General features: G+C 72.0%; 225 protein-coding genes, 1 tRNA gene, 1 pseudogene and 2 riboswitches (1 of these 229 running past the window's edge). Of the genes and pseudogenes, 121 read left to right on the top strand and 106 right to left on the bottom strand.

Annotated elements, in window-relative coordinates; all coding sequences use genetic code 11:
- Positions 1–1037 precede the first annotated feature (1037 nt).
- From fdh to ACGF3C_RS26895, 10 genes are all read left to right on the top strand, one after another.
- On the top strand, positions 1038–4310 hold the full coding sequence (gene fdh, locus ACGF3C_RS26850) for a formate dehydrogenase (RefSeq protein ID WP_393226350.1): 3273 nt from the start codon (positions 1038–1040) through the stop codon (positions 4308–4310).
- Positions 4300–5268, top strand: coding sequence for a 4Fe-4S dicluster domain-containing protein (locus ACGF3C_RS26855; protein WP_357230081.1), 969 nt, complete (start codon positions 4300–4302; stop codon positions 5266–5268). The genes fdh and ACGF3C_RS26855 overlap by 11 nt, the downstream gene beginning before the upstream one ends.
- Positions 5269–5612: 344 nt before the next feature.
- On the top strand, positions 5613–6584 hold the full coding sequence (nrfD, locus tag ACGF3C_RS26860; protein ID WP_393226353.1) for an NrfD/PsrC family molybdoenzyme membrane anchor subunit: 972 nt from the start codon (positions 5613–5615) through the stop codon (positions 6582–6584).
- A gap of 13 nt (positions 6585–6597) precedes the next feature.
- Positions 6598–6693: transfer RNA gene (locus tag ACGF3C_RS26865), tRNA-Sec, on the top strand.
- A 23-nt stretch (positions 6694–6716) separates the two neighbouring features.
- Positions 6717–8021 (top strand): L-seryl-tRNA(Sec) selenium transferase, encoded by a 1305-nt coding sequence (selA, locus tag ACGF3C_RS26870; RefSeq protein WP_393226356.1) that lies wholly within the window; start codon positions 6717–6719, stop codon positions 8019–8021.
- Between the two features lie 2 nt (positions 8022–8023).
- The gene (gene selB / locus ACGF3C_RS26875; RefSeq protein ID WP_393226359.1) at positions 8024–9808 is read left to right on the top strand and encodes a selenocysteine-specific translation elongation factor; all 1785 of its coding nucleotides are present in this window, start codon (positions 8024–8026) and stop codon (positions 9806–9808) included.
- A gap of 53 nt (positions 9809–9861) precedes the next feature.
- Entirely contained in the window at positions 9862–10602 is a 741-nt protein-coding gene (locus ACGF3C_RS26880; protein ID WP_393226362.1) for a hypothetical protein, read from the top strand.
- Between the two features lie 58 nt (positions 10603–10660).
- Complete coding sequence (locus ACGF3C_RS26885; protein ID WP_238669770.1) at positions 10661–10858, top strand: hypothetical protein; 198 nt, start codon at positions 10661–10663, stop codon at positions 10856–10858.
- A gap of 80 nt (positions 10859–10938) precedes the next feature.
- On the top strand, positions 10939–12216 hold the full coding sequence (locus tag ACGF3C_RS26890) for a hemolysin family protein (protein ID WP_393226365.1): 1278 nt from the start codon (positions 10939–10941) through the stop codon (positions 12214–12216).
- 73 nt (positions 12217–12289) lie between these two features.
- Positions 12290–12475, top strand: coding sequence for a hypothetical protein (locus tag ACGF3C_RS26895; protein WP_036410487.1), 186 nt, complete (start codon positions 12290–12292; stop codon positions 12473–12475).
- 5 nt (positions 12476–12480) lie between these two features.
- On the opposite strand, the gene ACGF3C_RS26900 is transcribed toward ACGF3C_RS26895, so the two are convergent.
- On the bottom strand, positions 12481–13131 hold the full coding sequence (locus ACGF3C_RS26900) for a hypothetical protein (protein ID WP_357229782.1): 651 nt from the start codon (positions 13129–13131) through the stop codon (positions 12481–12483).
- A 133-nt stretch (positions 13132–13264) separates the two neighbouring features.
- On the opposite strand from ACGF3C_RS26900, the gene ACGF3C_RS26905 reads away from it, so the two are divergent.
- Complete coding sequence (locus ACGF3C_RS26905; protein ID WP_355007565.1) at positions 13265–13468, top strand: hypothetical protein; 204 nt, start codon at positions 13265–13267, stop codon at positions 13466–13468.
- A 5-nt stretch (positions 13469–13473) separates the two neighbouring features.
- On the opposite strand, the gene ACGF3C_RS26910 is transcribed toward ACGF3C_RS26905, so the two are convergent.
- The 3 genes from ACGF3C_RS26910 to ACGF3C_RS26920 form a co-directional block, all read right to left on the bottom strand.
- Positions 13474–13950: a hypothetical protein gene (locus tag ACGF3C_RS26910; protein ID WP_357258648.1), complete on the bottom strand. Its 477-nt coding sequence runs from the start codon at positions 13948–13950 to the stop codon at positions 13474–13476.
- Positions 13947–14159 (bottom strand): phosphatidylethanolamine-binding protein, encoded by a 213-nt coding sequence (locus ACGF3C_RS26915; protein ID WP_088989541.1) that lies wholly within the window; start codon positions 14157–14159, stop codon positions 13947–13949. The genes ACGF3C_RS26910 and ACGF3C_RS26915 overlap by 4 nt, the downstream gene beginning before the upstream one ends.
- A 99-nt stretch (positions 14160–14258) precedes the next feature.
- Entirely contained in the window at positions 14259–15140 is an 882-nt protein-coding gene (locus tag ACGF3C_RS26920) for a universal stress protein (RefSeq protein ID WP_393226369.1), read from the bottom strand.
- 113 nt (positions 15141–15253) lie between these two features.
- Here ACGF3C_RS26920 and ACGF3C_RS26925 point away from each other — a divergent pair, with 113 nt between their 5' ends.
- The 16 genes from ACGF3C_RS26925 (at position 15254) to ACGF3C_RS27000 (ending at position 27849) form a co-directional block, all read left to right on the top strand.
- On the top strand, positions 15254–16000 hold the full coding sequence (locus ACGF3C_RS26925) for an SAM-dependent methyltransferase (protein ID WP_393226371.1): 747 nt from the start codon (positions 15254–15256) through the stop codon (positions 15998–16000).
- Positions 16001–16071: 71 nt separating this feature from the next.
- Positions 16072–17244 carry a PP2C family protein-serine/threonine phosphatase gene (locus tag ACGF3C_RS26930; RefSeq protein ID WP_393226374.1) on the top strand — a complete coding sequence of 391 codons (1173 nt, stop codon included), beginning with the start codon at positions 16072–16074 and terminating at the stop codon, positions 17242–17244.
- Positions 17245–17300: 56 nt separating this feature from the next.
- Entirely contained in the window at positions 17301–17762 is a 462-nt protein-coding gene (locus tag ACGF3C_RS26935; RefSeq protein WP_357227682.1) for a MarR family transcriptional regulator, read from the top strand.
- 294 nt (positions 17763–18056) lie between these two features.
- Positions 18057–18689 carry a CDP-alcohol phosphatidyltransferase family protein gene (locus ACGF3C_RS26940; RefSeq protein WP_355007559.1) on the top strand — a complete coding sequence of 211 codons (633 nt, stop codon included), beginning with the start codon at positions 18057–18059 and terminating at the stop codon, positions 18687–18689.
- Entirely contained in the window at positions 18686–19630 is a 945-nt protein-coding gene (locus ACGF3C_RS26945; protein ID WP_357227668.1) for a DUF881 domain-containing protein, read from the top strand. Before ACGF3C_RS26940 ends, ACGF3C_RS26945 begins: the two co-directional genes overlap by 4 nt.
- The gene (locus ACGF3C_RS26950) at positions 19627–19959 is read left to right on the top strand and encodes a small basic family protein (RefSeq protein WP_030327710.1); all 333 of its coding nucleotides are present in this window, start codon (positions 19627–19629) and stop codon (positions 19957–19959) included. Before ACGF3C_RS26945 ends, ACGF3C_RS26950 begins: the two co-directional genes overlap by 4 nt.
- 11 nt (positions 19960–19970) lie before the next feature.
- A complete protein-coding gene (locus tag ACGF3C_RS26955; protein ID WP_393226377.1) occupies positions 19971–20975 on the top strand; it encodes a DUF881 domain-containing protein in 1005 nt (334 codons plus the stop codon).
- A 60-nt stretch (positions 20976–21035) separates the two neighbouring features.
- On the top strand, positions 21036–21416 hold the full coding sequence (gene gcvH / locus ACGF3C_RS26960; protein WP_091397961.1) for a glycine cleavage system protein GcvH: 381 nt from the start codon (positions 21036–21038) through the stop codon (positions 21414–21416).
- A 214-nt stretch (positions 21417–21630) separates the two neighbouring features.
- The gene (locus ACGF3C_RS26965; RefSeq protein WP_007071101.1) at positions 21631–22083 is read left to right on the top strand and encodes an FHA domain-containing protein; all 453 of its coding nucleotides are present in this window, start codon (positions 21631–21633) and stop codon (positions 22081–22083) included.
- Positions 22084–22133: 50 nt separating this feature from the next.
- Complete coding sequence (locus ACGF3C_RS26970; RefSeq protein ID WP_357227673.1) at positions 22134–22835, top strand: MerR family transcriptional regulator; 702 nt, start codon at positions 22134–22136, stop codon at positions 22833–22835.
- Between the two features lie 185 nt (positions 22836–23020).
- Entirely contained in the window at positions 23021–23485 is a 465-nt protein-coding gene (locus ACGF3C_RS26975; protein WP_030327706.1) for a bifunctional nuclease family protein, read from the top strand.
- A 159-nt stretch (positions 23486–23644) separates the two neighbouring features.
- Positions 23645–24241, top strand: a complete 597-nt coding sequence (locus tag ACGF3C_RS26980) for a MerR family transcriptional regulator (protein WP_355007555.1) — start codon at positions 23645–23647, stop codon at positions 24239–24241.
- A gap of 259 nt (positions 24242–24500) precedes the next feature.
- Positions 24501–24899 carry a group 1 truncated hemoglobin gene (locus ACGF3C_RS26985; RefSeq protein WP_393226381.1) on the top strand — a complete coding sequence of 133 codons (399 nt, stop codon included), beginning with the start codon at positions 24501–24503 and terminating at the stop codon, positions 24897–24899.
- A 2-nt stretch (positions 24900–24901) separates the two neighbouring features.
- Positions 24902–26083: a globin domain-containing protein gene (locus tag ACGF3C_RS26990; protein ID WP_393226384.1), complete on the top strand. Its 1182-nt coding sequence runs from the start codon at positions 24902–24904 to the stop codon at positions 26081–26083.
- On the top strand, positions 26080–26775 hold the full coding sequence (locus ACGF3C_RS26995; protein ID WP_393226387.1) for a DivIVA domain-containing protein: 696 nt from the start codon (positions 26080–26082) through the stop codon (positions 26773–26775). The genes ACGF3C_RS26990 and ACGF3C_RS26995 overlap by 4 nt, the downstream gene beginning before the upstream one ends.
- Before the next feature lie 114 nt (positions 26776–26889).
- Positions 26890–27849: an SAM-dependent methyltransferase gene (locus ACGF3C_RS27000; RefSeq protein WP_393226390.1), complete on the top strand. Its 960-nt coding sequence runs from the start codon at positions 26890–26892 to the stop codon at positions 27847–27849.
- 49 nt (positions 27850–27898) lie between these two features.
- Here the strand turns inward: ACGF3C_RS27000 and ACGF3C_RS27005 are convergent, their stop codons facing one another.
- A complete protein-coding gene (locus tag ACGF3C_RS27005) occupies positions 27899–28555 on the bottom strand; it encodes an SDR family oxidoreductase (protein ID WP_393226393.1) in 657 nt (218 codons plus the stop codon).
- A 118-nt stretch (positions 28556–28673) separates the two neighbouring features.
- Here ACGF3C_RS27005 and ACGF3C_RS27010 point away from each other — a divergent pair, with 118 nt between their 5' ends.
- From ACGF3C_RS27010 to gcvP, 3 genes are all read left to right on the top strand, one after another.
- Positions 28674–29741 carry a MerR family transcriptional regulator gene (locus ACGF3C_RS27010; protein ID WP_357233225.1) on the top strand — a complete coding sequence of 356 codons (1068 nt, stop codon included), beginning with the start codon at positions 28674–28676 and terminating at the stop codon, positions 29739–29741.
- Between the two features lie 127 nt (positions 29742–29868).
- A complete protein-coding gene (locus ACGF3C_RS27015; RefSeq protein ID WP_393226396.1) occupies positions 29869–30711 on the top strand; it encodes an NAD-dependent protein deacetylase in 843 nt (280 codons plus the stop codon).
- 106 nt (positions 30712–30817) lie between these two features.
- A riboswitch (glycine riboswitch) is annotated at positions 30818–30916 on the top strand.
- A gap of 73 nt (positions 30917–30989) precedes the next feature.
- Positions 30990–33812, top strand: coding sequence for an aminomethyl-transferring glycine dehydrogenase (gene gcvP / locus ACGF3C_RS27020; protein ID WP_393226399.1), 2823 nt, complete (start codon positions 30990–30992; stop codon positions 33810–33812).
- Between the two features lie 149 nt (positions 33813–33961).
- On the opposite strand, the gene ACGF3C_RS27025 is transcribed toward gcvP, so the two are convergent.
- A complete protein-coding gene (locus tag ACGF3C_RS27025) occupies positions 33962–34162 on the bottom strand; it encodes a DUF5999 family protein (protein ID WP_007460326.1) in 201 nt (66 codons plus the stop codon).
- Between the two features lie 123 nt (positions 34163–34285).
- Here ACGF3C_RS27025 and ACGF3C_RS27030 point away from each other — a divergent pair, with 123 nt between their 5' ends.
- Both ACGF3C_RS27030 and def read left to right on the top strand, forming a co-directional pair.
- Positions 34286–35533: a chorismate-binding protein gene (locus tag ACGF3C_RS27030; protein ID WP_393226402.1), complete on the top strand. Its 1248-nt coding sequence runs from the start codon at positions 34286–34288 to the stop codon at positions 35531–35533.
- 31 nt (positions 35534–35564) lie between these two features.
- Positions 35565–36074: a peptide deformylase gene (gene def / locus ACGF3C_RS27035; protein WP_387349180.1), complete on the top strand. Its 510-nt coding sequence runs from the start codon at positions 35565–35567 to the stop codon at positions 36072–36074.
- Here def and ACGF3C_RS27040 read toward each other — a convergent pair.
- Positions 36071–36841, bottom strand: coding sequence for a TSUP family transporter (locus tag ACGF3C_RS27040; protein WP_357233722.1), 771 nt, complete (start codon positions 36839–36841; stop codon positions 36071–36073). The genes def and ACGF3C_RS27040 overlap by 4 nt on opposite strands.
- 183 nt (positions 36842–37024) lie before the next feature.
- On the opposite strand from ACGF3C_RS27040, the gene ACGF3C_RS27045 reads away from it, so the two are divergent.
- The 3 genes from ACGF3C_RS27045 to ACGF3C_RS27055 all read left to right on the top strand — a co-directional run bounded on the left by ACGF3C_RS27045 (position 37025) and on the right by ACGF3C_RS27055 (position 40923).
- Entirely contained in the window at positions 37025–37804 is a 780-nt protein-coding gene (locus ACGF3C_RS27045; protein ID WP_357233724.1) for an endonuclease/exonuclease/phosphatase family protein, read from the top strand.
- 245 nt (positions 37805–38049) lie between these two features.
- Positions 38050–40155: a M14 family zinc carboxypeptidase gene (locus ACGF3C_RS27050; protein WP_393226406.1), complete on the top strand. Its 2106-nt coding sequence runs from the start codon at positions 38050–38052 to the stop codon at positions 40153–40155.
- Between the two features lie 93 nt (positions 40156–40248).
- Positions 40249–40923, top strand: a complete 675-nt coding sequence (locus tag ACGF3C_RS27055; protein WP_393226408.1) for a fasciclin domain-containing protein — start codon at positions 40249–40251, stop codon at positions 40921–40923.
- 6 nt (positions 40924–40929) lie between these two features.
- Here ACGF3C_RS27055 and ACGF3C_RS27060 read toward each other — a convergent pair whose 3' ends face one another.
- Positions 40930–41925: a tyrosine-type recombinase/integrase gene (locus ACGF3C_RS27060; protein ID WP_393226410.1), complete on the bottom strand. Its 996-nt coding sequence runs from the start codon at positions 41923–41925 to the stop codon at positions 40930–40932.
- A gap of 314 nt (positions 41926–42239) precedes the next feature.
- Between ACGF3C_RS27060 and ACGF3C_RS27065 the strand changes: the two genes are divergently transcribed.
- A complete protein-coding gene (locus ACGF3C_RS27065; RefSeq protein WP_393226412.1) occupies positions 42240–42803 on the top strand; it encodes a hypothetical protein in 564 nt (187 codons plus the stop codon).
- 518 nt (positions 42804–43321) lie between these two features.
- On the opposite strand, the gene ACGF3C_RS27070 is transcribed toward ACGF3C_RS27065, so the two are convergent.
- Together ACGF3C_RS27070 and ACGF3C_RS27075 are read right to left on the bottom strand one after the other, a co-directional pair.
- Complete coding sequence (locus ACGF3C_RS27070; protein ID WP_357230810.1) at positions 43322–44101, bottom strand: HNH endonuclease signature motif containing protein; 780 nt, start codon at positions 44099–44101, stop codon at positions 43322–43324.
- A gap of 65 nt (positions 44102–44166) precedes the next feature.
- The gene (locus ACGF3C_RS27075) at positions 44167–44316 is read right to left on the bottom strand and encodes a hypothetical protein (RefSeq protein WP_393226414.1); all 150 of its coding nucleotides are present in this window, start codon (positions 44314–44316) and stop codon (positions 44167–44169) included.
- Between the two features lie 157 nt (positions 44317–44473).
- Here ACGF3C_RS27075 and ACGF3C_RS27080 point away from each other — a divergent pair, with 157 nt between their 5' ends.
- The 3 genes from ACGF3C_RS27080 (at position 44474) to ACGF3C_RS27090 (ending at position 48124) form a co-directional block, all read left to right on the top strand.
- Positions 44474–44737 (top strand): hypothetical protein, encoded by a 264-nt coding sequence (locus ACGF3C_RS27080; protein ID WP_357230804.1) that lies wholly within the window; start codon positions 44474–44476, stop codon positions 44735–44737.
- Positions 44738–45067: 330 nt separating this feature from the next.
- Positions 45068–45874: an LLM class flavin-dependent oxidoreductase gene (locus tag ACGF3C_RS27085; protein WP_393226416.1), complete on the top strand. Its 807-nt coding sequence runs from the start codon at positions 45068–45070 to the stop codon at positions 45872–45874.
- A gap of 597 nt (positions 45875–46471) precedes the next feature.
- Complete coding sequence (locus tag ACGF3C_RS27090; protein ID WP_393226418.1) at positions 46472–48124, top strand: DUF885 domain-containing protein; 1653 nt, start codon at positions 46472–46474, stop codon at positions 48122–48124.
- Between the two features lie 32 nt (positions 48125–48156).
- Here ACGF3C_RS27090 and ACGF3C_RS27095 read toward each other — a convergent pair whose 3' ends face one another.
- Complete coding sequence (locus tag ACGF3C_RS27095) at positions 48157–48939, bottom strand: alpha/beta fold hydrolase (RefSeq protein ID WP_393226419.1); 783 nt, start codon at positions 48937–48939, stop codon at positions 48157–48159.
- Between the two features lie 291 nt (positions 48940–49230).
- Between ACGF3C_RS27095 and ACGF3C_RS27100 the strand changes: the two genes are divergently transcribed.
- Positions 49231–49581, top strand: a complete 351-nt coding sequence (locus tag ACGF3C_RS27100; RefSeq protein ID WP_357230793.1) for a hypothetical protein — start codon at positions 49231–49233, stop codon at positions 49579–49581.
- A gap of 61 nt (positions 49582–49642) precedes the next feature.
- Here the strand turns inward: ACGF3C_RS27100 and ACGF3C_RS27105 are convergent, their stop codons facing one another.
- Positions 49643–51241 (bottom strand): beta-N-acetylhexosaminidase, encoded by a 1599-nt coding sequence (locus tag ACGF3C_RS27105; protein ID WP_393226421.1) that lies wholly within the window; start codon positions 51239–51241, stop codon positions 49643–49645.
- A 212-nt stretch (positions 51242–51453) separates the two neighbouring features.
- Between ACGF3C_RS27105 and zwf the strand changes: the two genes are divergently transcribed.
- The 3 genes from zwf to ACGF3C_RS27120 all read left to right on the top strand — a co-directional run bounded on the left by zwf (position 51454) and on the right by ACGF3C_RS27120 (position 54605).
- Positions 51454–52833 carry a glucose-6-phosphate dehydrogenase gene (gene zwf, locus ACGF3C_RS27110; protein ID WP_357233600.1) on the top strand — a complete coding sequence of 460 codons (1380 nt, stop codon included), beginning with the start codon at positions 51454–51456 and terminating at the stop codon, positions 52831–52833.
- Positions 52834–53058: 225 nt separating this feature from the next.
- Positions 53059–54483, top strand: coding sequence for an OFA family MFS transporter (locus ACGF3C_RS27115; RefSeq protein WP_357233602.1), 1425 nt, complete (start codon positions 53059–53061; stop codon positions 54481–54483).
- Positions 54480–54605, top strand: a complete 126-nt coding sequence (locus tag ACGF3C_RS27120; protein ID WP_357207405.1) for a hypothetical protein — start codon at positions 54480–54482, stop codon at positions 54603–54605. Before ACGF3C_RS27115 ends, ACGF3C_RS27120 begins: the two co-directional genes overlap by 4 nt.
- Positions 54606–54647: 42 nt before the next feature.
- Here the strand turns inward: ACGF3C_RS27120 and ACGF3C_RS27125 are convergent, their stop codons facing one another.
- Entirely contained in the window at positions 54648–55376 is a 729-nt protein-coding gene (locus ACGF3C_RS27125; protein WP_393226423.1) for an SDR family oxidoreductase, read from the bottom strand.
- A gap of 220 nt (positions 55377–55596) precedes the next feature.
- Here ACGF3C_RS27125 and ACGF3C_RS27130 point away from each other — a divergent pair, with 220 nt between their 5' ends.
- Entirely contained in the window at positions 55597–56058 is a 462-nt protein-coding gene (locus ACGF3C_RS27130) for a peroxiredoxin (RefSeq protein WP_355007530.1), read from the top strand.
- A gap of 83 nt (positions 56059–56141) precedes the next feature.
- Positions 56142–56825, top strand: a complete 684-nt coding sequence (locus tag ACGF3C_RS27135; protein WP_355007529.1) for a hypothetical protein — start codon at positions 56142–56144, stop codon at positions 56823–56825.
- Positions 56826–57057: 232 nt separating this feature from the next.
- On the opposite strand, the gene ACGF3C_RS27140 is transcribed toward ACGF3C_RS27135, so the two are convergent.
- The 5 genes from ACGF3C_RS27140 to ACGF3C_RS27160 form a co-directional block, all read right to left on the bottom strand.
- Positions 57058–57990: a CU044_5270 family protein gene (locus ACGF3C_RS27140; protein WP_393226425.1), complete on the bottom strand. Its 933-nt coding sequence runs from the start codon at positions 57988–57990 to the stop codon at positions 57058–57060.
- Positions 57987–58571, bottom strand: coding sequence for an RNA polymerase sigma factor (locus ACGF3C_RS27145; protein ID WP_393226427.1), 585 nt, complete (start codon positions 58569–58571; stop codon positions 57987–57989). Before ACGF3C_RS27145 ends, ACGF3C_RS27140 begins: the two co-directional genes overlap by 4 nt.
- A gap of 65 nt (positions 58572–58636) precedes the next feature.
- On the bottom strand, positions 58637–59824 hold the full coding sequence (gene eis / locus ACGF3C_RS27150; RefSeq protein ID WP_357232256.1) for a GNAT family N-acetyltransferase: 1188 nt from the start codon (positions 59822–59824) through the stop codon (positions 58637–58639).
- A 175-nt stretch (positions 59825–59999) separates the two neighbouring features.
- Positions 60000–60998: a cytochrome d ubiquinol oxidase subunit II gene (gene cydB / locus ACGF3C_RS27155; RefSeq protein ID WP_393226429.1), complete on the bottom strand. Its 999-nt coding sequence runs from the start codon at positions 60996–60998 to the stop codon at positions 60000–60002.
- A 14-nt stretch (positions 60999–61012) separates the two neighbouring features.
- Positions 61013–62428, bottom strand: a complete 1416-nt coding sequence (locus ACGF3C_RS27160; protein WP_393226431.1) for a cytochrome ubiquinol oxidase subunit I — start codon at positions 62426–62428, stop codon at positions 61013–61015.
- Positions 62429–62590: 162 nt separating this feature from the next.
- On the opposite strand from ACGF3C_RS27160, the gene ACGF3C_RS27165 reads away from it, so the two are divergent.
- From ACGF3C_RS27165 to ACGF3C_RS27180, 4 genes are all read left to right on the top strand, one after another.
- On the top strand, positions 62591–63364 hold the full coding sequence (locus ACGF3C_RS27165) for a lysophospholipid acyltransferase family protein (protein ID WP_357231618.1): 774 nt from the start codon (positions 62591–62593) through the stop codon (positions 63362–63364).
- 457 nt (positions 63365–63821) lie between these two features.
- Positions 63822–64589, top strand: a complete 768-nt coding sequence (locus tag ACGF3C_RS27170; RefSeq protein ID WP_357231621.1) for a glycerophosphodiester phosphodiesterase — start codon at positions 63822–63824, stop codon at positions 64587–64589.
- 18 nt (positions 64590–64607) lie between these two features.
- The gene (locus ACGF3C_RS27175; RefSeq protein ID WP_355007520.1) at positions 64608–65999 is read left to right on the top strand and encodes an MFS transporter; all 1392 of its coding nucleotides are present in this window, start codon (positions 64608–64610) and stop codon (positions 65997–65999) included.
- 56 nt (positions 66000–66055) lie between these two features.
- Positions 66056–66772 carry a thymidine kinase gene (locus ACGF3C_RS27180; RefSeq protein WP_393226433.1) on the top strand — a complete coding sequence of 239 codons (717 nt, stop codon included), beginning with the start codon at positions 66056–66058 and terminating at the stop codon, positions 66770–66772.
- A gap of 40 nt (positions 66773–66812) precedes the next feature.
- Here the strand turns inward: ACGF3C_RS27180 and ACGF3C_RS27185 are convergent, their stop codons facing one another.
- Both ACGF3C_RS27185 and ACGF3C_RS27190 read right to left on the bottom strand, forming a co-directional pair.
- Positions 66813–68018, bottom strand: coding sequence for a low temperature requirement protein A (locus tag ACGF3C_RS27185; RefSeq protein ID WP_357231625.1), 1206 nt, complete (start codon positions 68016–68018; stop codon positions 66813–66815).
- Positions 68005–68463: a hypothetical protein gene (locus ACGF3C_RS27190; RefSeq protein ID WP_393226435.1), complete on the bottom strand. Its 459-nt coding sequence runs from the start codon at positions 68461–68463 to the stop codon at positions 68005–68007. Before ACGF3C_RS27190 ends, ACGF3C_RS27185 begins: the two co-directional genes overlap by 14 nt.
- 146 nt (positions 68464–68609) lie before the next feature.
- Between ACGF3C_RS27190 and ACGF3C_RS27195 the strand changes: the two genes are divergently transcribed.
- Entirely contained in the window at positions 68610–70313 is a 1704-nt protein-coding gene (locus ACGF3C_RS27195; protein WP_393226437.1) for an acyl-CoA dehydrogenase family protein, read from the top strand.
- Between the two features lie 30 nt (positions 70314–70343).
- Positions 70344–71519, top strand: a complete 1176-nt coding sequence (locus ACGF3C_RS27200) for a PQQ-binding-like beta-propeller repeat protein (protein ID WP_393226439.1) — start codon at positions 70344–70346, stop codon at positions 71517–71519.
- Positions 71520–71526: 7 nt separating this feature from the next.
- Here ACGF3C_RS27200 and ACGF3C_RS27205 read toward each other — a convergent pair whose 3' ends face one another.
- The 8 genes from ACGF3C_RS27205 to ACGF3C_RS27240 all read right to left on the bottom strand — a co-directional run bounded on the left by ACGF3C_RS27205 (position 71527) and on the right by ACGF3C_RS27240 (position 78239).
- Complete coding sequence (locus ACGF3C_RS27205) at positions 71527–72372, bottom strand: LLM class flavin-dependent oxidoreductase (protein ID WP_393226441.1); 846 nt, start codon at positions 72370–72372, stop codon at positions 71527–71529.
- Positions 72373–72522: 150 nt separating this feature from the next.
- Entirely contained in the window at positions 72523–73521 is a 999-nt protein-coding gene (locus ACGF3C_RS27210; RefSeq protein ID WP_393226443.1) for a tyrosine-type recombinase/integrase, read from the bottom strand.
- A 71-nt stretch (positions 73522–73592) separates the two neighbouring features.
- Positions 73593–74018 (bottom strand): Hsp20/alpha crystallin family protein, encoded by a 426-nt coding sequence (locus tag ACGF3C_RS27215; RefSeq protein WP_355007589.1) that lies wholly within the window; start codon positions 74016–74018, stop codon positions 73593–73595.
- Positions 74019–74086: 68 nt separating this feature from the next.
- A complete protein-coding gene (locus ACGF3C_RS27220) occupies positions 74087–74602 on the bottom strand; it encodes a GNAT family N-acetyltransferase (RefSeq protein ID WP_393226444.1) in 516 nt (171 codons plus the stop codon).
- Positions 74603–74632: 30 nt separating this feature from the next.
- A complete protein-coding gene (locus tag ACGF3C_RS27225) occupies positions 74633–76312 on the bottom strand; it encodes an ATP-binding cassette domain-containing protein (protein WP_393226446.1) in 1680 nt (559 codons plus the stop codon).
- 247 nt (positions 76313–76559) lie between these two features.
- A complete protein-coding gene (locus ACGF3C_RS27230; protein ID WP_393226448.1) occupies positions 76560–76973 on the bottom strand; it encodes a DUF6069 family protein in 414 nt (137 codons plus the stop codon).
- Between the two features lie 76 nt (positions 76974–77049).
- The gene (locus ACGF3C_RS27235) at positions 77050–77526 is read right to left on the bottom strand and encodes a MarR family winged helix-turn-helix transcriptional regulator (RefSeq protein WP_393226450.1); all 477 of its coding nucleotides are present in this window, start codon (positions 77524–77526) and stop codon (positions 77050–77052) included.
- Positions 77527–77723: 197 nt separating this feature from the next.
- Positions 77724–78239 (bottom strand): MarR family transcriptional regulator, encoded by a 516-nt coding sequence (locus tag ACGF3C_RS27240; RefSeq protein WP_357223970.1) that lies wholly within the window; start codon positions 78237–78239, stop codon positions 77724–77726.
- 68 nt (positions 78240–78307) lie between these two features.
- Here ACGF3C_RS27240 and ACGF3C_RS27245 point away from each other — a divergent pair, with 68 nt between their 5' ends.
- On the top strand, positions 78308–79540 hold the full coding sequence (locus tag ACGF3C_RS27245; RefSeq protein ID WP_393226452.1) for an MFS transporter: 1233 nt from the start codon (positions 78308–78310) through the stop codon (positions 79538–79540).
- A gap of 98 nt (positions 79541–79638) precedes the next feature.
- Here the strand turns inward: ACGF3C_RS27245 and ACGF3C_RS27250 are convergent, their stop codons facing one another.
- Together ACGF3C_RS27250 and ACGF3C_RS27255 are read right to left on the bottom strand one after the other, a co-directional pair.
- Positions 79639–79797, bottom strand: a complete 159-nt coding sequence (locus tag ACGF3C_RS27250; protein WP_357223964.1) for a DUF397 domain-containing protein — start codon at positions 79795–79797, stop codon at positions 79639–79641.
- A gap of 49 nt (positions 79798–79846) precedes the next feature.
- Positions 79847–80248 (bottom strand): winged helix-turn-helix transcriptional regulator, encoded by a 402-nt coding sequence (locus tag ACGF3C_RS27255; protein WP_393226454.1) that lies wholly within the window; start codon positions 80246–80248, stop codon positions 79847–79849.
- Positions 80249–80373: 125 nt separating this feature from the next.
- On the opposite strand from ACGF3C_RS27255, the gene ACGF3C_RS27260 reads away from it, so the two are divergent.
- Complete coding sequence (locus ACGF3C_RS27260) at positions 80374–81231, top strand: SDR family oxidoreductase (protein ID WP_393226456.1); 858 nt, start codon at positions 80374–80376, stop codon at positions 81229–81231.
- 8 nt (positions 81232–81239) lie between these two features.
- Here ACGF3C_RS27260 and ACGF3C_RS27265 read toward each other — a convergent pair whose 3' ends face one another.
- Positions 81240–81551 carry a hypothetical protein gene (locus ACGF3C_RS27265; protein WP_393226705.1) on the bottom strand — a complete coding sequence of 104 codons (312 nt, stop codon included), beginning with the start codon at positions 81549–81551 and terminating at the stop codon, positions 81240–81242.
- A 38-nt stretch (positions 81552–81589) separates the two neighbouring features.
- Positions 81590–81759, bottom strand: a pseudogene (locus tag ACGF3C_RS27270) (DUF4158 domain-containing protein); the annotation flags it as partial.
- A 166-nt stretch (positions 81760–81925) separates the two neighbouring features.
- On the opposite strand from ACGF3C_RS27270, the gene ACGF3C_RS27275 reads away from it, so the two are divergent.
- Positions 81926–82447 carry a SigE family RNA polymerase sigma factor gene (locus ACGF3C_RS27275; protein WP_393226458.1) on the top strand — a complete coding sequence of 174 codons (522 nt, stop codon included), beginning with the start codon at positions 81926–81928 and terminating at the stop codon, positions 82445–82447.
- Positions 82444–83712 (top strand): hypothetical protein, encoded by a 1269-nt coding sequence (locus tag ACGF3C_RS27280; protein WP_393226459.1) that lies wholly within the window; start codon positions 82444–82446, stop codon positions 83710–83712. The genes ACGF3C_RS27275 and ACGF3C_RS27280 overlap by 4 nt, the downstream gene beginning before the upstream one ends.
- Before the next feature lie 374 nt (positions 83713–84086).
- Here ACGF3C_RS27280 and ACGF3C_RS27285 read toward each other — a convergent pair whose 3' ends face one another.
- Genes ACGF3C_RS27285 through ACGF3C_RS27295 form a run of 3 tightly spaced genes read right to left on the bottom strand, consistent with a single transcriptional unit; the run spans position 84087 to position 85861 of the window.
- A complete protein-coding gene (locus ACGF3C_RS27285) occupies positions 84087–84674 on the bottom strand; it encodes a GNAT family N-acetyltransferase (protein WP_355007501.1) in 588 nt (195 codons plus the stop codon).
- 24 nt (positions 84675–84698) lie between these two features.
- Positions 84699–84833, bottom strand: a complete 135-nt coding sequence (locus tag ACGF3C_RS27290; RefSeq protein ID WP_357223946.1) for a hypothetical protein — start codon at positions 84831–84833, stop codon at positions 84699–84701.
- Entirely contained in the window at positions 84830–85861 is a 1032-nt protein-coding gene (locus ACGF3C_RS27295; protein WP_393226460.1) for an aldo/keto reductase, read from the bottom strand. The genes ACGF3C_RS27290 and ACGF3C_RS27295 overlap by 4 nt, the downstream gene beginning before the upstream one ends.
- Before the next feature lie 123 nt (positions 85862–85984).
- Between ACGF3C_RS27295 and ACGF3C_RS27300 the strand changes: the two genes are divergently transcribed.
- The gene (locus ACGF3C_RS27300; protein WP_357223940.1) at positions 85985–87538 is read left to right on the top strand and encodes a glycosyltransferase family 39 protein; all 1554 of its coding nucleotides are present in this window, start codon (positions 85985–85987) and stop codon (positions 87536–87538) included.
- A gap of 29 nt (positions 87539–87567) precedes the next feature.
- Here the strand turns inward: ACGF3C_RS27300 and ACGF3C_RS27305 are convergent, their stop codons facing one another.
- Complete coding sequence (locus ACGF3C_RS27305) at positions 87568–88047, bottom strand: Rrf2 family transcriptional regulator (protein WP_210785612.1); 480 nt, start codon at positions 88045–88047, stop codon at positions 87568–87570.
- Positions 88048–88172: 125 nt separating this feature from the next.
- On the opposite strand from ACGF3C_RS27305, the gene ACGF3C_RS27310 reads away from it, so the two are divergent.
- Positions 88173–88913, top strand: coding sequence for an NAD(P)H-binding protein (locus ACGF3C_RS27310; RefSeq protein WP_357223934.1), 741 nt, complete (start codon positions 88173–88175; stop codon positions 88911–88913).
- A gap of 36 nt (positions 88914–88949) precedes the next feature.
- Here ACGF3C_RS27310 and ACGF3C_RS27315 read toward each other — a convergent pair whose 3' ends face one another.
- Entirely contained in the window at positions 88950–89522 is a 573-nt protein-coding gene (locus tag ACGF3C_RS27315) for a GNAT family N-acetyltransferase (RefSeq protein ID WP_357223931.1), read from the bottom strand.
- Positions 89522–90775 (bottom strand): MFS transporter, encoded by a 1254-nt coding sequence (locus ACGF3C_RS27320; RefSeq protein ID WP_357223928.1) that lies wholly within the window; start codon positions 90773–90775, stop codon positions 89522–89524. The genes ACGF3C_RS27315 and ACGF3C_RS27320 overlap by 1 nt, the downstream gene beginning before the upstream one ends.
- 128 nt (positions 90776–90903) lie before the next feature.
- Between ACGF3C_RS27320 and ACGF3C_RS27325 the strand changes: the two genes are divergently transcribed.
- From ACGF3C_RS27325 to ACGF3C_RS27355, 7 genes are all read left to right on the top strand, one after another.
- Positions 90904–91836, top strand: a complete 933-nt coding sequence (locus ACGF3C_RS27325) for a LysR family transcriptional regulator (protein ID WP_357223925.1) — start codon at positions 90904–90906, stop codon at positions 91834–91836.
- Positions 91837–91942: 106 nt separating this feature from the next.
- Positions 91943–92281 (top strand): winged helix-turn-helix domain-containing protein, encoded by a 339-nt coding sequence (locus ACGF3C_RS27330; RefSeq protein ID WP_357223922.1) that lies wholly within the window; start codon positions 91943–91945, stop codon positions 92279–92281.
- A gap of 3 nt (positions 92282–92284) precedes the next feature.
- Positions 92285–92560, top strand: a complete 276-nt coding sequence (locus ACGF3C_RS27335) for a hypothetical protein (protein WP_357223919.1) — start codon at positions 92285–92287, stop codon at positions 92558–92560.
- Between the two features lie 28 nt (positions 92561–92588).
- Complete coding sequence (locus ACGF3C_RS27340; RefSeq protein ID WP_393226463.1) at positions 92589–94220, top strand: serine hydrolase domain-containing protein; 1632 nt, start codon at positions 92589–92591, stop codon at positions 94218–94220.
- A gap of 54 nt (positions 94221–94274) precedes the next feature.
- Positions 94275–94685 (top strand): ArsR/SmtB family transcription factor, encoded by a 411-nt coding sequence (locus ACGF3C_RS27345; RefSeq protein WP_393226465.1) that lies wholly within the window; start codon positions 94275–94277, stop codon positions 94683–94685.
- Entirely contained in the window at positions 94685–95167 is a 483-nt protein-coding gene (locus tag ACGF3C_RS27350) for an SRPBCC domain-containing protein (protein ID WP_393226467.1), read from the top strand. The genes ACGF3C_RS27345 and ACGF3C_RS27350 overlap by 1 nt, the downstream gene beginning before the upstream one ends.
- A gap of 4 nt (positions 95168–95171) precedes the next feature.
- Positions 95172–95732 (top strand): dihydrofolate reductase family protein, encoded by a 561-nt coding sequence (locus ACGF3C_RS27355; RefSeq protein WP_393226469.1) that lies wholly within the window; start codon positions 95172–95174, stop codon positions 95730–95732.
- Between the two features lie 98 nt (positions 95733–95830).
- Here ACGF3C_RS27355 and ACGF3C_RS27360 read toward each other — a convergent pair whose 3' ends face one another.
- Positions 95831–96517, bottom strand: coding sequence for a Type 1 glutamine amidotransferase-like domain-containing protein (locus ACGF3C_RS27360; RefSeq protein ID WP_393226471.1), 687 nt, complete (start codon positions 96515–96517; stop codon positions 95831–95833).
- A gap of 96 nt (positions 96518–96613) precedes the next feature.
- Positions 96614–97315, bottom strand: coding sequence for a uridine kinase (locus ACGF3C_RS27365; RefSeq protein ID WP_393226473.1), 702 nt, complete (start codon positions 97313–97315; stop codon positions 96614–96616).
- A gap of 440 nt (positions 97316–97755) precedes the next feature.
- Here ACGF3C_RS27365 and ACGF3C_RS27370 point away from each other — a divergent pair, with 440 nt between their 5' ends.
- The 4 genes from ACGF3C_RS27370 (at position 97756) to ACGF3C_RS27385 (ending at position 100520) form a co-directional block, all read left to right on the top strand.
- Positions 97756–98217, top strand: a complete 462-nt coding sequence (locus ACGF3C_RS27370; RefSeq protein WP_357228161.1) for an HNH endonuclease — start codon at positions 97756–97758, stop codon at positions 98215–98217.
- Between the two features lie 216 nt (positions 98218–98433).
- Positions 98434–98676 carry an endonuclease VII domain-containing protein gene (locus ACGF3C_RS27375; RefSeq protein ID WP_393226687.1) on the top strand — a complete coding sequence of 81 codons (243 nt, stop codon included), beginning with the start codon at positions 98434–98436 and terminating at the stop codon, positions 98674–98676.
- A 236-nt stretch (positions 98677–98912) separates the two neighbouring features.
- Positions 98913–99683, top strand: coding sequence for a phosphotransferase enzyme family protein (locus ACGF3C_RS27380; protein WP_393226475.1), 771 nt, complete (start codon positions 98913–98915; stop codon positions 99681–99683).
- A 123-nt stretch (positions 99684–99806) separates the two neighbouring features.
- On the top strand, positions 99807–100520 hold the full coding sequence (locus tag ACGF3C_RS27385; protein ID WP_357228155.1) for a VOC family protein: 714 nt from the start codon (positions 99807–99809) through the stop codon (positions 100518–100520).
- Between the two features lie 51 nt (positions 100521–100571).
- On the opposite strand, the gene ACGF3C_RS27390 is transcribed toward ACGF3C_RS27385, so the two are convergent.
- Complete coding sequence (locus ACGF3C_RS27390) at positions 100572–102473, bottom strand: S9 family peptidase (protein WP_393226477.1); 1902 nt, start codon at positions 102471–102473, stop codon at positions 100572–100574.
- A 168-nt stretch (positions 102474–102641) separates the two neighbouring features.
- Here ACGF3C_RS27390 and ACGF3C_RS27395 point away from each other — a divergent pair, with 168 nt between their 5' ends.
- On the top strand, positions 102642–103439 hold the full coding sequence (locus ACGF3C_RS27395) for a hypothetical protein (RefSeq protein ID WP_393226478.1): 798 nt from the start codon (positions 102642–102644) through the stop codon (positions 103437–103439).
- Between the two features lie 25 nt (positions 103440–103464).
- On the opposite strand, the gene ACGF3C_RS27400 is transcribed toward ACGF3C_RS27395, so the two are convergent.
- Complete coding sequence (locus ACGF3C_RS27400) at positions 103465–103926, bottom strand: helix-turn-helix domain-containing protein (RefSeq protein WP_357228147.1); 462 nt, start codon at positions 103924–103926, stop codon at positions 103465–103467.
- A 129-nt stretch (positions 103927–104055) separates the two neighbouring features.
- On the opposite strand from ACGF3C_RS27400, the gene ACGF3C_RS27405 reads away from it, so the two are divergent.
- Together ACGF3C_RS27405 and ACGF3C_RS27410 are read left to right on the top strand one after the other, a co-directional pair.
- Positions 104056–104724 carry a DUF899 domain-containing protein gene (locus ACGF3C_RS27405; protein ID WP_393226480.1) on the top strand — a complete coding sequence of 223 codons (669 nt, stop codon included), beginning with the start codon at positions 104056–104058 and terminating at the stop codon, positions 104722–104724.
- The gene (locus tag ACGF3C_RS27410) at positions 104721–105248 is read left to right on the top strand and encodes a pyridoxamine 5'-phosphate oxidase family protein (protein ID WP_393226482.1); all 528 of its coding nucleotides are present in this window, start codon (positions 104721–104723) and stop codon (positions 105246–105248) included. The genes ACGF3C_RS27405 and ACGF3C_RS27410 overlap by 4 nt, the downstream gene beginning before the upstream one ends.
- A 100-nt stretch (positions 105249–105348) precedes the next feature.
- Here ACGF3C_RS27410 and ACGF3C_RS27415 read toward each other — a convergent pair whose 3' ends face one another.
- Positions 105349–106731 carry an FAD-dependent monooxygenase gene (locus ACGF3C_RS27415; RefSeq protein WP_393226689.1) on the bottom strand — a complete coding sequence of 461 codons (1383 nt, stop codon included), beginning with the start codon at positions 106729–106731 and terminating at the stop codon, positions 105349–105351.
- Between the two features lie 275 nt (positions 106732–107006).
- A complete protein-coding gene (locus ACGF3C_RS27420; RefSeq protein WP_393226483.1) occupies positions 107007–107720 on the bottom strand; it encodes a TetR/AcrR family transcriptional regulator in 714 nt (237 codons plus the stop codon).
- An 86-nt stretch (positions 107721–107806) separates the two neighbouring features.
- Here ACGF3C_RS27420 and ACGF3C_RS27425 point away from each other — a divergent pair, with 86 nt between their 5' ends.
- Positions 107807–108670, top strand: a complete 864-nt coding sequence (locus ACGF3C_RS27425; protein ID WP_393226485.1) for an NAD(P)H-binding protein — start codon at positions 107807–107809, stop codon at positions 108668–108670.
- 16 nt (positions 108671–108686) lie between these two features.
- Here the strand turns inward: ACGF3C_RS27425 and ACGF3C_RS27430 are convergent, their stop codons facing one another.
- From ACGF3C_RS27430 to ACGF3C_RS27440, 3 genes are read right to left on the bottom strand one after another with little or no spacing between them, the layout of a single operon-like run.
- Positions 108687–109469: an ABC transporter permease gene (locus ACGF3C_RS27430; protein WP_393226487.1), complete on the bottom strand. Its 783-nt coding sequence runs from the start codon at positions 109467–109469 to the stop codon at positions 108687–108689.
- Between the two features lie 31 nt (positions 109470–109500).
- Complete coding sequence (locus tag ACGF3C_RS27435) at positions 109501–110259, bottom strand: ABC transporter permease (protein WP_393226489.1); 759 nt, start codon at positions 110257–110259, stop codon at positions 109501–109503.
- A 15-nt stretch (positions 110260–110274) separates the two neighbouring features.
- A complete protein-coding gene (locus ACGF3C_RS27440; protein ID WP_393226491.1) occupies positions 110275–111249 on the bottom strand; it encodes an ABC transporter ATP-binding protein in 975 nt (324 codons plus the stop codon).
- Positions 111250–111364: 115 nt separating this feature from the next.
- On the opposite strand from ACGF3C_RS27440, the gene ACGF3C_RS27445 reads away from it, so the two are divergent.
- The gene (locus tag ACGF3C_RS27445) at positions 111365–111841 is read left to right on the top strand and encodes a hypothetical protein (protein WP_357235033.1); all 477 of its coding nucleotides are present in this window, start codon (positions 111365–111367) and stop codon (positions 111839–111841) included.
- A 12-nt stretch (positions 111842–111853) separates the two neighbouring features.
- On the opposite strand, the gene ACGF3C_RS27450 is transcribed toward ACGF3C_RS27445, so the two are convergent.
- Complete coding sequence (locus tag ACGF3C_RS27450; RefSeq protein ID WP_357233192.1) at positions 111854–112834, bottom strand: helix-turn-helix domain-containing protein; 981 nt, start codon at positions 112832–112834, stop codon at positions 111854–111856.
- Between the two features lie 115 nt (positions 112835–112949).
- Here ACGF3C_RS27450 and ACGF3C_RS27455 point away from each other — a divergent pair, with 115 nt between their 5' ends.
- The gene (locus tag ACGF3C_RS27455; RefSeq protein ID WP_393226691.1) at positions 112950–113516 is read left to right on the top strand and encodes a maleylpyruvate isomerase N-terminal domain-containing protein; all 567 of its coding nucleotides are present in this window, start codon (positions 112950–112952) and stop codon (positions 113514–113516) included.
- Positions 113517–113687: 171 nt separating this feature from the next.
- Here the strand turns inward: ACGF3C_RS27455 and ACGF3C_RS27460 are convergent, their stop codons facing one another.
- Positions 113688–114230 (bottom strand): GNAT family N-acetyltransferase, encoded by a 543-nt coding sequence (locus tag ACGF3C_RS27460; RefSeq protein WP_357233194.1) that lies wholly within the window; start codon positions 114228–114230, stop codon positions 113688–113690.
- Positions 114231–114262: 32 nt separating this feature from the next.
- Positions 114263–114751, bottom strand: a complete 489-nt coding sequence (locus tag ACGF3C_RS27465; RefSeq protein WP_355007473.1) for a DUF1992 domain-containing protein — start codon at positions 114749–114751, stop codon at positions 114263–114265.
- A gap of 229 nt (positions 114752–114980) precedes the next feature.
- Here ACGF3C_RS27465 and ACGF3C_RS27470 point away from each other — a divergent pair, with 229 nt between their 5' ends.
- Positions 114981–115631 (top strand): LysE family translocator, encoded by a 651-nt coding sequence (locus tag ACGF3C_RS27470; protein ID WP_357233197.1) that lies wholly within the window; start codon positions 114981–114983, stop codon positions 115629–115631.
- A 10-nt stretch (positions 115632–115641) separates the two neighbouring features.
- Here the strand turns inward: ACGF3C_RS27470 and ACGF3C_RS27475 are convergent, their stop codons facing one another.
- Genes ACGF3C_RS27475 through ACGF3C_RS27485 form a run of 3 tightly spaced genes read right to left on the bottom strand, consistent with a single transcriptional unit; the run spans position 115642 to position 118495 of the window.
- On the bottom strand, positions 115642–116463 hold the full coding sequence (locus ACGF3C_RS27475) for an SDR family NAD(P)-dependent oxidoreductase (protein WP_357233199.1): 822 nt from the start codon (positions 116461–116463) through the stop codon (positions 115642–115644).
- Positions 116460–117791, bottom strand: coding sequence for a flavin-containing monooxygenase (locus tag ACGF3C_RS27480; RefSeq protein ID WP_393226494.1), 1332 nt, complete (start codon positions 117789–117791; stop codon positions 116460–116462). The genes ACGF3C_RS27475 and ACGF3C_RS27480 overlap by 4 nt, the downstream gene beginning before the upstream one ends.
- Positions 117792–117847: 56 nt before the next feature.
- Entirely contained in the window at positions 117848–118495 is a 648-nt protein-coding gene (locus ACGF3C_RS27485) for a TetR/AcrR family transcriptional regulator (protein ID WP_393226496.1), read from the bottom strand.
- Positions 118496–118551: 56 nt separating this feature from the next.
- On the opposite strand from ACGF3C_RS27485, the gene ACGF3C_RS27490 reads away from it, so the two are divergent.
- From ACGF3C_RS27490 to ACGF3C_RS27500, 3 genes are all read left to right on the top strand, one after another.
- Entirely contained in the window at positions 118552–119901 is a 1350-nt protein-coding gene (locus ACGF3C_RS27490) for an MFS transporter (protein ID WP_393226498.1), read from the top strand.
- A gap of 26 nt (positions 119902–119927) precedes the next feature.
- Entirely contained in the window at positions 119928–121082 is a 1155-nt protein-coding gene (locus tag ACGF3C_RS27495; protein ID WP_393226500.1) for a hypothetical protein, read from the top strand.
- A 231-nt stretch (positions 121083–121313) separates the two neighbouring features.
- A complete protein-coding gene (locus ACGF3C_RS27500) occupies positions 121314–121655 on the top strand; it encodes an RNA polymerase-binding protein RbpA (RefSeq protein WP_091398247.1) in 342 nt (113 codons plus the stop codon).
- Positions 121656–121729: 74 nt separating this feature from the next.
- Here the strand turns inward: ACGF3C_RS27500 and ACGF3C_RS27505 are convergent, their stop codons facing one another.
- The 9 genes from ACGF3C_RS27505 to ACGF3C_RS27545 all read right to left on the bottom strand — a co-directional run bounded on the left by ACGF3C_RS27505 (position 121730) and on the right by ACGF3C_RS27545 (position 132131).
- On the bottom strand, positions 121730–122248 hold the full coding sequence (locus tag ACGF3C_RS27505; protein WP_355007467.1) for an FxsA family protein: 519 nt from the start codon (positions 122246–122248) through the stop codon (positions 121730–121732).
- 90 nt (positions 122249–122338) lie between these two features.
- Positions 122339–123148: a polyprenol monophosphomannose synthase gene (locus ACGF3C_RS27510; RefSeq protein WP_357234695.1), complete on the bottom strand. Its 810-nt coding sequence runs from the start codon at positions 123146–123148 to the stop codon at positions 122339–122341.
- A gap of 34 nt (positions 123149–123182) precedes the next feature.
- A complete protein-coding gene (gene lnt / locus ACGF3C_RS27515; protein ID WP_393226693.1) occupies positions 123183–124877 on the bottom strand; it encodes an apolipoprotein N-acyltransferase in 1695 nt (564 codons plus the stop codon).
- Between the two features lie 564 nt (positions 124878–125441).
- Positions 125442–126779: a glutamate mutase L gene (locus ACGF3C_RS27520; protein ID WP_393226502.1), complete on the bottom strand. Its 1338-nt coding sequence runs from the start codon at positions 126777–126779 to the stop codon at positions 125442–125444.
- Positions 126776–127168 carry a hotdog domain-containing protein gene (locus ACGF3C_RS27525; protein ID WP_357223158.1) on the bottom strand — a complete coding sequence of 131 codons (393 nt, stop codon included), beginning with the start codon at positions 127166–127168 and terminating at the stop codon, positions 126776–126778. Before ACGF3C_RS27525 ends, ACGF3C_RS27520 begins: the two co-directional genes overlap by 4 nt.
- Positions 127165–127959: an OAM dimerization domain-containing protein gene (locus ACGF3C_RS27530; protein WP_357223162.1), complete on the bottom strand. Its 795-nt coding sequence runs from the start codon at positions 127957–127959 to the stop codon at positions 127165–127167. Before ACGF3C_RS27530 ends, ACGF3C_RS27525 begins: the two co-directional genes overlap by 4 nt.
- Complete coding sequence (locus ACGF3C_RS27535) at positions 127956–129515, bottom strand: lysine 5,6-aminomutase subunit alpha (protein WP_393226504.1); 1560 nt, start codon at positions 129513–129515, stop codon at positions 127956–127958. Before ACGF3C_RS27535 ends, ACGF3C_RS27530 begins: the two co-directional genes overlap by 4 nt.
- Positions 129512–131077, bottom strand: a complete 1566-nt coding sequence (locus ACGF3C_RS27540) for an amidohydrolase (protein ID WP_357223167.1) — start codon at positions 131075–131077, stop codon at positions 129512–129514. The genes ACGF3C_RS27535 and ACGF3C_RS27540 overlap by 4 nt, the downstream gene beginning before the upstream one ends.
- A 4-nt stretch (positions 131078–131081) precedes the next feature.
- Entirely contained in the window at positions 131082–132131 is a 1050-nt protein-coding gene (locus ACGF3C_RS27545) for a zinc-binding alcohol dehydrogenase (protein ID WP_393226695.1), read from the bottom strand.
- Between the two features lie 153 nt (positions 132132–132284).
- Between ACGF3C_RS27545 and ACGF3C_RS27550 the strand changes: the two genes are divergently transcribed.
- Positions 132285–133691 (top strand): lysine 2,3-aminomutase, encoded by a 1407-nt coding sequence (locus ACGF3C_RS27550; protein ID WP_357223170.1) that lies wholly within the window; start codon positions 132285–132287, stop codon positions 133689–133691.
- A 59-nt stretch (positions 133692–133750) separates the two neighbouring features.
- Here the strand turns inward: ACGF3C_RS27550 and ACGF3C_RS27555 are convergent, their stop codons facing one another.
- From ACGF3C_RS27555 to ACGF3C_RS27570, 4 genes are all read right to left on the bottom strand, one after another.
- A complete protein-coding gene (locus ACGF3C_RS27555; RefSeq protein ID WP_393226506.1) occupies positions 133751–134734 on the bottom strand; it encodes a hypothetical protein in 984 nt (327 codons plus the stop codon).
- A 74-nt stretch (positions 134735–134808) separates the two neighbouring features.
- Positions 134809–135378: an RNA polymerase sigma factor gene (locus ACGF3C_RS27560; protein WP_357223176.1), complete on the bottom strand. Its 570-nt coding sequence runs from the start codon at positions 135376–135378 to the stop codon at positions 134809–134811.
- Between the two features lie 372 nt (positions 135379–135750).
- Positions 135751–136695, bottom strand: a complete 945-nt coding sequence (locus ACGF3C_RS27565) for a polysaccharide deacetylase family protein (protein ID WP_393226507.1) — start codon at positions 136693–136695, stop codon at positions 135751–135753.
- A 334-nt stretch (positions 136696–137029) separates the two neighbouring features.
- Entirely contained in the window at positions 137030–137224 is a 195-nt protein-coding gene (locus ACGF3C_RS27570) for a CsbD family protein (RefSeq protein WP_357223182.1), read from the bottom strand.
- 156 nt (positions 137225–137380) lie between these two features.
- Here ACGF3C_RS27570 and ACGF3C_RS27575 point away from each other — a divergent pair, with 156 nt between their 5' ends.
- Positions 137381–137992 (top strand): histidine phosphatase family protein, encoded by a 612-nt coding sequence (locus ACGF3C_RS27575; RefSeq protein WP_357223185.1) that lies wholly within the window; start codon positions 137381–137383, stop codon positions 137990–137992.
- On the opposite strand, the gene ACGF3C_RS27580 is transcribed toward ACGF3C_RS27575, so the two are convergent.
- The 3 genes from ACGF3C_RS27580 to ACGF3C_RS27590 form a co-directional block, all read right to left on the bottom strand.
- Positions 137922–138428 carry an Lrp/AsnC family transcriptional regulator gene (locus tag ACGF3C_RS27580; RefSeq protein ID WP_355430675.1) on the bottom strand — a complete coding sequence of 169 codons (507 nt, stop codon included), beginning with the start codon at positions 138426–138428 and terminating at the stop codon, positions 137922–137924. The two genes, ACGF3C_RS27575 and ACGF3C_RS27580, sit on opposite strands and share 71 nt — an antisense overlap.
- Before the next feature lie 107 nt (positions 138429–138535).
- Entirely contained in the window at positions 138536–139678 is a 1143-nt protein-coding gene (locus ACGF3C_RS27585; protein ID WP_357223188.1) for an acyl-CoA dehydrogenase family protein, read from the bottom strand.
- Positions 139675–140784: a Xaa-Pro peptidase family protein gene (locus tag ACGF3C_RS27590; RefSeq protein WP_357223192.1), complete on the bottom strand. Its 1110-nt coding sequence runs from the start codon at positions 140782–140784 to the stop codon at positions 139675–139677. Before ACGF3C_RS27590 ends, ACGF3C_RS27585 begins: the two co-directional genes overlap by 4 nt.
- A 203-nt stretch (positions 140785–140987) precedes the next feature.
- Between ACGF3C_RS27590 and ACGF3C_RS27595 the strand changes: the two genes are divergently transcribed.
- Positions 140988–142355, top strand: a complete 1368-nt coding sequence (locus ACGF3C_RS27595) for a glycosyl hydrolase family 18 protein (RefSeq protein WP_357223195.1) — start codon at positions 140988–140990, stop codon at positions 142353–142355.
- A 68-nt stretch (positions 142356–142423) separates the two neighbouring features.
- Here ACGF3C_RS27595 and ACGF3C_RS27600 read toward each other — a convergent pair whose 3' ends face one another.
- Complete coding sequence (locus ACGF3C_RS27600; RefSeq protein ID WP_357223198.1) at positions 142424–143311, bottom strand: winged helix-turn-helix transcriptional regulator; 888 nt, start codon at positions 143309–143311, stop codon at positions 142424–142426.
- A 119-nt stretch (positions 143312–143430) separates the two neighbouring features.
- Between ACGF3C_RS27600 and ACGF3C_RS27605 the strand changes: the two genes are divergently transcribed.
- From ACGF3C_RS27605 to ACGF3C_RS27620, 4 genes are all read left to right on the top strand, one after another.
- Positions 143431–143571, top strand: a complete 141-nt coding sequence (locus tag ACGF3C_RS27605) for a hypothetical protein (RefSeq protein WP_357223201.1) — start codon at positions 143431–143433, stop codon at positions 143569–143571.
- A gap of 46 nt (positions 143572–143617) precedes the next feature.
- Positions 143618–143845 (top strand): hypothetical protein, encoded by a 228-nt coding sequence (locus tag ACGF3C_RS27610; protein WP_355007449.1) that lies wholly within the window; start codon positions 143618–143620, stop codon positions 143843–143845.
- Between the two features lie 58 nt (positions 143846–143903).
- Positions 143904–144860 (top strand): 5'-3' exonuclease, encoded by a 957-nt coding sequence (locus ACGF3C_RS27615; RefSeq protein ID WP_355007448.1) that lies wholly within the window; start codon positions 143904–143906, stop codon positions 144858–144860.
- 178 nt (positions 144861–145038) lie between these two features.
- Entirely contained in the window at positions 145039–146196 is a 1158-nt protein-coding gene (locus ACGF3C_RS27620) for a low temperature requirement protein A (protein WP_355007447.1), read from the top strand.
- Positions 146197–146208: 12 nt separating this feature from the next.
- On the opposite strand, the gene ACGF3C_RS27625 is transcribed toward ACGF3C_RS27620, so the two are convergent.
- Positions 146209–147036, bottom strand: coding sequence for a hypothetical protein (locus tag ACGF3C_RS27625; protein ID WP_357223204.1), 828 nt, complete (start codon positions 147034–147036; stop codon positions 146209–146211).
- A 253-nt stretch (positions 147037–147289) separates the two neighbouring features.
- On the opposite strand from ACGF3C_RS27625, the gene ACGF3C_RS27630 reads away from it, so the two are divergent.
- The 3 genes from ACGF3C_RS27630 to ACGF3C_RS27640 all read left to right on the top strand — a co-directional run bounded on the left by ACGF3C_RS27630 (position 147290) and on the right by ACGF3C_RS27640 (position 149705).
- Positions 147290–147496 carry a hypothetical protein gene (locus tag ACGF3C_RS27630; protein ID WP_007460667.1) on the top strand — a complete coding sequence of 69 codons (207 nt, stop codon included), beginning with the start codon at positions 147290–147292 and terminating at the stop codon, positions 147494–147496.
- Positions 147497–147702: 206 nt separating this feature from the next.
- Entirely contained in the window at positions 147703–148584 is an 882-nt protein-coding gene (locus ACGF3C_RS27635; RefSeq protein ID WP_393226512.1) for an NAD(P)-dependent oxidoreductase, read from the top strand.
- A 161-nt stretch (positions 148585–148745) separates the two neighbouring features.
- Positions 148746–149705, top strand: coding sequence for a TIGR03557 family F420-dependent LLM class oxidoreductase (locus ACGF3C_RS27640; RefSeq protein WP_393226697.1), 960 nt, complete (start codon positions 148746–148748; stop codon positions 149703–149705).
- A gap of 148 nt (positions 149706–149853) precedes the next feature.
- Here the strand turns inward: ACGF3C_RS27640 and ACGF3C_RS27645 are convergent, their stop codons facing one another.
- The 5 genes from ACGF3C_RS27645 to ACGF3C_RS27665 form a co-directional block, all read right to left on the bottom strand.
- Positions 149854–151341 carry a hypothetical protein gene (locus ACGF3C_RS27645; protein ID WP_393226514.1) on the bottom strand — a complete coding sequence of 496 codons (1488 nt, stop codon included), beginning with the start codon at positions 151339–151341 and terminating at the stop codon, positions 149854–149856.
- A gap of 174 nt (positions 151342–151515) precedes the next feature.
- The gene (locus ACGF3C_RS27650) at positions 151516–153612 is read right to left on the bottom strand and encodes an amino acid transporter (protein WP_357233718.1); all 2097 of its coding nucleotides are present in this window, start codon (positions 153610–153612) and stop codon (positions 151516–151518) included.
- Between the two features lie 87 nt (positions 153613–153699).
- Positions 153700–154101: a hypothetical protein gene (locus ACGF3C_RS27655; protein ID WP_393226516.1), complete on the bottom strand. Its 402-nt coding sequence runs from the start codon at positions 154099–154101 to the stop codon at positions 153700–153702.
- Positions 154102–154476: 375 nt separating this feature from the next.
- Positions 154477–155247, bottom strand: coding sequence for a DUF5995 family protein (locus tag ACGF3C_RS27660; RefSeq protein WP_357235857.1), 771 nt, complete (start codon positions 155245–155247; stop codon positions 154477–154479).
- 143 nt (positions 155248–155390) lie between these two features.
- Complete coding sequence (locus ACGF3C_RS27665; RefSeq protein ID WP_393226518.1) at positions 155391–158288, bottom strand: AAA family ATPase; 2898 nt, start codon at positions 158286–158288, stop codon at positions 155391–155393.
- A gap of 194 nt (positions 158289–158482) precedes the next feature.
- Here ACGF3C_RS27665 and ACGF3C_RS27670 point away from each other — a divergent pair, with 194 nt between their 5' ends.
- A complete protein-coding gene (locus ACGF3C_RS27670) occupies positions 158483–160735 on the top strand; it encodes an AAA family ATPase (RefSeq protein ID WP_393226520.1) in 2253 nt (750 codons plus the stop codon).
- Between the two features lie 304 nt (positions 160736–161039).
- Here the strand turns inward: ACGF3C_RS27670 and ACGF3C_RS27675 are convergent, their stop codons facing one another.
- From ACGF3C_RS27675 to ACGF3C_RS27700, 6 genes are all read right to left on the bottom strand, one after another.
- Positions 161040–161858 (bottom strand): methyltransferase domain-containing protein, encoded by an 819-nt coding sequence (locus tag ACGF3C_RS27675; protein WP_357234181.1) that lies wholly within the window; start codon positions 161856–161858, stop codon positions 161040–161042.
- Between the two features lie 186 nt (positions 161859–162044).
- Complete coding sequence (locus ACGF3C_RS27680; protein ID WP_393226522.1) at positions 162045–162611, bottom strand: dienelactone hydrolase family protein; 567 nt, start codon at positions 162609–162611, stop codon at positions 162045–162047.
- Between the two features lie 55 nt (positions 162612–162666).
- Entirely contained in the window at positions 162667–163773 is a 1107-nt protein-coding gene (locus ACGF3C_RS27685) for a nucleotide disphospho-sugar-binding domain-containing protein (protein WP_357234176.1), read from the bottom strand.
- A 76-nt stretch (positions 163774–163849) separates the two neighbouring features.
- Positions 163850–164833 carry an aldo/keto reductase gene (locus tag ACGF3C_RS27690; protein ID WP_393226699.1) on the bottom strand — a complete coding sequence of 328 codons (984 nt, stop codon included), beginning with the start codon at positions 164831–164833 and terminating at the stop codon, positions 163850–163852.
- Positions 164834–164955: 122 nt separating this feature from the next.
- Positions 164956–166263 (bottom strand): phenylacetate--CoA ligase PaaK, encoded by a 1308-nt coding sequence (gene paaK / locus ACGF3C_RS27695; RefSeq protein ID WP_393226524.1) that lies wholly within the window; start codon positions 166261–166263, stop codon positions 164956–164958.
- A gap of 77 nt (positions 166264–166340) precedes the next feature.
- Positions 166341–166790, bottom strand: a complete 450-nt coding sequence (locus ACGF3C_RS27700; protein ID WP_357232675.1) for a MarR family transcriptional regulator — start codon at positions 166788–166790, stop codon at positions 166341–166343.
- Positions 166791–166925: 135 nt separating this feature from the next.
- Between ACGF3C_RS27700 and ACGF3C_RS27705 the strand changes: the two genes are divergently transcribed.
- From ACGF3C_RS27705 to ACGF3C_RS27735, 7 genes are all read left to right on the top strand, one after another.
- Positions 166926–168146 (top strand): MFS transporter, encoded by a 1221-nt coding sequence (locus ACGF3C_RS27705; protein ID WP_393226526.1) that lies wholly within the window; start codon positions 166926–166928, stop codon positions 168144–168146.
- Between the two features lie 141 nt (positions 168147–168287).
- Positions 168288–169046, top strand: a complete 759-nt coding sequence (locus ACGF3C_RS27710) for a class I SAM-dependent methyltransferase (protein WP_393226528.1) — start codon at positions 168288–168290, stop codon at positions 169044–169046.
- A gap of 108 nt (positions 169047–169154) precedes the next feature.
- A complete protein-coding gene (locus ACGF3C_RS27715; RefSeq protein WP_357232668.1) occupies positions 169155–169628 on the top strand; it encodes a CrcB family protein in 474 nt (157 codons plus the stop codon).
- Positions 169625–169987: a fluoride efflux transporter CrcB gene (gene crcB / locus ACGF3C_RS27720; protein ID WP_393226530.1), complete on the top strand. Its 363-nt coding sequence runs from the start codon at positions 169625–169627 to the stop codon at positions 169985–169987. Before ACGF3C_RS27715 ends, crcB begins: the two co-directional genes overlap by 4 nt.
- Positions 169988–170102: 115 nt before the next feature.
- Positions 170103–170627, top strand: a complete 525-nt coding sequence (locus ACGF3C_RS27725) for a PadR family transcriptional regulator (RefSeq protein ID WP_091398392.1) — start codon at positions 170103–170105, stop codon at positions 170625–170627.
- Positions 170624–171304, top strand: a complete 681-nt coding sequence (locus ACGF3C_RS27730) for an ABC transporter ATP-binding protein (protein WP_357232664.1) — start codon at positions 170624–170626, stop codon at positions 171302–171304. Before ACGF3C_RS27725 ends, ACGF3C_RS27730 begins: the two co-directional genes overlap by 4 nt.
- On the top strand, positions 171301–173454 hold the full coding sequence (locus ACGF3C_RS27735; protein WP_393226533.1) for an FtsX-like permease family protein: 2154 nt from the start codon (positions 171301–171303) through the stop codon (positions 173452–173454). Before ACGF3C_RS27730 ends, ACGF3C_RS27735 begins: the two co-directional genes overlap by 4 nt.
- A gap of 3 nt (positions 173455–173457) precedes the next feature.
- On the opposite strand, the gene cobA is transcribed toward ACGF3C_RS27735, so the two are convergent.
- The 13 genes from cobA to ACGF3C_RS27800 form a co-directional block, all read right to left on the bottom strand.
- Positions 173458–175128 (bottom strand): uroporphyrinogen-III C-methyltransferase, encoded by a 1671-nt coding sequence (gene cobA, locus ACGF3C_RS27740; protein WP_393226535.1) that lies wholly within the window; start codon positions 175126–175128, stop codon positions 173458–173460.
- Positions 175125–175721, bottom strand: a complete 597-nt coding sequence (locus ACGF3C_RS27745) for a precorrin-8X methylmutase (protein ID WP_393226536.1) — start codon at positions 175719–175721, stop codon at positions 175125–175127. Before ACGF3C_RS27745 ends, cobA begins: the two co-directional genes overlap by 4 nt.
- Complete coding sequence (locus tag ACGF3C_RS27750; RefSeq protein ID WP_357235471.1) at positions 175718–175915, bottom strand: 4Fe-4S binding protein; 198 nt, start codon at positions 175913–175915, stop codon at positions 175718–175720. The genes ACGF3C_RS27745 and ACGF3C_RS27750 overlap by 4 nt, the downstream gene beginning before the upstream one ends.
- Positions 175903–177630: a precorrin-3B C(17)-methyltransferase gene (gene cobJ, locus ACGF3C_RS27755; RefSeq protein ID WP_393226538.1), complete on the bottom strand. Its 1728-nt coding sequence runs from the start codon at positions 177628–177630 to the stop codon at positions 175903–175905. Before cobJ ends, ACGF3C_RS27750 begins: the two co-directional genes overlap by 13 nt.
- Positions 177627–178979, bottom strand: a complete 1353-nt coding sequence (cbiE, locus tag ACGF3C_RS27760; protein ID WP_393226540.1) for a precorrin-6y C5,15-methyltransferase (decarboxylating) subunit CbiE — start codon at positions 178977–178979, stop codon at positions 177627–177629. Before cbiE ends, cobJ begins: the two co-directional genes overlap by 4 nt.
- Positions 178976–180127 carry a cobalt-precorrin-5B (C(1))-methyltransferase gene (locus ACGF3C_RS27765; protein ID WP_357229631.1) on the bottom strand — a complete coding sequence of 384 codons (1152 nt, stop codon included), beginning with the start codon at positions 180125–180127 and terminating at the stop codon, positions 178976–178978. The genes cbiE and ACGF3C_RS27765 overlap by 4 nt, the downstream gene beginning before the upstream one ends.
- A complete protein-coding gene (cobM, locus tag ACGF3C_RS27770) occupies positions 180124–180948 on the bottom strand; it encodes a precorrin-4 C(11)-methyltransferase (RefSeq protein ID WP_393226542.1) in 825 nt (274 codons plus the stop codon). Before cobM ends, ACGF3C_RS27765 begins: the two co-directional genes overlap by 4 nt.
- Positions 180945–181718: a precorrin-2 C(20)-methyltransferase gene (gene cobI, locus ACGF3C_RS27775; RefSeq protein WP_357229627.1), complete on the bottom strand. Its 774-nt coding sequence runs from the start codon at positions 181716–181718 to the stop codon at positions 180945–180947. Before cobI ends, cobM begins: the two co-directional genes overlap by 4 nt.
- A complete protein-coding gene (locus ACGF3C_RS27780; protein WP_393226544.1) occupies positions 181715–183070 on the bottom strand; it encodes a cobyrinate a,c-diamide synthase in 1356 nt (451 codons plus the stop codon). The genes cobI and ACGF3C_RS27780 overlap by 4 nt, the downstream gene beginning before the upstream one ends.
- Positions 183064–183675 carry a cob(I)yrinic acid a,c-diamide adenosyltransferase gene (gene cobO / locus ACGF3C_RS27785; RefSeq protein ID WP_393226546.1) on the bottom strand — a complete coding sequence of 204 codons (612 nt, stop codon included), beginning with the start codon at positions 183673–183675 and terminating at the stop codon, positions 183064–183066. Before cobO ends, ACGF3C_RS27780 begins: the two co-directional genes overlap by 7 nt.
- A gap of 87 nt (positions 183676–183762) precedes the next feature.
- Positions 183763–186054 carry a magnesium chelatase subunit D family protein gene (locus ACGF3C_RS27790; RefSeq protein WP_393226548.1) on the bottom strand — a complete coding sequence of 764 codons (2292 nt, stop codon included), beginning with the start codon at positions 186052–186054 and terminating at the stop codon, positions 183763–183765.
- Positions 186051–189719, bottom strand: a complete 3669-nt coding sequence (cobN, locus tag ACGF3C_RS27795; RefSeq protein WP_393226550.1) for a cobaltochelatase subunit CobN — start codon at positions 189717–189719, stop codon at positions 186051–186053. Before cobN ends, ACGF3C_RS27790 begins: the two co-directional genes overlap by 4 nt.
- 279 nt (positions 189720–189998) lie before the next feature.
- A riboswitch (cobalamin riboswitch) is annotated at positions 189999–190128 on the bottom strand.
- Positions 190129–190430: 302 nt separating this feature from the next.
- Positions 190431–190766, bottom strand: a complete 336-nt coding sequence (locus tag ACGF3C_RS27800) for a hypothetical protein (protein ID WP_357227379.1) — start codon at positions 190764–190766, stop codon at positions 190431–190433.
- A 120-nt stretch (positions 190767–190886) separates the two neighbouring features.
- Between ACGF3C_RS27800 and ACGF3C_RS27805 the strand changes: the two genes are divergently transcribed.
- Both ACGF3C_RS27805 and ACGF3C_RS27810 read left to right on the top strand, forming a co-directional pair.
- The gene (locus tag ACGF3C_RS27805; RefSeq protein WP_355007409.1) at positions 190887–191468 is read left to right on the top strand and encodes an RNA polymerase sigma factor; all 582 of its coding nucleotides are present in this window, start codon (positions 190887–190889) and stop codon (positions 191466–191468) included.
- Entirely contained in the window at positions 191461–192180 is a 720-nt protein-coding gene (locus tag ACGF3C_RS27810; RefSeq protein WP_357227382.1) for a hypothetical protein, read from the top strand. The genes ACGF3C_RS27805 and ACGF3C_RS27810 overlap by 8 nt, the downstream gene beginning before the upstream one ends.
- Here ACGF3C_RS27810 and ACGF3C_RS27815 read toward each other — a convergent pair.
- Positions 192177–192953 carry a maleylpyruvate isomerase family mycothiol-dependent enzyme gene (locus ACGF3C_RS27815; RefSeq protein WP_357227385.1) on the bottom strand — a complete coding sequence of 259 codons (777 nt, stop codon included), beginning with the start codon at positions 192951–192953 and terminating at the stop codon, positions 192177–192179. The two genes, ACGF3C_RS27810 and ACGF3C_RS27815, sit on opposite strands and share 4 nt — an antisense overlap.
- A 149-nt stretch (positions 192954–193102) precedes the next feature.
- Between ACGF3C_RS27815 and ACGF3C_RS27820 the strand changes: the two genes are divergently transcribed.
- From ACGF3C_RS27820 to ileS, 3 genes are all read left to right on the top strand, one after another.
- On the top strand, positions 193103–193609 hold the full coding sequence (locus tag ACGF3C_RS27820; RefSeq protein WP_357227388.1) for a hypothetical protein: 507 nt from the start codon (positions 193103–193105) through the stop codon (positions 193607–193609).
- A 30-nt stretch (positions 193610–193639) separates the two neighbouring features.
- Positions 193640–194308, top strand: coding sequence for a hypothetical protein (locus tag ACGF3C_RS27825; protein WP_393226553.1), 669 nt, complete (start codon positions 193640–193642; stop codon positions 194306–194308).
- Positions 194309–194587: 279 nt separating this feature from the next.
- The gene (gene ileS / locus ACGF3C_RS27830; protein ID WP_393226555.1) at positions 194588–197734 is read left to right on the top strand and encodes an isoleucine--tRNA ligase; all 3147 of its coding nucleotides are present in this window, start codon (positions 194588–194590) and stop codon (positions 197732–197734) included.
- A 27-nt stretch (positions 197735–197761) separates the two neighbouring features.
- Here ileS and ACGF3C_RS27835 read toward each other — a convergent pair whose 3' ends face one another.
- Together ACGF3C_RS27835 and ACGF3C_RS27840 are read right to left on the bottom strand one after the other, a co-directional pair.
- Positions 197762–198658 (bottom strand): aldo/keto reductase, encoded by an 897-nt coding sequence (locus tag ACGF3C_RS27835; protein ID WP_393226557.1) that lies wholly within the window; start codon positions 198656–198658, stop codon positions 197762–197764.
- A gap of 73 nt (positions 198659–198731) precedes the next feature.
- On the bottom strand, positions 198732–199985 hold the full coding sequence (locus tag ACGF3C_RS27840; RefSeq protein WP_357227399.1) for an MFS transporter: 1254 nt from the start codon (positions 199983–199985) through the stop codon (positions 198732–198734).
- Between the two features lie 158 nt (positions 199986–200143).
- On the opposite strand from ACGF3C_RS27840, the gene ACGF3C_RS27845 reads away from it, so the two are divergent.
- Both ACGF3C_RS27845 and ACGF3C_RS27850 read left to right on the top strand, forming a co-directional pair.
- A complete protein-coding gene (locus tag ACGF3C_RS27845; protein ID WP_393226559.1) occupies positions 200144–201136 on the top strand; it encodes a LacI family DNA-binding transcriptional regulator in 993 nt (330 codons plus the stop codon).
- Between the two features lie 91 nt (positions 201137–201227).
- Positions 201228–201935 (top strand): alpha/beta hydrolase, encoded by a 708-nt coding sequence (locus tag ACGF3C_RS27850; RefSeq protein ID WP_393226561.1) that lies wholly within the window; start codon positions 201228–201230, stop codon positions 201933–201935.
- A 33-nt stretch (positions 201936–201968) separates the two neighbouring features.
- On the opposite strand, the gene ACGF3C_RS27855 is transcribed toward ACGF3C_RS27850, so the two are convergent.
- On the bottom strand, positions 201969–203093 hold the full coding sequence (locus tag ACGF3C_RS27855) for an aromatic acid exporter family protein (protein ID WP_393226563.1): 1125 nt from the start codon (positions 203091–203093) through the stop codon (positions 201969–201971).
- A gap of 333 nt (positions 203094–203426) precedes the next feature.
- Positions 203427–204056 carry a TetR/AcrR family transcriptional regulator gene (locus tag ACGF3C_RS27860; protein ID WP_393226564.1) on the bottom strand — a complete coding sequence of 210 codons (630 nt, stop codon included), beginning with the start codon at positions 204054–204056 and terminating at the stop codon, positions 203427–203429.
- A gap of 67 nt (positions 204057–204123) precedes the next feature.
- Between ACGF3C_RS27860 and ACGF3C_RS27865 the strand changes: the two genes are divergently transcribed.
- Positions 204124–205287, top strand: coding sequence for an FAD-dependent oxidoreductase (locus tag ACGF3C_RS27865; protein ID WP_393226566.1), 1164 nt, complete (start codon positions 204124–204126; stop codon positions 205285–205287).
- Here the strand turns inward: ACGF3C_RS27865 and ACGF3C_RS27870 are convergent.
- Positions 205257–205721, bottom strand: coding sequence for an NUDIX domain-containing protein (locus ACGF3C_RS27870; RefSeq protein WP_357234112.1), 465 nt, complete (start codon positions 205719–205721; stop codon positions 205257–205259). The two genes, ACGF3C_RS27865 and ACGF3C_RS27870, sit on opposite strands and share 31 nt — an antisense overlap.
- Positions 205722–205861: 140 nt before the next feature.
- Here ACGF3C_RS27870 and ACGF3C_RS27875 point away from each other — a divergent pair, with 140 nt between their 5' ends.
- The 17 genes from ACGF3C_RS27875 (at position 205862) to ACGF3C_RS27955 (ending at position 222463) form a co-directional block, all read left to right on the top strand.
- Positions 205862–206674: an LppM family (lipo)protein gene (locus ACGF3C_RS27875; RefSeq protein WP_393226568.1), complete on the top strand. Its 813-nt coding sequence runs from the start codon at positions 205862–205864 to the stop codon at positions 206672–206674.
- A 143-nt stretch (positions 206675–206817) separates the two neighbouring features.
- Positions 206818–207153, top strand: a complete 336-nt coding sequence (locus ACGF3C_RS27880) for a hypothetical protein (RefSeq protein ID WP_355007395.1) — start codon at positions 206818–206820, stop codon at positions 207151–207153.
- 11 nt (positions 207154–207164) lie between these two features.
- Positions 207165–207773 carry a glycine zipper family protein gene (locus tag ACGF3C_RS27885; RefSeq protein WP_355007394.1) on the top strand — a complete coding sequence of 203 codons (609 nt, stop codon included), beginning with the start codon at positions 207165–207167 and terminating at the stop codon, positions 207771–207773.
- Complete coding sequence (locus ACGF3C_RS27890; RefSeq protein ID WP_357227504.1) at positions 207770–208468, top strand: carboxypeptidase regulatory-like domain-containing protein; 699 nt, start codon at positions 207770–207772, stop codon at positions 208466–208468. The genes ACGF3C_RS27885 and ACGF3C_RS27890 overlap by 4 nt, the downstream gene beginning before the upstream one ends.
- Positions 208469–208491: 23 nt before the next feature.
- On the top strand, positions 208492–209742 hold the full coding sequence (locus tag ACGF3C_RS27895) for a phage tail sheath family protein (protein WP_393226570.1): 1251 nt from the start codon (positions 208492–208494) through the stop codon (positions 209740–209742).
- Position 209743: 1 nt separating this feature from the next.
- Complete coding sequence (locus tag ACGF3C_RS27900; protein ID WP_030327509.1) at positions 209744–210226, top strand: phage tail protein; 483 nt, start codon at positions 209744–209746, stop codon at positions 210224–210226.
- Positions 210201–211643 carry a hypothetical protein gene (locus tag ACGF3C_RS27905; protein ID WP_393226571.1) on the top strand — a complete coding sequence of 481 codons (1443 nt, stop codon included), beginning with the start codon at positions 210201–210203 and terminating at the stop codon, positions 211641–211643. Before ACGF3C_RS27900 ends, ACGF3C_RS27905 begins: the two co-directional genes overlap by 26 nt.
- Entirely contained in the window at positions 211643–212515 is an 873-nt protein-coding gene (locus ACGF3C_RS27910) for a hypothetical protein (protein WP_357227510.1), read from the top strand. Before ACGF3C_RS27905 ends, ACGF3C_RS27910 begins: the two co-directional genes overlap by 1 nt.
- Entirely contained in the window at positions 212512–214104 is a 1593-nt protein-coding gene (locus ACGF3C_RS27915) for a contractile injection system protein, VgrG/Pvc8 family (protein WP_393226573.1), read from the top strand. The genes ACGF3C_RS27910 and ACGF3C_RS27915 overlap by 4 nt, the downstream gene beginning before the upstream one ends.
- Positions 214104–214442, top strand: coding sequence for a hypothetical protein (locus ACGF3C_RS27920; protein WP_355007388.1), 339 nt, complete (start codon positions 214104–214106; stop codon positions 214440–214442). The genes ACGF3C_RS27915 and ACGF3C_RS27920 overlap by 1 nt, the downstream gene beginning before the upstream one ends.
- The gene (locus ACGF3C_RS27925; RefSeq protein ID WP_357199255.1) at positions 214439–214873 is read left to right on the top strand and encodes a GPW/gp25 family protein; all 435 of its coding nucleotides are present in this window, start codon (positions 214439–214441) and stop codon (positions 214871–214873) included. Before ACGF3C_RS27920 ends, ACGF3C_RS27925 begins: the two co-directional genes overlap by 4 nt.
- Positions 214870–217542, top strand: coding sequence for a putative baseplate assembly protein (locus ACGF3C_RS27930; protein ID WP_393226575.1), 2673 nt, complete (start codon positions 214870–214872; stop codon positions 217540–217542). Before ACGF3C_RS27925 ends, ACGF3C_RS27930 begins: the two co-directional genes overlap by 4 nt.
- Entirely contained in the window at positions 217523–218038 is a 516-nt protein-coding gene (locus ACGF3C_RS27935) for a phage tail protein (RefSeq protein WP_328654054.1), read from the top strand. The genes ACGF3C_RS27930 and ACGF3C_RS27935 overlap by 20 nt, the downstream gene beginning before the upstream one ends.
- Positions 218035–218964, top strand: a complete 930-nt coding sequence (locus ACGF3C_RS27940) for a hypothetical protein (protein WP_393226577.1) — start codon at positions 218035–218037, stop codon at positions 218962–218964. Before ACGF3C_RS27935 ends, ACGF3C_RS27940 begins: the two co-directional genes overlap by 4 nt.
- Positions 218961–219422, top strand: a complete 462-nt coding sequence (locus ACGF3C_RS27945; RefSeq protein WP_393226579.1) for a hypothetical protein — start codon at positions 218961–218963, stop codon at positions 219420–219422. Before ACGF3C_RS27940 ends, ACGF3C_RS27945 begins: the two co-directional genes overlap by 4 nt.
- A gap of 30 nt (positions 219423–219452) precedes the next feature.
- A complete protein-coding gene (locus ACGF3C_RS27950; RefSeq protein WP_355007383.1) occupies positions 219453–220208 on the top strand; it encodes a hypothetical protein in 756 nt (251 codons plus the stop codon).
- A gap of 50 nt (positions 220209–220258) precedes the next feature.
- Positions 220259–222463 carry a hypothetical protein gene (locus tag ACGF3C_RS27955; protein ID WP_393226580.1) on the top strand — a complete coding sequence of 735 codons (2205 nt, stop codon included), beginning with the start codon at positions 220259–220261 and terminating at the stop codon, positions 222461–222463.
- Between the two features lie 7 nt (positions 222464–222470).
- Here ACGF3C_RS27955 and ACGF3C_RS27960 read toward each other — a convergent pair whose 3' ends face one another.
- The 5 genes in view from ACGF3C_RS27960 to ACGF3C_RS27980 are tightly spaced (at most 30 nt apart) and all read right to left on the bottom strand, a layout consistent with a single transcriptional unit that may run on beyond the window.
- Positions 222471–223316 (bottom strand): PmoA family protein, encoded by an 846-nt coding sequence (locus ACGF3C_RS27960; protein WP_357234827.1) that lies wholly within the window; start codon positions 223314–223316, stop codon positions 222471–222473.
- A complete protein-coding gene (locus tag ACGF3C_RS27965) occupies positions 223313–223933 on the bottom strand; it encodes a hypothetical protein (protein WP_393226582.1) in 621 nt (206 codons plus the stop codon). Before ACGF3C_RS27965 ends, ACGF3C_RS27960 begins: the two co-directional genes overlap by 4 nt.
- A gap of 4 nt (positions 223934–223937) precedes the next feature.
- Complete coding sequence (locus tag ACGF3C_RS27970) at positions 223938–224825, bottom strand: carbohydrate ABC transporter permease (protein ID WP_357230038.1); 888 nt, start codon at positions 224823–224825, stop codon at positions 223938–223940.
- Positions 224825–225808, bottom strand: a complete 984-nt coding sequence (locus ACGF3C_RS27975; protein WP_357230040.1) for a sugar ABC transporter permease — start codon at positions 225806–225808, stop codon at positions 224825–224827. The genes ACGF3C_RS27970 and ACGF3C_RS27975 overlap by 1 nt, the downstream gene beginning before the upstream one ends.
- A 30-nt stretch (positions 225809–225838) precedes the next feature.
- A protein-coding gene (locus ACGF3C_RS27980) for an extracellular solute-binding protein (RefSeq protein WP_357230043.1) crosses the window boundary here: on the bottom strand, positions 225839–226358 show its final stretch. It continues 830 nt past the right edge of the window; 520 of the gene's 1350 nt are visible here — the last part of the coding sequence; the start codon falls outside the window, past its right edge — the gene reads right to left on this strand; the stop codon is at positions 225839–225841.

Below are 226358 nucleotides of genomic sequence, written 5' to 3' on the forward strand. Positions count from 1 at the left end.
CGGACGCCTACGCCCAGTGGGAGCAGCAGGCCACCGACCTCGTCGGCCAGCACTGGAACAGCTGACCCGCACGGCAAGACCACAGCACCACAGCATCACAGCACCACAGCACCACAGCACCCCAGCACCAGGACACCGACCGCTGGCCGGCACCCGCAACCCGGGGTGCCGGCCAGCGGCCTTTCTGTTGTGGGCCATTGTGGTTCATCCGGCTGGCCTGGTCGGTGCACCGGGGCCATGCGCTGACCTCCGGTCGTTAGCAGTCGCCGGTCGCCGGTCGCCGGTCGCCGGTCGCCGGTCGCCGGTCGCCAGTCGCCAGTCGCCAGTCAGGCCGACCCCCAACGTCGGCCGCCGTTCGCTGACCGCCGGCCACGGGCGTTCGGGGTCGGCGGTTGGACCTAGAGATGGACCCCGCGGTGCCGAAGCCCCCGCGGGATGTGGATAGCGAGATCCAACCCGCATCCGCCCGCAGATCTTGGACAGTTTCCGTCCCGTGCGAACGGAAACTGTCCAAGATCTCAAGGTTTGTGGCCGAAGCGCGGCGCGACGGCGGGTGCCGCGGTCGTGAGGCGACCGGCGTGCGGCGATGGAAACCCGCGGCAGAACGGTCCGGCGCAGCGGCGAGGCGTTGAGACCGCCCGCCGACCGCCGCTCCCGCCGCGCCGCCCGCCCGCCCGCGCCGGCCGACCAGCCGACCGCCTAACGCCGGCCGGCGGGGCGGCGGGATCGCCGGGCGGGGCGGCGATCGGATGGGTGGATAGGGGTACGGCGGGTGCGGGAACAATGGCGGTGGCGGGCTGGTTGTGGAGGGTGTCGGTGTGACTCAGTGTCCCCGGGCCTCACCTAATATCGCCCTCGCGGAATACCGTTCGGCTGGAGCCGCGTCGTGCCACTCGCCGAGAGGCGACCTGCACACCGACACCAGCGCCGCCCCCGGCCCACCAGCCGGGGGCGGCGCTGTCGTGCGTCCTCGGTTCGCGAACCTGTCTCAGTTGACCTATCTTCAGAGGGTCGCTCGCGTGGGAGGGGGTGTCGGGGTGGGTCTACGGACCTTTATCGAGGGTTGGCCGGTCTATCGCCAGCTCACCGGCACGGACCCGCTGGGCCGGGGTGCCGCGGCGAAGTCTGACGGGTCCCGCGCACTGACCGCCCGTACCGATACCGCCGATTCGATGTCCCGGTCTGTCTGCCCGTACTGCGCTGTGGGGTGTGGTCAGCGGGTGTTCGTGAAGGATGGGCGGGTCAGTCAGATCGAGGGTGATCCGGATAGTCCGATCTCGCGGGGTCGGCTCTGTCCGAAGGGTTCGGCGAGCAAGAGCCTGGTGACCAGCCCGCTGCGGCAGACCACGGTCCGCTACCGCCGGCCGTACTCGACGCAGTGGGAGGATCTGGAGCTTGACACGGCGCTCGACATGATCGCCGACCGGATCCTCGCCGCCCGCGACGAGACCTGGGAGGACGTCGACGCTGAGGGCCGGCCGCTCAACCGGACGCTGGGCATCTCCAGTCTCGGTGGGGCGACGTTGGACAACGAGGAGAACTACCTCATCAAGAAGTTGTTCACCGCGATGGGGGCGCTGCAGATCGAGAACCAGGCCCGTATTTGACACTCCGCCACCGTCCCCGGTCTGGGGGCCAGCTTCGGTCGCGGCGGTGCGACGGATTTCCAGCAGGACATCGCCAACGCTGACGTGATCGTCATCCAGGGCTCCAACATGGCTGAGGCACACCCGGTGGGTTTCCAGTGGGTGATGGAGGCCAAGCGTCGGGGGGCGAAGGTCTTCCACGTCGACCCCCGGTTCACCCGCACGAGTGCGGTCGCTGATGAGTACCTGCCGATCCGGGCGGGCACGGACATCGCGCTGCTCGGTGGGGTGGTGCGCTACATCCTGGACAACGAGTTGGACTTCCGGGAGTACGTGCTCGCGTACACCAACGCGGCGACCATCGTCAGCGAGGAGTTCAGCGACACCGAGGACGGCGACGGCTTCTTCTCCGGCTTCGACCCGGAGACCGGCGCCTACGTGCAGGACAGCTGGCAGTACGAGGGGCACGAGGGTTCGTCGGGCAGTGGGCACACGGCGCAGGAGCGGGACAGCGCGGCGGGGTTGACGCACGAGTCGCACGGCGCGCAGGTGAGCGGCCAGACCCGCCGCGATGAGTCGTTGCAGCACCCGCGCTGCGTCTACCAGATCCTCAAGCGACACTTCGCCCGTTACACCCCGGAGATGGTGGAGCGGGTCTGCGGCATCTCGCAGGCGCAGTTCCTGGAGTTGGCGCGGGCGTGGACGACGAACTCCGGCCGGGACCGCACCGGCATGCTGATCTACTCCGTGGGCTGGACGCAGCACAGCGTGGGTGTGCAGTACATCCGCACCGGCGCGATCATCCAGCTCCTGCTGGGCAACATGGGCCGCCCGGGTGGCGGGGTGATGGCCCTGCGCGGGCACGCCAGCATTCAGGGCTCGACCGACATCCCGACGTTGTTCAACCTGCTGCCCGGTTATCTGCCGATGCCGCATCACGCCGAGCACCCGAGCTTCGAGGAGTGGGTGGACAGCATTCGCCATCCGGGGCAGAAGGGATTCTGGGGTAACGCCGGGTCGTTCGCCGCCAGCCTGCTCAAGGCGTACTGGGGTGACGCGGCGACGCCGGAGAACGACTTCTGTTACGGCTACCTGCCTCGGCTGACCGGTGATCACGGCACGTACCAGCAGGTGCTGAACATGATCGACGGGAAGATCAAGGGGTACTTCCTGCTCGGGCAGAACCCGGCGGTCGGGTCGGCGCACGGACGCGCGCAGCGTCTCGGCATGGCCAACCTCGACTGGTTGGTGGTCCGCGACCTGTTCATGATCGAGAGCGCGACGTTCTGGCAGAACGGCCCCGAGGTCGCCACCGGCGAGATCGTGCCGCAGGAGTGCCGCACGGAGGTGTTCTTCCTGCCCGCCGCGTCGCACGTGGAGAAGGAGGGCACGTTCACCCAGACGCAGCGGTTGTTGCAGTGGCGGGAGAAGGCCGTCGAACCGCCGGGCGACGCCCGCTCCGAGCTGTGGTTCTTCTATCACCTGGGCCGCAAACTGCGGGAGCGGCTGGCCGACTCGCCGCTGCCGCGCGACCGTGCGCTGCTCGACCTCACCTGGGACTATCCCACGCACGGTCCGCACGCGGAGCCGAGCGCCGAGGCGGTGCTGCGCGAGATCAACGGGTACGACGTGGCCAGCGGCCGTCCGCTGTCCAGTTTCGCGGAGGCCCGCGCGGACGGCTCCACCGCGATCGGTTGTTGGATCTACACCGGCGTGTACGCGGACGGGGTGAACCAGGCGGCCCGGCGCAAGTCCCGGCACGAACAGGACTGGGTGGCCGCCGAGTGGGGTTGGGCGTGGCCGGCGAACCGGCGCATCCTCTACAACCGTGCCTCCGCCGACCCGGACGGCAACCCGTGGTCCGAGCGCAAACGCTACGTCTGGTGGGACGCGGACAAGGGCGAGTGGACCGGCTACGACGTGCCGGACTTCGAGAAGACCAAGCCACCGTCGTACCGGCCGCCGCCCGGCGCGTCCGGGCCGGAGGGCATCGCGGGCGACGACCCGTTCGTCATGCAGGGCGACGGCAAGGGCTGGTTGTACGCGCCCAGCGGTGTCCTGGACGGGCCGCTGCCGACGCACTACGAGCCGGTGGAGTCGCCGGTGCGTAACCCGATCTACGGTCAGCAGGCCAACCCGACGCGCAAGATGTACGCACACCCGGTGAACTCGGTGAACCCGAGTCCGCCGCAGGAGCACGCTCAGGTGTTCCCGTACGTGTTCACTGTCAGCCGGCTCACCGAGCACCACACCGCCGGTGCGATGAGCCGGACGGTGTCACCCCTCGCGGAGTTGCAACCGGAGATGTTCGTCGAGGTGTCCCCGGCCCTGGCCGGCGAGGTCGGGCTGACGCATCTGGGTTGGGCGCATCTGGTCAGCGGCCGCGCGGTGATCGAGGCGAAGGTGCTGGTGACCGATCGGCTCACCCCGTTGCGGGTGGACGGTCGGATCATCCACCAGGTGTGGTTGCCGTACCACTTCGGGTTCGAGGGTCTGGTGACCGGCGACTCGGCCAACGATCTGTTCGGCATCAGCCTGGACCCGAACGTGCTGATCCAGGAGAGCAAGGTCGGCACCTGCGACGTGCGGCCGGGCCGCCGTCCCACCGGCCCGGCGTTGCTCGACCTGGTGGCCGACTACCAGAGGCGCGCCGGGATCATCCCGGGCCAGCACGCGCCGGCTGTGACCACCGACGACGAGGGGAAGGAGCACGGTGCTTCCTGACCCGAACAGCCTGTACGGTCCGCTGGACCCGGCACCCGAGGCAGGTTATGAGAACGCGCCGCCGCGGATGGGGTTCTTCACCGACACCAGCGTCTGCATCGGCTGCAAGGCCTGTGAGGTCGCCTGCAAGGAGTGGAACGGCGTTCCGGAGAGCGGCCTGGACCTGCTGGGCATGTCGTACGACAACACCGGCGCGTTGACAGCGAACTCGTGGCGACACGTCGCGTTCATCGAGCAGCCCCGCCCGGCCGGGCATGGTGTCGCCCTGGCGGACGTCCTCGGGGCGCCGGTCGACGCGGACCGGGCCCGGCCGGTCGACGCGGGACCGCAGTTTCTGGGGATGCCGGGGGCCCAACCGCCGGGCCGGGGCACGGGCGTCGAGGAGCGTACGGATTTCCGGTGGTTGATGATGTCGGACGTCTGCAAGCACTGCACCCATGCCGCCTGCCTGGACGTGTGTCCGACGGGTTCGTTGTTCCGCACGGAGTTCGGCACGGTGGTGGTGCAGGAGGACATCTGCAACGGGTGTGGGTACTGCATCTCGGCGTGTCCGTACGGGGTGATCGACCAGCGTAAGGACGACGGTCGGGCGTGGAAGTGCACGCTGTGCTACGACCGGTTGGGCGCGGGGATGACCCCGGCGTGTGCGCAGGCGTGTCCGACCGAGTCGATCCAGTACGGGCCCCTGGACGAGCTGCGTGAACGCGCCGCCGCCCGGGTGACGACGCTGCACGCCAGGGGCGTCCCCGAGGCCCGCCTGTACGGGCACGACCCGAACGACGGCGTGGGTGGTGACGGCGCGTTCTTCCTGCTCCTGGACGAACCCGAGGTGTACGGGCTGCCGCCCGACCCGGTCGTGACCACCCGTGACCTGCCGAAGATGTGGAAGCGCGCCGGCCTCGCCGCTCTCGCCATGGCGGCGGCGACCGTCGCCGCGTTCGTCGGAGGTTCCTCATGATCCCGTCGGGCCCCGTGGGCGACCGGTTCCGTCGCTTCCGGGAGCGGCTCGCCGACGAGGGCGGCCACCGACCACAGGCGAGCCACGAGCGGCCGGGTAGCGCGACGGGCGCAGAGCATGCGCGGGGTGCAGAGCATGCGCGGGGTGCAGAGCCGCCGGCCGGCGCGGACGATCACCCGGGCGGCAGGGCCATCACCACCGGCAGGGCCATCACCACCGGCAGGGGCAGCAGCAGCGGTAACGAGGTTGGCAGCGGCCGTCGGGGTGACCAGACGGTGCGACGGAGCGGCGAACCTCCCGGTCGGCGGCGCAGGCGGCGCGGCGGGGGCGCCGAGGAACTGCGGGTGCCGGAGGCCGAGTTCACGTCCTACTACGGTCGGCCCATCCTCAAGGGGCCGGTGTGGAAGTGGGACATCGCCGCGTACCTGTTCACCGGCGGGCTGGCAGCCGGCTCGTCGCTGCTGGCCGCGGGTGGGCAGCTCACCGGGCGTCCCGCGTTGCGGCGCGCCGGCCGGGTCACCGCGTTGGCAGCCGTCAGCGCCAGCGCGGTCTTCCTGGTCAAGGACCTGGGCCGGCCGGCGCGGTTCCACCACATGCTGCGGGTGGCCAAGCCGACCTCGCCGATGTCGATGGGTACCTGGATCCTCACCGCGTACGGGCCGGCGGCGGGTGTCGCCGCGATCGCCGAGGCGGCCGGTGTGCTGCCCCGGCGCGGTCTGCTCGGGCTGGCCGGCCGGGCGCTGCCGCCGATCGGGCACGCCGCCGGGCTGCTCGCCGCCGGCACCGCGCCGGCGCTGGCCACGTACACCGGGGTGTTGCTGGCCGACACGGCGGTGCCGTCGTGGCATGAGGCGTACCCCGAGTTGCCGGTGATCTTCGCGGGCAGCGCGTTGGCCAGCGGCGCCGGCGTGGGTCTGCTCGCCGCGCCGCCGGCCCAGGCCGGGCCGGCCCGCCGGATGGCGGTGGCCGGCGCGGCCCTGGAGCTGTACGGCACGCATCGGGTGGAGAGCCGCCTCGGCCTGCTCAGCGAGCCCTACCGGTTGGGCCGGCCGGGCGGGATGCTGCGCGCCGCGCGGCTGCTGACCCTCGGTGGGGTGGCGGGTGCTCTGCTGGGCCGGCGTCACCGGGTGGTCGGTGCGCTCTCGGGGACGGCGCTGCTGGCCGCGTCGGTGCTGACCCGGTTCGGCATCTTCTACGGTGGTGTCGCCTCGGCCCGCGACCCCCGGTACACAGTGGTGCCGCAGCGCGAGCGGGTGGAAGCGCGGCGGACCGCCATGGATCTTCCATCTGACTGGGCGGAGCCGCCCGCGGTGTGATCGAATGGCCGGTGGAGGCGTTCAGGCGGCTGGTGCCCCTCCCGGTCTTCAAAACCGGAGTGGTCCGGGACCCGGGCCAGGCGGGTTCGATTCCCGTCCGTCTCCGCCACACCGCTTGCAGGAGATGACGTGATGGGCGACGGCCCGGTGGACCCGCGACGTCGGGTGCCCCGTACGGACACGCTGCTCGCCGACCCGGTGCTGGCCGCCGCCACCGTGACTCTCGGCCGGGAGCAGGTCAAGGCGATCGTCTCCCACGCGCAGGGCCGCGCCCGTCGCGGTGAGCTCGACCCCGACGAGGTACGCGACGCGGCGGTCGCCGCGTTGCCCACGCCCGGCCCCCGGGTGGTGCTCAACGCCACCGGTGTCGTGCTGCACACCAACCTGGGCCGGGCGGCGTTGTCGTCGGCCGCGGTCGCCGCGGTGGTGGCCGCCGCCGGGCACACCGACGTCGAGTTGGACCTGGCCACCGGCCGGCGGGCCCGCCGCGGCCGGGGCGCGCTCGACGCGCTGGCCGCCGCCGTGCCCGACGCGGGCGCCGTGCACGTGGTCAACAACGGCGCCGCCGCGCTGGTGCTGGCCGCCACCGCGTTGGCCGCCGGCCGGGAGATCGTGGTCAGCCGGGGCGAACTGGTCGAGATCGGCGACGGTTTCCGCCTGCCCGACCTGCTGGAGAGCACCGGCGCGCGGCTGCGCGAGGTGGGCACCACCAACCGCACCACAGTCGCGGACTACGCCGCCGCGCTCGGCCCGCAGACCGGTTTCGTGCTCAAGGTGCACCCGTCGAACTTCCGGATCACCGGCTTCACCTCCGCCGTCGGGGTACGGCAACTGGCCACGCTCGGGGTGCCGGTGGTCGCCGACATCGGCTCCGGGCTGCTCGGCGCGGACCCGCTGCTGCCCGACGAACCGGACGCGGCCAGCACCCTGCGAGCGGGCGCCACGCTGGTCACCGCCAGCGGCGACAAGCTGCTCGGTGGGCCGCAGGCCGGGCTGCTGCTCGGTGACGCCGAGGTGGTCGACCGGCTGCGACGTCACCCGCTGGCCCGGGCGCTGCGGGTGGACAAGCTCACCCTGGCCGCGCTCGCCGCCACCCTGCACCAACCGCACACACCGACCCACGCGGCGCTGCACGCCGAGCCGGGCACTCTGCGGGAACGGGTGGAGCGCCTGCGGGACCGCCTCGGCGCGGACGGCCGCAAGGCGGAGGTGGTGCCGGCCGTCGCGGTGGTCGGCGGGGGCGGCGCCCCCGGCGTGGAGTTGGACTCGTGGGCGTTGAGCCTGCCCGAGCGGTACGCGTTCCCGCTGCGCACCGGGAACCCGCCGGTCCTCGGGCGGGTGGTGCGCGGGCGACTCCTGCTCGACCTGCGCTGTGTGCCCGCCGACGCCGACGACGCCGTCCGCGAGGCAGTGCTGCGCGTACCCGGGGACGACTGAACGTGTTCGTCGTCGCGACCGCCGGGCACGTCGACCACGGCAAGTCGACACTGGTCCGGGCGTTGACCGGGATGGAACCCGACCGGTGGGCCGAGGAACGCCGCCGGGGGATGACCATCGACCTGGGTTTCGCCTGGACGACGCTGCCGTCCGGCGCCACCGTCGCCTTCGTCGACGTACCCGGGCACGAGCGGTTCGTGCCGAACATGCTCGCCGGGGTCGGCCCGGTCCCGGCAGCGCTGATCGTGGTGGCCGCCGACGAGGGCTGGATGCCGCAGTCCGCCGAGCACCTGGCCGCGCTCGACGCGCTCGGCGTCGCGTACGGCCTGCTCGCGGTGACCCGCGCGGACCTGGCCGATCCGGGGCCGGCGACGGCCCGCGCCCGCGCCGAGATCGCCGCGACCAGCCTCGGCGCGGTGCCGGCGGTGGCGGTCAGCGGCCTGACCGGCGCCGGCCTGCCGGAGCTGCGGGTCGCCCTGGACCGCCTCGCCGCCCAGTTGCCCGCGCCGGTCGTGGACGACCCGGTCCGGCTCTGGGTGGACCGCAGCTTCACGGTGCGGGGCAGCGGCACTGTCGTCACCGGGACCCTCGGCGGCGGCCGGCTGCGGGTCGGCGACGAACTGGAGCTGGCCGGCGCCGACGAACCGGTCCGGGTCCGCGGCCTGCACTGCCTGGGCGAGGCCCGCCCGGAGGCGGCGGCGGTCGCCCGGGTCGCGGTCAACCTGCGGGGTACGCCGCGCGACCGGCTCGGCCGGGGCGACGCGCTGCTCACCCCGGGCCGGTTTCACCACACCGACCTCGTCGACGTCCGGCTCGCCGGCGACCCGGCCGGCGACCTGCCGGCCACCCTCACGCTGCACGTCGGGTCGGCGGCGGTGCCGGTACGGGTGCGCCCACTCGGCCCGGACACCGTCCGGCTGCGGCTGGCCCGCCCGCTGCCGTTGCTGGTGGGTGACCGGGCGCTGCTGCGGGACCCGGGCCGCCACCACGTCAGCGGCGGGGTACGGGTGCTGGACGTGGCGCCGCCACCGCTGGGCCGACGGGGTGCGGCCGCCGCCCGCTCGCAGGTCCTCGCCGAGTTGGACGGTCGACCCGACCTGGCGGGGGAGCTGCGCCGTCGCCGACTGATCCGGGCCGGCGCGTTGATCCGGATGGGTGTGCCGGTGCCTACCGGGCCCGGGCGGGACAGCCCGGCGTGGGCGGCGCCGGTGGCCGGTGACTGGCTGGCCGACCCCGCGCACTGGCGGCAGCTCGGCGAGCGGCTGACCGAGGAGGTCGCCCGGCACGCGCGGGAGCACCCGTTGGAGGCCGGAATGCCGGTGGACGCCCTGCGTCAGCGCCTCGCCCTGCCCGACCGGGTGCTGGTCGAGGCGCTGGTCCGGCCGCCGCTGCGGATCCACGCCGGTCGGGTCGGGGCGGCGAGCGCCAACGCGCTGCCCGAACCGGTGGCCCTGGCCGTGAGCCGGGTCCGCGCCGAGTACGGCGACCGGCCGTTCCGCGCCCCCGAAGCGGACCGCCTCGTCGACCTCGGCCTGGGCCCCCGGGAGATCGGCGCCGCGGTGCGGGCCGGTGCGCTGCTGCGGCTGGCCGACAATGTGGTGCTGCTGCCCGACGCGCTCGACGACGCGGTCCGGGTGTTGGCCGGGTTGCCGCAGCCGTTCACCCTCTCCGCGGCCCGGCAGGCATTGGACACCACCCGCCGGGTGGCGGTGCCCCTGCTGGAACTGCTGGACCGGCGGGGCGCGACCCGCCGGCTGCCCGACGACGTCCGGATCGTCGTCACCTGAACGCGCGCCCCTGCGGGGCTGACAGGGTGGCGTCGGGATGCGACGGTGGGCTGATGGTCGAGGTGATGGCGTCCCGGGCGCGGCCGTTCGGTGGCCGCTGGCGGGAGATCGTCTCGGTGGCGCTGCGCTGGGGGCTGCCGGTGCTGTGGGTGCTGTGGGCCGGTCTGGCGTGGTGGGTCGAGCCCCGCGCGTCGACCGAGGCCCAGCTCGACCGGGATCTCGCGGCCGGCCGGGTGGTGAGCTACCAGCGGGCGTACGGCTGGGCCGACGACGGCGCGTACTGGGGGAGCCGGCCGCGTGTGCAGTACGCGGCCGACGGGGGGATGCTGACCTGGACCGTGTCGAACGGCCAGAACCGGTACGCCGCTGGGGCGCCGTTCGCCTCGGACTCGTCCACCGTCGGGCCGGACTCGTCGGCGAGCACCTGGTGGGACGCGCGGCGTGCCGCGGTCGACGATTCGTGGCAGGCCGGGGGCGGCACCGCGCAGCGGATCGGGAACGCCGCGGCTCTGCTCGCCGGTGTGCTGACCGTGCTCTGGCTGGGCCGCTTGATCGGCGGCGCGCCGCCGCTGGTCGGCACCCGGTGGTTCTGGTTCTGGGTCGGCCTCCTGCCGTTCGGGACTGGTGTGCTGGCCTGGACCTACCGGGAGCTGTGGAGACCACCGCCGGTGCCGGTGCCTGACCGGGGCTCGGGGTGGCGTGGGTTCGGCTGGCTGATCCTCGCCGCGGTCGGCATCAGCCTCCTGGTGTCCGTTGCCCGCATCGTGTTCGGGACGACGGTGGTGCCGGGCTGAGCCGGCGATGCCGGGCCAACCGGCCCCGAGGTCGGCGATGGTCACCTACGGTGACGCCATGGACCCTTCGGCGGTCTGGCGGGACCGGCAGCACAAGTGGCGGATCGAGGCGTACCGGGCGCCGGACCTCCGTTTCGCCATCTACGCCACCAACGGCCCCACCGAGTCGGTGCCGCTGTGGCTGTTCGGCATGTCGGCCCTGGCCCGGTGGCTGATGACCCACGCCATCTCGCTGGACGACCTGGAGGTCGACTGAGCGGGGGCGCGGTCGCAAACACCGCCCACGCCGCGCCCCGCTGCGGTTGAGTGACCTCAGGCGGCGGACGGGGGCACGCGATGGGCAGTCAGCTCGGGCAGTTGGCGTTGGTGGCCGTGCTGGTGCTGGTCAACGCCGCGCTCTCCGGCAGCGAGATGGCGCTGGTGACCCTGCGGGAGGGGCAGTTGCGGCGGCTGGGCCGGCGCAGCCGCGCCGGTGACCGGTTGGTGCAGCTGTCCCGGGACCCGAACCGCTACCTGGCCACGATTCAGCTCGGCATCACCCTGGCGGGGTTCCTGGCCTCGGCGGCGGCCGCGGTGTCGTTGGCCTCTCCGCTGGTCGGGCCGTTGGGTTTCCTCGGCGCGGCGGCGCGTCCCGCCGCGGTTCTGCTGGTGACCGTGCTGCTGACCTTCGTCACGCTGGTGCTCGGTGAGCTGGCCCCGAAGCGGCTGGCCATGCAGCGGGCCGAGCGTTGGGCGCTGCTGAGCGCCGGCCCGTTGGATCTGTTGGCTCGGGTGTCCCGGCCGGCGGTGTGGCTGCTCAGCCGGGCCACCGACGCGGTCGTCCGGCTCGCCGGTGGTGACCCGCGGGCCAACCGGGAGGAGATGACCGAGGAGGAGTTGCGGGAGATGCTGGCCAGCCAGCGCGGCCTGTCGGCCCAGCAGCGGGAGATCCTGACCGGCGCGTTCGACATCGCCGGCCGGACGCTGCGGGAGATCCTGGTCGCTCGGCGGGAGGTGACGACGCTGCCCGCCGGTCTGGCCGCCGACGAGGGCGTCCGGCGGCTCGCCGCCGCCGGACGGTCCCGCGCTCCCGTCACCGGCCCCGGCGGCCTGGACGAGGTGCTCGGGGTGGTGCACATCCGCGACCTGGTGCGGGCCGGCACCGCTGAAGTGGGTGAGCGGGTCCAGGCGCCGCTGCTGCTGCCGGTGACCCTGCCGGTCGCCGACGCGATGCGTCGGCTGCGCCAGGAGCATCAGCAGCTGGCCCTGGTCGTCGACGAGCACGGGGGCATCGACGGCATGATCACCATGGAGGATCTTCTGGCCGAGGTGGTCGGTGAGTTGTACGACGAGACCGACCGGGACGTGCACGGGGTGGTCCGGGAACCGGACGGGTCCCTGCTGGTGCCCGGTGACTTCCCGCTGCACGACCTGCCCGACCTGGGGGTGCGGCTGAGCTTCCCGTTGTCCCGGGACTACACGACAGTGGCTGGTCTGGTGCTGGCCCGACTGCGGCACCTGCCGGACTCCCCGGGTGAGACGGTGCGGCTGCCCGGTCTGACCCTGCAGGTGGTGGAGGTCGCCGACCGGGCGGTGCGCCGGGTGCGCCTCTGCGGGTTCGTCACCGAGCGCTGAGCGTTCACCCAGAAGGCTGACAAAAGGTCCAAATCGACAAGGCGGGGAACGCGGTACGCCTACGGTGCCAGACGTGAAGGACCGAGGGTTGCGTACGTTCGTCACGGTGCTGGCCGGCCTCGCGGTGATCTACTTCGGCAGCGCCGGCCGCAGCCCCGAGGAGGGCCGTGGCATCTCCGGCGGGGTGGTGGTCCTGGCGCTGCTCGCCGCGTTGCTGGTGTGGCACCTGACCCGGCCGGGGGACAAGACGGTCAAATGAGCGCCTCAACGGGCGGCGACCCGGGTGACCTCACCGGCGGACTCCTCACCCAGCGCCACCCGTACCAGCGCTGACGCGAGCCGGCCGAAGTCCGGTTCGTCGACGAGACCGGCGAGCCGGTCCGGGGACCCCGGCAGGCCCAACCGCTTCGCCCCGGCCAGGGCCCGACGGTCGGCGTACGGGCGCACGTCCGACCAGACGGTCTGTGCCTCGCGCAGGTAGATGTCCGCGCCGGTGGGGCCGATGCCGGGGAACTCGGTGAGCCGTCGCCGCAGCCCGGCCGGGTCGCCCTGGGCCTCCCGGTGCAGGCGTCGCAGGTCTCCGTGCCAACGGTCCAGGCACAGCCGGGCGCCGGTGCCGAGCATGGTGGCGGTCCGCTCGTCGTAGCGGCGGTAGTGGCCCCGGCCCAGCGCGTCGACGCGCTCCTGCCACCTGGCCGCCTCCATCGCCTGTGGGGTGCGGTAGCCGGCGGCGAACAGTTCCCGCGCCGCGTCCACCGCCACGCACGCGCGGATCCGGGTGCTCAGCAGCGTGGTCAGCACCAGCAGCTGGTACAGCGGCCCCGGCCGGTCGGAGAGCCGGATGCCGGCCTCCTCCGCGTACGTGCGGCCACGCCGGTCGAGCAACACCCGCACCACACTTCGATCATTGCCCACCCGGTCGGGTTACCCACTTGAGAAGCCGCTAGCCGTCGCACCGCTGGCCGAGGCCGGAATGCCATCGGGGCGGGCGGGTATGCCGACTGTGGAGGCGGCTTCTGCCGCCTGCCGTACCGGAGGGAGACACCCCGTGACGAACCCGCAGCAGCAGGAGTTGCGCCGCAACGCACTGGGCGCCACCAGCCAGGACAACAAGGGCCCCGCCCCGGGCGGGCATCCGGCCAACCGCGGCTCGTCGCGCGGTGACGCCGGTCGTCCGGTGCCCAAGGGGCAGGTGTCGCCGTACGGCCCGGCCGGTGAGCCGGTGGCCGAGGACGACAGCGACACCCGCTGACGGACCTAGCGACCGCGGCCTGGCGGCCGTCGCAACCTGTTCCAGGTGGCGGCGGCCGCCAGCCCGTACGCGAGGTGCGGGATGATGTCGGAGATCCAGTCGGAGCGCCGCCACGTACGCGGGTCGCTGATCCCGAGCACGGTGATCGACCCGTCGGTCATGGTCATGACGCCCGCGCCGAGCAGACCGGTGGCCACCGGCAACGGCTGACGTCGACCACCGGCGTAGAGCGCGAACCCGACCCCCGCGGCGACGCCCAACCCGTAACCGATCAGCGGCCCGAGGCCCGAGCGGCGGTTGGCCGCCCGGGCCCCGTTTCCCAGGTCGACGTGCGCGATCCCGGCCAGCCGGTCGACGGTCTCCTGGGGGACGTCGCTCTCCGGCCGTCCCCGCAGTGCCATGTCCAGGTAGCTGACCACGTTCAGCGCGGTGCTGCCGACGGCGCCTGCGATCGCGCCGTCGGCCACGTCGACCGTCCTCACTTCGGGTCGCCCGGTTCGCGCTCGCTCTTCGGGCCGTACGTCCGGTCGCCGCGCACCACGCCTCGTTGACCGCGATCCTCCTGGAGGATCCTGTTCGCGACCTGGTTGGCCTTGCCGTCGGGTACCCGGCGTCCGGAGTCGTCGATCGCGTTACGCAACCGCGCGCGCTGCTTGTCGTACGCGTTACTGCCCGGCCGTGGTCCTGGCATCTGTGCCTCCTTCGTCGGTCTGGGCACCTGGTGCTGCCCGCCGTCCGCTGGGCGTACCGCGGCCGTCTACCCGTCTGGCGGCGGACCAACCCCGGCGCACTACCGGGGCGCGCGGACCACGACCACCGGGCACTGCGCGTGGTGCAGCATCGACTGGCTCACCGACCCCAGCAGCAACCCGGTCACCTCGCCGCGCCCGCGCCCACCGACGACCGCCAGTTGGGCGGAGCGGGACGCCTCGGCGAGCGCAGTGCCGGGTCGGCCGTGCGCCACCTGGCAGGTCAACCGCAGACCCTGGTGGGCCTCGGTGAACCCGGTCAGCCACCCGGCGAGCATCCGTTCCTGCTCGCCGCGCAACTTCGCCTCGTCGTACACCAGGGGTTGCATGTCGCCCGGGCCGCTGCTGCCGGGATGTCGGTAGGCGTGCACAGCCATCAGCGGCACGCCGAGTGACACTGCGGTCTCGGCGGCGAAGTCCGCCGCCAGCCGGGAGGCGTCCGAGCCGTCCACGGCGACCAGGACCGGCTCGTCGGGGCGTTGCGTGCCGCGCGCGACCAGCACCGGGCAGTCGGCGTACGCGGCGACCTGCACCGCGACCGAGCCGACCAGCAGCGCGGAGAACCCACCCAGCCCGCGATCGCCGAGCACGATGAGCGCGGCGGTGGGGGACTCGCCCACCAGCACCGCGGCGGCCTCACCGTCGATGATCTCGCCGGAGATCGTCAACCCGGGCACTGTCGCCTCGGCCTCGCGCACCGCGGCCTCGACGAGTTCCTCGGCCCGGTGGCGCAGCCCACCGCCAGGAGGCGCGTGCGGGGCGGGGGAGACGGGCACGTGCAGCAACGGCCAGATGAAGCCGTGCACGACCCGTAGTGGTCGGTGCCGGCGGGCCGCCTCGGCGGCGGCGAGGCGCACGGCGCGCAGCGCCGACTCCGAGCCGTCGACGCCGACCACCACCGCCGCGTTGTTCGCCGAGTTCACGGCCCCACCTCCGCTCGCGGCCAGTATCGCGGGCCCGGACGCCCCCGCGTCGCGATACCGCCGAGCGCGTCCCGGTCGGTACGCTGGCGACGACCGGGGAGGGAGCGCCGCCGATGGGTGAACCGGACCAGCCGAGCACCGCTCGCATGATCGACTTTTGGCTCGGCGGGCAGCATCACTTCCCCGTGGACGTGGCCGCCGCGAACGCGTTCGAGCAGGCGTACGGGCCGTGCGCGCCGGTGTTCCGCGAGCTGCGGGCGTTCCTGGGCCGGGCGGTGCGGGCCGTGGCCGAGCAGGGCGTCGACGGGTTCCTGGTGTTCGGCGCCGGGGTGCCGACGATGGGCAACGTGCACGAGGTCGCCGCCGACGCGACGGTGCTCTACACCGATGTCGACCCGGTCACCATCCGACTGGGACAGAGCATCCTCGCCGGCAGCGACCGGGCCGGCTACGGCTTCGGCGACGCGACCGACATCGGCACCGTCGACCCGGCGCAACTGCACCGTTTCGTGCCGGGGTGGGGTCGACGGCCGGTCGGAGTGGTCTTCCTGGGGTTGGCCGCGTTCCTCGACGACGCCACGCTGACCCGCACCCTCGACGAGCTGTACGCTGCCGCGGCGCCGGGCAGTCTGCTCGCTGTGGACTTCGACACCGAGGAGCTGGCCGGTCACCCGCAGGCGCTGGCCATGATGGGGCCGCAGTTCCGGATGCGTCCACCGGCGGCGTTCGCGCCCCTGCTGGGTCGGTGGGTGCCGACGGCGGACGGGATCGTCCCGGTTTCCGAGTGGCGCCCGGAAGGCCCGCCGGCCGAGGTGCCCGACGCGTTCCACGGTGTGCTCGCGACCCGCGCGGGAGACTGACCGCGCCGATCACCCCTCCGGTGGCGTCCGTATGATGCTTGCCCTACAGCAAGCTTCGGGGGAGGTCGACGATGGTAGACGCGCCGGACGTGGTGTCGCGCGCGTTGCGCGAGGCACCGCCCGACCAGTTGGCGGAGGCGGCGGACCGGGCGATCCGGTCCGCGATGGGCGCGCTTCGCACCGACGTCTTCGTCGCCGACTACCGGATCAGCGGCCTGTGGCCGGTGCTGGATCCGGACCTGCCGGCGGCCGGCTTCCTGGCCTGCCACACCATGGCGCAGCGCTGCTTCAGCAGCCAGCAGCCGGTCCGCGATGGTGAGGGCCCCTGCCGGCTCTACCTGCCGTTGACCGTGTGGGGCGAGCGGCTGGGTGTGCTGCTGATCGAGCTGCCGGCCGTACCGAACGCGGCGGTCACCGGTCGGGCGACGGACATCGCCGGCGCTCTGGCGGTGGCGATGCGCGCGGCGGACCGGGAGACCGACCGCTACCGGCGGGCCCGCCGCCGGGAGCGACTGACGATGGCCGCCGAGATGCAGTGGGACCTCCTGCCCGGTCGTGGTGTGTCCCACCACGCGTTCGACCTGGCCGGCCAGCTCGAACCGGCGTACACGGTGGGTGGCGACCACTTCGACTGGTCGCTGGACGGCGACCGTCTCACCCTGACGGTGCTCAACGGCGAGGGCAACGGGCTGGCGGCGTCGCTGTTGACAGCCGTCACTGTCAACGCGATGCGCAACGCGCGTCGCTCCGGTGGCGGCCTGGTGGAGCAGGCCGAGCTGGCCTCGGACTCGGTCTTCTACCAACACCGGGGCGCCCGGTACGTGGCCACGCTGCTGCTTGAGGTGGACACTCGCCTCGGCCGGGTGCGGGCCGTCGACGCGGGCTCGCCCCACCTGTTGCGGATGCGCGGGTCCACTGTCGAGCCGATGAAACTCGATCAGCAGCTGCCGCTGGGCATGTTCGCCGAGACCCGCTACGAGCTTCAGGAGATGCAACTCGCCCCCGGTGACCGGCTCTTCGTCGTCACCGACGGGGTGTGGGCCGCCGAGCCGCCGGGCCAGGAGCCGTACGGGCAGCGGGCGATGGCACGTTCCCTGCGCGCCACGCGGTTGCAGCCGCCGGCCGAGGCGGTTGGTACGGTGATGCGCGAGCTACACGCCTATCACGCCGATTCCGATCTGCGTGACGACGCCGTCGTGGTCTGTCTGGACTGGCGCGGTCCACGCGAGCGGAGCATGGCGTGAGTCTCGCCGCCGCATTGCCGGGCGGGCACCAGCGCGACAACGGCAGGGGATATCAGGTGGAGCGACCTGCGGATCTCGCCGCGGCGATCACCACGGCCGCCGAGACGCTGATCGCCGTGCTGGAGTCGGCCGCGTCGCGGCACCAGGTGCCGCCCACCCAGCTGAGGGTGCTCACGCTGATCAGCGGTCGTCCGGAGACCAACGTCAACGGGTTGGCGGAGCTGCTGGACGTGGTGCCCTCGTCGGCGAGCCGCCTGTGCGACCGGTTGGAGGCGACCGGGCTGTTGCGTCGGGTGGCCGATCCGCGTGACCGGCGTGAGGTGCGGTTGGTGCCGACCCCTGCGGCGCTGACTCTGTTGGGGGAGTTGGCCGAGCGGCGTCAGCGCGCGGTGCAGGCGGTGCTGGACCGGATGCCGGCGCGGATGCAGCACGAGCTGTTGCTGGCGCTGGCCGGGTTCGCTCGGGCGGCGACGTCGGTGCCCGAGCAGCAGACCGATCCCGCCGTTCAGACGGCCTGAGCACCAACCCCTCTTCCACTAGTATCCTAGGACGCTCTACGCGTGGTGATCCACGCCACAGTGCGACACCGCCGCACCGGCAGGCCACGGCAGCGGCCAGCCAGCGAGAGGAAGCCCGATATAGTGGCAGCGCACCTACCCGGCCCGCGATCATCGAGATCGCGGGCCGTATCAGGGCAAGGGGCCCCGCCCGGGGCCGCAGGGGAGAGCCGGCGCTGGTCGGCCCGACAGCGCGTACGACCCTCAGCCGCGCCCGGCGCCGGCCGGGGGCCCGCGTGCCGTGGAGGAGGATCGGTGTCGCGTCGGCCGGCTCGGGCAGAGCAACCGCGGGACACCGGTGACGAGACTCCCGGCAACCAGGTCCTCACCCTTCCCAACCTGATCAGCTTCGGGCGGCTGCTGGGCGTGCCGCTCTTCCTCTACCTGTTCCTGGTGGCGCGGGCCGACGTGGCGGCGGTCGTGGTGCTGGCCATCGGGGGCACCACCGACTGGGTCGACGGCTGGATCGCCCGCCGCCTGCACCAGGTCAGCCGCCTGGGCGAGTTGCTCGACCCACTCGCCGACCGGCTCTACATCCTCGCCACCCTGATCGCCTTCACCGCGCGGGAGGTGGTGCCGTGGCAGTTCACCGCGGCGCTGCTGGCCCGTGAGGTGCTCCTGCTGGCCTCGCTGGCGGTGCTGCGTCGCTACGGGTACGGTCCGCCGCCGGTGCACTACGTGGGCAAGACCGCCACGTTCCTGCTGCTCGCGGCGTTCCCGGTGCTGTTGTTGGCCAGCGCGGCCACCGACGTGGCGACGGCGGCGAGCGCCATCGGTTGGGCGTTGGCCTGGTGGGGGCTGGTGCTGTACTGGGTGGCCGGCGCGATGTACGTCGTGCAGGCGGCCCGGCTGGTGCGCGCGGCGCGCGGTCCGGGAGCGGCGGCGTGAGCGCGCCTCGGCTGGGAAAACCCGGCCAGGACCGGGTGTACGCGCCGGACTTCCTCACCGAGCTGTTCCGCAACCCGCTGGATCCGGGGTACGCGGATGCGGCTGCCGCCCGTCGGCGCTCGGCGGAGTCCGCTCCGGCGCGCGGGTGGCGGGCCTTGCCGGCACGGTCGGTGAGCCTTGTCGTGGTGGTGATGCTCGGTTTCCTGTTCGCGGTCGCGTACCGGCAGACGATGGCGGACGAGCCGGGGCGCAGCCAGGCCCGTTCGGGTCTGGTGGCGCAGATCAAGGAGCGGGAGAGCCAGACCGATCGGTTGTCCACGCAGGCGGACCAGCTGCGCGAGGAGGTCAGTCGGCAGCGGGACGCGGCGTTGACCGGTTCGGCCGCCGCCCGGTTGCGCAACCTGGAGGCGAGCACCGGGTTGGGCCGGGTGCGCGGTGACGGTGTGGTGGTGCGGTTGGCGGACGCGCCGGACAAGGCGGACGCGGTCACCGGTGCCGGCGCGGGGCCGCCGCGGGTGCTCTACAGCGACCTGCAGGGTGTGGCGAACGCGTTGTGGAGTGCTGGTGCGGAGGCGATCGCCATCAACGGGCAGCGGTTGACGTCGACGTCGACGATCCGGTCGGCGGGTGAGGCGATGCTCGTGGATTTCCGGCCGGTGACCGGGCCGTACGAGGTGTCGGCGATTGGGCCGGGTTCGATGCGGCGCAAGTTCGAGGACAGCCGGAACGCGGCGCTGATGCGGAAGGTCGCGCAGGGGACGGGGTTGTCGTTCGGTGTGCGGGAGGCGGATGACCTCACCCTGCCGGCGGCGCCGGAGCCGCAGCTACGCTACGCCAAGCCGTCGGTCAGTCCGAGCCCTTCCGCGTCGGGTGTCCGTTCCGGCAGTCCCGGGTCGTCCGGTCCGGGGACGACTGTTAGCCCCTCCGGAGGTGGCCGATGATCGCGGTGTTGGCGTTGCTCGCCGGTGTGGTGCTGGGCGTGTGGCTTGATCCCACGGTGCCGGCGGCGTTGCAGCCGTACCTGCCGATCGCGGTGGTGGCCGCGTTGGACGCGGTTTTCGGTGGGGTGCGGGCCCGGTTGGACCGCATCTTCGACGACAAGCAGTTCGTGGTGTCGTTCATTTCGAACGTGCTGGTTGCTGGTCTGATCGTGTATCTGGGTGACCAGTTGGGGGTGGGTGGGCAGTTGTCCACCGGTGTGGTCGTTGTGTTGGGGGTGCGTATCTTCGGCAACGTGGCGGCGATCCGTCGGCACCTGTTCCGGGCGTAGGTTGGGTTGCGATGAGTGACGAGCAGACCGACACGGGGACCGGGTGGCCGCAGCCGGCGGGTCCGGTGCGGCCGGGTGGGCCGGCGGGTGAGCCGGATCCGCGGCCGGATGCGCCGGATCCGGATGAGTTGAGCCCGTTGGCGCCGCAGGCGCCAACGGATGACGAGCTTGTGGCCGATCCGGGTGTGGAGCCGGTCGACGATGGTGCGACGGTGGACCTGAGCGCGGTGTCGCGGTCGGGTGAGCAGCCGGTTGCGGGTTCCGACGGGTTGGCGGAGCCGGTGGGAGAGTCGGCGGCGCCGGTGGTGGCTGGTCGGTCCCGGTGGAGCGCGGCCGGGGTGATGATCGCCGCGTTGTTGGCGTTGCTGGGGTTCACGTTGGTCGTGCAGTTGAAGACGACGTCGACGGACCCGACTCTGGGTGCCACCCGGCAGGAGGACCTGGTCCGGATCCTGTCGGATCTGGATGCGCGGGAGAATCGCCTGCAGCAGGACATCCGGGCTCTGGAGGACAGCCAGCGGCAGTTGCGCTCGGGTGAGCAGGGTCGTCAGGCGGCGTTGGATGAGGCGACGCGGCGGGCGGACGAGTTGGGCATCCTGGCGGGGACGTTGCCGGCGGTGGGTCCGGGGTTGACTGTCCAGTTCGACGGTGGTGCGAAGCCGATTTCGGCGAACCGGGTGTTGGACGCGGTGCAGGAGCTGCGCGGTGCGGGCGCCGAGGCGATGCAGATTTCCGGTGGGGATCGGGCGACGGTGCGGATCATCGCGTCGACGTACTTCCTCGATGGGGAGAACAACGGGTCGTTGATCGTGGAGGGGCGTCGGTTGTCGGGGCCGTACACGATCACGGTGATCGGTGATCCGGCGACGATGCGTACGGCGTTGAACATTCCTGGTGGGGTGGTGGCGTCGGTCCGGGGTGACGGCGGTAACGTGACGTTTGGGGAGCGTGAGGTTGCCGAGGTTTCGGCGCTGCACGTGCCGATCAAGTTGGAACACGCCCGTCCGGTCTCCTGACCGGCGCGGCCGCGCCGGACCCGGGTGGTCCGGGGCACCGATGGATGAAGGACGCGTCTGGTGATACCCGAGGATCTGCGATACACCGCCGAGCATGAGTGGGTGGCGGGTGACGGCACGGCTTCGGTCCGGGTCGGCATCACCCACTTCGCGCAGGACGCGCTCGGTGACATCGTGTACGTGCAGTTGCCCGAGGCGGGTGCGGTGGTCGCGGCCGGTGACTCGTTGGGTGAGATCGAGTCGACCAAGAGCGTGTCGGAGATCTACGCGCCGGTGGCCGGTACGGTGGCGGCGCGCAACGATGCGTTGGCTGACACGCCTGAGCTGATCAACACTGATCCGTACGGTGAGGGTTGGTTGGTGGAGATCACGCCGAACGATCCGACTGCGACGGATGGGTTGCTGACGGCGGCCGCGTATCAGAAGATCACCGAAGGCTGAGTGTGCTTGATCCGGTGCGCGGGATGTCTGCGCGCGTCCGGTTGCCCTGCATTTCGGCGCTGGCTAGGCTCGCCCAGTCGACCGAGAACCCAATAGTTGAGCGTTGCGGAATTGCCTTCCCGGGCACGGGGAGCCAGCCGCCGGGTGTTCAAGTGCCCGGCGGCCAGACCCGCCATTACCCGACGCCGACCGAACAGATCCGTGAGGTGGTCCCATGACGCGGCCAGACGACGAGTTCCCCCCACTCGACGTCACTTCGACGCTCAATCTCGGTTCGCTCGACGAAGTGCTGGAGGGGCCGGATACCGATGTGGTGCCGAGCCGGATGTCCGGTTCGTTGCCGCCGGGTATGGCGCTGCTGGTGGTTCGTCGAGGCCCGAATGCGGGTGCCCGGTTCTTGTTGGACCACGATGTGACGACCAGTGGCCGGCACCCGGACAGTGACATCTTCCTGGATGACGTGACGGTGTCGCGTCGGCACGCGGAGTTCCACCGTGATGGTGGGACGTTCACGGTGCGGGACGTGGGTAGCCTGAATGGCACGTACGTCAATCGTGAGCGGGTCGAGGCGGCCACGTTGAGCAATGGTGACGAGGTTCAGATCGGTAAGTTCCGGGTGGTGTTCATCGCCGGTCCGCGCCCGGAGGAGGAGGCCGGCCGGGGGTGAACGAGCCTGCGGCCTCCATGTCACCCGGCGCGGCTCGGTCTGAGCCGCTGATGAGCATCGGTGAGGTGCTTGGGCAGTTGCGGGTGGATTTTCCGGATACCACGATTTCGAAGCTGCGGTTTCTTGAGGCCGAGGGTTTGGTCGAGCCGCAGCGGACGGCGGCGGGTTACCGGAAGTACAGCTGGGACGATGTGGCGCGGTTGCGGTTCGTGTTGACCGCGCAGCGGGACAGGTACCTGCCGTTGCGGGTGATTCGGGAGCAGTTGGCCCAGTGGGATTCGTCCGGTGAGCAGCCGGAGCGGTCGCGGCCGGCGTTGGTGGCGGTTGGTCCTGATGGTGCGGTGCCGGGTCGTGAGTTCGCGGAGCCGGCCGAGTCGTCGCAGGTGCGGCTCGGCCGGGCGGATCTGGTGGCGCGCAGTGGGATCGACGAGTCGACGTTGGTGGAGTTGGAGCGGCTCGGTGTGCTGGTGTCGGATCCGCCGGGTTGGTATGACGCTGATGCTCTGATCATCGCGTCGGCGGTGGCGGGGTTGGCGGCGTACGGGTTGGAGCCGCGGCACCTGCGGGGTTATCGGACGGCGGCGGACCGGGAGGTCGGTTTGTTCGCGCAGTTGGTGGCGCCGTTGGCGCGGCAGAGTGATCCGGCGGCGCGGGCGCGGGCGGCGGAGACGGCGCGGGAGTTGGTGGCGTTGTCGGAGCAGTTGCACGCGGCGTTGGTGCGGGTGGGGCTGCGGTCGACGTTGGGTCGGTGAGGGTGCCCGGTGGGTGGCGGCTGAGCGGAAAGATCTCTTCCGGGAAGCGTGCCGTAGGCTTGCCGGGGTAACCCCTTTTCGGCGCGGACGTGGTGCTGTAGCGCATGGGACGGCCGTGTTGCGGTCCGTGTACCGTGCAGGGAAAGGCGCGGTGCGGCGTAGGTGACAACGACACGGAGGCGGCGGTGCGCGAGCTGAGCGTGGTCGGAGTTCGGGTGGAGCTGCCCAGCAACCAGCCGATCGTCCTGCTCAGGGAGGTCGAGGGGGACCGCTATCTGCCGATCTGGATCGGCGCGGTCGAGGCGACGGCAATCGCTTATGAGCAGCAGGGGGTCAAGCCGGCCCGGCCGTTGACGCATGACCTTCTGCGGGACGTGTTGGCGGCGTTGAAGGCGCCCTTGCAGGCGGTGGAGATCACCGAGCTGAAGGAGAACGTCTTCTACGCTGATCTGTTGATCGGTGATGGGGTGCGGGTGTCGGCGCGGCCGAGTGATTCGATCGCGTTGGCGTTGCGGGTTGGTGCGCCGATTCGTTGTGCGGAGCAGGTCCTCAGCGAGGCGGGGATCGTTATCCCTGATGAGCAGGAGGACGAGGTGGAGAAGTTCCGCGAGTTCCTGGAGCAGGTGCGTCCGGAGGATTTCGCGGGCTGAGGTGTGCCTGGGCTCTGTTGGTGATCTTTCTCGGTGGCTGCGCGGCGTGTCGCGTCGGTTCCTCCGTGGTAACCCCTGACGGTGGCGATAGGGTTTCCATGTCGAGGGGTGCGCGTCCCGGAAACGATGCGTCGCCACACTGACGGGGAGGTTGTCCGGATGCACGAGCCGCGGGATTCCGATCCGGGTGCAGAGTTCGACGAGTCGGGTGCCTCGTCGCCAGGTGTGGCGGCTGAGGGTGACGGTTCGGTTGGTTACCGGGGTGTGACGGCCTGCCATGCGGTGGGCATCAGTTACCGGCAGTTGGATTACTGGGCGCGGACGACGCTGGTGGTGCCGAGCGTTCGTGATGCCTCGGGTTCGGGGACGCAGCGGTTGTATTCGTTCCGGGATCTGGTGGTGTTGAAGGTCGTGAAGCGGTTGTTGGATGCGGGGGTGTCCCTGCAGAACATCCGTAAGGCGATCGAGGCGTTGCGGTCGCGTGGTGTGGAGGATCTGGCGGGGATCACGCTGATCTCTGATGGGACGACGGTGTATGAGTGCCGGTCTCCGGAGGAGGTGGTCGACCTGTTGCAGGGTGGCCAGGGGGTCTTCGGCATCGCGATCGGTGGGGCTTTCAAGGAGATCCAGGGGTCGTTGTCGCATCTGCCGGCGGAGCCGGCGACGAGCGGCCCGGTGGAGCCGGTGGTGGCGGCGGGCCCGGATCCGGTGGGTGACGAGTTGGCGGCGCGGCGGGCGCGGCGGCGCGCCGGCTGACGGTTCGGTCTTTCGGTTTTTTTCCGGTTGTTTTCTCGCGACCGTCGGTGACGGTGGCGGGCGTTGATCGGTCGTGTCGGTCCACTGTGGATACTGTGGGTGTCGTGTCAGTTGCCCATTGTGGAGATACCCATCGGTAGTGGTGACGCACCGTGTCGTCGTGTTGTCGGGAATCCGATAAGGGGGCGCTGACCGGGGGCGGTTGACACGCTATGGTCCCTCACGGTTCTGGACCCTTCACCCCCCGGAAGGAACGACCGTGACGGTTACGGAAGAGACTGTTCCCGCCTCGCACTACGACCGCATTGGCGGTGCCAGTTCGGTCAAGGCGGCGGTTGAGCTGTTCTACGACAAGGTGCTCGCGGACCCGGAGTTGGCGGGCTATTTCGCTGGCGTGGACATGGCGGGTCAGCGGCGGCATCTGGCGTTGATGTTGACGGTGGTGCTGGGTGGCCCGAACGAGTACACGGGGCGCGGGTTGGACGAGGCGCACCAGCCGTTGAACATCACGGTGGGCCACTACGCGAAGGTGGGCGAGTACCTGACGGTGACGCTGACCGAGCTCGGAGTGCCGGCGGACGTCATCGCCGATGTGCAGACGGTGCTGGGGCAGGTGCAGGGCCAGGTGGTGGCTGCCGGGAACAGGTCGGGCGTCTGAGCGTGGACGCCGCTCGCCTCAAGCAGAGCTGGTCGGTGGTCGCCGGTCACGGCGACCAGGTGCCGCTCTACTTCTACTCGACGTTGTTCCTCGCCCATCCCGAGACGCGGCAGATGTTCCCCACGAACATGGCTGGTCAGCGGGACCGCCTCGTGACCGCGTTGGGTCACATCGTGTCCAACGTGGACCAGGTGGATCGGCTGGTGGGTTTCCTGCAGGATCTCGGCGCGGATCACCGCAAGTTCGCGGTCCGCGCGGAGCACTATCCGGCGGTCGGTGAGGCGCTGGTGGCGACGTTGCAGCATTTCCTCGCCGAGCAGTGGACCGACGAGTTGGCTGCGGACTGGACGGCGGCGTACGGGTTGGTCGCCCAGGTGATGGTGGAGGCCGCGCAGGCCGCTGAGGCGGTCAATCCGCCGTGGTGGGTGGCGGATATCATGGCGCATGAGCGGCGGGCGTTCGACGTGGCGGTGTTGACGGTGCGTCCGCAGTATCTGTTGCCGTTCACGCCGGGTCAGTCGATCGGGGTGTCGCACCCGTCGGTGCGGTCGTGGCGGTACTACTCGCCGGCGAACGCGCCGCGGGCGGACGGCACGTTGGAGTTGCATGTGCGGGCCGCGCCGGGTGGTGCGGTGTCGTCGCGGCTGGTGTACGGGTCGGCGGTGGGGGATCGGGTCCACCTGGCGGCGCCGGTGGGGGACCGGCTGGGGTTGTGGGCGGCGGGCTCCAGTGACCTGTTGCTGTTGGTGTCGGGTACCGGCTGGGCGCCGATGAAGGCGTTGGTGGAGCAGGTGGCCGCGGAGGGTTCCCGCCGGCGGGTGGACCTGTATGTGGGGGCCCGGTCCCGTAGCGAGTTCTACGACAGCGATGCGATCGACAAGTTGGCGTCGTCGTATCCGTGGTTGACGGTGACGTACGTGGTCGGTGCCGACGTGCACCGGCCGGGGGAGTTCGTGCAGGCGGTGGACCGGGCGTTGGCCGACGGTGACTGGCGGTCCCGGCACGTGTTCGTGTGTGGGTCGGACGAGATGGTGTCGCACGCGGTGCGGACGTTGGTGCAGGCGGGCTACCACGCGGGTCAGGTGCACCACGAGGGCCTGGGCGCGCAGTGGTACGGCCCGGCGTGGCGCACGGCGGTGCAGCAGTCGGCTGCGGGTGGCACTTCGGGAGGTGGGCACAGGTGAGTGCGACGCCGATCAGTCGGTATGACGGGGTGCAGGTGTCCGGCGGTGTGCAGGTGCGGATGACCGCCGACCGGGTTCGGCGGTGGGAGTTCGGTGCGGCGTCGTTCGCTCGGCGTGGTTACGACAACGCTGATGTGGACCGGTTCCGGGTGCAGGTCGCTGACGAGTTGGACCTGTTGGCGACGCAGATCGCGACGTTGCGGGCGGAGAACGAGCGGCTGACCGACCGGGTGGAGTTGCACCGGCACGGGGTGATCCCGAGTACGGGGGCGGCGGCGAAGGTCCCGGCGGCGCGTGAGGTGAATCTGCTGTCGGCGGCGCAGCGGGAGGCCGAGCAGATCATCGCGCAGGCGCATGACTACGCGCGTCGGGTCGCCGAGTACGCCCGGGTGCAGTACGAGAGTTACCTGCACGCGGCGGAGGCGGAGGCGAAGCAGGAGGCGGAGCGTGCGGTGGCGGAGTACCGCAGCGCGGCGGGGTCGAGCTTCGACGACACGGTGGCGACCCGGGAGGCGTTGCGGATCTTCGGCGAGATGATGGTGTCGCACATGCAGGCGGCGGCGCGGCATCTCGACGACGGCAGTGAGCAGTTGGCGCGCACGATGGATCGGATCGCGGCGGAGACGCCGGGGGCGCCGTTCGTGGGTGGCGTGGCGGGTCAGTCGGCGTTGCCACGGCACCAGCAGCGCTGAGTCGCCGGGTGGGGTGCGCTGACGTGGACCTCACCCGGCGCGCTGGCGGCGGTGGCATAGTCGGAAAGGTCAGGCGGGGTTGACCGGTGGCCCGCCCCGGGGAGAGGTGCCGTCGTGTCGGTATCACCGTCTCCATCCGGCGGATCGGCGGACCCGCTGACCGCGTTGGAGGCGTCGGCGTGGGCGCTGGCGGCCGCTGTCGGCACCATGAGTGACGCCCTGTCGGCCCCGCTCGCCGAGGTCCTCGCGGCGTCGCCGCACCGCAGCGCGGTACTGGAGGCCGCCGGTCTGCTGTCCTGGGACGGCGGGACGCCGGTCGCGCACCCGTCGCTGGTGCCTGCCGACGGGCCGACCGGGCGCAGTGCGGTGCAGGCGCGGTTGAGTTCGCTGCGGCAGGCGGTCGCCGCGGCGGCGCAGGAGCCTTCCGGCGGGGGTGGCGCGGGCTGGGCGCAGGTCGACGACGAGGTGTTGCTGCATCAGGGTCGGGCGTCGGCGGCGACCGGCCGGGCGTTGGCGACCCGGGTGGTGCCCGAGTTGGCGGGGCTGGCGGAGCGCTTGGACTCGGCGGATGCCCGGGTGCTGGACGTGGGCACCGGTGTGGCGGCGTTGGCTGTCGCCCTGGCCCGCGCGTTGCCCCGGGTGTCGGTGGTGGGCATCGACGTGCTGCAGCGGGCGTTGGACCTGGCCCGCGGGGAGTTGACCGAGGCGCGCGACGTCGCGGACCGGATCAGTGTGCGCCGGCAGGACGTCGCGGACGTGGCCGAGCCGGATGGGTATGACCTGGTGTGGGTGCCGGCGCCGTTTCTTCCCCAGCAGACGTTGGCGCTCGCGTTGCCCCGGTTGGTGCAGGCGCTGCGACCCGGTGGCTGGCTGGTGGCCGGCACCAATCCGCCGGCCGGGGACCCGTTGCGGGCGGCCGTCGACCGGTGGAACGCCGTCCGCAACGGCGGCAACGCCTTCGACGCCGACCGGATGGCGGAGGTGCTGGCGGGGGCCGGGTTGGGTGACGTTCGGCGTTTTCCGACCGTCCCCGGTGGGCCGGTGTTGGTCGCCGCGCACCGCCCGGGCGGCTGAGGGCCGCACCTGGTGTGCGGGTGTCAGCCCCTGCGGCGCGACGGGTCGGTCAGCTGGCGGCGGCGCGGACGGCCTCGACGATCGGGGTGGGTCCGTCGACGAGTTCCAGTGTCGCGCCGGTGGTGCCCGGTTCGTCGAGCAGCGCGGCGAGGACGTGGGCGACGTCGGTGCGGCTGATGGCGCCACTACCGGCGTGTGGGGTGAGGGTGACCCGCCCGGTGGGTGGGTCGTCGGTGAGCCGGCCGGGTCGCAGCACCGTCCAGGCCAGGTCGCGGCGGCGCAGGTCGTCCTCGGCGGCGCGTTTGGCGCGCAGGTACGCCGCCCACACGTCGTCGGTGCCGGGGGCGGGTGGTGTGTCCACGCCCATGGAGGAGACGAGCAGGTAGCGGTGGACGCCGGCGTGGGTGGCGGCGTCGGCGAGCAGCGCGGCGGCGGCCCGGTCGACGGTGTCCTTGCGGGCGGCGCCGCTGCCGGGGCCCGCGCCGGCGGCGAAGACCACCGCGTCGGCGCCGTGCAGGTGCTCGACCACCTGTTCGGGCGGTGTGTGTTCCAGGTCGCAGACGACGGGGGTGGCGCCGGCGGCGCGCAGCGTCGCGGTCTGCTCGGGGTTGCGGATGAGGCCGACGGCGGTGTCGCCACGCTCGACGAGGTGGCGTTGCAACAGGAGGGCGATCCTGCCGTGGCCTCCGGCGATGACGACGCGCATGCGCCCAACCTACCGGCGCCGGGGGTGTGGGCGGCGTCATCGGCTTGACCTTGACCTTCGGGCAACCCTGAGCCTGGTGGGTGCCGGTCGCCGTGACCGGCGCGAGGAGGATGTCGACGTGGGGCTGATGACCATCGGGGCGTTCGCCCGGGCGGCGAGGCTGACGCCGAAGGCGTTGCGCCTGTACGACCAGGGTGGGCTGCTGGTGCCGGCCGCTGTCGATCCGGAGTCCGGTTACCGGCTCTACGACCCGGCTCAGCTGCCGGTGGCGCGGCTGGTCGCCCAGTTGCGTCGGCTCGGTATGCCGCTGGCGACGATCCGGGTCGTGTGTGACCTGGAGCCGGCAGCGGCGGCTGAGGCGGTAACCGCGTACTGGCGGCAGGTCAGCGCCGACACCGCGGCCCGCGCCCGGCTCGCCACCCTCCTCGTGGACCACCTGTCTGAAGGGGGTACCACCATGTCTGACCCGGATCCCACAGTTGTCGTTCGCTCTGCCGCCGGTTGTGACACCGGGCTGGTGCGCGACAGCAACGAGGACACCGCGTACGCGAGCGAGCGGCTGCTCGCCGTGGCCGACGGGATGCGGGGGCCCGGCGGCGCGGCCGCCAGCGCCGCCGCCGTCGACGCCTTGAAGCCGTTGGCCCTGACCGACGTGCCGGGCGCGGACCTGCTGACGATGCTGGGTGGCGCGGTGAGCGCCGCCGACAGTGCCGTGCACGGGTTGGCCACCGACACCGACCAGCCCGTCACGACGCTGACCGCGCTGCTGCTCAGCGGTTCCCGGCTGGCGCTGGTGCACGTCGGTGACACCCGGGCCTACCTGCTGCGCGGCGGTGAGTTGTCGTTGCTCACGCAGGATCACACCTGGGTGCAGACCCAGGTCGATCAGGGTCGGCTCGATCGGGACCAGGCCGCGACGCATCCGCAGCGCGCGGTGCTGGTGCGTGCCCTCGGTGGCGGCCGGCAGGTCGAGGCGGATCTGGCGCTGCGTACCGCGGTGCCGGGTGACCGGTACCTGTTGTGCTCCGACGGGTTGTCCGCGGTCGTCGACCGGGCCGTGTTGGGGTCGGCGTTGGCCGCGACGGACGATCCCGAGGACACGGTGCGGGCGCTGATCGATCTGGCGCGGGCCGAGGGGGCGCCGGACAACATCGCCTGCGTCGTCGCCGACGTCGTCGCCGCATAGCCGGCGTCGCCGACGTCCTAGTTTGACAGCCGTCCTGGCCGCATGGCCGTCGTCCGCGCCGGGTGGGGCCGCCCACCCGGCGCGGGGCTCGGCGTCAGCGGCCCGGTTGAGGCAGCATGGAGAGGTGATGGAGAGCTTCGACGCGTTGACCTCGCTGGTGGCCGGTGGTGGGGTGGTGGTGCTCAGCGGCGCCGGCCTGTCCACCGAGTCGGGAATTCCGGACTACCGGGGGCCCAGCGGGGTGGCGCGGCGGCACACGCCGATGACCTTCCAGGCGTTCACCCGCGATCCCCTCGCGCGGCGCCGCTACTGGGCGCGCAGCCACCTGGGCTGGCGGCTGATCGCGGGCGCGGCGCCCAACGCCGGGCACCGTGCGGTGGCCGGGCTGCAGCACGCCGGGCTGGTCGACACGGTCATCACCCAGAACGTCGACGGTCTGCACGGTGCGGCCGGCAGCCCGTCGGTGATTGAGTTGCACGGTCGCCTGGACGAGGTGACCTGCCTGGACTGCGGCAACCTGACCTCCCGGGAGGAGCTGCACCGGCGGCTGCGCGAGGCCAACCCGGAGTTCGTGGCCCGCGTCGCCGCCGTCAACCCGGACGGTGATGTTGATCTCCCCGATGAGCAGGTGGCGGCGTTCCGGCCGGTGGACTGCGGGATCTGCGGCACCGGGATGCTGAAACCGGACGTGGTGTTCTTCGGTGAGACGGTGCCGCCGCAGCGGGTGGCGCGGTGTTTCGCGGCCGTGGAGCAGGCTCGCGCGTTGCTGGTGCTCGGGTCGTCGTTGACGGTGATGTCGGGGCGCCGGTTCGTGATTCGGGCCGCGAAACGGGGCATCCCGGTCGCGATCGTCAACCAGGGGCCGACCCGGGGTGACGGTCACGCCACCATGTGCGTCGACGCGCCGCTGGGGGCGGTGCTGCCGCAGCTGGCCGCGCGGGTCGGCGCCGGGGCGCCGCTGGGGGTCTGACGGGCCCAGCCCGGGTGGGAGCCCCGGCCCCGAAGGTGGGACATCAGCCCCCGGGGGTAGGACATCTGCCGGAAACACCGACGCTGGTAGCGTTGACCACGCCGGTAACACCCACGTGGGAGAGACCGCCCGACAGCACGCAGGGCGGCGCCGAAGGGGCAAATCCTCCCCGGAACCTCTCAGGCAAAAGGACCTCGTGGGCAGGCGCTGTGGAGTGCCCCTGTGGGTGCGACAGAGGGGGAGGCCGACACGTCGACCTCGCCCCGGGAGTGCCCCTGATGACCGTAGAGCAGTTCGCCACCCGTCACATCGGTCCCGGCCCCGACGATGAGCGTCGGATGCTGGAGGTCGTCGGGCACGACTCGATCGACGAGCTGATGGACGCCGCGATCCCCGAGGTGATCCGCTGGCACGGCACCCTCGACCTGCCCGAGGCGGCCACCGAGGCCGAGACGATCGCCGAGCTGCGGGCCCTCGCGGCACGTAACACCGTCGCCGTCTCCATGATCGGGCTCGGGTACCACGGCACGCACACCCCGGCGGTGATCCGCCGCAACGTCCTCGAAGACCCGGCCTGGTACACGGCGTACACGCCGTACCAGCCGGAGATCAGCCAGGGCCGGCTGGAGGCGCTGCTGAACTTCCAGACCATGGTCACCGACCTGACCGGCCTGGCCACCGCGAACGCCTCCATGCTCGACGAGGGCACCGCGGCGGCGGAGGCGATGACCCTGGCGCGGCGGGCCTCCAAGAGCAAGAGCGGCGTGTACGTCGTCGACGCCGACGCGTTGCCGCAGACCATCGCGGTGATCACCAGCCGGGCCGAGCCGCTCGGCATCGACGTACGGGTCCTTGACGTCGAGCGTGACGAGTTGCCGGAGGAGTTCTTCGGCCTGCACCTGCAGTATCCGGGGGCGTCCGGGGCGGTACGCGACCATGCCCGCCTCGTGGAGGCGGCGCACGCCGTCGGCGCCCTGGTGACCGTGGCGGCGGACCTGCTGGCGTTGACGCTGCTGCGGGCACCGGGGGAGATCGGCGCGGACATCGCCGCCGGCACCACCCAGCGTTTCGGCGTACCCATGGGCTTCGGTGGGCCGCACGCCGGTTACCTGGCGGTGCGGTCGGGCCTGGAGCGGATGCTGCCCGGGCGCCTCGTCGGGGTGTCGCGCGACGCGGACGGCAACCCGGCCTACCGGCTGGCGTTGCAGACCCGTGAGCAGCACATCCGCCGGGAGAAGGCGACCAGCAACATCTGCACCGCGCAGGTGCTCCTGGCCGTGATGGCCGGCATGTACGCCGTGTATCACGGCCCGGACGGGCTGCGCGCCATCGCGACGCGTACCCATGCGATGGCGGCGCGGCTCGCGGCCGGGTTGCGCGCCGGTGGGGTGGACGTCGCGGACGTCGCGTTCTTCGACACCGTCACCGCGACCGTGCCCGGGAGGGCCGCCGAGGTGGTGGCCGCCGCCGCGGAGCGTGGTGTCAACCTGCGTTTGGTCGACGCCGACCGGGTGGGGGTGTCCTGCGACGAGACCACCACCGACGCGCACCTGGCGCAGGTGTGGGCGGCGTTCGGGGTGCCCGCGTTCGACGGCGACGCGGACGCGGCGCTGCCCGTCGACCTGATTCGCGGTAGCGACTTCCTCACCCACCCGGTGTTCCGCAGCCACCACTCGGAGACGGCGATGCTGCGCTACCTGCGGCGGTTGTCGGACTTCGACTACGCCCTGGACCGGGGCATGATCCCGCTCGGGTCGTGCACGATGAAGCTGAACGCGACCACCGAGATGGAGCCGGTCAGCTGGGCGGAGTTCGCGAACATCCACCCGTTCGCCCCGGACGCGCAGACCGTCGGGTACCGGGAGATGATCGGTCAGCTGGAGTCATGGCTGGCCGAGGTGACCGGGTACGACGCGGTCAGCGTGCAGCCCAACGCCGGTTCGCAGGGTGAGCTGGCCGGCCTGTTGGCGATCCGCTCGTACCACGCGTCGCGGGGGGAGACGCACCGCGACGTCTGTCTGATCCCGTCGTCGGCGCACGGCACGAACGCGGCGTCGGCGGTGATGGCCGGGATGCGGGTCGTGGTGGTGGCCTGCGACGACGACGGCAACGTCGACCTCGTCGACCTGGACGCGAAGATCGACAAGCACCGCGACGCGCTCGCCGCGATCATGGTGACGTACCCGTCCACGCACGGTGTGTACGAGACGGGCATCGCGTCGCTGTGCGCGAAGGTCCACGACGCGGGCGGGCAGGTGTACGTCGACGGGGCGAACCTCAACGCCCTGGTCGGGTTCGCCAAGCCCGGCAAGTTCGGCGCGGACGTGTCGCACCTGAACCTGCACAAGACGTTCTGCATCCCGCACGGCGGCGGCGGCCCGGGGGTGGGCCCGGTGGCGGTGCGCGCGCACCTGGCGCCGTTCCTGCCCGGTGACCCGCTGGGCGCGCACGTCGACGCCACGCCGGCGATCTCGGCGGCGAAGTACGGGTCGGCGGGGATCCTGCCGATCCCGTGGGCGTACCTGCGGATGATGGGCGCCGAGGGGCTGACCCGGGCCACCGGTGTGGCGGTCCTCGCGGCGAACTACGTGGCGGCGCGGCTGCGGGGACACTTCCCGGTGCTGTACGCCGGCAACAAGGGCCTGGTGGCCCACGAGTGCATCCTCGACCTGCGGCCGTTGACGAAGGCGACCGGGGTGAGCGTCGACGACGTGGCGAAGCGGCTGATCGACTACGGCTTCCACGCGCCCACGATGTCGTTCCCGGTGGCGGGAACGCTGATGGTGGAGCCGACCGAGAGCGAGGACCTGGCCGAGCTGGACCGGTTCTGCGACGCGATGATCGCGATCCGCGCGGAGATCGAGCAGGTGGGTTCCGGGGCGTGGCCGGCGGGGGACAACCCCCTGGTAAACGCGCCGCACACCGCGGCGATGGTCAGCGGTGACGAGTGGTCGCACGCGTACCCGCGGTCGGTGGGCGCGTACCCGGCCGGGGTGGACCGGGCCGGGAAGTACTGGCCGCCGGTGCGGCGCATCGACGGCGCGTACGGCGACCGGAACCTGGTCTGCTCGTGCCCGTCGCCGGAGGCGTTCGAGGACTGACGACGCCGCAGCCGGTCGAGACTGACGACGGCGCGCCGGGGCGGGCGGTACGGCCTGCCCCGGCAGCCGCTGCGACCTGGGCGGGGACGTCCCTTACCGGGGGACTAGCCTGGGTCGACGGCGGCTAAACGGTGACGCTGAGTGGTCGGTCAGGCCACGAGGGCGTGGCGGGCGGGGCCACGGTGCGGTGCGATGCTGCTGCCGTCGGGAAGCAGCTCGCCGGTGTCCTCGAAGACGATGACACCGTTGCAGAGCAGGCTCCAGCCCTGCTCACGGAAGCAGGCGAGGACCCGCGCGGCTTCCCGGTCGGTGGCTTCAGCGGAGGGGCAGGTCGGTTGGTGCTGGCACATCGGGTTCTCCGGACTGTGGGGGCACTGTGTCATGGTTCACATGACCAGTGACGCACAGTACCAAGCGAAAGTGTCCAGCATCGAGCAGGTGCCCGCCTGGTGCACGGGAAATCCACTGAACGGATGAGGAAGGTTGGACCGTACGGCGTGGAAACGCTCCCAAAGGTGTGCGCCGCGAGCAGCGGCCCGGCTGCGACCGCCGCGAGCAGCGGCCCGGCTGCGACCGTCGATGTACCCGCCGCGCCGGCCGCGTGCCGGGGCGCGCTGACCGAACGCGCCCGCCTGCACTGGTCCCGCGGCGACGGCGGCGACCCCGCGGCCCTCGCCGAGGAGTTCCTCGCCGCGCACGGCCTACCCCTGCACGACCTGACCCGACCCGCCACCGGCCAGCACGGCACCGGGGTCTGCGGCGCGGCGCTGTACCTGTCCGCCGCCGCCGGGGCGCTGCTGGCCGGCGCACCCACCGGGGCGCCCGAGCCCGCACCGGCCCTACCCGACCTCGTCGTCGTGGTCTACCAGCACGGCCCCACCCGGTTCACCCGGCCCGGACCACCGCCACCGTGGTGGCTCGGCGACTGGGCCGAGAGCTGGACCCCCGCCCAGCACGCCGACGCCGTCGACGCGGTCCGCGCCGCCATCGGCCGCGGCGACGTCTACCAGAGCAACCTCGTCGGCCACGCCGCCGCCCCCTACAGCGGCGACCCCCTGCCCGCCCTGAAGCGCCTCGGCGCGCTGCCCGGCGCCCGCTACGGCGGCGTCCTCACCGGCGACGGCTGGGCCATCGGCTGCGCCTCCCCGGAAACCCTCGTCGAGGTCACCGACGGGCAGGTGATCACCCGACCGATCAAGGGCACCCGCCCGGCCACCGCCATCGGCCGCGCCGAACTGCTCGCCAGCGCCAAGGAACGCGCCGAACACATCATGATCGTCGACCTGGAACGCAACGACCTCGCCCGCATGGCCCGCACCGGCACCGTCACCGTCGACGAACTGTTCGCCGTCCGCCGCTGGTGCGACCTGTGGCAGGCCGAATCGACAGTGCGCGCCGCCGCCGCCGACGGCCTCGGCCTCGCCGACCTGCTGCGCGCCACCTGCCCCGGCGGCTCCGTCACCGGCGCCCCGAAACTCGCCGCCCTGACCCAGATCAGCGCCCTCGAACCCGTCGGACGCGGCGCCAGCATGGGCGCGCTGGGCTGGGTCACCCCGGGCCACGTCGACCTGGGCCTGACCATCCGCACCGCCGCCGCCGACGGCCAACGACTGCACACCTGGGCCGGCGGCGGCATCACCTGGGACAGCGACGCACACGCCGAGGTCGCCGAGGCCGCCGCGAAGACCACCCCGATCCGCGCCACCCTGGCCGGGCGCTGACCGCGGCACCAACGGCGATACGCTGAACCCCATGACCATGCGGCCCATCCGGATCATCGGCGACCCTGTCCTGCGCACCGGATGCGAACCGGTCACCACCTTCGACGCCGAGCTACGCGCCCTCGTCACCGACCTGATGGACACCCTGCTCGGCGCCCCCGGCCGCGCCGGCGTCGCCGCACCGCAGATCGGCGTCAGCGCCCAGGTGTTCGTCTACGACGCCGACGGGCACCGCGGCCACCTCATCAACCCCACCCTCGAACTGTCCGACGAACTCCAGGACGACGAGGAGGGCTGCCTGTCCATCCCCGGGCTGTACTTCCCGACCGTGCGGGCCCTGCACGCCACCGCCCACGGCGTCGACCAGCACGGCGAGCCACTGACCATCACCGGCAGCGGGTTCCTGGCCCGCGCCCTGCAACACGAGACCGACCACCTCGGCGGGCGGCTCTACGTCGACACCCTGCGCGGCGACACCCGCCGCCGCGCCCTGCGCGAAATCCGCGCCGGGCGCTTCGACTCACCCAGCCGCCGCGGCTAGCTCACCCACTGGTCGTGGCCCAGCTTCGCGACCAACGCCACCACCACCACCAGCAACACCACCCGCACAAACCCGGAGCCGCGGCGCAACGCCATCCGCGCCCCCAGCACCGCGCCGGCGATGTTGCACACCGCCATGCCCGCGCCCAGCAGCCACCACACGTGCCCGGTCGCCGCGAACACCACCAGCGCGCCCAGGTTCGTCCCCGCGTTGACGACCTTCGCCATCGCCGAGCCGTGCACGAAGTCCGCGCCCACGAGGGCGGTGAACGCCAACACCAGGAACGTGCCGGTGCCCGGGCCGATCAACCCGTCGTACAGGGCGATCCCCACCCCGGCCACCGCGATCACCGCCGCCACCCGCACCGTCGTGCGCTTCGCCGGCACCGCGACCACTCCCATCCGGGGACGCAACAGCACGAACGCCGCCACCGCCACCAGCACCACAAGGACGACCGGCCGGTACGCCGACGCCGGCACCGCCCCGGCCAGCGCCGCGCCCACCCCCGCGCTGAGCACCGCGAGCCCCGCCGCCGGGCCCGCCACCCGCCAGTCGACAGTCGTCCTGCGCGCGTACGTCGCCGCCGCCGTGGCCGTGCCGAAGATCGCGGCCAGCTTGTTCGTGCCCAGCGCGGTAGCCACCGGCAACCCCGGGGCGGCCACCAACAACGCCGGCAGCAGCAACAACCCGCCACCACCGACCACGGCATCGACCCACCCGGCCATCGCCGCGGCGGCCAGCAGAGTACTCAGCGTCACGGCGTCCACGGGCGGCAATTCTGCCCACCCGACACGCCGCAACGGGCACCGAGTGGCCAGCCTCACCCGCTCACCGACCCCGCGTACGCCGCAACCACACCCCCAGTGCGCCGACCGCCACGAACACCAGCACCGAACACAGCAACACCTTCACCACCCGGCAACCATGCCACGGGCACGTAAGGTGCAGGAGTGCGCCTGGCCACCTTCAACCTGCTGCACGGACGGTCCCTCACCGACGGGCTCGTCGACTCCGACCGACTCGCCGCCGCCATCGGGGCCCTCGACGCGGACGTGCTCGCCCTGCAGGAGGTCGACCGCGACCAACGCCGCAGCGGCAACCTCGACCTCACCGCCATCGCCGCCCGCGCCCTCGGCGCACCCCATCACCGCTTCGCCGCCGCCGTCGTCGGCACCCCCGGCGAACAGTTCCGCCCTCTGCGCCACGAAGACGACGGCCACGGGGAGCCCTGCTACGGCATCGGCCTGATCAGCCGACACCCCGTCCGCAGCTGGCAGGTCACCCGACTCAAGCCGGCGCCGGTGCGCTCACCGGTCTACGTGCCCGGCCCCCGCGGCGGTCTCATCCTGCTGCACGACGAACCCCGCGTGGTCCTCGCCGCCGTCCTGGACACCCCGCACGGCCCTCTCACCGTCGCCGCGACCCACCTGTCCTTCGTGCCCGGCTGGAACGCCCGCCAACTCCGTCAGACCGTCCGTGCCCTGCGCGCGCTACCGGGGCCCCGCGTCCTGCTCGGCGACCTCAACCTGCCCGCCGGCGCGGCCCGCCTCATCTCCGGCTGGCACCCCCTGGGCCGACTCCCCACCTACCCGTCCGGGCAGCCCCGCGTCCAACTCGACCACATCCTCGCCGACCGACACGCCCTCGCCGCCCTCCCGCCGGTCCGCGCGGTCACCGCGCCGTCGTCCACCATCAGCGACCACCGTCCCCTGCTGGTCGACCTCGGCTGAGCATCATCGCCCCATCGCGCCTCACGAATGTCCCGGGTGGGCTCCGCGCCATCGCCGCGCACCACACGGGCGACACCATCACCGAGGTCGAGCTCTTCGAGGGGTACGCGCACCTGCTGCCCGCCCAGCCGGAGTCGGAGTCGGGAGCGGGCCACCAAGACGCAAGATTCCCTCAAGATCATTGCATCGACGGACTTCGACGATCATGCTGGTCGACACGCCACGATCAACTCGTCGGAGGCCACATGAGACGCCAGCGACAAACCCTCATCGCCGTGTCCACCCTCATCGCCCTCACCCTCACCACCGCAGCAACCCCCGCCAACGCCCAAACCGCCGCACCACCCGACCAGGTCGCCGCCCTCACCGCGCACCAGGCCGACGGATACACCACCCTCGCCTGGCGACCCGTCGACGGCGCCACCGACTACCAGATCGAACGCACCCCCGTCGACGCCGACAACACCCCCACCGGCGCACCCACCATCGTCGGCATCTGGCGACCCAACCGCCAGATCAACCAACAGGCACCCACCTTCGCCGACGCCGGCTACAACCCCGGCGACACCTTCCAATGGCGCGTACGCGCCCGCACCGGCACCACCGAACAGCCCTACTCCGACCCGGTCACCGCCACCACCACAGCACCCTGGGGCAACCCCACGACCCCCGGCGAGCAATTGCGCACCGGCTGGGAAACCACCCACGCCGCGCAGTACACCAGCGACACCGACGAGTACGCGTACACCGCCGCCATCGACGCCCTCAGCGACCGCGTACGCGTCGTCGAACTCGGCCGCACCGTCCAGAACCGACCCATCAACATGATGGTCATCGGCCACCCCACCCCGGCGGCCACCCCGCAAGCCGTCGCCGCCACCGCACCCGTGGCCATCAACTGCAACGTGCACGGCAACGAACCCGGCGACCGCGAAGCCTGCCTCATCATGGCCCGCCAACTCGCCTTCAGCACCGACCCCCGCATCACCGACCTACTCAGCCACACCACCGTCCTGATCGTCCCCACCATCAACGGAGACGGCCGCGCCAACAACACCCGCGGCAACTCCACCGGCCAGGACCTCAACCGCGACTACTCCCTGATCCGCCAACCCGAAACCACCGCGTACATCACAATGGTCCGCGACTACCGACCCGTCGCCGGCTACGACGGCCACGAGTTCGGCAACTCCCGCGCCGGCGACCTGCCGATGCTGCCCCCACGGCACCAGAACGTCGCCCAACCCATCTTCGACCAGTCCCAGGACATGATCGAAGGCCACATGTACGCCAAGGGCGCCGAAGCCGGCTGGTGGGCCTGCCCCTACGGCTGCGAAGGCGGCGGCAACGTCGGCCTCAGCGAGGAAACCATCCTGCGCAACACCCTCGGGCTCAAGAACGTCACCAACTCCCTGCTGGAACTACGCAGCTCCGGCGGCCAGACCCGCCCCGACGAGGGCAACACCGCCAACAACAGACGCCGCAAGACCTACTCCGCCCTGTGGACGTTCCACCAGTTCCTCGACTACCACCGCGCCGACCGCGCCGACATCCTGACAGCCCGCAGCGAAGCCATCGAAACCCAAGCCGCCAACACCGGCCGGCTCGTCTTCCGCGGCTCCCGCCCCATCCCCGCCCACCCGGCACCGCACCCCGGCGACAGCCCACCACCACTCGACGCGCCCCCCACCGACCTGATCCTCGACAACCCGCCCTGCGCCTACAAACTCACCGACGAGCAGTACAACGGCGCCCGCACCGACGGACCCGGTGGCGTCGGCACCACCGTCGCCCAGCGCATCGCCGCCCACGGCTGGAAGGTCATCACCATCGGCGACGACCACTACGTCCCCCTCAACCAACCCGAACGCGGCCTCATCCCCCTGCTCCTCGACGGCAAGGGCGTGGAGAAGCTGACCGACGGCGAACGCGTCTATCCCACCCTCACCGGCCGCCGCAACGGACCCCTGACCGTCACCGGCTTCACCTGCGCCGACAACGCCACCATCAACGGCCCGGTCACCGTCCGGGCCGGCGCGGCACTCGTCACGACGGCAACCACCATCAGCGGCCCCCTCACCGCCACCGGCGCCGCCGGCATCCTCCTCGCCGACAGCACCATCAACGGCCCGGTCCGCATCGCCACCACCGACACGATCTCCATCATCGACGCCACCATCGCCGGCCCCGTCGACCTGTCCGGCAACACCACCGCCACCGACGCACCCGTGCTGGCCGGCACCACCATCCGCGGCCCGCTCAACTGCACCGGCAACAACCCCACCCCGCACAACCTCGGCATCGCCAACACCGTCCACGGCCCCCGCACCAACCAGTGCGCGGCACTGTGACCGACCACTAGCGAGCCATCACGCCGGCGGCGCGGACCCGACACCCGCGCCGCCGGCACCCCACCAGCAACACCGCACCCCGTGGAGGCCGCCGTGTCGCACCCCGCCACCGCACCGCGACACCCCCGACGATCCCGCGGACCGCACGGCGCTCGACGCGTCCGCCGGACGCTCGGCCTGCTCCTGCCGACCCTGCTGCTGGCCGCCTGCACCGGCAGCCCCGCAGCCCCCCGCGCGAACACCGCACCCCAGCCCACCGGGCCACTCTGCGCCGCCCTGCCCACCGGCACCGACCCCGGCAACCCGAGCTTCCTCGCCGGGCAACCCGTCGAGGCGGCGCTGCGCTGGATCCCCACCCTCACCACGTTCGAAGCGGCACTGCGCACCAGCGGCGTCCTCACCGACCTACCCGCCGGCGACGGCGTCACCCTCCTGGCACCCTCCGACGACGCCTTCGCCGCCACGTTCTCCGAGGACAACTGGGACGACCTCATGACCCACCACACCGACCAGCTCCGCACCCTGCTGAAAGCCCACCTCATCACCGGAAACCACCCGATCGCCGACCTCACCACCGCCGGCACCGCCACCACCCTCGACGGAGTCACCGTCACCGTCACCCGCACCGGGCCCACCGCCCGCCTCGGCGACCGCGCCGACACGGTCTGCGCCGACTACCAGGCCACCAACGCCCGCATCCACATCATCAACGCCGTCCTCGGCCCCCTGCCCGCCACCGCCGACGGCACCGGCCACCGCGCACACTGACCACCCTCACCCCGGCGGCACCAGACCCGCCAGCGCGCGGTTGGTCCGGTTGGCGCGGACCGCGTCACGCTGCTGCCCGGCCGTCACCTCGATGTACGTCTGCGACGACGCCAACGACGCGTGCCCCAACAACCGCATGATCTCCGCCGCGCTCGCACCGTCCTCCGCCAACCGGGTCGCGAAGGTGTGCCGCAGCGCGTGCAGCCGCGCACCCCGCGGCACCCGGTCACCGATGCCCGCCCGCCGGTAACACGACTCCACGAGATACTGCAGGCCACCACGGCGCAACGGCTCACCACGCCGATCCACCAGAAACGGCGAGTCGGGGCGTACCGACCGCGAACCGAAGCGCCGCACCCGACTGTCCAGGTAGTCCCGCAGCACCCGGTCCAGATCCGCCTCGATCGGCACCACCCGAGGCCGCCCACCCTTGCCCGCCACCTCGACCCGCCGCTCACCGGACAGGCCGCCGAGCGAGTCGACGCGCAACGCCAGCAGCTCCGACAGACGCAGCCCGGCGCAGAGCGCCACAGCCAACACCGCCACGTCCCGCTCCGGCCACGGGTCGCGTTGCCGCCCGTCGTCCCGCGCGGCGGACGCGAGCAGCACCTCGGGGGTGTCCGCGCCGCGCAGCGGCTTCGGCTGGGGGAGTAGCGCCCGAGGCCGCCCAACCGCCGGCATCGGATTGCCCGCCACGAACCCGTCAGCGACCAGGAACGTGAAGAAACTGTTCCAGGTGGACCAGGCCCGATGCACCGACGCGGGCGCCCGGGGGGCGGCGAACCGGGCGAAGGCCGCGCGCATCACCCGGGGGGAGAGGTCAGTGATCGACAGCGCGTCCAGGGGCAGGGGAGGGGTGGCATCCGCCGCGACCAGAGCCGCGATCGTTCGCAGATCCCTGCGGTACGCGGCCAGGGTGTGCGGGGAGGGCTTGCGGGTGGCCCGTGCGGTCAGGAACTCCTCGATCAGCACCGCGAGCGATTCGTCCTGTTTGTCATGCATAAGGGATATTATGCATGATTTTCGTGTTGCCGGGAAGTGGGTGCACGAGGGGGAGAGCGGCCTCATTCCGGACCGCCGCGAGCACGGCCGGAGCCGATGAAGAAGCACGTATCGTGCGCGACATGACGTCGGTCGCCGCCATCTGTCCCACCTGTGGTCGACCTGGCACGCCCATCGTGTACCGGGACATCGACGGTCCGACAGATCTGGTCTGCTGCGAGGGGCACCGTTGGCGGGCCGCTGGCCGAGCCGGGTGGGCTCCATATGCGTCGCCCGCCGCCGTCGACCGCGACCCGCAGGACGCAACGACACCGATGGAGCCCGTGGACCTCAGCAAGGACGGGCGGACCTGGCGGATCGGCACGGCCGGCGACGTCGCCTGGCTCGCCGGACGGACCACACAGGGTCTGTCGGTCACCACGGCGATCCCGCCGGTGTTCGAGGCGTACGGCACCTTTCACCCGCCCGCCGGGGTCGGTCTCGACGCCCACGAACGCGCGGCGATCAACGAGTTGGTGGCGTGCACGCCGGACCAGCCCTGGTGGCTGGGCTTTCTCGACACCGGCGCCCACGACGTCGTCTTCCCGCACGCCCCAAGGGTGTTTCTCTACTGGGACTGGCCCTACGTGCTGGTCCAGGCCGGGCCGGAACAGGCCCTCAACTGGCGGGCCGGTCACATGCGCGGCAACGGGGCGCTGCCCGACCTGTTCTTTCCGGCGGATCGCTCCTGGCTCGTCTCCGCCCTGTGGGACGACACCTGGACCGACATCGGCGCCAGCGGTGCGGTGCTCGCGGCCCTGCGACGTAACCCGCTGGTCAACGCGCGCCTCGTCGGCCCGGACGAGGACGCGTGCCCGCCCGGCCTGACACGCGACTGACCCCGTCGGTGAACGGCGAGGGGACCCCCAGAAAGCCTCTACTTTACATAATGTGCATTATCGAATCAGCATCCGAGTTCGAGGAGTAGCCGTCAGAGCTCTTCACCAGTGGTGTTGTCACTTCTCAATCGTCCTGAGCCATTGTCAACAACTTGAGCCATCTCCTGAGTCTTCTCATTTACTTGAGCCACGGCGGGCGCCCCGTCCCGCTTGGGATTCTGCCCCCTTCGCTGCGTGACGGGCACGGACTGTTCATCCTCCGCCGGGCCGGCCGTCACCCGCCAGGTGATCGTTTCGTCCGAAGGGGAACGTCGAGGCACTCATATGCGGCCGGGTCGTCGGAGAGTGCGGCTCCTCCTCCCCCGATCCGGGGGCAAGAGCGCTGTCGGGTTGAGATCCCGAACAGCAACCGGGAGATCCGCCCGCACCCGTACCTGCTGATCGTGGTCGAGCTCGCCGATCTGATAACGGCCCCCCACGACGTGCATGGGGTCATGGGACATCACTCCCTTACCGAACTATCCGGCGAGGGCGAGCGCCGTTCGCTGGGTGACTCGCCATGCGAACAGCAGGCGGTCGCTCTTGCTGGAGTTGCATGACCCGCAGGCCCACGCGAGGTTGCCGATGCTGTGACGTCCGCCCAGCTTGAGCGGCACGATGTGGTCGATGCTGGTCGGCGCGGCGAGGCGGCAGTACGCGCAGAGGCCGCCTTGGCGCGCCAGGAGTCGCGCTAGGTCCCGCTCGGTAATGAGGTTTGCCTTCTCCCGGGCCAAGGCGCTGCGGCGGCGCATGTTGTGCCTGATGCCGTTCGGCCCGGCGGTCCAGCTCGCATCGGCGCACCCGGAGCTACAGAAGACTTTGTGCTTGCCGGCTGATCGGTTGACCGCCCCGCCGCACCAGGGGCAAGCGGCTCCGTTCAGGCGCGGCGTCCACGGACGATGCCTGAACCCCAGCGGGTCGCCGTACTTCCGAAGACGCTGGTAGTGGGAGCCGCAGTACCCGACCGCCAGGACAGGGTTGGGGCACTCGTCGATGAAGCACGTCTCGGCTCGTGGCTGCGGAGTCGGCCGAGCCAGCTCCCGCCAGTTCTTGCCCCACTTCCTGGCGAGCTGGTAGTGCCCATGGCAGAGTTGCTTGGCATAGTGCTCGCGCTCGCAGCCACCCTCGCCGCACGTCGGCTTCGGCTTCCGCGCCGTGCCCAGCGGGTCTCCGGTGCGCTTCCACTGCATGTAGTGCTTCCGGCACCAGCCGCGAGCGAGGAACCTGCCGTCACAGCCTTCGATCTCGCAGAGCCTCACTCATCTCCTTCCGTGGAGGAGGTCATGATCATGCCAGCGGGTTCTGACAACCTCCACCGTCCGCGTCACTGGGCGATGCCCAGCGCCCGCTGGTAATCCGCGGAGGCGGACTCGGACTCGGTCTCAGTCTCGGGCTCGTGGTGTTGCCGGTCCTCCAGGTCGGCGCCGTTGGCGTGGGTGTGGGTGGTGGTCTTGGCTGTTCCTCCGCTCGTCATAGTCCTACGGCCGTGAGAGCGTTGGAGGTTACTCGGTCGACGTCTTCCATGTAGCCAGCCAGGGTGGGGGAACCGTCCTTCCACCCGCCGTGGCGGCCGATGCGGATCTGATCGTGGCCGGCCCGGCGGGCCTCCGTGGCGAAGCCTCGGCGCGGGAGTGGCCGCTGAACACCGACGCGGCGTCGATGCCGGCGGCGAGGGCAGTCCGCTGAACGATGATGGCCACGGCCTGGCCGCTGATGCGCCCATCGGCCGAGCCGCGGCCGTGCGGGGCGCGGCCGAGCTGGCCGTGCTTGTCGATCCGGACGTACGCGACACCCTGAAAAGCGTCCTGCGGGCTTACCGCGGTCGCGAAGCGCGGCGGCTACGCGAGCGGTTGCAGCACAGCGATCCAACAGCATCGGATGCAGATAACTGCTGATCGGCACTATCCGACTCGGCCGGCACCCGTCGTTGCCAACGCTGCACGCTCCTCGCGTAGGCCTTACGGATATCTGCCGCGATCCGCGCGTCACCTTGCGTGACGGGCGCGCGGTCGATGCTGGGCGCGCGGTCTTGCCGATGAGAGTAAGGGAATCTCGCTTGCATGGCTTCTGGTCGTAGCCGGCCAACGCGCGAGGCTGGCAAGGTGTGGAGCGTTCGCAGCAGCGTGTCCACGATCCCGGCTGCACCGATGATCTCCGGGGGATCCGTAGTCCATACTTCTGACCGGCATAGGCAATCTCGCCCGACAGCCAAAGGGGATCCAAGCGTGACGAGACCGCTTCGCTTCGGGGTCGTTGCCCCACTCATAACCGACCTGCCGACATGGCTGGCCAGGGTGCGCCGCATCGACGATAGTGGCTACTCGACGCTGCTGATGCCAGATTTCCCGCTGCTGCAACCGGCGCCGAGCCCCACTTTGGCCACCGCCGCGGCCCTGACCGACCTGCGAGTGGGCACCTGGGTGTGCGCCTCCCCGCTACGCCCGGCCTGGCTGACGGCGTGGGAGGCCCACTCGCTGTCGCAGCTCACCGACGGACGCTTCGAGCTGGGCATCGGCACCGGCCGGCCGGGAATCAACGACGAACTCCGCGACAAGGGAATGCCTGCCGTCCCGCCGAACGAGCGACTGGCTCGGATCCGCGACACCGTCCGCAGGCTGCGAGATTTCGACGGCCCCGACCGGCACACGCCGGTGGCGATGGCAGTTCGCGGTCCGAAGGCCCGGGCGCTGGCGACCGAGGTCGCAGACACAGTCACCTTCGTGCAGGCGCCGGATGAGTCCCGGGCCGAGGTCACGCGGCTGGCACGCGAGATGCTCGCCGTCCGCGACGTCGAACTCGCGAATGCGGTGGCGGTCATCGGTGACCGGGTTGCGCCGTACATGGCGCCTCCCGACACGCACACTGCCGCAGCTCGCGGGGCGGACTCGCTGGTCACGCTTCCGGAAGATCCGGGAGCCGCCGCCGAGGAGATTCAGCGGCGACGGGAAGAAATCGGCTTCTCCTACTTCGTCATCGGCGCCGACTTCGCCGACACGTTCGCTCCGGTCGTATCCCAGCTCGCCGGGCAGTAGTTCGCCGGCGGGGAATGACGGCGGCGGATACTCCGGTTTGGAGTGTCGATACATGAGGGAGGCGACACATCATTACGACACCCAACGTTCTGCCGAAGGCGAATTCTCACGATAAGCCGGCCGGTAAGGTCGGCAACATCCGCTCATGCCGCGATCCGGGCGCTCCATCCCTCGTCGCGGTAACACACTGTAGTCAGCTGGCATGGTCATCCGGTGGATCTGATCAGACTATCCGCCGCTACTGTCGGACGCGAGCGCCGTTGACTGGTTGACGTAGTCGTCGACTGCCCGGAGCTGGAATGCACCTATTCTTCGCAGACGCGCGTCCCGTACTGCTACGCGCCGCCGATGATCGGACAGGTCGTCGGCAGCTACCCCAACCGGCGGCATCCGTTATGCCGACGGTGCGCGGGCACCACCGGCCCCGTGACGATCTGGGCACGATGCGACTACAAGCTTGCACCTGGCCCGAGATAGCGAGAGCCATGACTCTTCCGGGATTCTCACTAACTTGGGCCACTGCAGATCAAGGGCCGCCCGCGTGGCCTAGGTCAACTGAGAAGTGACAAACGTGCGCAAGGCCCTAACATTGCCCGGGTGATCGGGGATTTCGTGGAGCGGCTTCTGCACGACATGGCCACCCTCGACCCTTGCACGGCGGTGGTCGACGCTGGCGAACAGGACGTCGACGGGCTTACCGACTACGGCCCCGAGGGCCACCAGGCCCGCGCGGAGCGGGCCGCCCTCGCCCTGCGCGAGATCGAGGCACTGCCGGCCGGGACCCCGCTACACGCCCACCTCGTCGAACGGCTGCACACGCGTGTCGCCTTTCACGACGCCGGAGAGGATCTGCGCGAACTGCACGTGGCGGCCACCGGTCCCCTTCAGCTCATCCGCCAAGCCGTCGAAGCCGCGGTTCCCGGCCGCGACGCCGAGAACGCTGCCTTCGAGGAGGGCTGGGCTCGTGTCGGCGCACGCATGGCCGCGATCCCTGCGGCCCTGGACGGGTACGCCCGCAGCCTCCTACTCGCCGCGCAGCGCGGCGATGTGCCGGCGCGCCGTCAGGTGGAGCTCGTCGCGCAGCGCTGCCGTGCCTGGACTGACGACGATGCTGCCCTGGTGGATCGCTACGGCGAGGGGCGTCAGCGGGCGTCGTTGCAAGCCGCGGCAGCGGGCTCGCGAGCGGCGTACCAGAAGCTCGCCGAGAGGCTGACCGTCGACCTGGCACCGCGGGCGGTTGAGGAGGAGGCGTTCGGTCAGCAGCGGTATGCGCTCTGGGTGCGTACCTTCCTCGCGGCCCAACCTGACCTGCGCGAGCTGTACGAGTGGGGTTGGGAGGAGTTCCGAGCGACAGAGGCAGAGCTTCTCGCTGAGGCGGAGGCCCTGGGCGGGAGCGTGTCGGAGGTGCTCGCCCGGCTCAACAGTCCCGACGCACCTGGCACGCTGCACAGTAGGGAGGCGTTCGCTGCGTGGCTGCAGGACCTGTTGGAGTCGACTACCGAGAGGTTGGACGGTGTCTACTTCGACATCCCCACCCCGCTGCGGCGCATCGAGTCGCGGTTGACCACGTCGTCCGGCATTGCCTACACAGGGCCGTCACGGGACCTGGCGCGGCCGGGTCGGGTCTGGTGGTCGGTCCCGGAGGGGGCAGCGACATTCCCTACCTGGTACGCCTACAGCACCGCCTTTCACGAGGGGGTTCCCGGCCATCACCTCCACCTCGGCGCGGAAGCCTGCCGGGGAGGCCTCGGGCAGCGGCTGAACCTGCTCGGCGGCCTCTCCGGGAGTCAGGAGGGCTGGGCACTGTATGCCGAGCGATTCATGGACGAGCTCGGGCTGTATGAGCAGCCAGGTGCTCGATTGGGGTACCTGTACATGCAGCTTCTGCGGGCCGCGCGGGTCGTGCTCGACATCGGCCTGCACCTGCGGCTGGCGATGCCCTTCGGCGATGGAGCCGTGTGGACGGCGGACGCGGCGCTGACGCTGTTGCGGAATCGCTGCCATCAGGGGTCCTACGCGTCCGCCGAGCTTGCGCGTTACCTGGGTCGGCCTGGGCAGGCGTTGGCCTACAAGGTGGGTGAGCGCGTGTGGCTGGCCGGCCGTTCGTCCTTCCCTGGCGACCGGCGCGCGTTCCATCGTCAGGCGCTGGAGTTGGGCTCGATGGGCTTGGATCAGTTGACGGTGGCCTTTCGGGGTGACCGAGCACCACTCGCGGATCGCAGTGAAACACGTCAGGGACCGCGTAGATAGCCGGACAAGGTCCGCTCCCCCAGCTCGGGCTGTCAGATGTGCGAACGGCGCAGCCAGTCCTGCGTGAGCGAGCGCAGCAGAGCGGGTTGTTCGTACGGCAGGTAGTGCCCGGCCGCGTCGATCACGGTGTAGGTGCCACGCGGGTAGTGGCGCATGGCGTGGAACTGGTCGGCGTACCCGACGATGTGGTCCTGCCGGCCGGTGATCACGCTGACCGGGCTGTCGAAGACGACCTCGGTGTTCTCGTCGGGTAGCGCGTAGTCGGGGCCGCTCTGCAACTCCTGTTGGAATGTCGGGTCACCGGGGCCGCCGGAGTTCAGTGCGGTGAGCACCGTCGCGACGACCCCTGGGGTGCGGTGACCCAGGGCGGCGTCCAGATGTGGGTGCAGTTCGGTGGGAGCGGCGTCGAGCCAGCCCGTGGGTGCTTCGAGTGGTGGGTCGTCGGGCAGGTTGCGGCTGTGGCGGGCGATGGTGACTCCGGGGCAGATGAGGAGCAGGCCGCGGACGAGGTCGGGTCGTTGGCGGGCAATGCCGGCGGCCAGGTACGCGCCGTAGGAGCCGCCGGCGAGCAGGACTGGCGTGTCGAGGTGGTGGTCGAGCCAGGCGCAGACGGTGTCCAGCACTGCCTGGGAGGTGGGTGGGCAGTGTGCGGGGGTGTCTCCGTGGCCGGGTAGGTCCAGGTAGATCTCTCGTAGGCCGGTGCCGGCGAGGGCGGGGTGGAAGGCAGCGGCCGTGGCGGCGCGGCTCATGCTGAACATGGGGAGGCACACCACCGCTGGTCCGGTCTCCGCCGTGTGGTCGAACGCCAGGTTCATCGGGAGTCCTCGCTGGGGTTGTCGGTGGTGGTGTTCAGGTTCAACGTCTCATGCCGGGCGGGCCGCGGGTGAAACTGGTCAGCGTCATCGGTGGGCGGTGTCTACAGTGGTGCGCTCCGGCCACTGCCCGTTCACCGCGAACGGTGGGGCCGCACATCACCACGGGGGAACACCTTGACGAGTAAGCCTGTCCGTATTGTGGTTGGCCTGGTCGCGGCAGTCGGCCTCGTTGTGGGCTGCCAGCCTGCCGAGAAGGAGAATGCTGGGGCCGCCGTCCCGCCGTCGCCGACCGTGGCGCCGAGCCCGACCGTCGACGTGGCGGCGAACAGCAAGCAGGTCTGCGACGCCAGTCTCGTTTTTGTGAAGAAGCACTACGTCGCGATGGCTGACGATGCGATCGCCGCGATCGACAAGCCGGTCAGCGCCAAGGAGGCGGGCGCGAAGGTTCGCGGCCACTACACGGCGCTGTTGCGGGACCTCAAGACGGCGGCGCCGACCGCTGCCGATCCGCAGGTGCGCACCGCGTTGGAGACCCTGGCCGCCGGGGTGGAGAAGCACCTGGCCGGTCCGAAGGCCACCGAGGTCGAGGCGCCGGATCTCGACCCGCCGCTGAAGGCGTTGGACACCGTCTGCGGTCGCTGAGCGTCGTGGGCACCGGCCGGGTCGGCCGGTGCCCACGAACCGGGTGTGCCGGGGGTACGGGTCAGATCCAGGGCACCTGTGGGGACGGGTAGAAGTCGACCTGTTGCAGTCGCCAGCGGGGTGCCTGCTTCCCCAGTCTGGTGCGGAATGACTCCCAGTCGTGGCTGGCGGTGGTTGACCAGCCGAGTTCGGCGATCGCCGGTAGGCGGGGGAAGGCCATGTGTTCGATGTCGTCGAGGGTGCGCAGCGTCTCGGACCACAGTGGGGCCTCGACGCCGAGGATGGCGTTCTCGCCGATGCCGGTTACCCGGGTGGCGGGGTCCCAGCCGTACGCGTCGGACACCTCGATCAGGCCGGCCCAGCGTAGGCCGAGGCGGGTGTTGGCGTCGTACTTCATGTCGAGGTAGGCCTTGTTCGCGGGTGACATGACGACTTTGGTGCCGCGGGCGGCGGCCGCGACGAGGCTGGCGTTTGTGGTGCCGGTGCCCCAGAACTGGGCGACGTCGTCGGTGGAGGTGTCGGCCTGGGTGATTTCGTTCCAGCCGTAGGCGCGTTTGCCGTATTTCGTGACCAGGGGCAGGACGCGGTTCATGAAGGTGCGGTAGTCCTCGTCGGTGGTGGCGTGGGCTTCGTCGCCGCCGATGTGCAGGAATGGTCCGGGGGTGATGGCCGCGATTTCGCGGATGACGTCCTCGACGAAGCGGTAGGTGAGGTCGTCGTTGATGCAGAGGGAGCTGTAGCCGACGGCGATGTCGGTGCGCGGGGGCGGTGCGACGCCGTCGCAGTTGAGTTCGGGGTAGGTCGACTGGGCGGCGTTGGTGTGCCCGGGCATGTCGATCTCGGGGACGATCGTGATGTGTCGTGCGGCGGCGTAGGCGACGACGGCTGTGTAGTCGGCCTTGGTGAGGTATCCGGGGCCGACGCCGTCGACTCCGGTGCCGGGTCCGCCGCCGACGGTGGTGAGGCGGGGCCAGGAGTCGATCTGGATGCGCCAGCCCTGGTCGTCGGTCAGGTGCAGGTGCAGGTAGTTGATTTTGTACTGGCTGAGCAGGTCCACGTAGGCGGTGATGTCGCCGACGGTGTGGAAGTGTCGTGCGAGGTCGAGCATCGCGCCGCGGTAGGCGAAGCGTGGGTAGTCGATGATTCGTCCGCCGGGGATTGTCCAGGTGGTCCGCTGCCGGTCGGGTGCCTCGATCTGGGCGGGGAGCAGTTGGCGCAGGGTCTGGGTGCCGGCGAACAGCCCGGCGGGGGTGTTGGCGCGGATCGTGACGCTGCGGCGGGTGACGTCGAGTTGGTAGCCCTGCTGGCCGATGCGGTCGTCGGCGCCGCCGATGAGCAGGGCGATCTCGGGTAGCGGGGTGGAGCGTACGGGCAGGACGGGCAGGGCGTGGCCGGTGGCGGGGCGCAGTGTGGTGGCGAGTTGCTGACCGACGTGCCAGGCGGCGGCTGAGCCGGGGGTGGTGCGGATGACGGTCAGGGGGGTGATGCGGAATGTGTTGTGCGCGTCGGGGTGGGTTTCGACCGGTGCGGGGATGACGTCGCTGAGGTGTCGGGCTGGTGCGGTGGGTGTCGCGGCGGCGGCGGGCGTTGTGGTCAGGGTGACGGGTAGCGCGAGTGCGGCTATGGCCAGCAGCCGTGTGGTGGTGTGTCGGCGACGCACGGTACCTCCAGGCCTCGTCATGATCGACGATTGTCGATTAGAGGGGCAGGTTACCGGCGATTCGCCTGCACTGTAAACCTTCCTTAACATAAGGACCCGTCGAGACGGTGCTGTCGCCGACCTCACGTACGCCGCACGCTGGGGAATTCCGGGAGTGGTCGTGCCGTTGTCCGTTCGGAAGATCAGGTTCGGATGATCGAATGGGAAGTGCCATGCACATGCGCTCAGACGCGGTAGTGCTGTTCGGCGTCACGGGAGACCTCGTCTCGAAGAAACTGTTTCCGGCGCTGTACGAGCTGACCCGGCGCGACCGTCTCGACGTTCCGGTGATCGGTGTGGCCCGCTCCCCCTGGGACGATCAGCAGTTGGTCACCATGGCCCGCAAGTCGGTCACCGAGGCCCAGGACGAGATCGACGACGAGATCTTCGACCGGCTGGCGGACAACCTCTCGATGATCTCCGGCAACTACGCGGACCCGGCGACGTACCAGCGGCTGGCGCAGCGGCTGCGCGACGCCGAGCGGCCGGTCTTCTACCTGGCGATTCCTCCGGCGGTGTTCGGCTCCGTCGTCGAGGGCCTGGCGGCCGTGGGTCTGGCCGACCGGGGTCGGGTGATCGTGGAGAAGCCGTTCGGGCGTGACCTGGAGTCGTCCCGCGAGCTGGATCGCACCCTGCGCGCGGCCTTCGCGCCGGAGCGGGTGTTCCGCATCGACCACTACCTCGGCAAGGAAGCCGTCGAGGGTCTCTACGCCTTCCGGTTCGCCAACCGGCTGTTCGAGCCGCTGTGGAACAACGAGCACATCGACAACATCCAGGTGACGCTCGCCGAGGCCTTCGGCACTCAGGGCCGGGCCGGCTTCTACGACACCGTGGGCGCGACCCGGGACGTGCTGCAGAACCACATCCTGCAGGTCGTGGCGCTCATCGCGATGGAGGCGCCGGCCAGCGAGGACACCACGGCGTTCCGGGAGGCGGAGGCCGCGGTGCTGCGGCAGATCGCGCCGCTGTCGCCGGACTCCACCGTCCGAGGGCAGTACGCGGGCTACCGCGACGAGCCGGGCGTGGCGGCGGATTCGAACACGGAGACGTTCGTGGCGACCCGGTTGACGGTCGACTCCCCCCGGTGGGCGGGTGTGCCGTTCTACCTGCGTGCTGGCAAGTCCCTGGCGGGGACGGCGACGGAGGTCGTGGTCGAGTTCAAGCAGCCGCAGCATTCGCTGATCCCGGCCGAGCGGGGTCAGGCCACCGCCGCGAACCTGCTGCGGTTCCGGCTCGGGCGCGGCGACGGCATCACCATGTCGATCCAGGCGAAGAGCCCGGGTGCCGAGGTGGCGAGCCGTCCGGTGGACCTGTCCGTCGACTTCGGCGCGGCTCTCGGTCGCCGGCAGGAGGCGTACGAGCGGCTGCTCGACGACGCGATGGACGGGCAGCACCTGCGTTTCGCGCGTGCCGAGACGATCGAGCAGGAGTGGCGCATCGTCGAGCCGATCCTGGATCTGCCGACGGCGGTGCGGTCGTACGAGAAGGGCAGCTGGGGTCCGGCGGACGCCGACGCGCTGGCCGGCGGCTGGCATCTTCCGGACCTGCGCTAGTCGCGGCCGGAGCTGACGGAGGCGGCGTGACCGACTCGGTCTCTGGCATGTCGCGGTGTCCCGACTGTGGGCAGGCCGAGTCGGTCACGGGTGCGGCGCGCGGTCGCTGACTGACCGCTCAGCTCAGCGGAACGACCGTCCGGCGACGGTGAGGTTTGCCGCTTACGCGTGGTGTGGGCACGTTGGGGGCGACGTTTCTCGTCCTCGTCGGAGAGGAAGCAGCGCATGCTTTCCGCACTCGATCGTCGGCACACCGTCGCGCCGCCCGGCTACAGCCGGTGGCTCATCCCCCCGGCGGCGTTGGCCATCCACCTCTGCATCGGTCAGGTCTACGCGACCAGCGTCTACAAGAACTCGCTGATCGCCCACTTCGACACCAGCCAGACGGCGATCGGGGTGATCTTCAGCATCGCGATCGTGATGCTCGGGTTGTCCGCGGCGGTCGCCGGGACCTGGGTGGAGGCGAACGGGCCGCGCAAGGCCATGTTCGTCTCGGCCTGCTTCTGGGCGGCGGGGTTCCTGGTGGGCTCGCTGGGCATCGCCACGAAGCAGCTGTGGCTGCTGTATCTCGGCTACGGGCTGCTCGGCGGCATCGGGCTGGGCATCGGCTACATCTCCCCCGTCTCCACACTGATCAAGTGGTTCCCGGACCGGCCGGGGCTGGCCACCGGGTTGGCGATCATGGGGTTCGGTGGTGGGGCGATGGTCGCCTCTCCCCTGTCGCGGCAACTGTTGTCGTTCTACGACGCCGGCTACGACCCGGCCAACGCGGGGTCGACGGCGTCGGGCAGCGCCCTGGTGTGGCTGTTCGTGACGCTCGGCCTGGGCTACTTCGTGATCATGATGTTCGGGGTGGCGAACGTGCGGGTGCCGGCGCCGGACTGGCGGCCGGCCGGCTTCGACCCCGCCAGCGTGGCGGCGAAGCCGCTGGTCACCACGGCGAACGTGTCGGCGGCGAACGCGGTGAAGACCCGCTCGTTCTGGCTGCTGTGGGTGGTGCTGTTCTGCAACGTGACCGCCGGCATCGGCATCCTGGAACAGGCCAGCCCGATGATCCAGGACTTCTTCCGCGACAACGGCACCTCCGCGGTGACCGTGGCGGCGGCCGGCGGGTTCGTGGGTCTGCTGTCGTTGTTCAACATGGCCGGGCGGTTCGCGTGGTCGTCCACCTCGGACATCATCGGCCGCAAACCGATCTACCTGGTGTACCTGGGCGTCGGCATGGTGCTCTACGCGCTGCTGGCGCTCGTCGGGCAGACCTCGACGGCCCTGTTCGTGCTGTTGGCCTGCGTGATCCTGTCGTTCTACGGCGGTGGCTTCGCGACCGTGCCGGCGTACCTGCGGGACCTGTTCGGCACCTTCCAGGTCGGGGCGATCCACGGTCGGCTGCTGACCGCGTGGTCAGCGGCGGGGATCGCCGGTCCCCTGATCGTCAACGGGTTCCTCGACGCGCAGGGCGAGCCGGGCTCGCTGACCGCCGCCGCGTACCGTCCGGCGCTGTTCACGATGGTGGGCGTGCTGGCCGTGGGCTTCGTGGCGAACCTGCTGGTGCGGCCGGTGCCGCAGCGCTACCACGAACCAGCGGCGGAACAGCACCCGCAACAGAACGTGGACGAGGACGCGACGGCGCAGAGGAGTGGTACGCGATGAGTGAGGACAGCCGTTCCGGGCAGCAGGCCCGGTTGTGGATCTCCTGGTTGGTGGTGGCGGCGCTGCTCGGCTACGGGATCGCCCAGACCGTCATCACGGCGGCGAAGCTGTTCACCCACTGAGGTGCCGTGCGGGGTGCCGTCGGGCGGCACCCCGCAGCACCGTCAGAGACCGCCGGAGACGCGCAGCACGGTCCCGGTGGCGTACGAGGCGTCCGGGCCGAGCAGCCAGGCGATGGCGGCGGCGATCTCGTCGGGTTCGCCGGCGCGGCCCAGCGGGATGCGACCGACGGCGGTGTCGGCACGGTCGGGGACCCCGGAGTCGGCGTGGATGTCGGTGCGCACGATGCCGGGGGCCACGGCGTTGACCCGGATGCCCTTCGGGGCGAGTTCCTTGGCCAGGCCGACGGTGAGGGTGTCGGTGGCGGCCTTCACGGCGGCGTAGTGCACGTACTCCCCCGGGCTGCCGAGGGTCGCGGCCGCCGACGAGACGTTGACGATCGCCCCACCGTCGGTGAGCCGGTGGGCGGCCTGCTGGGCGCAGAGGACGTAACCGACGAGGTTGACGTCGACGACCCGGCGCAGGTCCTCCACGCGCAGCTCGGTGAACGGTCCGATCAGGCTGGTGACGCCGGCGTTGTTGACCAGGCCGGTGAGCGGGCCGAGCTGCGCGGCGGCGTCGAACAGGGCGTGTACCTGTTCGGGGTCGGTGGTGTCGGCGCGTACCGCGATGGCCTGTGCGCCGGCGGCCCGCAGGTCGGCCAGGACGGCGGCGGCCGCGGCGTCGTCGCGGCGGTAGCACAGGGCCACGTGGTGACCGGTGGCGGCGAGCCGACGGGCGGTGGCCGCGCCGATGCCCCGGCCGCCGCCGGTGATGACGGTGACGGGTGCCACGGTGCCTCCCGGAGAGTCTGACGGCTGGGCGATGCTCGTGCCGACGCTACCGTGACCGGCGCGGATCGGTCCTCGAGAGGAGGGTCACATGCGGCGGGCGTCGGGACGCGACAGCGGGGTGTCCCTGCTGGCCGGACGACGCCAGGCCGACGAGGTGGCGGCGCTCGGGGTGTGATCGCTTACGCTCACCGCGCGGTCGATCAGACGATGGAGGTGCGCGGTGGCGGGTGTGGGTGTCGGCGACGTGGTGCAGGATTTCGAGCTGCCGGACGAGACGGGCACGCCGCGGCGGCTGTCGGAGTTCCTGGCGGCGGGACCGGTGGTGCTGTTCTTCTACCCGGCGGCGATGACCCGGGGGTGCACGGCGGAGAGCTGCCACTTCCGCGACCTCGCGGCGGAGTTCACGGCGCTGGGCGCGACGCGGGTGGGCATCAGCCGCGACCCGGTGGCGAAGCAGGCCGAGTTCTCGAAGCTGCACGGCTTCGACTATCCGCTGCTGTCGGACGCCGACGGCGCGGTGGCGCAGCAGTTCGGGGTCAAGCGGCGGGTGCCGTTGGGACCGTTGAGCATGAAGCGCATGACGTTCGTCATCGGCACCGACCAGCGGATCATCGAGGTGATCCACAGCGAGGTCAGCATGAACGAGCACGCGGACCGGGCGCTGCGGGCGCTGGGCGGCTGAGCGGGTGTGAGCCCCGTGCGGCGGGTGTCGCAGTCGGCTGGTATCAAGACAGCAATCAAACAGGTGTACGGAAGAGGGTTTTGATGGATGCCGGCCAGGGTTTGTCCACTAGCGAGGTGCAGAGCATCCGGGAGTCGTTGGCGGCCGGGCGTAAACCGCGGGTGGTGTTCACCGCGTCGGCGGGGCAGATCGCCGGTCAGGTCGGTCAGGTGATCGAGCTGACCGACCCGGAGGTGTCCGACGAGTTCGTGGTGGTGCGCTTCGGTCGCGACGAGTTGCCGTTCTCCCCCGCCGACCTGGCCGTGGCGCCCAAGGGCGTCACTCGTCGGGTGGTGGAGCCGAAGCCGGAGCCCGAGCCCGAGCCGCCGGCGGTGGCCGCGCCGGAGTTCGTGTTGGACACGCCGCGGGTGCCCGCGCAGCGACAGGAGGAGCCGAAGGTGGAGCAGACGGAGAAGCCGCCGGCGCGGCGGGCGGTCAAGGCCGTCAAGCCGAAGAGCCCCGCGGGCCTCACCGTGACCTTGGCGTACGCCGACGGGGAGTGGACCGTCGCCGCGCAGCAGGGCAGCAAGGCGTTGGCGAAGCCGTACGTGGTGAAGCCGGCGGAGGCGTTGAAGATGGTGGCCCTGGTCGACGTGCCGGGGGTGCAGGAGGCGGTGGAGCAGATTCTCGGCACCGAGCGGGCCGAGGCGGAGCAGCAGGCCGAGAAGCTGCGCGCCGAGCTGGCCGAGATCGAGGCCCGGCTGGCGGAGCTGCGCGAGGCCCGCTGAGGGCTGTCAGTGCCGGCTGTGGTGGTGCAACAGTCGTCGCCGCCGTCGCCGACCTCAGCGCGCGGCTGTACGCGGGAATCCCCACCGACGAGGCCAGCACGGCAGCGCGGGTGCTCACCATCGTCACCCAACACGCGAACGCCGAGCTGGCGGCGACCCCGGCCTGACCGGACGCCACCGCCGGGCGGCCGGCATCCAGGACACGGAGCCTGGAGCCGGCCCCCCGGGGCCCCTACCGCGCCGGGCGCTGCCCGAGCTCCGACACGACGGCCCGTTGCAGCACCGCTGTCGTGCCCAGCACCGTCCCGGCCGGCCCGTCGACGGTGTCCGCCACGAGATAGCTGCGCTCACCGAGGTAGTCGAAGCTCTGCTCATCGAAGATCCACTCGTCGCGGCGGCTCCGCTCGGTGTGCGCGACGGCTATCCCCCGCCGCCCGGCCGCGTCGGTGACCCCGCGCACCACCTCGACCCCGGGGATCTTCGCCGCGGCCCGGTAGAGCGCGGCGCTCGTGACCGGCGGCACCAACGACTCGCGCAGGATGTCGCCGATCGCGGTGAACGCCGCGCCGTCGCGGCTGTTGCCCCGGCCCCGCTGCTGACGTTCCCGGTACAGCTTCGCCAGCAGGGCGTCCGGGTCCTCGGGCAGGTCGACCAGCGCCGCGTTCGGTGTCACGTCCGTGAGCGTCTCTCGCTGCGGGATCACGCCGACGATCGGAGCGTGGAAGAACGGCTGCTGCACCAGGCCGTCACCCCGCTCGTGCCGGGGGATCCAGATCTCCCGCTCGTGCACCGGTCGCAGTCGGGCCGGGCCGTCACCGAGCTCGGCGAAGGCGCCCCGGCTCCTGATGTAGACGTACCCGCCCTCGCCGGGCGGTGGCCCCGGCCTGCCGGTGGCCACCGCTGCCATCCGGTTGAGCAGCAGTGACGCCCCGACGCGTTCCCCCTGCTCGACCGGGACGATCAGTGGCGCGCTGTCCGGCGACCACGGTTGGGCGACCATCCCGGCCGCGACCGCGACGGTCAGCACGCCCGCCACCGGCACGAGCACCCGCATCCGTCGTGGCCGCCGCGACGGCCGCCGGACCTCGGTCAGCAGATGATGCCGCAGTGCCTGTCGGCGCACCGCCGGCAGGGCCGGCACGGGCAGGGCGGTGGGCTCTCTCATCGGTACTCTCCCTGCTCGACGGGGGTCATCCGGATGCCGGTCAGCTCCTGCTGCGCCAGCGCCCGTAGCCGGGTCCGGGCCCGCGACAGTCGGGAGCGCACGGTCCCGACGGGTACGCCCAGTGCCTCGGCCGCCGCCGCGTAGTCCAGTTGCGACCACACGCAGAGCAGGAACACCTCCCGGTCGGCGCGGCGCAACGCCCGCAGTCCCGCCAGGGCGGCGGCCACCTGGTCGGCGTCGTGCATCCGGTCGACCACCGCGTCGGCGAAGTCGGGGACTGTGTCGCGTACCGGCAGCCGCCGCAACGCCTCCCGGTGCCGGCGCGCCGCCCGCCGGCGGTTGCGCAGGACGTTTGTCGCGATCCCGAGCAGCCACGGCCGCAGACCGTCCCCGTCCGGGCGCAGGGATTCGCGGATCCGCCACGCTTCGAGGAAGGTCAGCGACACCACGTCCTCGGCGTGCGCCGCATCGCTTCCGCTCCACAGCGCATGTCGATGAACCGCCTCGGCGTGCTCGTCGAAGAGCTCGCCCAACGCGTCGGAGTCTCCGGCCCGGATCCGGGCCCGCATCTCGGCTGTCACACCTGTATCTGTCCGCTGCCGCCGCCGAGTTCCCACTTCGGAGACGGAAACCATCGGCCCGCCGGTCAGAAGTAGTCGAGCAACTGCGCGGGCCCGCCGCAGGCCAGGAGGTCGAGCGCGCCCGGGTCGACACCCGGGCTGTGGTGCAGCAGCCCGGCCTGCGCGACCGAGCGGGCCTGCGCGGCACCGGCGTAGAGCAGGGCGAAACCGCGCACGTCCAACCGCAGGTCGGCCTCGCCGACGACCCGGGTCAGCTCGGCGTCGCCGTCGGCGACGGTCAGCCTCCAGGTGCCGGTGTTCCACTCGGCGAGCGGATCGGTGAGGGCGAAGTCGACGACGCCCCGGGCGTGGGCGGGCCACCCCCGCGCGCTCACCGCGCGGGCGACGTCCACCGGTCGGTGCATCCACAGGTCCCGCTCGTGGTCGCGGGCCGACTCCAACGGCAGGACGACGCTGACCGCGTCGCCGTCGAGCGGGCACAGCCGCAGCGTCGGCGCGACGCTGGCCCAACTGCCGAGCACCCCGACGATCTCCCGGGCGGCCTCGGGCGTGACAGCGAGGGCCTCGTCGACGGTGAGCACCGAATCCGCCCCGTAGCCCCGGCCCCGCTGCCAGATGGCGTAACCGACCAGCTCGCCGTCGGCCTCGACGAGGGTGACCCCGTCGCCGGGCAGACCGCGGTCGGCGGCGTCGAACAGCTCACCCCGGCGGGTCAGCATGCCGTTGCGGTGCCGGGTGACCCGCTCATACAGGGCGTCGACGGCCGGCAGGTCGGCGGGCGTACCGGCCCGGACGGTGAGGTGCGACGCGGGCCGGTGCCGGGGCAACGCGGCGGTGGCCAGGTCGACGGTGCGCAGCACCCCGGCGGCCTCCCACCCGCAGGCCCGGTACGGGGCGGCGACGGTCGGATAAAGCGCGCTGATCGCCGCCTGACGGTCGCGGGCGCCGCGCAGCAGCGCGCTGAGCAGGGCTCGCGCCACGCCGTGACCACGGGCCTCGGGGGCGACGGCCACCCCGGCCACGTCTGCGGCCGGCACCGCCCGCCCGGACCACCACTGGTCGTGGTGCAGGTCGACGGCCTTGCCGACGAGCCGACCGGAGTCGTCGAACGCGCCGTAACGGGTCAGGCCGGGCACCGGCGCCGGCGCGGGCGCCGGGCGCTGCGGGTCGGAGCCGAACGCGAAGCGGCCCAGCTCCCAGGCGGCGTCGAGGTCGTCGGCGGTGAGTTCGCGTACGTGCACAGTGGCGGGCATCGGCACACCGTAAACGAACCCACCCCCCACCAACCGCCCGATTTTCCCGACGCCCCCGCGCTGCGCCGGCCCCGCTGGTGCGCGATCTTGCAGTTACTGTCGCGGCTTTACCGGCATTTCGTGCAGATCGACGACCGGAAGTGCAAGATCGACGCGATTTCCCCGCTTCCGGCGGTCAGTGCTGCGGGATGTTGGCCACGCCGATGCGCTTGCGGAACACCCAGTACGTCCACCCCTGGTAGGCCAGCACCACCGGAGTGAAGATCACCGCCACCCAGGTCATGATCTTCAGGGTGTACGGGGTGGACGCGGCGTTGGTAGCCGTCAGCGTGCCGGCCGCGTCCAGGGTGGAGGGCAGCACGTTCGGGAACAGCGCCGCGAACAGGGTCGCCACCACCAGGCCGATCGCCACGGCCGTGCCGGTGAACGCCCAGCCCTCCCGGCGTACCCGGGCGGCGGCCAGACCGCCGAGCAGGGCGAGGGCCGCGCCGACGGCGAGCACGACGGCGGCCGCGCTGTAGCGGATGTTCAACGTCCAGGTCAGGAACCCGACCGCGAGCACGGCGGCGCCCACACCCAGGCGCACGGCGAGCGCGCCCGCCCGCTCGCGGATGTCGCCGGTGGTCTTCAGGGCGAGGAACACCGCGCCGTGGGTGAGGAACAGCGCGAGGGTGGTCGCACCGCCCAGCAGGGCGTACGGGTTGAGCAGGTCCAGCAGGCCGCCGACGTACTCGTGGTCGGCGTCCAGCGGCACGCCGCGCAGGATGTTGGCGAAGGCGACGCCCCACAGAATCGCCGGCAGCAGCGAGCCGACCACGATCGCCGCGTCCCAACGGCGCTTCCAGGACGCCTCGGGGCGCTTGTGCCGGTACTCGAAGGCGACGCCCCGGGCGATCAGGGCCAGCAGGATCAGCAGCAGCGGCAGGTAGAAGCCGGAGAAGAGGGTGGCGTACCACTCGGGGAACGCGGCGAACATGGCGCCACCGGCGGTGATCAGCCACACCTCGTTGCCGTCCCAGACCGGGCCGATGGTGTTGATCAGGACGCGGCGTTCCCGGTCGTCGCGGCCGAGCACGGGCAGCAGCATGCCGACGCCGAAGTCGAAGCCCTCCAGGATGAAGTACCCGGTGAACAGCACGGCGACGAGGAGAAACCAGATGGTGGTCAGTTCCACGATGGGCTCCGGGATCAGTAGGCGAAGGCGAGCGGGCGCTCGGCGTCGTCGTGGGTGTCGTCGATGGGGTGCTCTTCGCTGACGTCGGGTACGCCGGCCTTGGCGTAGCGCAGCAGCAACTTGACCTCGATCACGGCGAGGGTGGCGTAGATCAGGGTGAAGGCGGTGAACGAGGTGAGGACCTCGGCCAGCGAGACGCTGCGGGACACCCCGTTGCGGGTGAGCATCTCGCCGAAGACGATCCACGGCTGGCGGCCCATCTCGGTGAAGATCCAGCCGAACGAGTTGGCCAGCAGCGGCAGCACCGGCATGGCCAGCCCGGCGCGCAGCAGCCACCTGCTGCTCGGGGTGCGGCCCTTGCGCTGGCTCCAGAGCACCAGCAGGGCGATCGCGGCCGCGGCCATCCCGAAGGCGATCATGAAGCGGAAGCTCCAGTAGGTGACCGGGATGATCGGGGTGTAGCTGCCGGCGCCGTACTGGGTGGCGTACTGGGCCTGCAGGTCGTTGATGCCGTGCACTGTGCCGTTCGGGTCACCGGTGCCCAGGTACGACAACAGGTACGGGATCTTGATGGCGAACACCTCGCGGCTGCCGTCCAGGCTGCCGATGGTGAGCACCGAGAACGAGGCGGGGCTCTCGGTGGTGTAGAGGCCCTCGGCGGCGGCCATCTTCATCGGCTGCACGTCCGTCATGATCTTGCCCTGGATGTCGCCGGTGAACAGCACGGCCGCGGAGGCGACCAGGACCACCCAGGAGCCGAACTTCGTGGCGAAGCGGTACGCGCCGGTGTCGGCGGAGTCCCGGTTGCGGATCACGTGGTACAGGCCGACCGCCACGACCAGCGACCCGGCGACCAGGAACGAGCCGGCCAGGGTGTGCGGGAAGGTGATCAGGGCGACCTTGTTGGTCAGCACGGCCGGGAAGTCGGTCAGCTCGGCGCGTCCGCTGTCCGGGTTGATCCGGTAGCCGACGGGGTTCTGCATGAACGAGTTCGCGGCGAGGATGAAGTACGCGGAGAGGTTGGTGCCGATCGCGGCGGCCCAGATGCTGGCCAGGTGCGCCCGCTTGGGCAGCCGGTCCCAGCCGAAGATCCACAGGCCGATGAAGGTGGATTCGAGGAAGAACGCGACGAGCGCCTCGATGGCCAGGGGTGCGCCGAAGATGTCGCCGACGAAGCGGGAGTAGTCGCTCCAGTTCATGCCGAACTGGAACTCCTGCACGATCCCGGTGACCACACCCATGGCGAAGTTGATCAGGAACAGCTTGCCGTAGAACTTGGTGAGCTTGAGGTAGCGCTCGTTGCCGGTGCGGTGCCACATCGTCTGGAGGATGGCTACCAGCACGGAGAGGCCGATGGTCAGCGGCACGAAAAGGAAGTGGTAGACGGTGGTGACACCGAACTGCCAGCGGGCAACGTCCAACGCGTCCACCTGAAAACCCCCAACGATCCGTACTACGAGACGTAGTAAATACTACTGCTCGTCGTAGACGATTGGGCAGGGCCGGGTGGCCCGAAACGGCCCGGGACCAATGACCCTGATCACCCGACCCGCCCTCGCGGCCCCGCCGGGGCGTGCGACGATGGCGCGCTGATGGACACCGCACACACCACCTGGCAGCCGCCACTGATCTGGCGCGCAGCCCTCCTGCTCGCCCGGGGCCTGGTCGGCCTGCTCGCCCGCCTCGAGGTCACCGGCGACGTCCCGACGCACCTGCGTCGCGGCCCGCTGGTGCTGACCGCCAACCACATCAGCCCGTTCGACCCGGTGGTCATGGCCGCCGCCTGCCAGATTCGCGGCGTCGCCCCCCGGATCATGGCGACCGCCGGACTGTTCCGCGTCCCGGTGTTCGGTGCCGCCATGCGCCACGCCGGGCACATCCGGGTCGACCGCGGCACCAGTGCCGTGCACCAGGCCCTCGACAACGCCGCCACGGCCGTCGCGCGTGGCTCGGTGATCCTCATCTACCCCGAGGGGCGCATCGGCCTGGACCCCGGTCTGTGGCCCGAACGCGGCAAGACCGGCGCCGCCCGCCTCGCCCTGGCCTGCGGCGCCCCGGTCGTCCCGGTCGCCCAGTGGGGCTCGCACGAGGTGCTGCCCTACCAGGCGCCCCGCGGAATGCTGCGCGGCATCGCCCGCTCGCTGTGGCGCCGCCCGGTGATCCGGGTGCACTTCGGCACGCCCGTCGACCTGGGCGAGACGGCGGCCGCCAACCCCGGCGCGGCCCGCCGCGCCACCGACCGGATCATCGACGCTCTCACCGACACCCTCGCCCCGCTGCGCCCCGACGAACCCGACCGGCCCCGCCACGTCGACCCCGGACGCCCCACCGACCTCAGCCGCGCCCACCGCCGCCGCTCAGACTGAGGCCACCGCCGCGACCGCCGAGGTTTGCCGCGACGCCGAGGTCCGCCAGTGCCCGGAGACCCCGCACGGGCGCCGGAAAGCCGCGCCGGGTGGAACGGTCTGCCGGGGGCCTGCGGCGCCGAGGTCAGCCGGGTGCCGCACCCCAACCCTCCCCACCCCCCAACACCACCTTCGCTTCCTTTGCTCTGCACCCGCGGACGCACCAGCTACCGAAGGTGACTGTCGACTCCGCGGGTGCAGAGCAAAGGACAAAGGACAGGCATCCGGAGGTTGGGGCCGTAGGCCGGTCCGGCGGGATCGTGCGGCCGACGGGCATGCCGACGTCGCGCCTGCCGCCACCGCGGACAGGGACACCCGCCGACCACGGCAACCACCCGCGCCGCCTCCCCGGCGTCCCAGGCCTGATCTTCGCCGGCAGGCCACCCGCGCTCCACCGACGGCAGGCATACTGCGCTGCGTGTTGACCCGATTCGGCTACCTCGACGCGCCCGCGCCGCTGGCGTTCGCCCACCGTGGCGGCGCCGCCGAGGGCGACGAGAACACCACCGAGGCGTTCGCCCGGGCCATCGGGCTGGGCTACCGGTACGTGGAAACCGACGTGCACGCCACCGCCGACGGCGTGGCGGTGATCTTCCACGATCCGACGTTGCGCCGGCTCACCGGCGAGGCGGGGCGCATCGCCGAGATGAGCTGGGCGGACCTCGCCTCCGTACGCGTCGGCGGCGCCGCCGTCGTACCCCGGCTCGACGAGGTGTTGGGGGCGTGGCCGCAGGTCCGTTTCAACATCGACGTGAAGGCCGACGGCGGCGTCGAGCCGACGGTCGCGACAGTGACCCGGGCCGGCGCCGGCGACCGGGTGCTGCTCGCCTCGTTCAGCGACGCCCGGCTGACCCGGCTGCGGGCGCTCACCGAGGGACGCGTCGCCACCAGCCTCGGCATGCGCGGCGTCGCCCGGCTGCGGCTGGCCTCCCTGCACGGGCGTCCGCTGCGGCTGCCGCCGTCGGTGGTCGCCGCGCAGGTGCCGCCGCGCTACGGGCGGGTGCCGGTGGTGGACCGCCGGTTCCTCGACTACTGCCACCGGATCGGCCTGCAGGTGCACGTCTGGACGATCGACGAACCCGCCCAGATGCACGACTTACTGGATCGTGGCGTGGATGGCATCATGACCGATCACGTCGGCGTGCTGCGCGACGTCTACCGCAGCCGCGGCCACTGGGCCGCCTGAACCATTCCGAGGACCCCGATGGCCGAGACCGTGACCCCCACGGTGGACGACACCCCGCCTCCCGCGAGCACCCGCCGGGAGCGCCGGGGCTGGTACATCTACGACTGGGCCAACTCCGCGTTCCAGACCACCGTCATCACCGTGTTCCTCGGCCCGTTCCTGACCACGGTCGCCGAGGTGGCGGCCGGGTGCGAGCTGGGTGCGGATTCGTGCGACGGCTTCGTGTACCCGCTCGGCATCAAGGTCGCCGCCGGGTCCTACTACCCGTACCTGATCTCGCTGTCGGTGTTCCTCACCGTGTTCGTGCTGCCGGTCATCGGGGCGATAGCGGACCGGTCGGCGCACAAGAAGCGGCTGCTCGGCGGTGCCGCGTTCACCGGCGCCGGCGCCACCATCGCGATGGCGTTGGTCACCGGCGACCGATACCTGCTCGGCGGGGCGCTCTTCCTGGTCGCCAACATCTCGTTCGGCGCCGCGATCGTGGTCTACAACTCGTTCCTGCCGCAGCTCGGCGGCCCCGACGAACGCGACGGTATCTCCAGTCGCGGTTGGGCGCTGGGCTACCTCGGCGGCGGTCTGCTGCTGGCGCTCAACCTGGTCGCGATCACACTGCTCGACGACGGTGACAACCCGCAACGCACCCTGGACCTGGCCCGCTGGTCGATCGTGTCCGCCGGTGTCTGGTGGGCGCTGTTCACGCTGGTCCCGCTGCGGTGGCTGCGTGAGCGCCCGCCGGCGGCGGCACTGGCCGGTGGCGGCAACATTCTCACCGACGGGTTCCGCCAGCTCGGCCGCACCGTCCGCGAGATCAAGGCGTACCCGCTGACGCTGTACTTCCTGCTGGCTTTCCTGGTCTACAACGACGGCATCCAGACCGTCATCACCCTGGCCAGCCAGTACGGCACCGAGGAACTGCGCCTGGAGCAGAGCACCCTGATCATCACCATCCTGCTGGTGCAGTTCCTCGCCTTCGGCGGAGCGTTGAGCCTGGGCGCGCTGGCCCGGCGCATCGGCGCGTGGAAGACCGTGCTGCTCAGCCTGGTCCTCTGGACCGGTGTGATCATCGCCGCGTTCCGGCTGCCCGCCGAGGCGCCGGTGCCGTTCATGGTCCTCGGCGCGGCCATCGGCCTGGTCCTGGGCGGCAGCCAGGCGCTGAGCCGGTCGCTGTTCAGCCAGCTCATCCCCACCGGGAAGGAAGGCGAGTACTACGGCTTCTACGAGATCAGCGACAAGGGCACCAGCTGGCTCGGCCCGCTCGCCTTCGGCCTGGTGTTCCAGCTCACCTCCTCCTACCGGGTGGGCCTGGTCTCACTGCTGATCTTCTTCGTGGTCGGGTTCCTGCTCCTCGCCGCCGTACCGATGCGCCGTGCCATCGTCGCCGCCGGCAACACGCCACCGCGGGTGCTCTGAGCACGCGTCCCGCGCCCGACAGATCAGGAGTGGCCGATCGGCTAGGCTGCCCGACCGTGACTGACGACGCCACCACCGCCCCGGCCTGCCTGGCCCATCCGTTCCCCGGCCAGCCGCACGCTCCGGCCGCGTGCGCGGCGGCGCGTGGGCTCGACGGGCGGCCGGTGCACGCGGCGGCGTTGAAGTTCTTCTGGGGGCCGATGGACTGCGGCAAGTCCACGATGGCGTTGCAGATGAACTACAACCACGCCCGGCAGGGCCGGCGCGGGCTGGTCACCACCCGCATCGACCGGTCGCTGGGACCGCAGGTCACCACCCGCATCGGCCTGGCCCACGAGGCCATCGAGGTCACCGACGACCTGGACCTGCGGGCCCTGGTGCGCGGCCGGTGGGCCGACGGGGTACGCGTGGACTACCTGATCTGCGACGAGGCGTGCTTCTACACCGTCGAGCATGTCGAGCAGATGGCCGAACTGGTCGACAGCTACGACGTCGACGTGTTCGCGTTCGGCCTGGCCACCGACTTCCGGTCGCGGATGTTCCCCGCCGCGCAACGCCTGTTCGAACTGGCCGACGAGGTGGCCCGCATCCAGGTCGAGGTGCTCTGCTGGTGCGGCCGCGAAGGGCTGCTCAACGCCCGCGTCGTCAACGGGCGGGTCGTCCGTGAGGGCGCCCAGGTCGTCATCGGCGACACCGTCGACACCGCCGAGGTGCGCTACCAGGTGCTCTGCCGCCGGCACTACCGCAGCGGCGACCTCGGCCCCCGCGACTGAGGCGCCCCACCAGCTGGAACCGACCCGGTGCGCCGGACGGTCAGGACGGCTGCCGGGCCGCGACGGCCCTTACCCGGAACCGGTCGGTCAGGATCACGGCGACCGTCACCGCCAACGCCACAGCGGCGCACACCGCGACGGGTGCCCCCAGCACCACACCTGTCGGCATCAGCGCCAGCAGGACCACCACCGCCGCGACCCGGCTGATCGGCAGGATCCGCCACAGCAGCGCCTTGTAGGCGGCGTGCCCGGCCAGGAACAGCGCGGGACCTCCCAGGGTGAGCAGCACGTCGACAGTGGTGGCCGGCGCGCCGGGCTCACGCAGCAACCGCTCGTCCGCCGCCGACGCGACGACGACACCGGCGACGATCACCGGGTGCAGGAAGTTGAACGCGACCCGGCTCAACGCGCCGGTACGCTCCCCGGCCTGGGCGATGACCTGCGTGGCCGCCGGGGCCGAACGGGCGAAGTACACCCACCACAGCGCCACCGAACCGCCGAACGCCAGCAGGAACGCCCCGGACGTCACCAGGTTCACCTGCGACGTGAGGGTGCTGCCGGTGACCAGGATCGACTCCCCCAGCGCGATCAGGACGAACGCCGCGCACCGTTCGGCCAGGTGCCCGCCCTCCACCATCCACCGCTCGGGTCGGCTTCGTCCCCGCCGCGGCAGCGGATAGCCGATCGAGAGGCCGACCACCTCGATCACGATCACCGCCGCCCACACCGCGTCCCGGGCGGCACCGCCGACCAGGCCACCGACGACCACGAGCACCGACGTCCCGGTGATCCACGGCAGCGACTGCTGAAATCCGGCCACCAACCACGGACTGCCCTGCACCGCCCACAACGCGAACAGGGTGCGGCCCACCTGCACGATGACGTAGACCAGGGCGAAGAGCAGGCCGGTCGAGCCGAACGCTTCCGGGATCGTCGCCGACAACAGCAGGCTGCCCAGCCCCACCCCGATCAGCATCGTCCGCACCGGCCCCTGATCCGGTTGCAACCAGTTCGTCAGCCAGGTGGTGTAGACCCAGACGAGCCACACCAGCGCCAGCAACAGGCCGGTACGTCCCGCGCCCCGCCAGTCCAGGTGCGCGAGCAGGTAGTGCGACAGCTGGGTGATGGTGAAGATGAAGACGAGGTCGAAGAAGAGTTCCGTCGAGGTGGTCGGCTGCACCCCCTCGCGCGGTCGCAGCAACTGTGGGCGTAGCGGGGCGGCGACCGTGGGCCTAGAAGGGGTCACCGCACACCCGCCAGCTCCCGTCCTCACGGACCACCGGCAGGCGACGTTCTTCGCTGAGCCCGCCGTCGCGGGTCACCTTCACGGTCACCGTGCCCTGCGGTCGTCCGCTGCGGGTCGCGACCGACACGTCGGTGATCTCGTAGTCGGTGACCATCGGTGGTGTCCGCACCCAACTGGTGAAGCCGATCGCGCTCCAGCGGCTGCGCGCGTCCTCGCAGAGCCGCTCGTACGCCCGGTCGCTGTCGCCGAGGGCCACCTCGCTGAGGAAACCGTCGGCGGTCTCCCGGATCGGGCCGGCGGCCTGCCGGACGGTCTGCAGGTTCCAGGCGCCCAGCCCGGCCACCCCCACGCAGCACAGCGCCACGCCGAACCCGGCGAACGCCAACCCGGTGCGCATCGGGCGGTGACGCCGGGCCGGTCGGCTCCACGACTGGCCCGCACCCACGACTACCGACCGTAGAGAAGACGGTCACGCCGACGGGCGACAAGCCGGAAACTGGGTGCGCCCGATGGGCGGGTGTGCCCTGTTCGCGGCGGCCCCGCATCGTCTACCGTCGGCGCACACCCCCGAGCAGTGCCAGGAGCCGATCGATGAGCCGCTTCGTGCAGCCGGTACCACCCCCCGTCGACCCGTACGCCGGCGATGGTCTGCTGCGGTCCTGGCTGGAGCGTCACCTCGGCCCGGGCGGGCACGCCGCCGCGAAGGGCCGTCTCGCGGACCTGGCCGCCGACGTCACCGGCCCGCTGCGCGCGGCGCACGCCGACGCGGAGGCGCACCCGCCGACGCTGGTCCGCTACGACCCGTGGGGTGCCCGGATCGATCGCATCGACACCTCCGCCGGTTGGCAGGCGCAACGTGCCGCCGCCGCCCGACACGCCGTGGTGGCGCTGCCCTACCTGCCGGACGCGCGGGGCACCTGGGGTGCCGCCGCGCGGGTCGTGCAGCACGCCCTGCTGCACCTGTACGGGCCGGAGTCGGCAACGTTCTCCTGCCCGGTGGCGATGGCCGACGGGGCGGCGGCGCTGCTCAGCATGCCCGACGTCGACGCCACGGTCCGCGACACGTGGCTGCCTCGGCTGATCTCCACGGACCCGGCCACGGCGATCACCAGCGGGCAGTGGATGACCGAGTCGCAGGGCGGTTCCGATCTGGGCCGCTCCAGCACCCTCGGCCGACCCGCGGCGGACGGTTCGTGGCGACTGACCGGGGAGAAGTGGTTCTGCTCCGCCGCCGACGCGGCGATGGCGGTGGCGCTGGCCCGGCCCGAGGGCGCCGGGCGGGGCAGCCGGGTGCTCGCCCCGTTCCTCGTTCCCCGGTACGCGGTCGACTCACCGCTGGCCGACGGCGCGGCGCCCGGTGCACCCGCACCGGGCGTCACGGTGCACCGGCTCAAGGACAAGCTGGGCACCCGGGCGCTGCCCACCGCCGAGATCGGCCTGCGCGACGCGTACGCCCTCCCGCTGGGTGACCCGGCGGTGCCCGGTCTGGTCCGGGCGATGACTCTGGTCGTGGTGACCCGGGTGCACAACGCCGCGGCGGCGGCCGGCGGGATGCGACGGGGTCTGGCCTACGCCCGCGCGTACGCCGAGGCGCGGCACGTCGCCGGCGGCCCGCTGGTGTCCTCGCCCCTGCACCGGGCCACCCTGGGCACCCTCGCGGTCGACGCGGCGGGCGCGTTCGCTCTCGCCGGGCACGCCTTCGCCCTGCTCGGGCGGGTCGAGGTTGGCGCCGACCCGGAGGCCGCGGCCGAGCTGCGCATCGTGGCGCCGTTGGCGAAGCTCGCCACCGGTCGGCTCGCCGTCAGCTCCGCCAGCGAGTACGTGGAGAGCTTCGGCGGGGCCGGCTACGTGGAGGACACCGGCGTGCCCCGCCTGCTGCGCGACGCCCAGGTGCTGCCGATCTGGGAGGGCACCACCAATGTGCTGGCCCTGGACGTGCTGCGCGCGTTGACCCGGGAGGACGCCGGGACGCCGCTGCTGAGCCGGCTGACCGCCGCCGTCGACCTCGCGCGGCCGCTGTCGCCGGTGCTGGCCGACACCCTGGCCACCGCTGCCGCGCAGTTGGCGGAGACCATCGCCGCGGTGACCGTCGAACCGGGTGCGCCGGCGGTGCTCGCGGGTGCCCGCGGTCTGGCGTTGCGCCTGGCGTACGCGCTGACCACCGCGTTGCTCGTCGAGCACGCCGCGTGGGGCGACGAGCAGGCGGAGTTGGCCGCCCGGCTGTGGGCGCGCCGCTGGCTGCGGCACGAGGAGATCGCCGAGGACGCCCACCATCACCTCGACCTGCTCTGCTGACCGGTCGGCGCGAGCGGACGGGTGAACGCCATGTCGGTGCTGATCGAGCTGGGTGACGACAGGGGCGCGCCCCCGGACGAGCACCGCCCACCACCGCAGGTGTCCCGCCGGTGGCGGGTGGCGGTGCTGGTGGCGGCCTGTGTCCTGCTGCTCGGTGGTGCCGCCCCGGCCGCGCGCCTGACGCCGCAGCCCGGGCCGGCGCTGCCCGCCCGGGCGACGGTGCTGGGCGCGGGGCCGCTGCTGCTGGTCGTCGACCCTGAGCCGAACACGCCGACTCTGAGCGCCTACGACTCGGTCGCGCCGAACGGCCCGCCGCGGTGGCGGGTCACAGTGCCGCCCGCCGCCGGGTGGTCCGCCGAGGTCGCCGGTGATGTGTTGCTGCTGGTCGAGCGCGACCAGGCGCTCGGGGCACGGATGACCACCGGGCGGTCGTTGCGGACCGGCGAGCCGGTGTGGCGGCGACCCGAGCGGGTGTACGCGGCCGAGGACGCGGCGGTCGCGGTGAGCGAGGTGCGCAGCGCCTCCGAACCGGGTCGGCGGGTCGAGGGCACGGTGCACGGCGTCGACCCGGCCACCGGCGCGACCCGGTGGTCGGTCCCACTGCCCTCCACTGCGGTGCTGCGGGCGCTGCCCGGCCTGCCTGGGCGGGTGCTGCTGGTGCAGGACGACGGGTTGGTCCGGCTGTTCGACGCCCGCGACGGCACCGAACGTGGGCGGGGACAGCTTCCGCCGGCCGACTACGGCCCGGACAATCCCCAGGTCGTCGGGGCGCACCTGGTGCTGCGCCACCCGCGCGGCGGCGCGATGGCGCTGACCGGCTACGACCTACCCGGGCTGGCGCCGCGCTGGCGGTCGCCGGTGCAGCCGGGTGACCTGATCCTGCGGCCCTGCCAGGGTCTGCTCTGCGGGCAGGACGAGCAGGGACGCTGGGCGATCGACGCGGGCAGCGGGGTGCGGGTGTGGACATGGCCGGGCGGGGCGCGCTGGCGAACGGTCGCTGGCCCACGGGTCGCCACGGAACCCCTGGTGGTGCTGGGGATGGCGGCCGACGGCAGGCGCTCCCTGGTCGCGACGGTGGGGCGCGACGGTCATCGGGTGTCCGCTGTGCTCCCGGCGGGTGTGACCGACTGCCGCCGGGTCGGCGCCGGGTTGATCTGCCGCGACGGCACGGCCCGGGTGACGTTCTGGCCCCTCGACATCCCCTGACCCCGGGTCAGCGCAGGGGGCCTCGGGCAACGGCTGCGCGCATCGTCGCCGGATCGCCGGCCGGGACGAACTCCAACCACCAGGTGGCCCCGGCGGTGGCCAGTTCGCCGAGGTAGGCCCGTTCGGCGCGTTCGTCGGAGCGGCGTCGCCGGCCGCCGATCGCCACGTCGAACGGCTGACCGTCGGCGCGCGTCGATGGCAGGGCGTTCGCCAGGTCGTGGACCTCGTCGGGGGTGAAGTCGGACCACCCGTCGGTGTCGGTGAGCTTGTACGGCACGATGCCGTCGGCGCGGGCGGCCCGGCGGCGCACCGCCCCGGCCTGCGTGCCGCCGCCGACCCAGACCGGCACCCGCGGCGACTGCACCGGCGCAGGGCGCAGCGACACCCCGTCGGCGCGGTAGTGGGTGCCCTGGTGACTGACCCGCCCACCGCTGAGCAGCCCGGTCAGCAGGTCGAGACCCTCGTCGAGCATCGCGGCCCGCACGGACACCTCGGTCTGCTCGCCGAAGGCGACCAGACCCCGGTCGCCGGGATCACCGACACCGACCGCCACCGTCGCCCGGCCCGCGCTGAGGTGGTCGAGGGTGAGGACCTCCCGCGCCAACTTCGCCGGGCGGCGTCGGGGCAGCGCGGTGACGGTGGTGCCCAGTCGCACCCGGTCGGTGCGCCCGGCGATCGCGGCGAGGACGAGCCACGGGTCGTAGGTGAACGGCTCGTCGCCGGAATAGTGGATCAGATAGTCCTCCAGGAACACGCCGTCCCAGTCGGCGCGTTCGGCCAGCTCACCCAGCTCGACCAGTGTGGACACCGCTATCGAGGCTCCGCCGCAGGAAATCTCCAGACCGTGTCTCATCCGCCGACCGTAGAACGGGGGTCCGACACCAGGCCGCAGTGAGTGTAGGGGCGACGTTGTCGGGCCCCACCGCGTGACAGCTTCTGCCGATCTGCGTCTGCCCCCGCCCGCAGGGCGGATGCGGAGACGCGGCAGTGCCGCCCGCGCTGCTCAGCCGCGACGACGCGACCGGGCCGCCCACACCGCGTACGCCGGGTCGCGGTCGAGGTTGTGCCGGTCCCGGTCATAGCGGCGGGTGGTACGCGGGTCGGCGTGCCCCATGGCGTCCTGCACGTCCTCCAACGGCACGCCCTCCGAGCGGGCCGTGGTGGCGAAGGCGTGCCGCAGCGAGTGCGGGGACAGCTTCGCCCAGGCCGGGATGCCGGCGGCGCGGGCGAGCCGACGGACCATCCGGAACACCGAGTGCCGGTCCAGCCGGGCACCGCTGGCGGTGACCAGCAGCGGGCCGGTGAGCTGCGGCACCGGCACGCCGGTGGTGGCGGCCCGCTGGGCCAGGTAGGCGTCCAGGGCGTGCCCGGTGCCGGGGGTGAGGGCGCGGCGGCGTTGTTTGCCGCCCTTGCCGACGAAACGCACGCTGCGGTGGCCGCGTTCGGTGCCGAGGTCGGTCAGGTCCAGCGAGATCAGCTCCCCGACCCGCAGGCCCAGGTCGGCGAGGAGCGCGAGGGCTGCCCGGTTGCGGACGGCGGTCGCGCCGGTGTCCGCGTCGGCGGCGCTGAGCAGGGCGTCCACCTCCTCGGGGGTGAGACCGACGGTGGCGGAGTGGTCCCGGTCGACGCGGGGGCGGTCGGCGCCGGAGACCGGGTTGGCCGGCACAGCGCCCAGTTTGACCAGGAAGTCGTACCAACTGGACAGCGCCGAGAGTCGGCGGGCGACGGTCGCCGGGGTCAGTGGGCGGCCACTGCGGGTGCCGAGGCTGTTCTCCAGGGCACGGGCGTATTCGTTGACGTGCAGGAACGTGGCCCGCAGCGGGTCGAGGTCGTGACCGCTGCACCAGGTGAGCCAGCCGGTGACGTCACGTCGGTAGGCGTCGCGGGTGTGCTCGGACAGCCGCCGGTTGCGCAGCCACGCCTCGGTGACCTCGACCGGCCCGCTCGGCAGCGCCGGTGGCGCGGACGGGCGGGCGAGCACCGGAGCGTCGGAGAACACCATGTGAAAAAGGCTCTCAGCCTCGGGTGGGATCGGCGTGCAGGCGCGCCGATCCCACCCGTCACCGCGTCGGTTCAGGCTTTGATCTCCCGGCGGGCGGCGCCGTTGGCCTGGATGGTCACCCGGCGGGGCTTGGCGCGCTCGGCGACCGGGATGCGCAGCGTCAGCACCCCGTTCTCGTAGCCGGCCTCCAGCTTGTCGGTGTCGAGCGTGTCGCCGAGGAACAGTTGCCGGGTGAAGGTGCCCATCGGGCGTTCGGCGGCGACCAGCTCGACGCCGTCGCCGGCGGGCCGGCGACGCTCGGCGCGGACGGTGAGCACGTTGCGCTCGACGGTGCAGTCGATGCTGTCCGGGTCGACGCCGGGCAGATCGAACGCCGCGTAGAAGTGGTCGCCGTCGCGGTAGGCGTCCAGGTGCATCGTCGCGGGACGAGCCGCCGTACCGAAGAACTGCTCGGCGAGCCGGTCGATCTCGCGGAACGGGTCGGTACGCATCAACATGGTCATGCCTCCTCGGATCTCCTGGCCGAAGGTGATGGGTTGAGCCGGGGTGACTCAACTTCCTCTTCTTATTTAGCGCCTTCGGAAGCGAACGTCAACTGCTTCTCGAACCAGTGGTCGGCGTAGGGGCCCCGCGAGTACGCCGGGATCTCCACGTAGCCGTGCCGGGCGTACAGGGCGCGGGCCTCGACCAGGTCGTGCCGGGTGTCGAGCCGGATCCGGTCCGCCCCGGCCGCGCGGGCCTGCTCCTCGACGGCGGCCAGCAGCACGGCGCCCCCACCGGCGCCGCGATGCTCGCCGCGGATGAACACCCGGGTCAGCTCGGCCCATCCCGGTTGCCAGCGCAGCCCGGCGCAGCCGGCCAGGTCGGTGCCGTGGCGCGCGAGCAGGAGCAGCCCGCTCGGCGTGGTCAGGTCGCCGCTGGGCATCTCGGCCAGGGTGGCGTCGACCTCACCGGGCCGGGCCGGGCGACGGTGGTAGCGGACCACCATCTCGGTCATGTACTCGCGCAGCAGCAGCACCGCGTCGGGGTGGTCGGGCCGGCTGGTGCTTGTCGTCCAGGTGGGCCGGGCGGTGACGGTCACCTGTTGATCATCACCGCCCGGTCAACGGCTTTATCCGGTCGCCCGGGTGCCCGGTGTCGTGGGCTCGCCGACCCGCAGCAGCGGCCAGTCGGCCAGATCCCGCAGCAGCTGCCGGTCGTGGGTGACGACGACGACAGCGGCACTCGTCGCGCGGATCGCGGCGGTCAGCTCGTCGGCAAGCGTCGATGACAGGTGGTTGGTCGGCTCGTCGAGCAAAATCACTGTGGGCCGCCCGGCCAACACCAGTGCCAGATCGAGGCGGCGCTGCTGCCCCTGCGACAACCGCCCGACGGGCGTACGCGTCGCGGCGGAGTCCAGCAGCCCGAGGGATCCGAGCGACACGGCCTCGGCGGCGGGCAGCACACCAGCGGACACCAGTCGCCCCACCTGGCCGGCGTACACCTCGTCGGCGGTGAGGTCGGGAGCCTGCCCGGCGGTCTCCTGAATGAGCCGGGCGACCCGGGCCTCCCTCGCCGTCCAGGTGCACCCGACGGAGGGTTCGAGCGCTCCGGCGAGCACCGCGAGCAGTGTGGACTTCCCGGCGCCGTTGGGCCCGGTGACGAGCAGCCGGTCACCGCCGTCGATGGTGAGGTCGACCGGACCGGCGAGCCGCCCGTCGACGGCGACACCCTGTGCGCGTACCTGCGGCGCGCCCTGCCGTACGCCGAGGTCCGGCAACCGCAGCATCGGCGGCGGTTTCGGTACATCGAGCTGGTGTGCCTGGAGCGCGTCCTGCTGCCGGTTCAGGGCCTGCACGACGCCCGGCGCGCGGGACTGACGCTGGTGCTTGCCGGTCCCCTTGTCCGGTCGCCAGCCGGTGGAGAGCCGGTCGCGGGCCTTCGACACCGCGTCCTGGAGTCGTCGACGCTCGGTCTGCTGCTGCTCGTACTCCTGCTCCCAGTGCTCCCGCTCGCGACGGCGGGCGTCCTGCCAGGCGTCATAACCGCCGGCGTGGAGCCGCGCCTTCGCGTCTTGGGTGGGGTCGAGGTCGAGGAACCGGTCCGCGACGTCGCGGAGCAGCGCCCGGTCGTGGCTGACGATGGCGAGACCGCCGTCGTGCTCGCGGAGCCGGCGGGTCAGGAAGTCCAGGCCGCCGGCGTCGAGGTGGTTGGTCGGCTCGTCGAGCAGCAGCACATCGTGGCGGGCGCCGAGCAGGCACGCCAGCCGCACCCGGTAGCGCTGCCCCACCGACAACGTCACCAGGGGGCGGTCGCGGTCGGTGCAGGCGTCGAGGGCCTCCAGTGCCACGTCGACGCGGCGCTCGGCGTCCCACGCGTCGAGGCGGGTGGCCGCGTCGAGCGCGGCGGCGTAGCGGTCCTCGGCGCTCGGGGCGCCAGCAGTCAGGGCGAGGGTCGCCTCGTCCAGCGCGGCGAGGGCGGTGAGCGACGCGGCGAGGGCCTCGGACGTGAGGGTGCCGACCGTCTCGCCGTCGCGGGCGGGTAGCTCCTGGCGGGCCAGTCCGATCGTGCCGGCCCGCCGCACGGTGCCGCCGTCCGGCGTGATCAGCCCGGCGAGGACGTGCAGCAGCGCCGTCTTGCCGCGGCCGTTCTCGCCGACGACCGCCACCCTCGAACGGGCGGAGACGGTGACCGAGACGTCGGTCAGGACGCGCCGAGACCCGCGGTTCACTGTGACGTCGGTGGCGCGGACGTGCGCGCTGCCGGCCTCGACGGACCGGGACATGGTTTCGGGGTTCGGTGTGAGGTTCAACGGTGCTCCGCAGCTCGCGATGGAGCCGGGCAGCAGCTAACGGCCGCCCGGCGGGAACCGGGACGGCGAGCGCGAATTCAGCAGAACGAAGGGCGCCGCCGTCAGCGGGCGGAGCGGACCTTCTGCGACCAGATACCTCGTGCCATGACAGCGATGCTAGCAACCTCGGCGCGTCAGGTCCTGAGGGTTTCGCCCACCCCGTGGTCAGCGCGACACGAGGTGGGCGGGGGGAATACCAGGGTGCCGTCTACCGGCGGGGGCGGGGCAGCAGGGCGATCAACGCGACCGCCACGGCCACGTGCGTCGCGCCGAGAGCGAGCTTGGCGCCGCCGGTGGCCTCGACGCCGAGCAGGGGAACGAAGGACAGCACCGTCACGACGATGGCCAGCGAGATCCAGACCGGTCGAGCGACCCGGCTGGCGAACCGCTCCAGCAGCGCCAGCGACGCCCAGCCGAGCAGGGCGGCCACCAGGGCGATCATGACGATCGCGCCGGCCCCGATGACAGTGGCGGGCTGGCCCGGGCTCTCGACGGTGTAGTCGACTCCGGCCAACGCGCCGATCGCCCAGATGGCCAGGGGGGCCACGACAGCGGCGGCGACGCCGAGGGCGCGGCGGCGGAGTAATGAGGGGGCAGGGCTCGTGACGGTGGCAGCACTCATGACGGCTCCTCGTTCAGGGGAAACGAACGAGTACGACCGTAACAGATAGTCTTGTTCGGAACTATCTTTCTCTGGACTAAAAGCCGGAGCGGGCCCCCGGCGCGTACGGGGAGGTGTTGGCCAGGGGTCCGCTCACCAACCCCAGGAGAGCGCGCAGGAACACCTCCCGGTCCTGCTCGGGCAGGGTTGCCAGCAGGTCGTCCTGGACGCGTCGGACCACCTGTTGCGCTTGCCGCAGCACCTGCTCCCCCGTTGGAGTCACAGCGACCATCCGGGCCCGCCGGTCCGTTGGCACCGGGCGGCGCTCGGCCAACCCGGCCCGTTCCAGTTGGTCGAGCGTCACCACCATCGTGGTCTTGTCCACACCGCACCGCTCGCCGATCTCCCGCTGGGTCAGCTCGCCGGTGTGGGCCTGCGCCAGCACGTAGTGCGCCCGCGGCGATATGCCCAGCTCGGCCAACCCGGCGGCGTGCTCGGTCTGCAACGCGTGACTCGCCCAGGAGAGCAGAAACAACAGGTCCGGCGGGCCATCGGCGGGCGTGCAGGAGGTCATGCGCCGAGGCTAGCAAGATCCTCCGCGACCAGACGGTTCCCGTAGTCGACGTTCAGAGCGGGTGCCCGGCTCGAACGATTACCGCGAAGATCCGTCGCCGCCCGTCGTCGGCCAGGGCTCCGGCCAGCACATGCGCAGTCACGCCGGTCACCCTCGCATCAGCGGTACGCGCGCCGCCACGCGATGTTCGACCCCGCTCAGTCGGCCTGCGGCGTGCTCTGTGGCTCTTCGGCGACGAGCAGCACCCGGCGCAGCAGGGTGGAGAGGTGTCGTCGCTCGGTCGGGGTGAGCGCGCCGAGCAGGCGATGCTCCTCAGCGCCCTGGACCTCCATCGCCCCGCGCCAGGCGGCCTGGCCCGCCTCGGTGAGCTCCACATCCACGCGTCGACGGTCGACTGTCGACGGAATCCGGCGGACGAAGCCCCGCCGCAGCAGCGCGTCCACCCGCGCGGTGATCGAGGCGGGGGCCATCGTGAGGTCCACGGCGAGGTCCGAGGGTGCGGCCCGGCCACCGCGGCCGGCCAGGGCGTGCAGGGTGTCGTACTCGTGGGCCGGCAGGTCGAGGTCGACCAGGACCCGCTCCTTGACGGCCCGCAGGTGCCGGGTCAGTCGGATCATCCTGGTCACCGCCCCCTCGACGTCAGCGTCGAGGTCGGGCACCACGGGCAGCCAGCGCTCGATGTGCCGGTCGACGGCGTCCGGAGTGGTGGTCACCGTGTCACCTTACCTCAACGCCGAAATATTCATTGTCAAAATATTCGACGCCGAAGTATGTTGTGGCAATGACTCACCCACTACGCGACCACTCCTTCCGGCTGCTGTTCCTGGGGCGCACCATCTCCGCCCTCGGCGACGCGGTGGTGCCCGCCGCCCTGGCGCTGGCCGTGCTGCGGTCCACCGGCTCCACCGGCGCGCTGGCCGTCGTCCTCGCCGCGGCGGTCGTGCCCCGGCTGGTTCTGCTGCCGTTCGGCGGGGTGGTGGCCGACCGGTTCGACGCCCGCCGGGTCGCCCTCCTGGCCGACCTGGTCCGCTGCGCCACGCAGCTCGCGGTCGGCGTGGAGCTGCTCGGCGGCGACCCGTCGCTGACCACGGTGGTGGTGGCGTCCGCGCTCGGCGGCACCGCCTCGGCGTTCGCCATCCCTACCGCTTCCCCGCTGGTCGCCGGCACCGTCGAACCCGCCAACCGGCAGCGGGCCAACGCCCTGATGGGGATCACCGCCAACACCAGCCGCCTCGCCGGCCCGGCGCTGGCCGGCGCGCTGATCTGGGCCGCCGGGCCCGGCTGGGCGTTCATCCTGGACGGCGCGTCGTTCGCGCTCAGCGCCACGCTGCTCGCGCTGGTGCGGGTCCGCCACGTGCCGGTCCCCCGCCGTTCCGTCCTCGCCGACCTGCGACACGGCTTCGGCGAGGTACGCGCCCGCGACTGGTTCTGGACCAGCCTGCTCGGGCATGGCGTCTGGAACGGCGCCGCCGCCGTGCTGATGACCCTCGGGCCGGCCGTCGCCATCGACCGTCTCGGCGGCGAGACGACCTGGGTGCTGCTGTTGCAGGCCGGCGCGATCGGAATGCTGACCGGATCGCTGCTGGCCGGGCGGGTCCGGCTGCACCGGCCGGTGCTGCTGGCCAACCTTGGGCTGGCCTGCTACGCCGCGCCGCTGTTCCTGCTCGCCATCGCCGCGCCCGCCCCCGCGGTCATCGCCGCCTACGCGGTGGCGCTGACCGCCCTCGGTTACCTCAACCCGGTGTGGGAGACCGTCGTGCAGCACCACTTCCCACCGGAGGTCCTGGCTCGGGTCACCTCCTACGACTGGCTGGTGTCGCTGGGCGCCATGCCGCTGGGCTACGCGCTGGCGCCGTTGGCCGCCGACGCGTTCGGCGCACCCGTCCCGCTGGCCGTCGCCGGCCTGCTGGTGCTCGCCTCCTGCGCGGGAACCGCCCTCGTTCCCGGCGTACGCCGATTCACCTGGCCGACGACCCCGCAACCGCAGCCGGCCGACTCCGCCGCCGTCCGTTGACCAGATCGATCGACGACGACGCGCGGTGACCGCCGGCCTGGCCTACCCACGACAAAGGCTCCCGGCGCTGGCCGGGTGCCATTGTTCGATGTGGTCGGTCAGCCGGCGTCGCGGGCCATCGCGACGAAGCCACGCCACGACTGCGGGCTGAATGTCAGCGTGCCGCCGTCGCGGTCCTTCGTGTCGCGGACCAGGACCACGCCCGGAAGGTTGTCGGCAACCTCGACGCAGTTGCCACCGTTACCGCCGCTCCTCATCGATTCCGTGACACCGCGATCCGGTGGACCGGTCGTGCGCCGAGGGGGGTCAGCGTCGCCGGTCGTAGTCCTCGCGTGCGGTCATGATCGCGGGGATCTCGGATTCAATCGCCTCGAGCAGGGCGCGCAGCGTGGCGGCGATGCGGGCGCCCGGGGCGGTGAGCGTGTATTCCACCCGGGGCGGAATGGTGGCTTGCACGTCGCGGGTCACCAGGCCGTCGCGTTCCAGGGCGTGCAGGGTCTGCGCGAGCATCTTTTCGCTTACCCCGTCCACCCGGCGGCGTAGGGCGTTGAATCGGTAGGAGCCCTCGGTGAGGGCGACCAGGGCCAGCGTCCCCCACTTGTCGGCAACGGTCTCCATCGTCTGGCGAGATGGGCAGGCCCGGTTGAACACGTCGACGATCAGGTCGTCGATCGGATCGTCTAGGGCGTCTCGCGGTGCAGTGGACATGCCTATGACGGTAACCGCTGGAACGTACCCGATCAATGACAGCACTCTCCAGGGGTTGGCACTTCCTCATAGTTAGTGCATCCTGTAGGCAGGTAGCTCGCCAGCCGACATCGGGAGAACCGAAAATGATCACTGTTACCGCCGCCACCGGTCACCTTGGCCGCCTCGTCATCGAGGATCTGCTGCAACGCGGCGTGCATGCCGGCGAGATCGTGGCCGCCGTGCGTAACCCGGACAAAGCCGCCGACCTCGCCGAGCGTGGTGTTCAGGTGCGCGAGGCCGACTACGCCCGGCCCGAGACCCTCGCCGCGGCGTTCGCCGGCACCGACAAACTTCTGCTGATCTCCGGCAACGAGGTTGGCCAGCGGCTGGCGCAGCACAGGAACGCCGTGCAGGCCGCGGCGGCCGCCCGTGTCCAGCTGATCGCGTACACCAGCACCCTGCGCGCTGAGACCAACGGCACGAAGCTCGCCGAAGAGCACCGGACCACCGAGGCAATGATTCGCGAGTCCGGCGTACCGTACGTCTTCCTGCGCAACGGCTGGTACATCGAGAACAACACCGACAACCTCGCCACCGCGTTGCAATACGGAACGATCGCCGGCTCTGCGGGCGACGGCCAGATCTCCGGCGCCACCCAGGCCGACTTCGCGGCTGCCGCGGGCGTCGTGCTCACCAGCGACGGTCATGACGGTGCCGTGTACGAACTGGGCGGCACCCCCTACACCATGACCGAGCTCGCCGCCGAGGTCGCCGCTCAGACTGGCAAGCCGGTGGCCTACCAGAACCTGCCCGCCGACGCGTACACCGAGATGCTGGTCGGCGCCGGAGTGCCCGTGCCGTTCGCCGCCCTGCTGGTCGACTCGGACCTCGGCGTCAGCCGCGGCGAACTCTTCACGCCCAGCACCGACCTGCAGCGACTCATCGGACGCCCGAGCACGCCGCTCACCGACGTCGTCGCCGGCGCGGTCAAGACAGCCTGAACCCAGCATCAACCGGACAGCCGTATCGAAGTGTCACCGGCCTTGCCGACCAAGGGACCGAACTCCACCTTCTGCAGCGCCCACGCCTCGGGCGTGAGCACGAACGACGCCGGATCGGCATACCGGCGCGAGCCGACGGTCGGCGGCAGAAGCTCGGGCAGGCCGCTGGACACGTCGGGCCTCGGCCCGGTCGGCGTCGCGCTGCGCGGCACCTGGGCCGCCGCTGGCGTGGCCCTCACCGCCAGCGCCTCCGCATTCTGAACGGGCGGTTCGCAAATCGCAGCACCACGAACTGGGTGGGCGTCGGTGCCGACGCCCACCCAGTTCGTTCCTCAAGGGCCGGAGTGAGACGTTCTCGTGGTGGGTCGGCCAGCTGGACCGCCACGCCCCGCACGGTGCGGAACTGGCGCACGAACGCCTCGTCCGCCCCGGTCAACGTGAAGTCCCGAATCAGCTCCGCCCGGTCGATCTCCGGGAACCCCGAAGCCGCGCCAGTTCCTCCGCCGAGAACACATCCTGAGCAGCCACGAAACCGCCGCCTTAGCGTTGATTCTGGTCTGGAAACTACGGACAGGCCGAAGCCCGCTGAACAACCGGCCCCCGGCCGGACGGATCCACCGGGCAAAGTTGCTGGGACCGGTAAACCTCGCGAGCGCACCTGGTGTCTTGCTGGTTGACAAGGCCGGGAGGTCAGATGCGGGATTCGCGCGGGGCGGAGTTCGACGACTTCGTTCGCACACGGTCGGCGGTGCTGTTGCGGGTTGCCTTCCTGCTGACCGGGGACCGGCACGCCGCCGAGGACCTGCTCCAGGAGGTGCTGGAGCAGGTGTATGTGCGCTGGCGTCGGGTGCAGAGCAGCCCGGAGGCGTACGCGCGACGTGCGCTGGTCAACCGGTCGATCAACCGGTGGCGGTGGCGTGCCCGCCGTCCGGAACAGTCGCTGGGCGACCACGACGGGGTTGCCCGCGACCACGCCGACGCGGTGGCGGTTCGTGAACTGGTCGTCGGGGCGCTGCGGGCGTTGCCGGCTCGGCAGCGGGCCGCTGTCGTGCTCCGCTACCTGGAAGACCTGCCGGTCGTCGACGTTGCGGCGGCGATGGGCTGTTCAGAGGGTGCGGTGAAGAGTCACGCCTCCCGTGGGTTGGCTCGGCTGCGAGAGGCGCTGGCCGGGTCGAACCTCGTCATACCCATCACTGGAACCGGGAGTTCGCGATGACCATGAACGACAGTGACGTGCGCGGCATCCTGCATCGCGCTACGGACGACCTGGTCAGCCCGCCGCGCCTGCTCGCTGAGGTGCGTCGGGGTGGGCGGCGGCGGATGGTGCGCCGGCGAGTGGTGTTGGCGGCGCTCTGCGCGGCAGTGGTGGCCGTGCCCATGGCTGGCGTTCTCGACCTGCCCGGCGACGCCGGAGACACCCGTGCCGCCTCTCCGCTGCTCGACCAGCCGACTCGCGGTGATCTGGCCGCCGACGAGGGATACCTGCGGCAGGTCCGCCAGGTGTGGCAGCGCCGGATCAAGGAGGCCGGGGATCGGACGCGCGGCGAACCGCACGTCGTGTGGGCAGGAGGTACGCCTGCTGGCCCGGCCGCCTACGTGGCCCACGCCACCGCGCACGGCACGACGGTGGGATTCGTCGAACCCACCGCCGGCGGTCCGCGCGTGCGCACCCTGACGCAGGCCACCGACAACGAAACAGACGGCCTCGAGCAGGCGGTACTGCTCGGACCGCAGCGCGACGTGCTCCTTGTGCTCGACTTCGGGCAACCGGTGGAGTTCTCCGCGCAACTGAGGTACGAACCCGATGGCAAGGTCGAGCGAACCTTCGAGCCGGTGGTGTTCCGAGACGGTGCGGCGGTGTTGTCGGTGCCGCCACAGCGCACGAAGCTCACCGTCGCGCTCTCCAGGACTCCCGTGGAACGGCAGAACGCGATTCACATCGACGGTACGAGCGAGATCCTCTTCCCCGACAACAAGGATCGGCCCGCGCCACCGCTTCTCCGCCACACGTTGCCCGGCACGAAGCAGGTCTGGGGCACCGACCCGGCTGCCACAGAGGTGAACGCGCCGACCGAAGCCCTCGCCGAATACTTCGACCCTGCTGGAGCGCACACGCACAACGGATCTCCACTCCTGTGGGTCTACGGGGCAACCCCCGACGGTCAGCGGCTCCTCGTGACAACCGTCCAGTACGACGACGACCCGTCCCGCGTCATCGCGTTGCTCGCCCGCACATATCTGCCGTTCGAGGCGGTGGCCAGCACGACCGCGGACTGGTCGGCACCCCTGCCTGTGCGGCTACGACTGCCCGACGACCAGGGCGTTCTCGTCGCCGCCGAGGGGTCAGCGCTGAGCTTCCGGGTCGGCGACGGCCAGTGGCAGGACGTCGGCCGCGACGCGGCACTGCTGCCCGCGACAGCGACCGAGGTACGGGTCACCGACGCCGGCGGGGCCACCACCGACGTCCCGATCGCTTCCTGAAGCAGCTCCCGACAACAGCAAATACGGTGCTCACCGACGCTCTCCTGGCTACCTTCACCCACAGGCTGGTTCACCCGTCCCGGGTATCGGCGGCACGATGCCTCACCGCGGCCCTCGGCGACAGGGGACCTTCGAGATGTCCGGCGCAGCGTCTGCCACGGCAGACGCTGCGCCGTTGCGTCCCATCCAGACGCTTCGCCGCAACAGGCCATTCCGAACGCTGTTCTCGGCACGGCTCGTCTCGTACGCTGGCGATTCACTCAGCCTTGTCGCGCTGATCGTCCACGTCGCCGAGACGACGGGTAAAGGGCTGGCGGTCGCGCTTCTGCTCCTTGTCGGCGCCATCCGCGCCGCCCATCGAGTAGATCGGGTGATCAGATCGGGCCGTCGGTGCGCAGCCGTGCGTGCAGGTGCATGTCGTGCCAGCCGTCGGCGTGGCGAACCGACCCCCGGAGCACGCCCTCCACCGGAAAGTCGGCCCGCGTGGCCACCCGGCACGACGCCGTATTGGCGGTCGAGTGATCCAGGGCCAGCCGGTGCAGACCGGCCCGCGTGAAACTCCACCGGGTGAGTGCCCTCAGCGCCTCGGTGGCGATGCCCCGACCACGCGCGGCGGGCACCAACCAGTACGACAGTTGCGCCGACGCCTCGGCCAGCAGCACGCCCCGCAATCCCACCTGACCCAGCGGCCGGTCGTCGGCGTCGACGATCGCCCAGCTGGCGGCCGTCTCGTCACGCCAACGGCCGGCCCACTGCGCCGTCCACACCCGCGCCTCGTCGTCGCCGTCGATGCGGCGGACGTGCCACCGCTGGATCTGCGGACAGTCGAAGGCCGCCCGGACGGCCGGGGCGTCGTCGTCGCGCCACGGCCGCAGGGCCAGCCCGGGACGTACCGGTAGGTGGGGTTGCTCCTGGGCGGCGAGGCTCCCGGCGGGCAGGGCTGGTACGACGAGCAGCGGCATCCGCCCATTATCGAGCCGACGGCCTCACTCCCCGGTCGGGCCGCCCGCGAGCTCGGCGACCACGTCGAGGTGGCCCAGGTGGCGGAGGTAGTCCAGGTAGCGCAGGAAGACCTCGGTGCGGCTGCCGGCCGGGTCGGTGGGATCGGGAAACGAGGTCATGACCCGGCCGGCAGGCCACGGCCGCGCTGACGCACCCCGGCCGCGCCGTACGGGTAGTCGCCCACCAGCGGGGCACTCGCCTCGTCCAGCAGCCGCATCTGCTCGGCGTCGAGGACCAGGTCGGCGGCGGTCAGGTTGTCGTCGAGCTGGTCGGTGGTCCGCGCGCCGAGGATCACCGAGGTGACCGCCGGTCGGGCCGCCAGCCAGGCCAGCGAGACCGCCGACATGGACGCGCCCCGGTCGTCGGCGATCTGGCGGACCGCGTCGAGCACCTGCCAGGTGCGCTCCTCGGCGTTGCGACCCGCGTACGCCTCGACGCCGCGCTGCGGGTTCTCGCCGAGCCGCGTCGCGCCGGTGGGTGTGGTGTCGCGCTGGTACTTGCCGGTGAGCCACCCGCCGCCCAGCGGTGACCACGGCAGGATGCCGATGCCTTCGTTCTCGCAGACCGGTACCAGCTCGAACTCGATGTCCCGGGCCAGCAGGTTGTACTGGGGTTGCAGGCTCACGATCGGGGTGAGGTTGAGGTGCTGGGTGAGCAGTGCGGCCTTCTGCAACTGCCAACCGGTGAAGTTGCTGACTCCCGCGTAGCGGATCTTGCCGGCGCTGACCGCGTCGTCGAAGAACCGCAGGGTCTCCGGCAGCGGGGTCAGCGGATCCCAGGCGTGCGCCTGGTACAGGTCGACGGCCTCGACGCCGAGACGGCGCAGGCTGGCGTCCAGGGCGCGGGTGAGGTGCACCCGGGACAGGCCGGCGTCGTTTGCCCCCGGACCCATCGGGAATCGCCCCTTGGTGGCGATCACCAGGCGGTCACGCACGTCGGGTCGGCTGCGCAGCCAACGCCCGATGATGTCCTCGGAGACACCGGTGGAGTAGACGTCAGCGGTGTCGATGAAGGTGCCGCCGGCCTCGACGAACCGGTCCAGTTGGGCGAAGCTGCCGGCCTCGTCGGTCTCCGCGCCGAAGGTCATCGTGCCCAGACACAGGGTGGACACCACGGTGCCGGTGTTGCCCAGAGTGCGATAGCGCATATCGTCCTTTCGGTCCGAGTGACAAAGCTGATCTTCGCACCCGCCTCGGCCAGGCGCATTCGGTACCGTGCCGAACGCCGGTAGGGGCACCCACGCGGCGACGCCGCCAGTCATCATGAGCGGGTGAGCGAGCCCGCGATCGAGATCGACCGACCTCAGCGGCCGACCCAGTCGCCGCAGCCGGGGCGGCCGCCGGAGCCTGGCATTCGCACCCGCGGCCCGTGGCTGGTGGCCGCCGCGACCACAGTGACGCTCCTGCTGCTCGCCGGCCGTTACGGCTACCACCGCGACGAGCTGTACTTCCTGCTCGCCGGTCGGCACCTCGACTGGGGCTACGTCGATCAGGGGCCGCTCGTCCCGGTGCTGGCCCGGCTGCTCGACACGATCGCCCCGGGCAACCTGGTGGTGCTGCGTACCCCGTCGGCGGTGCTGGCCGGCGGCGCGGTGCTGCTGGTCGCCGCCATCGCCCGGGAGTTGGGGGCCGGCCGGGGCGGGCAGCTCTTCGCGGCGGTGCTCGCCGCGCTCTCCGGCATCGTGCTCGCCAGTGGTCATCTGCTCAGCACCACCACCGTCGACCTGCTGGTCTGGTTGGTCGCGGCGTGGTGCGCGGTGCGGTTGCTGCGCACCGGTGACAGCCGCTGGGCGCTGGGCATCGGGCTGGCGATCGGTGTGGGCATGCTCAGCAAGCTGCTGCCGGCGCTGCTGGCCGTGGGCCTGGTCGCCGGGGTGCTCATCGCCGGGCCACGCCGGCTGCTGCGCGACCGGTGGGTTCTCGCCGGGGCCGGGATCGCCGTGCTGCTGGCCGCGCCGAACCTGATCTGGCAGGCAAGCAACGGCTTTCCGCAGCTCGGCGTTGCCGGGGCCATCTCCGACGGTGACAGCTCCTACAGTGGCCGGCTCGACGCGTTCACCCTCCAGTTCGTCATCATCAGCCCGTACGCCGTGCCGATCTGGATCGCTGGTCTCGTCGCGCTGCTCCGCCGACCGGCGTGGCGGGCCTACCGGGCGGTGGGCTGGGCGTGGTTGGTGGTGGTCGGCGTCGTGTTGATCGCCGGCGGCAAGGGCTACTACGACGCGCCGCTGCTGCTGGTCCTCACCGCCGCCGGTGCGCTGGTCGCCGTGGCGTGGGCCTCGCGGGGGTCACGCTGGTGGCGTCGGGGTTTGCTCGCGCTGGGTGTGGTGCCGTTCCTGCTGCCCAACGTCGTGCTGCTGCTGCCGGTGCTGCCGGCCGACCGGTTGCCCGCCTTCGTGGTCGACGTCAACTACGACGCCGGCGAGACCATCGGTTGGCCCGAGTTCGCCGACTCCCTCGCGGCTGTCCATCGTGGGTTGTCGCCGCAGGAGCGTTCGCGGGCGGTCGTCCTCACCGGCAACTACGGCGAGGCTGGCGCGGTGGCCCGCTACGGGCCGGCCCGTGGTCTGCCCCGGGCGTACTCCGGGCACAACAGCATGGTCGACTTCGGTCGGCCGCCCGCCGACGCGGACGTGGTCATCGCCGTCGGCTGGGAGCGCCCCGACCAGCTCAACACCTGGTTCGAGCAGTGCACCCCGGCCGGGCAGGTGGACCAGCGGGTCGAGGTGGACAACGACGAGAACGGCGGCCCGATCCACGTGTGTCGGGGGCTGCGGCGTCCGTGGGCGCAGATCTGGGACACCGAGGTACGCCACACCGGCTGACCGTGTTCGCCCGGCTCTGCGGGGTCGGGTCAGGCTCCGCCGGTCAGCCAGGCCTGGATGCCGACCAGCGCCTCGGGGCCGGAGGTGGCGTCGACGTCGCGGGCGAGATCGGCGATGGTGACCGCGGCGAGCGCCTGGTGCCACGCGTCCTCGGCCGCCCACATGGCGCGGGACACCGGGCAGGGCGTGGTGCAGGCGTCGGCCGGGGTCGCGAAGGGGCCGCGCTGGCGGATCTCCGTGCAGACGAAGGTCGGGCCGGGCCCGTCGACGGCCCGGACCACGTCGAGCAGGGTGATGCTCTCCGGCGCGCGGGTCAGCACGTAGCCGCCCGACTTGCCCTGCACGGAGTGGATCAGGTTGGCGCGGGCGAGCGCCTGGAGCTGCTTGGCGAGGTAGCTGCTGGAGACGTCGTGCAGTTCCGCCAGCTTGGCCGCCGGAACGGGCGTGTGGCTGGTAGTGAGCACCACGCAGCAGTGCAGCGCCCACTCGACCCCGCCGGACATCTTCATGACGTCACCCTAGCCACCCCGTTACCCAGACACATTGTGTCCGAGTATAGTTCTCGGACAAGGAAGGTCCGAGTATCGGCTGAGCCTCAGCGGTCGGACCACACGTCACGGGAAGGTGCTTGGGCATGAAGATCGCCGTACTGGGCGGGACCGGCCTCATCGGGTCGCAGGTCGTCAAGATCCTGCAGGCTGCGGGCCACGAGGCGGTGCCGCTCTCGCCGTCCACCGGGGTGGACCTGCTCACCGGGCAGGGCCTGTCCGACGGGCTCGCCGGCGCCGAGGTCGTCGTCAACCTCACGAACTCGCCGACCTTCGACGAGGCCTCGCCCGCCTTCTTCCAGACGACCATGGACAACCTGCTGGCCGCCGCCGCTCGCGCGGGCGTCGGCCACGCGGTGATCCTCTCCATCGTCGGCGTCGACCAGGTGCCCGACCTGGACTACTACCGCGCCAAGACCCTCCAGGAGGAGATCCTCACGGCCGGTCCGATCCCGTACTCGATCGTCCGCGCCACCCAGTTCTTCGAGTTCGTCGAGTCGATCATGTCCTGGACTGCCGACGACACCACCGTCCGCCTGCCCAGCACGCCGGTGCAGCCGATGGCCGCCGCCGACGTGGCGCAGGCCGTCGCCGAGGTCAGCATGGGCGCGCCGCTCAAGGGCATCCGCAACGTCGCCGGCCCGGATGTCTTCGCCCTCGACGAGCTGGGGCGCGTCACGCTCGCCGCCCGCGGTGACCAGCGCACCGTCACCACCGACGACACCGTCGGCATGTTCGCCGCCATGTCCGGTGACGTCCTCATCGCAGGCGACGACGCTGTCATCGCGCCCACCGCCTACCGGGAGTGGCTCGGCCGCCAGGTCTGAGGTGTCGGCCGACCCGCACGTCGCCGTGGTGAACGATCACGTCGGCGGCGTGCGGGTCCCGGCCTGCCACTCGCGCGCCAGGATCGCGAAGACGAGCTGGTCGGCCCACTCCCCCCGAAACAGGTAACTCTCGACATGGCGTGCCTCCTGGCGCATGCCGAGTCGCGCCATCAGCCGGGCCGAGGCGGTGTTGCGACAGTGGCACCGGCCGTAGACCCGATGCAGCCCGAACTCGGCGAACCCCCAGGCCAGCAGCGCGGTGGCGGCCTCCGTCGCCAACCCCCGGCCGCCGTGGTCGGGGTGGAAGACGAACCCGAGTTCGGCGGTACGCTCCAGCCGGCTGCGCCACACCAACTCAACGATGCCGATCACTCCGGCGTCGGTGACCACGGCCACCGTCAGGCAGTCGCCCTCCGCGCGCCACGCGTCCTCGCCCGCCATGGCGAGCACCGACGCCCGCGACTGCTCACGGGTACGCGGCTTCGCGCCGAGCATCCAGCGCACGACGTCCGGTCGACGCTGAAACGCGTACACGTCGTCGAGGTCGTCGATCGTGACCGGACGCAGGGCGAGCCGTGCGGTGCGGATCGGGAAGGTCGGCTGGAACATCACGCGATCGTAGAGACCCGTGCGGAGCGCTCCGGTGCCGGCTGATCGGCGTCCGAACGCCGAGGCAGCAGCAGCGGGCTCACCAGGATCACCAGCCCGGCGACAGTGATCGCCGTGCGCGGGCTGGTGGCCTGCGCGAGCAGCCCACCGAGCGCGCTGAGGACGGCGATGGTGGCGCTGCTGCCGATCGACCAGGCAGACAGGGTACGGACGACGCGATCCTTCGGAGTCTGTTCCAGGCGGTAGGTGGCGAGCACCGGGTTGTACAGGCTCATGCTGATGATGATCGCGAACTCGACGGCGATCACCGTGACGAGACCGACCACGCCGGGCTGGACGAAGGCGAGGCCGATCAGCCAGATCGCGCGCAGCGTGCCCACGGCGCGGATGATCCGATGTTGGCCGTGGCGTGCCACCACCCGACGGGCCAGGCGTGACCCGATGAGCCCGCCGACGCAGGGCACGGCGAAGGCGAGGCCGTACTGCCACGGCGCAAAGCCCAGCTCGCCGAGCAGGAGCACTGCCAACAACGGCTCGGTGGCCATGATGAGCCCGGCGACGAGCAACTGGTTGAGGTAGAGCGCCCGCAGGCCGGGGTGGGCCAGCAGGTGTCGCCAGCCGTCGAGCAGCTCACCGGCCCGGACCCGGCCCGCGCCGGCGCGCCGGGGGCGGTCTTCGTGGCCGCGAATGGCGGTGAGGCCCACCGCGGAGAGCAGGTAGCTGAGCGCGTCGGCCACGACGGTGACGACCGGCCCGAAGAGTCCCACCGCAGCGCCGCCCAGCGGCGGCCCGAGCGCGATCGAGCTCCAGGTCGTCGACTCGAACCGCGCGTTCGCCACCAGCAGGTCGTCCGGCCGGACGAGAGCCTTGAGGAAGGCGCCGCTGGCCGCGTTGAAGGCGATCTTGGTGGTGGCGAGCACGGCCGAGACGACCAGCAACTGCCCGAAGCTGAGCCGACCCAGCGCGTACGCGACGGGGACAGTCAGCAGGACCGCGAACCGGGCCAGGTCCATCGCGATCATCACCCGCCGTTTGCGGCGGAACTCCACCCACGGCCCGAGCGGCAACGCGATCAGCGCCCCCACGGCCGGCCCCAGCGCCGCCAACACGGACACCTGGGCGGGGCTGGCCTGCAACACCAGCACGGCGATCAACGGCAACGCCCCGAAACCCAGCCCCGAGCCGTAGGCGCTGACCGCGTACGACGCCCACAACCAACCGAACCGCCGTCCCAGGGATCGCCTCGCGGACAAACCCACACCTCCCGCTCCCGACAACCCGCCGTTGACCGCCGCGATCACAGCAAGCCCGGTGACGAGGGATCAAACAACCCGGTGAGCGGCGAGCCACAACCAGACGTTGTGTCACTAGGGTTTGCCGGGTGAATCTCGACGCCGTCCGTACCTTCGTCGCCGCCGTCGACGCCGGCCAGTTCCAGGACGCCGCCGCCGCGCTGTCGATCACCCAGCAGGCCGTCTCCAAGCGCATCGCCGCACTGGAGAAGGACCTCGGGGTACGGCTGTTCACCCGCACCGCGCGTGGCACCCACCTCACCGTCGACGGTCAGACCTTCCTGCCGCACGCCCGTGAACTGCTCCGGGTGGAGGCGCGCGCCGACGCCTCCGTACGCCCGGGCCGACGGGCACTGCGCGTCGACGTGCACAGCCGACGGATCGCACCGGCGGTGCTGTTGCAGGACTTCCACCGCGCGCATCCCCGCATCGAGCTCGACGTCGTCACCCTCGACGCCGACGTCCACGCCGCGATGGCCGCCGTCGAGGCGGGGACGGTCGACGCCACCTTCCACGCCGTCACCGTCGCCACGCGTCACCTGCCCGCCGCGATCAGGACCACCCGCGTGATCGACGAGTACCACGAACTGCTCGTCGGCCCCCGCCACGCGCTCGCCAACGCCCGCGTCGTCACGCCCGCGCAACTCGCCGAGCACCGCATCTGGATGCCCGGCATGGCCCCCGGCACCGAATGGGCCGACTACTACGACGAACTCGCCGCCGCGTTCGGTCTCACCATCGACCTGGTCGGGCCGGTCTTCGGCAACGAGGCGCTGCTGGCCGAGATCGCTGACTCCGCGGAGCTGGCGACCCTCGCTGGCGTTCGCACCCGGTACCTGTGGCCGGACAGCTACGACCTGCGGCGCGTACCGGTGCGTGGCCCGGCGCCCGTCTACCCCATGTCCCTCATCTGGCGCGACGACAACCCGCATCCCGCGCTGCGGGCACTGCGCGACTACCTCGCCTCCCGGCGGGTGCAGGCCCCCGACATCGAGGTCTGGCTACCGCCCTGGGGTCAGTGACCGGCGCGCCACGGCGTTCGTTGACACCTGCAGCCCTCCCCTGTCAGACTCACCTGACAGGGGGTGTCGGAGAAATCTGACACCTCCATTGAGAAGGGAAACCAGGATGAGCGGCACCTCGCCGACCGGTGACGAACTCGTGTTGTTGCTGGCCGCACTGGCCAGCCCGCACCGGCTGCGAATCCTGGCCGCCGTGGCCCGGCAGCGGACCTACGTCAGCGAGCTGGCCCGGCAACTGCAGATGAACCGGCCGCTGCTCTACATGCACCTGCAGAAATTGGAAGCGGCCGGCCTGGTGACCGGCGAGCTGGTGACCGCACCGGACGGCAGCTCGGTGAAGTACGTCCAGGCGGTGCCGTTCACGGTGTCCCTGGATCTGGACGCGATCGCACTGGCCGCACAGAACCTGACCGGCTCCGGGCCGGCCGCAGAACAGGAGAAGTGAGCAATGACCCATCAGGTCGCGTTGGACATCGCACAGACCTCCACCATCGCCGCGGCGGTGATCGTAACGGCGATGATCGTGGTCGCCGGGCTTATCGGGACGGGCGTCTACCGCGCCCGGTACGCGGCGGCTCGGGAGGAGGGCTACCGGGTGCTGGCCGAGCGCAGCGCCACCGGCGCCCAGGCCACGGCGGACGAGATCAAGGGCGTGCGGGACGAGCTCGGCGAGGTTCGGCAGCGCCTGGCCGCGCTCGAGAAGCTGCTGAGCCAGATCGGCTGACGGCCCACCGACGGGGAGGACGCGCCACATGAGCACCTGGAATGACGCGCTGACGCGGGCCCGACGGCTCGTCGCCGTGGCCGGCTGCCTGATGGTGACAGCCGCGGGGCTGGCCGCCCCGGTCGTGGCCAGCCCCGCGGCTGTCGACGACCTCGCCGTCGGCGAACGCTACCTGCGCGCGTACCTGAAGCAGATCAAGGCACCCGGGCTGGCGTACGCGGTCATTCGCGGCGACGAGGTCGTCCAGCGAGGCGCATGGGGCGTCGACGGTGACGGCCGACCAATCACCACGCAGACGCCGTTCCTGCTCGGGTCCACCAGCAAGTCGTTCACCGCGCTGGCGGTGGCGCAACTGGTCGAGGCCGGCCGGATCGACCTCGACACCCCCGCCTCCACGTACCTCCCGTGGTTGCGTCTGGGCGACGCGGACACCGCCCGGACGGTCACCGTCCGCCAACTGCTGACCCACACCAGCGGCCTGCCGCAGGTCTGGAGCACCGACCTGACCGACCGCTACGACAACCGCCCCGGCGCGTTGGCCCGGTCCGTACGGGACCTGGCCAGCGTGCGGCCCACCACCGCCGTCGGACAGACGTATCAGTACAGCGACGCCAACTACATGATCCTCGGCGCGCTCGTCGAGAACGTCACCGGCGACACCTTCGGCGGCTACCTGCGCCGTCACGTGCTGGACCCGCTCCAGATGACGCACTCCGCGGCGACCGCCGACGAGGCCCGCTCCGTCGGCATCCCGCCCGGTCACCGGTACTACTTCGGCCAGCCGCAGCGCTTCGCCGCGCCGTTCGACACCGCCGGAGTGCCCTACGGTTTCCTCGCCGCCAGTCTCGACGACCTGTCCCACTACGTCATCGCGCAGCTCGGCGGCGGCCGCTACGGCGACAGCCGGATCCTCGGACCGCAGGGCACGCGACAGCTGCACACCGGCACCGTGGCCACCGGTCACGGCACCTACGGGTTCGGTTGGAAGAACAGCACGCTGGACGGCGTCGGCGCCCGCATCGTCTGGCACGCCGGCGCGACCCCGGACTTCTTCACCCATATCGTGCTGGCACCCGACTCGAACCTCGCCGTGATCATCATGACCAACCTCTACGGCCTGCACATGGACGCGCCACTGAGCGCCGGGGCGTTCAACCTCACCCGCATCCTGCACGGCGGCACGCCCGCGACCGCCACCGAAGATCCGTTGCAGGTCTGGGCTCTGGTCGGTCTGCTCGGGGTCGCCGCGGTGCTGCTCGCCCTGCTGGCCTGGTCCTGGGCCCGCGCCCTGCACGGGCGCCGGGGCGACCGCGTTCCGCCGGTGCGTTCCCGTGGCGCGACGATCGCCGCCACCACCGCCTGGATCGGTGCCTGCGTGTTGGTGGCCGTCGGCGTCGCCTGGCAGGTGCCGGCCTTCTGGGAGGGCGCCGGGCTGGCCAAACTCCAGTTGTGGGCACCGGACGTCGGTCACGGCATCCGCGTCGTGGTCGTCCTGGCCGCCGCACTCGCGCTGACCCGGCTGGGCCTGGGCGTGCACGCCATTGTCACCGCCCGCCCACCGACCTCGTCCCCGGCGCGAGCACGCGACCGGTCCGTCGACGTTGACCAGCCCGCCGCCCCTCATGGCGCCGACACCATCCCTGCCAATCACCACTGGTAGTTGCGGCGGCCCGGCACTACGTTTAACGTGTTGGTTAAGTGACTGGAGGCTCTGGTGTCTGGCAGCGATCAACTCAGCGCGGTGTTCTCGGCGCTCGCCGACCCGACTCGACGGGCGATCCTCGCCGAGCTGGCCGACCGCGACGCCACGGTCACCGAGCTCACCGCTCCGCTCCCGATCTCGATGCCAGCGGTGTCGCGGCACCTGAAGGCGCTGGAACGCGCCGGGCTCATCTCCCGCACCCGGTCGGGAAAGTTGCGGATGAGCCGCATCGAGGCCGCCCCGCTGCGCGAAGCGGCCGAGTGGATCGAGCGCTACCGGCGGTTCTGGGACACGTCCCTCACCCGCCTCGACGCCCACCTCGCCGCCGTACAGGCCACCGACCGCCCAACGGACCGAACGGCCCACGGCCCGGCGATCCCCGACAGGGAATCCCCGAGCAAGGCTCACGACAAGGAGAATTGATGGACAGCGACAAGCCGCCGATCGTCATCTCGCGCGTGGTCGACGCGCCACGGGAGCTGGTCTACCGAGCTTTCACCGACCCGGACCACCTGGCAGCATGGTGGGGGCCGATCGGCAACTCACTGCCCCGCGACGAGATGGAGTTCGACGTCCGGCCTGGCGGCTACCAGCGGTGGACCGAGGTCTTCCCGACCCAACCCGGCCTGCGAGTCGAGGTCCACATCGACCTCACCGACGTCGTCCACGGCGAGCTGATCGACGGCATCGCGCACGTCACCGGGCAACTCCCGGAGGGCATCGCGCCACACGAGACGAGGATGCGGGTCGAGTTCCACGACGACGCCGATGGACGGACTCGACTCGAGATCCGTCAGTGGCTCCCCGAGCAGTTGTCCGCTCCCGCCAACCAGGGTTGGAGCGAGGCCTTCTCCAAACTGGACGCGACACTCAGCAATGCCCAACCCGTCACCGTCAAGGTGTAGCGCCATGGCCAAGCTGATCTACGTGACCAACGTGTCCCTCGACGGTTACATCGAGGACGAACACGGCAGATTCGACTGGACCCCACCCGGGGACGACTACCTCGCGTTCATCACCGACCTGGTTCGGCCCATGGGCACCTACCTCTACGGCCGGCGCCTGTACGAGTCGATGGCCGTCTGGGAAACCGACCCTGCCCTGGCCGCACATTCGAAGCTCACTGCCGACTACGCCGACGTCTGGCAGGCAGCGGACAAGGTCGTCTACTCCACCACGCTGGACGCGACCTCGACCGCCAGGACCCGGCTCGAAAGGGGCTTCGACCCCGCCTCGGTACGCGCCATAAAAGCCTCGGCCACCAGCGACCTCACCATCGGGGGCGCACACCTCGCGGCGCAGGCATTCCAGGCCGGGCTGGTCGACGAGTGTTACCTGCTGATCCACCCCATCCTCACCGGCGGAGGCAAGCCCGGTCTGCCCAGCGGCACCCGCCTCGACCTGGAGCTGCTGAGCAATCACCGGTTCGGCAACGGTGTGGCCTCCCTGCACTACCGCATCCGCACCTGAGACGGTGGTCGGCGTCACCGACCTCGAAGAACGCCGGTGACGCCGACCCTGCCGCCGAGCAGCCACGATCGCAGCAATCGGCCAGAGGGGCGTCTCGGTCAGGGGTTGATCAGTCTCCAGTCTCCTTCGGAGATGACCTCGACATTGCCCTCAACCACGGTGATCGCGGTGTTGTCGTCGATGGCGTAGGTCGGGACCGGGATTCCGGCCGCCCACTTCTCGATGTGGGACAGCTCGGTGTCTTCCATGTCCGGATGGTTGAGGTGGGGGTACAGCGTGAAATCCACCAACCCCAACGCCCGGTCGGCGTCCTGCGCCCTGTCGCTGCCGTCGGGGACGAACTGAAGATCGAATTCGGCGTCGCAGTTGTACGGGGTGACCGCGATGCTCCCGGCGCTGACCCCCACATAGACCGTGTCACTCAGCGACGGCAGGAGGTCGGCCAGGCCCGACTGGCGCAGCCAGTAGGTCAGGTACAGCACATCGCCGCCCCAGACCAGCAGGGCATCGGCCTCCCGGACCGCCGGGACCCAGTTCTCTTCTCGAATGGTCGGCAGCGCGGTGAGCTCCAACAACCCCAGGGACTTCCAACCCAGCTGGCACAGCGGGATGTCGGGTTGGCCGTGAATCGCCTTCCACGCCTTCTCAGCTCCGCCGGGAAAGGGGTAGACACCGGTGGGAACGAACAGAGCCGTGGACTCAGCGAGCGGCTTGCCCAACAGGTCGACCAGCGCGTCGGAGATGCTCGGGTTGCTGATGCCCCCCGACGTGAGAAGAAACTTCATGCAATCCGCTCCCCTCAAGCCACCGAAATGACGGCGATCATGGTGCCCATGAGAACCAGCGTCCCGGCTCGCTGACCCGAGCGACACATCGCTGGATCATCCGTCGGCGGCCGTCCAACCGTCAACTGCCTCGGCCTGCGCGACGACCTCCACGAGGGCCGGTCGGGTCACATCCTGGTTGTCGATGACAACATCCGCGCGTTCGTGAGGCGCGCAGGCGGCGAAGTACAGCCGCTGCCCGCCGACGTAGCGGCCGAGGCTGGGATGTTCGGGATCCGGATGGGAACCGTCGCGTCGGGCCATCCGTGCGACGGTGACCGCGAACGGCGCGTCAACGAAGACGGAGAAGTCCCAGCACTCCACGAGCTCGTCACGATGCAGGAACAGCCCGTCGACGATGAGTACCGTGCCGGGCGCCGCAGTCCGCCACTCAAGATCCAGGATCTCGTCTGTCCGAAGATCATGGGCGGCGGGACGGTAACAGCGAGAGCCTCCGGGACCGAACGGCTCCAGCACGTTGTGGACGAGGGCTTCGTAGTCGTAACTGTCGAGCCAGAAGCCTTCCGGCGAATCCCGGCCACGGCGATACCGCACCGCCCGACGGTGATGAAAGTCGTCTGCCGCCACGTGCACGACAGGACGTCCCCGGTCGCTCAGCAACACGGCCAACTCGCCGGCGAACGTGGACTTACCCACCCCATCGACCCCGTCAACGGCCACCCGTACGCACCGCGGCGCGGGGAACGTCGGCACCAGGTCAGCGACATGGTCAAGCAACTGCCGCCGTACGACGCTCACGCCGTTCCTCCATCCTGACCGGAAGCGCGGCACGCCCCACAGATCGAGAACGTCATCTTGGCAGACGCCTCACCAGCAACCGGACCGCATCAAGCCCGTCGGGCTGTCCTGGCCCAGCGAAGCTGGTGTCAGCTGGCGGGCAAGGCGATGGTCTCCAGCCAGGCGCTCAGGGCGGGCACGACGGCGTGGAGGTCAGGGCCGTCGACCGTTGCGCTGGCGGCGGCACGCGCTTGGCGTGCTCGTCGAACTGCTCGGCGACCTCGCCGCTCTAGCGGCCGGCGACTATCTACAAGCGTGGCCGCACGTTCGGTCGAAGCCGAAGCGGCTGCAGGTACGTGACGACGACCGCCCACCGGTCGGAGCGCGACCACTCGCCGAGCAGGCGAGCCGCCATGTCAGCGTCAGTCGACGATCGTGCGTGACGTGGGTACGGTGACACGGTGCTCGCGGCCGTGAAGGGTCTGTCCCGCTACCACACCGAGGAGTCGCTGCGCGCCTACCTGCTGGAGCGCTCACACCGTACCGAGAGCGGCTGCCTGGTCGTCGAAGGCTACGGGCAGCGACGTGGGGTGCACCAGAAGGTCGCGGGCCGGGCGTGGGCACACATCGCCGCGTACGTCGTCTTCCTCGGCGGGTACGACCCCGCCCTCGACGTCGACCAGACCTGCGGCGCCGCCGACTGTATCGAGCCGACTCATCTGCGACAGCTCAGTCGTGCCGAGGCCGGCCGCCGCCGGAACCAGGCGGCGCAGTGCCGCAACGGCCACGACCGTGAGCTCGACCCGGCGACCGGCCGGTACCGTCGGGTCTGCCGGACGTGCAACCGGGAGGCACAGCGCCGGTGGCGTGAACGCGAGGCAGTCGAGGTGGCCCAGGCCCACGCCGCGTACGGCCGCTCGTAGTCAGCCCTCCAACGCTTTCCGATGCCGGTACCGCTCAAGCTGTCAGGGTGCGAGGATCGTCAACGAGTCAAAGACCTGCGGGCGGTGCAAGCAGCTTCGGCCGGCAGAGTCCTTCGTCGGCGCGACCGGTCGCACGATGCTCTCCTGTCAACCGTGCCGCGACTACTCCCGTCGTGTGAATCAGGCCAGTAGGGATTCCCGGCCGGGCTCTGCGGCATCCATGAGGATGACCTCCCGGCAACTCTCGCCGGTCGCCCCCGGAAGGACGGCAAGCCCTCCGCCCAGGCGTTCCGGTTGGTCGTGGATCACTGCCACGGCACCAACACCGTTCGGGGTCTCCTCTGCAACGGGTGCAACTCGGCACTTGGGCACTTCCGGGACAGCCCTGAGGCGCTGCGCCGCGCACTGGAATACCTCCAGTCGGGGCCGTCATCGGTGCCGCCCCGAGAGGTCACCTGAGTTCCCGGCCAACACGCGCGCGCAGACCAACCCAAACGCTTACACCAACTTAAGTCCTTACGCACAAGAACTGTCATTATGGTGCATGTACGTTGCGCACCTTTTGTCCCAGGCAATTAACGGATTTTTATTAACGATAATCCAGTAATTGCCTGGGACGGGCTGTGATCCCTCGCTTTCAGTCCGGCTCGGGGAACGCGGTGGCGTCGCGGCCCGCACGCGCTGAGGATGTCGACATGGATGACCACAGCCCGAACGCGGCCGACCAGCGGGAGGAAGCCCTGCCGGGCGGCAACATGGGGGGTGCGACACGGGTCGGTGCCACTGTTCGGCGCGGTCAGGGGGCGTGGAGCCCGACGGTTCAGCGCCTACTACGACACCTACGGGAGCGCGGCGTCACCTGGGTTCCGCAACCGCTCGGGACCGATGAGCACGGACGTGACAGCGTCTCCTACCTGCCGGGCATCGTGCCGCAGTACCCGTTGCCGGACTGGATCTGGAGCGACGGCATCCTCGCCGAAGCAGGTCTGCACCTCGCACAACTTCACGAGGCCAGTGCCAGCTTCGACACCGTCGGCGGAGTGTGGCAGTTTCCGGTGCGACAGCCAGCTGAGGTCATCTGTCACAACGACTTCGCGCCCTACAACATGGTCTTCACCGACCGGCGGCTCACCGGAATCATCGACTGGGACACGGCCTCGCCCGGTCCCCGGTCGTGGGATCTGGCCTACCTCGCGTACCGGCTGGTGCCGCTGGCCCACCCCGACAACGGCGACGCGATCCACAGTGACCTGGCCGAGCGGGCACGTCGGCTGCGCATGCTCTGCGACGCCTACGGCTCGGGGCAAGACCCTGACCACATCCTCCAGGCCGCAGTCCACCGACTGCACGACCTCGCCGCCTTCACCGAGGCGCGGGCTGATCAGGGACAGGAGAACCTCCGCAGTCACGTCGGGCTCTACCAACGCGACGCCATGTGGATCACCGCGCACATCCTTCGAAGGTGAGTGCCGACAGAGGTCGCTGGCGGACCAGCCCAGCTTGCGCTGTATCGGCCGTTCAGTCGGCTGCGGCCGACGAACGGTCATTTCCATGTGCGTGTGCCTCCTCCCGGCGGCTACGAAGTACGGGTGACCAACGAGGTAACCGTTCCCCTGCTGCCCTGCGCGTCCATCGACGACATCGTCGCCTTCTACGAGGTGCTCGGTTTCCACACCACCTACCAGCAGCGCAAACCCAACCCGTGCGTGGGGTTGCAACGCGAAGATCTACATCTGCAGTTCTTCGAGATCGCGGGGTTCGATCCGGCGCAGTCCTACGGTTCGTGTCTCGTGCTGACCTCGGACACGGGGCAGCTGTACCGGGCTTTCGCTGCGGGAATGCGCGCCGCGTACGGCAAGGTGTTGGTCTCCGGGACGCCCCGGATGACCCGGCCCCGCGCGCGAAAGAACGCCGACGGGCTGAGCGGCTTCAGCGTCATCGATCCAGGCGGCAACTGGATCCGCGTCTTCCAGAACGCTCCGGTCTCCCCCGCGTCAGCGCCGACTGAACGGCTGGGCAAGGCGATGGCGAACGCCGTCGTGCAGGCCGACTCCCGAGGGGACGTCCGGCAGGCGGCTCGGATTCTTGACAGTGCGCTGGGCCATCCCGATGCAGATGACGACCCTGTCGCGTTGGTGGAGGTGCTCGTGTACCGCGCTGAGGTCGCGATGGTCCTGAACGATCCGGCCACGGCGATCGAGATGCTGACCCGTGTTGACAGTGTCGCGTTGAGCGCGGACCAGGCCACACGGGCTGCGGCTGCCTATGAGGCCGCTACCGACCTTGCCGCAGCGCTGTCCTAGGTGTCGCATCCAACCGACACGCGCCGCGTCGGGTGATTGCCCCCAGGCCGGTCAGGGGCGGAGCCAGCGATCGAACCAGGAGCGGGTCCGGCGCAGAACGTCGAGTTGGTGGTGGCGTTCCCGGATCGAGTGGCCCTCTCTCGGGTAGATCACGAACTCGTGCTCGACGTCGAAGTGGCGCAGCGCCCGGTGCAGGTACACGGCCTGTCCAAGGGGGACGTTGGTGTCCTCGGCGGCGTGCAGGATGAGCACCGGCGTGCGGATGTTGCTGGCGAAGGAGATCGGGCTGACCGCGTCGTGTGGGTGGGGACCGATGCCGGACCAGCCGGTGCTGCCGCCGAGTGCGGCTTCGAACTGGCCGTTCTCCCCGGTCGCGGCGAGCATGCCCCAGTCGATGATTCCGGCCCCGACCAGCGCGGCGCGGAAGCGGTCGGTCTGGCCGACGGCCCAGGCGGACATGAAGCCGCCGTGGCTCCAGCCGGCGATGCCCAGCCGGTCAGGGTCAGCGATGCCCTCGGCGACGAGCAGGTCGATACCGGTCAGGATGTCTGTCCACTCCTGCTGGCCGACCCGGCCGGCGACGCTGGCGGCGAACTGGTGACCATGGCCCTGACCGCCGCGCGGGTTGGGCAGCAACACCGCGTAGCCGGCGGCGGCAAGCCACTGCGCGCTGGGGAACCAGAACAACTGGCAACGATCGGCGTAGCGGTCGTACGGGCCTCCGTGCACGATCGTGACCAGCGGGAACGGCCCCTCCGAGGCGGACCTTCCGACCGGCAGTACGAGCAGGCCGTCCAGGTCGAGGCCGTCGGCGGCGCGGTAGGCCAGCGGTTGTTGCGTGCCGAGGGCGACGGCGTCCAGTTCCGGCCGGGTGTTGGTGATTCTGCGCAGCGGCCCGGTGGGTGCTCCGATGTGAACATTCGCGGGCTGATAGCGGGTGCCGGTGAGCACCGCGATCTCGTCGCCGGCAGGGGTGGCGGTGAGATTGTCGAGGCGTCCGGGGTGATGCGACAGGGTCGTGAGGTCGGTGAGGTCGAGCCTGGCCAGTGTCGTGTTGAGGCCGTCGGCGAACACCACCAGCGGGGCGGCGGTGGTCTGGCACAGTTCGGTGGGGCACATCGTGAGGCCAGCGGTGCGGTTGCGCAGGACGCGGGTCTCCATGGCCAGGTCGAACACGGCGGTGCCGGCCTGCAGCAGCGGTGGGGTGAGCGCGAGGTAACCGAGGTGCCAACCGTCCTCGCCCGGCCACCAGGCCAGCGACCGTGCGTCGACCTCGACCGGTCCGAGGTTCTCCGCGGTCCCGGTCGTGGGGTCGAACAGGTGCAGTTGGCCGTTTCGCGGGCCGTGGTCGTTGTCGGCGCTGGCCCACGTCAGCACCGCAATTGGGCCGCCGTCGGGACGTTGGCGCAGGTCCACGACGTGCCGGTCACCGAACGCCTGCGGGGTGGTGACCCGGCCGGTGCGCAGGTCGAGCAGGCGCAACCGGGCGCGTGGTTCGCGCTCGCCGACGACGATGGCGTCGTCGCGGTCGCGGGTACGGCGAGTGTCCTGCTCGGTGGGTTCGTCCTCGGCGAGCAGGGCGACCAGGTTGGGGTCGGTGAGCGGCAGGTGGTCGATGACGCCGCCGCGCCAGCTGGTCAACGTGGTCACTATGCCGTCGGCGAGGGTGAGCCTGTGCAGTTGCGAAATGCCGCGTTCGGCGCGGTCGGAGAGGAAGAACAGCGTCTCCGAGTCGGCCGACCAGCGCGGCTGGGACTCGGTTGCCGTGTCGTCGGTCGCCCGACGCGGCGCGGCGGCGGAATCGGTGGGTACGAGCCACAGTTCGGTGTCGAGGTGGTCACCAGTCCGGCTGTTGGGAGCGAGGACGTAGCAGAGCAGGCGCGCGTTCGGGGCGAGCGCCGGGGTTTGCGGGGCACAACCATCGACCACGAGTTCAGCGGTGAGACCCGTCATGCGACGAGTCTGCCAGCATCCACGAAGCACCATGTGACCGATCCGGCGCTGGATCGACGCACCGGCGAGGCATGATGTCCCCATGGACGCGCGCGGCCCGCTGGCCCTGGCGCGAGCGGGAATGGCTCGCCGCCGTCCTGGCCGAGCGTCCGCTGCCGGGGTGATTAGGTGTCGGAGCAGCGTGAGCTGATGTTCTCAGTAGACGAACGCGACCGGATCCAGCGGCGGCTGCTGCATCTGGCGGAACAAGACAGCGGTGTCGTCGCCGCCGCGATCACCGGTTCGCACGCCACGAACGACGAGGATCGCTGGTCGGACATCGATCTGGCCTTCGGGGTCAGTGACCCGCTCGACGCCGTGATGCGTCGATGGACGCGACAGATGTATCAGGACTTCGCGGCGGTCCACCACTGGGACCTCGCGGACGGGTCCGCGATCTACCGGGTGTTCCTGCTGCCTCACTGCCTGGAAGTCGACCTCTCCTTCAACCCGGAAGGCGAGTTCGGGCCGCGAGGCCCGAGTTGGCGACTCGTGTTCGGGCGTTCCACACCATCCCGGGCCCCCGCGTCGAGCGGCCACGACGGCATGGCCGGCCTGGCATGGCACCACGCGCTGCACGCACGGATCAGCATCGAACGAGGCAGATTCTGGCAGGCGGAGCACTGGATCAGCGCCATGCGGACCCAGACAGTCGCACTCGCCTGCCAGCGTCTGGGCCACCCCACCAGCTACGCCAAAGGCGCCCACCTACTGCCCTCCGACATCACCGGCCCGCTCGAAACGACATTGGTCCGTTCCACTGACGAGGCCGAGTTACGCCGTGCGCTCTCGGCGGCCGTGACGGCCCTGACCGCGGAACTCACCCGTACGGACCCGACGCTGGCCGATCGGTTATACCCGGTTCTCACCGAACTCGCCGCGATCGATCGCCCGCCGGACGACGGGACGCGCTCCGCACTGGGATGACGGCGGGTGTTGACCGAGCCGATGGTCACGATGGTGGGTGTGCCCCAGGCCCGGGCAGCAGATCGATGTCCGTAGCCCGCATAGGCTGTTCGCACTCCGAGCACCGTAGTTCGACGTGACTGATCTCGCCGCAGGCGTGGTGGCGGTAGAGCACCGGCGGGCCGGCGTCGCCCGCCGTCCACCGGTCACCCCAGCGCACCATGACGAGCAGCAGATCGCACAGCTCCCGGCCTTTGTCGGTGAGCAGGTATTCGTGTCGGACCGGCCGGGTCGAGTATTCACGCTGGGCCAGGACGCCCTGTTCGACCAGCCAGTTCAGCCGCTCGGCGAGCACCTTGCGGGAGATGCCGAGCCCCCGCTGGAGTTGCTCGAAGCGGTGTGTGCCGGCGTAGACGTCCCGCAGGATCAGCGGAGACCACGGCTCACCGATGACGTCGAGGGTGCGGGCGATCGAGCACGCCATGGCGCCGAACTGCGTTCGCTGCATGACGCCACGATACGCAAGGTGGTTCCTTGAGGGAACTGACTCTGTTAGCGTCACATCAGTCCATCTCTTTAAGAAACGGACTTGTCTGTGCCCCCTCCACACGTGCATGGAAGCCGAAAAGAGGCCCACATGAACCATCCGCCGATCGTGCCGACCAGGGACTGGCAAGACGCAGTGAACACCTTGCGCGTCCGCGAAAAGGAACTCACCCGCCAGCTCGACGCAGTGGCCGCGGCGCGCCGCCGGCTGCCGATGACGCCGGTCGAGCAGGACTACGTGTTCGAGGGCCCGTCCGGGCCTGCCAGTTTGACCGACTTGTTCGAGGGCCGCCGTCAGCTCATCGTCTACACCTTCATGTGGCACGGCGTCGACGCTGTCTGCTCCGGCTGCTCGCTGTTCACCGACAACGTCGGACACCCGGCCCACCTCAACGCCCGCGACACCACTCTGGCGTTGACGTCCCATGGCCCGCTGGACGACCTGCTGGCGTTGCGGCGGCGGATGGGTTGGACCCTGCCCTGGTACTCGTCGTTGAACAACAGCTTCAACGCCGACATGGGAACCGGTGACGGGTTCGCGCTGAACGTCTTCCTCCGCGCCGACGACCGGATCTTCCGCACCTACACCACCACCTCCCGCGGCGTGGAACGGCTCGGCAGTAACTGGTCCTTTCTCGATCTGACGCCGTACGGCCGACAGGAGACCTGGGAGGACTCGCCGGAAGGCTGGCCGCAGACCCAGCCGTACCAGTGGTGGCGGCTGCACGACGAGTACGACACGGCAGAGGCTCCGTCATGACAGTCGACACCCCGGTCGCCGAGCTCCTCTTTCAGCAGGAGGACGCAACACCCTTCAACACCGACGTGGCGACAGTCAAGCCCTGGAGCCAGGCATTGGCCTGTCTGGAGTCGGCGCACAAGTGTTGGCTGTCGACGGTGGGACCGGGTGGCCGGCCCCATGCGGCCCCGGTGATGTCGGTGCTGGTGGGCGGGGCTCCGTGCATCGCGAGCCGCCCGAGTTCCCGCAAGAGCCGCAACCTGGCCCACAACCCCCGCGCTGTCATCACAGTGAGCAGCGACAACCTCGACCTGGTGGTGAGCGGTGAGGCTCACCAGGTGTCGGGCGACACCGCGCTGCGCCGGGTGGCCGCCGCCTTCGCCACGAAGTACGGCTGGACGTTCGCCATCAGGGACGGCCGAGTCCATGACGACAGTCTGCCGGGAGCGCCCCAGTACGCCTTTTACGAGGTCTCCCCCGTCCGGGCTTTCGGCTACGGCCCGGACGGGCTGACCGCGACTCGTTGGCGGTTCAACCGCACCTGAGTGACCGGGCACGGGGCGACCCAGCAGAAAGTCGCCCCGCGCCCGGTCGCCGCTGGTTGGTCTGGCCCGCGACCTCGACGACGAGGCCGCCGGCCTGAGGTCAGTGGGCGGGCTCGCCGAACCAGCGGGAGAGGTGCTCGTCCAGGTCCCGCTGGTCGTCACCGACCCAGGCGACGTGGCCGTCGGGGCGCAGCAGGACACCGGGGACGTCCAGTGCCGCACTCGGATCGGCCAGGTGATCGACCCGGTCTGACCAGCCGCCGACGGTCAGGCGTTCGGTCCGGTCCAGCAGCAGGCCCCGGCCGTGGTGCAGCAGACCGTAGAGGTTGCCCTGCTTCACGGCGATGTCGGGCAGGCGGCGACCGAGCAGGTCGGGGCCCGCGCCGAGGTCGTAACGGATGCCGATGGCGGTGATCTTCTCCAGCAGACGGAGGTTCACCTCGTCGAAGTCCATCAACTCGACGAGCAGCCTCCGCACCGCCTGTGCGCCCGGTTCGGTGGACAGCAACTCCGTCTGGGCTCGGGTGTTGTCCAACACCGCCTCGGCAACGGGGCGGCGTTCGGCCTGGTAGGTGTCCAGCAGTGCCTCCGGCGCCCAGCCGCGGATCCGCGCGGCCAGTTTCCAGCCGAGGTTGACTGCGTCCTGAACGCCCAGGTTGAGACCCTGCCCGCCGATGGGCGGATGGATGTGCGCCGCGTCGCCGGCCAGCAGCACCCGCCCGACCCGATACCTGTCGGCCAGCCGGGTGGCATCACCGAAGCGGGACAACCAACGCGGGGAGTGCACTCCGAAGTCGGTCCCGGCGACGGCGCGCAACTGGTGCTTGAAGTCGTCGAGGGTGGGCGGTTCGGCGCGGTCGCTGACCCCGGCGGCGGGCACCAGGACGCTGTAGACCCCGACGCCGGCTGGCCGGAGCCAAAATCGCTGATGGGTCTCGCGGACCTTGGCCACCGTGACGGCGAGCTCCTCCGGTGGGACGCCCACCTCCATCTCGCCCATCAGGCTCTCGGTCCGGGCGGGCTCGCCGGGAAAGCCGACGCCGAGCAGTTTGCGCACCGTGCTGCGCCCGCCGTCACAACCGACGAGGTAGCGCGACCGCAGTTGTTCCCCGTCGGCCAGTTCGACGGTCACACCCTCGTCGTCCTGTGCGAGGCCGGCGACCGCGCAACCGCGTCGGACCTGCGCGCCCAGTGCGATGGCGTGTTCTTCGAGCAGACGTTCGATGACCGGCTGCGGGATACCCAGGAGGTAGGCGTACCGGGGATCCAGGCCCTCGGGCGCGGGCTTGGGGATGGCGGCGAAGAAGGCGCTGGCCGGACGCCGCCGTCCGTGCGGGAGGATGCGGTCCAGCAGCCCGCGCATCGCCATCAGCTCCAGACTGCGGATGTGCAGGCTGACGATGCGGACGGCCGACGTCGGCTCGGTCTCCTTCTCCAGAACGAGGACCCGCACGTCGTGCAGTCGTAGTTCGGCGGCGAGCATCGCACCGGTCGGCCCGCAGCCGGCGATGATCACGTCGTACGTGCGATCGGTCGACGGTGACGTGGTGGAGAGTTGCACAGGTATTGCCTCTCGGGAGTGCCGTTGTGGCAAGGCGCTCCCGGCGACACCTACGTCAATCGCCCGACCGTGACGGCAAGGGGGAGCACCCACATCGCTGCAACGTTCATGGGTCTCACCTCCTCAGGCGGTGTCGCGGTCACCTGCAAGCTATCTCCCCCAGCGCGATTCCGTCGAGCTCTTTCCCCGCCACGTCATCACGGGGTCGGGTGGGTCAGCGATCGGTGGAGCCACTCGGCCATCAGCGCGCGTTCGGCGTCGGTGAGCCCCGAAAGGTCGGGCAGCACCGTCGCGAAGGTCACCGCGACGGCCTTCGCGGTGGTGTCGGGTGTCGCTGGAGTTGTCGCCAGGATGCCGGAGAGCACGGTCTCGAGCATGGCCTCCCCCAGACCGAGGTCTCGCTGGTCGGGGGGCATTCCCAGCAGCGTGAGGATGGTTCCGTTGCCCGCAGAGTGGATCATCAGCAGTGCGCGCTCCTCGTCGACCCGGAGCAGGCCGGCTGCGGCGAGTCGCCGGACGCGGCGACGTAGCACGTCGAGGCCGGCGACTGTTGCCGGCGAGGGTGCGCCGCTCCCCCGGGTGGCGATCAGCGCGTACAGCTCGGGGTTTGTCAGGCCGAACTCCACGTGCAGGCGCCATCCGGCGCGCAGATCCGTTACGGGGTCGCCCGTCGCGGCGTCGGCGGCGACCGATTTGCCGCTGACGTAGGCCGCCATGACGTGCTCGGCGACGGCGTCGATGAGGCCGTCCTTGTCGCCGAACAGGCGATAGATGGTCGGCGCCTGGACGCCTGCGGCCTGGGCGACGGCGCGCGTCGTCACCGCGTTCGCGCCCTTCTCCCGCAGCAGTTGGGTCGCTGCCGCGACGATGCCCGCACGGACGTCGTCGCGGGTGTCCTGCGTCGTCACCATGTACCGATGCTAACAGCGTCTTGTTATCCCCGAATTATCGGTGCTAACGTCTGGCACGTAACACCGATAACAAGGGAGTGCTCATCATGATCGTCGTCACCGGTGCCACTGGAAACCTCGGGTCCCAGATCGTCGACCGGCTGCTCGACCGACTGCCGGCCGACGCCGTGGGCGTGAGCGTGCGCGACGTCGACAGGGCCGCCGGCCTCGCCGAGCGGGGCGTACGGGTGCGCGCAGCGGACTTCACCGACCCGGCCACGCTGAAGCACGCCTTCGAGGGTGCCGACAAGGTCCTCATCGTGTCCGCCGCGATCCGCGGCGCCGACGCGTTCGTCGCGAACCGCGCCGCCATCGACGCCGCCCGCGCCGCGGGAGCCAACCGGATCCTCTACACCAGCCACCAGGCCGCCTCCCGGGACTCGCTCTTCGCCGCCCAGCCGATCCACGCCGCCGCCGAGGAGCACCTGGCCGAACTGGGGGTTGCCTTCACCGCCCTGCGCAACGGGTTCTACGCGAGCACGCTCAGCCTCTCCATCGGCGCCGCGCTTGAGACCGGGCAACTCGTGGCGCCGGCGGACGGCCCGGTGTCCTGGACCGCGCACGCCGACCTGGCCGAGGCCGCCGCCGTCGCCCTGGCCGAGGACGGCGTACTCGACGGGGTCACGGCACCGTTGACCGCCGCGGAGATGCTCGACCTCGAAGCGGTGGCCGCCATCCTCAGCGACATCACGGGCCGCACCGTCGAACGTGTCGTCGCCGATGACGACGAGTGGCGGGAGGCCGCCACCGCGCGAGGCATGCCCGCAGCTGCGGCCGACTTCACCCTCGGCATGTACCGCGCGGCGCGAGCGAAGGAGTTCGCCGTGACCGATCCGACGCTGGAGACGGTCATCGGCCACCGCCCGGCACCCGTCCGCTCCGTGCTCGAGGCCATCCTCGCCCGGCGATGACGCTCCCTCGTGCCGGTCAGCGCAGCATCGCCCGGGTCATGCGGCGGGTGGCGACGTACATCGCGATCGAGCCGAACGCGACGAGGTACGCCACCGGGATCAGCAGCTCCCAGCCGACGTGGCCCAACGCGGGTTCTCGGACCAGCTCGATGCTGTGGTAGAGCGGTAGCGCCTGGATCACAGGCCGCACCGCCTCCGGGTAGACCGACAGGGGATAGAACGTCGTGGCGAACAGGTACATCGGCAGCATGAACAGCTGGATGTACTGGAAGTCGGGGAAATCGCGCAGGTACGTGGTGACGGCCAGTCCGCCGGCCGCGAACGCGTACGAGATCAGCAGCGACGCCGGCAGGGCCAGCAGCACCCAGGCCGACGTGACCAGCCCACCGACGGCCATGAGGGCGAGGAATCCGATCGACGTCAGCAGCCCGTTGATCATCGCGCTGGTCACCTCGCCGACGGCGATGTCGGTGACAGAGAGCGGTGTCGGCAGGATCGCCTCGTAGGTCTTCTCGACCCTCATCCGGATGAACACGCCGAAGCTCGTCTGGTTGAACGCCGTGTTCATCGCCGTGGTCGCCAGGATCGCCGGGGCCACGTAGGCGGCGTACGGGACATCGACGCCGGGGACCGTGCCGACCAGCATCCCGACGCCGACGCCGATCGACAGCAGGTACAGGATCGGTTCGACGAGGGCGTTGAGCAGCGGTGTGACCGACCGGCGGTAGATCATGAAGTTGCGTTCGATGAGCGCCAGGGCCCGGCGTCTCGTCCAGCTGGGTACGGCGACGGTGGTCATGGTGCCTCCAGGAGGCTTCGGGCGTGGGCCGTCACGGATGCAACCGCCGGCGGTAGGTGACCCGCGCGACCAGGTAGCCACCGATGGCGAGTGCCAGCAGGTAGCCGATGTGCACGGAGCTGCCGACGACCGTCGCCGTACCGAGGCTGAGGGTGCGACACAGCTCCACCCCGTGCCACAGCGGCAGCAGATAGGACACCGGTCTGATCCACTCGGGTAGCTGCGAGACCGCGAAGAACGTGCCGGAGAACATGTAGAGCGGCATGATGACGAAGCGGAACACCGTGTCGATGTGGCGCAGCTTGCGTACGCCGACCGCCCACGCGGCGGCGGGTGCCGCGAACGCGACCCCGGTCAGCGTCGCGCCGAGCAGGGCGCCGAGGGCCCACCATCCTCCGATCAACCCGAACGCGGCCATCACCACGATGAAGGCGCCGCTGGCGATGAGCACCCGGAAGGTGATGAAGAGCAGGTGCCCGGCGGCGAGCTGCTCGGGCCTCAGCGGCGTCGGTGTGGCGCTGCGGTAGGCCCCGAAGCCGGCAGCCCGGGCGACACCCGGGGCCCCTTCCAGGAACGCGTTCTGCATCGCGGCGGCGGCCAGCATGCCCGGGGCGAAGAACGCCGCGTACGAGACGCCGGTGATCTGGGCGGGCGCGTTGTCGTCGACCAGGGCACCCAGCCCGGCGCCGATGCCGATGAGGAACAGCAAAGGGTTCAACACGTTGATCACGATCGAGCCCCGCCAGGTACGCCGGTAGCGGGTCAACCAGTACCCGAACACACGAAACACCAGTGGTTTCTCCTGCTACTCGATGAGCGATCGGCCGGTGAGCTTGAGGAACACGTCCTCCAACGTCGCGCGGCGGACCAGTGCGGTGAGCGGCGTGAGCGACATGGTGTGCACCGTGGCGAGGGCCGCCTCGCCGTCGGCGGTGTAGATGAGCACCCGGTCGGGAAGCAGTTCGACGCGGCCGTCGGTGTCGTTGCCGCCGGTGGCCAGCGCCGACGTCCGCAGTTTCTCCGCCGCGGTGTCGCGTTCGTCGAGGCGGAAGCGGAGTTCGAGAACCTCGCGGGTGGCGTACCTGGTGATCAGCTCCCGGGGTGAGCCCTGCGCGACGATGCGGCCGTGGTCGACCACGATGATGCGGTCGCAGAGTTGCTCGGCCTCGTCCATGTAGTGCGTCGTGAGGATGAGGGTTACGCCCTGCTGTTTGAGCTGGAAGAGCCGGTCCCACAGGACGTGTCGGGCCTGTGGGTCGAGGCCGGTGGTCGGCTCGTCGAGCAGCAGGATGTCCGGTTCGTTGATCAGGGAGCGGGCGATGGTGAGCCGCCGCCGCATGCCGCCGGAGAGCGTCTCGACCTGGTCTCCGGCTTTCTCCTGCAGCTGGGCGAAGTCAAGCAGTCGGGTCGCGCGGTCGCGGATGACGGCCCGCGACAGGCCGAAGTATCGCCCGTAGATGTGCAGGTTCTCCCGCACGGTGAGTTCGTTGTCCAGGTAGTCGTCCTGCGTGACGACACCCAGCCTGGCCCGGATCTCCGGTCCCTGTCTCATCGGGTCCATGCCCAGCACGCGCAGGCTGCCCCCGCTGATCGGCGACGTGGCGGCGATCATCCGCATGGTGGTGGACTTGCCGGCGCCGTTGGGGCCGAGGAGCCCGAACGACTCACCCCGTTCAAGCGCGAAGTCGATGCCGTCGACAGCGCGGAACTCGGCCGTGGACCCACGTGCTGGATAGACCTTCGTCAGATCTGTCGCCTCGACCAGCGCTTGTTCGCTCACCCCGGCAGCCTAGGTAGAGTCGACAGTGGAGTGCAAGATCTGAGCAGATCTTTGTAATTTCTCGACGTGGTCTGGATTTGACCCTCGACCGGGTCGAGGCCCGACCATCGGCGACATGACCGACCAGACGACCGCCGACCCGACCATGACCCGCATCGTCGAGGCCGTGCAGCTCGGCCAGAGCGGCGCACCTGCCCGAGCCCGTGAGCTGCTCACCGCGTTGTGGGACGAGCTCGGCCCCACCGGGGACGCCCTGCACCGCTGCACCCTGGCGCATTACCTCGCCGATCTGCAGGACACCACCGAGGCGGAACTGGCCTGGGACGAACGTGCCCTGGACGCCGTTTCCGACCTGACCGACGAACGCGCCCAGCGGTATCTGTCCTCGCTCCAGGTCCAGGCTTTCCTGCCGTCCCTGCACCTCAACCTGGCCGACTGCCACCGACGCCTGGGCAACGTCGGCCCGGCCCGGGAGCACCTCGCCCGAGCCCGCGAACACCTGGTGCGGCTACCGGACGACCCGTACGGCGAGAGCATCCGCGCCGCGGTCCGGGACTTCGTCGCGGACGACCCGAGCGACCGTCGGCGGTAACGGTCGGTCGGGTCACCGGTCCTGGCGAGCGACGCCGGTGCGGTACTCCTGCGGCGAACGTCCGTAGTGGGCACGGAAGAGGCGGCTGAAGTGAGCCTTGTCCGGGAAACCCCAACGGGCGGCGATGGCCTGAATCGACTGCCGCAGCAGCGGGTTGCCGAGATCACGCCGGCACTGCTCCAGGCGCTTGGCGCGGATGAGTTCGGCAACGGTTGTCGCCTCCGCCTCGAACAGCCGGTGCAGCGACCGCACCGAGATGTGGTGGGCGGCGGCGACGCTGTGGGGGCCGAGCTCGTCACTGTCGAGGTGGCGGTCGATGAAGTCGACGACCCGGGCTCGTAGTGCGGTCTGCCGCGCTTCCGGCGACAGGGCGTCCTCGATGTCGAGGTACTGGGCGAGCGCTGCGGTAAGCAGGTCCACCGCCACCCCGCCCAGGATCTCCGCCTCGGTCGGCTCGAACTGCTCCGGGTGTGCCGCGATGTTGCGCAGGTGGTGGGACAACAGCCCGCCGACGCCGAGGTGCGACGGCATCGGCGTGGCCAGCAGACGGCGGAGCCGGTCCGGTGCCAGGGGCAGCGCCGCGTACGGTATCTGCACGGTGATCGTGGTGGCGGGACCGGAGCCCTCGACGCGGTGTCGTGCGACGTGCGGCCGTGCGGTGTCCAGGAGCGTGAAATGGTTCCCGGCTTCCAGCGTGGACTCGGTGCGGTCCTGGATCAACGTGCTGTGACCCGTCAGTGGGATCGCGAGTTGATAGAAATCCCCCTCGATTCTGCGGACCAGTTTCGTGGGCCGGATCGCGTCCAGCGACGGGTAGCGCAAAGAGGTCATCCGGATGCGGCCGAGATCGATGGCCTGGGCGTAGGCCACGAAATTGTCCAGGTGACCGCTGCTGATGTGCACCGGTGCCGTCTCCTGAGCCACCAGGGCGTACCAGAAAGCGAATCGGTCCGCCGGAGGCAACACCGTCGTGTCCAAAACCAGGTTGGGCAACACTCCGCTCGCCTCCCCGCATATGCGAAGATGGATTCTTGCATGCCTCGACTTTCTTCACCCGCGACGGGAATCCCACGCCCGGTGCTACCCGGCGGGTTGGCGAGTGTCGACGGTGACCGGCGCCGACATTCGGGAGGCAGCCGACGAGATGACCAGGGTGCTGCTGCCCCACCGGGACGGCGACTGGTCGGTGCCGGCCGGCTCGCTGAGCTGGAGCTGCTGGACGACAGCGGCGCACGTCGCGCACGATCTCCTCGCGTACGCGGGCCAGGTCACCGGCCGCCCGGATGACGGCTATCTGCCGTACGACCTGCGGGTCTCCCCCGACGCGAGCCCGACGCAGGTGCTCACAGTGGTGCGGGCCTGCGCTGGTCTGCTCGCCGCCGCCGCCGACGCCGCCTCGCCTGACGTGCGGGCCTGGCACTGGGGTCCGTGCGACCCGGCCGGTTTCGCCGCCATGGGCGTGGCCGAGACTCTGCTGCACGCCCACGACATCACCCTCGGTCTCGGTGTGCCGTGGCAGCCGTCGCAGCGGCTGAGCGCGCTGGTGCTGCGCCGACTCTTCCCGGACGCCCCAGGCGGGGCGGCGGCCGAGGTGCTGCTCTGGATGACCGGCCGTGGCGAGCTGCCCGGTCGGGCCCGGCGCACCTCCTGGAGCTGGCAAGCCGCCGTCGACTGACTCGCACCGGCGTTGCGGGGTGGGTGGTCGCCCGAGATAGGCCACGGTCACGGGCGCTCGGCGCGGACCGTATCCGCGTTCGCGCCGTCGCGGCCGGGAACGAGTGTTCGGACCTGTTCGGGTCCGTTCGCGACAGGTACGGACGGTCGACGCGGGGAGGTGTCGACAGTGCTAGCCGGCGTGCAGCGAGTGCCGGTGGCCGTCGAGTGGGAAGGGCGGCCGGGCCGGCAACACCTCCTGGAACACGAAGCCGGACTTCTGCGCCACCCGGCAGGACGCCACGTTGTCCACCTGGTGCAGCAGGTCGAGACGCGCCACGTCGGGGAACCGGCCGAACGCCCAGCGGCTCAGCGCGGTGACCGCCCGCGGGGCGACGCCACGGCCGCGTGCCCACGACGCCGTCCAGTAGCCGACCTCCGGGGCTGGGCGCTCCGCCGTGACTCCCTTGAGCACCACGTTGCCCACCAGCCGGGAGCCGTCGGCCTGCTCTTCGAGGACGGCGAAGGTGTACCGCCGCCCGTCGGCCCAGTCGCGCAGCGCGCCTTCCAGCCACCGTCGGGCCTCGGCGGCGTTGGTCACCGGAGCTCTGGTCCAGCGGCGCAGGACCGGATCCCGGTACGCCCGCACCAGCTCATCCAGGTCGTCGGCGCACCACTGACGCAGGGCGACACCCGGCGTCGAGGGCGTGTCGGGTGACCGCGATTCGATCAGCATCGGCACAGTCTGCCGTGGCGGTGGCCCGGCGGTCAGCCCCGACGGCGCCACCGCCGCCACCAGCTACGGCGGGGTCGGCGCGCTGGCGCCAGCACGTCCGCCGCTTCGGTGACGGTTGTGGTGACCTTGGGGCGGGCACGTTCGGCGCGCCAGCGGCGGATCACGTCCTCGGTGTTCACCGGACGCACCGCGACCCGGGGGCCGTCGTCGGGGAAGCGCAGCCACGCCACGATCTGCGCGTTCAGCTGTCCCACGAAGTCGCGGACGGACTGTTCGGTGGGCAGGTCACGGACTTCGTCGGGGACCTGCTCGATGCGTCGGCGCAGTTGCAGCGACGTGGGCAGGAGCAGGTCACTGGGGAGCGCCTCGCGCTCCAGGAAGCTCTTGATCCACCACGCCTCGTCATACGGCGCCCCCCGACCGGGGATCGGCTTGCCCATGCCGGGCAGGCGGTCGAACTCGCCGCGCTGAACGGCATCCTGGATCTTCGCCTCTACTGACGCTTTCCACGCCTCGGTCACCGTGCGGCACCTCCCTGGCCACCGTAACGCGCCGCCTGCGGCCGGCGACACGCCCTTGCCAGGGGTCAGCACGCCCGCGACAGTGAGCATTCCCGCCCACGGTGCTGCCGCCGCACCGAACGCGAGTGGATCACTGCGGATCGCAGGCCACGGCCTGCCAGGTGGCCCTGGGTGGGGACGTTCATTCCGATTACGGTCGGTGAGGGATCCATCGGACGGGGGAAGCGTCATGGTGAGTACGGGTGCACTGCTGGGCATCGCGCTGGTGGCGTTGGGGCTGGTGCTCACGCCCGGCCCGAACATGGTCTATCTGGTCTCCCGCTCGGTGGCGCAGGGCCGCCGTGCCGGGCTCATCTCGCTGCTCGGGGTCGCCGCCGGCTTCGGCGTCTACCTGGCGGCGGCGGTCGCCGGCCTGGCCACCGTCTTCGTCCTGGTGCCGACGCTGTACGCGGTGGTGAAGCTGGCCGGCGCCGGCTACCTGCTCTGGCTGGCCTGGCGGACGCTGCGTCCGGGTGGGCAGTCACCGTTCCGGCCCGCGCCGCTGCCACCGGACCCGCCCCGGCGGCTGTTCACCATGGGCCTGGTCACCAACCTGCTGAACCCGAAGATCGCGATCCTCTACGTGTCGCTGTTACCGCAGTTCATCGACCCGACGCGGGGGCACCTGGCCGCGCAGAGCCTGCTGCTCGGTCTGACCCAGATCATCGTGGCGCTGAGCGTGAACGCGATGATCGTGCTCAGCGCCGGCGCCCTCGCGGGGTTCTTCGCCCGCCGGCCGGTGTGGTTGCGGGTGCAGCGGTGGGTCACCGGCACCGCGCTCGCGGCGCTGGCCGTGCGCATCGCCGCCGACCGCTCGCGCGCTGCCGTCGCCACGCCCTGACCCCGGGCGGTCAGCGCCCGCGGTGGCGGCCGAGCATCCCCGCGGCCAGCGGCGCGGCGTCCAGGTCACCGGCGGCGAGGCGGGCGGCGAGGGTACGGCGTACCAGCCGGTCGGCCAGCGCGGGCGCGTGCCGGCCGACGGCCATCTCCAGCCGACCGCGTGCGGTGGTCGCCACGTCCCGGGGCGCCCGCCGGGCGGTGGCGGTCCGCAGGATCGCCGCGACCACTCCTTCGACGGGCTCGGGGCGCGACACCCCTCGCAGGGACAGCCCGGCCTCGGCGGTGCTGTCGTGGATCGGTGAGGCGACCATGCTCGGGTAGACGACGCTGACCCCGACGTGGGTGCCCACCTCGTGGCGCAGCGCGTCGGCGTAGGCGACCAGGGCCCGTTTGCTCACCCCGTACGCGGCGGCGAGCGGCAGCGGCAGCACCGCCATCCGGCTGGCCACGAAGATCACCCGTCCGCGTGCGGTGAGCAGTGGGGGCAGCGCGGCGGCGGTGGTACGCCAGGCGGCGAGCAGGTTGACCTCCAACTGCCGGCGGACCACCTCGTCGGGCGGCAACTCGGCCGGCGCGGGACCACCGACACCGGCGTTGTTGATCAGCAGGTCGAGCCCGCCGAGTCGGTCGACGGCGGCCCGCACCCCCGCCGGTACGGCGTCCGGGTCGGTCAGGTCGCAGGCCAGCACCGGCACGTCGCCGTCGGAACTGGCGTGCAGGTCGAGCCCCACCACCCGGGCGCCGGCGGCGCTCAGCGCGGCGCCGAGGTGTCGGCCGAAGGTCCCGCTCGCCCCGGTGACCAGCACCCGCCGACCGGTCAGCGATCTCGTCACCGCCCGGCTCCGCTCGGGGTGGGGCGGGCGCGGCGGGTCCCGACGGTCAACTCCCGGGCCAGCTCTGCCAGGTAGACGTCGAAGTCCACCCGCATCGCCGGGCGGCGCTGACCCCAGCGGGCGGTCGCGGCCCGCAGTTCGGCCCGGCACGCGGCGCGCTGTCGGGCCGGGTCCGGCAGCGTGTACCGGCCGGCGAGGTGCGCCGCGATCAGCTTGGCCTGCGCTTCTACCAGGGGGAACGCGGAGCCGGTGGACTGCATCAACCCGACGAAGCTCAGCCCGGGGGCGTCGGGGTGGAACACGTGCCGGTACAACGGCAGGGTGTCGGCGCCTCCGGCGAGCAACGCCGGGTCGAGGAACGGGACGTCCACCCGGTAGCCGGTGCACCAGATGATCAGGTCGACGGTGTCGCTGCGACCGTCGGTGAACTCCACCCGGTCGCCGTCGAGGGCGGCGACGCCGGGTCGGGCCTCGACGTCACCGTGGGTCAGCCGCGACAGCAACCCGTCGGAGAGCGTCGGGTGGTCCTGCAGGAAGCCGTGCGTCGGCGCGGGCAGCCCGTAGCGGCTGGGGTTGCCGACGGTGGCGCTCAGCATCGTCTGGGTGATGCGTTGGCGCAGACGCCACGGCAGTCGGCGGGCCAACGCCCCGTTGAGGGTGTCCGAGGGTCGTCCCAGCAGGTACTTCGGTACCACCCAGACGCCCCGGCGCAACGACAGCAGGGTGCGGGTGGCGGCGTACGACGCGTCGACGGCGATGTCCATCGCGGAGTTGCCGCCGCCGACGACCAGGACCCGCCGGCCGGCCAACTGCTCCGGACCCCGGTAGTCGTGGCTGTGGATCTGCTCGGCGGTGAAGCTGCCGGGGTAGCCGGGGTCGGGCAGCCGGGGCACCCGGTTGTGCCCGTTGGCGACGACCACGGCGTCGACAGTGACCTCGACCGGGCCGGTCGGGCCGCTGGCGGCCACCGTCCAGGTGCCGTCGGGGTGCTGGGTGACCCGCTGCACGGTGTGCCCCAGCCGGATGCTGTCGGCGAGGCCGAAGCGCGCGGCGTAGTCGGCGAGGTAACCGGCGACACGACTGTGGTCGGGGTAGTCGGGCCAGTCGGTCGGCATCGGGTGGTCGGCGAACTGGGTGCGACCACGGCTGGTGTTGAGGTGCAGCGTGCGGTACGCGGGCGAGTCGGGCGCCCCGTACACCCAGAGGCCACCGACCTGGCCGGCGGCCTCGAAGCCCACCGTCGCCACGTCGACGTCGCGCAGTGCCTTGACCGCGGTGAGCCCGGCGGCACCAGCCCCGATCACCGCCACCCGAGGTGGTACGCCCATTGCCGCCCCCATTTAATCCAACGTCCGATGGATAATCGTCGTACGGCGGCGGCCCGTCAAGGGGTCGGTGATCCGTACAGCCCGTCGAGCAGACGATGCACGAACACCCGGAACTCGCGCCGTTCCCGAGCGCCGGGCGCGCCCGCGGCCAGCGCCACCACATGCCCGTGCGTCGCCCACACCAGACTGCGCACGGTGATATGCGGGGTCGGCTCGGCCAGCGCGCCGGTCGCCGCGGCGGCGGTGAGCAGCTCCGCGACCAGCCGGTACAACGGGTCGGCGTAACGCTGGTCGAGCTCGGCGTGCCGCTGCGGTTCCAACCAGCGGCGCAACCACAGCGCGGTGGTCTCGGGGCGGTCCTCCAGGAAGTCGACGAAGACGTCGACCAGCTCGTGCAGGGCCCGTCGCGCCGCGTCCGGACCGGCGTCGAGGGCGGCGCGGGCCTGCTCGGCGGCCTCGTTGAGGACGTCCCGCTCGGCGGCGAACACCCGGGCGAAGCACGCGTCGTAGAGCGCTGCCTTCGTACCCGTGTGGTGCGCGACAGTGGCGACGTCGACGCCGGCGGCGGCGGCGACCTCCCGCAGCCCGACGGCGTCGAAGCCCCGCTCGGCGAAGAGCGCGGTCGCCGCGGTGAGCACCACCTCGCGGGTCGGCCGGGTCTCGTCGCGGCGGGGCCGACCCGGGCGGCGGCGGGGCATGGTCATGGCGCCATTCTGCCCCTAGAATCCAGCAACCGTTGGATTGCGGAGAGGATGCGGCGATGACCGGGCTGGACCGGCGGCCTGTGGCCGCCACCGAAACGACACTGCCACGCGGCCCGCTGGCGGGCTTCGCGGCCGGCTCGCTCGGCATGGGCGTCTGGGTGACAGTGCCCGGCCTGCTGCTGCTCTACTTCCTCACCGACGTGCTGGCCGTCGCGCCGTGGCTGGCCGGCCTGGCGCTGCTGCTGCCGAAGGTCGCCGACGTGCTGCTGCACCCGTGGGTGGGGCACCGCGCCGACGTCGAGCAGACCCGACGCGGCGACCGTCGTCGCCTGCTGCTGATCGGCTGCGCCCTGCCGGTCGCGTTCGCCGCGCTCTTCGCGGTACCCGGCGGCCTGACCGGCACGCCGGCAGCCGCGTGGGTGGCGGTGTTCTTCATCGCCGGCAACCTGCTCTTCGCCGCCTACCAGGTCCCCTACCTGGCCACCCCGGCCGACCTGCGCATCGGTTATGACGAACGCACCCGGCTGATGGCGTTCCGGATGGTGGTGCTGACCCTGGGCATCCTGGTCTCCGGGCTGCTGGCCCCGCTGCTCACCGGCGGCGACGCCGCGACGCGGGGCGGCTACCAGCGGATGGGCGTGGTCCTGGCCGTGGGGATGCTGGTGGCCATGCTGGTCGGTGTCGCCGGCATCGCCCGGCTGCGCGGGTCCGCGCCGGCCAGCACCGCGCCCGGGCACGGCGGGTGGCGGGCGTTGCGCACGGCGCTGCGCGACAGGCAGTTCCGGTGGCTGGTCGCCGCGTACCTGGCGATGTCCACCACGACCCACCTGGTGCTCGCCGGGGTGCCCTACTACGCCGAGTACGAGTTGCGCGCCCCCGGCCTGACCACGGTGCTGGTGGCCGCGTTCGTGGCGCCGGCACTGCTGGTCACCCCGGCCTGGCTGGTGGTGGCCCGACGCGTCGGCAAGCAGCGGGCGCTGCTCGGCGCGCAGGGCGCGTTCGCGATCGGCTCCCTGGTGCTGGCGGTGGGCCGACCTGCCGGCCTGCCGGTGCTCATCGGCGCGGTGGCGGTGCTCGGGGTGGCGTTCGCCGGCATGCAGCTGTTGCCGTTCTCGATGCTGCCCGACGTGATCCGCAACGCCGGCGGCACCGGGGCCGGCACCTACACCGGGGTGTGGACGGCCACCGAGGCCACCGGCGCGGCCCTGGGGCCGTACGCGTACGCGCTGTGCCTGACCGTGGGTGGTTTCGTGGCCTCCACGGCCGGTGAGTCACCGGTGCAGCCGGACGCCGCGCTCGCGGCGGTCCGCTACGGCTTCGGGTTGCTGCCGGCGGTGGCGATGCTGGCGGCGGTGCTGCTGCAACGCCGCTACACCCTGGACACGACGGCCCGGGCGGCGAGCTGATCGGCCGGCACTAGACTTCGCCCTCGATGGACGCCCAGCCCAGCACCACCGAGACCCGCCCGTGCGCCCACTGTGGAGCGCCGGTGCCGCAGCGCGTCGGCGCGGGTCGACCGTTTCGCTACTGCCGCGACAACGACGGTGCCTGCCAGCGCGCCTCGCGCAACAGCCGGATGCGCCACCGCAACGCCCCCGGTCTGCCCGGGCAGGTGGCCCGCACCTGGGAGGCGGTGGACCGGCTCGACCAGATCGTCGAGACGTTGACCGAGTCGCTGCACGCCGAGTTGTCCCCGGTGGGTGTGCAGCGGCAGCTCGCGCAGGTCCGCGCGGAGGCCGCCAGCGAGGTCGCGGCGGCGCAGACCGAACGCGACGAGGCCCGCGACGACGCCGACAACGCGGCGGCCGACGCGGCGCGCGCCCGCGAGCTGGCCCGCGAGGCCCGCGCCGAGGCCGACGACGCCCGCCACCGCGCCGAGCTGGCCCAGCGGCAGGGCACCGCCGCCGACGAGCGGGCACAGCACGCCGAGGCCGCCCGCGACCAGGCGCGCCACGACGCCAGCGCCGCCGAGGCGCTGCGCGCCCAGGCCGAACGCGACCGCGACCAGGCCCGCACCGAGGCACGGGACCTGCGCACGGAGCGCGACGCCGAACGGCAGCGGGTGGCCGACCTGAGCGTGGAACGCGACGCGCTGCGCGCCGAGGCCGACCGGGCCAGCCGGGCCGCCGCCGAGGCGACCGAGCGGGCCGGGCGGTGGCAGGCCGAGGTGCAGGACGTCCGGCGCCAGATCGAGCAGTCGCGCGCCGACGCGGCGCGGACCCGCGCCGAGGCCGCGGACGCCGCCCGCGCGCGCGAGCACGCCGACCGGGCCCGCGACCGCGCCGAGGTCGCCGCCCGGCAGGCCGACGACGCCCGGCAGGAGGCCGCCGAGGTCGCGGCGCGGCTGCGCGCGGAGGTGGCGGCCCTGGCCGCCCAGCGCGACACGCTCACCGCCGAGCTGACCGTGGCCCGGCAGGCCGCGGCGACCGCCGAGGGTCACCGCACCGCCCTGACGGTACGACTCGACGCCGCCGAGACCGACCGGGATCTCGCGCAGCGGCGGGTGGCGCAGCTCGGTGACCAGGTCAGCGACCTGGCGTTGGCGCTGGCCCGCCTCGGCGCCACCAGTGCCAAGGACGCCACCTGACGATCGTGGCGCAACCTTCGGTAGGCTCAAGCGGTTAACCACCCCGGTGGCAGCGGACACGCACCGCCGTCCCGACCCGCCTGGGGATCACCTCACCGGGTGAGCGTCCCGGCCGGCTACCCTTGGTCCCGGCCCACCCGTGGACGCCTCACGCCCTCGGGCGGGAATGGCTCGACGGGGACGCACCGTTACACCCAGAAGACCAGCACCACGAACGAGGGGAAGTCGATCATGGGCGAGCGTATGCTGCGCGGAAGCCGCCTTGGCGCGGTGAGCTATGAATCCGACCGCAACACGGAGCTCGCGCCGCGTCAGACCCGCGAGTACCTCTGCGCCAAGGGCCACCAGTTCGAGGTGCCGTTCGCCGTCGACGCCGAGGTCCCGACGACCTGGGAATGCAAGTTCGACGGCAGCGTCGCCCGACTCGTCGACGGCAACGAGCCGGAGCAGAAGAAGGCCAAGCCCCCGCGTACCCACTGGGACATGCTTCTGGAGCGGCGTTCCATCGCCGAGCTGGAGGACATCCTGGAGGAACGCCTGCAGGAGGTTCGGACCCGCCGCGGCCGCGCCTGAGCCGCACGACGTACGACGACGGCGCCCCCGGGGTTCTCCCCGGGGGCGTCGTCGTGTCTGCGTGTGGGGTGGTGTCAGTGCCGGCCGGGTTCGACGATCTCGCCCTCGATGGCGCGACCGCCGTCGACCACCACGGGCTGTTCCGGCTGCGGTGTCGGTTGCGGCGCACCCTGGCGCACCCGCACCGTGCGGGGCCCGAACAGGTCACCGGCGACCATCGACGACACCCGCCGCTCGGTGGCGCGGCGCACCCCGACGCGGGCCAGTCGACGCACCGGCGGCACCAACAGCAGCAACCCGACCAGCCCACTGACCAGGCCGGGCACCGCCAGCAACAGTGCCCCGGCCAGCCCGACCAGCCCGTCGGTCACCTGCCCACCCGGGGGTTGCCCGGCCGACGCCGCGGCCCGGAACCCACGCCAGGCGCGCATCCCCTCGCGGCGCAGCAGGACCAGCCCCAGCAGGGACGCGGCGAACACCAGCAACACCGCCGCGCCGAACCCCAGCGCCCGTCCCACGCCGACGAACACCGCCAGCTCCAGCACCACCGCCAGCAACAGGGCCAACGGTACGAACCTCAGTCCTCGGCGCATCTCACCTCATCGCCATTCCTGCGGACACCACGGACGTGTTCCGCTCATCCAGCATGACACGGCCGCGCCCACGGCCACCGTGCCCGACCCTCACGGCCACCGTGCCTGGCCGGTGGCGGTGCCGTGCAGGCCCCGGCGTACCGCCTGGCGCCGGTCGCGCACCCCCCAGGCGGTGATCCGCCACAGCGCCTCGGCCACGATCTTCGGGCTCATCTTGCTGTCGCCGCGCTCCCGCTCGGCGAAGGTGATCGGGACCTCGACGATCCGTACCCCGGCCCGGTGCGCCAGCCGCGACAGCTCCACCTGGAACGAGTAGCCCTGCGAGGTCACCGACTCCAGGTCGATGGCGTCCAACGCGCTGATCCGGTACACCCGGTAACCGCCGGTGGCGTCCGAGACGGGCATGCCCAGCGCCAGGCGCGCGTACAGGTTGCCGCCGCGTGACAGCAACAGCCGTCGCAGCGGCCAGTTGAGCACCCGCGCGCCACTGGTCCACCGGGAGCCGATCACCACGTCGGCGTCGCGGGCGGCGTCCAGCAGCGCCGGCAGGTCCTCCGGGGCGTGCGAGCCGTCGGCGTCCATCTCCACGACCGCCTGGTAGCCACGCTCGCGCGCCCATCCGAACCCGGCCAGGTACGCCGCGCCGAGGCCCTCCTTGCCCTGGCGGTGCAGCACCTGCACGTGCGCGTCGCCGTCGGCGAGGGCGTCGGCGATCGCGCCGGTGCCGTCGGGGCTGTTGTCGTCGGCGATGAGGATCCGCACCGCCGGGGCGGCCCGCCGGACGCGGCCCACGATCACGGCGATGTTGTCGGCCTCGTTGTAGGTGGGGATCACCACCAGCACCCGGCCCACCCCGGGCACCTCGTCCGCGCGTCGGATCGTATCGGTCGCCTGGATCACGGTTCCTCCGCTCCCGCCGGCGTACCGGCTGTTGCTATCCGGGCCTGACCCGCTGCCGCCGGCGCAGCACCGCCGCGCCGACCAGGGCCGCCGCGGCCAGCGCGGCGAGCGCCACCTCGGGCCACCAGCCGAGGCGGGTGGCGAGGGTGCGTCCGTCGTCGAGCCGCAACTGCCGCACCACGACCTCCCGGGTGTTGAACCCGGTGGCATCGCTTACCCGCCCGTCGGGTGCGACGAACCCGGACACCCCGACCGTTGAGGCCATCAACGCCGGCCGTCCGTGCTCCACCGCCCGCAGCCGCACCATGGCCATCTGCTGGCGGGCCTCCGCCACGTCGAAGGTGGCGTTGTTGGTCTGCACCACCAGCAGTTGCGCGCCGCCGGTGACGGTGTCGCGGACCACCTCGTCGTAGGCGACCTCGAAGCAGATCACGTCACCGAGCACGGTGGGGCCGGCGCGTACCACGCCCGGGGTGCTTCCGGGCACGAAGTCGTTGCGGATCAGGTCGACCTTCTTGCTGACCATCCGGGCCACGTCGCGCAGCGGCACGTACTCGGCGAACGGCACCGGGTGGCGTTTCGTGTACAGCTGCTCGAGGTCAGCGCCGGTGCCGGGGTGCCACAGGATGCCCGCGTTGCGGACCTGCCCGGCGTCGGGGCCCAGCAGCACCGCGCCGACCAGGATCGGCGCGCCGATGGTGTCGGCGGCCTGGGAGATGCGCGCCCCGGCGGTGGGGTTGCGCAGCGGGTCGATGTCGCTGGAGTTCTCCGGCCACACCACCAGGTCGGGTCGCCGTTGTTGCCCGGCGGCGACCCGCTCGGCCAGTTCGATGGTGGCGTCGACGTGGTTGTTGAGCACCGCCTGCCGTTGGGCGTTGAAGTCCAGGCCCAGCCGGGGCACGTTGCCCTGCACGATCGCCACGGTCACGTCCGCGCCGGACCCGGCGGAGGCGACCGGCACCAGCAGCGCCCCGGCGGTCAGCGCGACGGCCACGACGGCCGGTACGGCCACCGGCGCCCAGCGACCCCCGGCGGCACCCCCGGTGCGTGCGGGGCCGTCCAGCGGGCTGTCAGCGCCCGGCGCGGCGTCGCTCGCCGTGGTGGGCTCGGGTGCGTGGTGCTGGGCGGTGGCCCAGCCCCGCCAGACGGCGGTGACCAGCAACCCGCCGATGAGGGCCACGACGAAGGTGACCAACGGGGCGCCGCCCAGCGCGGCCAGCCGCAGCAGCGGCGAGTCGTCCTGGCTGAACGCCAACCGCCCCCACGGGAACCCGCCGAACGGGGTGCGGTCGCGCAGCGCCTCCTGCCCGACCCAGAGCAGCCCGGTCAGCGCCGGCCAGGCCCAGCGGGCGCGGTCGACCAGCGGCGACACCCAGGCGGTGGCAGTGCCCAGCAACGCCAGGTAGCCGGCCTGCAGCAGCGTCAGCAGCACCCACGGCAGGTAGCCGGTGTGCAGGTTCGTCCAGGCCAGCAGCGGGGCGAAGAACGCCAACCCGGTCAGGAAGCCCAGACCGGCGCCGGCGCGCAACCGCCGCCGGTGCGCGGCGGCGGCCAGCAACGCCACCCCGACCGGCGCGAGCGGCCACACCCCGTACGGGGGGAACGCCACCAGCAGGGCCAGCCCGGCGGCCACGGCCAGGGGCACGGCGACCCGCAGCGGCAGGGGGCGACCCACGACGGCCGGCGCGCTGATCACCGTGGGGGCGGGTGTCTCATCCCGGTCCAGCATCGTCACCGCAGCTTCACCTCGATCACCCGGCGAAGGCTACCCGCCTGACGGTCCCGCTGGCCGGGCCCCCTGTTCGCCGATCGTGCACTTCCGGTGCCGACACAAGGGGCATTCCTGCCCACATCAACGACGGAAACCGCAAGATCGCCGGGAGCGTGTGGGGGAAGCACGACATGAAATCGGGGCGCGGCTTTCGCCGCGCCCCGATGCTCCCAGGCCCTTCCCGGCCGGTGTGGCGAGGATGGGGCACGACGACCTTCGGACCGACCGGACGTGGACTGGCTGCCCCCGCCGGGCCGTTGTCTACTGGCCGTGCACCTCACCCTGCCCGTACACCGGTAACCGCGGCCGGTTCGCGCCGCCCCGCCGACCCCCGCCCGCTGGACCTGGCCGCCGCGACGATGACGCTCGAACATGTCGCTCGGCCAGCGGACGAAGGGACGAAGCGAACAACAGCCGCTTCCCGTGGTAGGACTCAAAGACGGTACGTGCCGACCCCCGTCGGTTGTCAACCCGCAGCCGGCCTGTCGTGTGTTGCGACACGGCGTGTCGGGTCGGCGAGTCTCAATGCGTACGCAGGTGCTCACGTAGCAGCGCCTGCGCGGCCGCCCGGTGCTCCTCGGCGAGCAGCCCTCCGGCGGCCAGCACGTAGTCGGCGTCGACCACCGCGGCGGCGGCGCGCGGCAGCGCCCACCCGCCGGCGTGGTCGGCCAGGACCGCCGTCAGCACCTGCCCGGACACATCGGCCGGCGAGTGCCGCAGCACCCCACCGGAGCCCACCAGCATCCGCACGTCGCGCAGGTCCCGCCCGGCGCGCTCACCGGTGGCGGCGCCCCGGGCGTGCCGGCGCAGCGCCACCGTCGCGGCGAGGGTGGCGATGCGCCGGTCCACGGCCCGCTCGACGTCGTCGACGGCCAGGAACGCCGGGTCGGCCGCCCGGCGCGCCACGGCGGCACCCAGGTCGTCGGCTTCGCCGTCGGTGAGCAGCCGTTCCTCGGCGGCGGCCCGCACCACCCCGGGGGCGCTCCACCGCATGCCCAGATCGCCCTCCACGGTGCGGGCCCGCCACAGACTGCCGGCGACCTCCCGGCCCGGCCCGGTGGCCCGCTCGTCGGGCGTGAGCACCGAGTACACGTCGGTGGTGGCCCCACCCACGTCGACCACCGCCAGATCACCGCCGAGGGTGTCGGCGAGCACCTCCACACCGGTGAGCACCGCGTCGGGGGTGGCCGCCCGCACCAACCGCGCGAACCGGGCGCCCCGTGACAGTCGTTTACCACCGATGACGTGGCGCAGGAACACCGCGCGGATCGCCGCCCGCGCCGACGCCGGGGCGAGCACCCCGATGCGCGGCAGGACGTTGTCGGCGTCGGTGACCGGCACCCCGGCGTCGCGCAGCAGCCCGGTCAGCTGCTCGCGCACGTCGGCGTTGCCCGCGTACACGACGGGCCGCCGCCACCGGGCCCGGGCCAGGCGGGTGGCGTTGTGGGTGATCGTGTCGGCGTCGCCGCCGTCGGTGCCGCCCACGAGCAGCACCACGTCGGGGCGGGCCGCCCGCAACGCCGTCAGGTCGGCCGCGCCGAGCCGCCCGGCCGCGACGTGCACCACGTGCGCGCCGGCGGACAACCCGACCCGCCGGCCGGCCTGCGCGGTGACCAGCGGCTCGTAGCCGATCACGGCCAGCCGCAACCCACCCCCGGCCGACGAGCACACGTACCAGGGAACGTCGCGCACACCGAGCCCGGCGGTGGCCGCCGCGACCGCGGCGTCCAGGCCGTGCAGCACGTCGGTGCCCACCGTGGTGGGCGCCGACGCCGCGCCGGCCAGGACACCGCCGGCCAGGTCCACCACCGCCACCTTCGTGTACGTGGAACCCACGTCGGCGCAGACCGCCAGGGTCACGACGCGGCGGGAACGACCACGGTGCCGGTCGCGGTGACCGCCACGATCGGCGGATCGAGGACCTCCGCGGCGGACGCGGAACGGTCCGGGCGACCCCGGCACACCACCGCGCAGCTCAGCTCCAGGGTGCGGCTGCGGCTGCCCACCCGCGACACCCGCGCGGTGACCTCGACCACGTCCCCGGCGTGCACCGGCGCGTGGAAACGCACATCGGCGTACCCGGCGAACAGGCCCTCGTCGCCGTCGGTGCGGATGCACACCTCCGTGGCGACGTCGCCGAACAACCCGAGGGCGTACGCCCCGTCGACGAGGTTGCCGGCGTAGTGGGCGTGCGAGTACGGCACATACCGCCGGTGTGTCACCGTCAACCCGAGCCGTGCGTCGGTCATGCCATCGCCTTCCGTTGCGTGATCAGGGCGTGCACGAGGTAGCTGGCCACCTCGCCGGGCGTGGTGCCCCGACCGAAGATCCGGTCCACGCCCAACTCGTCGGTCATCGTCTCGTCGAAGCGGGGACCACCGACGATCAGCAGCGGACGCCGCCCCGCCGGCATCGCCTCCCGGAACGCCGCCGACATCTCCCGGGTGTTGTGCAGGTGCGCGTCGCGTTGGGTGACCACCTGCGACACGAGCACCGCGTCGGCCTTCTCCGCCCGGGCGGTCTCCACCAGCTCCGGCACGCTGACCTGCGCGCCCATGTTGGTGACCTTCAACTCCCGGTAGTACTCCAGGCCCTTCTCGCCCGCGATGCCCTTGACGTTGAGGATCGCGTCGATGCCCACCGTGTGCGCGTCGGTGCCGATGCACGCACCGACCACTGACAGCTTGCGCCGCAACCGCTGCTTGATCACCGTGTTGACGTCCTTCGCCGACAGCAGCGCGAAGTCCCGTTCCACCACCTGCACGGCGTTGAGGTCGACCAGGTGGTTGACCCGCCCGTACACGACGAAGAACGTGAACCCGTCACCCATCGGCTTGGCGTGCACCACCATCGCCGGGTCCATGCCCATCTTGTTGGCCAACTGCACCGCCGCGCCCTCGGCGCGCTTGTCGTGGGTCACCGGCAGGGTGAACGACACCTGCACCATGCCGTCACCGGTGGTGTCCCCGTACGGTCGCACGATCGCCTTGCCGCTGTGCTCGCTACTGTGCTGGCCGGTTCGCTCGCTGTGCTCGCTCACGCCGCCGCCTCCAGGATGTCGGTGGCCGGGTTGCAGTAGTCGGCCTCGTGCGCGGCGACCCCGTCGAGGCCCTTGCCGCGGTCCGCGGGCCGCTTCATGATCCCGAAGGTGCCCTCGGCGATCGCCGTGAGCAGCGTCTGCTCCCCGATGCGATCCAGCAGATCGAGGGCCTCACCGAGGACCTGGTTGGCGCGGCGGCGGATGAACCCGCCCGGCGCGGGCACGAAGTCCTCGTGCAACCCACCGGCGGCACCCAGCACGTAGCGCACGTTCTGCAGGGCGATGTCCCGGTCGGACAACCACGGCGTCACCACCGCCTCGGTCATCATCCCCACCAGCAGGATGCCCTGACCGGTCATCGCGCCGGCCAGGTTGAAGAACCCGTCGAGCAGGTTGCCCCGGAACACGTCACCGGTCATGTGCTTCGTCGGGGGCATCCACTTCAACGGCGCGTCGGGGAACAACTCCCGGGCCAGCAACGCGTGCGCCAACTCCAACCGGAACGACTCCGGCACCTCCGGGTTGATCTCGAACGCGTGCCCCAACCCCAACTGCCAGTCCGCCAACCCCGCCTCGTGTGCGAAGAACTCGTTGAGCAGCTGCGACACCGTCACCGTGTGCGCCTCGTCCACCGCGTCGGCGGTGGTCAGGTAGTTGTCCTCACCGGTGTTGATGATGATCCCGGCGCGGGCGTGCACCTGCCGGGAGAACCGCTGGTCGACGAACGTGCGCACCGGGTTGATGTCGCGGAACAGGATCCCGTACATCGAGTCGTTCAACATCATGTCGAGGCGTTCCAACCCGGCCAGGGTCGCCATCTCCGGCATACACAGCCCGGACGCGTAGTTGGTCAACCGCACGTAGCGGCCCACCTCCTTCGACGACTCGTCCAACGCCGCACGCATCAGCCGGAAGTTCTCCTGCGTGGCGTACGTGCCGGCGAAGCCCTCCCGGGTCGCGCCCTCGGGCACGTAGTCCAGCAACGACTGCCCGGTGGAACGGATCACCGCGATCACGTCCGCGCCGGCGCGCGCCGCCGCCTGCGCCTGCGGAATGTCCTCGTAAATGTCGCCGGTGGCGACGATCAGGTAGATCCACGGCCGCTGCGCCGGGTCGCCGTGGCGCTTCACCAGCCGGTCCCGCTCGGCGCGCCGCCGGTCGATGCGCCGGATACCCGCGCCGACGGCCTTACGCGCCGCCGACCGGGCCGCCGTGGCCGCCCGCCCGGTCGGCTGGGTGAACCGCACCGACCCGGCGGCGGCCTTCTGCGCCAGCAACGTCACGTCGGTGCTGCCCTCGCGCACCAGGGCGTCGAACACCGGCATTGCCACCCCGTGACCCAACCCCACATCCGCGGCGACCGCCTCGACGAGCCGGTTCACCCACGGAATGCCATCCGGGTCGGCGCCGGTCACCCCGGCCAACCGCAGGACCGCCCGCTCCACCGACACGGTGGTGTGGCTGCGGGCCAGGTCCACCACCGGCTGCCCGGCCCGACGCGCCAACTCCCGCGCCCGCGCCACCAGCACCGGATCAAGATCAAGCTTCCCGGTCATGATGACCCTTCCTCGTAGATGACCTCACCGCGCAGCACCAGACGCCGACACACCGGCAACGGCGTCGGGTCCTGCGGACCCCGCGCCTCCGGGTCCTCGGCCTGCAACACCGGCAGACCCCGCTCCACCCCCGCCGGCGTCGACCACACCGCGAACGTCGCGGGCGCACCCAACGCCAGGACCCCCTCGACGTCCAGGTGCACCGCCCGCCACCCGCCCCGGGTGTGCGCCGCGAACGCCGACCGCACACCCATCCGCTGCGCCGGGTTGTGGTGCGCGACCGCCGCCCGCACCGACCCCCACGGGTCCAGCGGCGTCACCGGCGAATCCGACCCGAACGCCAACGCCACCCCCACCGAGTGCATCGCACCCATCGGGTTCGACTCCAACGACCGGTCCAACCCCAACCGCGCCTCGTACATCCGGCCCGCACCACCCCACAACCGGTCGAACGCCGGCTGCATGCTCGCCACCACCCCGTACTCCACGAACCGCGCGATCAACGCCTTGCTCATGATCTCCGCGTGTTCGATGCGGTGCCGGGCCGCGCGCAACCGCTCCACCCCCACCGTCCGCGCCGCCGCCGCGAACCCGTCCAGGACGGTGCCGATCGCCGCGTCACCGATGGCGTGGAAACCGCCCTGCATGCCGTGCGCCGCGCAGTCCAGCAGGTGATCACGCACCTGCTCGACCGACAGGTACCCGTGCCCGCAACCCTCACCGTCGCCGTACGGCTGCGACACGTGCGCCGTACGCGACCCCAACGCCCCGTCGGCGAACAAATCCCCACCGGCGCCGACCGCGCCCAACTCCCGGGCCCGCGCCGCACCACCCAACTCACCCCAGTACCCGTACACCTCCGGCAGGCCCGCGCCCGAGATGCCCAGCAGACCGGTGAAGTCCTCCTCGTCGGAGATCTCCGGGCCACCACACTCGTGCACCGCCGCGATCCCCAACGACGCAGCATGGGCCAGAGCCACCCGCTGCGCCCCGACCCGCTGCGCCCGACTCACCGACGCCTGCGCGGCCGCCCGCACCACGTGGTGCGCGTCGCGCCGCAACCAGCCCGACGCGTCGTACCCGGGCGCCTGCGCCGCCTGCGGGCACGCCGCCAGCAACGCCGACGACACCAACGCCGAGTGGATCGACGCCTGCGACAGGTACACCCGCCGACCACCGGCGGCCCGGTCCAACGCCGCGGCGTCCGGCAACGTCGGATCCGACCACCCCGACTCGTCCCAGCCGTGCCCGAGCACCACCGCGTCCGCCGGCAGACCCGCCGCGAACCCCGCCACCGCGTCGAGCAACTGCCCCGCCGAGCGCACCCCGGACAACGACAACCCGGACAACGTCAACCCGGTGTCGGTGGCGTGCACGTGCGCGTCGACGAACGCCGGCGTCACCAACGCCCCGCCCAGGTCCACCACCCGGTCGGCCGGCGGCGCGTCACCGTCGGTCCCCAACCAGGCAATCCGCCCACCGGACACCAGCAGCGCGGTGGCGCTCGGGTCGGCGGGGCAGTGCAGCACGCCGCCGCGGTACAACGTCGAGGGGTTCGTCATGACCTCAGTCTGCCGCGACCCGCGCCGCGAACAGCTGACGCACCCCAGGCTCGGCCCGCAACAGCCCCAACGCCAACTCCGCGTGCCCCGGCACGTACCCGTTGCCCACCAGCATCGTCACGTCCGCCGCCAACCCCTCCGCGCCCAAGGCCGCCGCGGAGAAGCTCGTCGCCATGGAGAAAAAAATCACCGTGCCGCCGTCAGCGGTGGCCAGCACCGCCCCGTGCTCACACCCCGGCACGTCCACGCAGACCACCGTCACGTCCGCCGGCACCCCCAACGCGGTGGTCACCGCCGTGGACAGCCCCACCGGGTCGCGCGCGTCGGCCAGCGCCACCACCGACGCCAGGCCGGCGGCCGTCAGCGCGTCGCGCTCCGCCGCCACCGGCACCACCCCGACGGTACGCGCGGCGCCCGCCCGTCGCGCCGCAGCGAGCGACAGCGACCCGCTCTTACCCGCCCCACCGATCACCGCGACCCGCACCGGTGTCGGATCACCGCCACGCCGACGCTCCTCGACGTAGCGCGACACCACCCGGGCGGTCAGCGCGGGCGCACCGCACACATCCAGCACGGCGAGGGACAACTGGGGGTCCTCGTCGTCGGGCAGCACCGCGGCGATGGAGCGCGCGAACAGGATCGCCCACCCCTCACAGGGCACCTGCTCGCTGCGCCCGTCCCAACGGGCCAACCCATCGGTGATCACCAGGGGCGTCAACGTCAACGACACCAGGGTCGCGACCCGCTCCCCCGCCCTGAGGCCCAGCGGGGACCGCCGACCGGCCTCCTCGACGGTGCCGATCAGCATCCCGCCCGACCCGGTCACCGGGTTCTGCATCTTCCCCCGGGTAGCGATGATCTCCAGCACCTCGGCGCGGACCGCGTCACCGTCGCCGCCGTGCTTCTCCGACAACTGCCGGAAGCTCGCCGCGTCCAGGTTGAGCCGCTGCACCCGGATCCGCACCTCGTTCGGCGCGATCGCCGCCGACGTGTCCAGGCGCCAGGCCGCCTGCGGCAGCACCCCCGCCGGTTGCACGACGCGGTGCAGTCCCACCGGTGACGTCACGCCGACCTCCCCTGTCCAGCCGCCCGAAGCCCCGGTCAAGGCTCGCGTAACGGGAAAACTTACGGCAGACTAGTTTCTGTACCGAATATTTTCCAGTAGCCTTCGGGCTTCGATGATCAGCCGCAACACCGAGGAGGGGCCGTGACCCAGACCCAACCGGTTGAGACCGTCCCTCAACCCCGTCACGCCCCGGTCGCCGTACCGACCGCCGGGCAGCCCTACGAATACCACCGCCGCCCCCTGGTCGAACCCGACTGGACCCGGTTCCCCGGCTGGCGCCACGTCACCCGCGACCAGTGGGAATCCGCCCAGTGGCAACGCGTCAACTGCGTCAAGAACATCAAGCAGCTCCGCGCCGTCTTCGGTGACCTGATCGACGAGACCTTCTACGCCGACCTCCAAGCCGACCAGTCGGCAATGGCCACCATGTCCATGCTGGTGCCACCACAAATGATCAACACGATGGTGCCGTTCGCGACCCTCACCACCGAGGCCCTGCTCGCCGACCCCATCCGCCGCTACATGATCCCGGTCGCCTCCGACCGGCGCACCGACTGGCCCTCACACCCCTACGCCAGCCGCGACAGCCTCCACGAGCACGACATGTGGGTCGCCGAAGGGCTCACCCACCGCTACCCCACCAAGGTCCTCGCCGAACTGCTCTCCACCTGCCCCCAGTACTGCGGACACTGCACCCGCATGGACCTCGTCGGCAACTCCACCCCCGCCGTCGACAAACTCAAACTCACCCTCAAGCCCGTCGACCGCTACGACGCCCACATCGCCTACCTCAAGGCCCACCCCGGCGTCCGCGACGTGGTCGTCTCCGGCGGCGACGTGGCCAACGTCCCCTGGCGCAACCTCGAGTCGTACCTCATGCGCCTGCTGGAACTGGAAACGGTCCGCGACATCCGGCTCGCCACCAAGGCCCTCATGGGCCTACCCCAGCACTGGCTGCAACCCGACGTCGTCGAGGGCCTGGAACGCGTCGCCCGCACCGCCGCCCGCCGCGGCGTCAACCTCGCCATCCACACCCACGTCAACCACGCCCAGTCACTCACCCCACTGGTCGCCAAGGCCGCCCAGACCGCCCTCGACGTCGGCGTCCGCGACGTCCGCAACCAGGGCGTCCTCATGCGCGGCGTCAACGCCACCACCCCGGAACTGCTCGACCTCTGCTTCGCCCTCCAAGGCGAAGCCGGCATCCTGCCGTACTACTTCTACATGTGCGACATGATCCCCAACGCCGAACACTGGCGGGTCCCGGTCTGGCACGCCCAACAACTCCAACACGACATCATGGGCTACCTCCCCGGCTACGCCACCCCCCGCATCGTCTGCGACGTCCCCTTCGTCGGTAAGCGCTGGGTGCACATGCTCACCGACTACGACCGTGAGCGCGGCATCTCCTACTGGACGAAGAACTACCGCACCTCCATCGAATCGGCCGACCTGGAGGCGCTCAACAAGCGCTACGCCTACTACGACCCGATCGACACCCTGCCCACCAACGGCCAGCAGTGGTGGCACGACCACCGCGACGACTGACCCACCGACGACGACACCCCCGGGGAGACCACTCCCCGGGGGTGTCGCGCACTCAGTGGTCAGGCGCAGCCCAGACCCTGCGAATAACCGGCCCGCAGCTTCCCGGCCGCGATCTCGTCGGCGTACTCCCAGAACACCTCCGGCCAGTCACCAGCCCGGTCCATGTCCCGCAGCACCCGCCACCCGTGGCTGCTCCGCAGCGCCTCGGCGGCCCGCACAACCCCGGCCTCATCCCCACTCGCCCGCGCCCGCTGCCACTCCGCGATCCACCCACAACCCACCCGCGACGTCACAGCGGCACCGAACTGATAGCGATCGTTGATACCGACGTCAACCAGCGCCGCGACGTCGAAGCCCGGCGGGAGCGGCACGTCCACGAGCACCTCGCCCGCCCGCGCCAACACCCGCTCGGGAGTGACGATCTCCGGCGGAAGCGCACCCAACCACGTACGCGCATCCACCCGGACCACATCCGCGAGGACCCGGGCGAACTCCTCCCGAGACCAGTCACCCCCGGTACGCAACTCGACGAAAACCCCGTCACGGGGACGGAGCAACACCTCGAAGTCGCTGGCGGAATACTCGAACTGGTCACCCGGCCAGCCATCGACCTGCACAGCCTTCGGACGACTGACGTGGAGCCGGTCGGCGTAACGGCCGGCGTAACCGTCAGCCGGATACCAGTCGAACTCCAACTCGCGTCCACCGTTGCGAAAGGTGATGGTCCCCGTCTCCTGGGTGAACCCGTAGACGACCGTCGCCTTCCAGCCGGGCTGGTTGATCAGCAGCCGCGGATTCTTCTCCGCCGCCCGCATCGCCACCGGCGAGTAGACGACCGGAGCACCGGCGCTGGGAGCGGAAGCCACCTCCCCGACCTCCCCGGGCTCGCCCGGCAGAACAGAGACGGCCAGGACGGCGGCAAGGACCACGACCACCGCCGCCACACCAGCGAAGCGACGCACACTCGGTTGCCCTCGCGGTGGTTCCACGAACCGATCGAGCGTCGACTCGGACATGATCTCCCCCAGGAGGGTCTGCTTCATCCCGTCAAGCTGTCCGATGAAATCCCGCCGAGCGGGGTCAGCTTCCCGAACCAGCCGGTCAAGGTGTTCCTCGGTCATCTCTGCTCCTTCCGGGTCGCTGCGGTCAGCACGTCGAGTACATGTCCAGGCGGGCCGAGGTCGTCACCGACCAGTTCGCGCAGCCTGGCTCGCGCCCGCGACAGCCGTGCCCGCACCACGGTGGGACCCACACCCAGGACCGCCGCCACCTCTCGCGGCTGCAAGCCCTCCCACACGGTGAGCATCAACACCTCGCGGTCCAGCTCACCCAGACCCGCCAACGCCGCCCGGACAGCGAGCCGCTCAGGCACCTCACTGCCCGGATCGGCGGCCACCACGACGGCGATCTGCTCACGCAGCCGTTCACCCAACCTCTGCCGGCGAACCCCACCCCGGTGATGATTGGCCAGCACCCGCCGGGCCACGCCGTACAGCCAGAGCCGAGCTTCACCGTCGGCCGGAATGTCATGCCTGCGCCGCCAGGCGACCAGGAAGGTCTCCGCGACGACGTCGGCCCCGTCCTCGGGATGCGCGACGCGCCGCAGCGCGTACGCCAACAACGGCTCGAAGTGCTCAAGATAGACGCGCCGGAAGCGGTCCTCGTAGTACTCAATGCCGGAGCTCACATCCACTCCATGTCCGGCGGGGCCCCAACCGTGACAGCCCTCGACACCCACCTCGCAACGCTCGGCCCCAGCAGCTGCCGGCACAGCCCACAACCACCCACGGCGCTCCCTCAGCGGAATTCTCAATCCGGGAACACCACGCACCGCCGACGACTAGCGCCGACCCCGCCGCCCGCAGCCAGATGGCCGCCCGCACCTACGTGTTCCCGCACTTCCTGCCGCTGCTCGGCGTCACCCTGCCAGCGACCGTCCAGCTCGTCACCACCATCGCGATCCTGGTGCTGATGCTGGCAATGACGCCCGGCGGTCCACCCGCGGCGACGACGAGAGTGCACGGGTCAACGCGGAACGAGCGTGATGCCCTCGGTCGCCTCAGCCGCCGGTCAGCACCTCGGACAACGGCGCCGGCACCAACCCTCGCTCACGCAACCCGGCCAGGATGTGCGGCAACGCCTCATCGGTCATCGCCGCGTTCGCCTCGGTCACATGCATGATCACCACCGAGCCGGGGCGAACATGGTCCAACACCGCCCGTACCAACGGCTTCCACGCCGTCGCGAACGGATCGCCACTGACCACGTCCCCGTCGACCACTGTCACGCCCAGCGGCGCCAACGCGTCCAACGCCGCAGCGTCGTGGCACAACCCGGGAAACCGGAAGTACCGGGTCTGCCGACCGCCGTACGGCGCGATCACCTCGAACGTCTTCGCCACGTCGCGGGCCAGCTCGTCGACCGGCAACCGGGGCAGGTCGTAACAGTCCGCGGTGAACGCCGCGTGCCCGTAGGTGTGGTTGGCCAACTCGAAGCGCGGGTTGCCGGCGATCCGCCGGGTCACGTCCGGATACCGCTGCACCCACTTGCCGGTCAGGAAGAAACTCGCCGGCACCTGCTCCCGCTCCAGCAGGTCGAGGATGCGCAGGTTCGCGTACGACTTCACCCGACCGGCCCGCAGGCTGGCCAACATCCCGTCGGTCATGTCCGCGTCGAAGGTCAGCGCGACCTTGGCGCCGCTGCGCGGCCCGTGATCCACCACCCGCGCCCTGGTCCCGATGGGCGTCGCGCCCGGCACCGTGGCAACCACCACCGGCGGCGACGAGACGCTGGCCGACGGCACCTCCGCAGTAACACTTGTCGACGGCACCGCCGACGGCGCACCGGCCGACGGCGCACCGGCCGGGGGCGACGAGGCCGACGACCCGACGAAGACGGGCCGGTCCGGCGGCGGCACCCGGGACGCCGTACACGCGGCACCACCGACAACGGCCACCGCCGCGAGTACGCCGCACCACAACGGACGAAGCCGACCCCGATTCACGCCGCCGATCATCCCAAACGCGAACCACCCTCACTGCCCCGCCCGCACCCCGACCCGCCCCCGTCTCGCCCCGCCCCTGCCTCGCCGATCTTGCACTTGCGGTCGTCGGATTGAGCGGGATGCCCCAAATGCCGCAACAGAAAGTGCAAGATCGGCGAGGCGGGAAGGCCCTGCTCCGTCGATCATGGGGTTGTGGTGCCTGGTTTGGGTAGGGAAGGGTGCTTGGTCCCACACCGAAACTCCATGATCGACGGAGCAGGGGAGCCGAGACAGGGACCGCAGCGCGACGGGTCCCCGGGCGACGGTGCGCCCGGGGACCCGTGGACCGCTCAGGTCACTTCGTGAAGGAGTCCTTCACGTTGCGACCAGCGTCCTTCATGTTCTGACCGGCCTGCTTGGCGCGCGCGTCGCTCTCCTGGCTGGCGCCCTCGCCACGCATCCGCTCGTTGTCGGTCATGTCGCCGACGCGCTCCCTCGCGGCGCCGGCCATCTGCTCAACCTTGTTCTTTGCCTTCTCGGTGAAGCTCATCGCGCCTCCTCGGTCTGGCGGTTGTCCTGGCTCGCTTGCCCGGTCTCCGGGTGCCGAAACCGGCAGTGCCGGTCGGTACACCCGCTAAAGCATCCTAGGAAGATAGGTAGTGGGAGGTCGGCTGTCGGCACCGACCCACGGTGGTTAACTGACCGCATGGGAGAGCTCCTGCTGATCCGGCACGGCGAGACCACCTGGAGCGCCAGCCTGCGGCACACCTCGTACACCGACCTGGAGCTGACCCCCGACGGCGAGCGACAGGCCCGCACCCTGGCCGCGTTCCTGGCCGGCCGGCGCTTCGTCACCGTGCTGACCAGCCCCCGCTCCCGGGCGCTGCGCACCGCGCAGCTGGCCGGGCTCACCGTCGACGCCGTCGACGAGAACCTCAGCGAGTGGAACTACGGCGAGTACGAGGGTCGCACCACAGTCGACATCCACGACGACGATCCGCACTGGAACATCTGGACCGACGGCTGCCCCGGCGGGGAGTCCCCCGCAGAGGTGGGTGAACGGCTCGACCGGGTGCTGGCCCGCGTCACCCCGCTGCTCGACCGGGGCACCGTGGCGCTGGTCGGGCACGCGCACAGCCTGCGGGTGCTCGGCGCCCGCTGGATCGGCCTGCCCCCGTCCGCCGGTGGGCGGCTACGCCTGGACACCGCCACTGTCAGCGCGCTCGGTCACGAACACGGCCGGCAGGTCATCCTGCGGTGGAACCAGCCGGCTCCTCCGGCGCCCGGGACCGCGACCGACTCGGTGCCGCAGCGCTGATCTTCGGCGGCCGGTTCTCGTACGGCGTGGACAACACCACTGTCGTCCGGGTCGTGACGTTCGCCGAGGTGCGGATCTCCTGGAGCACCCGCTCCAGGTCGGTGGGGCTGGCCACCCGCACCAGCAGCAGGTAGAAGTCCTCCCCCGCCACCGAGTAGCAGGAGTCGATCTCCGGCAGGTGGGCCAGCCGCTCCGGGGCGTCGTCCGGCTGCGACGGATCGAACGGCCGGATCGCCACGAACGCGGTGAGCGGCAGGTCCAGCGCCTCGAACGACACCCGGGCGGCGTACCCCTTGATCACCCCGCGCTGCTCCAGCCGACGGACCCGCTGATGCACGGCGGACACCGACAGCCCCACCCGCTCGGCCAGGTCGGTGTACGACAGACGGCCGTCGGCGGTCAGCGCGGCGACGATAGCGCGGTCGATCTCCTCCACGGCGTGCAACCTACCGGGAAAACCGGCGCACGGCGACGAGGTACCCGAGTGGCGGACCGCGGTGGGCCGTGACGCACCCACCGCAGCCCCACCACCACGTACCGTTGTCAGCCCTTGGCCAGTGCCCGGGAGATCACCATCCGCTGGATCTGGTTGGTGCCCTCCACGATCTGCAACACCTTCGCCTCACGCATGTACCGCTCCACCGGGTGGTCGGCCACGTAACCCGCACCGCCGAGCACCTGCACCGCGTCGGTGGTCACCCGCATCGCCATGTCGGTGGCGAACAGCTTCGCCTTGGCCGCCTCGATGGCGTACGGGCGGCCGGCGTCACGCAGGCGGGCCGCCGCCAGGGTCAGCGCGCGGGCAGCGGAGATCTGGGTGGCCGCGTCGGCGAGGAGGAACCCCAGCCCCTGGAAGTCGATGATGGAACGCCCGAACTGCTGCCGCTCCCGGGCGTAGGAGACCGCGTAGTCCAGGGCGGCCTGGGCCAGCCCGACCGCGCACGCGGCGATGCCCAGCCGGCCGGAGTCCAGCGCGGACATCGCGATGGTGAAGCCCATCCCCTCGCCGCCGATCAACCGGTCGGCCGGCACCCGGGCCTCGTCGAAGGCGATCTGCGCGACCGGGGAGGCGCGCAGGCCCATCGTCCGCTCGGCCGCCTGCGGGGTGATGCCGGCCGTGCCCGCGTCGGCGAGCAGACAGGAGATCCCCTTCGGACCGGGCCCGCCGGTGCGGCAGAAGACGTTGTAGAAGTCGGCGGTGTGGGCGTGGGTGATCCACGCCTTGGTGCCGGAGATCAGGTACGCGTCGCCGTCGCGATCCGCCCGGGTGGTCAGCGCCGCCGCGTCCGACCCGCCCTGCGGCTCGGAGAGGCAGTACGCGCCCAGCAGCTCGCCGCCGAGCATGTCCGGCAGCAGCTTGCGCTGCTCGTCGCTGCCGAACGCCGCCACCGGGTAGCAGGACAGGGTGTGCACGCTGACCGCCTCGGCGACAGCGAGCCAGCGGCCGGCCAGGATCTCCAGGACCTGCAGGTACACCTCGTACGGCTGTGCCGCGCCGCCGTACTCCTCGGGGTAGGGCAGGCCGAGCAGGCCGGCGCGCCCCAGCGTGCGCAGCACCTCGCGGGGGAACTCGGCGCGTTCCTCGAAGGCCGCGGCCTTCGGCGCGAGCTCGCCGTCGGCGAGCTCGGTGGCGAGACCCAGCAGGTCGTGGGCCTCGTCGGTGGGGAGGATCCGGTCGACAGTCATAGCGCGATGAGCTCCGTGGGGGTGGTGTTGAGCCGTTGCACGCCGTCCGTTGTGCAGACGACGATGTCCTCGATGCGGGCGCCGTGCCGGCCCGCCAGGTAGATGCCCGGTTCGATGGAGAACGCCATTCCTGCGTCGAGGGGTCGGTCGTTGCCGGCCACCAGGTACGGCTCCTCGTGCCCGTCCAGACCGATGCCGTGACCGGTGCGGTGCAGGAACGCGGGACCGTAGCCGGCGGCGGCGATCGGCGCGCGGGCCTCGGCGTCGGCCGCCGCGGCGGTGATCCCGGGCCGCACCGCCTCGACCGCGGCGCGTTGGGCGTCGCGCAGCACGGCGTAGTAGTCCAGGAAGTCGGCCGGCGCCGACCCGCCCGCCAGGTAGGTGCGGGTGCAGTCCGAGCGGTAGCCCGACGCCATCGTGCCGCCGATGTCGACCACCACCGGCTCGCCGACACCGATCGGCCGGTCGGAGGTGCCGTGGTGCGGGCTGGCCCCGTTGGGTCCGGCCGCCACGATGACGAAGTCGACAGTGACGTGTCCGGCGGCGCGGATCGCCGCGGCGATGTCGGTGGCGACCTCGGCCTCGGTGCGACCGGGGCGCAGCCACTCGCCCATCCGCAGGTGCACCTCGTCGATCGCCGCGCCGGCCTCGGCGAGCGCCGCGATCTCCGCCGGGGACTTGCGGATCCGCAACTCGCGCAGGACCTCCCCGGCGAGCCGTTGCGCGGCGTCGGGCAGCGCCGCGCGCAGGCCGAGGACCTGCTCGGCCCACATCCGGTCGGCGAGCCCGACCGCCGCGACCGGGCCGTCGAGGGCGGCGACGACCAGGGGGTACGGGTCGGTGCCGTCGACGTGGTCGACGATGCGTACGCCGGTGTTCGGGGCGGCCTCGGCCGCGGGACGTTCCAACCTCGGCACGATCAGCGTCGGCTCACCTTCGGCGGGCAGCACCAGACAGGTCAGCCGCTCCCCCGCGTGGGCGTCGTACCCGGTCAGATACCGCAGGTCGGAGCCGGGTGTGAGCAGCAGTGCGTCCAGGCCTGCGTCGGCCGTCGCTCGCTGCGCGGCGATCAACCGATCCGGCGGATACAGCTCGTCGATTCCCACCCCGCCAGCTTAACGGTCGTTTGGGCAAACCCCCTATCGGCACCGGATGACCGGAAATCCATCGGTGTTGATTGACTCGGACAGTTAACACTCTTTAAGATTTGGCTGCCTCGAGGCCCACCCGTCACTGCGTCCCCCGCACCGCCCGCCCGCGACAACCCTGCGCGGGCGGGTGTCGTCCCCCGCCCACGGGAAGGCCCTCGATGTCCTCACCACTGCGCCGCGCCCTCGCCGCCGGCCTGCTCGCGCTGGCTACCGCCGGCGCCACCCTGACCGTCATTCCCACCGCCGCGCAGGCAGTGGTGCTGCCGAACAACTTCAAGAGCGTCGGCTACATGCCCTCCTGGGCCGGCAACATCAACACGATCCAGTACAACAAGCTCACCCACATCAACTACGCCTTCGTCCTGCCCAACAGCAACGGCACCCTGCAAGGGGTGGACGGGGCCCGGCTCTCCTCGCTGGTCTCGCAGGGGCACGCCAACAACGTCAAGGTCTCCATCGCCGTCGGCGGCTGGAACGACGGCAACGACTCCGCCTTCGAGGCGCTCGCCGCCAACTCCACCAGCCGCACGAACTTCGTCAACAACCTGATCAACTTCGTCAACCAGTACAACCTCGACGGCGTCGACATGGACTGGGAGTACCCCGACCCGGGCACCTCGGCCAACAACTACACGGCGCTCATGACGCAACTCGGCAGCGCCCTGCGCAGCCGCGGCAAGCTGCTCACCGCCGCCGTGGTCAGCGAGGGCGGCAGCGTCCAGGGCGTTCAGACGGCCGTGTTCAACCAGGTCGACTGGCTCAACATCATGGCGTACGACGGCGGCAGCCCGCACGCCAACTACGACTGGTCGATCAACGCCATCAACGGGTGGAAGGCCCGCGGCCTGCCGGCCAGCAAGGCCGTCCTCGGCATCCCGTTCTACAGCCGCCCCGTCTACTACAACTACTCGTACCTGGTCGGGCTCGACCCGGCGAACGCCAACCGGGACTGCGCCACCATCAACGGGTCCCAGCAGTGCTGGAACGGCATTCCGACCGTGAAGCGCAAGACGCAGTGGGCGCTGGCCAACGCCGGCGGCGTGATGAACTGGGAGCTGTCGCAGGACACCAGCGGCTCGACCTCACTGCTCAGCGCCATGTACGACACCATCATGGGCGGCACCACCCCGCCGCCGACCGGACGCACCGGTCAGATCACCGGGATCGCCGGCAAGTGCGTCGACGTGGCCTCGGCGAGCACCGCCAACGGCGCCGCCATCCAGATCTGGACCTGCAACGGCACCAACGCCCAGACCTGGACCGTGGCCAGTGACAGCACGCTGCGCGCCCTCGGCAAGTGCGCCGACATCACCAGCGGCTCCACCGCCAACGGCGCGAAGGTCCAGCTCTGGGACTGCAACGGCAGCGGCGCCCAGGTCTGGCAGGCGCAGTCCAACGGAACGCTGCGCAACCCGCAGTCGAACAAGTGCCTCGACGTCACCGACAACACCTCCGCCGACGGCGCCCGGCTGCAGATCTGGGACTGCTTCGCCGGCGCCAACCAGCGCTGGACGCTCCCGGCCTGACGCCGCGCCCGCAGGGTCCCCGACCCTTGGCCAGCCAGCTCGTAGGGCCCCCGGTCGACGCGTAGGCGTCAGCCGGGGGCCCCGGCGTGCTCACCGACCAGGTCGAGCATCTCCTGCACCGAGCCGGCCGGGTCGGTGACCGGGAACTGCACGGCCCGCACCACGGCCGTCGGGTCGACCAGCAGGGTCAGCCGCTTGAACCGGGTCACCCCGCCGGCGCGGAACACCGGCAGCAGCAGCCCCGCTCCGAGCCGGCCGTCCTGGTCGGACAGCAACGGAAACGGCAGTTCGGCGTACGCGGCGAAGTCGGCGAGCTGGTCGGGCCGCTGGGTGCTGATGCCGTACACCCGGACACCGGCGGTCACGAAGTCCGGATGACGCTTGGCGTAGGTGGTCGACTCCAGGGTGCAGCCCCGGGCCCCGGGAATCTCCGCCCAGCCGGGGGGATGGCCCTGCTTCCCCGGCGCGTACGCCCCGGGGAACAGGTAGAGGACCGTCCACCCGTCCGTCGCGGTCACCGACACCGGGTGCCCGTCGGCGGCGGGCAGGACGACCTCGGGCAACCGTCGACCCACCAGGTCGCGCACCCGGCGCGCCTCGGCCGAGTCGGCGTCGGCCGTGGCGGTCACCTCACCGTCACCCATCAGATGCCTCGTTCCCCAGTCCTGCAGGGCGATCAGCACCGGTAGGAGCCCGTCGCCCTTCGCGGTGAGCAGGTAGTCGTAGCGCGGCGGGTGTCGTGAGTACGGCCGGCGCTCCAACACGCCGTGCTCGACCAGCGCGCCGAGGCGTTCGGTCAGCGCCCGTCGGCTGACGCCCAGCTCACGTTGCAGCGCGTCGAACCGGGTCGTCCCGCCAGCGACGTCGCGCACGATGAGGAACGTCCACCAGTCCCCCAGTACGCCGAGCGCCTGCGCGATGCCGCAGTCCGCGTCGGCAAGATCTTCTCGCCGCACCCGCTACCTCCGTCGCTCCTGATCCGACTATAGTCCGTTCCAGATTGGAATGCGCTGGCTCGGCGAACGGGGGACGGCGACACGCACGTCGACGAACGGGCCGGGGTGTTCTGGCGCTGGTGGACCGCCGGCACGACCAGCATGGTCGGGTCGGCGGTCGACGCGTGGCCCTGCCGCTGACCGCCCTGACCGTCCTGGACGCCTCCGCGTACCAGCCCGCACTGTCGTTTTCCGGGCCGGCGCCTCCGCTGCGGCCCTAGCCTGGGACCGGGCGCCCGTGCGGGCGACCTGACCGGGAGGACCGACGTGGCCGGGAACCAGACGAACCGGGCGGCGACCCGCCGTCGCCGCCAACTGTGGGCCGGAGTCCTCGCGCTCGTCGGCCTGGTCCTGCTCGTCATCGGCGTCACCGTCGCCGACGGCATCGCGGCCTGGGTCGAGGTGGTGGTCGCGATCCTGCTGCTGGTGACCAGCTACGTCGTGCAGCACCTGGCCCGGCGGGACACCGTCTACCAGCCCGACGAGCGACGCTGACACCACCAGCGGCCGGGCGTACCCGAGATCGTCGGACGGTTGTGCCAGGCTGTCCGGCGTGGCACACCGACCCCCGATCCTGCTGATCGACTCAGCCAGCCTCTACTTCCGGGCCTACTTCGGCATCCCGGAGTCCGCCGCCAGGGCCGAGGACGGCACCCCGGTCAACGCGGTGCGCGGCTTCCTCGACATGCTCGCCACCCTGATCCGGGTGCGGGGCGCCGATCGGATGATCTGCGCACTGGACTACGACTGGCGCCCGGCGTGGCGGGTCGACCTGCTGCCGTCGTACAAGGCGCACCGGGTCGCCCCGCAGGGCGGCGAGATCGTTCCGGACACCCTCTCCCCGCAGGTGCCGATGATCCTGGAGGTGCTGACCGCGGTGGGCATCACCGCTGTCGGCGCGACCGGCTACGAGGCGGACGACGTGCTCGGCACCCTCTCGGTGACCCAGCCCGGCCCGATCGAGGTGGTCTCCGGCGACCGCGACCTGTTCCAACTCGTCGACGACGCCCGACCGGTCCGACTGCTCTACGTCGGGCGCGGCGTCGCCAAGCTCGACGACTGCGACGACGCCGCCGTGCGGGCCCGCTACGGCGTGCCCGCCGACCGGTACGCCGACTTCGCCGCACTGCGCGGCGACCCGAGTGACGGGTTGCCCGGGGTGGCCGGCGTCGGCGACAAGACCGCCGCCCGGCTGATCGAGCGGTACGGCAGCATCGCCGGCATCCTGGCCGCGCTCGACGACTCCGACTCGTCCTTCGCACCGGGCCTGCGCGCCAAGCTGGTCGCGGCCCGCGACTACCTGGGCGTCGCGCCGACGGTGGTCCGGGTCGCCCTGGACGTGCCCCTGCCGGAGCTGCCCACCGCGCTGCCGAGCGCGCCGGCCGACCCGGACCGGCTGCTCGAGCTCGCCCAACGATGGAACCTGGCCGGCTCGGCCCGCCGCCTGGTCGACGCCCTCGCCGCCCCGCGTGGCGGCGAGAAGCCGTCGACATCCCCGCAGGCGGGGTGACCGCCCGGCACGACCCGGTTGGGGGACGAGCGGGTGAACGCGGGTTCCCGCGCTCCCCCGCTCGTTACCGTCCGTGAAGGTGGGCCGGACAGGTCCATCGAGTCGAGCGGTTCCGCAGGAGTAACCCGTGCACCTCCCCGCGCCGGAGCCCGGATCGCCACGGGCCATCGGTCCGCCGGTGCGCGATCCAGAGGGCCCGCGCCGGGTCACCCTCCTCGAACTCTTCTTCGACCTGGTGTACGTGGTCGCCCTGGCGCTCATCTCGCGGGGACTGGCCGAACGACTCGACTGGCACCGGGCCGCCGAGGCACTGATCATGCTGGCCGCCGTCTGGTGGACCTGGGCGATCACCACGCTGGTCACCGACCTGTACGACCCGGAACGCACCGAGATCAAGCTGCTGATCAGCGCCGTCATGTTCGGCGCGCTGCTGATGACCACGGCGATTCCGGAGGCTTTCAACAACCGAGGGCTCGTCTTCGGCGGCACCTACGTGGCGATCCACCTGGGGCGTGGGCTGTTCCTGATGCCGGCGGTACGCCGCGAACCACAGACCCAGCGTCGGGCCGCCCGCATCTTCGTCTGGTTCGTGGTGTCGGCGATCCCGTGGCTCATCGGCGCATTCGTCAGCGGAGACGCCCGGATCGTGTGCTGGGCCATCGCGCTCGCCATCGACTACCTCGGCTTCCGACTCGCGTACCCGGTGCCGGGTCTCGGGGTGGTGCCCGAGAAGCAACGAAACGTCACCGCGGAGCATCTCTCCGAGCGCTACCAGCAGTTCTTCATCATTGCGCTCGGCGACGCCATCCTGACTATCGGCACCATGTTCAGCATGGAGCACACCGAGGCCGAGAACATCGGGGCCTTCGCTGTGGCGTTCCTGACCACGCTGCTGCTCTGGCGGATCTACGTGCACAAGTCCGGCGAGCTGCTGCCAACCGCCATCAAGGCGGCCGAGTCGCCCAGCAAGTTCCTGTTCAGCGCGCCGTACACCCATCTGTTGATGATTTCCGGCGTGGTCACCACGGCGGCCGGCTTCCACCTGGTGCTGCACGAGCCGACCGGACGGACACCGCCGGCCTGGCTGGCGGTGATCCTCGGCGGCCCGGCGCTGTTCCTGGCCGGCCGGGCCTCGTTCGAGTACGAGGTCTTCAGCCGGGTGTCGTGGTCCCGACCCGGCGGGGTGCTGGCGCTGCTCACCATCGCCCCCGGCCTGCTGTACCTGCCGCCGGTGTTCGCCTCCCTCGGTGGGCTGCTGGTCCTGGTCGGCGTTGCCTACGCGGACTTCCGGCGTAGCCGCGGCAAGCCGCCGGAGGCCCCGTCACCGCCGCACTGAGCCGCCCGCCAGCTACACCAGCGCCCCGGCGTACCCCCGGACCTGCAGTCGTTCCCGGGCACCTCCGGCCAGGCGCACCTGCAGGCCGAGCGGCGCGGCGGCGCGGCGGACGTCGTCCACGTGCAGCGATCCGTGCCGGTCCACGGTGAGCACCGGCGGCTCTTCGAGGTCACCCTCCGGCGCGTGGAACGAGAGCAGGGTGACCGAGGTGGTGAGGTAGCCCGGGTACGCGGCGCGGGCGGCTGCCTCGTCCCGGTGGACCAGCACCACCAGATCGTCGAGGTGGGCGAAGTCGGCGGCGAGGGCGCCCGCCTTCCAGTGCGCCGGTTCCTCCGCCGCGCCGGTGAGATGCCGGGAGCGGTTCGCCGAGGTGATGTAGAGGTGATCCGTCGCGGTCTCGGCGAGCGCCCGCTCGAAGAGGGCGTTGGAGGGGCAGGTCAGCCCAGGTGCGATCACCTGGGTGGTCCGCATCCCCTGGTCGATCTGCGTGAGGTGGTCGGGAAGCCGGTCGGCGGCCGGCCCACGGAAGCCGAACGGCCCGGCCCCGTACAGGGCGTCCATCAGCGCCCGCACCCGACCGACCGGCAACCGCGGCGAGATCCGCGTCCAGTCGAACATCCCGGGGATCCGGCCGATCACCGTGGTGATGCTGCCGACCTGGTGGACCGGTCGACCCTTGGCCAGGTTTACCCGGCGTACGGTGGCCGCGTCGGGGCGCGTCACGATGGCGTAGAAGTTGGCGAACGCCGCCGCGACGATCGCGCCGCCAGCAAGCGCGCGGGCCGCGACCGCGACGTCCTCGGGGCGGTCGATGTAGAGGGGCGGGGTCGGGGCGTCCATGAGTCCTCCTCGGCGGGGCCGTGAGGCAGTTCTACGTCCACTCACCCGGATGACGGCGAGGTCGGTCGGCGATCCGATAGCCGACAGGTGCCACCCGGTGCGGGCGGCGGATGCCCGGGCGGTACACAACGGCGGACGGCATCGGCCGGATGGGGGATCCGGCGGGGGGTCCTAGCACGCAACCGTTAGCCGCGCGACCCGATTGGGTACAACGGCTGCACCTCAGATCCACCACATACCTCAGGAGGCAGCGATGCGCGGCACCTCGATTCTCGGAGTCATCGTCGTGATCTGGTTGGTGATCGGCGCCATCGCCGGTGGCCAGCGCGGTTACTACAGCGGCGACGACACCAACTGCGCCGAGGCCGGCACCATCCTGGTCACCATCGTGGCCGGGCCGTTGAACTACATCGGCGCCAACCCGAAGGTCGACTGCAAGCTGCCCGAGCCTTCCAAGTAGGCAACAGACGTAGACCGGCCCGTGCCCCCGCAGTGGGGCGCGGGCCGGTGCGGTTTCGGCGAGGTCGCACCGGAGCACTAGCCCGCCTCCTCCCCGGTTCAACGTCGCCATACCCACCCCTCCGACGTGCTCGCTCACCCCCGGGTAACCCCGCACTCCGAAGTGCGTACTTGATCACTTGGGGGGCGATGACCAGCCTCATCGGCATGGAAAAGAACACTGTGGAGAAGCCGTCCGTCACGATGCTGGGACTCGGCGCGATGGGTACCGCACTGGCCCGCGCCTGGCTTGCCGCCGGCCACCCGCTCACCGTCTGGAACCGCACCCCCGCCCGCGCCGCCGCGCTCGCGCCCGAAGGGGCAAGGGTCGCGGACAGCGCTGCTCAGGCGGTCGCGGCGAGCACCCTGGTCGTCGTGTGCCTGCTGGACGACAGCTCGGTCGAGGAGGTGCTGGCCGGTGTGGACCTGACCGGCCGGGATCTGGTCAACCTGACCACCAGCACCCCGGCCCAGGCCCGCGCCCGCGCGGCCTGGGCACGCCGACACGGCGCGCGTTACCTGGACGGTGGCATCATGGCCGTCCCGCCGATGGTTGGCGTTCCGGAGGCCGGCGGCTACGTCTTCTACAGCGGCTCGCGAGCGCTCTTCGAACGGCACCGCACGACGCTGGGCGTCCCGGTCGGCACCACCTACGTGGGCGAGGACGCGGGCTTCGCGGCCCTGCACGACGTGGCTCTCCTCAGCGCCATGTACGGGATGTTCGCCGGGACCGCGCACGCCTTCGCCCTGATCCGTCGGGAGGACATCGACCCGACGGCGCTCGCCCCCCTGCTCGCCGACTGGCTCGTCGCGATGATCCCGACGGTTCGGCAGACCGCCGACCAACTGCGTAGCGGGAACTACACCGACGGAGTCGTCTCCCCTCTCGCCATGCAGGTGGCGGGCACGCCGACCTTTCTGCGCACCGCCGAGCAGCAGGGCGTCAGCCCCGAACTGCTCCGCCCCTACTTCGACCTGATGCGCCGCCGCCTGGCGGAGGGAGGTGGTGAGGAGGACCTGACGGGCGTCATCGATCTGCTGGTGCGCTGACGGCGTGCGGTGGCTGGAGGCGGTGCTTGGTGCTTGCGGTCAGCCACCGCACACCGCCTAAGGCATCCTAGGAGGCTGGTTTGCGGTCCTGCGGCGTTTGCCCACGCCGGGGCCGGGAAGGGCCGATGCCTCAGTCAGCGAACGGGATCGGGAGTGTGGGCATGCAGATCGGCTACAAGCTGGCCGCAGAGGGGTACGGCCCGCAGGAGATCATCCGCCAGGCCGTCCTTGCCGAACGGGCGGGCTTCGACTTCGTCGAGATGAGCGACCACTTCCACCCGTGGCTGGACGCGCAGGGGCACTCGTCCTTCACCTGGAGCGTGCTCGGCGCCATCGCGGCCAGGACCAGCACCCTGCGCCTGGCCACCGGGGTCACCTGCCCGACCGTCCGCTACCACCCGGCGATCATCGCGCAGGCCGCAGCGACCATGGCGCTGATCTCCGACGGTCGGTTCACCCTCGGAGTGGGCGCCGGCGAGCGGCTCAACGAGCACGTGGTCGGGCAGGGCTTCCCCAGCGTTCGAGGGCGACACGAGCGACTACGCGAGGCGCTGGAGATCATCCGGCTGCTCTGGCAGGGCGGCTACCAGTCGTACGAGGGCCGGCACCTGCAACTGGAGGACGCCCGCATCTTCGATCTGCCGGACACCCTGCCCGTGATCGCGGTGGCGGCCAGCGGTGAGGTGTCGGCACGGCTCGCCGCCGAGTTGGGCGACGGCCTGTTCGCCACCGAGCCGGACGCGTCGATCGTCGAACACTACCGACGCGCCAAGGGTTCGGGCCCGCGCTACGCCGAGGTGCCACTGGCCTGGGCCACCGACGAGCAACAGGCGGTGCAGGCGGTGTTGCAGACGAGCCGATGGATGGTCACCGGTTGGAAGGTGATGAGCGAACTGCCGAACCCGGTCAACTTCGACGCGGCCAGCGCGTACGTCGAGGAGAAGCACATCCGGCAGCTCTTCGCCATCGGCCCGGACCCGGAACCGCACGTCACCAAGGTCCGGTCGTACGTCGAGGCCGGCTTCGACCACATCGTCCTGCAGAACGCCGGCCCCGACCCGGACGGCTTTCTCGACTTCTTCGCCGGCGACCTCTCCGGCCGCCTGCGCGCGATGGGTTGACGGGCCGTGACCCTGCGCGCGAGGGGTTGACGCCGTGACGACGCCGAACCCTCGGCGTCACATGACGAAGCACCGCCCGTCCGGACGATCGTCCGGACGGGCGGTGCGCTCGGGATGAACGCGCTCGGGATGGTGCGCGGGTCGACGCTCAGCGGAAGCAGTGTGCGATCGGCACCTGGCTGCCCTCGCAGTTGGTCGGTTCGTTCTCGACCACCACGCTCTCATCGTCGATCTTGACCTGGGCGTGCATGCCGAAGATGCCGCCGGGCTTCACCGTCGACGCGTTGTGGGTGACCTTGCTGGTGTAGATCGCCACCGAGCCCGCATTGGCGTAGATGCCCCCGCCCTGGGATGCGGCGCCGACAGCCTCGTTACGGGTCACGTCACTGCCGCGGACCAGCAGGTTCGCCTTCTCGGCGTAGATGCCGGCTCCGAAGCCGTGGGTGGTGTTGCCGTCGATCACGCTGTCGTCGATCGGCGTCAGACCCTTCACCGTCGAGACACCGCCCCCGTTGACTGTTGACGTGTTGCCGCGGATGGTCATCGTGCGCATCACCAGCACCGCGTCGGAGTTGGCGGCACCGCCGCCGACCTGAGCGGTGTTGTTCAGCAGCTCGGTGTCGGAGACCTTCGTCCGGGCCGAGAAGCTGGCCAGCCCGCCACCCTGGACGGCGCTGTTCTGGGTGAAGGAGACGCTCTCCACGTCGGCGGCACCACGATAGTTCCCCAGCCCGCCGCCGTAGGCGTTGGCGCTGTTGCGGTGGAACTCCGAGCGCTTCAGCGTCAGTACGCCGCCGTTGAGCAGGCCCCCGCCCTTGCCCGCGGCGCCGGAGGCGCTGTTGCCGACGAACGTGGAGTCGGTGACCACCATGTTGCCGTCGTTGAAGATGCCGCCGCCGCCCCCCTCGGGCGACAGCGAGGTGCTCTGCGTGACGGTGACCCGTTCCACCACCGCGGTGGCGCCGTGCACCACGTGCACGCTGCCGCCCTCAATGGCCGATCGGCCGTTGTGCAGTTCCACGTCGCGCAGGGTCAGCTCGCCGCCATCACGGACGGTGAAGAAGCGGAACGCGGCGGCCTGGGCGGCCCGGGAGATGGTCGCGCCCGCGCCGTCGATCGTGATCGCCTGGTAGATCACCGGCAGGCCGGCGGTGTCGTCGGCCGGGTTGTGCGGCGGCGCGTCGGCGTCGCCGGGGGTTTCCGCGGCGTCGGCGGCCTCCCGGGCGTCCCGGATCCCACCGTCGTACTGGTCGGTCTCGTGGAACGCCTCGGTGAGGGTGTAGCGGCACTTGGGCGCGAGGCGGAGTTCGCCGCCGCCTTCGGCGTTGGCCGTGACCAGCGCGGCCACCAGCTTCGCGGCGTCGCACGGCACCGACACCACTCCTCGCTTGCCGGTGCCAGGGGTGGTGGGACGGGCCCGCTCGGCGTCCGGGTCGGGCCGGTCGCCGGTGCGGCGGTCGTCGTCGGCTGCCGGGGTCAGCCGGGCCAGACCGGGGAGGGCGAGGGCGCGGTCGGCGGCGGCGGCCGCTCCGGCCGCTCCCACGACCAGGCTCCCCGCCAGCAAGCCGCTGGCTAAGAGCCATCGGGACCGCCGTCTGGGTTGAGTCGCGCGGTCTCCCTCTCGGTACGTGGACATCAACGGTGCCTACCTTCCTGCGTACGTGACGTGACCGCGCGCCGATTCGGGCGCGGGGGGCTCGACGAGTTCGCCGGCTACCAAACGTCACGATAGGTCCGCAATACGGACAGGAAGGCGTGAACGTGAATAGTGCCCTCTTTCATCTTCAAAGCCGCCAGAGCGGCATCAGCGTCACCCGCCGACGTGGATACCGGGTCGACGCAGCGGGTCCCGTTCGGTCCGGCGGATGATCTCCCGCACCACCGGCGGGGTGTCCCCCCGGCCCAGGATGAGGTAGCGCGCCAGGTGCGCGATCGGGCTGCCCTCCGACCACTCGAAGTGCGCGTGCGGCCGTACCCCGGTGGCATCCCGCAACGCCAGCAGGATCGCGGCGATCGCGTTCGGCGCGGCCGGACTGTCGGCCCGCAGCACCCGGAAGCCGCCCACCTCGATGCCGTGCACGCACAACACCTGACTGAACTCCGACGGATCGACCACATCGATCTCCAGGAACAGCACGTCCGCGGCCCCGGGCACCGGATTCATCCCGCGCTGCGCCCGCTCCTTGAGCGTGTACTCCTTCACCGACCCCTTCTGCCGCTTGTTGGCGATCAGGTGCAGCTGCCCGTCGTGCGCCAGCGACTCGCTGATGAACCGACGGGCCGCCTCGTCGAACTCGATCCGCTCGGCGCGCAGCTCGGTGGTCCGGGTGACCCGGGAGACCAACGAGACCACGATGATGCCGAGGATGAACAGCGCGGAGATCGTGATGCCGTCCGGCTGTTCGATGACGTTCTCCAGCAGCGCGTACAGCAGCACCAGGGTCAGCACCGTGAAGCCGATCGCGGAACCCCGCCGGTGGTGACGGGCCGCGGAGATGGTCACCGCCACCGCCCCGGAGACCATCATCGCCAGGATCCCGGTGGCGTACGCCCCGGCCTGGGCGTTGACGTCGGCGCGGAAGGCGATCGTGATGGCGACGCTGACGACGGTGTAGACGATCACCACGGGGCGTACCGCCCGCGCCCACTCCGGGGCCATGCCATAGGACGGCAGGTAGCGGGGCACGATGTTGATCAGCCCGGCCATCGCCGAGGCGCCGGCGAACCAGAGGATGAGCACGCTGCTCACGTCGTAGACGGTGCCGAACACCTCCCCCAGGTAGGCGTGCGCCAGGAACGCCAGCGCCCGCCCGTTCGCGCCGCCGCCCGGCCGGAACTCCTCCTCCGGAATGAGCGCCGTGGTCACGAAGGTCGTCGAGATCAGGTACACCGACATGATCAACGCAGCGGTGGTGAGCAGCCGGCGTGTGTTGCGGATCCGGGCGGCGAGCCGGGCCTGCTTGTCCGGGCCGTCGGCCGCCACCAGGGGCATCATGCTGACCCCGGTCTCGAAACCGGACAACCCCAGCACCAGCAGCGGGAATGCCAACACGGCGGTGAGCAGCACCTGGCCCGGTCCGCCACCGGTCGCGGTCACTGCGGCCGTCCAGTTCGACACGATGCCCGGGTCCTCGACGATCCGACCCACCGCGACCACGACGATCACCGCGTTGAGTACCAGGAAGACCGCGACCAGCGGGATGGCCACCACCACCGCCTCGCGGAACCCGAGCAGGAACACCCCGCCGAGGATGAGCAGCAGCGCCACCGTCACCACGACCGGCACCACGGACCCGTGCAGGACGTCCGGCAGGTACGGGTTCTCCAGCAGGTGCACGGTGGCGTCGGCCGAGGAGAGGGTGATCGTGATGATCCAGGAGGTGGCCACGAAGCCGAGCAGCACGAGAACGAAGATCTTGCCCCGCCAGAACGGCAACAACCGCTCCAACATCGCCACCGAACCCTGACCGTGCGGGCTCTCGTGGGCCACCCGCCGGTACATCGGCAGCATGCCGGACAGGGTGAGCACGACGATCAACAAGGTCGCCAGCGGGGAGAGCGCCCCGGCCGCCACCGCCGCGATGCCCGGCAGGTACGACAGCGTGGAGAAGTAGTCCACGCCGGTCAGGCACATCACCTGCCACCAGGCGTGCCGACGGTTCTGCCCCTCGGTCGCCTCGGGGCCGGGCGGCTGCACCTGGTGCTGGAAGAGCCACCGGCGCAGCGGGCTGGCCGGCGGCGCCGAGCGGGCCGGTGTGGCCACGCGTTCGGGCACCACGACGCCCTGCCGGCCACCCCGATGTGGGCGGGCCGGATCGCGGGCCGCCCGCAGCGCCGGGTCCGGCCCGCTCGGCGCGTGGCGGCGCCCGCTCCAGCGCCGTGGTTTTGCCCGGTGCTCGTCACCCATCGCCAGTCCCACCCTCACAGGTCCTGATCTGACGGTAGGCGGTGCCCCGGCGTCCGATCGGCGGAACCGGGTACCTGTTCGGCCTGCTCAGGACAGGTCCGCGACGGCGAGCAGCCGGGCCAGCGCGGGTGGGTCGGCGACGGTGACGGTGGCCGCCGGGTGCCGGGGCCGTCCCCCGGGCACCAGCGCCGCCACCGGTACGCCGAAGCGCAGGCAGATCCCGCCGGCCGCGCTGCTGCCGAAGGTCGCGCCGCCGTCGGCCAGCGACAGGTGCGGGCCGATCGCCCGCCACCAGCGGTACGGTCCGCTCAGCTCCACCGCGGTGACGTTGCCCCGGTCGGTCCGCAGCCGCCACGGCCCGTACCGGATCATCAGGTCCCGTTCGGTGACGGCGACCCAGGCCGTCGCCGGGCGGACCCCGAGCAGCGCCAGCATCGGGCGGAACACCGGATCGAAGCGGAACGGAAACCGGGCCACGACGCCGGTCATCGGGCGCTGGGCCGAGCGGTGGGTTTCGACACCGGGCCGCCCGGCCGCAGCGGGCCGGGCCGCGCGGGCCGGGGGCGGGCGGCGGGCCGACGCCGGGCCAGGACGGTCATGGCGCGGGCGTACCCGATCCGAGCCCGCTGACACCCCCGGATCCGCTGGCCGTCGACGCGACTCCCGCCCGGCGTTCCCCCCACCGTCGGCCGACCCTCCCGGGCCGGCCGACGGCGGCAGACGGTCGACACCCCCCGGGGCCGACCGGCTGTCCCCTGAGTGACCGACCCGACCTCGGGCGGCCACACGGGGTGGAACTGGTGGGACGCGCCTCCGCGCTCCGCCGCCCCCCACGGGGCGGAGCGCGGAGGCCCCCCGTCCCGGCTACTGCAGGAACGCCCCGAGGGGCGACAGCAGCAACCGGCCGAGCGCCGCGGCGTTGTCGTCCAGCCGTGTGCGCTCACACTCTCGGGCGTCCGGATCGTGCCGGCACCGCCAGATCTTCTGCGCGTTACGCCAGGCGACATCGCGGGTGTACTCGACCAGTTCCCCCTGGTACCAGTCGTCGATGTCGCCGTTGAGCATGTCGATGAGCAGCTGCCACCGCTCCAGGTAGCCCCGGCGCAGGCCGGGGATCTTGTCCGCGAAGATTCTGTTGATCTCGAGGTAGTCGTGGTGCTGGTCGCTGCCGTCGACCGGCTCCGACTCCAGGTGATCGAACGTGGTCACCAGGGCGAACGGCAGGTCGAAGTTGATGTGCGCGTTCACCCCGGCCGCCGCCGACGGCAGCGGCCGGGCATCCGGCCCCCGCATCCGCTCGAAGAGGCACGACCACGCCTTCGGGGTGCCGGGGCTGGAGTCGGTCCACAGCCGCATCGCGTCGAAGTACCGGGCGGCGAACTCGACGTCGAGCCGGGAGAGGAAGACCGGATCGACGAAGCGGTCGTCGTACAGCCCGTCCAGCACGCTGCTGGTGATGGTCAGGTAGAGCTTGTTGAAGTCAGCGAGGGGGCAACTGGCTTCCAACGGTGGCAACCGGACCAGCATGTCCTGAAGCTTGGTCAGGTGATCGACCACGGCCGGCACGTCCGCGGGATGATCGGCGAGCAGGTCGACGATGTCCCGGTGCACGGGCCCCCAGACCGGTTCGATCATTTCTCCTCCATTGTGGTCGGCGGCATCCCCCGTGCCGTCGTCGACGCGGCCCAGCCTCTCAGCCGACACCCGGCCAGCGGATCAGTAGAACGACGTATCCCGGCGCGCACACGCGCCGGGATACGTACGCACTGTGGAGTCGGTCAGCCCCGTTGGTTGCGCAACTGGATCGCGCTGGCCTGCACGCGGGTACGGACCTGGAGCTTGTCGAAGATGTGCGACACGTGCACCCCGATGGTCCGCTCGCTGATGAACAGCCGCTGCCCGATCTCCCTGTTGGTCAGCCCCTCGGCGACCAGGGCGAGCACTTCCCGCTCCCGGGCGGTGAGCGCGGCCAACTCGTCGTCGGACGCCTCGACCGGGACGCCGCGCGCACCGCTGATGCTGTCGCGCTCGTCCAGCGACACCCGGGCCCGCCCGGCCAACTCGCGGATCTCCGAGGTCAGCGGCACCGCGCCCAACCCCTGCGCCACCCGGTACGCCTCCCGCAGGAGCTTGCCGGCGGTGGCCACCCGGCTGCGCCGAGCCAACAGCGCCTCGGCCTGCCGCAGGCGCGAGTACGCCGCCGGATAGGGGTGATTGCGTCGATCCCACTCGGCCGCCGACGCGGCCCACAGCTCCGGATCGCTGCCGTCGAGGCGGCTGACCTCGGCAGCGCACAGCGCCAGGAAGCCCTGCACCACCGAACGCACCGGCCGGGCGGCACCGGCGCTCTTGCGGGCCACCCGCTCGGCCACGTCGCGCAGCCGGCGGACCGCCGTCGGGTCCACCTCCACAGTGCGGCTGGCGTGCGCCTCAGCCTCGGCGCGCAGGCCGTGCCAGACCAGCGCGGAGAGGATCATCACGTCGTCGGAACGGCTCTCGGTCAGGCCGCGCTGCACCGCCTGCCGCGCCACGTCGTGCCGGCCCTCCCACATGGCCAGCCCGGAGCGCAGGGTGAGCAGCGGAATGACGTGTCGCGCCCCGCCGCCGGCGAGCAGGGTCGCCACCGCGTCGAGGTCCCGACCGGCGGCCTCGATGTCGCCGTAGCCCACCGACAGCCGGCACCGGGCCAACAGCAGCTCGACGGCGTCCGCACCGGACGGTCGGTGCCGCAGGGCCGCGGCCACCACCTTCTCCGCCTCGGCCCACTGGCCCACCCGGAACAGCCCGTTGATGGCGATGGCCAGCAGCCGGGTGCCCCAGGTGCGGCCCAGGCCCAGCTCGGTCACCCGTTCGGCGCCCCGCCGGGCCACCACCACGCCTTCCTCGAGGACGTTCAGCGGCCCGGTCAGCAGCTCCGCCAGGTGCAGGTACGCGCAGGCCACGTCCTCGGGCTGACCGGCACGCTCGGCGGTGTCGAGGGCGTCGCGCATGACCGCCAGACCGGCGTCCGGGTCTTCCAGACAGGCGTCGCTGAAGCCCAACGCCGAACTGGCCAGCACCACCTCGGTGGCCGAGCCCGCCACGTTCTCGGCCAACGCCAGCGCCTCGCGGGCCCGCTCACCGGCGTCGGCGTAGCGACCCAGGTGCAGCAGCAGCTCGGCCAGGCGGGCGGCGGCGCTGGCCCGGTCCCGAGGGGAACAGTCCGCCGCCTTCAGCGCCCGCTGGTACTCCTCCTCGGCCAGCGCGGAGCGACCGGCGGCGGCCAGGTAGCGGGCGCGGCGGATGTGCAGCGCGCAGCTCGGCTCGCCACCCCGCAGCGCGGCCAGCTCCTCCAGCAGGGCCAACGCGCGGGCGTGCTCCCCACAGTGGTGGGCCGCCTCGGCGGCGTTCTCGAGCAACTCGACCCGGTCCACCGTCAGCGGGCCCGGCTCGGCGGCCAACTGCAACGCCGCCGACCAGTGCCGGTGCGCCTCGGCGTAACCGTGCAGCCGCTCGGCCTCCTGAGCGGCAGCCACCGCCGCCGGCAGGGCGCGCGCCGGCTCGCCGGCCAGCCGCCAGTGGTGCGCCAGCCGGGCCTGGTGCAACTCACCCGGCGCGGTGGTCAGCGCCTCGGCGTAGCGGCGGTGCAGCCCGGAGCGTTCGGCCGGCAGCAGCTCGTGCGCCAGCACCTCGGCCACGAGGCGGTGCCGCAGCCGGTAGCCCTCGTCGGCGCCGACCAGCAGCCGGTGCGCCACCGCGGCCCGGGCCGCGGCGATCAGCTCGTCCTCCGGCATCCGCAGCACCTCGGCCAGCAGCCAGTGCTGCACCGGTTCGACCCCGGCGGCCACCGCGTGCACCACGGCGTGCGCGTGCTGGGGCAGCGCGTCGACCCGATCGAGGAAGATCTCCCGCAGCGTCTCGGACAGCCCGTCGCGGCCGTCGCGCAGATCCCGGGCCAGTTCCTCGATGACGAACGGGTTGCCGCCGCTGCGCTGCCACACCTGCTCGGCCGCGTCGGCATTCAGCGTCCGGCCGACCACCGCGGCGGCGAGTGTCTCGGTGTCAGCCCGGCCCAGCGGCGCCAGGTCGAGCACCCGCACCGTGCGGAGCCGACGCAGCTCGGTGAGCACGCGGCGCAGCGGGTGAGCGCCCTGCAACGACTCCGCGCGCACCGCCGCCAGCACCGACAGCTGAAGATCACCCAGGCCGGCGAGCAGGTAGAGCAGGAGCTGCCGGGTGCTGCGGTCGACCCACTGGAGGTCATCGAGGATCAGCACCAGCGGGCGACCCTCGGCGATCAGGTGCAGGCCACGGGAGACCCGCTCCAGCAACGCGCCGGCGCCGTCCGGGCTGGCGGTCTCGTCGGCGAACATCTGCAACAGCCCCCGCACCGCCGACGAGGTGCGGGCGGGCGAGGTGGACACCTCGGCGTCGAACCGGCGCAGCGCCTGCAACAGCGGGTGCAACGGAGAGGCGTCGCCGATGTCCAGGCAGCTGCCGGTGAGCACCACGGCGCCCCGCTCCCGCAGGCGGTCACCGATCTCGCCCAACAGCCGGGTCTTTCCCACACCGCTCTCGCCGGTCAGGAAGACCGCTGCGGTCTGCCCGTGCGCTGCCTCACCGAGCAACGCGGACCGAACCGTCTGCACCAGCTCGGCCCGGCCCACGAGCGGTGCGGTGTCCACATCGCTGGCCATGCCACGCAGCCTAATCACAGGGCCCCACACCGTTCTACGGCCGCCCACCGCTTCTGGTACTCCTCGCGTCGACTTTGCGACTAAAGGTTGCAGGTGGCCGACATACGTCGTTCGGCAGATCCCCCGTCGGCCCAGTAATGCCAATCTCCGGAGGTGATCAGGCAACAGCGGGGAGAGAGGCCGGTGCGACACCCATGACCACCAGCATCATCGTCGACACGCAGCGGACCGTCACCCCGCTCTGGCCGGTACCCCAGGAGAGGCGCGTCGTCACCGTCCTCTTCGCGGACATCGTCGGATCCACGGCCCTGGTGGACCGGCTCGACCCCGAGGACGTCCGAGCGTTGCAGCGGGCCTACTTCGACACCGTCGCCGGTGTGCTGCACCGCTGGCACGGGGTCGTGGAGAAGTACATCGGCGACGCGGTGATGGCGCTCTTCGGCGCCCGGCACTCCGACGGCTACGACGCGTACCGGGCGGTGCGCGCCGGGCTTGAGATCCAGGCCGCGCTGGACCGACGGCCCATGGTCGACGGCATCAGGCTGCGCGTCCGGGTCGGTGTCGCCACCGGCGAGGTGGTGGTCGACCTGGGCGACGCCGTCACCGGCGGGCACGGCCTGGCCAGCGGGGCGGTGATCACCACAGCGGCCCGCCTGCAGGAGTACGCCGCGCCCGGCGCCGTCGCACTCTGCGCGGCCACCGCCCGCGCCACCGCCGGCCTGATCACCCAGCGTCAGCTGACGCCGACGCCCGTCGCCGGCCGGGTGTCGCCGGTGCCGGTCTGGCACGCCCTCGGTCCGGTTCGCCCCGGTGCCGACCGGCACGACGGCCCGTTGATCGGTCGACGCCGCGAGCTGGCCACCATCCGCGACCAGCTGGGCTCGGCCATCCGACACCGGACACCAAACTGGATCTCACTGGTCGGCCCCACCGGTAGTGGGCGCAGCCGGCTGCTGCACGAGCTGACCCGTGGGCTGACCACCGTGGACGGACTGCCGGTCCGCTGGTGCGTGGCGACCTGCCAGCCGTACCCCGACCAGGTGTTGGCGCCGGTCGCGCACCTGCTCCGCGGCCTCGCCGGGATCCGGCACAGCGACGGCCCTGCGGCCGTCCACGACCGGCTCGTCGCCGCCCTGACCCCGCTCTTTCCGCCGACCCGGGTGGCCACCGCGGTTCCGGCGCTCCAGCGGATGCTGACCACCCCGGACGGCTCGGCCACCGCCCTCACCGGCGCGGCGATCTGCCGCGAGGTCCTGCTGCGGCTGGCCGCCCACCAACCGCTGATCGTGGCCGTCGACGACCTGGACCGGGCCGCGCCCGCGGTGAGCCGCTTCCTGCACGCGCTCTACGACGCGGCGACGGAGCGTGGGCTGCCGCTGGCCCTGCTCACAGTGCACCAGCCGCAGTGGACCGACACCCGGCCCGGTCCGGCCCGCCAGATGACGATCGGACCCCTGGCCACTGTGCAGTCCGGACGGCTGCTGCGCCACCTGCTCACCCGGGCCGGACAGCCGGTGGCCCTGGTCGACCGGCTGCTGCCGCTGGTGGGCGGCCGCCCCGGGCACGCGGCGGCATACGTCACGTCGCTGGTGGACGGTGCCGATCCAGCGGCCCTCCCGCTGCCCGAGGCCGTACGCCGGGCCGTCGGCGCGGAGCTGGACCACCTCGACGGTGAGCGGCGGGCGGTGCTGATGGCCGCCGGCACCCTCGGTGGTCTGATCTCCGGGGCGGCCGTGGACCGGGCACTCGGCTGGACACCCGGCCGGTCCGCGCCCGCGCTCCGCGAGCTGGTCACCGCAGGGCTGCTGCTCCCCCACCACGTCGACGGGTACGCGTTCGCCGCTCCCGCGCTGCGCCAGGTCGCCGTCGAACGGTTGCCCCGCGCCCTGCGGGCCGTCTTCCAACGCCGGACCGCCGCCGCGCCGCACCTCGACACGGCGCACCGGGACGCCGGCCCGCCCGACTCGCTCGCTGGTGTGCCCAACGGCTCGCCGGCGAGGAGCGCGCAGATCGTGCGCCTCGACACCGTTGGCGCTCGGACCGGCCGTCTCGACGACGTCTTCGCGTCGCTGGCCTCGGCAGGGGCGGGCGGTGCCACCGGCCCGACCCCGCTGAGGCGAGGCAGCCCCACCCCGACGATGGCCACCCGACCCGCCGCGTCGGGTCCCGCCACCAACCGCACGGCGAGCCCACGCAAGCTCCGAGCCGTCGCCTCGGCAGGCGACGTACCGCCGACGCCGGCCGCTGCGGCGTCCCGGCCTCGGCGCCGCGCGAGCGGTGACCGATCCCAGGACGTCGGACGGCCCGCAACGCCGATCCGCCCCACGCCGGCGAGTTCGGCCACACAGTGGACACTCGCGGACGCCGGAACCCCGCCGGGCGTAGTACGGGCAGCACCCCGCCCACCGTTGATCCGCCCCCTTGACGACCTACCCGCCTCCGCCTAACCACCCCCACCCTCAGCCCCTGCCCTGCCCTGCCCTGCCCTGCCCTGCCCTGCCCTGCCCTGCCCTGCCCCGCCCTGCCCTGCCCTGCCCTGCCCTGCCCTGCCCTGCCCTGCCGATCATGGAGTTGCGGTGGGTGACAAATACCCCGAAGACCACAAGTCAGGCGCCACAACTCCATGATCGACGGTTGTGGCCGGCGATCTTGCACTTGCTGTCCCGGCATAAGCGGCATCCCACCGATATCGGCAACCGAAACTGCAAGATCGGCGCAGTGGGGCGTGGGGCGGGGTGGCCGGGTGGGGGGTTAGGGTACGGAGGCTGAGGCTAGTAGCGCTGCGGTGGGCAGCGCGAGCAGGCCGTCGGGGCCACGGTAGCGGGCGGTCAGCTCGTCGTAGGCTGCGCGAATGCGGCTGATCACCGCAGCCGGCTGGGTCTCCATCACCAGACCTGGCTTGCTGACGCCGTTGGCGGGACCACTCCACCAGGCCTCCGGGTCGGTGCGGTGCGCCCAGGTGATCGTGTCGCAGCGCACGTCGGCGAGCCCCGCCTGGCTGAGCAGGCCCGCCAAACCGTCAGGGGTACGGGGGAAGTCCCGGTCGGCGTCCACCGTCGGGGCGGCGGCGCGACGGTCGACCCCAGCGGCGTCGAACACCTCACCCCAGAGGCTCTGCGCCTCGGGCGGGGGGTGCGGCCACACGGTGACCGCGACCCGACCACCGGACCGGACGACCCGTCGCAGCTCGGTGATCGCGGCCAGCGGGTCGCCCACATGGTTGATCACGAAGTTCGCCACGGCCGCGTCGAACGACCGGGAGCCGAACGGGAGGTGCGGCAGCGACGCGAGGCGGACCTCGTCGACGGACGGAAGGCGGTCGCGCGCCAACTCGACCATGCTGGGCTCGGCGTCGACGGCGACGACTGTGGCGTGGCGCGCGCACGCCAGCCTGGCCACCGTGCCGGAGCCGGTGCCCGCGTCGAGCACCCGCGTGCCGGCCCCGACGTCGGCGGCGTCCAACAACGCTGGCGCGGGGTACGCGCAGAGCGCGGCGAGACTGCTGTCGTACGCCCCCGCGCGCCCGGCCCAGCGGGACCGTTCATATTCGTCGAAGGCCGTCGTGGTCATCGCCAGCCCCCCTTCGAGGATCTTGATGGTGGCGCCACGGTATCGAACGGGGTGTGTTCTGCAGTGCCCACGTGCTGCGCCGACGACTCTCCCGCTGACACCGACGTGTGAGACCGCGGCCGACACCTGCCGTTGGTCACCCTTCGGCTGGGCCGCCCCCCGACCCCACTGGCCGTCGCCGGCCGCTCAGCCGGCAGCCAGGAAGGCCAGCACGCGCGGCCAGACCGCCGCGGTGGCGTCCGGGGAGTACTCGGCCAGGTCCGGGTCGGTGAACAGGTGACCCACGCCCGGATAGCTGAAGAGCGTCAGGTCGGCACCGGCGTCGATCATTCCCTGCTGCCACTCGTCGACCTCGTCCGGCGCGTCGTACGGGTCGGGGTCGGCGAGGTGCAGCTGCACCGGCAACCCGGGTGAGACCGCGTCCGGGGCACCACCGGTGCCGTGCAGCAGGAGCAGACCGGCGGCGGCGGGGCGCTCGGCGAGCAGCGCCCCGGCCACCCCGGCGCCCATCGAGAAGCCGGCGAGCACCGTCTCCGGTGGCAGGTCACGCAGCGCGGCGCGGGCCCGGTCCAGCACCACCTCCTGGCCGATCTTGTCGAGCAGCGCGAAGCCCTCCTCGACGGTGTCGGTGGCCGGGACGCCGTACAGGTCGGGGGTGCTGACCTGGTGCCCGGCGGCGCGCAACCGGTCGGCGGCGGCGCGCACGGCGGGACGCAGCCCGTACACGGAATGGAACAGCACGACGTGTCGCATCCGGCCATCCTGCCGCAGTCGACAGTGCATCCGGGGTGGCCACGCGGGGTGGACGTCAGACCAGTGCCGCCAGCCGCGCGACCAGGTCCGTCGGTGGCGGCATCGCGGCGATCTCGCTGCTGACCTGCGCGGCAGCGGTCCGCAGGCGCTCGTCGGTGAGCAGCTGGGTCAGTGCCCGCGCGGTGATGTCCCGGGGACGCAGCGCCAGGCCGGCTCCCCGACGGGCCACCAGCTCGGCGTTGTGCCGCCGGTCCCCGGCACCCGTGGTGGCCAGCTGGGGCCGGCCTGCGGCGAAGGCACCGAAGGCACTGCCCGCACCACCGTGGTGCACCAGGGCCGCGCTCGCCGGCAACGCCTCGTCGAGCGGAATCCAGCCGACCACCCGCACGTTGCCGGGCACCGAGCGGGCCGACCGCTTGTCGGGGCGGACCAGCACGATCTCGGCGTCCACCTCGGCGGCGGCGGCCACCACGGCGGGCATCGGCCCCCGGTCTCCGGGGCCGGTGAGGGTGCTGCGGGTGACCAGGATCCGCTGGCGCTCACCCGGCTCGCGCAGCCAGGCCGGCAGTTCCCCGCCGCCGACATAGGACGTGTAGCGCATTGGCCAGCCGCCCTGGGTGGCAACGCTGGGTGGCGCCACGGCGAGGGCGGCGGCCGGCGCGGGCAGTTCGGTGAGGCCGTGGCGGCGCAGCGCCGCGCCGAGCCGGGCGACGGTGGCGCCGACCAGGTCCCGGCCGTCGAAGAGGGCGTTCTCCTGGCGGACGGCCGGCACGTCGAGCCTCGCGGCGGCCACCGCGCCGGCGACCGCGAACGGCTCGTACAGCACCAGATCCGGCTGCCACCGGGTGGCCAGCGCGACCACCGGGTCGACGAGTTGGTCGTTGAGCGCGCCGAACAGCAGGCCGGCGCCCCGGGTGCCGGCGGTGCCGGCCAGCTCCGCCCGCGCGATCAGCGGATGACGGGGAAGGACCCGCAGCGCGATCCGGCCGAAGTCGAAGCCCGGCGCGATGTCGTGCACCGGCAGACCCGCCTCGGCGGCGGCCAGCGCTCCGCCGCCGGTGGCCACCAGCACATCGTGGCCGGCATCGCGGAGGGCGACCGCGAGCGGCACCAGGGGGAAGACGTGACCGACGAGCGGGGCGGAGACCACCAACACGCGCATGGACCCGATCCTATGTCGACCACCGCCACACCAGTGGCCCCTTGCTGCCCGTCGGCGTCACCGACGGGTAACCGACTCACCAGGCGTAGGACTGTGGGGCTTCTCCCGGGCCGGGCCAGATCCGGTCGAGTCGTTCCACCACCTCGTCGTCCAGCCGCACGGACAACGCGTCGAGGTCCGATCGCAGTTCGTCGATCGTCGTCGCGCCGACGATCGTGGTGGAGACGACCGGATTGCGCAGCAGCCAGGCCACGGCCACGGCCGCCGGCTGTGCGCCCAACTCTCGGCACAGCCCCTCGTAGGCAGTGAGCTGGGCGCGGTGCGCCTCGACGCGGTGCCGGGTCGAGGGGTCGGTGGTGCGGCCCTGATCCAGGGCGTCGAGCGCACCGGCGAGCAGGCCGGCTTGCAGAGGGCTGTAGGGAATCAGTCCGACGCCGAGGTGACGCAGGGCGGGGACGAGCTCCTGCTCGACGGCGCGTACGGCAAGGTTGTAGAGGCTCTGCTCGCTGGTCAGGCCGAGAAAGTGGCGTGCCGAGGCGGCGGCCTGGGCGAGCGCCACGTCCCAGCCGGCGAAGTTGCTGCTGCCGACGTAGGTGATCTTGCCCTCGCGGACGAGCTGCTCCATCGCCTGCCAGATCTCCTCCCACGGCGTGGCCCGGTCCACGTGGTGCATCTGGTACAGGTCGATGTGGTCGGTCTCCAGCCGCCGCAGGCTGGCCTCGCACGCACGGCGGATGTGGTAGGCGGACAACCGGCGGTCGTTCGGGCCGAGCCCCATCGGCTGGTACACCTTCGTCGCCAGGACGATGTCATCACGGTGCCCACTGCGCCGCAGCCACCGGCCGACGGTCTCCTCCGCGATGCCGTAGCCCTTCTGCATCCCCGGCGACTGTGGCCCGCCGTAGACGTCGGCGGTGTCAAAGATGTTGATGCCAGCGTCGACGGCGGCGTCCATGACCGCGAAACTGGTCGCCTCGTCCACCGTGTACCCGAAGTTCATGGTGCCGAGGCCGACCCGGCTGACCAGCAGACCTGAGCGGCCCAGGTGTCCGTACCTCATGGTGTCCACCAGCCGAGCGTAGGCGAGGCCGGGCGGTGAAGCCGGTGGGGATGGCCCGGGGGCTAGAAGCCGGCCGGCGGCCTACCCGCCCACAGCTTCCGACCCGGAACGTCGGGCAGCGGTCAGACGGACGGTCGCTGGTCGACGATGCGGCGCATCTTGCCCATCGACCGTTCCACGGTGTCGGGGGCGAGGACGTCGACCGCGACGCTGACGCCGATGGTGCTCTTGACCAGTTGAACCAGCGCGCCGCCGGCCCGCTCGGCGGCGTCCACGTCGACGTCGGCCCGCCGCTCCACCCGCACCGTGAGGGTGTCCAGCCGGCCGCGCCGATCGAGGACGCACTGGAAGTGCGGCGAGAGCTGCGGGGTGCGCAGGATCAGCTCCTCGATCTGGGTGGGAAAGATGTTCACTCCACGCAGGATCATCATGTCGTCGGTGCGGCCGGTGATCTTCTCGATCCGGCGCATCGGACGGGCGGTGCCGGGTAGCAGGCGGGTCAGGTCGCGGGTGCGGTAGCGCACCACCGGCATCGCCTCCTTGGTCAGGGAGGTCAACACCAGCTCACCCCGCTCGCCGTCGGGCAGCACCGCCCCGGTGACCGGGTCGATGATCTCCGGGTAGAAGTGGTCCTCCCAGAGGTGCAGGCCGTCCTTGGTCTCGACGCACTCGGTCGCCACGCCGGGGCCCATCACCTCGGAGAGTCCGTAGATGTCGACGGCGTGGATGTCCAACTGCTGCTCGATCTCGCGGCGCATGTCCTCGGTCCACGGCTCGGCGCCGAAGATGCCCACCCGCAGTGAGGTGGCCCGCGGGTCGATGCCCTGGCGGCGCATCTCGTCGACGATGGCCAGCAGGTAGCTGGGCGTGACCATGATGACCTCGGGCTCGAAGTCGCGGATCAGCATGACCTGACGCTCGGTCATGCCCCCGGAGACCGGGATGACTGTGCAGCCCAGTTCCTCGGCCCCGTAGTGCGCGCCCAGACCGCCGGTGAAGAGCCCGTAGCCGTACGCGACGTGCACCCGGTCGCCGGGGCGGCCGCCGGAGGCGCGGATCGAGCGGGCCATCAGCCGCGCCCAGGTGCGCAGGTCGTCGCGGGTGTAGCCGACGACTGTCGGCCGGCCGGTGGTGCCGGAGGAGGCGTGCAGGCGGGCCACCCGCTCCCGGGGTACGGCGAACATGCCGAACGGGTAGTTCTCCCGCAGCTCCGCCTTGCCCGTGAACGGGAAGCGCGCCAGGTCGTCGAGATCCCGGCAGTCGTCGGGGTGCACCCCGGCCGCGTCGAACGCCCGCCGGTAGTGCGGCACGTTGTCGTACGCGTGCCGCAACGACCAGCGCAGTCGGTCGCGTTGCAGGGCGCGCAGCTCGTCGATGCCGGCGCGCTCGATCGGCTCCAGCTCCTCGGGACGAGGGGTGCGGTCCTGCATCGGCTGCCTCCTTGGCGCGGCGGTCCCGGTGGGGCTGCGGGTACCGTACGCCCGCTGCCGCGCGGGCCTGCGGGTGGTCAGCGGGTGGCTGGCAGCCGGTGCAGGGCGTCGACGAGCGGCGCCAACTCGGGGGTGGCCTCCGCCTGGGCGAGCGCGTCGGTGAGCACCCGGTCGTGGGTGGGTCGCGTCTGGGCGAGCAGCTCGGAGCCGGCCGGGGTCAGCTCGGTGTAGATGCCGCGCCGGTCGTCGGCGCAGAGGATGCGGGTGAGCAGCCCTCGTTGTTCGAGGCGGGTGACCAGCCGGGTGGTGGCGCTGCCGGACAGCGCGGCGGCGCGGGCGAGCTGGCTCATCCGCATGTGCCAGCCGTCCTGGCGGGAGAGCGCGTCGAGCACCGTGTATTCGACGACGGAGAGTTCGTGGTCGGCCTGCAGCGCCCGCTCCAGGGATGTCTCGATCAGCCCGTGCAGGGCGGCGAGGGTGCGCCAGCCCTGGGCGCGGATCTCGACCGCGTCGTCGGCGATGCCCATACCGGCCTCCTCGCTGTGATCTGAACGAACCCCAGACTAGCACGCTTGCGCCGATATAAAGCGCGTGCAAGTATTTCGTTGTTGGCGCGTGTAGTTGCACGCGCCGCCTATCTGCCTCCACTCGATGGGAAGACCATGTCCGTACCCCAGAAGTCCCTGCCGCCCGGCCTGATCGCGCTGGCCATCGGTGCCTTCGGCATCGGTCTCACCGAGTTCGTGATCATGGGGCTGTTGCCCGAGGTGGCCGCCGACTTCGCGGTCACCGAGCCGGTGGCCGGCTGGTTGATCTCCGGCTACGCGCTCAGCGTGGCCGTCGGCGGGGTCGCCCTCACCGCGGCGGTCACCCGCCTGCCGCGCAAACCCGTGCTGCTCGGCCTGATGGTGCTCTTCATCATCGGCAACCTGCTGTCCGCCGTCGCCGGCGACTACGCCGTGATGATGGCCGGCCGGATCGTCGCCGCGCTCTGCCACGGCGCGTTCTTCGGCATCGGCGCCGTGGTCGCCGCCGGTCTGGTCGCACCGGCCCGACGGGCGGGTGCCATCGCCATGATGTTCGCCGGCCTGACCATCGCCAACGTGCTCGGCGTGCCGTTCGGCACCTTCCTCGGGCAGCACTTCGGCTGGCGGTCGACGTTCTGGGCGATCACCGCCATCGGGGTGGTCGCACTGATCGGGCTGGCCCTGCTGATCCCGGTGGGCGACACCACCAACGCCGACCGCCCGGCCGGTGGGCTGCGCGGCGAGTTGCGCGCCTTCACCCACCCGCAGGTCTGGCTCTCCCTGGTGATCACCGTCCTGGGCTTCGGTGGGATGTTCGGCGCGTTCACCTACATCGCCTACACGCTGACCGAGGTCAGCGGCTTCGCCTCCAGCACCGTGCCGTGGCTGCTCGTCCTCTTCGGCGTGGGGCTCTTCGCGGGCAACCTGCTCGGCGGCCGGGCGGCGGACAGGTCCCTGTCGCGCACGCTGGTCACCGTCCTGGCGGTGCTCACCGTGGTGCTCGTCGGCTTCGCGCTGACCGCCACGAATCCGGTGCTGACCATCGTCGCGCTGGTGCTGATGGGCGGGTTCGGCTTCGCCACGGTGCCGCCGCTGCAAATGCGGATCATGCGGTACGCCCACCAGGCGCCGACCCTGGCGTCCGGGGCGAACATCGCCGCGTTCAACCTCGGCAACGCGTTGGGCGCGTGGATCGGCGGGGTGACCATCGCCGCCGGACTCGGCTACACCTCGCCGATCTGGGCCGGCGCCGCACTCACCCTCATCGGTCTGGGCGTACTCCTCGGCGCGCTGCGGCTGGCCCGCCGCGACGAGCCGGCGGGAGCCGAGGCGGAGCTGGCGGGGACCGCCGTCTGACCCTCCTCGATGACGACGCCGGGGCGGGCATCCGCCCGGCCCGGCGTCGCTTCGATCATCGCGCTGCCATTTTCTCGCAATTGCAAAAGATGTGCAACAAGGTCTGGACAACGCGTCGCGGGCGTAACTAGCCTGATCGCTATGAGTCCTTACATTGCGGATCCCTGGGCCTGGCAGGAAAGCTGGGACCGCCAGCAGGAAGCGTTCATGCCGGACCGTGAGCACCGGTTCACCGCCATGCTCGACACCGTCGACGCGGTCCTCGACGACCGACCGCCGCGTGTGCTCGACCTGGCCGGCGGCACCGGCACCATCTCGCTGCGGACCCTCGCTCGCTTCCCCGCCGCCGAGACCACACTGGTCGACCTCGACCCGGCGCTGCTCGCCATCGCCGACGCCTCGCTGGCCGACCGGGCCACCACCGTCACGGCCGACCTCGGCACCCCCGAGTGGCGCTCCACGCTGCCGCACCAGGAGTACGACGCCGTGCTCACCGCCACCGCCCTGCACTGGCTGCCGGCCGACCGGCTCGGGCAGCTCTACGCCGAGCTGCGCGACGTGCTGCGGCCGGGCGGCGTCTTCGTCAACGCCGATCACATGCCCGACGACTCGGTGCCGGAGCTGACCAAGCGGCTGATGGACCGGGCCCGGGACCGGCGCAACGCCCGGTACGCCGCCGGCTCGGTGCTGTCCTGGTCGGACTGGTGGCAGCGGGCCGGCGCAGACCCGTCGCTCGCCCCGCTGGTCGCCCAGCGACACGCCATCTACCCGACCGGGCACAGCCCAGAATGGAATCCACCGGTCTCGTGGCACCTGGCCGCGCTCACCGCGGCCGGATTCAGCGAGGTGGGCACGGTCTGGCGAGGCGGCTCGGACGCCGCCGTCGCGGCGGTGCGCTGACCCGGCCGTCGCCGGCCGTGCGCTGACGCCCTGTCGCCGGGCGGTGCGCTGACGCCCTGTCGCGGCGGTGCGCGGACGCCGCCGTCGCCGGCACTACGCTCAGGAGCCGTGCCAGAGCCGTTCGAGCCGCGTACCGACCCCGACGTCGACCTGCGCGTCCCCGGCGACCGCCGCGAGTTGACCGCGCACCCCGCGACGATTCTCGCCGCCATCGCGGTCGGCGGGGCGCTCGGCGCGCTGGCCCGGGCCGGCCTGCAACACGCCGTTCCGCACCCACCTACCGGCTTCCCGTGGGCCACGTTCACCGTCAACACGGCCGGGTGTCTGCTGATCGGCGTCCTGATGGCGGTGCTCGGGCACCTCGACGGTGGACCCCCGCTGGCTCGCCCGTTCCTCGGAGTCGGGGTGCTCGGCGGGTTCACCACCTTCTCCACCTACGCGGTCGACGTGCAGCAGGCGATCGTCGTGGGCGCACCGGGCACGGCGCTGACGTACCTCGCCGCGACGGTGCTCGGTGCGCTCGTGGCGGTCGCCCTGGGCGACGCCGTCACCGCCGGGCTGCTGCGTCGGGTGACCCGATGACCGTCCTGCTCATCGCACTGGGCGCGGCGGTCGGCGCGCCGCTGCGTTACCTCACCGACCGGGCCGTGCAGTCCCGGCACGGCTCGGCGTTCCCCTGGGGAACGCTGCTCGTCAACGTGGCCGGGTCGCTGCTACTGGGCGTCCTGGTCGGATGGCCGGCCGGCCCGGCGGTGAGCGCGTTGCTCGGCACCGGGTTCTGCGGCGCGCTGACCACCTACTCCACCTTCAGCTACGAGACGCTGCGGCTGACCACTGATGGTCACCGGCTCCTCGCGCTGGCCAACGTGCTTGGCAGCGTGGCCGCCGGGCTCGCCGCGGCCACCACCGGCTACGCCCTGGCCCGCACCCTGACCGGCTGACCGCGCACCGGCCGCGCCGCGCCCGATTCGATCTCCACCAACGCCTGGACCAGGGGCGCTCCACAACACACCGAGGGTATATACGCGAGGTATACCCTCGGTGTAGTCTGCTGGCATGAGCGTGCCACTGACCCTTCTCGGCCTCCTCGAACGCGAGCCCAGCCACGGTTACGACCTGAAGCGCGACTACGACGCCTTCTTCGGCCGGGGCAAGCCACTGCCGTTCGGCCAGGTCTACTCCACCCTCAGCCGACTGGCCCGCGACGGCAAGGTGGTGATCAGCGACGTCGCCCCGGGCTCCGGCCCCGACCGCAAGCGCTACATCATCACCGACGTCGGCGCGACCGAGGTCGAGCAGTGGCTGACCCAACCGGTCGACCCGGAACCGCACCTGCAGACGGTGCTCTTCGCCAAGGTCGTGCTCGCGCTGATGCTCGACCGGCCGGCCGCCGAATACCTCGACACCCAGCGCAGCGCGCACCTGCACCGGATGCGTGAGCTGACCGAGATCAAGCGCGCCGGCAGCCTGGTCGACGCGCTGCTCGCCGACCACGGCCTCTACCACCTGGAGGCGGACCTCCGATGGATCGAGATGACCGGCGCCCGCCTGGACGCCCTACGGAAAGAGGTGCGGCCGTGAGCGTCGTGATCGAAGCGCGCGACGTCGAGTTTTCCTTCGGTCAGACGCCGGCCCTGCGTGGCGCCAGCGTCGCCGTGGAGGCGGGCGAGATCCTCGCCGTCATGGGCCCCAGCGGCTCGGGCAAGTCCACCCTGTTGCACTGCCTGGCCGGCATCCTGGTGCCCGGCTCCGGCGAGATCCTCTTCGACGGGGCCCGGGTGCACGCCATGGCCGAGACCGAACGCAGCAGCCTGCGCCGGGACCGGTTCGGTTTCGTGTTCCAGTTCGGTCAACTCGTCCCCGAGCTGACAGCTGTGGAGAACGTCGCGCTGCCGCTGCTGCTCAGCGGCGTACACCGCAAGCAGGCGCTACCCAGGGCGGAAGCCTGGTTCGCGCGCCTCGGGCTGGGCGGCCTGGAGCAGCGGCGCTCGGGTGAGCTCTCCGGCGGGCAGGCACAACGGGTCGCCCTGGCTCGCGGTCTGGTCGCCGAGCCGCAGGTGCTCTTCGCCGACGAGCCGACCGGCGCGCTCGACTCGCTCACCGGCGAGCAGGTGATGGACCTGCTGGTCGGTGCCGCTCGTGAGCAGGGCACCACTGTCATCCTGGTCACCCACGAGCCGAGGATCGCGGCGTACGCCGACCGCGAGGTCATGGTCCGCGACGGGCGCGTGAACGCGCCGGACCGGATCGCCTCGTGATCCGCTTCGGGCTCCGCCTCGCCGTGGCCGGCGGCCGTGAGGCGCTCACCCGCCTGGCCGTCATCGCCGCCGCCGTCGCGGTCGGCAGCGGGCTGCTGCTGACCACCCTCGCCGGGGTCAACGCGGTCAACTCCCAGCTCACCCGGTACGCGTCGATGTATCCCAGCGCCTCGGCCGGCGACGCCGACCCGCTGTGGTGGTCGAACCGGCAGGACTACTTCCACGGTGAGCAGATCATTCGGATCGACGTCGCCGCGACCGGCTCGACAGCGCCCACCCCGGTCGGTATCCCGAGCACCCCGGGCCCCGGCGAGTACTACGCCTCGCCCGCGTTCCGCGAACTTCTGGCCGCCCACCCGGCCGACCAGTTGGGCGACCGCTACCCGGGGCGCGACCTCGGCACCGTCGGCCCGGCCGCGCTGACCTCGCCGGACACCCTGCTCGTCATCGCCGGCGGCACCCCCGACCAGGTCGCCGAACTGCCCAACGCGCAGCAGATCACCAGCGTCGGCGAGACCCCCGCCCTCCCCGAGACCACTGTGAACCTCATCCTGGGCGTGATCGCCGGCGGGTTGCTGTTCCCGGTGCTGATCTTCATCGGCACCGCGACCCGGCTCAGCGCCGCCCGCCGGGAGCAGCGCTTCGCCGCGATGCGCCTGGTCGGCGCGACACCCCGGCAGATCGCGATCGTCGCCGCCGCGGAGGCGGCCGCCGCCGCCGTCGCCGGCACCGCCGTCGGCTTCGCACTGTTCTACGCCTTCCGCGGCCCGCTCGCGGGCATCCCGTTCACCGGCATGCCGTTCTTCCCCAGCGACATGTCGCTGGGCGTGCTGGACACCCTGCTCGTGGCGCTCGGCGTCCCGGCCGGCGCGGCGCTGGCCGCCCAGGTCTCGCTGCGTCGGGTCCGGATCTCGCCGCTGGGCGTCACCCGTCGGGTCACCCCCCGCGCGCCGCGGGCCTACCGGCTGATCCCGATGGTGCTCGGCGTCGCAGTGCTGGTGTTCGCGCTCGGCTTCCGGCCCGAGACGTCCGACGGTCAGGCGGCGGTGTTCCTGCCCGGGCTGCTGCTCATCATGGCCGGCCTGGTCTTCGCCGGCCCGTGGTTGACGATGGTCGGCGCCCGGGTGATGGCCCGGTACGCCAACCGCCCGGCCACGCTCATCTCCGCGCGACGCCTCGCCGACAATCCGAAGGCCGGCTTCCGGGCGATCAGCGGCATCATGCTCGCGCTCTTCGTCACGAGCGTGTCCGTCGGCGTGATCACCACGATCGTCGCCAACCGCGGCCCGGCACCCACCGGCTCGACCGACGCGGGCACGGTGACCACCGTCTTCGACGAGGAGACAGCGTCGGTGCCCGGCACGCTCGTCGCCGAGCTGCGGGCGATCACCGGGGTGCGCTCCGCGACCGCCATCCGCGAGAACCCGGTGGTGACCGACTCGGGCGAGGTCGGGGTGATCGCCTGCACCGACCTCCCGAGCGAGTACGGTCGGTGCGCCGACGGCGCGGCCGTCATCGAGGTGCCGATGGGCCTCAGCCGCTGGCGGGAGTCGGCGTCGTCCGCGACGGTCTGGCCGGCCGCGTCGCTCACCCTCGACGAACTCCAACGGCTGCCGGTCGGGGCGATGGTCGTCGGCACGGACGGCTCCGCCGCCGCCGTCGAGCGCACCCGTACCGTGCTGGAGGTCGCCTTCCCGACCTTCTGGGTGGGGCCGAACGTGCCCGGTGACTTCGAGTCGGACTTCGCGAACACGCTGCGCGGCTGGGAGCAACTGGCCAACGTCATCATCATCGCCAGCCTCGCGCTCGGTGGGTGCAGCCTCGCGGTCAGCGTCATCGGTGGTCTCACCGAACGCCGACGGCCGTTCAGCCTGCTGCGCCTCAGCGGCGCTCCGGTGCGGATACTGCGTCGGGTGGTGGCGTTGGAGAGCGCCGTGCCGATGCTCGCCGTCGCCGCCGTCGCCATCGGCATGGGCCTCCTCGCCGCCCACCTGTTCCTCCGGGCGCAGATGGGCTACACCCTCGTCGCGCCTCGGCCGGGCTTCTACGTGATCGTCGTGGTCGGGTTGGCAGCCTGCCTCGGCGTCATCGCGTCCACCCTGCCGCTGCTGGAACGCATCACCGGACCGGAGACCGCCCGCAGCGAGTAGTGCTCACCCCGTCGGCCCGGTGGTGGTGAGAGCCACCACCGGGCCGAGGACGAAGACGGCGGGTGGGCCGACGCCCTCCCGGGCGGCGACAGCGCCGATCTCGTCCAGCCGGGCGGGCACCGATCGCTGGTCGGGCAGCCCGGCGTCCTGCACGGCGAGCACCGGGGTCTCCGGGGCCCGGCCGTGCTCGATCAGCACGGCGGCGATCTTGGCGATGGTGTCGACGGCCATCAGCAGCACGACGGTGCCCCGGGCCCGGGCCAGTGCCGCCCAGTCGACGAGCGAGTCGGGGTGCCCGGGCGGCAGATGCCCGGACACGACTGTGACGTCGTGCGCCACCCCCCGGTGAGTGACCGGCACACCGGCGAGGGCCGGTGCGGCGAGCGCGCTGCTCACCCCGGGCACCACAGTCACCGGCACACCGGCCGCCACGCAGGCCTGCACCTCCTCGTGGCCGCGCCCGAAGACGTAGGGGTCACCGCCCTTGAGCCGGACCACCCGCCGGCCGGCGCGGGCGTGCGACACCAGTGCCTCGTTGATCGCCTCCTGGGCCATCGACGGGCCACGGGGCACCTTCGCGGCGTCGACCACCAGCACGTCGGGGCGCAGCCCGGCGAGCAGCCCCTGCGGGGCGAGCCGGTCGACCACGACGACGTCAGCGGCGTCGAGCAGCGCCTTCGCGCGTACCGTGATCAGGTCGTCGGGCCCCGGCCCGCCGCCGACCACGGCGACCGAGCCGTGCCCGTGGTCGTGGTGGTCGTGGTGGTCGTGCCCGTGCTGGTGATGGTGGTGACCGACCGGGTCGTCGGGGTGGTCGTGCGGGCGTTGCGGGCGGCCCACCTTGTCCGCGAAGCCGGGCATCAACACCCGGTACGCGCAGGTGTCGCAGTTCATTCGGATGTCCCCGCCCAGCGCCTCGGCGTACCGCTCCAGGACGAGGTCGGCGAGGGCGTCACAGTCGCCGATCACCTCGGCGACGCGGACGTCCAGGTCGGGGTGGGCGGCGGCGAACTCCGCCGACTGGGCGACGATCCGGTCCGGCAGCACCCCGGCGAACAGGAAGTACGGTGCCACCACGATCCGCCGCGCGCCGAGGCGGCGCAGGCGCTCCAGCACGGCCGGCACCGACGGCTGCGCCAGGGAGATGAACCCTGGCTCCACGCCCGCGTAGCCGCGTCCCTCCCAGAGCAGCCGGGCGACCTTGGCGACCTCGGCGTTGGCGTCCGGGTCGGTGGATCCCCGCCCGATCAACGCCACCCACGTGTCGGCCCGGTCGGCACCAGCCGGCTCCGTGTCGGCCCGGTCGGCGCCGGACAGGGCGGCGTCGATGCGCTGTTCGAGGGCTTCGTGCAGCAGCGGGTGGGGGCCGAGCGGGCGACCGTAGCGGTAGGTCAACCCGGGATGGCGCTGCTGCTCCCGGGCCATCGCGGCGGGGATGTCGCCCTTGCCGTGACCGGCGCCGGTGAGCACCAGCGGGAGCGCCACCAGCGCCCGGTGCTCCCGGGCGACGAGCGCGCCGACCGCGTCGGTCAGCGGTGGACGGGACAGCTCGATGAAGCCACCCTCGACGTCGCCGATGTCACCGCGAGCGCGGACCCGCTCGACGAGAGCGGCGAACTGGTCGACCCCGGCCGCGCTGCGCGTACCGTGCCCGACGATGACCAACCCGGTCATGACTTCTCCTCGACGTAGAGCAGGGCGTTGAGGGCGGCGGCGGCGACCGCCGAGCCACCCTTCTCCCCCACGTTGGACACGGCGGGCAGGCCGCTGGCCCGCAGCGCCGCCTTCGATTCGGCAGCACCCACGAAGCCGACCGGCAGGCCCACCACGAGCGCCGGTGCGGCGTCCACCGTGAGCAGTTCGACAAGTGCGGTGGGTGCGCAGCCGACCACCCAGACCGCTGCGGGCCCGACCCGCTCCAGGGCGATCCGGACGGCCGCCGCCGAGCGGGTGATCCCGGCCGAGCGGCCCAGCGCGGCGGCGGCCGGCTCGGCGACCGGGCAGACCAGTTCCAGGCCGGCCCGGGTGATGCCGGCGGCGACCATCGCCACGTCGGTGACCACGGGCGCCCCGGCGCGCAGCGCCGTCAGCCCCGCTTCCAGGGCGGCCTCGTCGCAGACCAGTTCGTCGACGTACGCGAGGTCGGCGCTGGCGTGCACCACCCGCTCGGTCACCGCGCGGGTCAGCGGCGGCAGGTGCGACAGGTCGACGCGCTCGCGCAGGATGCGGTACGACTCGGCCTCGATGGGGTGCACGACCCGGCTCATCGGGCTCCTTCACAGGGGTCGGGCTCGACGACGCGGATCGCGTCGACCGGGCAGATCTCCAGGCACTCCAGGCAGCCGGTGCACCGGTCGTCGCGGACCGTGAGGCCACCGGCAACCGGTCGGATCGCGTGGGTGGGGCAGGTGAGCAGGCACGCGCCGCAGCCCTGGCAGGCGTCGATCGTCACGAACGCCACCGGTACCCCCGGGGTGTGACCATCCGGCCGGCGACCAGCCGCGTGTCGCTGCTGCCCACGACCACGACGCTGTACATGTCGACGATCGCCGGGTCGAGTGTGGCCACTGTGGCGAGGTGCACCCGTTCGCCGGGGCGGCTGGCGTTGCGCACCACACCCACCGGGGTGTCCGGTGACCGGTGCGCGGCGAGGATGCCGAGCGCCTTGCCGAGTTGCCAGTCGCGGGCCCGGCTGCGCGGGTTGTAGAAGAGCGTCACGAAATCACCCTCGGCGGCGGCGGTGACCCGCCGCTCGATGACGTCCCACGGGGTGTGCAGATCGGACAGGCTCACGTAGGCGTGGTCGTGGCCGAGGGGCGCGCCGAGCAGCGCCCCGGCAGCGAGGGCGGCGGTGACCCCGGGGACGCCCACCACCTCGATCCGCTCGTCGGCGTACTCCAGGGCGGGGCTGGCCATCGCGTACACCCCGGCGTCGCCGGAGCCGATCAGCGCGACCGCCCGGCCGGCGGCGGCCTCGGTGACGGCGGCGCGCGCCCGCACCTCCTCCGCGCCCAGCCCACTGGAGAGCACCCGGGTGCCGGGGCGGAGCACGTCGCGGACCTGCTCCAGGTACTGGTCGAGGCCGACCACCACGGCGGCGCGACGGAGCTCGGCGACCGCGCGGGGCGTGCGCAGGTCGGCGGCGCCCGGCCCGAGGCCGACGACGGCCAGCCGGCCGCGTGGCGCGTGCCGGGCCACCGCGACGGTGGCCATCGCCGTCGCGGTCTTCCCCACCAGCAGCGTCGCGTCGCCGGCCCGGCCGTCCGGGCCGAGCAGGGCCGCGGCCTCCGCCACGCTCGGCGTGCCGACCGCGGCCCGGACCACCTCGCTGGGGTGCGGCACGTCGACAGCCGCCAGCCGCGTCGCCGGCCAGGTCACCAGGGGTACGCCGAGCGCGTCGACGGTGCTGCGGATGCCCGCCTCGTCGGCCTTGATGTCGGCGGTGGCCAGGCAGCGCAGGCTCGCCGGGTCCAGGCCGGCCTCGGCCAGCACCCGGTGCAGCAGCTCCGCCACCTCGGCGGCGGGTACGCCCCGACTCGCGCCCACGCCGGCGACCAGCGACGGCGGCCGCAGCACGGCGGTCCGCTCGTCGGGTGACACGACCCGGTCGGTGACCAGCAGCCGGTACCCGTCGTCCGTCGGGTCCTCGTCAGCCGCGCGCACGTTCGCGGGCAGGGCGGGCAGCGGCCAGTCGGCGTCGGCGATCAGCCGGACCGGCTCGCCGTCCAGGATGGCCCGGGACACCGCGGCGACAGCGCCCTGCACGGGCCAGCCGAGGGTGTCCAGCCCCGGCAGGTCGACCGCGTCGGTGGCGGTGGTGATCACCGGTCGGGCGTCCAGCAGGGCGGCGACCCGCTCGGCGAGGGCGTTGGCCCCGCCGGCGTGCCCACCGAGCAGCGCCACCGCGTGCCGGGCGGCCTCGTCGACGACCACCACCGCCGGGTCGGTGCGCTTGTCGTCGAGCAGCGGCGCGACGATCCGTACCACCGCCCCGGTGGCCAGGAACGCGATGACCGCGTCGCACCCGGCCCAGGCGGTCCGCAGCGCGTCGGCGACGGTCTCCCCCTCGACCAGCCGGGCGTGCGGCCAGGCGGCGGTCAGGGTGTCGGCGTGCCGGCGGCCGGCTGCGGTGGCCGCCACCAGGCCGATCCGGGCGGGCGGGTTCTGTTCGGTCACTGGCGCTCCCCGGTGAGGACGACCACCGGGTTGGTGGCCGCGAGGCGGATCGACCCGCCGGGCAGGTCGGCGAGGCGGGCGGCGGAGAGCTGGCTGCCCTCGACCGTGTAGCCGGCGGCGCGCAGCAGACCCACGGACGGTGCGACCCGGTCCAGTGCGGCCAGGGTGAGCACCACCCGCTCGGGCTGGCGGGCCACCACGGCGGTGAGGACGTCGACACCGCCGCCGCCGACGAAGACCGCGTCGGGCTCGGGGAGGCCGGCCAGCGCCGCCGGGGCACGTCCGCTGATCAGTCGGACGTGCGCGGCGTGCGCCGCGGCGTTGGCCCGGATGGTGGCACCGGCGTCGGCGTCCTGTTCGACGGCGAGCACTGCCGCGCCGAGCAACGCGCACTCGATGCCGACCGAGCCGCTGCCCGCCCCGATGTCCCAGATCAGCCGGCCCAGTCGGGGGCGCAGCCGGGCGACGACGAGGGCGCGCACCTCCGACTTTGTGATCATGGAGTCGCGGTGGGCGTACCGGTCCTCCGGCAGCGCCCAACCACCGGCCGGCGCGGCGGCGGGCTGGTTGTCGGCGCGCATACCGGCCGTACCTCGGTCAGGCGGGGCGTCCGCGGACCAGGCGGGCCCGGCGGGGGGTGACGTGGACCCGGCGGGCGCGGCGTCGGCGGGCGCGGCGTCGGCGGGCGCGGACCTGGCCGGTACCGGGTCGGCGAGGCTGAGCAGGACGTGCGGGTCGGCCCAGGTACCGGCGACGGCCTGCTCGGGGGTCACCGCGCGGATCCGTTCGGCGGCGGTGCCCAGGTGCTCGGCGACCAACAGGCGGCGGGACCAGCCGATCAGGCCGGCGCCCAGCTCGGCCGCGCCGGCGCCGGGCGCGGTGAGCACCGCGACCAGTGGCAGCGCCCGGCAGGCGTTCAACGCCGGGCGCGGATCGCGGCCGTGCGCGGTGACCACGGCGGCGCCGTCCCAGGGCAGCCCGGCGCGGGCGAACGCGGCGGCCACACTGGACACTGCCGGCACCACCCGCAGCGGCAGCCCGGCCGCGCGCAGCCGCCGGACGATGCCGAACAGGCCGGGATCGCCGCTGGCCAGCACCACGGCCGGCACCCCGGCGTCGACGGCCTCGGCGAGGCGGCGCAGGGCGGGGGCGAGCGGCCCGAGGGCGATGGTGTCCGCGCCGGCCGGTACGGGCACCGCGGCCAGGTGCCGGGCGGCCCCGACCACCAGCCCGGCGGTGGCCAGCACCGGTGCGAGCGCGGGGTGCGGGGGTGCGCCCGCCGCGTCCAGGCCGACCACTGACACGGCGGTCACCGGGGCCGGTGGGGTCGCCGAGGCCGTCCGCGTCATCGGGGCCACCGGCCGGACGAGGCCACGACGTGCGCCCCGGCGAAGTCGACCATCGCCACGTCCACGGTGACCGTGGGCCCGGCGAATCGCCGCAACACCGCCTGGACCCGCTGGCAGAGCAGGTCGCCGGCTGGGGCGAGCAGCCCGGCGGCCTCCCACAGCTCGTACGCGTGTCGCCCGGTGTTCGCCTCGGTCACGGCGGCGACGAGCGACGGGTCGCCGCCGGCCTCGGCGGTCACCGCGCCGAGCAGGGAGAGGTCCACCTTCGAGCGGGTGTAGTGGGTCATCAGGATGCCGGCCGCCAGTTTGGCGAGCTTGCCGGCCATGCCGACGAAGACCACGCCGGTCATGGCGTCACCCACTGCGGCGGTCACCGCGGCCCCGGTGAAGTCGCCGACCTCGACGAAACAGACCTCGGGCAGGTCGGGCAGGAGCGTACGGGCGGCCCGCTCGGTACGCCCGCCGGTGCAGAGCACCACTGTCGGCTCGCCCTGGGCGGCCATCACGTGCACGGCCTGCACGACGCTGGCCCGCCACGACGCGGTGGAGAAGGGGCGGACGATCCCGGTGGTGCCGAGGATCGAGATGCCACCGAGGATGCCGAGGCGACGGTTGGTGGTCTTGCGGGCCATGATCTCGCCGCGGGGCACGCTGATCACCACCCGGACTCCGACTTCGCTGAGGTCGACCACCTCGGCCACGGCGTCGCCGATCATCTGGCGGGGGGTGTCGTTGATCGCCGGGCCGCCGACCGCGAGCCCGAGGCCGGGTTTGGTGACAGTGCCGACACCGGCACCGCCGGCCAGCCGCAGGCCGGGCACGTCGGTCCAGTTCACTGTGGCGGTCAGCTCGGCGCCGTGGGTGACGTCCGGGTCGTCCCCGGCGTCCTTGACCACCACCGCCTCGGCCCGGACCGGTGGGGTGCCGGTCACCTCGCAGCGCTCGACCGGGAAACGCACCCGGCGTCCGGCCGGCAGCCCGATCTCCACCTCCTGCTGGCTGCTGCCGGTGACCAGCGCGGTGACCGCGGCCTTCGCCGCCGCCGTAGCGCACGCGCCGGTGGTCCAGCCGGTGCGCAGCGCGGTGGGCCGGACCTTCGCGGTACGCGGCAGGTCCGGCTCGCGCAGCGGCGGCTCGGCGTACGTCATGGGGTTTCTGTTTCTCCGGCGCGGGCGCGGCGCAGCTCGGCGCGGGCGGCCGGCTCGGCCCGGCGGAAGGTGTGGAAGTGCCCGGGGTGGTAGAGGTGCGAACGGGTGCCCTCGGCGGCGAGGGCCGGGCCGACCAGGAAGAGGGTGTGCTTCCACAGCTTGTGCTGCTTGACCGTCGCCTCCAGGGTGCCGACGGTGCAGCGCACCACCAGTTCGTCGGGCCAGGTCGCCTGGTACGCCACCACGGCAGGCGTGTCGTCGGGGTAGCCGCCGGCCAGCAGCTCGGCCTGCACCTGCCCGGAGCGGGCGGCGGAGAGGAACAGCGCCATCGTGGTGCCGTGCCGGGCGAAGTCCCGGACCCGCTCACCGGGCGGCATCGGGGTCTTGCCGCCTTCGAGGCGGGTGAGGATGACCGACTGGGCCACCTCGGGCACTGTCAGCTCCCGCCCGATGATCGCCGCGACGGCGGTGAACGACGACACCCCGGGCACGATCTCGACGGCCAGGCCGAGCGCCCGGCACAGGTCCAGTTGCTCCTGCACCGCGCCCCACAGCGCCGGGTCGCCGGAGTGGATCCGGGCCACTGTCAGCCCCTGCTCGGCGGCGCGCTGGTAGAGCGGCAGCACACCCTCGATGGGGAGCTGCGACGAGTCGACGATCTCCGCGTCGGGGCGGGCGTGGTCGAGCACGCCGGCGTGCACCAGGCTGGCCGCCCAGATCACGATGTCCGCCTCGGAGATCACCCGGGCGGCCCGCAGGGTCAGCAGGTCCGCCGCCCCCGGGCCGGCTCCGACGAACCACACGGTGCCGTCGCTGGTCACAGCTTTCCTCCTCGGTGCTCGCGGCGGGCCGGAACCAGCAGCGTCGACAGGTACGGCAGGTCGTGTTCGGTGTCGTCGACCGGCCCGACGCGTTCGCCGGGGAGCCCCAGGCCGCGTCCGAGCACGGCGTCGGCGAGGCGACCCTGCCGGCGCAGCTCGGCGAGCAGTTCCGGGTGCCGCCGCCAGCCCTTGTAGACCACCACGGTGCCCGGCCCGGCGAGGGCGTCGGCGAAGAGCGCCAGGCCCGCGGTGGCCGGCAGCAGGGTGAGCGGTTCGCGTCCCTCACACAGCGGGGTGCCGCTGCGCGCCGCCAGCTCCTGCATGGCGGTGACGCCGGGCACTGTCGCCACCCGTACCGCCGGGCGCAGCGCGCGGACACTCTGGGCCAGGTAACCGAAGGTGGAGTAGACGTTGGGGTCGCCGATGGTGGCGAACGCCAGCGACCGCGCGCCCGCGTCGATCGCCTCGACCACCACCCGGGCGGCGTCGTCCCAGGCCGCCGCCCTGCGCGGGGTGATCCCACCCCGGTCGTCGAGCGCGAACGGCAGCCGGCGCAGCCGGTCGGTCGCGACGTGCTCCCGCACTGTCGCCTCGGCCCGCCCGGCGTCCGCACCCGGCGGCGTCGCGTTTGCGGTCGCGGTGGGCGTGACCCGGTCCGCCATCACGGGTACGAAGACCAGGTCGGCCTCGCGCAGCAGCCGCACCGCCTTGACGGTGAGCAGTTCCGGGTCGCCCGGGCCGACGCCGACCCCGGTGAGCGTGGCGCTCATCGGGCCGCCTCGACCAGTCGGCGGGCCGCGTCCGGGTGACCGGCCCAGTGGGTGTGCAGGTAGGAGGCGTGCACCCGGCCGGCGACGAAGCCGTGCGGGGTGTCGCTCCACCGCCACGCCGGCGCGTCGCCGTACCCCGGGTCGGTGGTGGTGCGGTGGAACTCGTGGCCGCGTACCGGCTCGCCGGCGCGCGCCACCGGGGAGTCGGTGACGGCGAGGGCCTCCCGGTAGCCGAGGGTGAGCCGGTCGGTCATCCGGGCGGTCAGGTCCAGTCGACCGCACATCGGTACGCCGTCCAGGGACCGCCCGAGGTAGAGCAGCCCGGCGCACTCGGCCACGATCGGCCCGTCGAAGTCGGCCAGCTCGGCGCGGAGCGCGGTGTTGTCGGCGAGCGCCTGCGCGTACGCCTCGGGGAAGCCCCCGCCGATCACCACCGCCCGGGTGCCGGTGGGCAGGGCCGGGTCACGCAGCGGGTCGACGGTGACGACGTCCGCGCCGGCAGCGGTGAGCAGTTCGGCGGTCTCCGCGTACGAGAAGGTGAAGGCCGGGCCACCGGCGAGCGCGACCCGTGGCCGGTCGAGGCCGGCCGGCCCGCCGACGGCGGCGACCGGGTCCCACGCCGGGGTGGTCAGCGGCGGGGCGGTCCGGGCCAGGTCGAGCACGGCGTCGAGGTCAACAGTGGCCTCGACCAGCTCGGCGAGCGCCGTGACGATCGCGACGGATTCGGGTGCCCGCTCGGCGACCGGCACCAACCCGAGGTGCCGGGCCGGCGCGGCCACCTCGGCGGCGCGGGTCACCGCCCCGAGCACCGGTACGCCCACCTCGGCGAGGGCGTCGCGCAGCAGCGTCTCGTGCCGGGGTGAGCCGACCCGGTTGAGGATCACCCCGCCGATCCGTACCGCCGGGTCGAACGCGGCCATGCCGAGGGTGAGCGCGGCGGCCGACCGGCCCTGCGCGGTGGTGTCCAGCACCAGCAGCACGGGTGCCTCGATCAGCCGGGCGACGTGCGCGGTGGAGGCGAAGTCGCGGCGGCCCACCGCGCCGTCGTGCAGGCCCATGACGCCCTCGACCACGGCGATGTCGGCGGGCGTGGGGACGCTCGCGCCGTGTCGCAGCAGGGCGGCGATCCGGTCGGCTCCGACCAGGAACGGGTCGAGGTTGCGCCCTGCCCGCCCGGCGGCGAGAGCGTGGTAGCCGGGGTCGATGTAGTCGGGGCCGACCTTGTGCGGGCTGACCGTCAGGCCTCGCCGGCGCAGCGCGGCGAGCAGTCCGGTGGCCACAGTGGTCTTCCCGTGGCCGCTGGCCGGGGCGGCGACCACCACCCGGGGCAGCGCCCAGTGCGCGCTCACCACTCGATGCCCTTCTGGCCCTTCTGGCCGGCGTCCATCGGGTGCTTGACCTTGGTCAGCTCGGCGACCAGGTCGGCGGCGGCGACCAGGCGCGGGTCGGCGTCCCGGCCGGTGATCACGACGTGTTGGAAGCCGGGCCGGTCGGCCAGGGTGGCGACCACCTCGTCGACGTCCACCCAGCCCCACTTCATCGGGTAGGTGAACTCGTCCAACACGTACAGCCCGTAGCGCTCGGCGGCCAGGTCACGCTGGATCTGCCGCCAGCCCTCCAGGGCGTCGGCGGCGTGGTCGGCGTCGCCGCCGCGCTGGATCCAGGACCAGCCCTCGCCCATCTTGTGCCAGGCCACCGGCGCGCCCTGACCGATGCGCTCGTGCACCTCGCCGAGCGCCCGGAAGGCGTTCTCCTCCCCCACCCGCCACTTGGCGCTCTTGACGAACTGGAACACCCCGACCGGAAGACCGGCCGTCCAGGCCCGCAACGCCAGCCCGAAGGCCGCCGTCGACTTCCCCTTCATCTGCCCGGTGTGGACGATCAGCAGTGGCCGGTGCCGCCGCTGCCGGGTCGTCAACCCGTCCTGCGGCACCGAACTCGGCTGTCCCTGCGGCATCAGACCGTCCCCCGTCCCGCGGCCACTCCCGTGCCCGCCTCTTCCGCGATCTTGCAGTTTCTGTTGGTCATATGTGCACTTCGCCCTCTATGCCGCGACAGGAAGTGCAAGATCGCGGGGGTGGGGGTGGGTGAGGGCTTCCAGGGGAGTTCGGGGGGCCTTCAGCTGGGTGGCCAGGCGGGCGGCCAGGTGCAGGCGGACCGGGCCCGTCTCGCAGTCGACGACCACGCACGGGGCGCCGGTGGCGGCCAGGACCGCTGCCGCCGCTGCCGCCCGGTCCAGCGGCCGGGTGCCGGCCGTGGCCCTCCCGTCGGTGACGATGAGGACCAGTGGGCGGCGCTTCGGGTCGCGCAGGCGCTCCACCCGCAACAGGTCCGCGGCGGCGAGCAGCCCCTCGGCCAGCGGCGTACGCCCGCCGGTCGGCAGCTCGGCCAGCCGGGTCGAGGCGGCCAGCACCGACGAGGTCGCCGGCAGCAGGGTCCGGGCGCCGGTGCCCCGGAACGCGATCACCGCGACCTTGTCCCGCCGCTGGTACGCGTCGGTGAGCAGGGCGAGCACCGCGTCCTTCACAGTGGCCATCCGCTGCCGCGCGCCCATCGAGCCGCTCGCGTCCACCACGAACAGCACCAGGTTGCCCTCGCGCCCCTCACGAACCGCCTCGCGCAGGTCGTCCCGGCGCAGTCGCAGCGGACCGGTGAACCGGCCCCGGGCCGCCTGGTGCGGCGCGGCGGCGCGGATCGTGGCCGGCAGGTGCAGCGCACCGACCCGACCCGCCGGTACCCGGGCGCCGGTGGTGCGACCCCGCCCGGTGCGGGCCCGAGACCGTCGGCCCGGCACCCCGTCACCCAGGCCGGGCGCGGTGAGCACCCGCGCCTTCAACCCACCCCGGGGTACGGCCACCGGCTGGGACTCCCCGCCGCGGGGCGGGTCGTCGGCACCGGTCGTCGAATGTCCGCCACCGCGCGGGCGCGAGTCCGGGCCATCGTCACCCCGATCGGCCTGCTGGCGCTGCGGCCAGCCGTCGTCGTCGCCCCGGTCGCCCGGCTGGCGCTGCGGCCAGCCGCCGGTGCCGTCCGGCCCGTCAGTGCCAGCGCCGTCACGCGCCGTCGGGTGCTCCGCCGAACCCGGTTCACCCTGGTCGACGCCGTCGCCGCTGCGGTCGCCTCCCTGCGGTCCACCGCCCTGTGGTCCGCCCCCGTTCGGGCCACCGCCACCGGCCGGGCCACCGCCCTGCGGGCCGCCGTCCGGGTCAGTGTCGTCGGGGCCGCGGTCGTCGGGGCCGGCGTCGTCCGGGTCGTCGGGGTGGGCGTCCTGGGCGCGCTGCAACGCCTCGTCGAGGCGCTTCTCGTCCAGCCCCGGGGTGTCGAACGGGTCGCGGCGGCGGCGGTGCGGCAGGGCCAACCGGGCCGCCACCCGGACGTCGTCGATGGTGACCCGGTCCCGGCCGTGCCAGGCGGCGTGGGCGAGGGCGGTACGGGCGGTGACGATGTCGGCCCGCATCCCGTCCACGTCGAATGCCGCGCACACCTCGGCGATCTGCCGCAACGCGGCGTCTGGCAGTCGTACCCCGGGAAGTCGGCGGCGGGCGGCAGCCACCTGGCCGGCGATCTCCGCGTCGGCGTCGGCCCAACGGGCGGCGAAGCCGACCGGGTCCGCGTCGGCGGCCAGCCGGCGGCGGACCACCTCGACCCGGATCTCCGGGTCCCGGCTGGCGCCCACCTCCACAGTGAGCCCGAACCGGTCGAGCAGCTGCGGGCGCAGCTCCCCCTCCTCCGGGTTCATCGTGCCGACCAGCAGGAACCGGGCCGCGTGGCTGACCGAGACGCCCTCCCGCTCGACGTGACTGCGGCCCATCGCCGCCGCGTCGAGCAGCAGGTCGACGAGGTGGTCGTGCAGCAGGTTGACCTCGTCGACGTAGAGCACACCCCGGTGCGCGGCGGCGAGCAGGCCCGGCTCGAAGGCGCGTACCCCCTCGCCGATCGCCTTTTCCAGATCCAGCGCACCAACCACCCGGTCCTCGGCGGCGCCCACCGGCAGCTCGACGAGGCGGGCCGGGCGGGTCTCGGCGGCGACGTCGGCCGGGTGCGGGCCGTCCGGGCAGGCCGGGTCGGGCTCGGCCGGGTCACAGCCGAAACGGCAGCCGGCGACCCGCCGCACCGGGGGCAGCAGCGCGGCGAGAGCCCGCACGGCTGTGGACTTGGCGGTCCCCTTCTCACCCCGGACCAGCACCCCACCGATCGCCGGGGAGACCGCGTTGAGCAGCAACGCCAGTCGCATGTCGGCCATGCCGAGCACCGCGCTGAACGGATAAATCGCCACTGCGCCTTCTTTCGTTCGCGACTGCGGGGCTCGCAGAACCGGCTCACTCCTCGCGCTCACACCCGGTCCTCCAGGTCGCCCTCACTGGCCAGGTACGTGTCGCGCAACCGGTCCAGGGTGGCCGGCTCCGGCTTGGCCCACAGCCCCCGGTCGGCGGCCTCCAACAGGCGTTCGGTGATGCCGCGCAACGCCCACGGGTTGGACTGCTCCAGGAACTCCCGGGTGGTCTCGTCGAAGAGGTACGCGGCGGCCAGGTGCTCGTACATCCAGTCGTCGACAACGCCGGCGGTGGCGTCGTATCCGAACAGGTAGTCCACTGTGGCCGCCAGCTCGAACGCGCCCTTGTAGCCGTGCCGGCGCATCGCGGCGATCCACTTCGGGTTGACCACCCGGGCCCGGAACACCCGCCGGGTCTCCTCGCCCAGCGTGCGGGTGCGCACGTCGTGCGGCATCGCCGAGTCACCCACGTACGCCTGTGGTGACGTGCCGGTGAGGTGGCGGACCATCGCCACCATCCCACCGTGGTACTGGAAGTAGTCGTCGGAGTCGACGATGTCGTGCTCACGGGTGTCCTGGTTCTTCACCGCCACCGCGATCCGGGCGAACGAGCGCTCCATGTCGGCGCGCGCCTCCCGCCCGTCCAGGCCCCGGCCGTACGCGTAGCCGCCCCACACCGCGTACACCTCGGCCAGGTCGGCGTCGCTGCGCCAGGTCCGGGCGTCGATCAGGGGCAGCAGACCAGCGCCGTACGCGCCGGGCTTCGAGCCGAAGATCCGGGCGGTGGCCCGTCGCTCGTCGCCGTGCTCGGCGACGTCGGCGGCGACGTGCGCCCGCAGGTAGTTCTCCTCGTCCGGCTCGTCCAGGGCGGCGACCCGCCGCACGGCGTCGTCGAGCAGCGCCACCACGTGCGGAAACGCGTCGCGGAAGAAGCCGGAGATGCGCACTGTGACGTCGACGCGCGGGCGGCCCAGCTCGGCGGTCGGCACCACCTCGATGCCGGTCACCCGCCGGGACCTGTCGTCCCAGACCGGCCGGCAGCCCAGCAGCGCGAGCACCTCGGCGATGTCGTCGCCCTGGGTGCGCATCGCGCTGGTGCCCCAGACGGTCAACCCCACCGAGCGGGGGTACGCGCCGGTGTCGGCGAGGTGCCGGGCCAGCAGTGAGTCGGCGAGGGCCACCCCGACGTCCCAGGCGTTGCGGCTGGGGATGGCCTTCGGGTCGACGGAGTAGAAGTTGCGGCCGGTGGGCAGCACGTTGACCAGGCCCCGGGTGGGTGAGCCGGACGGGCCGGGCGGCACGAACCTGCCGTCCAGCGCCCCGAGGGTGTTGGTCAGCTCGTCGGTGGTCCGGTCCAGTCGGGGCACCAGCTCGGTGGCGGCGAAGTGCAGCACCGCGGCGACGTCCGGGATCGACCGACCGGTCACCTCCGTCACGACGGCGTCGATGGTGTCCACCGCCCAGTCCAGGGTCTCCATGCCGACGACCAGCCGCCGGGCGAGGGCCTCGATCAGATCGATCGCGTCGGCGGCGGTGCCGGCCGGCCCGTCCACCACGTCGGTCAGCGCCGCGGGCAGTGTCAGTCGCTGTCCCGGCGACGCGAGCAGTTCCTGCTCGTCGAGGGAGTACGCGACGGCGAGGGCCTGTCGCAGGCCAGGCAGGGCGCGGGCCCCGCCCCAGATCTGCGGGGCGCGCAGCACCGCGAGGACCAGGTTGACCAGGGGCTCACCGGTGGGCGCGTCGGCGAGGATGTGCAGCCCGTCGCGGATCTGCACGTCCTTGACCTCGCACAGGTACCCGTCGAGGTGCAGCACGAAGTCGTCGAAGTCGTCCGCGTCGGGCATCGCCTCGGCGTGCAGGTCGTGGTGCAGCTCGGCGGCGCGCACCAGGTCCCAGATCTGCGCCCGTACGGTGGGCACCTTGGCCGGGTCGAGGGCCTGCACCGTCGCGTACTCGTCGAGCAGTTGTTCCAGTTTGGCCAGGTCGCCGTAGGTCTCGGCGCGGGCCATCGGCGGGACCAGGTGGTCGACGACCACGGCGTGCGCCCGCCGCTTGGCCTGGGTGCCCTCGCCGGGGTCGTTGACGATGAACGGGTACACCAGCGGCAGGTCGCCGAGGACCGCGTCGGGCGCGCAGTCGGCGGAAAGGCCGAGGCCCTTGCCGGGCAGCCACTCCAGGGTGCCGTGCTTGCCCAGGTGCACCACGGCGTCCGCGCCGAAGCCGCCGTCCGCGACCGGCGCGGTCAGCCAGCGGTACGCGGCCAGGTAGTGGTGACTCGGCGGCAGGTCCGGGTCGTGGTAGATGGCGATCGGGTTCTCCCCGAAGCCGCGGGGCGGCTGGATCAGCAGCACCACGTTGCCGAAGCGCAGCCCGGCGAGCACGATGTCTCCGCCCTCGGTGTACAGCTCGCCCGGCGGCTCACCCCAGTGCTCCCGCATCCGCTCGCGCAGTTCGGCCGGCACCTGGTCGAACCACCGCTGGTACGTCGGCCCCGGTATCCGTGCCTCGGCCGCTGCCAACTGCTCCGGGGTGAGCCACTCCACGTCGTGACCACCGGCGGCGATCAGCGCGTGGATCAGCGCGTCGCCGTCGTCGGGCGGCGGCGCGTCACCCAGGTCGTAGCCGGCCTCGGCCAACGCGGCGAACAGCCGGACCGCCGACGCCGGGGTGTCCAACCCGACGGCGTTGCCGACCCGGGAGTGCTTGGTGGGGTACGAGCTGAGCACCACGGCGACCCGCTTGTCGGCGTGCGGCACGTACCGCAGCCGGGCGTGGCGTACCGCGATCCCGGCGACCCGGGCGGCCCGCTCGGGATCGGCGGCGTAGACCGAGAGCCCGTCCGCGTCGATCTGCTTGAACGAGAACGGCACCGTGACGATCCGGCCGTCGAACTCGGGGATGGCCACCTGCATGGCGGCGTCCAACGGGGACAGGCCGGCGTCGCTGTCGGCCCACTGTGCGCGGGTGCTGGTGAGGCAGAGCGCCTGGATGACCGGCACGTCCAGGGCGGCCAGGGCGCCGACGTCCCAGGCGTCCTCGTCGCCGCCACCGGAGGCGTCGGCGGCGACCGCGCCGCCGGCCGCGAGCACCGTGACCAGCAGCGCGTCACAGCGGGCGAAGAGCCCGAGTGGTCCGGCGCCCGCGGTCAACCCGCGCAGCGAGCCGCAGAAGATCGGCAGCGGGTTGCCGCCGGCCTGGCGGACCGCGTCCGCGAGCACGTCGACGAATCCGGTGTTGCCGGCGAGGGCGTGCGCCCGGTAGAAGACGATTCCCACTGTGGGCCGGTCCGGGTCGGCGGGGTGGTCGCCGTGCACGCCGTACGCCGGGGTGGGCGCGGGTGCGGCGAACCCCTCGCCGGTGAGCAGCACCGTGTCGGAGAGGAACCGGGCCAACTGTCCGAGGTTGTCCGGGCCGCCCTCCACGAGGTACGCCAGCGACTGGGTGACGACCCCGGACGGCACTGTGGAGATGGCCATCAGCTCGGCGTCGGGCAGCGCCTCACCGCCGAGCACGACAGTCGGCACGCCGGTGGCGAGCACCGCGGCGAGGCCGTCCGGCCACGCCTGTCGACCGCCGAGCAGGCGTACGACGACGAGGGCGACCCCGTCGAGCAGGGCGGGCACCTCCTCGGCGGCGACTCGGGCGGGGTTGGCCAACCGGTAGTCGGCACCGCTGGCGCGGGCGGCCAGCAGGTCGGTGTCGGCGGTGGACAGCAGCAGGATGCGCACGGCAGGCTCCGGAGAGTGACGCCCTGGCCGCTACGGAGGCGACCGGGGCGATGCGGGTGGGTACGGCGTCAGCCGGTACGACGGCCAGAGCGAACGGCGCGCCGACGCATGGGTCGGGGCCGGTCAGCGCCGGGCGATCAGCTCAGCGGTGCCGGTGTCCGGTGTCCTTGGAATGCACTGCCTGGAATGCGAGACGACGAAAGTCGTCGATGAATGAGACGCCGTGCGTCATCGGGTCCTCCTCGGGTGTCCACGCCCTGGGGTACATCCCGACGGCCGAAGTATCCTGGCTTCCGGATCGACGCTCTCCCCCGGCCTTCCAACCGCAGACACACGGCCGTGACTCACGAGGGGGGATCGCTCCCCGGTGACAGTGGCGGGACCGCGTCGGATTCGCACCGACTTCCTTCACTGCCGTCAGGCCGCGAATGCTGCCACACGGCCGCGCCGCCGGTCAACGCGGACCCCACCGCCACCCGACCACGCTCACCGCATCGACCTGCGAAAATATCGGCGCGCGGGTGATGCCTCCCGTCGCGATGGCGGGCTGGGCAAATTGTTGGTCGGCCTCGCGGACTGGCCCGTGGCAGGGGGCGGAGTGGTCACGCGGCCCCTTTGGAGCTGATGTCGTAGACGATTCAGAAGCCTCGGCTCGCGGTCCGCGCCTCGTCAGACGCCACGCGCGACAACCGACACCGGTCGACGCCCCGATCAACGGGCGTGGCGTTCCGGGTGCGCTCGGCTCCAGGTCCGCATCCGTTCCGGGTAGCCGGTGCGCCCGGCCTCGTACAGCGGCACCGCGTGCTTGCGGGCGATGGCCCCGGCCGCGCGGGGCGTTCCGGTACGGCGGCGGATCCACTCGCCGTCGTGGGCGATCGCCACCACAGTGGTGTCCGTCGCCGTGGTCTCCGGCTCCAGGTAGAACTCCACCCCTCGCCGGCTGGCGACGAACGCCTCCAGCGCCGCGAGATCCTCGCGGGTCGCCTCCCGGTCCAGCTTCGTCGGGGTCGCCTCGGCACCCCGTGACCGGCGACTGAACCAGCTCATGACCAGCCCCTCTCCTCGACACCTCTCCCAGTGCACCACCAAATCCTGGCAATACGCTGCACGGCGGATGGGAAAAACCTGACCCGCGCCGGGTGGAACCCGCGGCGGGTGGGCGGTGTCATGAGTGTGATCCGAACGGAGGCTCCCCTGGACGACGAGACGCTCGTCACCCGCGCTCGGGCAGGTGACCTGGAGGCGTACGACCTCCTGGTCACCCGGCACACCGCGTCCGCGTACCGGACCGCGGTGCTGCTCGGCGCGGGCTCGGACTCCGAGGACGTCATCCAGGAGGCGTTTGTGAAGGCGTACCGGAAGCTGTCCCGTTACCGGGGTGACGCGTCCTTCCGGTCGTGGCTGCTCGCGATCGTCGCGAACGAGACCCGCAACCTGCACCGCTCCCGTGGCCGGCGCGACGGGCTCGTCCTGCGGGCGGCGGCAGCGGACCCGAGGTCTGAGATCGCCGAGGACGACGCGGTCGCCGCGGTCCTCGCCGGGGAGCGCCGGAGGTCGCTGGTGCAGGCGCTGCGGCAACTGCCAACACGGGACCGCGAGGTCATCGTCTGCCGGTTCTTCCTCGATCTCACCGAGGAGGAGACGGTGTCGGCTCTGGGCTGGCCCCGGGGCACAGTGAAGTCGCGTACGTCCCGGGCGCTGGCGAAGCTCCGCGGCCTGCTCGACAGTGCGGAGGTCCGGCATGGGTGACCTCGAACGGGAACTGCGCGACCTGTCCGCCTGGCTGGAAACCCCCGATCCGCCCGACGTGACCGCCCGTGTCCGCGTACGACTGGGCGCGACCCCGCCCCGGCGGCGCCGGTGGCGGTCACTCGCCGCGGTGGCGCTCGTCGCCCTGCTGGTCGCGCTGTTGCCGCCGACGCGGGCCGCGATCGCCGACGCCGTCACGGGGCTGCTGCGCTTCGCCGGGGTCAGCATCGCCACCTCACCCGCCCCGATGCCGCCCGGCGGCACCGCGTCGCCGTTGCCCGGGCAGCGGACCGTCGCCCTGGCCGAGGCCCAGCGGGCGGTGCGGTTTCCGATCCGCCTGCCGGCGAAGCTGGGCACGCCCGAACAGGTACTGGTCGCCGACCCGGACGCCACTGGCCGCTACCGGGTGGCGACGCTGCTCTACGACGGGGGCGCGCTGCGCGTCGACGCGTTCGACGGCCACCTCGACCTGGCCTTCCACAAGGAGATCACCCCGCCGGGCGCGAACTGGGTCCAGGTGAACGGCGACTTCGCCGTCTGGGTTGACGGCCCACACGTGTTGTCCTACGTGGACCGGGCGGGTGGGATCCGCAGGGAGACCGCTCGACTTGCCGCCTCGACCCTGATCTGGCAGGACAACGACGTGAGTTACCGGCTGGAGGGGGCCCTCACCAAGGCCGAGGCGATCGAGGTCGCGCGCTCACTGGGCTAGTGCGCGTTCGGGTCCCAGTCCGCGAGCTGCTCCATCGGCTTGGTGTCGCCGGTGGTTTCCACGACGTCGAGCGGGACGCGCTCGTAGAAGTAGAGGACCATTTCGCTCGCCGTGCCTCGCATCGCCATGTCGCCCGGCTCCGCGTCGGCGGCGAGGTCGTCGCAGCGGACGCCGTCGGCGTTGAGGGTCAGGCGCCAGGAGCGGCCCTCGGTCGTGTGCAGGTCGATGGTCGCCGGCTCGAACGGCCAGGGGACGGTCGTCGCCGCCACTGTCGTCAGGAACTCGTCGACGCCCTCGACCGCGACGTCCGTCGGCAGCGGCTGTGCCGCCCCCTGGGTGAGCTGCACGTCGTAGGTGTGGACGGCCAGTTCCTGGACCTGGTGCCGGGCCACGGCTCCGCTGGTCTCCGGGGCCTGCGAGTGGCCCCACCAGGTCCAGCAGCCGCGGTCCGGGCCGGCCTCGCGCATGGCGTCGAGCATCAGCTCGGTCGACTCGGCGAGCCAGGCGTCGAGGGCTTCGCGGTTGCGGGGCGCGGTCGGGGCGCCCTTCGGGTCCGTCCTCGTCGGGGGCTCGGCGCCCGGGCCTGCCGCGACGATGGTGGCCTGGCGGCGGCGGCCGTCGCCGAGGTGCTGCGCCAGTTCGCGCAGCGTCCAGTCCGGGCAGGTCGGGACCTGGGCGTCAAGGTCGGGGGCGGACGCGATCGCGGCGCGGAACGCCGCCGAGCGGTCTTCGATCAGCCGCAGGACCTCAGGGAACTCCACAGTGTTCGGCACCCCGGATGTGTATCACTGCGCTCCGCCCGCCGGATAGTGAATTTGCCGGCCCAGGACGCGTGCGGCTCCGCCGAGCACCAGGAACCTTGTGGGCCTGGGCGGTGTCGGAAGGGTGCGACGAGTCGTCGACGCGTACCGGAAGGAGCGAAATGATTTCCTGGGGCAGGTTGATGCTGGCATCCTCGGTGGTTCTGCTGGCGGGGTGCACGACCACGACCAGCGGGGCGGCGCCGACGGCGGGGGAAGCCACCACGGCGCGCACCGCGCCCGCCTGCGCGGCGCGGGTCGAGACGGGGTCGCTGCCGGACTGGGCGGACGCCGGGTTCAGCGGGGACGCGCGGGTTCCGCACGTCTTCGGCGCGAAGGGTGACATCGTCGCGGTGCTGTTCGCCCACCCACTGCGGCAGGTCCGGACGGACGGGTCGAACAACAAGATCCTGTGGGTGGCGCGCGCCGCCACGACCTCCCCCGACCCGACCGCGCCGGCGACCCTGGAGATCACCGCGAGGCTGGACGGCACCGACACCCGGGTGATCCGGGAGGTTCCCGGTGGCCCCGGTCCGTCGATCATCGACCTGCCCGAGGCCGGCTGCTGGCGCCTCGACCTGCGCTGGTCCGGGCACACCGACACGATGGACCTGGTCTACGCCCCCTGAGCCAGCGCCGGGCCACCTAGGCTGCCTGACGTGCAGGAGGACGAACGGGTAGCGGCGGCGGCCCGCAACAACGCCGAGTGGTGCGACATCGTCTGCGGCAACCAGGGGTTGGCCGGCCGTACCGACGCCGACGCCTGGTGGGTCCCCCACCGTTCGCCGCAGTGGTACCCGGACGCGGTCACCCTACGGCCGGGCGTCGACGCCGAGGCCCTGCTGGCCCGGATCGACGCCGGGCCCGGCGCGTCGGTGAAGGACAGCTTCGCCGACCTCGACCTGTCCGGGTACGGGTTCCGGGTGCTCTTCGACGCGCAGTGGATCCACCGGCCACCGTCTGCACCACCTGCCGACACACCGCTGGCCCCGGTCACCACACCCGACGAGTTGGCGGCCTGGGCGGCGGCCCACGGCGGCGAAGATCTGTTCCGCCCCGCGCTCCTGGCTGACCCCCGCGTACGGGTGCTCGCCCGCCACGACGACCGGGGTGTGGTCACCGGTGGAGCGGTGCTCAGCGGCGACGGCCCGTACGGCGTCTCCAACCTGTTCGCCCGCGTCGACACCTCCCGGGCCATCTGGCGCGCGGTGTGTGCCACAGCGCCCGGCGCGCCGCTGGTCGGCTACGAGAGCACGCCGGAACTGGCGCCGGCGCTCTCCGCTGGTTTCACCACCACCGGCCCTCTCCGCATCTGGCTGCACGGCTAGCGCTCCGGCCACGGGCCCAGCGCACGGACAGCTATGCTGCTTGGCATCGGCACCGATCCGGCCATCACCGGGGAGCCTCCGGAAGAACGGGCAGTTCGACCGCCCCGGTAGAACCGGACGTAGCGGCACGTCACGTCGTGAAATTGAGCGGCGCCTGCACCGTCGAGGCGCAAGCGGGGTGGTACCGCGGAGTCCTGGCCATACGCCCGGCGCTTCGTCCCCGCGTGGGCAGTGAGCTGATGCCCCCGCGAGCGGACGTGAAGTGTAGGGAGAACGTCGGTGCCGGACGGTCCGTCGAAGTCGCCATTCGTGCCACTGCCCACCAAGATCGACCTTGGCGGGATGGACCGTGCGGTCATCGAGTGGTGGCAGGCCAACAACGTGTTCAACCGGAGTCTGGAGCAGACGGCCGACGGCCCGCCGTGGGTGTTCTACGAGGGCCCGCCGACCGCCAACGGCACGCCGGGCACCCACCACATCGAGGCGAGGGTCTTCAAGGACCTCTTTCCCCGGTACCGGACGATGCGGGGCTTCTCGGTGCCGCGCCGTGCCGGGTGGGACTGCCACGGCCTGCCCGTCGAGCTCGCGGTGGAGAAGGAACTGGGGCTCAGCGGCAAGGCCGACATCGAGAGGATGGGCGTCGCGGAGTTCAACGCCCTGTGCCGCACCTCGGTGCTGCGGCACGTCGACGAGTTCGTCCAGCTCAGCGAGCGTATGGGTTACTGGATCGACCTGGAGCATCCGTACCAGACCATGTCCCCGGAGTACGTGGACAGCGTCTGGTGGTCACTGAAGCAGATCCACGACGGCGGGCGGCTGGTGGAGGACTTCCGGGTCGCGCCGTACTGCACCCGCGACGGCACGACCCTGTCCGACCACGAGGTGGCGCAGGGGTACGAGACCGTCACCGACCCTTCCGTGTACGTGCGGTTTCCGGTGCGCGGGGACGTGGCCGGACACAGCGGCGTCGACCTGCTGATCTGGACCACCACCCCGTGGACCCTGGTGTCCAACACCGCCGTCGCCGTACACCCCGGGGTGACGTACGCCCTCGCCCGCACCGGGCAGGGCACGTTCGTCGTCGCCGAACCGCTGGCCCGGCGGGTCCTCGGCGACGAGGCGGAGATCCTGGCGACCGTACCCGGGTCGGCCCTGGAAGGACTGCGGTACGAGCGGCCGTTCGACCTGGTCGACATCCCGGACGCGCACCTCGTGGTCCTCGCGGAGTACGTCACGACCGAGGACGGCACCGGCCTGGTCCACCAGGCGCCGGCATTCGGCGCGGACGACCTCGCCGTCTGCCGCGCGTACGGGTTGCCGCTGGTCAACCCGGTCGCCCCGAACGGGCGGTTCAACGACGGCATCGACCTGGTCGGTGGGGTGTTCTTCAAGGACGCCGACGCGTTGCTGATCGACCGTCTCAGGCAGTCTGGTCGGTTGTTCCGGCACGAACCGTTCGAGCACCCCTACCCGCACTGCTGGCGGTGCCACACGCCGCTGATGTACTACGCGCAGCCGTCCTGGTACATCCGGACTACCGAGGTCCGCGACGAGCTGACGCGGGAGAACGAGAACACCAACTGGTTCCCGGAGCACATCAAACACGGCCGCTACGGCGACTGGCTGAAGAACAACATCGACTGGGCGGTGTCCCGTTCCCGGTACTGGGGCACCCCGCTGCCGCTGTGGCGATGCCCGGACAACCACGTGACCGCTGTCGGTTCCCGTACGGAGCTCGGGGAGCTGGCCGGCGTCGACCTGTCCGAGCTGGATCCGCACCGCCCGTACGTCGACGAGATCACCTTCGCCTGCCCGGACTGCGGCCGGACCGCCACCCGGGTCCCGGAGGTGATCGACGCCTGGTACGACTCCGGGGCCATGCCGTTCGCGTCGTTGGGCTACCCCCACGTGCCGGGTAGCAGGGAGATCTTCGAGCGCACCTACCCGGCCCAGTACATCTGCGAGGCGATCGACCAGACGCGGGGGTGGTTCTACACGCTGATGGCGGTGGGCACGCTGGTCTTCGACCGGTCCCCGTACGAGAACGTCGTCTGCCTCGGGCACATCCTGGCCGAGGACGGCCGCAAGATGAGCAAACACCTGGGCAACATCCTGCTGCCGATCCCGTTGATGGACACCCACGGCGCCGACGCGGTGCGCTGGTTCATGGCGTGCTCCGGCTCACCGTGGTCGCCGCGCCGAATCGGGCCCGGCCCGCTCGACGAGATCGTCCGCAAGGTGTTGATGACGTACTGGAACACCGCGGCGTTCTTCTCCCTCTACGCGGCGAACTCGACGTGGGCGCCGCAACTGGCGCAGCCGGTCGCCCAGCGGCCGGTGTTGGACCGGTGGATCGTCGGCGAGGTCCACGCCCTCGCGGCCGCCGTGGACGAACGGATGCAGAACTACGACACGGCGCGCGCCGGCCGGCTGCTCGCCGACTTCATCGACGACCTGTCGAACTGGTACGTGCGGCGGTCGCGGCAGCGCTTCTGGGAGGGCGACCCCGACGCCCTCACCACCCTGTACGAGTGCATCGACATTCTCACGCGGCTACTGGCGCCCTTCGTGCCCTTCGTCACGGAGCAGGTGTGGCAGCAGGTCGTCCGGCCGGGTGCCGCGACGGCCGCGGAGTCGGTGCACCTGGCGACCTGGCCAACCCCCGACACCACACTGATCAGTACGGAGTTGTCGGCCCAGGTGGCCACGGCGCGGGCGTTGGCCGAGGCGGGACGGTCCGCGCGTAAGGCGAGCAGTCTGCGGATCCGGCAGCCGTTGAGCCGGGCGCTCGTGGGCCTGCCGGCCGGCACCGTTCTTCCGCAGGCGTTGCTGGACGACATCGGCGACGAGTTGAACGTCAAGGTCCTCCAGCCGCTCGACGCCCAGAGCGGGGTCATCGACGTGCGGGTCAAAGCGAACTTCCGGACCCTGGGCCGCCGGTTCGGCAACCGCACCCAGCACGTCGCGACGGCGATTGCCGCCGTCGCCCCCCGCGACCTGGTCGACGGCGTCCGGGTGAACGGGACGTACCCGCTGTCGGTCGACGGTACGCAGGTCGAGGTGGGCCTGGACGACATCCTGATCACGGAGGTGCCGCGCACCGGTTGGGTCGTGGAGTCCCAGCGCGGCGCGACGATCGCGTTGGACACCGAGATCACCCCCGAACTGGCAGCCGAGGGCGTCGCACGCGACGTCGTCCGTATCGTTCAGCAGGCCCGCCGCGACGCCGACTTCGAGGTGGCCGACCGGATCACGGTGTCGATCGCCGCGTCCGCCGAGGTGGCGGCGGCGATATCCACGCATCAGAAGCTCATCGCGCACGAGACCCTCGCGCTCAGGCTGACCGTGGTGGACGCGTTGTCGGAGGGTTTCTCCGGCACCGTGGGCAACGGCTACGAGATCGTCGTACACGTCGTGCGGGCCTGAGCGGTGGCCGGGTGGCCGGGTGGCCGGTCAACCGAGCCGGGTCAGGTCCTCCGGGATCAGGCGCAGGGCACCGGCCGCCACGTTCTGCGCCAGGTGGTCCGGGTTGGCGGTGCCGGGGATGGCCAGCACGTGGGGGCCCTGGTGCAGGGTCCAGGCGAGGCGTACCTGCTGCGGGGTGACGCCGTGCGCGCGGGCGACCGCCTCGACGGCCTCGCCCTGCGTGGTGCTCGCGCCCGCCTCCCGCCCGGTGCCGACCAGCGCGAAGAACGGCACGTAGGCGATGCCCCGCTCACCGCAGAGCCGGACGAACGCGTCCTGCTCCCGGTAGGCGTCCACCCCGTAGTTGTTCTGCACGCAGACCACCGGCGCCATGCCCGTCACCTCGTCCAGCTGTTCCGGCCGGACGTTGGAGAGCCCGAGGTGCCGGATCAGCCCGGCGGCCCGCAGCTCGGCGAGCGCGCCGAACCGGTCGGCCACCGGCACCGCACCCGGCCCTCGGCCGAGGCGCAGGTTCACCACGTCGAGCTGGTCGCGGCCGAGCCGGCGAAGGTTCTCCTCCACCTGGACCCGCAACTGCGCCGGGGTGAACGCCTCGGTGAAGCCCGCCTCCGGGTCGTACCCGAAACCGACCTTGGTGGCGATCACCAGGTCCTCCGGGTACGGGGCGAGCGCCGCGCGGATCAGCTCGGTGGCGTAGCGGGCCGGGCCGGTGCCGACACGTAGGGTGCCGCCGGGCGAGACGTAGAACGCGGCGGTGTCGATGTGGTTGACGCCCAGCTCCACGGCGCGGCGCAGCAGGGCGACGGCCCGGTCAGGGTCGGGGTTCGCGGTGATCCGCATGGAGCCGAAGCCCATCCGGCGCACGGTGCGGTCGCCCAGGGTCCAGGTGCCCGCCGCAGCGGCGGTGATCTCGTCGGTTGGCATCGGGCGACCCTAACCAGCTCGGGTACGTGACGCAGTCGGCCACGCACCCGATACCGCCCGACGGCGGAGTGGGTTAGTTTTTAATGGCAGATGAAACCGCGTGCGGCGGGCGCAGCACCGGCACCAGCAGCAGGGTCGGCAGCAGCAGCAACGGCACCGCCAGCAACGCGCGCAGGGTGCCGACCTCGTCGCCGACCAGCCCCAGCAACGGCGGGCCACCGAGGAACGCGGTGTAGCCGATCACCGCGACCACGCTCACCCGCACCGCCGCGTGCGCCTCGTCGTCGGCCGCCGCGCTCATCCCGACCGGGAAGCCCAGCGACGCGCCCAGGCCCCACAACGCGACGCCGATGACAGCCACCGGCCCGGAGCCCGCCAGCACCGCCAGGCCGGCGCCGACCACGGCGAGGCAGATGGTGCCACTGAGCACCGGCACCCGACCCCACCGGTCCAGCGCGATGGTGCCGACGGTGCGTCCGACGGTCATGCCGACCACGAAGACCGCGAAGACCGCCGCGCCGGCGGCCTCGCTCAGCTCCCGTCCATCGATGAACGCCACGGCCAGCCAGTCGTTGGCGGCACCCTCGGTGAACGCCGCCACCAGCACGAACAGCCCGATCAGCAGGGTGCGCGGCTCCCGCCAGGCGGCGAGCTGAGCCCGGCGGCGGGCAGCCGGGGTGGCGTCCGCCGGGTCGCCGGTGTGATCGCTGCCCACGGGCAGGAACGTCCGGGCGGCGAGCGCGGTGCCGGTCAACACGACAACCGCCACAGCGACGAGATGCGCGCCGACCGACACGTCGAACCGGGCCGCCCCGGCGCCCAGCGCCGCTCCGGCCACCGAGCCGAGGCTCCACCCGGCGTGGAACCGGGGCATGATCGTACGAGCCAGCCGCCGTTCCACCGCCGCGCCCTCGACGTTCATCGCCACGTCGCAGGCGCCGGAGCCGTAGCCGAGGGCGACGAGTCCCAGGGCGACGATGGCGAACGACCCGGTCATCGTGGCGCCCAGGCCCGCCACGGTCAGGCCGACCGCGACCACCGCGGTGGCGAGGGTGACGGTGCGGGCCGCGCCGAGACGCTGGGCGAGCAGGCCGGCGGTGGGCATGGCGAGCAACGCGCCGACGCTCATCGCCAGCAGCAGCAACCCGAGTCGGCCGGCGGAGAGGTCCAACGCCTCCCGGACCGCCGGAACGCGGGAGAACCAGCTACCCACGGCCAGCCCGTTGAGGGTGAAGGTGACAGCGACGCCATTGCGGGCGAGCCGCACCGTCCGCAGGGTCGGCGACGCGGTTTCCGGGGCTAACGGGCGACTGGTGGGGGCGCTCACGAGGGTAAGTCCTCTTTCTCGAGGTGATCTCCTGGCACGATCGCACACCTGAGAGCGCTACCACCACAACCGGGCACCGCCCCTTACCGCTGCTGGACCGGCCGGGGCATGATGGGCAGGCGTTGGTCCGACCGGACGGGCCGCCGCAGGAGGCGACGATGACGACAGCGGCACACCGACCGGCCACTCTTGAGGACGTGGCCCGGGTCGCCGGGGTGTCCCGGTCCACCGCGTCGCGGGTGATCGCCGGCACGGGGTTCGCCTCGCCGGCCGCCCGGAAACAGGTCACGGCCGCCGTCGACCAGCTCGGCTACGTGCCCAACCCGGCCGCGCGGGCGCTGGTCCACGGCCGAGGCGGCGTACGCCTGGTCGTGGCCGTTCTGGGCACCAGCGCCGCCGTGCTGGACGACCCGTACGTGAACCAGGTGGTCGGCGCGGCCGCCCGGGTGTGCACGCCCGCCGGTGTCGGGGTGGCCCTGTGCTGGCTGCCGTTCGGCGACCCCCGCAGCCTCGACCAACTCGACGGCGATCGCAGTGTGTGCGGGGTGATCCTGGTCAACACCACCGAGGAACTGCTGGCGGCGGTGCCCCGGTCGCTGCGCGGTCGGGTGGTCTCGATCGGCATCGGCTCGGCGACAGTGCCCTCTTTTGACGTCGACAACGCCGCCGGCTCCGAGGCGGTGCTGCGTCATCTGTACGCCTCGGGTCGCCGCCGGATCGCCATGGTGACCGGCCCCCGGTGGCTGCCCTGCGCGCAACGCCCCGTTCAGACGTACCGCCGACTGATGGCCGAGGCCGGCCTACCGGAGCGGATACTGCCCGGGGACTTCCGGGCGGCGCGCGGCCGGACGGCGGCCGGCGAGGCGCTGCGCCGCTGGCCGGACATCGACGCCATCTACGCGATCAGCGACGACACCGCGCTCGGGGTGATCGCTGGCCTGCGCGACGCGGGCGCGCAGGTGCCCGGCGACGTCGCGGTGGCCGGCTTCGACGACATTCCGTTGGCCGGGATGACCGCCCCGGCGCTGACCACGGCGAGTCATCCGGTCGGGCGGATCGCCGGCGCCGCAGCCACCGCTCTGCTGGAGGGGCGCCCAGCTGCCCCGGTGACCCTCTTCCCGTCCGCACTGGTGGCACGGGCCAGCGCTTGAGTCGACGCCCGGTCGAGCACGCTCACGGTTAACCAGTGGCGGGCCGGGTAACCGCGTCGGACCTTCCGTCCACCGTGAGGAGCGCCGACCCGTGTCCGACTCCGCGCCGTCGCACTGGGACCCGGCGCCGAGCCCCCGGGACGGCCGGTTGACCGCCCGCCGCCACCCTCCGGTGACGCCGGGCCGCACCGGGCTGGTGCCGATGACCGGCCCCGACGGTGACCGGCTGGCCCTGGGGTACGCCCCGGAGCCGGCGACCGACGGTTCGGCGTACCGGTTGGTGCTTCTCCTGCATGGTGCGGGCGGCTCGGCGCGACAGGGGCTGGACCTGCTGTTGCCGGTCGCGGACGCGCATCACCTGCTGCTGGTCGCCCCGGACTCGTCAGCGGCCAGTTGGGACCTGATCGCCGGTGGTTTCGGGGCGGACGTGGGGCGCATCGACGGGCTGCTGGCGACCGTCTTCGACACCTACCCGGTGGCCGACGTGACGGTCGGTGGCTTTTCCGACGGCGCCTCGTACGCGCTGTCGCTGGGCTTGGCGAACGGGGATCTGGTCGACGCGGTGCTGGCCTTCTCCCCCGGTTTCGCCGCGCCACCGGTCACCCACGGCCGGCCACGGATCTTCGTCTCGCACGGCGTCGACGACCGGGTGTTGCCCATCGACGTGTGCAGCCGCCGTCTCGTCCCCCACCTGCACGACCTCGGCTACGACGTGACCTACCAGGAGTTCCCCGGCGGCCACGACATCCCCGCTCCGATCCGCGACGCCGCCACCACCTGGCTGACCGCCCATCCTTGAAGGGCGGGGAACCAGCGTTGAACAGTGCGGACCTCAGACCGGTGGGAGGCCCAGGGCTTCGTCGACGCGGGCGAGGACGGCGGCGTCGTCCTCCGGGTTGACGCCGCGCAGCAGGTCGATGGCCGTGGCCCGGACCTGACCGATGATCATCGCTAGGGGGAGGGTCTGCGTGGGGCCGAAGAGCTGCCCGGCGGCGTGCACCGCGGCCAGCGCCGACTCGTCGGCCCGGGTGGCGTGCCCGTCGGCGGTCTCCTCCTGCCCGTCCAGGTCGGCGGCGAGGGCGGCACCGGCCTGACGGACCGCCTCGGCCAGTGACCGCAGGGCGACGCCCAGCTCGGGCGGAACAGGAGTGTGCAGCCGGCTGAGGGTCACGCCCGCACGGGCCAGCACGCGGACGTTGCGGACCGCGTAGTCGATCTGTCGGATCGACTCGTCCACCGAACGCAGCCGACCGATGTGCCGACGTCGACGGACGTTGAGCCGCAGCGCCTCACCGGCGGCCAGCACACCGTCGCGCAGCCCGTCCACCCGGGCGTCCATCCCCCGCGCCTGCCTCAGCGCGGCGACCGCCGCCGGCTCGTCGCGGTCGTTCAGCGCGTCGGCGATCCCGCCCAGCAGACCGGCCAGCTCGTCGAAGGTCCGCCGCACCTCGGCGACCAGCGGGGCCAGCGGATGCCGGGCGTCGACCAGCAGGCTGGCCGCGAGGGCGACCGCGCCGCCGACCAGCGCGTCGACGAAGCGGAACGGCACCAACGAGCCGTCCGGCGGTGCGACCACCACGAGGTAGAGCGCGGAAACGGCCGCCTGCACCAGCGTCACGCCGGTGGCGCCGAAGGCCACCGCCAGGAGGACTGTGAGCAGGATGACGGTGAACACCGTCCAGGTGCTGCCCGGGCCGAGCGCCTGCACCACCAGGTCCGCGACGAGCACCCCGGCGGCGACCCCGAGGATGACCTCGACGGCCCGGCGGATGCGCTGCCCCCGGGCCTGTCCAAGGACGATCAGCGCGGCGGCCGGCGCGAAGAAGGGCTGCGGGTGCCCGAGCAACCGGGTGGCCAGCAGCCAGGCCACTGTCGCCGCGACGGTTGCCTCCAACACCGGCCGCCAGCCGTGCCGCAGCCGGCCGCCGGCCGTCCGCAGGCCGCTGAACCGCTCCATCGCCCAACCTCTCACCAGCTCACGCCCGCACACCGCAGCACGCCGTTCACTCCCCCTTTGGAGCTGATGCCATAAACGAATCAGGCGCGATGTCGTAAACGATTCAGCTCCAAAGGGCCGGCCCACCGCACCACGCCGGCGGCCACGGCATCCCGTGGCGATCGTCTCCCATAACGCGTCGGACCTGATCACCGGGCTGCTGTGCGACCCTCCCGGGTGCCAGCGCGCAGGCGGGCCCGCACACCGTCGGCCCACGCGCCACCAGGCCCGCACACCATCAGGCCTGCGCGCGGCCAGGCCCGGCGTCCCGCTCGTCGACCGGCGCCGGTCGGGTCAGCTTCCGGTGAGGGCGCGCAGCAGCGTACGGACGGCGGCGCTCAGGTCGGCGCGGCTGGCGACCGTACCGGGCGGTGGGGCGCTGAGCGCGCCCGCGCCGGCCAGCCGGTCGAAGAGCAGCCCGTCCACGAACGCCACGAACTGGTCGCCCTGCCGATCGGGGTCGGTGGCCCCGGCCCGGGTCAGCAGGTCCCGGGCCTGCACCCGCAGGCCGGTGCCGTGCTGCAGGATGCCGCGCAGCTCGGGCCGGTGCACCGCCTCCAGCAGGCACGCGTATCGGGCGAGGCTCCGGCTGCGTCCGGTGCTCAACCAGCGGTCGAGCACCTCGGCGACGCCGGCGGCGAGCGCGTCGAGGTCGCCGCTGTCGAGCCTGGGGGCAGGGGTCGGGGGTGGCGGGCCGGTCGGCAGGTCGTACGCCGCCAGGTCGGCCCGGTCCCGCTCGGCGAGCCGTCCCACCACCGCCTCGATCAGCGCCTGCCGGGTCCGCAGGTACGCGGAGGTGGTGCCCGGCGGCATTCCGGCACGGCCGTCGACCGCCCGGTGGGTCAGGGCTCGCATGCCACCGTCGGCGATCAATTCGATGGCCGCGTCGGTCAGTGTCGCGATCCGGTTCCCCCGCGCCGACATGGCACTCCTCCCTCCCGGTGGTCCGGAGGTAGTATCGCTCTTCTACAGATGTAGAAGGAGGGTCGACATGGACGACTCACACGCGGTGGTGGTCGGTGCCGGCATCGGCGGGTTGAGCGCGGCGCTCGCCCTGCACCGGCACGGGTGGCGGGTCACCGTGCTGGAGCGCGCCCCCGAGATGCGCGAGGTCGGCGCCGGCCTGAGCCTGATGGCGAACGCGGTGCGCGCGCTGGACGCCCTCGGCCTCGGCCCGGCCCTGCGCCGGGGCGGACACGGTGAGGCGCCCGGCGGAATGCGCGACCGGCACGGGCGGTGGTTGTCCCGGGTGGAGGCCGCGGAGATGATCAGGCAGCTGGGCACCACGGCGCTGGGCGTGCACCGGGCCACGCTGCACCGCACCCTGCGCGAGGCCCTGCCGGCGTCGTCCCTGCACACCTCCGCCACGGTGGAGCACGTCGAGTCGGGCCCGGACAGCGCCGAGGTGCGCTATCAGGGCCCTGACGGCCCGCACACGGTCACCGCCGATCTGGTGGTCGGCGCCGACGGCCTGCGCAGCCGGGTCCGCGCCCAACTCTGGCCGCGACACCCCGGCCCGGTGTACGCCGGATCGACGACGTGGCGGGCGGCCATCGCCTTCCCCGATCCGATCCCGGCGGCCATCACCTGGGGGCCGGGAGCCGAGTTCGGCATGGTGCCGATCGGCGACGGCCAGCTCTACTGGTACGGCGCGCTGAACGCCCCGCCCGGTGGCCACGCCCCCGACGAGCTGACGGCCGTGCGGGAGTACTTCGGCGATTGGCACGACCCCATCCCGGCGCTTCTCGCGGCAACCCCACCCGACGTGGTGCTGCGCAACGACATCCACCACCTGGCCGAGCCGCTGCCCTCGTACGTGCGGGGGCGGGTGGCGCTGCTCGGCGACGCGGCCCACCCGATGACGCCCAACCTGGGGCAGGGCGCCGGGCAGGCGATCGAGGACGCTGTGGTGCTCGGCGCGGTCTGTGCCGGCGGCGCAGGGCACGTGCCCGCTGCCCTGGCGGCGTACGACGAGCAGCGTCGACCACGCAGTCAGTCAGTCGCCCGTGCCTCCTACGTCGCCGGACGGTTCGGACAGCAGCTGCACAACCCGGTCGCCTTCGCGATGCGGACCGTCGCTTTGCGGCTCATCCCGAGCCGGCTGGCCCTGCGCAGCATGGCCCGCTACGCGGACTGGCGACCGCCGGCGGGCTGAGCCGGCCCAGCGATCCGGCCGGTGGCCAGGGCGGCGTACTCGGCCGAGGCGAGGAACTCGGTCAACACCTCCACGGTGCCCGGCGTCCAGGGACGACCGTCGAGCACGTCGGCACCGGGGACGAAGAGCATCGCCGCACCCTCGCCGAGCACCACGTCCTCCTGCCGGGCCCTGGTGCTGCCGAGGAAGTAGTGCTTCACCCGGGCCAGCTCGGGCAGCGACTGCACGGCGACCGGTTGCAGTGGACCGTCGGCCCGCAGGCCGGTCTCCTCCAACAACTCCCGCTCGGCGGTCTGCTCCGGCGTCTCCCCCGGCTCGCCGTGGCCACCGGGCAGCCCCCACACGTTCGGGTGGTGCGTCGCGTCGCCGTCGCGCAGTTGCAACAGCAGCTGCCCGTCGGGATCTACCAGCAGGACGCACGCGACAATTCTCATCCGGCCAGACTACGGCCGGCGAGGAGCCGTCGTGGCCCCAAAGCTCCAGAATAGTCATTCGGGGCGTCGGCGGAACTAATCAAAGGCGACAGTGCGCCGGTACAATCGGCGACTTCGTTGTGACCGATCGCTGACTGCTGATGGTGAAAGCGATCACACACACTGAGCCCATGAACAGGAGAGTCAACCGCGGTAGGGCACTCCGCGTCGCGGTGTGCCTCCTTCTTCTCGCCGCGCTGAGCGGCTGCATGCAGCTCAACATGGGGTTGACCGTCAACGCCGACGACACGGTCGACGGGCAACTTCTGCTGACGGCCCAGAAGTCCGTTCTGAGCAGTCGTAACAAGAACCTCCCGGTCGCCTTCGCGGAGTTGCGGCAGAACATCCCCGCCCTGCCGGCCGGCGAGGAAACCCTTTACCAGGACGACACTTTCTACGGCTCCCAGATCAGTTACCGCAAGGCGCCGCTGGCCGGTTTCGACACCGAGAGCGTGAAACTGGTCAGGGACGACGATCTCTACCGCTTCACGCTGCCGCTCGATCCCAAGAAATATGGCGGAAAGGTTGCGGAGCAGAATCCACAGAACCAACAGGCGTTCCTCAAGCTCATGTCGTTCGAGATCTCGGTGACATTTCCCGGCCGGGTGATCGAAAGCAATGGCACCATCAACGGCCGGTCGGTCAGTTGGAAGGTCGATCCCAACCAGGACAAGCCAGCCGAGCTGCGGGCCGTGGCCGAGGCGCCACCACGACCGTCCACCTCGCCGGTTGCCGCCGGCGAGGAGGACGACGGCGGATTCCCCTGGCTGCTCGTCGTCGGCGGTGTCCTCCTCCTGCTGCTGCTCGCCGCGGTGGTCGTACTCCTGATTCGCCGCCGTCACCCCGCGGCGCCGGCGGCGCCCGGTCCGACCCCGCCGCCGGGCCCTCCCGCCGGTGCCCCGGGGCCTGGCTGATCCACCTGGTGGCCGGCTCGGCCGGCCACGCCCGGCCCCGGCCGCCCCCGAGACGACGGCGACCGGCCCCGGTGCTCCCCGCAGGGGCACCGGACCTCACCACCACCACATCCCGGTCGCACCATCGCAGAAGGGGGATCGTCATGAACGATCTCTTCACCTGGGCAGCCCTGGGGACCATCGCCGGCGCGAGCGCCGCCACCCTGCTGGCCACCAACGTCATCGGCGGGCTGATCGGCCCGAGCGGCGACAAGCTCCGCAAGTGGATCGCCATCGCCATCGCGTTGCTGCTGTCCTACGTGACAGCGGCGTTCGCCGACGAGGCCGGCGGCGAGAAGTGGGTCATCGCGTTCTTCAACGCGCTGGTCATCTTCTCCGCCGCGCTCGGCGTCAACCAGTTCCCGCCCGGCAACCGACAGGCGACGCCGACCCAGGTCGCGAGCGGTCGTGAGCCCCGAGTCTTCCGTTCCTGGGTCTGAGGGGTGCCGTCATGGTCTTCGGAATTCTCAGCGCAGCCGCTCACGTCGGCTTCGGCGCCCTGCTCGGCTTCCTCGCCGGTGGCCCCATCGGGCTGCTGATCGGCGCCGTCGTGGGCCTGGTGGTCGGCGCGGTCTTCGGCTGGTCGGTGGCCTCCGCCGGGGTGTACGGCTCGGACGCCCGCGGCATCTTCCTCTTCGTCGTCGACCACACCTGGAGTCTGCTCAACACTGTCGTCGGCGCGATCTACCTGACGGTGCACCTGATCTTCGGGCACTCACTGGACCGGCCCACATCACTGAACAGCGGCCGGGTCAGCGTCGTGGAGGGAGTCTCGCCCCGCTACGCCACCACCATCGGCACCGTCTGCGCCGGCTCCAGCTCCGGCATCCAGCGGCACGAGGACGTGCACATCTTCCAGGGTCGTCTGCTCGGGCCGCTCTACATCCCCCTCGTCCTGGCCAACTACGTCCTGTTCACCATCGCGCCGGTGTGGCTGCTCTACCACGACCACACCAACGCGCCGATCAACCGCTTCACCCGGTACTTCGAGATCGGCGTCTACCCGCACGTGTGGAACGAGGCCATCGCGTACCGGATCCAGGGGACGCCGCCGCGATGACCACCCACGGGCGCGGACCGATCGAGAGCGCCACCGCCGAGCTGGTCGCCTGGGTGACCAGCGCGGCGGGGGAACCGGTCCCGATCGGCCCGCCCCGCGCGTGCGACGACGCCGACGGGCTCACTCTCTGGCCCCTCGAACTGCGCCCGGCCCGGCAGACCCGCTCCAGCGGCGCGGTCCGCGAACCGTACCGGTTCACGGTCCGCCACCTGCTCTGCGTCACCGGTCCGGCCGGGTTGCCCCGGCTGGACCGGGTGCTCACCGCCGCGACCAGCGACGGCAGTTACCCGGTCGTACTGGAGGCCGGTGATCCACCGCTGTGGACGGCGTTCGGTACCGCGCCCCGACCGGCGCTGCTGATCGACGTGGCGGCGCAGGTGGACCACCCCACTCCGGCCGCGCCGCCGGTGCTGCAACCGCTGCGGTTGCGGCAACTCGACGTGCGCAGCCTCAGTGGGCGGGTCGTCGGCCCCCAGGAGCAGCCACTGGCCGCGATGCGGGTCGAGCTGCCCGCCACCGGCTCCGCCACCCGCACCGACACCGAGGGCCGGTTCCTGATCGTCGGTGTCCCGCACGACCCCGAGCACCCGAGCCCGGTCCGGCTGCGGCTGAGCGGACGCGGGCTCGTCCTCACCGCCGACGTCGACCCGGCCGAGGACGACATCGTCATCGTCTGCGCGCCACCGACCCACTGACACCCACAGGCACAGGAGGACCGATGCCCAGTTACTTCTCCCCCGGCATCTATGTCGAGGAGGTCCCCAGCGGCGCCCGACCGATCGGGCCGGCGAGCACCAGCATCGCCGCTTTCGTCGGCGTCGCCCCGGACCGCTCCGCCCACCTGGGCAAGGCGGTGCCGGTCAACAACTGGACGGAGTTCCTGCGGCTCTTCGCCAGTGGGGAGCGGGTGGAGAGCACCCCGTTGGCACGGGCGGTCTTCGGCTTCCTGGACAACGGGGGCGCCCGCTGCTGGGTGGTCAACGTCGGCGAGGGTGGCGCGATCACCGGCTCCGGGCAGCGGCGCGGGGGTCTGCAACTGCTGGAGGCCGTCGACGAGATCTCGATCATCGCCGCGCCCGGCTTCCACGACGTGGTGTCGCACGAGGCCCTGCTCAGCATGGCCGAGCGCACCCGCACCATGGTCGCGATCTGCGACCCGGCGCCGGACATCGACGACATCTCCGCGTTGACCCGGGTGGCCACGCCGTCCTCCGGCAAACCCCCCAAGCCCGCCGAGGGTACGAGCGGCGGTCCCGGCGGCGGCGCGGCCCAGCCGGGCGGCTCCGGCGGCCACGAGGGGGCCGCCTACCGGCCGCGCCAGTCCGAGTTCGGCGCGTTCTACTACCCCTGGCTGCGGGTGCGCGACCCGATCAGCGGCGAGTTGGAACTCACCCCGCCGAGCGGGCACCTGGCCGGCATCTGGGCCCGCACCGACGCCCTGCGCGGGGTGCACAAGGCGCCGGCCAACGAGCCGGTGCGCGGCGCCGTCGACCTGGGCTACCTGGTCACCCGACCGGAACACGACGTGCTCAACCCCAAGGGTGTCAACGTGATCCGCTACTTCGCCGGCGAGGGCATCCGCGTCTGGGGCGCCCGTACGCTCGCCGCCGAGGCCAGCGAGTGGCGCTACCTCAACGTCCGACGCCTCAGCATCGCCATCGAGCAGGCCATCGCCAACGGCACCCGGTGGATGGTGTTCGAGCCCAACGACTTCACCCTCTGGCGTTCGATCCGGCGCGACATCGGGGCGTTCCTCACCCGGGTGTGGCGCGACGGCGCGCTGCTGGGGCGCAGCCCGGAGGAGGCGTTCTTCGTCAAGTGCGACGAGGAGACCAACCCGCCGGACGTCCGCGACGCGGGCATGGTGATCGCCCACATCGGCATCGCGGTCGTCAAGCCCGCCGAGTTCGTGGTGTTCAAGCTGAGCCAGTGGGCCGGCGGTACCGAGACCGAGACGATCGGAGGCTGACATGCCCACCACCGCCACCCCGCAACCCGGGGCCCCGGTCGACCCGTACCGGGCGTACAACTTCCGACTGCTCATCAACGGCGTCACCAACGGCCACTTCACCGAGATGACCGGGTTGGAGGTGAACATCCCCGGGCAGCCGTACCGGGAGCACGGCCTGGGTCGGATGCGGATGGTGCCCGGCCAGGCCGAGTACGAGCCGGTGACGCTGCACTTCGGCCTCACCGCCTCCCGCGAGTTGTGGGACTGGGTGAACGCCACCGCCCAGGGCACCCTCAACCGGCGCAACGTCTCCGTGGTGCTGCTCGACTCGGTCGGGACGGCCGAGGTGCTGCGCTGGAACCTGATCGACGCCTGGCCGACCCGGTGGCGCGGGGCACACCTCAACACCCTCAGCCACGAAATCGCCATCGCCTCGCTGACCCTGCGCTACGAGGGCCTGGAGCTGGAGACCGGCGGTGCCACCGCGCCGACGCCCGCGTAGCTGGCTGGCCGGCCGACTCCGCTCGGCGGCCGGAGCGGTGCAGCGCCTCGCCGGGCGGGTCGAGCCCGCCGGCCACCTTCCGCCCCCGTCGCAGACGCCCGAGGCGGCCCCACGCCGTTTCGGAGAACCGCCGCGGCACTGGCTTGACCTGGTCGCCGCCCACGCGCCCGGGCTGCTGCACGACCTGGACCTCGACCCGTCCCCAGCCGGCAACGCCGGGGTCCGGGACGGCGGACAGGGCGAACCGACCGGTCGAATCGAGGCCGACGGTGCGGACCCGGTCGCGAACGCCAGGTCCGGCGGGCTCAGCGGGTCCGGCGGGTCCGGCAGGCTCGGCGGGCTCGGCAACGAGGGGGGTGTGGGCGGTCCCGGTGCGCGCGGGGACAACGGGCCGACCAGGTCGCGTGCCGAGGGCCGAACCGGCAGGGCGGGCCGTCCGTCGCGAGCCGGTGACCAGCCCGACGGTACGCGGACCGGTGCTGCCGGCCCGCCCGGCGACGGAACGCCCTCGTCCAACTGGGACCTGACCACCCCGCCGGCGGGATCCACCTGGCCGGACGCGTCGACCCCGCCAACCGGATCGACCTGGCCGGCGGAACCGGGCGCGGCGGTGCCTCCGGTACGGCGGACGACCCGGGTCGACACCACAGCCTTCGACGCCACGGCCCACGACACAACGGCCCACGATGCCGCGACCGTCGACAGCACGGCCCTCGACGCGAGCGGGCTGCCCAGGGCGGACGGACCCCTACCGCCGGTCCGTTCCATGGTCTTCGGGCCGCACGATTCGCCGAGCGACCGCTCGCACCGGGCTGAGGCCACCCGAACCATCTCACACCCGCGCCTGGACGCACGGCGGTCCGGCGAGGTCGACCGCCGGCGTTCCACCGCGCGACGCACCACCGACCGGCTCCCGGGTGACCGCGACGGGTTCGGGGGCCACCCGGACGGTCAGCCCTGGCCCCGGGCGGACCGGAGCGGGCACCCGCGTGGTGATGCGCAGGACGCGGCCTGGACGTCTCGAGGGGACTCGGCGGCTGTGCGGGGCAGCGACGGGAACGGGCCGATCCGGGGAGGGGTCGACGCATCCTGGAACGGGTGGACGGCGACGAGCGCCGGGAACCCGTCGGCCTCTGCGCGCGGTGACCTGGATCGCCTGGCGGACGGTGGACCGTGGCTGGCCCTGCCCGGTGAACCGGCGCCACCCGGGCACCCGGCCGCACGGCGCGACGCAGGGACGGCCGCGGCCGGCGGCGGACGACCGACGGGCATCGACGGGCCGCCGCCCGGCGCGGCGGCCCGGAGCGCCGACCCGTGGCCGGCACTGCCCGACGACTCCGCGCTGTGGTCGGTCGCCGGGGCGGCGCTGGACGCCGCCCAGCTGACCCGACTGGACCGGGAACAGGCGGGTGACTGATGGAACGCGTCGCCTTCCTCATCGACTCCTCCGGCGTTCGGGTGGACTGCCTGCTCAACCCGGAGACCGTGCAGGTGACCCGGCTCGCCGGCGTACGGCAGCGGGGTGCCGGCGGCGGGCAGCTCACCGGGGCCGGTCTGGCCGACGACCCGCTGGTCTTCACCGGTGGTGGCCGTACCGAGCTGGTGCTCGACCTGCTCTTCGACGTCGACTTCGTGGAGGCGCAACTGCGTCCGGCCGACGTACGGGTGCTCACCCGTCCGCTGTGGATGTTGGCGGAGAATTCCACTGCCGAACATGGCTGGCTGCGACCGCCGTTGGTCCGGTTGGTCTGGGGCAAGACCTGGAACGTGCCAGGTGTGATCGTCGCGGTGGCGGAACGATTCGACGCGTTCACCGGCACCGGGTCGCCGCGGCGGTCCTGGCTGCGGCTGAAGCTTGTCCGCGCCGCCGAGACGGCCGATCAGGCCGAGGCCGGCTTCGCCGAGGAGCTGGCCGCCGCGAGCACCCCGACCGCCGCGCCGGGCAGCGCGGTGATCGCCGCCGGTGACGGCGCGGCCGAACCGGGTCGCTCCGGCGTGCGTTTCGACCTGCTGGCCAACGACGCGCTGGGCTCGCCGCTGCGCTGGCGGCTGCTGGCCGAACACAACCGGATCACTGACCCCCTGGCCGTGCCGGCCGGCACCACCCTCGCCGTGCCACCGAGCGCCGGCACCGCTCCGGTGACCGGTTTGGCGCGGGCGGTGGCGGGTGTGGTGGGCGCGGGAGCGTCGTACCTGGGCGCCTCGATCGCCAACGCGCCGTGGAACGCGCCGACCGACCCGGCCGCCGCCGCCCCGAGCGCGTCCGGCAGTCCCGGGGGTACGCCGTGACCAGCCTCGCACCCCGGGCGTTGGTCGTCCTGCTGGACGGCGTCGAGCTGGTCGGCGCGGCTCGTCAGCGGGTCCGTTCGGTGCGGGTGGCGGCCCGGCTCAACCAGCCCACCCAGGCCGAGCTGGTGCTCGCCACCACCGCCGGGACCGGCGCGTTCGACCCACCGGTACGCCCCGGCACGGCGCTCGACGTCCGGCTCGCCGACCACGCGGACGCCCTGTTCACCGGTGAGGTCACCTGCGTGGAGGTGGAGTTCGCCGCCGACGGGGCGGCGGTGCTGCGGTTGCGGGCGTACGACCCACTGCACCGGCTGCGCAAGCGGCAGGGCTTGCGGGTCTTCACCTCGGTGACCGCCGTCGAGCTGGCGCAGGAGTTGTGCGGCGCGGTGGGGCTGGCGGTGACCGCCGAGGTCGACGGCCCTCGGTTGGAGCGGCTGCTCCAGCACCGGCACAGCGACCTGGAGCTGCTGCGCGAGGTGGCCGGCCGGGCCGGGCTGCACCTGGCCGCCGACGGTGACGGTGTCCGGCTGGTCACCCTCGCCGGCTACGGGGAGCCGGTCACGTTGACGCTCGGCGCGGGGGTGCACAGCCTCCGGGTTTCCCTGAACACCGACCAGGCCAGCGGTGCCAGTGCGGCCCTGGGCTGGCACCCACAGCGGGCGGAGGTGATCAGCCAGCAGGTCGACGAGGCGCGCTGCGGCCGACCCGCCGACGACCGCCCGGACCCGGCCGACGTGGGCGCCGATGGCGTTCGCACCGCAGTGGACCAGCCCGGCCGCAGCGACGACGAGTTGGCGGCGCTGGCCCAGGCCCGACTCGACAGCCGCGCCGCGGCGCTGGCAACGGCCGAGGGGGTGGCCGAGGGCGACCCGGCGCTACGCCCGGGCCGCCGCGTCGACCTCGGCGGGGTGCCCGACCCGGTCGCCGGGACGTACGTGCTGACCGAGGTGGTGCACACGGTGGACGGCAACGGGCACCTGACCCGGTTCTCCACTGTGCCGCCGACCACCCCGGCGACCCCGACCGGCGGCGCGGTGGTCACCCTCGGCAGCGTCACGGACGTCGCCGACCCGGACGGGCTGGGCCGGGTCCGGTTGACCCTTCCGGCGTACGGGGACCTGGACGCCGGCTGGCTGGCCGTGCTCTGCCCCGGGGCCGGGCCGGGCAAGGGCCTGGTGGCGCTCCCCGATCCGGGCGACACGGTGCTCGTGGTGCTGCCCGGCGGCGAGCCGGCCTCGGGCATCGTGCTCGGCTCACTGTTCGGCGCGGTCGAGCCGTACGACGCGGGCATCGACGACGGAAAGGCCCGCCGATGGACGATGCGCACCTCCGGCGGCCAGTCGATCGTCGTCGACGACGTACGGCGCAGCCTGCGGCTGGGCACCGAGGGCGGCAGCTTCCTGGAGCTGACCCCCGACCTGGCCACCCTGCACGCGGCGTCCGACCTGGTGATCTCCGCGCCCGGCCGGGCCATCGTGGTGCGCGCCCGCAGCGTGGACTTCCTGCACGCCGCCTCGACCGAGGACCCGACCACCGCGGCGGAGCAGGCCCGAACGCTTGCCCGCGCCCACCACGAAGGAGGCGGCTGATGCGCTGGATCCACCGGGACTCCGTGATCACCTGCGATCACGACGGCCGGGTCGAGAACCGACCCTCGCGGGAGTGGGTGACCGTCACCGGTGTGCCCGTGCTCGTCGACGACGACCCGGAGGGACGCAAGATCGTCGCCTGCCCGAACTACGGCCCGACCATCAAGCCGTGCACCACGACACTCACCGTGCGCGTCGGTTACAGCGACTGGGTTCGCGTCGACGGGCACCGGGTGGTGCTGTCGCACCTGGAGGGGTTCACCAACGGCACACCACCGGGGCTGGTCAAGCACACGGTGCGCGACCCCCGCCAGCAGTTTCTGGGGGCGGACCGATGAGGGCGTTCCGCTTCGTCGGCGCCGGCTTCGACGCCGGCCGGACCGGCGGGTTGGCGCTCACCGCGGCCGGCGGCCTGGCGATGACCGATGGCGACGAGAGCGTACGGCAGGCGCTGTTCCTGCTCCTGTCGACCACGCCGGGCGAGCGGCTGATGCGACCCGGGTACGGCTCCCGGCTGCACCGGTTGGTCTTCGCGCCCAACGACGACACCACCGCCGGTCTGGCGATTCACTACGTCCGGCAGGCCATCGCCCGGTGGGAGCCCCGGGTCGAGGTGATCGACGTGGACGCCGGGCCGGACCCCGACGACGCGTGGCGCCTGGTGATCCGGTTGGACTACCGGGTGCGGGCCAGCCTGACACCCGGACAACTGGTCTTCTCCGTGGATCTGCTCCCCGTCGACGAGCCCGCTGAGGGAGGAGCGTCATGACGCTGCCCGTGCCGCACCTGGACGATCGCGGTTTCCTCGACCTGGTCACCGAGGCCCGGGAACGGATCCGGCAGTCCTGCCCGGCGTGGACCGACCTGTCGGCGCACGACCCCGGCATGGCGCTGGTGGAGACGTTCGCACACCTCACCGAGGTGATGATCTACCGGTTGAACCAGTTGCCGGAGAAGGCGTACGTCTCGTTTCTGAACCTGCTCGGGGTCACCCGCCACGCGCCGACAGCGGCCTGGGCGGACGTCCGGTTCACCCGTACCGGCACCGACCGCGGTGCGGTCCGGATCCCGGCCGGGCTGCGGGTCGCCGCGGCCCGGGGCGCGGACCCCCGGCCGGTCGTGTTCGTCACCACCGAGCCGACGCTGCTGCCCGCCGACGAGACGTCGGTGACGGTACGGATGCACCACTGCGAACCGGTCGAGGCGGAGCTGCTCGGGGTGGGCACCGGCCAGCCGGGGCAGGTGCTGCGCGCGACCCACGCGCCGCTGACACGCACCGCCGAGGCGCTGGACCTGCTGCTCGGGGTGGAGGTGGCGGCCGGCACCGTCGAGCTGGGCGCGGCGGCCCGCGAGCACGACGGCCGCACGTTCGAGATCTGGCAGCCGGTCGACAGCTTCGCCGGGCTCGGTCCGCAGGCCAAGGCGTACCTGGTCGACCGGTGCTCCGGCACTGTCATCTTCGCCCCGGCCCTCGACCTGCGACCACCCGCCGGGACGACGCCGCACGGCGAGGCCACCGCCGACGCGGCCGCACCGACGAGCACCGCGCCGCCGGTGACCGTCGCGGCGGTGCCACCGGCCGGACGGCAGATCCGGCTCTGGTACCGCGCCGGTGGCGGGCCGACCGGCAACGTGGCGGCGGGCACGCTGACCAGCCTGCGCGACCCCCTACCCGGGGTACGCGTGGACAACCCCACGCCAGCGGCCGGCGGCCGGGAGATGGAGGCACTGGAGTCGGTGCTCCTGCGCGGCCCGTACGAGTTCTTCGCCCAGCAACGGGCGGTCACCGCCCGCGACTTCGAGGTCCTCGCGACCAGCTCCGGCGCGGTGGCGCGGGCGCGGGCGTTCACCCGCGCGGCGGTGTACAGCTTCGCCCGGCCGGGCGAGGTCGAGGTGGTGCTGGTGCCGTACGTGCCGGAGGCGGCCCGACCGGGCGGGCGGCTGCCGGTGGCGGTGCTGCGCGAGCACGAGGTGCCCGAGGCGCGCCACCGGGTCGAGGCGGACCTGGAGGAACGCCGGATGGTCGGCATTCGCTCCCGGGCCACCTGGGCACGGTTCAAGGCGGTGTCCGTGCGGGCCCGGGTGGTGGTCCGCCGGGAGGAGGACGTGGACGCGGTCCGTCGCCGCATCCACGACCGGCTGCACCAGACGTTGAGTCCGCTGCCCACCGCGCTCAACCCGACCGGCTGGCCGTTCGGCGAGCCACTGCGGGCGTCCAACGTGTACCGGCTACTGGAGCACGCCGAGCCGGGGGTGCGCTACGTCGAGTCGGTGCGGTTCGTGGTCGACGAGGCCCCCGACGCCGACGTCCGCGCCCTCGCCGTGGACCAGTACCAGCCGCGCACCTGGTACGCCGGGCGCGGCCCGGTGCTGTTCCGCTCCAGCAACGGCGGCGCGGGTTGGGAACCGGCCGGTCGCTTCGACGACGAGACGGTGCTGCGGGTGGCGCCCGCGCCCGCGCCGGTACGGCCGGGCATCGTCGCTCGTCCCGGCTCGGTGGCCGTGGTGACGCTGCGCGCCTCGGGCGGCTCCCGGGTGCACCTGAGCACCGACCTGGGCGAGACGTGGTCGCTGCTCACCGACCTGGACTCGCGGATCTCCGACGTGGCCTGGCTGGACCGCGACGGCGCGGGCGCGCTGCTGGTGGCCACCGACACCGGCCTGTACGAGGTGTCGCTGCTGCCCGGGGCGGTGCCGTTGCAGATCCTGGTCGACCCGTCCGACGCCGACCGGGGCTTCTACGCGGTCCGCACGTTCGTGTCCGAGCGTGGTGCGCCGGGGGTGGCGGTGGCGGCGCAGGCCAGCTTCGGGGTGTACCTGTCGACAACCGGCGGCCGACCCGGCAGTTTCACCCACGTCGGCCTGGCCAACGTGGACAACCGGGTCCTCGCCGTGCAGTACGACGGCCCGGCCACCCTGCTCTGGAGCGGCGCGGGTGAGCCGGATCCGAAGAAGCCCGGGCAGGGCTGCCACCGCACCCGGCTGTTCGAGTCGGATGTGAAGTGGCAGTCGATGCAGAGCGGGTGGATCGGCGGCACCTGCCGGGACCTCGCGTTCGTCGGTCAGCAGGCGGTGGCGGCCACGCAGAGCGGTGGGGTGCTGCGGCTGGACACCCTCGCCGCCCAGCCGCAGTGGCAGGCGGTGTCGGTCAACTGCGGGTTGCCGTTGCGGGACCGGACCCGGTTCGTGCCGGTCGACGCCATCGCGGTGAGCGGCCCGACAGCCGGGGGTGCGGCGGCCGGCGGCACGGGCGCGGCGGAGCGGCTGATCCTGGCCAGCGGCGAACGCGGCGTGCACCGCAGCGCCGACGCCGTCACCTGGACGCCCAGCGCCAACCAGGCCACCGCCGACGTGGTGACCGTCCCCGATACCTGGCTGCTCTGCTCCGGCGAGCACGACATCGAGGTGGTGCGCCAGGATGCGACGTTCGGCGATTGAACGGCTGCTGCCCGCCGCCTACCAGCGGGCCTGCGTGCCCGGCAGCGTGCTCTGGGCGCTGCTGGACGTGATGGAAGGGCTGCACGCCCCGGACGAGGCGATCCTCGCCGAGGTGGACGCGCTGTTCGACCCGTACCGGGCGCCGGACGGGCTTGTCGTGCGGTTGACCCGCTGGGTGGCGATGGATCACGTGGTGGCCTCGCCCCGGCCGGACACCCCGCTGCCGCTGCCGGTGGGTCGGCTGCGCGACCTGGTGGCCAACGCCGCCCTGCTGGCCCGCTGGCGCGGCACCCCGTACGGGATGCGCCGGGCCCTGGAGTTGGCCACCGGGATGTCGGGCTTCGCCATCGACGAGCCTCCCGAGCGGGCCTTCCACGTCGTGGTGCGGGTGCCGGTCGCCGCCGCCGGTCAGCTCGCCGTGATCACCCGCATCGTCGAGGCGGAGAAACCTGCCTCGGCCACTGTCGAGATCGTCCTGGAAGAGGAGTCGTCATGACCACCGAGTGGGCGGTCGTCGCCGCCGCCGAGCAGTTCACCCTCGACCCGCGCAACAGCGGCGAGCTGACCTTCACCGTCTCCAACCCGGGCAACGCGCCGGACACCGTGGTGTTCGACGTGGCACCCGGTGACGGCTCGCAGCGGGCCTGGTTCACCGTCGCCGAACCCCAACGCGTGGTACCCGGGCAGGGCTCGGTGTCGTTCCTGGTCAAGCTCGCGGTGCCGGCCGGCACCGCGCCCCGGCGCTACGACATGACCGGGTTCGCGTACTCGGCCAACACCGCGCCGGAGGAGAGTTCCCGCTCCAGCGGCCGGGTCACCTACGAGGTGCGGGCGGTCGCGCCGCCACGGCGTACCCCGTGGTTGTGGATCGCCGCCGCGGCGGCGTTGGTACTGGTGGTGGTCGCCGTGGGGGTGGTGTTGCTGACCCGCGACGGCGAGCCGACCCCCGGCGAGCCGCGGGTGGTCACCGTCGAGGCGGAGAGCCTGGTGGAGGGCGCGCTGGTGGAGTCTCCGAAGAAGAGCGCCGCGAAGGTGGAGGCGCAACCCAACTGCTGCGGGGTGACCTGGTCCGGCGACAAGCAGTTGTTCTTCCAGGGGTTGGCCATCGGCGACAAGGTCACCGTGACGGTGCAGATCCCGGCCGACGGCACCTGGCGTTTCGCCACCGTACGTACGACCTCCCTCGACTACGCCAACACCGTCTTCGTCATCGACGGCCGCCAGGTCGGCGGGACGTTCCTCGGCTTCACCCCGACGGTGCGGAAGACGGAGTTCCTGGACGTCGGCACGGTCCAACTCACCAAGGGCCCTCACCAGGTCACGCTCCTGGTGGTCGGCAAGACGCAGGGCACGAACCGCTACTTCGCGGGCGTCGACGAGATCCGGTTCACTGAGATCGTGGCTCAGGCCGTGGCGCGATGAGTGGACGGCAGAAGGCGCTGCTGGGGCTGTTCGCCGTCCTGCTGGTGGCGCTGTTCGTGGTAGCGGTCGGGACGGGCCGCGACGACCGGGGTGATCCGGGGGCCCGGCACGGGTTCGTCGACCGGTTGGGCGCGCTCGGCGGCGAGCGTTCCGCCGTGGATCCGCTGACGGTCAGCGCCGACTGCGCCGACGAGACGGGCCGACTGGCGTTCTCCGGCAGTTGCGTGGTGCGGGTGGCGGACCCCGGCGGGCTGCGCACCCTTGTGCTGCGCAGCGCGGCACGGTTCACGGTCGTCGCCCCGGCGCCCGGCGACGCCGACCTCACCATCCGCGACGAGGTCGAGCCGGCCGCGGACGGCACCGGCGCGGTGGCGAAGATCGCCGTCGACCAGGCCACCGAGGTGGGCCTTGCCTGCCCCGGCCTGGGCGGCTGCACGGTCGTCGTGGCCACGTCCTGAGTCGACAGGGACCGAGAGGAAGGTGCCGCCGTGGGTGACCTGCGCAAGCCGTTCCTGCTGATGGCCATGCTCGCCATCGTCCTGGCGATCGGGGTGGAGCTCGGCGCTGGGCTGCTGCTCGGCGGCGCCGACGCCGGCGCGGCCCTCGCCGACAGCGCCGGCGCGCTGGACGTGGAGATCGACGACGTGTCCGGGGTCAGCGAACCGTCCGGTCGGGGCACCGGCTACCTGGCTCTGATCGACGCGGTGGCGGTCTGGAGCACCGGGCTGTTCTGCCTGGGGCTGCTGCTGCCCGAGCGCGTCCAGGGTCGGGTGCAGGGCGTCGCCAGCCTGATCTTCTCGATCATCCTGATCATCGTCGGGTTGGTCGCGCTGGTCGTCGCGTTCGTCGAGCTGATGATCATGGTGTCGCTGTTCCTGGCCGTCCCGTTCGGCACCCTGGCCTACCTGGCGCTGTGGGGGTTCTTCCCGGTCGGTGAGGCGGCGGTGCTGCTCGGGCTGGTGCTGCTGCTCAAGCTGGTGTGGGCCGGGATGCTGGTGCTGGCCCAACCGCGTTTCCTGCAGAACAAGGGCCTCGTCCTGCTGATCCTCACCACCCTGCTGTGCACTGTCGTGCTGGAGTTCCTGCACAACCTGGTGCCGGTGATCCTGGTCAGCATCGTCGACGACGTGGCGGCGCTGGTCTTCGCGATCATCGCGATCATCTGGGGCCTGGTGCTGTTGATCGGCTCCATCCCGGCGATCGTCAAGGCCATCCGGGTAACGGCCGCCCTTCCGAGCCGTTGACCTTTGCGGTATCGGCAGCGCCTGGGTCGATTGTCTGTGACCCTGACGGCGTGGACGAGACGCCGGGCCGCGACGCCGTGGAGCTGCGCGTGCACGGCATCTCCGGCGTCACCGCCGAGCGGATCCTCGACCACCCGATCGTGACCCGGGTCGCCGGGAACACGCATGCGGGCTTCTTCCGGCCCCGGCCTGGCAGCGGCACCGCCGGCGGAGCCACCGACGGGGTTGCCGTCGAGGCGTACCGCTGGGGTTCGCTGACCGCCGGCGCGGCGGTACGGACGGCCTCGATGTTGCTGCTGCTGCCCTTCATGTTGAGCAACCTGGCGATCTGGCTCCGGCCGGCGGGGCACGACAGGTGGGGGCTGCTCGGCCTGCTGTGCCGGGTGCTCGCCGGCACCCTCACGGCCACGTTCGTGCTGGCGGCGGTGGGCGTCACACTCGACCTGGTCGGCTGGCAGTGCGTGCCGTACCCCGGGTGCCGGGCCAGCCGCCCCTACCTGGCCTGGCTGCACACCCTCCCGACCGGGCCCCGGCTGGCCCTGCTGTCGATCGTTCCCCTGCTGGCGCTGTGGGTCGTCTGGGCCATCGGCACCCGGTCGGCGCGGGCCTTCGAGGGGTTCGGCCCGTTGGCGGCGCAACCCCGCTCCGACGACCGGGACCAGAGCCTCACCGACGCCGGTTTCTGGCAGGACGCGCACGTCACCGGTTGGCTACGGCAGGTCCACGTGGTGCTCGGCATCGGGACGCTGAACGTCGCACTGCTGGCCGGCGTCGCACCGGGCGGGATCGGTCACGTCGTGCTGTTCGTGATCGCCGTCGGACTGCTCGGGGCGGGCGTGGTGCTCCTCGCCCTGCCCGTGCCGACCAGCCCGGTGCGGGCCCGACGGATCCTGCGAACCCTGTGGGCGACCACAGTGCTGACGACCGTGTTGTGCCTCGGCTCGGCCACGCTGGCGGACGCGACACCCTCCGGCTCGGGCAAGCTGCCCGGGTACGAGGGCGCCGCCGCCGGGGTGGTCGCCACGCAGGGTGTCCTGCTCGTCGTGCTCACCGTCGTCACGTACACCCGCCAACGTGCCGCCCGCGGCGACGAGCGCCCCGTCCTGCGCGGGCTGGGCACCCCGGTCATGGCCGCGGCGGCGGTGAGCGTCGGCGCCGCCTTCACCGCGACTCTGGTCTACCGCGTCGCCGACGCCCTCGACCACGGCGACATCCCCGACCCGATCCGGCCCAACCCGCCGATCGTCGGCCCGCTGGACCCGCCGGTGGCCTACTGGTGGGCAGCGCTCGCCGGGCTCGCCGCGCTGCTGATCGGCGCGGCGGTGACCTCCGTGACCCTCCTGCTGAGTCGGCGACGGCGACGGCGGTTGGCGGCACGGATCATCGAACGGGACTACCCCGACGTGCCGGCGGCGGACGCGCACCGGCTGCGCGTGGTCCGGGAGACCATCGCCCGGTCCCGGGTCACCGAGGAGCTCGGCCCGGTGCTGCTCGCGTTCCTGTTGATCGCGTCGCTCGGGCTGGCCACCGTCGCCTTCGACGTGATCGGGATCGGTCCCACGCAACTCGCGGACCGGCTGGGCGGGGACGGCCGCGCGGCCGTCGTGCTCGCCTACGTCACCGACGCCGGTGTCTGGGTGATCAGCCTGCTGGTGATCTGCCTGCTGATCCTCGGGTTCCGCGCGTACCGGTCGGCGCAGACCCGGCGGGTGGTGGCGGTGCTGTGGGACCTCGGCACCTTCTGGCCCCGGACGGTCCACCCGTTCGCGCCGCCCTGCTACGCCGCCCGCGCCGTCCCGGAGCTGGCGAAACGGGTCACCGGGCTCACCGCGCGGGGCCCGGTGGTCATCTCCGGGCACAGCCACGGCTCGGTGCTCGCCGCCGCCACCATCCTGCACCTGCCGCCGTCCGTGCTGACCCGGGTGTCGCTGTTGACCTACGGGTCACCGCTGCGGCGCACCTACGCGCGGCTCTACCCCGCGTACTTCGGACCGCGGACGCTGCACGACCTGGGTGGGCGGATCGGGTGGCGGTGGCGCAACCTGTGGCGGGACACCGACCCGATCGGCGGGCCGATCTTCCCTCCGGGCTCGCCCGGAACACCGCCGGACGTCGACATCCGACTGCGTGATCCCCGCAGCCTGACCATCGACCCGGCGGACACCGTGCCGCCGCCGATCGAAGGACACTGGCCGTACCACACCCAGGCCGCGTACCAGGTCGCGATCCGTGAGCTGATCGACCGGTCCGGCTGATCCGCACTCAGGGCGTCAGCGCGACCAGGGCCGTCACCGCCTCCCCGTCGAGGGCCCCGTCGGCCACCCACACCCGGTATTGGCCGTGCCGGCTCCCACCGGCCGGCACCACCGCCGGACGGTCGAACGCGAACGCCACACAGACCCCCGGATACATCCCGGTCCGCACGAACCACCTGTCGTCGCGGCCGAGCCCCGAGAAGACCAGGGTGTACGCCCCGGCGCCCGACCGGACGCCGGTCAGCGCGAGCCACGACGCCGCGCTGCCGTTGACCGTCTCCTCCCCGACCGCGTCGGCGGTGAACACCGCCGGTTCGCCGTCGGCGGCGGCCCGCCAGAAGAACCCGCCGTAGCCGGCCCCACCCGGGCGGCCGTTGGTGGCCGGGCTGCCCAGCCGGATCTCCCGGTCGTCCGGGGCGACGAGGACGGACTCCACGTCGAGGCGCCAGGCGTCCGGTGTGACCACCGACGCGGCGAGCCACCTCCGCTCGGTCAGCAGCACCCCGCCGGTCCGGTCGCGCCACTGCAGATCGTGCGCGTACCGGCCCGGGGACCGTTCGACCTCACCGGTGTGCGTGATGACGCCGTGGTCGTCGCGCCAGGTGTAGCCGACGTCGCGGACGTAGGTGCGCCCGCCCCAGAGGTTGCTGCCGTCGACGTCCTGGACCGCGAGGGACGCGCCGAGGTGCCACACGTGGTCGGCGGGAAGCGCGTCGGTGACCACCGTTCCGCCGAGCGTGCGCACCGGGTGCAGGTACGGCCGGGGACCGTGTTGGGCGTCCAGCGCCGGGTCGAGCACATACTCGGCAACCTCCGTGGCCCCGACGGTCAGCCGCACCGGCTCCCCGCTCACGGCAGCTCCCCAGGACCGGCGACGGCGACGGAGACCGGTCGGCGATTGGCGACGGCGTGCAGGGCGGCCACCGTGTAGCCGGCGAGGATAGGCACCGCGACCGGGGTGACCAGGACGGTGAGCAGTCCGGCGAGTGTGACCACCCCGGTGAGCGCCGCCCAGCGGGTGGGCGCGTCGAGGCAGGCGCGCGCGGCGGAGCGGGCCGAGGCCCGCCACCGCACGCCCCCGTTGCCGCCCACCTCGACGACGACCAGCCCGGCGTACCCGGCCAGGCCGGCCGCGACCAGCGCCGTCACCAGCAGCGCAGCCGGGCCGCCCGGCACCCGGCCGGTGGCCAGCGCCGCCAGGTCGGCGGCGAGCAGCGCGGTGGCGGCGAGCGCGAGCAGGCTGACCGGCACACCGGGCAGCACCGCGCGGCCGAACCGGCGCAGTGTCGTGCGTGCCGAGGGCCAACTGCCGGTACGCGTCCAGTCGCGCACCGCCGCGCTGGCCGTGCCCGCCGCCGCGGCGGCGGTGAGCAGGGGGACCGCCGCGAGGGTCAGCAGGATGCCCAGCAGGGCCAGGTCGGCGGCGTCGCGGCCGACGTCGCGCCAGTCCCGCCGCCCGCCGGTGTCCACGGGTTCAGCCCTTGATGCCACTGGTGTTGATCCCCTCGACGAGCATCCGCTGGAACGCGACGAAGAACAGGAAGACCGGCAGCAGCGACAGCACCGACATGGCGAACATCGGGCCGACCGCGCTCTGGCTGGTCGAGTCGATGAACAGGGTCAGCGCGACCGGGACGGTGTAGTCCTCCAGTTGGGACAGGAAGACCAGTTGGCGGAAGAAGTCGTTCCAGGTCCAGATGAACGAGAAGATCGCCGTGGTGACCAGCGCCGGGCGGCTCAGCGGCAGGATGATGTGCCGGAAGATGCCGAACGGGCCGGCGCCGTCGATGCGGGCCGCCTCGTCCAGCTCCCGGGGTACGCCCCGCATGAACTGCACCATGAGGAAGACGAAGAACGCCTCGGTGGCCAGGAACTGCGGGATGAGCAGCGGCAGGTACGGCCAGTCACCGCCGACCAGCCCGAGCGTGCGGAACAGGATGTACTGCGGCACGATCAACACGTGCTGCGGCAGCAGCAGCGTGCCGATCATGACGGCGAACCACATGCCGCGCAGCCGGAACCGCAGCCGGGCGAAGGCGTACGCGGCCAGCAGGCAGGAGAGCCCGTTGCCGATGACGGTGAGCAGGCTGACCATGGCGCTGTTGAGGAAGAACCGGCCGAAGCTGACGTCGAAGTTGGACCACCCGGCGGTGTAGTTGCCCGGGGTGAACCGTTCGGGCAGCAGCCCGACGTTGTTGACGATCTCCTCCTGGGACTTCAGCGAGGTGCCCACCATCCAGATCAGCGGGTAGAGCACCACGGCGACGATCGCCACCAGGATCAGCAGTCGCAGCACGGGCCGGCCGCCGGGGCGTCGGCGCACGTTCGGCGGCGCTGCGGTCGTCGGGGTCACCGCCACCATCACCGGTCCTCCCCGTCGGAGTAGTGCACCCAGAACCGTCCGGTGCTGAAGAAGATCGCGGTGATGACCGCGATGGCGAGCAGGAACACCCAGGCCATCGCCGAGGCGTAGCCCATGTTGAGGTCGGTGAAGCCGGTGATGTAGAGGTTCAGCGTGTACATCAGGGTGGAGTCGACAGGGCCGCCGGTGCCGTTGCTGAGCACGAACGCGGCGGTGAAGCCCTGGAAGCCGTTGATGGTCTCCAGCACCAGGTTGAAGAAGATGACCGGGGAGAGCATCGGCAGGGTGACGTTGCGGAACTGGCGGAACCGGCCGGCCCCGTCCACGGACGCGGCCTCGTACAGCTCGGTGGGCACCTGCTTGAGCCCGGCCAGGAAGATCACCATCGGTGCGCCGAACTGCCAGATGGCCAGCACCATCAGTGTTTCGAGGGCCCAGTCGGGGTCGTTGACCCACGGTTTGCCGGTGATACCGAAAAGACTCAGCAGCGAGTTGAACGCGCCGTCGCGGTTGAACATGTTGACCCAGACGATGGCCAGCGCGACGCTGCCGCCGAGCAGGGACGGCAGGTAGAACAGCCCGCGGAACAGCCCGACGCCGCGCCAGGCGCGGTTGAGCAGCAGCGCCACGCCGAGCGCCGCGGCCAGCTTCAGCGGTACGGCGATCAACGCGAAGGTCAGCGTGACCCGCACCGCGTGCCAGTACGACGGGTCAGCGGTGAACATCCGCTCGTAGTTGGCCAACCCCACCCACTCCACCTCGGAGAAGGGGGTGAGGATGTCGTAGTTGGTGAAGCTCAGGTAGAGCGACAGCAGCATGGGGATCGCCGTGACACCCATCAGGCCGATGAGCCACGGCGACAGGAAGACGTACCCCGCCAGACCTTCGCTGTGCCGGATCCGTCCGGGCCCACGCCTCTGCGCGTGGGCCCGCACGGATCCGGGGCCGCGTCGGGTCGGGTCGGGCGCCGTGGTCAACGCCACGAACAGCTCCTCTCCTCGCCTCGCGGGCGGTCAGGCGATGGCGGACTTGCACGCCTCGATGAACTGGGTGGCGGCCTCGGCGGGGGTGGCCCGGCCGTACTGCGCGTTCTCGGCGGCCTTGATCAGCTCGGACTTCACCTTGCTGTGGCCCTTGATCGGCACCTGCGGCGACTCGCCGAACTTCTGGGTCAGCTCCGCCTCGACGGCGATGGACTGCTTCATGGCCGGGTCGGTGGTGTCGTCGCTGACCACCCGGCGCAGGTCCAGGTTGGACGGCAGACCACGGTCGGTGCCGAGCAGCTTGACCGCTTCGAGGTCGTTGTTCAGGAAGTTGATCACGTCGACGGCGACGTCCTTGTTCTTGCTGCCCTTGAACACCGACCAGTACATCGAGGCACGGGCCCACTGCGCGCTCGGGTCACCGGGGTAGGCGATCACGCCCAGTTCGTCCTTGGTGTTCTTCTTCAGGTCCGGCATCTGGTTGGCCCAGACCCAGGAGGTCGCCGACTTGCCGGTGACCACCAACTGTTTGGTGACGTCGCTGGAGTTG

Origin of the sequence: Micromonospora sp. NPDC047762, from assembly GCF_043204655.1 — a bacterium.
In the GTDB taxonomy this organism is placed as follows: Bacteria; Actinomycetota; Actinomycetes; order Mycobacteriales; family Micromonosporaceae; genus Micromonospora.

Excerpts from the sequence above, each read along its gene's own strand:
- selA (WP_393226356.1), top strand. The coding sequence starts at position 6,717 with ATGGGCGACGGCCCGGTGGACCCGCGACGTCGGGTGCCCCGTACGGAC.
- ACGF3C_RS26880 (WP_393226362.1), top strand. The coding sequence starts at position 9,862 with ATGGTCGAGGTGATGGCGTCCCGGGCGCGGCCGTTCGGTGGCCGCTGG.
- ACGF3C_RS26885 (WP_238669770.1), top strand. The coding sequence starts at position 10,661 with ATGGACCCTTCGGCGGTCTGGCGGGACCGGCAGCACAAGTGGCGGATC.
- ACGF3C_RS26890 (WP_393226365.1), top strand. The coding sequence starts at position 10,939 with ATGGGCAGTCAGCTCGGGCAGTTGGCGTTGGTGGCCGTGCTGGTGCTG.
- ACGF3C_RS26915 (WP_088989541.1), bottom strand. The coding sequence starts at position 14,159 with ATGCCAGGACCACGGCCGGGCAGTAACGCGTACGACAAGCAGCGCGCG.
- ACGF3C_RS26925 (WP_393226371.1), top strand. The coding sequence starts at position 15,254 with ATGGGTGAACCGGACCAGCCGAGCACCGCTCGCATGATCGACTTTTGG.
- ACGF3C_RS26930 (WP_393226374.1), top strand. The coding sequence starts at position 16,072 with ATGGTAGACGCGCCGGACGTGGTGTCGCGCGCGTTGCGCGAGGCACCG.
- ACGF3C_RS26950 (WP_030327710.1), top strand. The coding sequence starts at position 19,627 with ATGATCGCGGTGTTGGCGTTGCTCGCCGGTGTGGTGCTGGGCGTGTGG.
- ACGF3C_RS26955 (WP_393226377.1), top strand. The coding sequence starts at position 19,971 with ATGAGTGACGAGCAGACCGACACGGGGACCGGGTGGCCGCAGCCGGCG.
- ACGF3C_RS26965 (WP_007071101.1), top strand. The coding sequence starts at position 21,631 with ATGACGCGGCCAGACGACGAGTTCCCCCCACTCGACGTCACTTCGACG.
- ACGF3C_RS26970 (WP_357227673.1), top strand. The coding sequence starts at position 22,134 with ATGAGCATCGGTGAGGTGCTTGGGCAGTTGCGGGTGGATTTTCCGGAT.
- ACGF3C_RS26980 (WP_355007555.1), top strand. The coding sequence starts at position 23,645 with ATGCACGAGCCGCGGGATTCCGATCCGGGTGCAGAGTTCGACGAGTCG.
- ACGF3C_RS27005 (WP_393226393.1), bottom strand. The coding sequence starts at position 28,555 with ATGCGCGTCGTCATCGCCGGAGGCCACGGCAGGATCGCCCTCCTGTTG.
- ACGF3C_RS27015 (WP_393226396.1), top strand. The coding sequence starts at position 29,869 with ATGGAGAGCTTCGACGCGTTGACCTCGCTGGTGGCCGGTGGTGGGGTG.
- gcvP (WP_393226399.1), top strand. The coding sequence starts at position 30,990 with ATGACCGTAGAGCAGTTCGCCACCCGTCACATCGGTCCCGGCCCCGAC.
- ACGF3C_RS27025 (WP_007460326.1), bottom strand. The coding sequence starts at position 34,162 with ATGTGCCAGCACCAACCGACCTGCCCCTCCGCTGAAGCCACCGACCGG.
- ACGF3C_RS27030 (WP_393226402.1), top strand. The coding sequence starts at position 34,286 with ATGAGGAAGGTTGGACCGTACGGCGTGGAAACGCTCCCAAAGGTGTGC.
- def (WP_387349180.1), top strand. The coding sequence starts at position 35,565 with ATGACCATGCGGCCCATCCGGATCATCGGCGACCCTGTCCTGCGCACC.
- ACGF3C_RS27050 (WP_393226406.1), top strand. The coding sequence starts at position 38,050 with ATGAGACGCCAGCGACAAACCCTCATCGCCGTGTCCACCCTCATCGCC.
- ACGF3C_RS27060 (WP_393226410.1), bottom strand. The coding sequence starts at position 41,925 with ATGCATGACAAACAGGACGAATCGCTCGCGGTGCTGATCGAGGAGTTC.
- ACGF3C_RS27065 (WP_393226412.1), top strand. The coding sequence starts at position 42,240 with ATGGAGCCCGTGGACCTCAGCAAGGACGGGCGGACCTGGCGGATCGGC.
- ACGF3C_RS27075 (WP_393226414.1), bottom strand. The coding sequence starts at position 44,316 with ATGACGAGCGGAGGAACAGCCAAGACCACCACCCACACCCACGCCAAC.
- ACGF3C_RS27095 (WP_393226419.1), bottom strand. The coding sequence starts at position 48,939 with ATGAACCTGGCGTTCGACCACACGGCGGAGACCGGACCAGCGGTGGTG.
- zwf (WP_357233600.1), top strand. The coding sequence starts at position 51,454 with ATGCACATGCGCTCAGACGCGGTAGTGCTGTTCGGCGTCACGGGAGAC.
- ACGF3C_RS27115 (WP_357233602.1), top strand. The coding sequence starts at position 53,059 with ATGCTTTCCGCACTCGATCGTCGGCACACCGTCGCGCCGCCCGGCTAC.
- ACGF3C_RS27120 (WP_357207405.1), top strand. The coding sequence starts at position 54,480 with ATGAGTGAGGACAGCCGTTCCGGGCAGCAGGCCCGGTTGTGGATCTCC.
- ACGF3C_RS27135 (WP_355007529.1), top strand. The coding sequence starts at position 56,142 with ATGGATGCCGGCCAGGGTTTGTCCACTAGCGAGGTGCAGAGCATCCGG.
- ACGF3C_RS27140 (WP_393226425.1), bottom strand. The coding sequence starts at position 57,990 with ATGAGAGAGCCCACCGCCCTGCCCGTGCCGGCCCTGCCGGCGGTGCGC.
- eis (WP_357232256.1), bottom strand. The coding sequence starts at position 59,824 with ATGCCCGCCACTGTGCACGTACGCGAACTCACCGCCGACGACCTCGAC.
- ACGF3C_RS27165 (WP_357231618.1), top strand. The coding sequence starts at position 62,591 with ATGGACACCGCACACACCACCTGGCAGCCGCCACTGATCTGGCGCGCA.
- ACGF3C_RS27175 (WP_355007520.1), top strand. The coding sequence starts at position 64,608 with ATGGCCGAGACCGTGACCCCCACGGTGGACGACACCCCGCCTCCCGCG.
- ACGF3C_RS27195 (WP_393226437.1), top strand. The coding sequence starts at position 68,610 with ATGAGCCGCTTCGTGCAGCCGGTACCACCCCCCGTCGACCCGTACGCC.
- ACGF3C_RS27200 (WP_393226439.1), top strand. The coding sequence starts at position 70,344 with ATGTCGGTGCTGATCGAGCTGGGTGACGACAGGGGCGCGCCCCCGGAC.
- ACGF3C_RS27205 (WP_393226441.1), bottom strand. The coding sequence starts at position 72,372 with ATGAGACACGGTCTGGAGATTTCCTGCGGCGGAGCCTCGATAGCGGTG.
- ACGF3C_RS27210 (WP_393226443.1), bottom strand. The coding sequence starts at position 73,521 with ATGGTGTTCTCCGACGCTCCGGTGCTCGCCCGCCCGTCCGCGCCACCG.
- ACGF3C_RS27215 (WP_355007589.1), bottom strand. The coding sequence starts at position 74,018 with ATGTTGATGCGTACCGACCCGTTCCGCGAGATCGACCGGCTCGCCGAG.
- ACGF3C_RS27230 (WP_393226448.1), bottom strand. The coding sequence starts at position 76,973 with ATGAGTGCTGCCACCGTCACGAGCCCTGCCCCCTCATTACTCCGCCGC.
- ACGF3C_RS27235 (WP_393226450.1), bottom strand. The coding sequence starts at position 77,526 with ATGACCTCCTGCACGCCCGCCGATGGCCCGCCGGACCTGTTGTTTCTG.
- ACGF3C_RS27245 (WP_393226452.1), top strand. The coding sequence starts at position 78,308 with ATGACTCACCCACTACGCGACCACTCCTTCCGGCTGCTGTTCCTGGGG.
- ACGF3C_RS27250 (WP_357223964.1), bottom strand. The coding sequence starts at position 79,797 with ATGAGGAGCGGCGGTAACGGTGGCAACTGCGTCGAGGTTGCCGACAAC.
- ACGF3C_RS27255 (WP_393226454.1), bottom strand. The coding sequence starts at position 80,248 with ATGTCCACTGCACCGCGAGACGCCCTAGACGATCCGATCGACGACCTG.
- ACGF3C_RS27260 (WP_393226456.1), top strand. The coding sequence starts at position 80,374 with ATGATCACTGTTACCGCCGCCACCGGTCACCTTGGCCGCCTCGTCATC.
- ACGF3C_RS27275 (WP_393226458.1), top strand. The coding sequence starts at position 81,926 with ATGCGGGATTCGCGCGGGGCGGAGTTCGACGACTTCGTTCGCACACGG.
- ACGF3C_RS27280 (WP_393226459.1), top strand. The coding sequence starts at position 82,444 with ATGACCATGAACGACAGTGACGTGCGCGGCATCCTGCATCGCGCTACG.
- ACGF3C_RS27285 (WP_355007501.1), bottom strand. The coding sequence starts at position 84,674 with ATGCCGCTGCTCGTCGTACCAGCCCTGCCCGCCGGGAGCCTCGCCGCC.
- ACGF3C_RS27290 (WP_357223946.1), bottom strand. The coding sequence starts at position 84,833 with ATGACCTCGTTTCCCGATCCCACCGACCCGGCCGGCAGCCGCACCGAG.
- ACGF3C_RS27295 (WP_393226460.1), bottom strand. The coding sequence starts at position 85,861 with ATGCGCTATCGCACTCTGGGCAACACCGGCACCGTGGTGTCCACCCTG.
- ACGF3C_RS27305 (WP_210785612.1), bottom strand. The coding sequence starts at position 88,047 with ATGAAGATGTCCGGCGGGGTCGAGTGGGCGCTGCACTGCTGCGTGGTG.
- ACGF3C_RS27310 (WP_357223934.1), top strand. The coding sequence starts at position 88,173 with ATGAAGATCGCCGTACTGGGCGGGACCGGCCTCATCGGGTCGCAGGTC.
- ACGF3C_RS27315 (WP_357223931.1), bottom strand. The coding sequence starts at position 89,522 with ATGTTCCAGCCGACCTTCCCGATCCGCACCGCACGGCTCGCCCTGCGT.
- ACGF3C_RS27330 (WP_357223922.1), top strand. The coding sequence starts at position 91,943 with ATGAGCGGCACCTCGCCGACCGGTGACGAACTCGTGTTGTTGCTGGCC.
- ACGF3C_RS27335 (WP_357223919.1), top strand. The coding sequence starts at position 92,285 with ATGACCCATCAGGTCGCGTTGGACATCGCACAGACCTCCACCATCGCC.
- ACGF3C_RS27340 (WP_393226463.1), top strand. The coding sequence starts at position 92,589 with ATGAGCACCTGGAATGACGCGCTGACGCGGGCCCGACGGCTCGTCGCC.
- ACGF3C_RS27350 (WP_393226467.1), top strand. The coding sequence starts at position 94,685 with ATGGACAGCGACAAGCCGCCGATCGTCATCTCGCGCGTGGTCGACGCG.
- ACGF3C_RS27355 (WP_393226469.1), top strand. The coding sequence starts at position 95,172 with ATGGCCAAGCTGATCTACGTGACCAACGTGTCCCTCGACGGTTACATC.
- ACGF3C_RS27360 (WP_393226471.1), bottom strand. The coding sequence starts at position 96,517 with ATGAAGTTTCTTCTCACGTCGGGGGGCATCAGCAACCCGAGCATCTCC.
- ACGF3C_RS27380 (WP_393226475.1), top strand. The coding sequence starts at position 98,913 with ATGGATGACCACAGCCCGAACGCGGCCGACCAGCGGGAGGAAGCCCTG.
- ACGF3C_RS27390 (WP_393226477.1), bottom strand. The coding sequence starts at position 102,473 with ATGACGGGTCTCACCGCTGAACTCGTGGTCGATGGTTGTGCCCCGCAA.
- ACGF3C_RS27400 (WP_357228147.1), bottom strand. The coding sequence starts at position 103,926 with ATGCAGCGAACGCAGTTCGGCGCCATGGCGTGCTCGATCGCCCGCACC.
- ACGF3C_RS27405 (WP_393226480.1), top strand. The coding sequence starts at position 104,056 with ATGAACCATCCGCCGATCGTGCCGACCAGGGACTGGCAAGACGCAGTG.
- ACGF3C_RS27410 (WP_393226482.1), top strand. The coding sequence starts at position 104,721 with ATGACAGTCGACACCCCGGTCGCCGAGCTCCTCTTTCAGCAGGAGGAC.
- ACGF3C_RS27415 (WP_393226689.1), bottom strand. The coding sequence starts at position 106,731 with ATGCTCGCCGCCGAACTACGACTGCACGACGTGCGGGTCCTCGTTCTG.
- ACGF3C_RS27420 (WP_393226483.1), bottom strand. The coding sequence starts at position 107,720 with ATGGTGACGACGCAGGACACCCGCGACGACGTCCGTGCGGGCATCGTC.
- ACGF3C_RS27425 (WP_393226485.1), top strand. The coding sequence starts at position 107,807 with ATGATCGTCGTCACCGGTGCCACTGGAAACCTCGGGTCCCAGATCGTC.
- ACGF3C_RS27430 (WP_393226487.1), bottom strand. The coding sequence starts at position 109,469 with ATGACCACCGTCGCCGTACCCAGCTGGACGAGACGCCGGGCCCTGGCG.
- ACGF3C_RS27445 (WP_357235033.1), top strand. The coding sequence starts at position 111,365 with ATGACCGACCAGACGACCGCCGACCCGACCATGACCCGCATCGTCGAG.
- ACGF3C_RS27460 (WP_357233194.1), bottom strand. The coding sequence starts at position 114,230 with ATGCTGATCGAATCGCGGTCACCCGACACGCCCTCGACGCCGGGTGTC.
- ACGF3C_RS27470 (WP_357233197.1), top strand. The coding sequence starts at position 114,981 with ATGGTGAGTACGGGTGCACTGCTGGGCATCGCGCTGGTGGCGTTGGGG.
- ACGF3C_RS27480 (WP_393226494.1), bottom strand. The coding sequence starts at position 117,791 with ATGGGCGTACCACCTCGGGTGGCGGTGATCGGGGCTGGTGCCGCCGGG.
- ACGF3C_RS27485 (WP_393226496.1), bottom strand. The coding sequence starts at position 118,495 with ATGACCATGCCCCGCCGCCGCCCGGGTCGGCCCCGCCGCGACGAGACC.
- ACGF3C_RS27490 (WP_393226498.1), top strand. The coding sequence starts at position 118,552 with ATGACCGGGCTGGACCGGCGGCCTGTGGCCGCCACCGAAACGACACTG.
- ACGF3C_RS27495 (WP_393226500.1), top strand. The coding sequence starts at position 119,928 with ATGGACGCCCAGCCCAGCACCACCGAGACCCGCCCGTGCGCCCACTGT.
- ACGF3C_RS27500 (WP_091398247.1), top strand. The coding sequence starts at position 121,314 with ATGGGCGAGCGTATGCTGCGCGGAAGCCGCCTTGGCGCGGTGAGCTAT.
- ACGF3C_RS27505 (WP_355007467.1), bottom strand. The coding sequence starts at position 122,248 with ATGCGCCGAGGACTGAGGTTCGTACCGTTGGCCCTGTTGCTGGCGGTG.
- lnt (WP_393226693.1), bottom strand. The coding sequence starts at position 124,877 with ATGCTGGACCGGGATGAGACACCCGCCCCCACGGTGATCAGCGCGCCG.
- ACGF3C_RS27525 (WP_357223158.1), bottom strand. The coding sequence starts at position 127,168 with ATGACCGACGCACGGCTCGGGTTGACGGTGACACACCGGCGGTATGTG.
- ACGF3C_RS27535 (WP_393226504.1), bottom strand. The coding sequence starts at position 129,515 with ATGACCGGGAAGCTTGATCTTGATCCGGTGCTGGTGGCGCGGGCGCGG.
- ACGF3C_RS27540 (WP_357223167.1), bottom strand. The coding sequence starts at position 131,077 with ATGACGAACCCCTCGACGTTGTACCGCGGCGGCGTGCTGCACTGCCCC.
- ACGF3C_RS27555 (WP_393226506.1), bottom strand. The coding sequence starts at position 134,734 with ATGAAGCAGACCCTCCTGGGGGAGATCATGTCCGAGTCGACGCTCGAT.
- ACGF3C_RS27570 (WP_357223182.1), bottom strand. The coding sequence starts at position 137,224 with ATGAGCTTCACCGAGAAGGCAAAGAACAAGGTTGAGCAGATGGCCGGC.
- ACGF3C_RS27575 (WP_357223185.1), top strand. The coding sequence starts at position 137,381 with ATGGGAGAGCTCCTGCTGATCCGGCACGGCGAGACCACCTGGAGCGCC.
- ACGF3C_RS27585 (WP_357223188.1), bottom strand. The coding sequence starts at position 139,678 with ATGACTGTCGACCGGATCCTCCCCACCGACGAGGCCCACGACCTGCTG.
- ACGF3C_RS27595 (WP_357223195.1), top strand. The coding sequence starts at position 140,988 with ATGTCCTCACCACTGCGCCGCGCCCTCGCCGCCGGCCTGCTCGCGCTG.
- ACGF3C_RS27625 (WP_357223204.1), bottom strand. The coding sequence starts at position 147,036 with ATGGACGCCCCGACCCCGCCCCTCTACATCGACCGCCCCGAGGACGTC.
- ACGF3C_RS27630 (WP_007460667.1), top strand. The coding sequence starts at position 147,290 with ATGCGCGGCACCTCGATTCTCGGAGTCATCGTCGTGATCTGGTTGGTG.
- ACGF3C_RS27635 (WP_393226512.1), top strand. The coding sequence starts at position 147,703 with ATGGAAAAGAACACTGTGGAGAAGCCGTCCGTCACGATGCTGGGACTC.
- ACGF3C_RS27640 (WP_393226697.1), top strand. The coding sequence starts at position 148,746 with ATGCAGATCGGCTACAAGCTGGCCGCAGAGGGGTACGGCCCGCAGGAG.
- ACGF3C_RS27645 (WP_393226514.1), bottom strand. The coding sequence starts at position 151,341 with ATGTCCACGTACCGAGAGGGAGACCGCGCGACTCAACCCAGACGGCGG.
- ACGF3C_RS27650 (WP_357233718.1), bottom strand. The coding sequence starts at position 153,612 with ATGGGTGACGAGCACCGGGCAAAACCACGGCGCTGGAGCGGGCGCCGC.
- ACGF3C_RS27655 (WP_393226516.1), bottom strand. The coding sequence starts at position 154,101 with ATGACCGGCGTCGTGGCCCGGTTTCCGTTCCGCTTCGATCCGGTGTTC.
- ACGF3C_RS27660 (WP_357235857.1), bottom strand. The coding sequence starts at position 155,247 with ATGATCGAACCGGTCTGGGGGCCCGTGCACCGGGACATCGTCGACCTG.
- ACGF3C_RS27665 (WP_393226518.1), bottom strand. The coding sequence starts at position 158,288 with ATGGCCAGCGATGTGGACACCGCACCGCTCGTGGGCCGGGCCGAGCTG.
- ACGF3C_RS27670 (WP_393226520.1), top strand. The coding sequence starts at position 158,483 with ATGACCACCAGCATCATCGTCGACACGCAGCGGACCGTCACCCCGCTC.
- ACGF3C_RS27675 (WP_357234181.1), bottom strand. The coding sequence starts at position 161,858 with ATGACCACGACGGCCTTCGACGAATATGAACGGTCCCGCTGGGCCGGG.
- ACGF3C_RS27680 (WP_393226522.1), bottom strand. The coding sequence starts at position 162,611 with ATGCGACACGTCGTGCTGTTCCATTCCGTGTACGGGCTGCGTCCCGCC.
- ACGF3C_RS27685 (WP_357234176.1), bottom strand. The coding sequence starts at position 163,773 with ATGCGCGTGTTGGTGGTCTCCGCCCCGCTCGTCGGTCACGTCTTCCCC.
- ACGF3C_RS27690 (WP_393226699.1), bottom strand. The coding sequence starts at position 164,833 with ATGAGGTACGGACACCTGGGCCGCTCAGGTCTGCTGGTCAGCCGGGTC.
- paaK (WP_393226524.1), bottom strand. The coding sequence starts at position 166,263 with ATGCAGGACCGCACCCCTCGTCCCGAGGAGCTGGAGCCGATCGAGCGC.
- ACGF3C_RS27700 (WP_357232675.1), bottom strand. The coding sequence starts at position 166,790 with ATGGGCATCGCCGACGACGCGGTCGAGATCCGCGCCCAGGGCTGGCGC.
- ACGF3C_RS27705 (WP_393226526.1), top strand. The coding sequence starts at position 166,926 with ATGTCCGTACCCCAGAAGTCCCTGCCGCCCGGCCTGATCGCGCTGGCC.
- ACGF3C_RS27710 (WP_393226528.1), top strand. The coding sequence starts at position 168,288 with ATGAGTCCTTACATTGCGGATCCCTGGGCCTGGCAGGAAAGCTGGGAC.
- crcB (WP_393226530.1), top strand. The coding sequence starts at position 169,625 with ATGACCGTCCTGCTCATCGCACTGGGCGCGGCGGTCGGCGCGCCGCTG.
- ACGF3C_RS27725 (WP_091398392.1), top strand. The coding sequence starts at position 170,103 with ATGAGCGTGCCACTGACCCTTCTCGGCCTCCTCGAACGCGAGCCCAGC.
- cobA (WP_393226535.1), bottom strand. The coding sequence starts at position 175,128 with ATGACCGGGTTGGTCATCGTCGGGCACGGTACGCGCAGCGCGGCCGGG.
- ACGF3C_RS27745 (WP_393226536.1), bottom strand. The coding sequence starts at position 175,721 with ATGAGCCGGGTCGTGCACCCCATCGAGGCCGAGTCGTACCGCATCCTG.
- cbiE (WP_393226540.1), bottom strand. The coding sequence starts at position 178,979 with ATGACGCGGACGGCCTCGGCGACCCCACCGGCCCCGGTGACCGCCGTG.
- ACGF3C_RS27765 (WP_357229631.1), bottom strand. The coding sequence starts at position 180,127 with ATGACGTACGCCGAGCCGCCGCTGCGCGAGCCGGACCTGCCGCGTACC.
- cobI (WP_357229627.1), bottom strand. The coding sequence starts at position 181,718 with ATGAGCGCCACGCTCACCGGGGTCGGCGTCGGCCCGGGCGACCCGGAA.
- cobO (WP_393226546.1), bottom strand. The coding sequence starts at position 183,675 with ATGCCGCAGGGACAGCCGAGTTCGGTGCCGCAGGACGGGTTGACGACC.
- ACGF3C_RS27800 (WP_357227379.1), bottom strand. The coding sequence starts at position 190,766 with ATGAGCTGGTTCAGTCGCCGGTCACGGGGTGCCGAGGCGACCCCGACG.
- ACGF3C_RS27805 (WP_355007409.1), top strand. The coding sequence starts at position 190,887 with ATGAGTGTGATCCGAACGGAGGCTCCCCTGGACGACGAGACGCTCGTC.
- ACGF3C_RS27810 (WP_357227382.1), top strand. The coding sequence starts at position 191,461 with ATGGGTGACCTCGAACGGGAACTGCGCGACCTGTCCGCCTGGCTGGAA.
- ACGF3C_RS27820 (WP_357227388.1), top strand. The coding sequence starts at position 193,103 with ATGATTTCCTGGGGCAGGTTGATGCTGGCATCCTCGGTGGTTCTGCTG.
- ACGF3C_RS27835 (WP_393226557.1), bottom strand. The coding sequence starts at position 198,658 with ATGCCAACCGACGAGATCACCGCCGCTGCGGCGGGCACCTGGACCCTG.
- ACGF3C_RS27845 (WP_393226559.1), top strand. The coding sequence starts at position 200,144 with ATGACGACAGCGGCACACCGACCGGCCACTCTTGAGGACGTGGCCCGG.
- ACGF3C_RS27855 (WP_393226563.1), bottom strand. The coding sequence starts at position 203,093 with ATGGAGCGGTTCAGCGGCCTGCGGACGGCCGGCGGCCGGCTGCGGCAC.
- ACGF3C_RS27860 (WP_393226564.1), bottom strand. The coding sequence starts at position 204,056 with ATGTCGGCGCGGGGGAACCGGATCGCGACACTGACCGACGCGGCCATC.
- ACGF3C_RS27865 (WP_393226566.1), top strand. The coding sequence starts at position 204,124 with ATGGACGACTCACACGCGGTGGTGGTCGGTGCCGGCATCGGCGGGTTG.
- ACGF3C_RS27870 (WP_357234112.1), bottom strand. The coding sequence starts at position 205,721 with ATGAGAATTGTCGCGTGCGTCCTGCTGGTAGATCCCGACGGGCAGCTG.
- ACGF3C_RS27875 (WP_393226568.1), top strand. The coding sequence starts at position 205,862 with ATGGTGAAAGCGATCACACACACTGAGCCCATGAACAGGAGAGTCAAC.
- ACGF3C_RS27880 (WP_355007395.1), top strand. The coding sequence starts at position 206,818 with ATGAACGATCTCTTCACCTGGGCAGCCCTGGGGACCATCGCCGGCGCG.
- ACGF3C_RS27885 (WP_355007394.1), top strand. The coding sequence starts at position 207,165 with ATGGTCTTCGGAATTCTCAGCGCAGCCGCTCACGTCGGCTTCGGCGCC.
- ACGF3C_RS27890 (WP_357227504.1), top strand. The coding sequence starts at position 207,770 with ATGACCACCCACGGGCGCGGACCGATCGAGAGCGCCACCGCCGAGCTG.
- ACGF3C_RS27895 (WP_393226570.1), top strand. The coding sequence starts at position 208,492 with ATGCCCAGTTACTTCTCCCCCGGCATCTATGTCGAGGAGGTCCCCAGC.
- ACGF3C_RS27900 (WP_030327509.1), top strand. The coding sequence starts at position 209,744 with ATGCCCACCACCGCCACCCCGCAACCCGGGGCCCCGGTCGACCCGTAC.
- ACGF3C_RS27910 (WP_357227510.1), top strand. The coding sequence starts at position 211,643 with ATGGAACGCGTCGCCTTCCTCATCGACTCCTCCGGCGTTCGGGTGGAC.
- ACGF3C_RS27920 (WP_355007388.1), top strand. The coding sequence starts at position 214,104 with ATGCGCTGGATCCACCGGGACTCCGTGATCACCTGCGATCACGACGGC.
- ACGF3C_RS27925 (WP_357199255.1), top strand. The coding sequence starts at position 214,439 with ATGAGGGCGTTCCGCTTCGTCGGCGCCGGCTTCGACGCCGGCCGGACC.
- ACGF3C_RS27930 (WP_393226575.1), top strand. The coding sequence starts at position 214,870 with ATGACGCTGCCCGTGCCGCACCTGGACGATCGCGGTTTCCTCGACCTG.
- ACGF3C_RS27935 (WP_328654054.1), top strand. The coding sequence starts at position 217,523 with ATGCGACGTTCGGCGATTGAACGGCTGCTGCCCGCCGCCTACCAGCGG.
- ACGF3C_RS27940 (WP_393226577.1), top strand. The coding sequence starts at position 218,035 with ATGACCACCGAGTGGGCGGTCGTCGCCGCCGCCGAGCAGTTCACCCTC.
- ACGF3C_RS27945 (WP_393226579.1), top strand. The coding sequence starts at position 218,961 with ATGAGTGGACGGCAGAAGGCGCTGCTGGGGCTGTTCGCCGTCCTGCTG.
- ACGF3C_RS27970 (WP_357230038.1), bottom strand. The coding sequence starts at position 224,825 with ATGGTGGCGGTGACCCCGACGACCGCAGCGCCGCCGAACGTGCGCCGA.